Consider the following 191,347-nt stretch of genomic DNA (forward strand, 5'->3'; position numbering starts at 1 on the left):
GGCCGGCAGCGTGATGACCACCGGCGTGGCGGCATTGGCGAGGTACCCCGTGTTCGGCTCCGCCTGCACGGTCGAGGCGGTGACATTCACCCACCGCGTGTCGGCGGGGGCCGCGCTGCAGAGATACGCCGTGGAGCTCACCTCGCCCGCGTCCAGGACGCCGCTGCGATTGCTGTCCACGCCCGACTGCACCCGCTGCCCGCCATACGGGCAATTGGCGCCAGCCGGCTCCGATGCGAGCGCCACCAGCGCATCGAAACCGGAAGCGCCCGCTGGGCCGCTTGGGCCGGTCGGCCCGGCGGGTCCCGTGGCGCCGCCCGCACCGCTGCACACGTAGGCCACGCTGCTGGCTTCTCCGTCTTCGAGCGAGCCGTTGCCGTTGGCGTCCGTTCCGGCCAGTACCGCGGAGCCGCCTAGCGCGCAATTGGCGCCCGCCGCCTCGGCACGCACGCGCACCAGCACGGATTGGCCATTGGCTCCTGGCTTTCCGTCGGCGCCGTTGCAAACGTACTGCGTAGAAGAGACTTCCGAGTCGGCGAGCACGCCGTTGCCATCGGCATCGCGGCCTGATTCGACGCGGGTGCCCGCGGCGGGGCAGCGGCTGCCAGCGGCCTCCACCGCCACGCGGACCAGCGTGGGCCGGGTGTCGGAGGGGACTTCTTGCGGCTTGGCGCTCAAGTCGGAGGAACCTCCCCCGCACGCGCTCAGAAGGACGGTTGAGCAGGCGATCCCGGCGGCGAGCAGGCGGCGCAAAGGCGCGGCAACGCGCGCGTCGTGATGACGTCGGTCGAATCTGTCGAATGGCATGGCGGTCGTCGAACGCGCGCATGAGCGCCGCCCCTGCGGCGCCCTCCCTGGCGCGAAAGTGCGAAGTATCGGTGCGCGCGGTACCGGGGGACTATTCAAGAACACCCGGACGGGCGAACTCAGCGCGTCGTGAAGCGGTGGACGTTGCCGGGCTCGCCTGTTCAGCGACCGTCTACTTCACCGTATAGCTCTGCGCCGCCGTGTCATAGGCGCCATTGCGCGCCGGGTCCCAGTAGGTGAAGTTGAATCGCACGACGTCGCCCTTCTTCAGCCCGGTGGCCGTGTACGCGTTGCCGCTGCCTTCCTTGAGCATCCGCACGTTCAATTGCCTGCCGCCATTGACCGTGTAATGCACATCGGCCCAGGTCCCGGTCGGCTCGGTGAACTTGACCGTCGTCGCTGTCGGCTGGCTGATGCCGGCCGGGGGCGGCGGTTCCTGCGTCGTCGTGCCGGACTCCCACACCACGTCATCGATCGCGAACTGGAAGGCCGAGGCCGGCAGCCGGTTGTTGTCGCTCGAGATCATGAAGATGTCCGCGATCGACTGCAGCGCCACCTTCGGCCCGATCAGCGTCGACACCGGGATCGTCGCCTGCGCCCATTCGCCATTGCGCACCATGCCGAATGCCGTCGTATTGGCGGGGAAGTTCACCCACGACTGGTTGGTGTAGGTGTCGCCGATGCCGATGTTGAAGGACACGTCGGCCGGGATCTTGATCCGGACCTTCACCTGGCCATTGCGGAAGTTGGTCAGGTCGCGGACCTGGCGCGACTGGATGCCGCCGCCGAACCACTGGCCCGGCGTGTTGTAGCTCCACGCGATCACGTTGCCGCCTTCGTACGGCAGGATGTTGCCCGCGCCGGTCGAGGCGCCGTTCCACAGGAAGATGTCCGAGGTGCTGCCCGCCACCAGCTTGTTGTTGACCGCCGTGTTGTCGGTGAACACGCCGAACTTGCCCACCTCCGGCACCACCTGGTTGCCCAGCTTCACCTCGCCCTTGCCATCGAGCTCGTACACGCGGACGTAGTCGACATACATCGTGGCGGGCAGCGGCGCGGTGACCTGCGACGGCGTCGCCGCATCGGTGAAATTGCCGCCCACCGCCATGTTCAGCAGCAGATAGAACGGCGCCTGCAAGGCGGCCGAATTCACCGGCAGCGGCGCGTCGTACATGTCGTGCTCGCCGTCGTTGTCCACGACGGTGAAGCGCATCTGGCTTTCGGTCCAGTAGAAGCGGTACTTGACGAAGCGGTTCGCGAAAGACACCTGCGGCCGGTACCAGTTCTTGGTCTGCCAGGCGGTGGACGCGGCGCACGATTCGTTCCCCGGCACGCAGGCGGCCTGCGACCAGGTGATCACGTTGGAGCCGACGTAATAGTCCGGCGACGGCGCGCCCGCGGCGGCCCAGGCGGAGGCGCGATGGCCCTGCTCGACGATGTCGATCTCGCCCTTGCGCGGCCAGACCTGCGGGCTGGTGCCGAGCAGCCAGGCGGCCGGCCACAGGCCGGTGGTGACCTGCGGCGTGGCCATGCGGATCTCGATCATTCCGTACTGCACCTGCACCTTGCCGTAGGAATCGATCTTCCCGGAGGTGAACTCGTTGCTGCCCACGGTCTGCCTCAGCGCGCGGATCGCGAGCGCGCGAGTGCCGGGTTCGAAGGGCACGTCGGCGATCGAGAGGTTGTTCGGGCTGTAGGACTCGAGCTCCGCGTTGCCGTAGCCGCAGAGATTGATCTGGCAGCCGTTGCCGTCGAACGGCGTCCAGAGGGCGGTGTTCAAGGTGGCGCCGTTGAACTCCTCGGACCACAGCAGTCGGCCGATGGTGGGGTTGGTGACGCTGGCGCCGGCCTGCGTGGCGGCAGTGACCAGCAGGCCCAATGCGGCGGCGCGCACGTCAAGGCGTTTTGGAAATCCCATGCTTGTCTCCAGAAGATGTCGAAGGGGTGCGGGAGAGCACCGATCGGCACGGTCCGGCGAGCGCTCTGCGGCGCGCGTCCTGGTCCGCGACTTCTCCAGCGAGGCGCATCCTAGGGAAGTTCCAACGATTTTGAAAGCGCTTTCAAGCCATTGAGGGTTTTCGATGGCAACGGCGTCTGGCGACGAGCCCCCCTGCCCTCTCCCCCTTCGGGGGCGAGGGAGTTCTCTTCGGCGGGCAGCCGCGGATCCTGGCCGCGCGGTACGACGCTTCGAACTCCCTCGCCCGCTTGCGGGAGACGGCGGGGGTGAGGGCCGCGACCGACCGCAGGCGCTCAATACATCGGCCCTCGCCGCCGCCTCATGGTTTCGAGCATGGCCTTTGCCATCTGAGCCTCCTCGCCCCACCCCGACAGCCAGTCGAGGACCGAGTCAAAGGCCAGGACGGGCTCGCTGTCCCAGACGTTCACGCCCCAGACCGGCGAGTCATCGTCCCGACTGCATCGAATGAACTGCTGGTGGTCGCCCATCCGGTCCAGGATGACGACCGCGTCCGCCGGAAGCCGGAACTTGCGCGAGCCATCGCGCCGGCAGTCATCCGTCAGACGCATCGCCACGCCGTAATCGGCTTCCACATGATCGTGGTCGAAAACGCCTCCGCCGCCATGGCCCATCACGGACAAGAAGGCCCGATACGTTTGGGGAAGACACACGCCGTGCGTGCGCTCGAGGATCACGATCTCCTCAGCACTGCATCCGCGCAATGCCGAAGGATCAACCGCCCCTGAATGCTCGAGCGCTTGAAGGACGAGAAGAAACTGTTCCGGATGCATTGCTGGCGACATGAGCCTGGTCGCCGCACTCTACCCCCTCACCGCCCACGCCGCCTTCGTCGCGAGATACAGCACCGACGGCCCCGGCAGGCATCCCGGCCTGGCACGGAAGGTCGCCTCCGGAGCCCCATACGGCAGCAGCCTGCGGTCCGTCGCCGCCAGGCCCAACGCCGGTTGCCACGCGATGACAACGCAGTCATCAGTCGTTACCGAATCTGACCAGCCCTTGCGGACCTTGCTTCGACACTGCGCGTGTTCACCCTTCTTCCACTCCATTCACACGCCATGCGCTCACTTCCCCGTCGATTCGTCCCGCGCGCCAGCCTCGTGGCCCTCGCCTTCGGCGCGGTCGCGCCCGCATACGCCGCCCTCAGCGTCAACGTCGCCCAGGACCTCTGGTCCGGCGGCTTCTGCTCCCGCGCCACCATCCGCAATCCCGGCACCGCCCCCAGCGGTGCCTGGACCCTGCGCTTCGACATGCCCAAGGGGACGATGAACAACAGCTGGAGCGGCCAGTTCAAGCTCGAATCCGGCAGCACCTACGCCGTCACCGGCCTGAGCTGGAACTCCCCCGTCGCGCCGGGTCAGAGCTTCGAAGTCGGCTTCTGCGGCACCGGCACCGCGCCCAGCCCCACCTCCTTCCGCATCGCCGAAGCGGGTTCGGCTCCAGCTCCGGCTCCGGCTCCTGCACCAGCACCAGCACCAGCACCAGCACCAGCACCAGCACCAGCACCAGCTCCGGCACCGGCACCGGCACCGGCACCGGCACCGGCACCAGCCCCTGCGCCAGCGCCTGCTCCTGCACCGGCGCCCGCGCCCGCTCCCGGCGGCGATCTCTCCGTTCCCGCGACGGGCCAGTTCAAGCTGCCGTTCAGCGTCGCCGCCGACGGCCGCATCCTCGACAGCCAGGGCACCGCCGTCTCGATCCGCGGGGTCAACTGGTTCGGCTTCGAGACGCCGGATCTCGTCGCCCACGGCCTGTGGCAGCGCAATTACAAGGACATGATCGGCCAGATGAAGGACCTGGGCTTCAACGCCGTCCGCCTGCCCTTCTGCCCCGCCACGCTGCACTCGACCGGCCGCCCCAGCGGCGCGCTGAACACCAGCATCAACCCCGACCTCGCCGACAAGACGCCGCTGCAGGTGCTGGACCGCGTCGTGGCCGAGTTCGCGTCGCGCGGCTTCTACGTCCTGCTCGACCATCACCGCCCGGACTGCAACGCGATCTCGACGACGCCGCAGATCCCCGGCTACACGCTGGACCAGTGGGTCGCGGACCTGAAGTTCGTCGCCGACCGCTATCGCAACGTGCCCAACGTCTTCGCCATCGACCTGAAGAACGAACCGCACAGCAGCGGCGGCAGCGGCGCCTTCTGGGGCACCGCCGACGCGAGCAACGACTGGAAGCTGGCGGCCGAACGCGCCGGCAGCGCGGTGCTCGGCACCAACGCCAAGCTGCTGGTGTTCGTCGAGGGCGTGTCCGACAACCAGGGCCGCTGCGAGAACCCCGATGCCCACTGGTGGGGCGGCAACATCGAGCCCTACGCCTGCTATCCGATCGACGAGACCAGGATCCCGCGCAACCGCCTGGTCCTGTCGCCGCACATCTACGGCCCGTCGGTGAGCAGCCAGCCCTACTTCGGCGACGGCACCGGCTTCCCGAACAACATGCCCGCGATCTGGCAGAACCAGCTCGGCCGCTTCATGGGCAAGAACGCGGTGGTCCTGGGCGAGTTCGGCGGCCGCTTCACCGACAAGGACCGCCAGTGGCAGGTCAAGTTCGTCGACTGGCTGAAGTGCAAGGGCGTGCGCAACTTCTTCTACTGGTCGTGGAACCCGAACTCCGGCGACACCGGCGGCATCCTGCAGGACGACTGGCAGAGCGTGTCACAGGACAAGTACAACAACCTGAAGCGGCTGTGGGACGGCTCGGCGGTGGACGCGGCCGTCTGCAAGTAAGCCGCCGCGGCCTTCACTGACCGAAGAACACGCGCCGCACGAAGCGCGTCGCGTCCTCGCGCGAGGCCTGGAAGGCGGCCTCGTTGCGGCCGACGTGCGCGCCGCGCGTCATGCAGGCATTGATGAAGGCCGTGAGCTGGTCCGCCGGAATGACCTGGCCGGTGCGCTCGGAGGTCACCACCCAGGTCGGAATGTCGGTGCGGATGACGCCGCAGGCGTAGCCGCTGGTCGCATCGGCCCGGTAGCGCACCGGCAGCAGGCTGTCCCAGGCGTGATGCGCATCCGCGTAGCGATGCGTCTCCACCGGCGTGCCGAGCGCGGCGTACTCGGCGGCCAGGGCCTCGCAGGGCTCCGGATGCGTGTAGTCGTCGGCGGCCCCGACAAGGTTGAGCAGCGGCGCGCGCGTCAGGTTCGGCGAGGTGTAGATCTGCGAGCACCCGGCATAGGCCGCGATGTGCAGCGCGAAGGCCTGGCCGGTCTTCACGACGGCGCGCAGGAAGGGCAGCTCGGCCGTCTGCAGCGCCACGGTGCCGCCGCGCGAGAAGCCCATGATGCCGATGCGCCGGGCGTCGATGCGCGGGTCGGCCGACAGCAGGCGCAGCGCCTGGAAGGCATCCATCACGTTGGCCGCGGCCGGCACGCTGGTCTGGTCCGCGGCGGTCGACGACACGCCGCGCGGCGCGAAGCTGTCGACGATGAAGGTCGCCACGCCGATGCCGTTGAAGGCCTTGACCCATTGCTGCAGCCCCGGCCCCACGCCATCGCTGCCGTGCGCGAGCACGATCGCGGGCACCGGTCCGGCGAAGCCCGCCGGCAGGCTGAGATCGCCCCACACCGGCGCCGGGACCCATTGCGCGCGGCGCTCGCGTGCGAGGTCGAAGAGCGACTTGGGCGTGAAGCTGTCGAAGGCGATGCGGGTGCTGTCGTCAGCGCGCGCGGCGGTGACGGACAGGCCGAGCACGCACACGGAGATCAGGACTCGGAACAGTCGATGCATGAAGGCTCTCGGGCAGTGAAGGAAAGCGGTGGAGCGCCTGACCGGCGCTCCTCATGAACGGGCCGCCACTTCCGCCACAAGTGGCGCGAGCGGCCGCCGGAGGTTAACCGCGAGCCGCCACGCGGCCGGCTCGACAGTTGTCCCGCCCATCAGGCACATTCGCGCCCTCGGCCATTCCCTCGGAACGCTTTCGATACAGACATCCCCCACCGAGGGCACCGACACTCTCGCCCCATGAACAAGCTGAACCGGTTCCTCCACGATTTCCTCCCCGCCTGGGCCGCCGAGTGGCTCGACATCCTGGTCCCGCTGATCGAGGTCGTTCTGATCGGCCTGGGCGCCTGGCTCGTGATGCGCGTCGCGCGCCACCTCACCCGCAAGCTGACCAGCACCTATGCGCTGCCCGTCACGGTCGCCACGGTCTTCCTGCGCTCCGTCGCGGTGCTGATCTACGGCGGCGCCGTGCTCTGGGCGCTGGAGCGGCTGGGCGTTTCCGGGGCCGTGCTGTGGACCGCCTTCACCGGCTTCGCCACCGTGGGCGCGGTCGCGTTCTTCGCCGCATGGAGCGTGCTGTCCAACCTCTTCTGCGCGCTGCTGATCTACGTCACCCGCGCCTTCCGCATCGGCGACGTGGTCGAACTGCTGGAGTCGGGCGACAAGCCCGGTGTGAAGGGCCGCGTGATCGACATCAACCTGGTCTACACGACGCTGCTCGAAAGCGGCGACCCCGCCAGCGGCACCAGCCTGCAGTTGCCCAACAGCCTGTTCTTCCAGCGCGCGCTGCGGCGCTGGCACGGCGCGGCGGCCGACGGCGCGATCCTGCCCGCACAGCAGATCCGGACTTGAATGACTTTCGGGCGCCACGGCCGGCCTTGCATTAACGTCGGCCCCTTGCCCATTTCAAATCGGAATCCCGCATGAGCACCACGCGCTTTTATCCCATCGGGTCCCCCGGCGTACCCTGGGGAGAATCGGAACGCATCGCCTGGCGCGAGCGCCAGGTCCGCTCACGCAGTTATCAGGACGATGTGGTCCGCCGCGTCGAGGCACTCGACGGGCCCTTCGAAATCATCCGCTATGGCCAGTTGAACTACGGCGGCGACGAGTTTCCGCTGCTCGCGCTGAAAAGCCGGACCTGGCATGCGATGCGCCCCGTGGTCCTGGTGACCGGTGGCGTCCACGGGTATGAAACCAGCGGCGTACTGGGCGCTCTGCGTTTCGCCGAGGCCCATGCGGCCGATTATGCGAACGACGTCAATATCCTCGTCGTCCCCTGCGTCAGCCCCTGGGCCTACGAGCGCGTGTGCCGCTGGAATTACTTCGCGGTCGACCCCAACCGGAACTTCGGCGCCAGCCGCGACGCCGCCGAATCGTCGGCGCTGATCGAATTCCTGGCCCCCTACGCCGGGCAGTTCCTGCTGCACATCGACCTGCACGAGACCACCGATACCGACGCCACCGAATTCACACCCGCCAAGGCGGCCCGCGACGGCAAACCGCACGAACCCGAAACCGTGCCCGACGGTTTCTATCTGGTCGGCAACAGCGAAACTTCGCGGCTCGATTTCCAGGAATCGGTGATCCAGGCCGTCGAACGGGTGACCCATATCGCGCCGGCCGACGAGAACGGCCAGATCATCGGATTCCCGGTGATCGCCAAGGGTGTGATCGAGTTTCCGGTCCGCGAGGCGGGTTTGTGCGCCGGCGTCACGCGTGCAAGATTCTCGACCACCACCGAGGTCTATCCCGACAGCCCGCGCACCACGCCCGAGGCCTGCATCGAGGCCCAGGTGACCGCCGTGCGCGCGTCGCTGGATTTCGCGCTCGCGCACGCGCATTGAGCCGGGGCTCGCCCGCTCAGTTCAGCACCGACCTCCTGCGCGAATAGCCGAAGTACATCAGCAGCCCCAGCGCCACCCACACGCCGAAGGCGATCCAGGTGGTCGGCTGCAGGAAGGTCATCAGCGTGACGCAGAGCGCGATCGCCAGCAGCGGCACCACCGGCACCGCCGGGCAGCGGAACGCCCGCGGCAGGTCAGGCCGCGTGCGGCGCAGCACGATCACCGCCAGCGCGATCAGGCAGAAGGCCGCCAGCGTGCCGATGTTGATCAGTTCGGCCAGCACGTTCAGCGGCACCAGCGCCGCGATCAGGCCGAACAGCCCGCCCACCAGCCAGGTCGCGAAGAACGGCGTGCCATGGCGCGGATGCAGCGCCGACAGGCGGCGCGGCAGCAGGCCGTCGCGCGACATCGCGAAGATGATCCGCGTCTGACCGTAGGTCATCACCAGGATCACCGTCGTCATGCCGACGATGGCGCCCAGGTCGACGAAGCCGGCGAACCAGGTCTCGTTGGCGCGCTGCAGCGCCAGCGACACCGGGTGGTCGACGCCGACGAACTCGCGGAACGGGACGATGCCGGTCATGATCAGCGACACCAGCACGTACAGCGCCGCGCAGACGGCCAGCGAGCCGATGATGCCGATCGGCAGGTCGCGGTCGGGGCGCTTGACCTCCTCGGCCGCCGACGACACCGCATCGAAGCCGATGAAGGCGAAGAACACCAGCGCCGCCGCGCTCAGCACGCCGCTGGCGCCGAAGGGCGCGAAGGGCTGCCAGTTCTCCGGTCTGACGTGACGCGCGCCGACCACGATGAACAGCAGCACCACGGCGATCTTGACGACCACCATGATGTTGTTCAACCGGCTGGACTCGCGCATGCCCAGCGACAGCATCGCCGTCAGCCCCAGCACGATGAGGAAGGCCGGCAGGTTGAACCAGGTCTGCGCCTGCGGCAGCGCCCCCGGCGCCGCGGTCAACGCGACCGGCAGCGAGACGCCGAATCCCGACAGCAGCGACTGGAAGTAGCCCGACCAGCCCACCGCCACGGCCGACACCGCCAGGCCGTACTCCAACATCAGGTCCCAGCCGATGATCCAGGCGACCAGCTCGCCCAGCGTCGCATAGCTGTAGGTGTAGACAGAGCCGGCGACGGGGATGGAGCTGGCGAACTCCGCGTAGCAGAGCGCCGCGAAGGCGCAGGCCAGCGCGGCGATGACGAAGGAGATGGTCAGCGCCGGTCCGGCGGTGAGCGCGCCGGTGCCGGTCAACACGAAAATGCCGGTGCCCACGATGGCGCCGATGCCGATCAGCACCAGGTCCAGCGGACCGAGCACTTTCTTCAGGCCGTGGCCGGGGGCGCGCGATTGCGCGAGCAGGTCGTCGAGGTTCTTGGTTCGGAAGAGGCTCAAGTCGATCTCCAGGGACTGCCGGGGAGGAGGCGCGAGGCCAGGACCTTGTCCGGATGAAAACCGTGCATTGGACCAGATCCCTCCGTTCGCGCCGCGACCGTGTCACAGGCGCTGAGGTACCCTGTCCGGGACGGATCCCGGCTCCCCCGGGATCGACAAAATCAAGGGACACGCCGTGAAAACCATCGACGAAATGCTGAACCTGGACCTGATCACGATCGAGCAGCACCGGGAGATCGGCGCCTGGATCGAGCGCTCGCGCACCCCGGAACAGATCCTGGAGATGCCGAGCGATCTATGGCAGGCCGTGGAACGTGCGAGCGAGCAGATGGGCGTCGATGCCGACCTGCTGCGGCCGCCGTCACTGGACGCGGGCGGGCTGCTGCACGGCTGACGCCGCCCGGCCCCGCCTTTGGCTCACTCCGGCTCGATGCCGGCGGCCTTGATGATCTGCCCCCACTTGCGGGTTTCCGCCGCCTGGAAGGCGCGCAGCTCCTCCGGCGTGCTCGACCACACGTCCACGCCGGCGCCCTCGAAGAAGGCCTTGGCGGGCGCGCTGCGCAGCGCCGCGAGGAGCAGCTCGCGCAGCCGCTCGACCACCGGCGCGGGCGTCGCCGCCGGCACGTAGGCGGCAAACCAGTAGCTCATGTCATAGCCCTTGACGCCGGCCTCGTCGATCGTCGGCACCTCGGGCAGCAGCGGCGAGCGCCTGGTCATCGAGAAGCCCAGCGCCCTCACCTTGCCGGCCTTGATCTGCGGCAGGCCGGTGGCCGTATCGGTGATCATGAAATCGACCTGGCCGCCGATGAGATCGGTCAGCGCCGGCGGATTGCTCTTGTATGGGATGTGCAGCAGCTGCGTGTGCGAAAGCTGCTGGAACTGCTCCCCCGCCACGCGGCTCGAGGCGCTCCCGCTCCCGAAGCTGACCTTGCCCGGCTCGCGCCTGGCACGCGCGATCAGATCGGCCACGCTCTTGTACGGGCCATCCGCCTTGACCACCAGCACCTGCCCGCCCTTGCCCAGACCCGTCACCGGCGCGAAGTCCTTGACCGGGTCATACGAGAGCTTGCGGAACAAGTGCTGATTGGCCGACTGCGTCGTGTTGGTCGCGATCAGCACCGTGTACCCGTCCGGTGCCGCGCGCGCCGCCTGCTGCGCGGCGAGCATGCCGCTCGCCCCCGCCTTGTTGTCGACGACTACCACCTGCTTCGTCTGCTCCGAGATCGCCTGCCCCAGCGCCCGTGCCAACTGATCCGTCGCACTGCCCGCGGCGAATGGCACCAGGAACGTGACCGGCTTGCCCGGATAACCCGCCGCCGCCTGCGCGAACGCCGGCACGCCCATCGCCATCGCGGCAAGACCGGCCGCAGCCAGCACGGCCACGCGCCGCGTCATCATCGGCTTCAACATCATCAGGTCGCCTCCATCATGGGATCGTCAAAATTCCTCAGCCAGGGAAGCAACTCCCCCGGCACTTCCAAAGACATCGCCAGCACCACGAAGGACAAGGCCTTGCCGTGGCTGTCAAGATTCAACGCATCATTCACGCCACCATCGAGCACACCATCCAGCACGAAGTTCATCGCGTGCAGATGCGGCAGCAAATGACGCGTCACGCGCTGTGGGCGGCGAGTTGAAAACTGCCGGGCTACCGCCTCCTCGGTCAACTGTTCGACCAGCAACGGGTACAAGGCCGCGGACCAGGCAATCACGCTGATGTTGGAACGGTCACCCTTGTCACCCGTCCTGCCGTGAGCGGCGTGGCGCAGCGGCACGCTGCGGGAGCGGTGGGCGGGTGAGGCCGCTTTCGTGCGGTCGGGCAAGCGCGGGCTCTCCACGGGGCATGGGGGATCCCTCCTGGACCCCCAAGCCCCATTCCGGCCCCACCGAAGCTCGCTGACTTCACGTTCCTCGACACGCTCTCTGCGCGCGTGGGGGAACGTCACGGCGTATGGAGCAAGCTCGCGCGGGAACAGCGTCGACCGCAGGCCCAGCCGCAACCTCACGTTCGTTCTCACGCCGCCACCGCCCGCGGGACCACAGGTGTACAGCGCCGTGACCTCGCGCGTCAGACGGTCCGCACCCGCACGAGTCGGATGATTCGCAGCGACACGCAAGCGCACGTCGCACCCGTCACCCGCCGGATACGCCGCCAACGCCCGCCCCGCGTCATCTCCCAGCACACTCGTCACACCGATCAGATCGACACGCAGCGGGCCCTGCCACCCTCCCGCATCGAGCCGCTCCCGCAGCACCTCGGCCGCAAGCCGCGCGCGCGCCTCGGCGCCCGGTCCCGCATAAGAGATTTCACCCTCCGCCAGCCAGCCATTGGCGAAGAACACATTCGCCTTCAGCGCGCGCGGCCGCGGATGACCGCGCACGCCGCTCAGCCTCACCGCCTCCGCGCCGGCACACTCGACACGCGCGTCGCCGATGTCCGCGATGACGTCCGGCGTCAGATAGGCCGCGGGATCGTGCAGCTCATACAGGAGCTGCTCCTTGACGGTGTGCTCGTCGAGACAACCTCCCGTCCCATCGGCCTTGAACACCGTGCAGGCACCATCGGGCTCGATGCGCGCAATCGGAAAACCGACCCGCGCAAGACCCGGCACGTCCTTGAATCCCGGATCGGCGTAGTAGCCGCCGCAGACCTGCGCGCCGCATTCCAGCAGATGACCCGCCATCGTCGCGCCCGCGATCCGATCCCAGTCGTCCAGCGCCCAGCCGAAATGCGCCAGCGCCGGCCCGACCGTCAACGAAGGATCGGCCACGCGCCCCGTGACGACGACATCGGCGCCACGCCGCAGCGCTTCGGCGATGCCCTCGGCTCCGAGGTAGACGTTCGCGCACGCGATGTCATCGTCGGCGAGCGGATCCCCGTCGCGAGCCAGCGCCTGCGCGAGCCACGCGCGCTGCTCCGGCGAAGTCAGCGCGTCGCCGCCGACGACCGCCACGGCAGGCTCGCCCAGACCGAGCTCCGCGGCCAGCGCCCGCACGCGGCGCGCGGCGGCAGGCGGATTCGCCGCGCCGAAGTTGCCCACGATGGGAATGCGATGCCGCAGGCAGTCCGCCAGGATGGGCCGGAGCATGTCGTCGAGCAGCGGTTCATAGCCGGCCTCGGGGTCGCGCTGACGCGCCAGTTGCGCGAGCGCGAGCGTGCGCTCGGCCAGGGTCTCGAAGATCAGCACCGCCGGACCGCCGAGCCGGATCAGCGTGTCGACGACAGGCCTTGCGGCATCGGTGCGGTCGCCCGAGAAACCCGCCGCGCATCCCACCAGCAGCGGCCCCGACGCGCGGGAGAGCGCTTCGGCGGAGGTCTTGGCGCGGCTCTGCGGGTCAGCATCGGTGGAGGTGTCCATCCCGGCGACTCTAGAGGCTTCACGCGCCGGCGACGTTTCGGTTCTCCCTAGGCGTGGGTTCGCGGTTCTGCACTCGGGTTGACCGGTTCAGATCGAAAAGTTATACTTATTCATTAAATATCGATCAAATTCATCTTTTGATCGCCCTGGCGCTACTCGCGGAGCACAGCCCTCCCGTCGCGGCGCAGGTTCGCCGCCGGGTCCGTCCCGGTATCTCCGGCCGGTCTTCCGGCCCCACTGCCACGCCAGGCTCGACCGGGCGGCGCCCCTCGACCAGGCCCGCCGTCCGCGACACGAGTCCCCAGCGGGCACTGGCCTCGCCTTCGCTTTCCGCCGTGCCCGCTGGCAGCCCGAGAGGCCCGCCGGGGCCGCCGCGTGCCCATCCGGCCTCCTCTCCACTGATGGCGTGACCGCCGCCGTGCCCGCGCGTTCGCGCGACCGCGTCCCACGGACGCGTTCGGGCCGGCGCCCCGTCCCTCTCGTCCCTCTTTGCAGGAAAGGAGTCATGCCGCATGGCCAAGGCAATCCACATCGATCACGTGTTCAAGGTCTTCGGCGACCGTCCCCAGCAGGCGCTGGCGCTGGTGCGCGAAGGCCTGGACAAGCAGGAGATCCTCGCCCGCACCGGCCAGTCGATCGGCGTGTTCGACGCGAGCTTCGACATCCGCGCCGGCGAGATCTTCGTGGTGATGGGCCTGTCGGGCTCGGGCAAGTCGACGCTGGTGCGGCTGCTCAATCGCCTGATCGAACCGACCGCCGGCCGCATCGTGATCGATGGCGACGACATCAACGCCTATGCCGATGGCCAGTTGCGCGCGCTGCGGCGCAAGGACTTCGGCATGGTGTTCCAGTCGTTCGCGCTGATGCCGCACATGACCGTGCGGGACAACGTCGCGTTCGGTCTGGAACTGGCCGGGACGGGCCGCCGCGCGCGGCTCGCGCAGGCCGCGCAGGCCCTTGAGCAGGTGGGTCTGGCCGGCTGGGGCGAGAAGTATCCGGACGAGCTGTCCGGCGGGATGCAGCAGCGCGTCGGGCTGGCGCGGGCGCTGGCGTCGGATCCGTCGATCCTGCTGATGGACGAGGCGTTCTCGGCGCTCGATCCGATCATCCGGTCGGAGATGCAGGCCGAGCTGCTGCGGCTGCAGCAGGTGCGGCGCCGCACGATCGTGTTCATCTCGCACGACCTGGACGAGGCGATGCGCATCGGCGACCGCATCGCGCTCATGAAGGACGGCCACGTGGTGCAGGTGGGCACGCCTGAAGAGATCCAGCGCGCCCCCGCCGACGACTTCGTCCGCAGCTTCCTCAACGCCGGCCGGCGCACGGAAGACGCCACGCCTCCCACGTCCGCCACGTCCGCCGCGCGCGCGACGCTCACGCATTGAAGGTCTCCCCGATGAACGACACGATCCTCCAACCGGTCGAGCTCGCCTCGTCCGAGGCCGCGCGCGCCGCGATGCAACTCACGCCGCCGATGCCGGCGCCCTCCCCCGATCCCTGGGAAGCGATGGCCACCGCCCCCGATCCTTCGGCCGCGAGCGCGTGGCTCGACGCGCCCGCGCATGCGGCCGGCCAGGCGGCCGCCCATGCCGCGAATCACGCGGACGCCGCCAGCGGTTTCCACCTGCAGCAACTGTGGGACGGTTCCCTGCCCATCGCGGCGTGGATCAACCAGGGCCTGGGCTGGGCGGTCGAGCAGGCGCGTCCCTTCTTCCAGTCGGTGCGGCTGCCCATCGATGCGACGCTGCATTCGGTGCAATCGATGCTGACGGCCCTGCCGGCCCTGCCGGCGATCGGGGTGCTGGGGCTGCTGGCCTGGCAGTTCGCCGGCGCGCGCATTGCCGCCGGCACGGCGCTGTCGCTGCTGATCGTGGCGATGCTGGGCATCTGGCCCGAGGCGATGGTGACGCTGTCGCTGGTGCTGACCTCCCTGGTGTTCTGCGTGCTGATCGGCCTGCCGCTGGGCGTGCTGCTGGCCAGCAGCGACCGCGCGCAACGCTGGATGCGGCCGGTGCTGGACGCGATGCAGACGACGCCCGCCTTCGTCTACCTGGTGCCGGTGGTGATGCTGTTCGGGATCGGCGACGTGCCGGGCGTGATCGTGACGACCGTGTTCGCGATCGCGCCATTGGCGCGCCTGACCAGCCTGGGCCTGCGACAGGTGCGCCCCGACCTGATCGAGGCGGCGCGCGCCTACGGCGCCTCGCCCTGGCAGATGCTGATGAAGGTCCGCCTGCCGCTGGCGATGCCGTCGATCCTGGCGGGCATCAACCAGGCGCTGATGCTGTCGCTGTCGATGGTGGTGATCGCGTCGATGATCGCGGTCGGCGGTCTGGGCCAGATGGTGCTGCGCGGCATCGGCCGCCTGGACATGGGCCTGGCGACGATCGGCGGGGTCGGCATCGTGCTGCTGGCCATCACGCTGGATCGCCTGACGCAGGCCGTGGCGCGGCCGCGCCGCGGTCAGGCGCGCTGGTGGCGCACCGGCCCGGCCGGCCTGCTGCTGCGGCCGCTGCGCCCGCTCGCGGCGATCGGACTGCGCGGCGCGACGGCATTGCTGGTGGTGCTCGGCCTCGCCCCTCAAGCGCACGCGGCGGAGCCCGAGGCCGCCCTGCCCGGCCAGGGCGTGACGGTGCAGCCGCTCAAGAGTTCGCTCGCCGAGGAGGCCTTCCAGACCCTGCTCGTCTCGCGCGCGCTGGAGCGGCTCGGCTACACGGTGCGGCCGATGAAGGACCTGGAGCCGGCGACCGAGCATCTGGCGATCGCCAATGGCGATGCGACCTTCATGGCCAACCACTGGCGGCAGTTGCATGAGGACTTCTATCGCAACAGCGGCGGCGACGCGAAGCTGGTGCGCGCCGGCGCGTACGCCGAGGGCGCGGTGCAGGGTTATCTGATCGACCGCAAGACGGCCGAGCAGTACGGCATCACGCGCCTGGACCAGCTGAAGGACCCGGCGCTGGCGAAGCTGTTCGACGCCGATGGCGACGGCAAGGCCGACCTGACGGGCTGCAATCCGGGCTGGGGCTGCGAGCTCGCGATCGAGCGCCACCTCGAGGCCTACGGCCTGCGCGGCCAGGTGACGCACCGCCAGGGCAGCTATGCGGCGCTGATGGCGGACACGATCGCGCGCTTCAAGGCAGGCAAGCCAGTGCTGTACTACACCTGGACGCCGTACTGGGTGAGCGCGGTGCTGCGCCCGGGCCGTGACGTGGTGTGGCTGCAGGTGCCGTTCTCGGCCTCGGTCGACGGCGGCGAGACGCGGCTGGCCAACGGCCGCAACTACGGCTTCGAAGCCGACCAGGAGCAGATCGTGGCCAACCGCGCGTTCGTCGAGAGCCACCCGGCCGCGGGCCGGCTGTTCGCGGCGATGAAGCTGCCGATCGCCGACATCAACGCGCAGAACCTGCGGATGAGCGAAGGCGCCGATTCGGCGCAGGACATCGAGCGCCATGTCGATGGCTGGATCCGCGCCCATCAGGCGACCTTCGATGGCTGGATCGAGGCCGCGAAGGACACGCCGCACTGAGGCCTCCCCGCTCGACGAGGAGCAGCTTCATGCCCCCTTCCCGTCCTGGCCGTCCTCCTCATCCTCTCCAGCCTCCTCATCCTCCTCATCGCGCCGGTGCGCCAGCCGGTAGAGCACCGGCAACACCAGCAGCGTCAGCGCGGTCGACGACAGGATGCCGCCGATGACCACGGTCGCCAGCGGCCGCTGCACCTCGGCGCCCGTGCCCGTGGCCAGCGCCATCGGCACGAAGCCCAGCGACGCCACCAGCGCCGTCATCAGCACCGGCCGCAACCGCGTCAGCGCGCCCTCGTGGATCGCCGCGTCCAGGCGCCGGCCCGCTTCGCGCAGATTGCGGATGAAGGAGATCATCACCAGCCCGTTGAGCACCGCCACGCCCGACAGCGCGATGAAGCCCACCGCCGCCGAGATCGACAGGGGAATGTCCCGCAGCCACAGCGCCACGATGCCGCCGGTCAGCGCGAACGGGATGCCGGTGAAGACGATCGCGCCATCCCGGAGGTTGCCGAACATCGCGAACAGCAGCACGAAGACCAGCAGCAGCGACACCGGCACCACCAGCTTCAGCCGCTCGGTGGCGGACTGCAGGTTCTCGAACTGCCCGCCCCAGGCCATCCAGTAGCCGGTCGGGAGCTGCGCCTGCTGAGCCACCAGCCGCTGCGCTTCGGCGACGAAGCTGCCGATGTCGCGCCCGCGCACGTTGGCGCTGACAACGACGCGCCGCTTGCCATCCTCGCGGCTGACCTGGTTCGGCCCCGGCGCGGTGCCCAGATCGGCGACTTCGCTGAGCGGGATGAATCGGCGCGCGCCGTCGGCGCCCATCGGCAGCGGGATCGGCAGGCGCTTGATCGCCTCGAGGTCCGCGCGCTGCGCCTCGGGCAGGCGCACGAGGATGTCGAAGCGGCGGTCGCCCTCGAACATCGTGCCGGCCTCGCGGCCGCCGATCGCGGTGGCGAGTGTTTCCTGGACATCCTGCACGTTGAGGCCGTAACGCGCCGTGCGCTCGCGGTCCACCACGACGCTGAGCATCGGCAGGCCGGTGGTCTGCTCGACGTTGACCTCCGAGGCGCCCGCGATGCCTTGCAGCAGCGCCGCGATGCGCTTGGCCGAGGCCTCCAGCACCGCCATGTCGTCGCCGAAGACCTTGACCGCCACGTCCGATCGCACGCCCGAGATCAGCTCGTTGAAGCGCAACTGGATCGGCTGCGAGAACTCGTAGTTCTGGCCCGGCAGCGTCGCGACCTCCGCCTGCACCGCCGCCAGCAGCTCGTCGCGCGTGCGGCGCGGCTCGGGCCATTGGTCACGCGGCTTGAGCATCACGTAGCCATCGGAGATGTTGGGCGGCATCGGGTCGGCCGCGATCTCGGCCGTGCCGGTGCGCGCGAAGACGCGCTCGATCTCGGGAAACTTCTGCTTCAGCCGCGTCTCGAGCTGCTGCTGCATCGCCACCGATTGCGACAGGCTGGTGCCCGGGATGCGCAGCGCCTGGATCGCGAAATCGCCCTCGTTGAGGCTGGGGATGAACTCGCTGCCCATGCGCGTGGCCAGCAGGCCCGAGAGCACGACGGTGACCGCCGCGAAGGTCAGCACCACCGGCTTGGCGTCCATGACGCGATGGAGCATCGGCTCGTAGGCGCGGCGCGCCCAGCCCATCAGGCGGTTCTCCTTCTCGGCCACGCGATCGCCGATGAACAGCGCCACCGCGGCCGGCACGAAGGTGATCGACAGGAGCATCGCCCCGATCAGCGCGATCACCACGGTGAAGGCCATCGGGTGGAACATCTTCCCCTCGACGCCGGCCAGCGCAAAGATCGGCAGGTACACGATCATGATGATCAGCTGCCCGAACAGCAGCGGCCGCCGCGCCTCCTGCGATGCGAGGAAGACCTCGTGCAAGCGCTCCGCACGCGTCAGCGGACGGCCCTTGTGGGCCTGGGCATGGGCCAGGCGGCGCACGCAGTTCTCGACGATGACGACCGCGCCGTCGATGATGATCCCGAAGTCCAGCGCCCCCAGGCTCATCAGGTTGGCGCTGACCCTCTGCTGGACCATGCCGGTGAAGGTGAACAGCATGGACAGCGGGATGACCATCGCCGTCAGGATCGCCGCGCGGATGTTGCCCAGGAACAGGAACAGGATCGCGATCACCAGCACCGCGCCTTCGACCAGGTTCTTCCTGACCGTCGCGATGGCCTTGTCGACCAGCGCCGTGCGGTCGTAGACGGTGACCGCGTGCACGCCCTTGGGCAGATTGGCGTTGATCTGCGCCATCCGCTGGGCCACCGCCTGCGAGACGGCGCGGCTGTTCTCGCCGATCAGCATGAAGACCGTGCCCAGCACGACCTCGCGGCCGTTGTCGGTGGCCGCGCCGGTGCGCAGCTCGCGGCCGATCTCGACCGAGGCCACGTCGCGCACCCGCACCGGAACGCCGGCCTCGTTGCGCAGCACGATGTTGCCGATGTCGGCCATCGTGCTCACCTGTCCCGGCGCGCGGATCAGCACCTGCTCGCCGCGCCGCTCGATGTAGCCGGCGCCGACATTGGCGTTGTTGCGATCCAGCGCCGTGACGACATCGCCCAGCGACAGCCCGTACGAGGACAGCTTCCCCGGGTCTGGCGCGACGTGGTACTCCTTGGCGTAGCCGCCGATCGAGTTGATCTCGGTCACGCCGGCGACGGTGCGCAGCTGCGGCTTGATGACCCAGTCCTGGATCTCGCGCAGGTCGGTCGGCGTGTAGGGCTGGCCATCGGGCTTCTTCGCGCCGGGCTCGCTCTCGACGGTCCACAGGTAGATCTCGCCCAGTCCGGTCGAGATCGGCCCGATGTGCGGCGTGACGCCGCCGGGCAGCTCGCCGCGCGCGGCCTGGATGCGCTCGTTGACCAACTGGCGCGCGAAGTACAGGTCGGTCCCGTCCTTGAAGATGACGGTCACCTGCGACAGACCGTAGCGCGACAGCGAGCGCGTCTGCTGCAGCCCCGGCAGGCCCGCCATCGCCGTCTCGATCGGATAGGTGACGCGCTGCTCGGTCTCCAGCGGCGAGTAGCCCGGCGCGCCGGTGTTGATCTGCACCTGCACGTTGGTGATGTCGGGCACCGCGTCGATGGGCAGCTTCTGGTAGTTGTACAGGCCCAGCCCCGCCATCCCGAGCACGGCGAGCAGTACCAGCCATCGGTGCTCGATGGCGAAGCGGATGATGCGTTCGAACATGGCCGGCCGCCCTTCAGTGCGAGTGGGACGCGGTGGCCTTGCCGGCCTGCGCCTTCACCACGAAGCTGCCCGCCGCCACGTAGGGCGTGCCCGCGCGCAGCCCCTCGAGGATCTCGACCCGCGTGCCATCGCCGCGGCCCGTGCGCACCGGCTGCGCGACGAAGCCCTCTGCGGTCTTGACGAACACGACCGGCTTGTCCGCCATCGTCTGCACCGCGTCGGCGGCGACAGTGACCGGCGCGGCGACCGCATCGCCGCGCACCTGGACGTTGACGAAGAGGCCGGGACGCCAGGCGCTCTTCGGGTTGTCGAGCGTGACGCGCGCCTGGGCCGTGCGGGTCTGCTCGCCGATGAGCGCGCCGACGTAGGCCACCTTGCCGGTGGCGGACTGCTCGAAGGCAGTGGCGCGGATCGTGACGCCGTCGCCGACGCGGACCTGCGCCAGGTCCTTGGCCGGCACGCTGATCTGCGCCCACACGCTGCGCAGGTCGGAGACGGTGAACACGGCGGTGTCCTCGCGCACCTGCTCGCCCAACGCGATGTGCTTCTCGACGATGGTGCCGTCGAAGGGCGCGCGCAGTTCGAAGCGGTTGAGCGCGCCGCTGTCCAGCGCCGCGCCCACCGCCTGCAGCTTCTGCCGCGCGTTGGCCACGGCGATCTCCGCTTCGCGCAGCGCCTGCTCGGCCACCTGCACGTCCTGCTGGGGCGAGATCTTTTCCTCGAAGAGCCGCCGCTCGCGCTCATGGGTCGTGCGCGCGAGCTGCAGCCGCTTCTGCGCCGCCTGGAGCTCCGCGCGCTGGTCCGACACCGCAGGGCTGCTGATCACGGCCAGCACCTCGCCCTTGCGCACCGCCTGGCCCAGCGCCACCGGCACCGCCTCGACCACACCGGTCACCCGCGGCACGACGTGGGCGGTGCGGTCCTCGTTGAACCTGATCTCGCCAGGCAGCTGGAAGCTGGCTTGCAGCGCCGCGCTCGCGGCCGGCTCGACAGCAATGCCGGCGGATTTGATCTGCGCGTCGGTGAGGCGGATGACGCCTTCATCGTCCTCGTGCGCCGCCTCGGCGCCGCCGGCCTTCTTCTTGCCGTCCTCGTGATGCTCGTCGTCCGAATGGCCCTCAGCCTCTTCGTGGCCATGGCCGTGGCCCTCCTCCGCGTGCGTCTCGCCGCCGGAGCGGCCCGCGCTGAGGATGCCGATGCCGGCGGCCGTGCCGAGCAGGAGGATCGCCGCGATCGCGATGGCCTGCTTCCTGCGCGCGCCACGGCGCGTGTCGTCATTGAAGTCGTGTGGGGTCGTCATGGGAATCTGGTCGGAATGGGGTCGATCGATCGGTCGTCCGACCGATCACGGGGCGTCGGCGGCACCGAGCCGCCGGTCGATGTCGGCGCAGAGCCGGTGCGCCTGCGAGAGCGCCGCGAAGTACTGCCCGCGCGCCTGCAGCCAGGTGCGCTGCGCGTCGAGCACGTCCAGGAAGCCGAACTTGCCCAGCTCGAAGCCGCGCCGCGCCGCCTCATGGGCCGCCTGGGCGCCGGGCAGCACGTCGCGGCGCAGGACCTCGATCTCCTCGGCGCGCGCGCGGAGCTGATCGGCGGCCTGCAGCACCTCGGCGCGCAGCTGTTGCTCCTGCGCCTGGGCGAGCGCCTGCGCGGCGTCGCGCTTGCGCAGCGCCTCGAACTGCGCGCCCTGGTTGCGATCGAACAGCGGGATCGGGATCGAGACGCTGATCAAGGGCTGCGTGCGGCCGAGCTCCGCGGCCCGCTTGCCGCCCACGCCGACGGTCACGTCCGGCGTGGCGCGGGCGCGTTCCAGCTCGAACGCCGCATCGGCGCGTTGCACCGCCATGCGCGCGCGGCGCAGCAGCGGGGACTGCTCGATGCGCTCGTCCAGCGCGGGCCCCTCCAGCAGAGCGGGCAAGGCATCGGCGCTGCCGTCGACGCGGACGATGGCGCCAGGCGCCTCGCCCATCACCACGCCCAGCGCGCGCAGCGCCGAGGCGAGGTCGGCCTGCGCCTGGCGAAGCTCGATGCGCGCGGAGGACTCGGCGACGCGGGCGCGTGTCTCCTCGATCGGCGACACCTTGCCCGCCGTGACCCGGCGCGACACGGCCTGCGCGCCGCTCGCGGCGATCTCCAGCGATGCCTGCGCGACCTGGACCCGCTCCTGCGCGATCAAGCTGTCGAAGAAGGCTTGAATGGCGCTCGCGCGCACCTCGGCGCGCCGGGCTTCGAGTTCCAGCGCCGCCACGTCGCGGTCGCGCCGCGCCAGTTCGACGCGCGCGGCGCGCTTGCCGCCGAGCTCGATCGTCTGGCTCAGCATCAGCGACGTGCTGCGCGTCTCGCGCCGGGTGTCCTCGACGTCCAGGCTCAGCGAAGGATTGGGGATCAGGCCCGCCTGACGGATGGCCCCGTCGCTGGCCGCGAGTTCATGGCCGCCAGCCCGCAGCAGCGGGTTTTGCCGCAAGGCGGTCTGCACCGCTGCCTCCAGCGTGAGGCCGGGTCCGGCCCCGGCGGAGAAGGCGGAGAACGTGGGAAGGGAAGTCAGTGCCGCGCATGCCAGCGGCACAAGGAATCTGCGCATCGAATACTCCAGGGTTGTGGGAACAACACGGGGATTCGACGAAGGCAGCGCGGCCGGAGCCGCTCAATGGGAGATCAGGAAAAGGAAGAGACGTCCGCTGCGATCGCCGAATCAGGCGATGCGCCAGTTGGGGCGTTCGGGGTGGTCCGGCGCCCGCGAGGAGAACGCCTGTTCGGCCAGGCCGCTCAGCACCTGCGCGCCGGGCCGCGGCAGCGGCACGCCCTCCATGGCCAGGGACTTGGCGGCGCTGAAGTGGCAGGCGCCGCAGTCGTTGTCGACGGTCAGCTTGCCGCCGGCCGTCTTGGCCGGGTCGCTGGCGACCTGCTGAGAGGCCTCGGCGCCGCCATGCGCGTGCTCGTGGTGCCCGACATGGCGGGCATGGCCGGTGCGATCGTGCTGGCAATAGGCCGCCGCCGCGGCCCAGGAGAACTGGAGCGGCAGCAGGACCAGCAGGAGGATCGTGAGCCAGCGGCGCATAAGGCGCGCAGTGTAGCGCCGCGCCGCGCGCGAACGTTCAGAAGTGGACGACCGAGCGGATCGACTTTCCCTCGTGCATCAGGTCGAAGGCCTCGTTGATGCCGGTCAGCGGCATCGTGTGGGTCACGAAGGGGGCGAGCTGGATGTCGCCGCGCATCGCTTCCTCGACCATGCCGGGCAGCTGCGAGCGGCCCTTGACGCCGCCGAAGGCCGTGCCCTTCCACGTGCGGCCCGTGACCAGCTGGAACGGCCGCGTCGAGATCTCCTGCCCCGCGCCGGCCACGCCGATGATCACGGACTGGCCCCAGCCGCGATGCGCGCACTCCAGCGCCGCGCGCATCACGTTGACGTTGCCGATGCACTCGAACGAATGGTCGACGCCCCAGCCCGTCATCTCGACGATGACCTGCTGGATGGGCTTGTCGTGGTCCTTCGGATTGACGCAGTCGGTTGCGCCGAAGACCTTGGCCAGGTCGAACTTGGACGGGTTGGTGTCGATGGCGATGATGCGGCCGGCCTGCGCCAGCTTCGCGCCCTGGATCACCGCCAGGCCGATGCCGCCCAGGCCGAAGACCGCGACCGTGTCGCCGGGCTGCACCTTGGCGGTGTTCTTCACCGCGCCCAGGCCGGTGGTGACGCCGCAGCCCAGCAGGCAGACCTGCTCGGGATTCGCGTCCGGATTGATCTTGGCAAGCGAGACCTCGGCCACCACGGTGTACTCGCTGAAGGTCGAGCAGCCCATGTAGTGGTAGACCGGCTGGCCGTTGTAGCTGAAGCGCGTGCTGCCGTCGGGCATCACGCCCTTGCCCTGCGTCGCGCGCACGGCCACGCACAGGTTGGTCTTGCCGGACTTGCAGAACAGGCACTCGCCGCACTCGGCGGTGTAGAGCGGGATCACATGGTCGCCGGGCTTGACGCTGGTGACGCCCTCGCCCACCTCGACGACGATGCCCGCGCCCTCATGGCCCAGCACCGCGGGGAACAGGCCTTCCGGATCGTCGCCGCTGAGCGTGAACGCATCGGTGTGGCACACGCCGGTGTGGGTGATCTTCACCAGCACCTCGCCCTTGCGCGGCGGCGCGACATCGATCTCGACGACTTGCAGGGGCTGGCCCGCGGCGAAGGCAACGGCGGCTCGGGATTTCATGATGGGGCTCCGGAGGAAGGCGTCAGGGGGCGCGAGTCTATACCCGCGGCGCGCCTTCATCCACGCCGGCCCGCCGGCTCAGCCGCCGGCCCAGCGCTCCAGCCAGCCGACGATGCGCCGCACCGCGTCGATCCGGTGCGAGGGCCGCCCCTGTGCCATCAGGTGGTGGGAGCCGCCGGGATACAGCACCAGCTCCGAAGCCGTGCCGGCGCGCTGCAGCTTGATCAGCAGCTCCTCGGACTGGCCCATCGGACAGCGCTGGTCGCTCTTGCCCTGGATCAGCAGCGCGGGGGTGGTCGCGTCGTCGACATGGTCGACCGGCGAGAGCCGCTTCATTGCCCCGCGGTTGTCCTGCGGCCGGCTCTGCAGCGCGAACGGATCCGCGTAATAACCGCTGTCGGACGTGCCGTAATGCGATTCGAGGTTGGCCACCGGCGCGCTGATGACCGCCGCGCGGAAGCGCCGCGTGTGCCCGATGGCCCAGGCGGTCATGTAGCCGCCATAGGATGAGCCGGAGATCGCCAGCCGCTCGCCCGCCAATCCCTCGCGTTGCAGCGCGTCGATGGCGGCCTCGTGCTGAGGGAAATCCAGCTCGCCCCAGCGGCCGCGCAGCCGCTCGCTGAAGGCGCGGCCATAGCTGCTCGATCCCACCGCGTCCAGCGCGAGCACCGCCCAGCCGCGGCTCACCAGCACCTGCCAGTGAGGCGTGCTCGAGTACTGCATCGCGACATAGCTGGCCGGACCGCCATGCACGTCGACCAGCAGCGGCATCGCTTGCCGCTCGCCTGACGGCAGGAAGAGCCAGCCCGACACGGCTTCCTCGCCGCCTTCCCCGTCGGGCAGTTGAAAGGTCCGGCGTTCGACGCGGGGCGCGCGGCGTTCGTCCCACCAGGCGTTGAACGAGGTCAAGGTTTCCGATGCCTGGCAGCCGCGGCCCGGCGCGTCGGCATCGGTCCATGCCGCGGCATGCAACTCCAGCGGATGGTCCACGCCTTCCTCGGTGTAGACGACGCGGTCGCGGCCCGCCGCCATCAGCGCGACCTGTCCCGTCGCCGGCTCGATGGCCACGGCGACCTCGCCGCTCGCGGCGTCGATCGTGGCGATCCGCTGCAGGCCGCGCCACGCCTGCACGAAGGCCAGGCGCCGGCTGTCGTCCACCCACTGGAGCACGCCGGGCACCGCCTCGATGTCATCGTCGCCGAGCGCGCGGATCGCTCGCGTCCAGGTGTCGCACACCCAGAGCCGCATGATGGAATCGCCACCGTCGCGCGCGCCCATGAAGGCGATGCTGCGCCCATCCGGCGACCAGCACGGCATCGTGGCGGTGGATACCCCGTCGCTGTACTTCACCGGCTTGCCGGCCGCGCCGCCCGCCTCGATGTCGACCTCCACGGTCCACAGGTCGCTGCAGTGCACTTCGCGCGGGTCCTCGCGGGTGCGGCCGAACGCCAGTTGGCGGCCGTCCGGCGACCAGCAGAAATGATCCGAATCGAAATCGCCCGAGGTCAGCACGCGGCCGTCGCCGCTGCTGGCGTCGACCAGCACCAGGTGCAGCCGCGACGACAGCACATAGCCCTGGCCATCGGACTTGTAAGGCAGACGCCAGACCGGCTCCGGGGCCTGCTTGTCGCGCGGTGGCCGCGCGAGATCGAGTTCATGAGCGCCGTCCTCGTGGCGATCGGGATCGACATTGATCGCGCACAGCGCCGCGAGATGGCGCCCGCCGGGATGCCAGGCCAGATCGACGACGGCGCAGCCGAAGCGGGTCAGCGGCGAGGCCTCGCCGCCATCGGCCGGCAGCAGGTGGATCTGCGGCGCATCGCCGCCGCGATCGCTGATGAAGGCGATACGGGTGCCGTCGGGCGACCAGCGCGGCGAGCGGTCCAATCCCGGCACGCGGGTCAGCCGCGCGGCGGGGCCGCCCCGGGCCGGCACGCGCCACAGCTGCGACAGATAGCGGTCGCCATCGCGGTCGACCGACTTGAGCGCGCACACGACCTGCTCGCCATCGGGCGACAGATGCAGATCGGTGATGCGTTGCTCGAGGAAGAGGTCTTCCGGCGCGAAATCACGCAGCGTCTCCTGGGACGCCGGATCATCCTTGGCCGAATCAGTCATTGGGGGCTCCTGACGGAGGACACAAAAAGGGCCCCGGCGAACCGGGGCCCGGCGCTGGGATCAACGTTCGTCGCGCTGCGAGCCGCCGTCCTCACGTTGACGGCTGCTGTCCTGGTCCTGGCGCGAGGCTTCCTCGCGCTGACCCTGGCCTTGGCCTTGCTGGCGCTGGTTCTCCTGGCCTTGCTGCGACTGCTGGCGCTGGTTGTCCTGGCGCTGCGAGCCGCCTTGCTGTCCGCCCTGCTGCCCGCCTTGCTGGCGCTGGCTGTCCTGCCCTTGCTGGCCCTGCTGGCCTTGCTGACGCTGGTTGTCCTGGCCTTGCGTGTTCTGCGCATTGGATTGCTGAGTCATGACGGTCTCCACTGGTAGGCATCGGCAAGACGCCGACGAAAGTCATCTGGCAACGCCTATACCAGGGCACCGATCATGGACTTGGGGTCAGGCCTTGACCGCCGCAGAAGCGCTTGTCATGCGGGTTGCGGCGAATTGCCCCTGCTCGCTGCTTTGGAATGGGCCTTGCTGGATGGCGCTTGTCGCCCATCGCGATCCGGCTCCCTGGAGCCGTCCTTTCATTCCCATCACGCCCCGCCACCCGCAAGGAGATCCGTCCATGTTCGCCCACAACAAACGACTGCAGTACACCGTTCGCGTCCGCGAATGCAACCCGGCCCTGGCCAACCTGATGCTCGAACAGTTCGGCGGCCCGCAAGGCGAGCTCGCCGCGGCCTGCCGCTACTTCACGCAGGCGCTCGGCGAGGACGACGCCGGCCGCAAGGACATGCTGCTCGACATCGCCACCGAGGAGCTCAGCCACCTGGAGGTCATCGGCACCATCGTCGCCATGCTGAACAAGGGCGCGAAGGGCCAGCTCGCCGAGGCGACGGAGGCCGAGGCCGAACTGTTCCGCTCGCTGCAGGGCGCCGGCAACGACTCGCACGTGACGCAGGTGCTGTACGGCGGCGGTCCGGCGCTGACGAACTCGGGCGGCCAGCTCTGGAACGCCGGCTACATCGACAGCATCGGCGAGCCGACGGCCGACCTGCGTTCCAACATCGCCGCCGAGGCGCGCGCCAAGATCGTCTACGAGCGCCTGATCGCCGTTACCGACGATCCCGGCGTGAAGGAGGCGCTGGGCTTCCTGATGACGCGCGAGATCGCGCATCAGAAGTCCTTCGAGAAGGCGCTGTACGCGATCAGCCCGAACTTCCCGCCGGGCAAGCTGCCGGGCAAGCCCGAGTTCGCCAGCGTCTACTTCAACATGTCGCAGGGCGAAGGCGACCTGCGCGGCCCGTGGAACGACGAGAAGCTGTTCGCGTACGTGTCCGACCGCGAGCAGCAGGCCGCGGTCGACGGCGGCGACGGACAGGCGACGATGGCGCTCTCGCCGGACGAGGAGCGCGACTACGAAGCGATGCGCACGCGCACCGCGTCCGATCCGATGAGCGAGCCGGTCACCGGCGTGGAACTGGGCAGCGGCGCGACGCCGGTGGATGCGGCCAACGCGGCGATGGACAAGCCGCTGCCCTGAGCGCAGCCGCGCGCGCGGCCGGCCGGCGCTCCAGCAGCGCCGCGGCCGCGAGCCCCGCGCCGAAGGCCAGATAGACGCAGGCCAGATGCCGCGCCGGCAAGCGCCGCTCGAAGCCCGGGGTGAAGCGGCGCGGCAGCAGCGCCAGGTCGACCGCCGCCGCGAGCGCCGTCAGCGCCGCGGCTTCCGCCACGATGCGTCCCCGGCCATGCTGGCCGGCGCCGGCGCGCGTGCGCAGCGCCGCGAACACGCTGCCCCAGAAGAAGGACGAAGCTTGGTGCGTCAGCGCGCCGACGACCGTGTGGCGCAGGCTGAAGCGCTGCGCGTGGGCGGCGCGCTCGCCGAAGAACCAGTGGCTCGGCCCGTTCAGTCCGGTGACGGTGCTGTCGCCGTTGACGCGGCTGGCCCATGCCAGCGCGAACGCGGACATCAGACCGCCCCACACGCCCGAACTGGCCATGAGGGTGAAGTGCCGGGAAAGAGTCATGGGCGGGGCTCCGTCCTTTCTGAAGAAGCCGTTCGAAGGCACGGGGCTTGCCGACCGCCGGGGGCAAGTGGCCATGCATCGGTCCTGTCAGGCAATGACCGTGCCGAAACGCCCGGCCGCGATCCTTTTCCCCATTCAATCCCCAGTTGCTTCATGTCCGACTTCAATGACGACAGGCGGGCTCGCCACATCCTGGTCGCCGGCGCCTCGGGCACGCTGGGACGGCGCGTGTGCGCCGCGCTGCTGCGCCGCGGGCATCGGGTGAGCGGGCTTGCGCGGCACCTGCCCGCCTCGCTTGTCGAAGCCGGTGTCGCGCCGCTCATCGCCGATGCCGCCGGCTGGTCCCGGCCGCAATGGCACGCGGCGCTGGCGGGCGTCGATGCCGTCGTGAACGCGATCGGCATCTTCGAGCAGTCCGCGGATCAAGGCTTCGAGGCGCTGCACGGTCACCTGCCGCGCGCGCTGTTTGGCGCCTGCGAGGACCTTGGCGTCGCGCTGGCGGTGCAGGTCTCGGCGCTGGGCGCGGACGATCTGGCCGACACCCCCTACCACCGCAGCAAGCGCGACGCGGACCACTGGCTGCTCGAGCAGCGGCTGCCGGCCGTGGTGGTGCAGCCTTCGCTGATCTTCGCGCCGGACGGCCCCAGCGCACGGCTGTTCCTCGGGCTCGCGAGCCTGCCCGTGCTGCCGCTGCCCGCCGGAGGCCGCCAGCCCCTGCAGCCGATCCATGTCGACGATGCGGCCGAGGCCATCGCCGCGCTGCTCGACGATCCCCTGCGCTGGCGCGGCCGGCGCGTCGCGCTGGTGGGACCGGCGCCGCTGAGCCTGAGCGGCTACCTGCAGGCGCTGCGCGTGGCGATGGGACTGCGGCCCGCCTGGACGCTGCAGGTTCCGGCCCGGCTGGCCGCAGCGGGGGCCGTGCTCGCGGGCCGGCTGCCGGGCTCGCTGCTCGGCCCGGACAGTTGGCGGATGCTTCAGCGCGGCAACGTCGCGGATGCCTCCGACACGGCGGCCCTGCTCGGCGCGCCGCCGCGACCGCCCGAACGCTTCATCGATCCGGCGATCGCGCCGGCGCTGCGCTGGCGCGCGCAATGGCGCTGGCTCTCGTGGATCGCGCGCCTGTCGCTGGCCTTCATCTGGATCTTCACCGCCTTCGTCTCCGGCTTCGTCTATCCGCGGGCGGACAGCTTCGCGCTGCTCGCCGGCGTCGGCGTCCCGGCGGCGATGCAGCCCGTGGCGCTGCACGCAGCGGTGCTGATGGACCTCGCACTGGGCCTGGCCACCCTCTTCGCACCCGCGCGATGGCGTCTGATGGTGTGGTGGTCGCAGGCGGCGCTGATGCTCTTCTACACCGCGGTGCTCACGCTCTTCCTGCCGCAGTTCTGGTGGCACCCCTACGGACCGCTCAGCAAGAACCTGGCGATCCTGGCCCTGCTCGCGCTGCTGATCGCCGACGACGCGGCGCGGCGCCCCCTCCGGAGATCCGCATGGAATACCTGATCGGCAAATGGCTGCACATCCTGTCGTCGACGGTGGTCTTCGGCACCGGCATCGGCTCCGCGTTCCACATGCTCATGGCGAGCCTGCGCCGTGATCCCGCGGTGGCGGCGCAGGTCGTGCGGCAGGTCGTGTGGGCGGACTGGCTGTTCACCACGACCACGATGATCTTCCAGCCGCTGTCGGGCTGGTACCTGGCGCATCTGATGGGCCTGCCGGTGCTGCAAACACGGTGGCTGGCCTGGTCGCTCGCGCTGTATGTGCTCGCGGGACTGTGCTGGCTGCCGGTCGTGTGGATCCAGATCCGCATGCGCGACATCGCCGTGCAGGCCGATCGCAGCGCCTCGCCGCTGCCGCCGCGCTACTTCCACTGGCTGCGCGTCTGGATCGCGCTGGGCTTCCCGGCACTGCTCGCGTTCCTCGCGATCTTCTACCTGATGGTCGCCAAGCCGGTCTGACGATCCGGGGACCTCATGACATCGCCACGAAGCGCTTCCTCTTGCCTGCGCATGGGTATCGCGCTTGCCGGACAAGCGCACCGGCGAGCACGCCGTGAGCGCCGCGCCGGCGCCGTCCGTCCGCGCATCGTCCCCATCACCGGAGTTCTTCATGCAAGGCAAAGCCACCTTCCTCGGCCATCCGATCCATCAGATGCTGGTCGTGTTCCCGCTGGGACTGCTCGGCGCCTCCGTCGCCTTCGACTGGCTGTCGATGGCGATGTCCAGCGCGCAGTTCGCCGTCGTCGCGCATTACCTGATCGCCGCCGGATTGATCGGCGGCGTCGTCGCCGCGCCCTTCGGCCTGATCGACTGGATGTCCATTCCGAAGGGCTCGCGCGCGCAGCGACTGGGCCTGATGCACGCGGTGGGCAACGTCGTGGTGTTGTTGCTGTTCCTGGGCAGCTGGGTGCTGCGCGAGCCGGATCCCACCGCGGTGCCCTGGCAGGCCTATGCGCTGGCCTGGGGCGGCGCGCTGGTGTCGCTGATGACCGCCTGGATGGGCGGCGAGCTGGTCGACCGGCTCGGCATCGGCGTCAGCGAGGGCGCGAACGCCAATGCGCCGAGTTCCTTGTCCACGCGCCAGATGCCGGCCAGCGCCCGGACCCAGCCGATCAACCGGCCATGAAACCGGCCATGACCGACACAGCCAAGGAATGCCCATGCCGCAAGCCGATCAATTGAAGAAGCAGGACCGGCGCCTGGCCGGCGAGGCCAAGCAGCCGCACGAGAAAGTGCCGACCTATCAGGAGCTGCTGGACAACGCGATCGAGGACACCTTCCCGGCGAGCGATCCGATCGCCGTCGGTGGCGCGACCAAGATCCTGGAGCCGCACACGACCCTGCGCGACGCCAAGGACTGGACCCTGAAACCCGGCAGCGAATCGGCGCCCGCCGATCACTCGGGTGGCGCCGACACGAGCGGGCCCGAGCTGTCCGCGCCCTGCGAGGGTTTCGTCGAGCGGCCGATGACGCTGCAGGCCACGGTCGAGGACGCGGCGCAGGTGCCGCGCGGTCCTTGCACGATCGAGCAAAGCGAGCATCGCGCCGTGCTGCGCTGGACCGAGGATGGCCAGGAGCGCTGCGGCTCGATGTCGATCGAGGACTACCGCGATCGCCTCGCCGACGGCACGCTGCGCCGCTGCGGCGAAGACCCCGCCACCGAAGGAGCGCCGACATGAACGCCCCCACGTCCCGGCAAAGCACGCCGACGCCGGTCACCAGTTCCGCGGATCCTGCCGACAAGCCGAAGACGGACGAAGCGAAGCGTCTGGGCGAGCAGGAACGCGATGCGGTCGAGAATGCGCGCGACGGCTATGGCGACACGCCGAGCGTCAATCCACCCGCGAGCTCGGACACCTTCGAGTCGCCCGCCCGAGGCGGCACCGAGCCGACGCACGTCCCGGCCACTGGCGCCGACAAGCGCTGAGCCGATGGCGCGCGCCGGTGCCCGCTCAGTTGCGGGTGCCGCGCTCGCCGCCGACCACCGCGTCGGAGGCCTTCTTCGGATCGAGCGCTCGCAGGATGCCGCCCGTGCGCGCGTCAAACATGCCGCGCGCGATGACGACACCGGGGCGTTTCTTGTCGTAGACCGCGACCTCGACGCTGTTGGGGTCCTGCCCCGGCGTGATCAGGAAGCCCCCAGGTTCCACCGCCGTCGGCGGCGAGCAGTTGAACGCCGGCGGCTGCTCGTCGCTCTTCTTGTCGGGATACCAGAGACCACACTGCCCTTGCGGCGGAATGCGGCCCCGCGGGATGCGCACGCGGCTGTGCGTGTGGAAGTAGGTGTTGTCGTCGCCGAGCACCACGCGGTCACCGTCGTGCGACTTGCCCGGCGGCGCCGTGTTGCCCTGCGCCAGCGCGCCGAGCGCGGCGCACCCGGCCAAGCCCAGGCCGGCGACGATCCCCCTCAGCGTGTGCCCCTTCGTCGAATCGCGCATGGCGTGCTCCCGCAGTGATGCGCCGGACCAGCAAGACGCGCTCCCGCGCGGCCGGCCTCGGCGCGGCGGAGTGCCGCTTGCCGGAACTCGGCTCTGCTTCTCCGGAGCCCTGCCATGCCCGCCACCGTCAGTGACCAGATCCTCGACCGTCTCCACGCCTGGGGCGTGCACCGTGTGTTCGGCTATCCCGGCGATGGCATCAATGGCCTGATGGGCGCGTTCGGTCGCCAGCAGCATGGGATGGCCTTCGTGCAGGTGCGGCATGAGGAACTGGCCGCCTTCATGGCCACCGCGCATGCGAAGTTCACCGGCGAGGTCGGCGTCTGCATGGCGACCTCCGGTCCCGGTGCGATCCATCTGCTCAACGGCCTGTACGACGCCAAGGCCGATCACATGCCGGTCGTCGCGATCGTCGGCCAGAGCGCGCGCACCGCCATTGGCGGCGACTACCAGCAGGAGGTGGACCTGCACAGCCTGTTCAAGGACGTCGCGCACGAGTTCGTCCACACCGCGATGGCGCCGGCCCAGGTGCGGCATCTGATCGACCGCGCAATGCGGATCGCGCGGGACCAGCGCACCGTGACCTGCGTGATCGTGCCGCACGACCTGCAGGAACTCGACGCGGTGACCGAGCCGCCGCGCGCGCATGACACCGTGCACACCGGCATCGGCTGGACCGCGCCGCCGGGCGTGCCGGACGAGTCCCAGTTGCGCGCCGCCGCGGACATCCTCAACGCCGGCGAGCGGGTGGCCATCCTGGCCGGCGCTGGCGCGCTGCACGCCGGGGACGCGCTGATCCAGGTGGCGGAGCGGCTGGGGGCCGGCATCGCCAAGGCGCTGCTGGGCAAGATGGCTGTGCCGGATGACCTGCCCTTCGTGACCGGCGCCATTGGCCTGCTCGGCACCAAGCCCAGCTGGACGCTGATGAACGAGTGCGACACGCTGCTGATGGTCGGCTCCCACTTCCCGTATGCCGAGTTCCTGCCCAAGGAAGGCCAGGCTCGCGGCGTGCAGATCGACATCGACGGCCGGCGCGTGTCGACGCGCTATCCGATGGAGGCCAACCTGATCGGCGACAGCCGCCTCACGCTCGAGGCGCTGCTGCCCCATCTGGTCCACAAGCCGGACCGCCGCTGGCGCGAGCGGATCGAGTCCGAGGTGAGCGACTGGTGGCGGCTGATGGCATCGCGCGCGATGGTCGAGGCCCATCCGGTCAATCCGCAGCGCGTGTTCTGGGAGCTGTCACCGCGGCTGCCGGCCCAGGCGATCCTGTGCTGCGACTCGGGCACCGCCGCCGGCTGGTATGCCCGGGATCTGAAGGCGCAGGCCGGGATGATGGGCTCGGTGTCGGGCGGACTGGCGTCCATGGGTTGCGGCGTGCCGTACGCGCTGGCCGCCAAGCTCGCCCATCCGGAGCGGCCGGTGATTGCCCTGGTCGGCGATGGCGCGATGCAGATGACCGGCATCAACACGCTGGTCACGATCGCGCATCGCTGGCGGGATTGGGCCGATCCGCGCCTGGTGGTCATGGTGCTGGACAACGCCGACCTCAACATGGTGACCTGGGAGCAGCGCGTCACGGCGGGCGATCCCAAGTTCGAGGCATCACAGACCCTGCCCGCCTTCCCGTATGCCGATTACGCGCGCCTGCTCGGGCTGGAAGGCATCCGCGTCGATCGCCCCGGCGACGTGGCGGGCGCCTGGGACCAGGCGCTGGCCGCGGACCGGCCGACGCTGCTGCAGATGGTCGTCGACCCGGACGTCCCGCCCTTGCCGCCCCACGTCGAGAAGAAGCAGATGCTGCAGTACGCCAAGGCGCTGCTGCATGGGGATCCCGACGCGCGCGGCGTCATCGCCGCCACGTTGCGCGAACTGTGGGCCAACGTCGCCAAGCGCCCTTGAATCCCACACGGCCGCTCATGAAGGCACCACGATCGAGATGTTGGCCCGTTCCGTGCCCGGCGTCGGCGACATGCCGGCCCAGAAGTCGGTGCTGCGCATCCAGGGCTGCAGGCCCATCGGGAAATCCTGGCTGGGAATCTCCGGCAGCTCGTCCGCCTTGAAGTCGCTGCCGTAGAGCACCAGCGGACGGGCCTCGTCGGGATGCTGGATCTTCGGCTGCAGCTTCTTCAGCGCGACATTCCAGTTGTCGAGCAGATCCTTGCGCGTGATCGGCCCGCCTGGCTTGTCTGCCGTCGGATGCAGCGCCCGCTGATGGACCGCGGTGACGGCCTGCCCCGCCGGCGTGGCCTTGAATGCGGTCCAGGCCTCGAAGGCCGGCGTGCCGAAGGTGACCACCGCCTCGATCTTCCCCGGCGCGAACGCCGCCTCCAGCCATTGGTGGCGATAGGCCTGGATGGCCGGATCGTTCAGGTGCGGCAGCGCCATGTCCTGGTTGTAGATGCCGTACAGGAAGGCGTTGATCATCAGGTAGCTCTTCGTGAAGCCCAGCTTCTCGACGAAGCCCTGCACACGCCGCCCCGCCTGTCCCGACAGGATGCGGCGCGTGACCGCCTCGGTCTGCGCCGGGTCCTGGCCGATGACCAGCAGCCGCGCACTCCCCGTCGCGCGCCCTCGATAGAAGATCGGCCCCCACAGCGAGCGGAAGCCATTCGCGCCCGGGTACACGGTGTCGTCGGGGTACTTCCGGCACAGCGTCCTGAACGCGCCCGTCGGGCCGGTGTCGAAGGGGTCGTTGCGCATCTCGGCCTCCATGGATCCCGGGATCCTCGAACGCGCGGCCGGCCGGCGTCATCCTCAAGGGAGAGGATGGCGCGGGCCCAAGCCCCTCGACGGCCCAGGTGTTCGCCATCGAAGATGCCCCCAACGATTCACGCCAGGCATGGGAGGCCCTGTGAGTCTGGTCATCTCGGGACGCATCGTCCCGCTCACGCAGGACACCGCCGTCGCCGCCACCGAGCGGGAGGCCTTCGCCGGCAAGGTCTGGATCGGCGACGACGGCCGCATCGAACGCATCACGCGCGGCAACGCGCCCGGACCGGCCGGCTTCGACCAGGCGCCGGCCATCGACGTGGGCAGCGACCTGGTGCTGCCGGGCTTCGTCGACCTGCACAGCCATCTGGCCTACGCGACGCTGCCGCTGTGGACCGAGCCGGGCCGCACGATCCCTTTCCTGCATCACGATTCGTGGCCGTCGGCGCGCACCTATGCGGCCGACATCACCTGGCCCGCGTATGCGTTCATCGAGGCCGCGCCGCAGGAGTTGCTCGCGTACGCCGAGGTGCGGGCGCTGGTCGGCGGCACGACCAGCATCCAGGGCTCGCCGCCGAAGAACCGGCCGCTGGATGGCTGGATGGTCCGCAACGTCGAGGACGACAGCTTCGGCGGCAGCGTCAAGTCCAATCAGGTGCTGTCGTCGACGCTGACGCTCAAGCCCGATATGCTCGCGTCGCGCGCCGCGCAGATGAAGGCCGGCGCCTCCTTCATCTATCACTGTGCCGAAGGTCAGGTGAACTCGATCGTCGAGCGCGAGTATCAGAGCGCGCGCAAGTGCGGCTGCCTGCAACGCGGCTTCGTCGCCATCCACACCAACGCGGTGAACCCCGGCGACTACGGCGCCTGGACGGAGCCCGGCGCGATCGTCTGGTCGCCGTTCTCCAACCTCTGGCTGTATGGGAGCACGACGGACGTGCCCTCGGCGCTGGCCAGCGGCATCCCGGTGTGCGTCGGCTCGGACTGGGGGCCCTCGGGCACGCGCAACGTGCTGGGCGAACTCAAGGTCGCGGCGCTCGTGAGCCAGGCCGAGGGCTGGGGCCTCACGCCCTTCGACCTTCTGCGGATGATCACCTGCGTGCCGGGCGATGCGCTGCTGCGCGCCTGGGGCGTGCAGGCCGGGCGGCTGCAGCCGCAGGCGCTCGGCGATGTCGTGGTCATCGATGCCGCCAGCAAGGCCGACCCGTTCGCCACGGTGCTCGCGGCCACCGAGAAGGACGTGCGCTTCGTCGCCGTCGGCGGCCGGCCGCTGTACGGCGATCCGGTGCTGATGAAGACGGCCAGGGCGAGCGCGCCTTCGGCCCTGCGGATCGCAGGCAGGAAGCGGACGCTGTCGATGGTGCGGCTGGACGATCCTTCGCAGCCCTGGGACTTCGCCGAGGTGCTGGCCCGCATGGAGCAGGTGCGCGCCGCGCCGAAGCAGGAGATCGACGCCGCGAAGAAGGCCTTCGCGGCAAGCCGCGGCACGGGCGGCCCGCCGCGATTGCGGCTGGCGCTGGACATGCCGCTGGGCAAGGTGCCGATCGGCGGCCTGCCCAAGGACCTCGCGCAGGTCGTCGTGCCGCCGCTTCAGCCGCTCGAGCACGACGCGGCCTTCTTCGCCGCGATCCCGGGTCGCGGCTTCCATGGCGGCCTGCTGGACGGGCTGGCCGCGTTCTACGCATGAGGAGACCACGATGGCGGCAAAGCCGGCCCGCTCGGCCAAGGCCAGTCCCTCCACCGCGCTGCTGAAGGCGCAGACCGGCACGCCGCTCGGCGGCCGGGCGATGCGCGCGGCGCTCAGCCGCGCGAAGACGGCGGTGCGATCTGACGAGACGCTCGATGCGGCCGACCGCGAGCTCGTCGTCGACGCGCTGCTGACCGCGCTGGGCGGCGCCTACTGCCACCTGCCGCAGAAGCGCGCCGGCTATGCCAACGATCCGGTGCAGGCGCTGCAGCTGCTGCGCCTGCAGGCTGCCGAGATGAGCGACGCGGAGTTCCACCTCGTGCTCACCGGCCTGGTGGTCGACCTGCGCGATGCCCACACGCTCTACGCCGGCCCGGCGGGACGTGGCGAGGCCGTCGCGCGGCTGCCCTTCCTGGTCGAGCAATACGGCTCCATCGACGCGCCGGCCTTCCTGGTGAGCAAGGTCGCGCCGTCGACGCTGATCCAGGACCCGCGCTTCAAGCCCGGCGTGCTGCTCGAGACCTGGAACGGCATGCGCTTCGAGCGCGCCGTTGCGCTGCACGCCGACCGCGAGACCGGTGGACGTCCCGACGCGCGGCTGGCGCGGGCGCTGGAGTCGCTGACCTTCCGCTCGCTGCGGTACGGGCCGCCACCGGACGAGATGTGGGTGGACATCGGCTTTCGCGAGCGCGCGGGTCAGCCGGTGCGCGAGATCCGCATCCCGTGGCATGTCGTGCGTCCAGGCCGCGCGAAGTCCGGCGTGGCGCCCGGCGCGCACGCGGCCTTGCGGCTCGCCGTCAGTCCCGCCGCGGAGCATGTCCGGCGCGCCAAGAAGCTGATGTTCTCCGGCGCGCAATGGGAGGCTGAGGACCAGCGCCAGGCGGCGCGCGACGCCGGCTGGCTCGAGACACGCTTTCCCGATGCGCTCTCCGCGCGCCGCGTCGCGACGGGCACGGCGCTTGGCGAGATTGGCTACCTGCGCATCTGGACCTTCGACGTCGAGGATCATGACGCCTTCGTCAACGAGGTCGCGCAGCTCGTCGAGCAGCTGCCGGATGCGGGACTGATCATCGATGTGCGCGGCAATCCGGGCGGTCTGATCTGGGCCGCGGAGCGGCTGCTGCAGCTGTTCACGCCGGATCCGGTGTCGCCGACGCGCTTCAGCCTGGTCGCCACGCCGCTGACCCGCGCGATGGCGCGCAGCGCATTCAATCGCATGGAGCTGGAGCCGTGGATCAGTTCGCTGGAATCGGCCATCGCGACGGGCGAGGCCTATTCGCAAGCGCTGCCGATCACCGATCCAGCCTGGTGCAACGACGTCGGGCAGCGCTACGGCGGACCGGTGGTGTGCGTGGCCGATGCCAACACGTATTCCTCAGGCGATCTGTTCTGCGCCGGCTTCGTCGACAACGAGATCGGCGCGCTGGTGTGCGTCGGGCAGGCGACCGGCGCCGGCGGCGCCAATGTGTGGACCAGCCAGGACCTCACCGATGCGCTCGAAGGGACGGAGTTCGAGATCCCTCCGTTGCCCAAGGGCGTGAGCTTCACGATGGCGTTCCGCCGCGCGGTGCGCTGCGGCGATGCGGCCGGAGTGCCGATCGAGGACCTCGGCGTCGCGGGGATTCCGTATGCGATGACACGGCGCGATGTGCTGGAGGGGAATGCCGACCTGATCGCGTACTGCGCGGAGCTACTCACCGGCGCGCCGCGCACGGCGCTGCGGGTGGCGCTGAGGACGGACGAAGTGAGCATCACGACGAAGGGCCTCGACGAGCTGGAGATCTACGTCGACGGACGGCCCGCGCAAGCGGCGCGTCCGATCGCCGATGGGACCGTGACCCTGCCCCGCCCTGCGAGTGGAACGACGCTGGAGATCGCATGCCGCGAGGGAGGCAGGGTCGTTCAGAGGCGGCGGCTGCCATTGGCTTAGCGGCGACCACGCCCTCCCATCGCTCCCATCGTTTGGAACGGCGCATCTCAGCATTCGACCGATGGCCCCGCGGCGCTGCCCCCGATAGGCTGGGCAACCGTTCCATCGTCTGGAGTCGCTCGCATGAAGGTCAACCCGCCGAAGCTCCCGCGAGAGGATGACAGCCGACGGCAGGCCGTCGCAGGGGAAAGGCAGCCCCACTCATGCACCAGCGCGTGCACCGCGACCGCGCCGCCGTCAAGCTGGCAAGCGGCGATCGACCACTCGCCCCGCATGCTCGCGCAACGGCAAGTCATCGCCGCGCTCGGCGGGGGCCGCGCATCTGCCCAGACCCTTCGTCCTCCGGCGGTCGTGCAGCGGACGTCGATCGTCGTGGGATACAAGGAGAACGACGCCATGTTCTCCGCGGCATTGGATGCGCTCCCGGCTCCAAATCCCATTCACACCTTCACGGAGAAAGGCGCTCCCGTGATCGACGCGGAGCCCATGACGGAGAGCCCCGAACCCGCCAGTTCAGACACCGAAAAGAAAACGTCCAGTCAGCCCTCCACGGAGACCGGAAGACTCAAGGCGAAGTACAAGACCCGACCGGCGGACACCTCAACGCTGCATCTGATTGCCCACGGAAGCCCTGGCAGCGTCGCCGATCTCGATCTGGACACTTTCCTCGCTTCATTGCAGAGCGAGGGACATTTCACCGATGAAACCAAGGCGGTCAATCTATATTCGTGCTACGCGATGATGCGGAAGCAGGGATTGCATAACAAGAGTGCCGCCTTGAAGGTGGCCGAATGGATTCAGTCCAACATCCCCATCGAGTCGGAACAGGCGGTCACCTTCCGCACTGGCTACACGACCAATTCGACAGGCCTTTTCTCGAGCGGCGCAGCCTCGTATCAACCGCTCGACCTCCGAGGAATCGTCGACGCCCATCCGCTTCAAACCTATCTTCACTACCGAACCAGACAGATCATCAAATCGCGTTTCGCCAATTCGCAAGACAAGACCGCTTGTTGGTCAGGGGTCAAGGATGAATTGACTTTCGCCGCCGGGGATCTGGCGGAAGCGATCGTGGCGCTTCAGCCCGAGAGGGCCTGGGCGGCGCACGGCGAGCGCTCGAAGGCGGAGGAGTTCAACATTACCGGCGCTGGCATCGACAAGGGATATCTCCTGTCGGCGGGATACACGATTGCCGACGTCACGAAAGACAACTTCGAGAGTTTCCCTCAGCGCTTCATTCAATTAAACAACTTCGCTGATGTCGGACAGTCGGTCATCGCGGCGATAGAGGCAGCGGCTCAAAAGCTGGTGACCGAATTCGCACCCAAGGCGCCATTGGCACAACCTGTCGCCACCGGGTTCAACATGAACATGGTCAGCCCCGGCTCCGGCACTTTCACGTGGACCGGCAGCACCGGTCAGCCCCCGTTCGGCGGAATGCCACCCCAATAAAGCAAAACCCCCGCAGGACTTGCGTCTTGCGGGGGTTTCTTCTATTCGGTGGGGTGGCTGATGGGACTCGAACCCACGACAACCAGAATCACAATCTGGGACTCTACCAACTGAGCTACAGCCACCGACGAAGACATAGATTATGGCCGACTTTTTCCTCTGGAGGAAGCACTTTCTGCGGTTCTCTTGAAAATTCTTTCGAAAGCACCGCAGACCCGCGCGAATGCCGCCCAGAGGGCAGTCTGCGGCCTCAGTTGCCCGGCGCGGACGCGGCCGCCGCCGCCTTCAGCGCCGACGGCTTGATCGAGGCCTTGTACTCGGCCTTCAGCACGTTGTAGTAGCTCTGCATCTCGGCGGCGCTCCAGGCGCGCGCGTACTGCTCGGCGGCACGCTTGGCATCGATCAGCGCGGGATCGCGCGGCAGCAGCTTCTCGATCTTCACGACGAAGTAGTTGCCCTCGCCCGCATCCACGCCGACGTAGGCCGGCAGCTTCGACGCGTCCGCGCGCAACACGGCGTCCAGCGCCTTCTGCGGCAGCACACCGGGCTTGGCGCGCGACACGGTCACCACCTCGCCCAGGCCCTTGGCGTCGCCGCCCTTCTGCAGCTCGGCCAGGCGCGCTTCGCCCGCCTTCTTCGCAGCCTCGGCCGCGTGCTCCTGCACCCAGGCCGCCGTCACCGCCGGCTTGACCTCGGCCAGCGCCGGCACGCGCGCGGGCTTGTAGTCGACGACCCGCGCCGACACCAGCTGGTTGCCGCCGGCTTCGACGGCCGCGGTGTTGCGCTTGTTCTTCAGCGCGTCGTTGTCGAACACCGCCTCCAGCAGCTTGGCCGAGGCCAGCGGGCCGGTCGCGTCCGGCGCCGGCTTGCGGCGCACCGTCGCCTTCTGGATCGTCAGCTTGAACTTGTCGGCCGCCGGCTTCAGCGAATCGCTCTGTTCATAGACCGTGTTGCCGAAGTCCTCGGCCATCTCGCTGTAGCGCTTCTGCGCCAGCTGCTTGCGCAGCTCGGCCTCGATCTCGGCCTTCACCGTCTCGAACGGGCGCACCTGGCCGCCGCGCACGTCGGTCAGCATGATGATGTGATAGCCGAAATCGGACTGCACCACGTTGCTGATCTCGCCCTTCTTCAGCGCGTAGACGGCGTCCTCGAACGGCTTGACCATCGCGCCCTTGCCGAAGAAGTCCAGGTCGCCGCCATGCGCGGCCGAGCCCGGGTCCTGCGAGTTCTTCGTCGCGACCTCGGCGAAGCTCGCCGGGTTCTTGCGGACTTGCGCCAGCAGTTCCTCGGCCTTGGCCTTCGCCTTGGCCTTGTCGGCCGCCGACATGTCCGCGCCCGCCTTGATCAGGATGTGGCTCGCGCGGCGCTCCTCGTCCGTGGTGTAGCGGGCCTTGTTGTTGTCGTAGAACTTCTGCGCCTCGTCCGCCGGCACCGTCACGCCGGCCTGCAGCGCGGCGGCGTCCAGCACGACGTATTCGATGTCGGCGCTCTCGGGCAGCTGGAACTTCGCCGCCACCTTCGGGTCCTTGTAGTAGGCCTCGAGCTCCGCATCCTTCGGCGCCAGCGTCGCGGCGAAGTCCTTCGCGGCGAACGGTTGGAACTGCACCTGGCGCTGCTGCAGCAGCGCATCGAAGGCCAGCGTGGCGCTCGCCTGCGTCGGCAGCGCGCTCTGCGCCAGGGGGCCCAGCACCGAGTTCATCTGCAACTCCTGCCGCAGGCGCTGCAGCAGGCCGTCCACCGTCAGCCCCTGCTGCGCGGCGATCTGCTTGGCCACTTCAGGGTTGCGCAGCGTCGCGAACTGCGGATCGTTGCGGATCAGGTCCAGCAACTGGTCGTCGCTGATGCTGCGATGCTCGTCGGCCACCACCGCGGCCAGCACGCGCTCGCGCAGCAGGTTTTCCAGCACGTCCTTGCGCACTTCCGGCGAGTCGAACACCTTCGGGTCCATCGTCGGCGCCTGCTGGCGCATGCGCTCGGTCTGCTGGCGCTGCGCCTGGTCCCACTCGGACTGCGTGATCTTGCGGCCATCGACGGTCGCCACCGCGGCGTTGCTGCCGTCCATGAAGCGGCTGTAGCCCTCCACGCCGAGCAGCACGAAGGACGGCAGGATCAGGATCAGCAGCAGGAACTGAAACAGCCGCGTGTGCTTGCGAACGAAATCAAACATCAACAACCTCGGGTCATTTCACATACGACAAAGGCGAACCGGGGTTCGCCTTTGGGCCGCGGCATTCTAGTCCACGGGAACCATGGACCTGCCTCGGATTTCTGGTGGGCGCTGACGGGCTCGAACCGCCGACAATCTCCGTGTAAGGGAGGTGCTCTACCAACTGAGCTAAGCGCCCGGCATCTGGGTCAGTTCACCGCGTCCTTCAGGGCCTTGCCCGGACGGAACTTGGGAACCTTGGCCGACTTGATCTTGATCGCCTCGTTCGTGCGCGGGTTGCGGCCGGTGCGCGCGGCGCGCTTCGTGACGCTGAAGGTGCCGAAGCCCACCAGCGACACCGTCCCGTTCTTCTTGAGCGTGGTCTTCACACCGCCGATCACGGCTTCCAGCGCACGCCCCGCGGCGGCCTTGGAAATGTCCGCCTGCTTGGCGATGTGCTCGATCAATTCGGACTTGTTCACGAAGGTACCCCCTCATTGGATTGCCAGGCCGCCGAACGGCGCGGGAAGCGGATTCTAGACGCATTGCCCAGGTGGCCCGACAAGGGGGAAGTCCCGATACAAAGGGGTGGCAAAGGCGCCGCCAGGCAGGCGCGTCAGCGCGCCTTGGCCCGGATCTCGGGCAACGCCTTCTGCAGGTAATAGACCATCGACCAGATGGTCAGCACCGCGGCCAGATAGATCAGCCAGGTGCCCCACAGCCGCGTGTTGATGAGGCCGAACAATCTGCCGTCGAACAGCAGGAAGGGGATGGCCACCATCTGCACCGTCGTCTTGAGCTTGCCCAGCATGTGCACCGCCACCGAGCGCGAGGCGCCGATCTGCGCCATCCACTCGCGCAGCGCGGAAATCGCGATCTCCCGCCCCACGATCACCAGCGCGACCAGCGCGTCCACGCGCTGCTGTTCCAGCAGCACCAGCAGCGCCGCGCAGACCAGGAACTTGTCCGCCACCGGATCGAGGAAGGCGCCGAAGGACGAGGTCTGGTTGAGCTTGCGCGCCAGGTAGCCATCCGCCCAGTCGGTCAGCGCGACCGTGATGAACAGGACGGTGGCCAGCAGGTTTTGATGGGCGGGCGCCATCTGCAGGTGGAACACCCCGACGATCAGCGGGATGGCCACGATGCGGGCCCAGGTCAGCAAGGTTGGCAGCGTCCAGAACATGGGCGGCATTGTGCCCAGGTTTCGGAGTGCCTGGCCCCCGGTATTCGCTTCATCGGCGCGCCGCGCCGCGGCGCCTTCAGTCGTCGAGCGTGCGCGGCTTGAAGCGGCGGTCGTCGTCGAAGAGGAAGACCTCGACGAACTTCCAGGGCTTGGGCAGCCGGCTGACATCGCCGAACGGCGCGGCGCGGCGCACCGCGGCGATGGCGACCTCGATGGTGTCCTCGGCCTGCGTGGGCTTGCGCAGCACGCGGATGTGCCTGATCGAGCCGTCCTGATTGAGCTCGACCTCCAGCACCGGGATCGCGAGCAGCTCCGGCGGGACCTCGCCCATGTAGGTGCCTTCCGGATTGGCCGCGACCATGCGCATCGCCGCCTGGCGGCGCAAGTCCTCATGCGTGGTGACCGCATGCGGGGCCGGCAGCGGCAGGCCGCGGCGCACCGCTGGCGGCGTGGGCACCGGCGCGGCCGGCGCGATCGGCGTGGCGGCCATCTCGCGCGCCGGCTCCTGCGGCGGCGGCGGCGACGGCGCGCGCGAAGCCGGCGCGCCGCAGGCCGCCAGCGACAGGGCCAGCGCCAGCTTGCCGGTCCAGCGCGCAAGGCGCCTCAGTGAAGTTCGATCCATCGTGTCCATCGACGTTGCCGTCGCCGTTGCCATTGCCGTTGCCATTGCTTTCCCAACATCCGCGCGCCGTTCAATGCAGCGCGCGATAGATTTCCTCGGCCAGCTCGCGCGAGATGCCCTTGACCGAGCACAGCTCCTCAACGCTCGCACCGGCCACGCCGCGGACACCGCCGAAGCGCTGCAGCAGTTGCGCGCGCTTCTTCGGCCCGACGCCGGGCACGTCCTCGAGCCGCGAGCCGCCGGTGCGGATCGAGGCCCGCTTGGCCCGCATACCAGTGATGGCGAAGCGGTGCGCCTCGTCCCGGATCTGGGCGACGAGCATCAGCGCCGCCGAATCGCGGCCGAGGTACACCTTCTCGCGGCCGTCGGCGAACACCAGTTCCTCGAGCCCCACCTTGCGGCCTTCGCCCTTCTCCACGCCGACGATCAGGCTCAGGTCGACGCCGAGTTCCTCGAAGACCTCGCGCGCCATCGACACCTGCCCCTTGCCGCCGTCCACCAGCACCAGGTCGGGCATGCGGCCGGTGCCATTCTGGGCGGCCTCGGCCATCTTGCTGTAACGGCGTGTCAGCACCTGGCGCATCGCGGCATAGTCGTCGCCGCCGGTGATGCCCTCGATGTTGAAGCGGCGGTACTGGCTGCTCTGCATCTGATGGCCCTCGAAGACCACGCACGAGGCCTGCGTCGCCTCGCCGGCGGTGTGGCTGATGTCGAAGCACTCGATGCGGAACTTGTCGAGCTCCGTGACGCTGAGGTCCAGCGCATCGACCAACGCGCGCGTGCGCGCCTGCTGCGAGCCCTCTTCCGACAGCAGCCGCGCCAGCGCCAGCTCCGCGCCCTTCATGCACATCTCCTGCCAGATGCGGCGCTGGCCGCGCGGCTGCGCCTGCGTCGTGACGCGGTAGCCGGCCTGCGCGCTCAGCGCCTCGGCCAGCGCCGGGTCGACCGCGTCCGACAGCACCAGCAGCGACGGCACCGGCATCTCCAGATAGTGCTGCGCGATGAAGGCCTCCAGCACCTGGCGCTCGGGGCTGGGCGGCTGGACGCTGGGCACATCCCCCTCTCCGCTCGCGCCCTCGGCCGGCACGAGGTCTTCGTCGTCCAGCAACTGGACGGCGGTGGCGTCGTCGACATGCTTGGGGAAGTAGGCGCGGTCGCCCAGGTGGCGCCCGCCGCGCACCATCGCCAGGTTCACGCAGGCGCGCCCCCCTTGCAGCCTCACCGCGAGGATGTCGACGTCGCGATCGCGGCCGGTGGCGCTGTTCTCGTCGACCGCCTGTTGCTGCAGCACCTTCGACAAGGCGGTGATCTGATTGCGGATGCCCGCCGCCTGCTCGTACTCGAAGCGCTCGGCGTGCGACATCATCTGCGTCTGCAGCGCGTCCATCACCTCCTGCGTCTCGCCGAGCAGGAAGCGCTCGGCGTTGCTGACGTTGCGGCGGTAGGCCTCGTTCTGCCCTTCGGGCACGCAGGGGCCGGTGCAGCGGTGGATCTGGTGCAGCAGGCAGGGCCGGCTGCGGTTGTTGAAGACGGTGTCCTCGCAGGTCCGCAGCTGGAAGACCTTCTGGATCAACTGGATGGATTCCTTCACCGCCCAGGCGCTGGGGAACGGACCGAAATAGCGATGGCGCTTGTCCACCGCGCCGCGGTAGTAGCTGATGCGCGGCCAGGCGTGGCCGGACAGGCGCAGGTAGGGATAGCTCTTGTCGTCGCGGAACAGGATGTTGAACCGCGGATTGAGCGCCTTGATCAGGTTGTTCTCGAGCAGCAGCGCCTCGGCTTCGGTGCGCACGACCGTGGTCTCCAGCCGCGCGATGCGCGCGACCATCATCCCGATCCGCGTGCCGCCGTGGTCCTTCTGGAAATAGCTGGAGACGCGCCGCTTCAGGTTCTTCGCCTTGCCGACGTAGAGCACCTGGTCCTGCGCGTCGAAGTAGCGATAGACGCCGGGCAGTTGCGGCAGCGCGAGGACCTCGGCGAGCAGCCGGTCGCGGACCTCGCGCGCGGCGCGCTCCAGGTCGGCGACGCGGCGCGACTCGGCGGCCTCGATGACGGCGGACGGCGGGACCCCGGTGTCCGCGGGGGAGCCGGAGGGCTCGGAAGGATTCGGATCCGGCACTTCGCTGGCGCCGGCGGGGATCGTGCTCATGGGGCGCGATTGTGCCGCTTGATAATCGCGCGATGCCGATCTGGGACATCTTCTGCCGCGTCATCGACAACTACGGGGATCTCGGCGTCTGCCTGCGGCTGGCGCGCGATCTGGCCCGGCGCGGCGAGCAGGCGCGGCTCTGGTGCGACGACCTGTCGCCGCTCGCATGGATGCAGCCGCAGGCCGTCCAGGGCCTGAACTGCCGGCCGTGGGACGAGAGCGTGGCGGCGGCACCGGGCGATGTCGTCGTCGAGACCTTCGGCTGCGAGCTGCCCGCACCCTTCGTTGCCGCGATGGCCGCGCGGCCCGTGCGGCCGGCCTGGATCAACCTCGAATACCTCAGCGCCGAAAGCTACGTCGAGCGCAGCCATGGACTGAAGTCGCCGCAGTTCTCCGGACCGGGCGCGGGACTCGACAAATGGTTCTTCTATCCCGGCTTCAACGACCGCACCGGCGGCCTGATCCGGGAGCCCGGACTCCTCGACGCCGTCACCGCGCATCACGCCGACGCCTGGCTCACGGCGCGCGGCTGGGGACGCCGCCCCGGCGAGCGGGTGCTGAGCCTGTTCGCGTATCCGCAGGCGCCGCTGGCGCCCTTGCTCGAGGCGCTCGGCCCCGGCTGGCTGCTGCTGCTCTGCCCCGGGGCTGCCCAGAACGCCGTGCCGGCCTTGCTGCGCGACGGGCAGCGCGCGCTCGCGCTCCCTCATCTGACGCAGGACGGCTACGACCAGTTGCTCTGGTCCTGCGACCTGAACCTCGTGCGCGGCGAGGACTCCTTCGTGCGCGCGCAATGGGCCGGCCAGCCGATGCTGTGGCAGATCTACTTCCAGGACGACGGCGCGCACGGGCCGAAGCTGGAGGCTTTCCTGGACGCCGCGCTGGCGGGCGCCGAGGGCCGATGGGCCGCGAACTGGCGCGCCTTGTCGCGCGCGTGGAACGGGCTGGGACCGTGGACACCGGCCTGCGCGGAGGCCCTGCGCGAGCGGCCCGCCGCCGTCGCGCAGGCGCGCGCGTGGCGTGCCCAATTGGCGGCGCAAGTGGATTTGACCTCGCGGCTGCAGGCCTTTGCCCGGCGCGCGAGTGGCGCGTGACAGGCCTTTCGAGCTAGAATGCGCGGCTTTTCGCGTTCTGAACGCGCGGTTCCCCGAACCAGCGCCGAACGCCTCACACCGCCGGAACAGTTCGGATCTCCAAGCATCCAAGTGACTGTGCCCGGACCCAATCTCCCGGAATCATCATGAAGATCGCTCAAGAAATCCGCGCCGGCAACGTGATCATGCACGGCAAGGACCCCATGGTCGTGCTGAAGACCGAATACAGCCGCGGTGGCCGTAATGCCGCGACGGTGCGCATGAAGCTGAAGAGCCTGCTGAACAACTCCGGCACGGAAGTCGTCTTCAAGGCCGACGACAAGATGGACCAGATCATCCTCGACAAGAAGGAGTGCACCTACTCCTACTTCGCCGACCCGATGTACGTGTTCATGGACACCGAATACAACCAGTTCGAAGTCGAAGCCGAGAACATGGGCGATGCCATCAACTACCTGCAGGACGGCATGGAAGTGGAAGTGGTGTTCTACGACGGCAAGGCGATCTCGGTGGAACTGCCGACCAGCGTCGTGCGCGAAGTGACCTGGACCGAACCGGCCGTCAAGGGCGACACCTCGGGCAAGGTCCTGAAGCCCGCCAAGATCGCCACCGGTTTCGAGATCCCCGTGCCCATCTTCGTGGCGCAAGGCGACAACATCGAAATCGACACGCGGACCCACGAATACCGCAAGCGCGTCTGAGCCTCCCGCCCGGCGCCCAACGAAAAAGCAGCCCTCGGGCTGCTTTTTCTTTTGGGGCGCGGACCGGCGAGGCTGTCGCCGGGGCACGAAGGCGATCAGGCGCTGGCGCTGCGCTTGGCCTTCCTGGTCTTGCCAGCGTGAGCGACCTTCTTCGAGCCGGACTTCTCCGACGACGCATGCTGGGCCGGCTTCTTCGCGCCGGACTTCTTGGCCGTGTGCTTTCCGCCCTTCTTCGCCGTCTTGCCAGCGGCCTTGTGCTTGGTGCCGGACTTGGCGGGCTTGGCGGCGGGGGCGGCCATGTCGGCCTGGGCGGCCGGGATCGGCGCCGTCGCGGGCGGCATCGGCTGGCTCTGCGCCTGCGCGAGGGTGGCCAGCAAGGCGGTGCTCAAGGCGGCGATCAACGACTTCATGAGGATTCCTTCTTCAAGACAACGAACGCCGGCCCGTCCCAGGATGGCGGCCGGCGCGACAGGCCGAGTCTAGCGCCCGGCCGATCAAGAGCGCGTCAAACGAACTCGCCCTGACGTAACCATTTCGTGGCGACCCATTTCTCGCCCTCGATCACGGGCGCGCCGCCATGCAGCGTCAGCGTGCTGGGGTCCGGCCGGTCATAGCTGAAGAACACGGCATTGCCCTTCTGCGCCATCACGTCGAGCTTGATGTCCGGGAAGACCGTCGCGCCGCCGCGCTCGGGCGTGTTCAGGTACATCACCAGCGTCGCGACGCGCTGACCGCCCCGCTCCAGGATCGCCTTGCTGCTCGCGTGGCGCGGGTCGAAGTAGTCGTAATGCGGCTGGTATTCGGCGCCGGCGCGATAGCGCAGCACCTGCAGGCCTTCGCCGTTGCGGACCGGCCAGTTCACCAGCGAGGCGATGCGGCGCTCCACGCGCGCGACGACCTCGTTCTCGCCACGCTCGAAGAACATGCCCTCGCTGGTGCGGGCCGAGTTCACCTCGCTGCCCTCGCGCCGCGCCGCGACCGTCTCCGAGCGCGCCAGCCGCGCGCCCGCGGCGGTGACGATGGCGTCGCACTCCTCCTCGGACAGCAGATTGCCGAACACGATCACCCGCGGCCGCTGCAGCGCCATCAGGATCTGGACGCGGTGGCCGTCCGGCAGCAGCACGCTGCGTTGATCGCTGAAATCGGGTTCGGGCAGCGTGCCGGGCTCGATGGCCGGCTCGGGGAGCTCAGGCAACCGCAGCGGCGGCTCGAACGGCCGGTGCTCGGCCAGCGCCTGCTGCGCCATGTCCGGCTGCCAGCCGCTGGTCAGCATCGCCTGGTACAGCGCTTCACGGGTGATGCCGTTGGCCAATTGCGCGGCCACCCAGTCGCGCAGTTCCGGCGTGAGGTATTGCGTGGTGCTCATGTCCGCAACGGTATCAAAAGGATCCGTTTCCGCTTGTATCGAGGCCCTTCAAGCGCGTCATTCGGCGAGCCTGCGCCGGAAGACCAGCCGGTCGGGTTCGCTCGCCTCGGCGGCGTAGGCGTAGCCGTCGGCCGCGAACGCCAGCAGCCCCGCCGGCGTGCCGATGCGGTGCTGGATCGCGTAGCGCGCCATCAGGCCGCGCGCCCGCTTCGCGAAGAAGCTGATGACCTTGTAGCGGCCACCCTTCCAGTCCTCGAACTGGCATTCGATGACGCGCGGCTTCAAGGCCTTGCGGGCGGCGGCCTTGAAGTACTCCTGCGAGGCCAGGTTGACGATCACCGGCGCGGCGAGCTGCGCGCACTGCGCGTTCAGGTGCTCGGCGATGGAGTCGCCCCAGTAGGCGTAGAGGTTGCCACCCTTGTCGTTCTTCAGTGCCGTGCCCATCTCCAGCCGGTAGGGCTGCAACCGGTCCAGAGGCCGCAGCACGCCGTAGAGGCCGGACAGGATCGCCAGATGGCGCTGCGCCCACTGCAGGTCGTCGACCGACAAGGTGCCGGCCTGCAGGCCGTCATACACGTCGCCGTTGAAGGCCAGCGCGGCGGGCTTGCTGTTCTTGTCGGTGAATCGGGTCGACCACGCGTGATAGCGGGCAACGTTCAGCGTCGACAGCGCGTCGGAGATGTCCATCAGGCCGCCGATGTCGGCCGGCGACTTCGTCTTGAGGATCTCGATCAGCTCGGCCGCCTGGGGCACGAACTGCGGACGGCTCGCCAGCGCGGCCAGTTCGGGCGGCGTGGGGGTGTCGTAGTCCAGGGATTTCGCGGGGGAAATGACGTACAGCATGGGGGCGGATTGTCGCGCGAGATGGCGCAAGACCTGTCACCCGCGGCGCGCGACCGGGTCCGGATGCACGAAGGCCGCCCGCAGGCGGCCTTGGCCGGATCAGGTCCGCGGGCGGCTTACTTCGCCAGCAGCGTATTGATCGCGCTCACGTCCTCGGGACGCAGCTGTCCGGAGGCCTGGCGCAGCTTGAGGCTGTTCACCAGCACGTCGTAGCGCGCCTTGGCCAGGTCGCGCTGCGTCGTGTAGAGCTGGGTCTGCGCGTTCAGCACGTCGAGGTTGACGCGCACGCCGACCTTGTAGCCGAGCTGCGTCGCCTCGAGCGCCAGCTTGGACGAGGCCTCCGCGGCCTCATAGGCCTTGACCTGCGCCTGCAGCGACTGCACGCCGAAGAAGGCGCGCTTGGTGCCCTCCTCCACGCTGCGCCGGGCGAAGTCCAGGTCGTTGCGGGACTTCTCCTCCAGCGCCATCGTCTCCTTGATGCGGTTGGTGATCGCGCCGCCGCTGTAGACCGGCAGGTTGACCGACACGCCCAGCGTGCCGGACTTCGTGGTGCCGGTGTAGCTCAGGCCTTCGCCGGTCTGGCGCTGCACGCCCAGCGTGGCGTTCAGGTCGACGGTCGGATAGCGGGCCCCTTGCGCGCGCTCGATCTCGATCTTGGCGATGTCCAGTCCCAGCTGGGCCTTGCGGATGGACGGGTGAGCGCTTTCGGCCTGGCTCACCCAGGGCTCGACGGTGGACGGCGCCACCGGCGGCAGCGCCACCGGCACGGCCAGCGGCCGAGGCTCGACGCCGACGCGGCCGACCAGTTGATCCAGCGTCACGCGCTTGACGCGCAGGTCGTTGTCGGCGGCCAGCTCCTGCGCCGTCGCCAGGTCGTACCGGGCCTGGGCTTCGCGGGTGTCGGTGATGGTCGCGGTGCCGACCTCGAAGTTGCGCTTGGCGGAGGCCAGTTGCTCCGCGATCGCGGCCTTGTTCGCGCTCGACGTCGCCAGCGTGTCCTTCGCCGCCAGCACGTCGAAGTAGGCCTGGGCCACGCGCACGATCAGGTCCTGCTCGGCGTTCTGCAGGTCGGACTGGGCGACATCGACGCCCAGACGCGCCTGCTCGATGCTGCCGGCGTTCGGGCGATTGAAGATGGCGTACTTCGCGTTCAGGCCGGCGTTGGTGGTCGTGTTGCCCTGCCAGCCCGGGTTGGTGGTGCCACCCAGCGTGGGAATGGCGGGCAGATCGGTCTCGGTGCGCGTCGCCCCGACGCCCAGGCCCACCGACGGCCGCGCCAGCGCCAGCGTCTGGCCATAGCGGTACTGGGCCGAATCCGCCGTCGCCCGGGCCGCCAGATACGTGGCGTCGTAGGCGCGGGCCGCGTCGTACAGCTCTTGCAGGCTCTGCGCCTGGACCGCTCCCGCCATCAGCGCGAGCGCCGCGGCCAGAAGCGAGACCCGCGGCAGACGGGAGGTCGGAGACGTACGGCGTTCAGCGGCCATGAGGCATCCTCGTATCGATGTAATGTTCTTCGGATCGGTCCGACTGCGGACCGGCTGCGACAGCGCCGCGGCCGGGATTCAGTAGCTCGGCGCCGCCGGATCGATCGCCTCCGATCCGCCTGACGGTGCCGCGGGCGAGGTTATAGATCACCTCCCCCGCCTGTCTCGAAAGAAATGCGACGACTTGCAGACTTCGCACCCCCTGGTGGCAATACGGCGCGACGGGCTGCTTGCCGCTCCCCCCGCACCACCCGCGCTCAGAACGTGAAGTGCGAGCCCGTGTCGAAGCCATCCAGGCGCTGGACGACGGTCTCGAACAGGTTTTTCGTGGCGAACTCGCGCTCGCCGGTGCGGGTGATGATGCGGGCGCTCATCGCGGGCTCGTCGCCGACGATCACGCCCATGCGGCCGCCGATCTTGAGCTGGTCCAGCAGCGCCTGCGGCGCCTGCGGCACCGAGCCCGACAGCAGGATCACGTCGAACGGCGCCTCGCCGGCCAGGCCCTTGACGCCGTCGCCCGCCACCACGGTCACGTTCAGCACGCCGTTGCGGCGCAGCGCATCGCGCGCCTGCGCGGCCAGTTGCTCGTCCTTCTCGACGGTGAACACCTGCTGCGCCTTGTGACCGAGCAGCGCGGCCATGTAGCCGCTGCCGGTGCCGATCTCGAGCACCTTCTCGTGGCGCTCGATCTTCAGTTCCTGCATCCAGCGGGCCTCCACGCGCGGGGGCAGCATCTTCTGGCCATTGGCCAGCGGCAGCTCGACGTCGGTGAACGCCATGTTGCGATAGGCGGCCGGCACGAAGTCCTCGCGCTTGACCACGGCCAGCAGGGCCAGCACCGAGGGATCCAGCACATCCCATGGACGGATCTGCTGTTCGATCATGTTGAAGCGGGCTTGTTCGAAGTTCATGTTCAGTCCTCTGGGCGGCCCCATGGCGCGCCGAATGCGGGCGGTATTCTAGGCGGGCGGGCGGCCCGTGGCCGGATCGCGCGGGCGGTTGAGAAGTCCCTCGAACATGAGTTCGAGCTGCAGGCCCAGCACCTGCTCCGGCGTGGGCTTGTGGGCGTGCTCGACGCCGGCCGCGCCGATCGAATGCTGGTGCAGCACCAGGTGCAGCACCGGACCGATCAGCACCATCACGGTCGCGTCGGGATCGACGTCGCGGAATTCCCCCGAGGCGATGCCCCGCTGCACGACCTCGGCCAGCAGCGCGCAGCTGGGCTCGATGACCTCAGTGGTGTAGAACGCGGCCAGCTCGGGGAAGTTGCCGGCCTCGCTCATCATGATCTTGTGGATGCCGCCGGCCGGCGTCAGGCCCAGTCGCTCCCACCAGCTCCACAGCATCCAGGTCAGCAGCTCCGCCATCGACCCCTGATGCTTGCCGAGCTCGGCCACGCCCTCGGCGATCTTCGCGCCCAGCGACTCGCGCACCACCGCCTTGAAGAGCTCCTCCTTGGAGGGGTAGTAGAGATAGAGCGTCCCCTTGGACACCCCCGCGCGGGCGGCGACCTCCTCCGAACGGGTGGCGGCGAAACCCTTCTCGACGAACAGCGACAGCGCCGCTTCGAGCAGCTCCTGCGGCCGCGCCTCCTTGCGCCGTTGACGGGCGGAGGGCGGCGCCGGGGGGGCGGTCTTGGCGGAAGCGCGAGGCATGAGATGGGGCGGGAACTGCTAACTGACTAACCGGTCAGTAATGTAGCCGTCGGCTTTCGAGGTGGTCAAGCCGGTCACGCCCCACGGCTATGATCCGCGCCGACCGCCTCCGGACCCGAGCGAGGCGACCCGAATTGGAGTCGAAGTTTGGACACTGTGCTGCTGATCAAGGCCGCGATCATGGGGATCGTCGAGGGCCTGACCGAATTCCTGCCGATCTCCTCGACCGGCCACCTGATCCTGGCGGGCTCGCTGCTCGGCGGCTTCGAGGACGCCCGGGGCAAGGTCTTCGACATCGCCATCCAGACCGGCGCCATCCTGGCCGTGGTCATCGTCTACTGGCAGCGGCTGCGCGAGACCGCCTCGGGCCTGGGCAGCGACGCCCGCGCCCGCAAGTTCGTGCTGAACGTGGCCATCGGCTTCCTCCCTGCAGTGGTGCTGGGCCTGCTGTTCGGCAAGGTCATCAAGGAGCACCTGTTCACCCCCATCGTGGTGGCCAGCACCTTCATCCTGGGGGGCTTCATCATCCTGTGGGCGGAGCGCCGCCAGCAGACCGCGGTGCGCATCCAGGATGTCGACCAGATGTCGCCGCTGGACGCGCTGAAGGTCGGCTTCGTGCAATGCCTGGCGATGGTGCCGGGCACCAGCCGCTCCGGCGCGACCATCATCGGCGGCATGCTGCTGGGCCTCTCGCGCAAGGCGGCCACCGATTTCAGCTTCTTCCTGGCCATTCCGACGCTGATCGGCGCGGGCCTGTACAGCCTGTACAAGGAGCGCGCCGTGCTGTCCGCGGCGGACATCCCGCTGTTCGCGGTGGGCCTGTTCTTCTCCTTCGTGAGCGCCTGGATCTGCGTGCGCTGGCTGCTGCGCTACATCGCGAGCCACAGCTTCGTGCCCTTCGCCTGGTACCGCATCGCCTTCGGCATCGTGGTGCTGGTGACGGCCTACACCGGCGTGATCGTCTGGGCGGACTGAGCGCTCCGGCCTCCCGGCGCCGAAATGGTGCCGGGAGGGTGCACCGGGAGGGCGCCGGGCCATCCCCCGGCAAGGGGATGGCCAAGCGCCTAAAATGCGCGCCCTATGACCATCACGATCAAGACCGGCGCCGACATCGACGCCATGCGCATCGCCGGCCGTCTGGCGTCCGAGGTGCTGGACATGCTGACCCCGCACGTCAAGCCCGGCGTCACGACCGACCAGCTCGACAAGCTGGCCCACGACTACATCGTGAACGTCCAGCAGGGCATCCCCGCCCCGCTGCACTACCAGCCGCCGGGCTACACGCCGTATCCGAAGTCGATCTGCACCTCGATCAACCACCAGGTCTGCCACGGCATCCCCAACGACCGCCCGCTGAAGAACGGAGACATCGTCAACATCGACGTCACCGTGATCAAGGACGGCTGGCACGGTGACACGAGCCGGATGTTCGTCGTCGGCGAGGGGTCGATCGCGGCCAAGCGGCTGTGCTCGTTCACCTACGACGCAATGTGGAAGGGCATCCAGAAAGTCAGGCCGGGGGCCCGGCTGGGCGACATCGGCCACGCGATCCAGACCTTCGCCGAGAGCGCCGGCTTCAGCATCGTGCGCGAGTATTGCGGCCATGGCATCGGCCAGAAGTTCCACGAAGAGCCGCAGGTGCTGCACTACGGCCGTCCGGGCACGCTCGAGGAGCTCGTGCCCGGCATGATCTTCACGATCGAGCCGATGATCAACGCCGGCCGGCGCGACGTCCGCGAGATGGGCGACGGCTGGACCATCGTCACCAAGGACCGCTCGCTGTCGGCGCAGTGGGAGCACACGGTGCTGGTCACCGAGACCGGCTACGAGATCCTGACGCAGTCGGCCGGCACGCCGCCGCCGCCGGAATTCGTGCAGCCGCGGGCCGTCCCGGCCTGACCGCCGCGGAGCGCCCATGAACGCCAGGATGCCCGGCGACGCCGGCGCTTCGCCGGTCGCCGAACTGCGCCAGCGCTTCAAGACGGGCAAGCAGGCGCTGCTCGAGGAGTTCGCCGCCGCCAGGACCAGCGTCTCCGCCGCCACGCGGCTGATGCGCCAGTTGGCCAGGCATGTCGACGCCAGCCTGCAGGCGCTGTGGGCCGAGGCCGGCATCGCCGCCGCGGCGCCGGAGGCGGCGCTGGTCGCCGTCGGCGGCTACGGGCGCGGCGAGCTGTTCCCGCATTCGGACGTCGACGTCCTGGTGCTGCTGCCTGAAGGCCTCGCGCCCGACCAGCCCGGCCCGCTCAAGCAGGCGATCGAGGCCTTCATCACCGCGTGCTGGGACATCGGGCTGGAAATCGGCTCCTCGGTGCGCACGCTGCGCGAGTGCCTGGACGAGGCCGCCGCCGACGTCACGATCCAGACCGCGCTGCTGGAGTCGCGCTGGCTGGCCGGCTCCCGGCCGCTGGTGCGGCGCTTCGACAAGGCCTTCTGCGACGCGCTGGATCCGCGCGCCTTCATGCGCGCCAAGACGCTGGAGATGCGTCAGCGCCACACCAAGTACGAAGAGACGCCCTACGCGCTGGAGCCGAACTGCAAGGAGAGCCCCGGCGGCTTGCGCGACCTGCAGGTGCTGATCTGGATCGCGCGCGGCGCGGGCCTGGGCAAGACCTGGCCGCAACTGGCCGCCAAGGGACTGATCACGCCCTTCGAGGCCCGTCAGCTGCAGCGCAACGAGGGCGTGCTCAAGACCATCCGCTGCCAGTTGCACCTGGTGGCGCGGCGGCGCGAGGACCGGCTGGTCTTCGACCTGCAGACGGCGGTGGCCGAAGGCTTCGGCTACGAGTCCACGCGCTCGCTGCGCGCCTCGGAGAAGCTGATGCGCCGCTATTACTGGGCGGCCAAGGCGGTCACGCAGCTGAACCAGATCACGCTGCTCAACCTCGAGGACCAGATCAACGGCACCCAGGGCAACGAACCGCGTCCGGTCAACGCGCGCTTCCTGGAGCGCAGCGGCATGCTGGAGATCGCCAGCGACGACCTCTACGAGCGCGAGCCGCACGCGATCCTCGAGACCTTCCTGATCTACCAGCAGACGCCCGGCATCAAGGGGCTGTCCGCGAGGACGCTGCGCGCGCTGTACAACGCCCGCGGGCTGATGAACAGCGCGTTCCGGCGCGATCCGGCCAACCGCGCGATGTTCCTGCGCATCCTGGAGGAGCCGCAGGGCCAGACGCACGCGTTCAGGCTGATGAACCAGACGTCGGTCCTGGGCCGCTACCTGTGGGTGTTCCGGCGCATCGTCGGGCAGATGCAGCACGACCTGTTCCACGTCTACACGGTGGACCAGCACATCCTGATGGTGCTGCGCAACATCCGGCGCTTCTTCATCCCCGAGCACACGCACGAATACCCGTTCTGCTCGCAGTTGGCGGCGCAGTTCGACCGGCCCTCGCTGCTGTACATCGCGGCGCTGTTCCACGACATCGCCAAGGGACGCGGCGGCGATCACTCGGACCTCGGCGCGGTCGAGGCGCGGCGCTTCTGCCGCGCCCATGGCCTGCCCAAGGCGGATGCGGCGCTGGTGGTGTTCCTGGTCGAGCACCACCTGACGATGTCACGCGTGGCGCAGAAGGAGGACCTGTCCGACCCGGAGGTCATCCAGCAGTTCGCGCGGCTGGTGAAGGACGCGCGCACGCTGACGGCGCTGTACCTGCTCACCGTGGCCGACATCCGCGGCACCGGGCCCAAGGTCTGGAACGCGTGGAAGGGCAAGCTGCTCGAGGACCTCTACCGCCTGACGCTGCGCGCGCTGGGCGGGGCGCGGCTCAACATGGCGGCCGAGACCGAGGCGCGCAAGCAGGAGGCACGGCAGGAACTGGCGCTCAAGGCGCAGTTGCCGGGCACCGAGGACGCGCTGTGGAAGACGCTGGACCTGAGCTACTTCGCGCGGCATGACGCGCCGGACCTGGCCTGGCACGCGCGGGCGCTGTGGCGCCATGTCGAGAGCGCCGAGCCGGTGGTGCGCGCCCGGCCCTCGCCGGTGGGCGAAGGCCTGCAGGTGCTGGTCTACGCGCGCGATCAGCAGGACCTGTTCGCGCGCATCTGCGGCTACTTCGACGGTGCGGGCTTCAACATCCTGGACGCCAAGGTGCACACGACGCGCAGCGGCTATGCGCTGGACACCTTCCAGGTCATTGCCCCCGAGCTGGACCTGCATCATCGCGACCTGACGGCGCTGGTGGAATCCAAGCTCGGCCAGGCGCTGGTGGCGCCGGGGCCGCTGCCGGAGCCGCGCAAGGGGCGGCTGTCGCGGCGCGTCAAGAGCTTCCCGTTCACGCCGCGCATCTCGCTGCGGCCCGACGAGCGCGCGCAGCGCTGGCTGCTGTCGGTCAGCGCGACCGATCGCGCCGGCCTGCTCTACGCGATCGCGCGCGTGCTGGCGCGGCATGGCATCAACCTGCAGTTGGCGAAGGTCTCCACGCTGGGTGAGCGCGTCGAGGACACCTTCCTGCTCGATGGCGCGGCGCTGCAGCAGAGCCGCATGCAACTCCAGATCGAGAGCGAGCTGCTGGACGCGCTGTCCGTGCAATGAGCCAGTACCACGTCATTCCCTCGGCCGAGGCGTTCACGCGTCTGGGGGAGTTCAGCGCCGTCATCGACGTGCGCTCGCCAGGGGAATTCGCCGAGGACCATCTGCCTGGCGCGCTCAACTGGCCGGTGCTCGACAACGACGAGCGGCGCATCGTGGGCACGCTCTACAAGCAGGATCCGCTCGAGGCCCGCAAACTCGGCGCGGCGATGGTGGCGCGCAACATCGCCCGGCATCTCGACGACCACCGGGCGCTGATGCGCAAGCACTGGCGGCCGCTGGTGTACTGCTGGCGCGGGGGGCAGCGCTCGGGGGCGATGAACTGGTTCCTGAATCAGATCGGATTCAAGTCGCTGCAGCTGGTCGGCGGGTACAAGGCGTTCCGGGGCGAGGTGCTGAAGACGCTGGACGAGCAGCCGCAGCGCTTCGACTTCGTCGTGCTGTGTGGACGGACGGGGTCAGGGAAGACGCGGCTGCTGCAGGCGCTCGCGGCGGCGGGGGCGCAGACGCTCGATCTGGAGGCGCTGGCGCGCCATCGCGGATCGGTGCTGGGCGCGCTGCCCGATCAGCCCCAGCCCAGCCAGAAGGGCTTCGACACGGCGCTGTGGCAGGCCATGGTCCAGCTGGATCCGGCGCGGCCGGTGTTCGTCGAGAGCGAGAGCCGCAAGATCGGCGGCGTGCAGCTGCCGCCAGCCTTGCACCTGCGGCTGCGGCAGCACGGGCGCTGCGTGTGGATCGACATGGCCGAGGCGGGGCGCGTGCAGCTGCTGCTCGAGGACTACGCCCACTTCCAGGCGGATCCCGCGGGATTCAATGCGCTCATCGCGGGACTGGTGACGCTGCGCGGGCGCGAACGCGTCGAGCGCTGGCAGGGGATGGCGCAAGACGGGCAGTGGGCGGAGCTCTTCGGGGAGCTCATGCGGGAGCATTACGACCCGGGGTATGAACGGTCGCTGACCCATCACTTTCCGCAGCTGGCCGCGGCGCCTCGGGTCCGTCTGGAGGACGGCAGTGCCAGCAGCACGGGCAGAGCCGTGGAGACGCTGTTGGCGATCGCGAGGCGTTGATCGCTGGTCACCAGCCCCCCTCTCCCCGGCCCTCTCCCCCCTCGCGGGGGGCGAGGGAGTTCTTGCCCCTGAGGGGGATGCGAAGGCCTGAGCCGTATTTCTCGCGGGGGCGAGGATGTTCAGGCGAGCAGCGCCTGCAGGCCGGCCTCGTCGAGGATCGTCACGCCGAGCTCGCGTGCCTTCTCCAGCTTGGAGCCCGCCTCCTCGCCCGCGATCACGTAGCTGGTCTTCTTCGACACCGAGCCGCTGACCTTCCCGCCCGCCGCTTCGATCAGCTCCTTGGCCTCGTCGCGCGACAGCGTCGGCAGCGTCCCCGTCAGCACCAGCGTCTTGCCCGCCAGCGGCTGCGGCCCGGCCGGCGCGGCCGCCGCGCCTTCGCTCTGCGGGAAGCTCACCCCCGCCGCGATCAACTGCTCGACCACCTCCCGGTTGTGCGCCTCCGCGAAGAACGCGGCGATGCTCCTGGCCACCACCGGCCCGACGTCCTTGACCTCGAGCAGTTGCTCCTCGCTCGCCCCCATCAGCGCGTTGATGTTGCCGAAGTGCTTCGCCAGGTCCTTGGCCGTGGTCTCGCCCACCTGCCGGATCCCCAGCGCGAAAAGAAAGCGCGCCAGCGTCGTGTGCTTGCTCTTCTCGAGCGCATCGACCAGGTTCAGCGCGCTGCGGTCGCCCATGCGCTCCAGCGCCGTGAGTTTGGCCACGCCGAGCTTGTACAGCCCCGGCAGGCTGGTGACGATGCCGCCATCGACGAGCTGATCGACCAGCTTGTCGCCCAGGCCCTCGATGTCCATCGCGCGGCGGCCCGCGAAGTGCAGCAGCGCCTGCTTGCGCTGCGCCGGGCAGAAGATGCCGCCGCTGCAGCGGTGGTCGATGCCGCCCTTCTCCCGCACCACGTCGCTGCCGCAGACCGGGCAGTGCCGCGGCATGCGGAAGTTGGGCACGTAGCTCGCGCGCTTCGTGTCGACCTTTCCCACCACCTCCGGAATCACGTCGCCGGCGCGCCGGATGATCACCTGATCGCCGGCCCGGATGCCCTTGCGGCGCATCTCGAAGAGGTTGTGCAGCGTCGCATTGCTGACCGTCGTGCCGCCGACGAAGACCGGCTCGAGCTTGGCCACCGGCGTCAGCTTGCCGGTGCGGCCGACCTGGATCTCGATGCGGTCCAGCCGCGTGATCTGTTCCTGCGCCGGGTACTTGTGCGCGACCGCCCAGCGCGGCTCGCGTGACACGAACCCGAGCCGCCGCTGCAGCTCGCGGCTGTTGACCTTGTAGACGACGCCATCGATGTCGAACGGCAGCGCGTCGCGCTTCTCGCCGATCTCGCGATGGAAGGCCACCAGTCCCTCGGCCCCGCGCACGACGGCGCGGTCCGCGTTGACCGGCAGGCCGTAGGCCTTCAACGCATCGAGCATCCCGCTGTGCGTCGCCGGGATGTCCCAGCCGCGCGTCTCGCCGATGCCATAGGCGAAGAAGCTCAGCGGCCGCTGCCGCACCAGCTCCGGATCGAGCTGGCGGATCGCGCCCGCGGCCGTGTTGCGCGGGTTCACGAAGGTCTTCTCGTTGTTGGCGCGCTGACGCTCGTTGAGCTTCTCGAAGTCGTCGCGGCGCATGTAGGCCTCGCCGCGCACCTCCAGCACCTCGGCCTTGGCGCCGTCGCCCTGCAGCCGCAGCGGGATCTGCCGGATGGTGCGCACGTTCTGCGTCACGTCCTCGCCGGTCTCGCCGTTGCCGCGCGTGGCGGCCTGCACCAGCACACCGCGCTCGTAGCGCAGGCTGATCGCCAGGCCGTCGAACTTGAGTTCGGCCGCGTACTCGATGGGCGCGGCGCCCGGCTCCAGGTCCAGCTCGCGGCGCACGCGGGCATCGAAGTTCTCGGCGCCGCTCGCCTCCGTGTCCGTCTCGGTGCGGATGGACAACATCGGCACCACGTGCCTCACCGGCTCGAAGCCCTCCAGCACCTGCCCGCCCACGCGCTGCGTCGGCGAGTCCGGCGTCAGCAGCCGCGGGTGCGCGGCCTCGATTGCCTGCAGTTCCTGGAACAGCTGGTCATAGGCCGCATCCGGCAATGCCGGCGCGTCCAGCACGTAGTAGAGGTGGGCGTGGTGATGCAGCAGGTCGCGGAGCTCGGCGGCGCGCGCGGCGGCCTGTGGGTCGGAGAGCGAGGTCACGTCGAACGGTTTGGGAGTCATGCGCCCATTGTGGCGCACCCCCACTGAGCGCCCGCTGGTCACGGCCGGCATCCCCGATCCGCGGCGCACCTTGTCACCGGGTGCCCGTTGCCCCCTCGATGTCCTTGCAAGGAGACCCCTTCGATGAAGTCCCGCATTCCCGCCTCCCCCGTCCGCGCCCGGGCGCAACGCGTCGCAGCGCGACGCCAGCGTGGCGTCACGCTGCTGGAACTGCTGATCGGGATGGGCGTGATCATCGTGGTCATGGTCATGGTGCTGGTCGGCATGCGCAGTCTCAATGCGCAGATGGACCGCTCCGCCCTGCTGCGCCAGGTGCCGCAGACCAAGCTGATCATCGCCGGCATGGGCAATGGCGACCGCACCAACCTGGAGACCCTGACCACGGCGGCCGCGATCAAGATGGGCGCCTTCCCGAAGGACATGGTCCGGGGCGACGACAAGGTGTTCCACCAGTTCGACGGCCAGGTCTTCACGACCGGCCTGACCAAGGACATTCCGCCGCTGCAGAAAGGCCGCGCCTTCGCGATCTCCTACGCCACCATTCCGAAGGCGGAATGCGCCAGCCTCGTGCGAGGCCTGGCCATGCTGGCCGAAGGCGTCTGGGTCGACACCAAGGCCGAGGCGCCCTCGAGCGAGATGACGACCCCGGACAAGATGCTCAAGGCGCCGGGCAGTTCCGCGCCGATCGACGTCGCCAGCCTGGTCACGCAATGCAATCCGTCCAGTGGCGACACCGTCACGATCCACGCGCTGATCGGCCCATGAGCCGCGGATCCATGACGCCTCGTCTCTCCTTCGCGGCAGCCGCGCGCCGCCTGGCCCTCCTGTCCGCGGCCCTGCTGGCCGGCGCCGCGCGCGCCGAGCCGGCGGTCATGCCGCCGTCCTCCGCGCCCGCGCGCTCCGAATGGACCTTCACGCATGCCGACGGCACCGTGCATCACGCGATCTCGCGCTGGGCGCGCGAGGCGGGCTGGCAACTCGTGTGGGAGGCCGAGCGCGACTTTCCCATCGACGCCGAAGTCACGCTGCGCGGCGATTTCGCCGAGGCGCTGCGCCAGGCGATGCGCGCGCTGCTCGACACCGACTTCCCGCTGCAGGCGCGGCTTCAGCCGGCGTCGCGCGTCGTGCGCATCGGGCGCTTCCTGCCGGAGGGGACGCGGCAATGAGCGACGTCGTTCCCTGCCCTGCGTCCGCCGGCCCAGCCGCCCGGCTCACCGCGGCGGCCCTCGCGGCGTTGCTGGGCGCCTGCGCGCTCCCGGCGGCGCGCGAGACCGCGCAGGCGCACGAGCGCCTGTCCGGGCGATCCCAGGATCTCCAGGCCCGTCTGCGGGAACCGCCCGCGCCCGCGCGGCTGCTGGTCGTCGATCCCGTGCCGCGATTCACGCGCCACTCGATCCCGCTGCGCCGCGAGGAGAGCCTCCCGGCCCATCTGGGCGAGGTCCGGCTGCATGTGCCCGGCCGCCTGCCGCTGGCCGCCGCCGCGGAGCTGCTGTCGCGCACCATCGACCTGCCGGTCGTCATGACGCCCGATGCGCTGCACGATGCCGCCGATTACGCGCCCGGCGCGGCCCCGCGGCCCCCGTTCGATGCGCGCGCGGTGCTGGCGGGCGAGGCCGAAGCCCACCGCCTGGCCGCGCAGGCCGGCGCGCGCCAACTGGACGTGCCGGCCGCCGCGCATCACAACACCGTCGAGATCGACCACGCCGGCCCCTTGCGCGTGCTGCTCGACCGCATCGCCGCGCAGGCCGGCCTGCAGTGGGTCCATGCCGGCGGGCGCATCGTGTTCTCGCGCGTCGTCACGCGCGCGCTACCGGTCAAGGCGCTGCCCGGCGGACTCGACACCAGCGCCGCCTTCGACGTGCTGGGCGGCCCGGACGGCGGCGCCGGCACGGCCAAGGTCGACTTCAGCGCGCAGAGCGACTACTGGCACGGCCTGGCCGAGGTGCTGCGGCCTATGCTCTCGCCGTCCGCTTCGCTGCAAGTGGACCCGCGCGCCGGCCTGGTCACCGTCACCGACGCGCTGGTCAACGTCGAGCGCGTGCAGGCCCATCTGGAAACGCTCAACGCCAACCTGCTGCGCCAGGTCGTGCTCGAGGTCGAGGTGCTGCAGGTCAGCTTCTCCGACGAATACAGCCATGGCATCGACTGGTACGCCATGATCGGCCGCCTCGACCAGGGCAACCGGTTGCAGCTCACCGCGCCGGCCGCGCTCGGGCCGATGGGTGGCGGCACGGCGGCCACGCTGGGTTTCGTGCTCGGACCGTCGGCATCGCGCGGCTCGGCGAGCGAATGGATCGCCAAGGCGCTGCAGGAATACGGCCGCGTGTCCACCGCCTACTCCAGCGTCGTGACCACGACCAACCGGATGCCGGTGCCGCTGGGCGCGTTGCAGACGCGCTCCTACGTGCAGCGTTCCAGCGCCGCGATGCACAACCCCGTCACCGGCATCACGACGCCCGGCGCGCTCGAGTCCGGCAAGCTCTCCACCGGCCTGGGCCTGACGGTGCTGCCGGTGATCCTGGACTCCAACCTGGTGCTGCTGCAGACGGCGCTGCAGGTCAGCGAACTGCGCCAGCTGCGCGCCTTCACCAGCGGCACCGGCGGATCGGCCCAATCGGTGCAGTTGCCCGAAACCATGAGCTTCAGCGCGATGCAGCGCATCAGCGTGCCCGCCGGACGGACGCTCGTGCTGGCCGGCTTCGAGCGCGAGCAGGCCCAGCTGGACGATGCCGACGTCGTGCGCGGCCTGCTGCCGCTGGCGCGCCGCGGCAGCCGGACCAAGCAGGGCACGGTGGTGCTGATCACGCCGCGGCTGGTGGAACCGTGAGCAGCCCTCGCACGGCGTCCCCTTCGGAATGCGGCGTCGCGGCCGTCGTCGACATCGCCGGCCTGCCGCTGGCCTTCGGGCTGGAATGGCAGCCGCTGTCCAGCCCCGCGGGCCTCGCGGCCGAATGGCGCCAGGCCCGCGCCGCCGGCTTCCACTTCGCCGCCGCCCTGCCGGAGGCCGGCCTCGCGGGCTTGGCCCGGCGCATCGACGGCGCGCGGCGCGCCCACTCGGCGGCCGCGCTGCTGGTCACGCGCTTCTCCGATCACGGCGCCGAGGCCTGCCTGATCGGCGCGGGACGGCAGGTCGGCTTCGTCGGCCTGATGGACCGGCGGCCGGTGCCCGGCTTCGATCGGCTGCTGCCGGATCTCGACGCGGCGCAGGCGTTGCTGCAGGAGTTCCGCGACCTGCATCCGGGCCAGAACGTGCGCGTGGCCAGCCATCTGCCGGGCCTCGGGCGCGTGGGCGAAGCGCTGTCCGTGGACCTGCTGTTCGAGCGCCCCGACCCGGAGACCCGTCTTCGCCCCTTGCCTGGCCGGCAGCGCCGCACGGCGGGCATCGCGGCGCTTGCCGCCGGCGCGCTGCTCGCGGCGGGCCTGGGCGCGGCCTGGCTGAAGCGCGAGCACGACCAGGAGCGCCTGGCGGCCGAGCAGGCCCGCGACGCCGCGGCGTCGGCGGCGAACCGGGCGGCGCAGGCGGCCAGCCGGCGCGCCAGCGAGGCCGTCCGGCTTCTGGCGGCCGCGGGCCGGCCGGGCGCCGGGGCCCTCGATCGCTGGCGCGCCGCCATCGCCCGCATGCCCCTGAGCCGGGCCGGATGGCTGCTGCGCCAGGTCACTTGCAGCCGCGCCGAGGGCTGCATCGCCACCTGGACGCGGCATCACGGCACGCTGCTCCAGCTCGACGCCACCTGGCGGGCCTCGGCAGCCGAACCGCGGCCGGAGACCTTCGCGGCGCCCGTCCTCGCCATCGACCGCCAGTCGGTGCCGGACTGGCTCGCGGCCCCGATGCCGGCGCCGCTGCCGGGCACCGCCGAATCGCCCGCCGACGCCGAACCGCTCACGCCCGGCGCGCTGCCGCCACTGCGCGACGCGGTCAATGGCTGGGGCAGCCGCCTGCAGGAACTGATGCTGGTGGGCGGCGGCGCGGCCCTGCTCGATGCCGGCGCGCCGCTGGTGGCCGATGCCTCCGCCGCCACGCCCCGCGCGGTGCGCCTCCCCTGGCGCCTGAAGGACGGCCTCTGGTCGCTGCCGCTGCTGCAGATCCCGCCCTACGTCGTCGTCGACTCCCTGACCCTGAACCTCGGCGTCTCGCCCCTGTCCTATGAGCTCTCCGGATCCTTGTTCGCCATCGGCGACCGCTACTGACCTTCCACCGCCGGCCCGCCCGGCGCTTTCCGCCCGCGTCGCCGCCAGCCGATGGCGCGCAGCCGCGTGTCTCGGCGGCTTGTCCTTCATGGCGGCCGCGGCGGCCTGGTCGGCCCCGGACCCTCCCCCTGCGGTGACGATGCGCGAGTTGGTCGACATCGCCCAGCGCCACAAGGCGGACGAATGGGCCGCGGCGGCCGCCAGGCTCGCCGGGCGCGCGCCCGCGGAGAACGGCCGCCCCCGGCCATGGCCAGCGTCCGCTCGCGAGGACGCCGAGGCGCCGCGCCTGTGGACGCTCCAGGCGATCGGTCCGCGCTGGCGCGCCGAGGTGCTCCATCAAGGCCGCGTGCATCGCCTCGACGCGCCCGTGCCTGCATCGGTTCGCATCGGTGGCTGGCGGGTCGTCGACCTCGCGCCCGAGGGCCTGGTCCTCGAGCGCGCGTCCGTGACACCGCGAGGGCCGCGGCGGCTCGTGCTGGCGCCGCCGTGCCGGGGCACGCTGGCGCAGGCCTACGGCTTCGAGGCATCGCCGGCGCGGGAGGGCGAGCCGCTGGCCCAGGCCCTGCCGTCGGCGGGCAGTGAGCATCCGCAGCAGGACGCGGTGCGGCGGGCGGCCGGGCTCCCGCCCGCCGCGCAGACGGCGCCTGAACCCGGACTGCCGCCATGAGCCGGCATCTCGACGATCCCGCCGGTCTTCCGCCGTTCGAGCGCCTGCTGTCCGCCGCCGCCAGCGAAGCGACGGAGCCGGACCGCGACGGCCTGCTGCCCGTGCCGGCGCGCAAGCAGGACCGGCTGGCCGCGCTGGCGTTGCCGGGCGGCCGGTTCCTCGTGGTGTCCGCGCCGGACGAGGTGCACCAGCCGGATTGGTACCGCCTTGTGCAGGCGGGCAAGGCGCGAGGACTGAGCTTCGCCGGCCATCTCACCGCCGAAGCCCCGGTCTTCGCCGCGCTCAGCGCCGGCGCCGCCTTCGCGGCCGCGGAGGCCGCCGCCAGCTCGCCCGGCGCCGAGCCGACCCTCGACGAGCGCCGGGCCGCCGAGAGCGCCCGCGACATCGACGCGCTGGTGGCCGGCTCCTCGCCGATCGAGTGGTTCCGCGGGATCGTGCGGCGCACCCTCGACGCCGGCGCCAGCGACCTGCATCTGGAGCTGCGCGGCCCCATCGCGCTGGCGCGCGTGCGGCTGGACGGCCAGATGCGCGTGCTGGGCCGCCATCCGGCGCGCGCCGCCATTGACGGCGTCTCCGCCGCCTACACGATGCTGGCCGAGGAGCGCTCCCGCACCGAGGTCGCCTTCAACGGCGCCGTGCCGCAGGCCGCGATGATCCCGCTGGATCTGGCCGGGCAGCGCCTCACGCTGCGCTATCAGAGCCATCCGGCGGTGGGCGGCATGGACGTCGTGATCCGGCTTCTGCGCGCGTCCGGCAGCGGCGGCGCGTCCGGCCCCGGTGATCCGGAGCCCGCCAACCGGCCACCCGCGCGCTCGCTGGCGACGCTGGGTTTCACGCCCTGGCAGGCCGGCCAGCTGGACCAGGCGCTCGGCTCGGCCTGGGGCGGTGTGTTCGTCGCGGGCGTCACCGGCTCGGGGAAGACGACCACGCTCAACACCATGATGGCGATGCTGGCCCGCGAGGGCTCGCGCAAGCTGTTCACCATCGAGGACCCGGTCGAGTACGAAACCCCCGGCGTCAGCCACCTCTCGATCCAGCGCGGCGCGGCCGGCGGCGCCGATCCCTTCCATGCGGCGATGCTGGCCTTCCTGCGCATGGACCCCGACGTGGGCCTGTTCGGCGAGATCCGCGACGGCCTGTCGGCCTCGATGGCCCAGGGCGCGATCCAGAGCGGCCACAAGATCCTGTCGACGGTGCACGCCACGTCGGCGCTGGGGATCGTCGGCCGGCTCTCGTCGCGGCTGCTCGGCCTGGCGCGCGAGGACCTGTGCGACCCGGAATTCATCTCCGCCCTCGTCTACCAGGTGCTGATGCCGGTCAACTGCGAGCACTGCAAGCGCCCGGCCGCACAGGTCATGAGCGCCGACGCGTTGCAGGTCTTCGAGGCGGGGTTCGGCCTCGATCCTTTGACCATTCACTGTGCCAGCGCGCGCGGCTGTCCGCACTGCCGGCGCTCCGGCATCGACTATGGCGACGGCGCGCCGGACCTGGAAGACGGCGGCGCCGCCCCAGGCGCCCCCGGTGGCGCGGCGGCCGGCGAGGCCCGCAACGGCACCGCCGGCGTCAAGGTCGGCGCGGAGGTGATCGTCCCGGACCTGCGCCTGCTGGACCTGCTGCGCCAGGGCCGCGACGCCCAGGCCCGGCGCCATTGGCGGCGCCGCCGCAAGGCGCCGTTCACCGACGCCGACATGGACGGCAAGGACGCCTGGGGGCATGTGCTGTACGACGTCGCCTGCGGGCGCGTCGATCCCTTCCATTTCGAGCGGACTTTCGGCAGCGCGCTGATGCTGGCCAGGACGCTCGCGGACGACGACGAGGAATGAACGATGAGGCCGCTGGACTGGCTGCTGCTGCGCCTGGCCGCCCGACGCCTGCGGCGCCGGCGCGGCGATTTCTACTACGACCTGGCATCGGCGCTGGAAGACCGCGTGCCGCTCTTCACGCTGCTGCGCAAGCTCGAAACCCGCGCCCGCCGGCGCTCGCGCGGCGACATGCTGCTGTACCGGCGCATGCTGCGCGCGGCGATGGGCGGCTCGCTGGCCCGCGCGCTGCACGGCGTGGTCCCGCCGACGGAGGTGCTCATGATCGACGCGCTGCAGGGCGGCGGCGACGAGCGCCTGGCCCAGGGCCTGCACTTCCTGTCGGCCACGGCCGAGAAGGTCGACGGCATGTTCCGCGCGGTGCGCAAGGCCGTGGCCTATCCGCTGCTGCTGCTGGCCGCGATGGCCGCCATCCTGGTGGCCTTCTCGCTGCAGGCGGTGCCGGTGCTGGCGGACCTGCTGGATCCGCAGCGCTGGCCTCCGCTCGGACGCGCGCTGCACGCCGTCGCCTGGACGGTGCGTCACCACGGGCTGGCGCTGGGCGGGGGCGCGCTCGCCGCCGCGGCGCTCTTCCTGTGGAGCCTGCCGCGCTGGCAGGGCCGCGCGCGCCGCTGGCTCGACCGCCATCCCCCGTTCAGCCTCTACCGCGACTTCTCCGGCGCGATGCTCGTGATCTCGCTGTCCTCGCTGATGCGGGCCGGCGTGTCGCTGCGCGCCTCGCTGGAGCGCGCCGGCCGGTTCAGCGCGCCCTGGATGCGCTGGCATCTGCGCCAGATCCTGGCGCGCCTGACCGGCCCCGAGGCCGCGCAGTTCGGCCGCGCCTTCGCCACCGGCGTGCTGCCGCCGGCCATGGAGGAACGCGTGCAGGACGCCGCCGAGCGCCGTGATCCGGTCGCTGCCTTCGTGCGCATCGGCATCGGCTCCATCGACCGGCTGCAACTGGGCATCGCCGACTCCGCCGCGCGGCTCAACGCGCTGCTGATGATCGCGGCGGCGGCGCTGCTGCTGTTCCTGCTGGGCGGCTTCCTGTCGACCGTCATGGAAGCGCAGCAGAGCCTGCAGGCCGACATGGGGGGCCTGTGAGACGCGCGCTGGCGATCCTGGTGGCGGCGCTGGCGGCCCAACTGGCCGCCGTGCCGCTGGCGCGAGCGCAGGCCAGCGACCCGTCCCGTTTCGACCACTGCTTTCTCGCCGCCGGGCATCGCTATGGCGTGCCGCCCTTGCTGCTGAAGGCGATCGCACGGCAGGAGTCGGGATTGAATCCGGCGGCGCTGAACCGCAATGCGAATGGCTCGACCGACATCGGCCTGATGCAGATCAATTCGTCCTGGCTGCCGGCACTGGCCCGCCACGGCGTGCGCGAGGCCGACCTGCGCGTGCCCTGCGCCAACATCCTGGTCGGCGCCTGGATCCTGGGCAGCAACTTCCGGTCCATGGGCCGCAATGCCCAGGCGCTGGGCGCTTACAACGCGCGCGATCCGGCCAAGCGGCTGGCCTACGCGCGGCAGGTGCTGCGGCATTACGCCGCGCTGCGCGAGGAACTCAGTCCGCCGCGTCCCGGGCCGCAGCCGGCGCCGGCCCGCCCACGCGCGCGATCATGACCTGGTCGACGCGGTGGCTGTCGACGTCGACGACCTCGAAGCGCCACCCGTGCCACTCGACGACATCGGTGCGCTTGGGGATGCGCCGCAGCATCACCATCAGGAAGCCGGCCAGCGTGTCGTACTGGCCTGGATGCGGGAAGTCGTCCACGCCCAGCGCCCGCTGCACGTCGGGGATGGGCGTGATGCCATCGGCCAGGAAGCTGCCGTCGTCGCGCCGGATGATCTGCTGCTCCTCCTCGTCGGTGGAGACCATCGAGCCCATCACCGTGCTCATCACGTCGTTCAGCGTGATCACGCCCACCACCAGCGAGTACTCGTTCACGATGACCGCGAAGTCCTCATGCGCCTGGCGGAACTGCGTCAGCACCTCGGCCAGCGTCAGCCGGTCGGGCACGATCAGCACCTTCTTGATCAGCGCCGGCTCGGCGCGCAGCGAGATCACCTCGCCGCGCAGCACACGCTGGAACAGGTCGGTCGCGTCGACGTAGCCGACCACCCGGTCGATCTCGCCGTCGCAGACCAGGTAGGTCGAGTGCGGGGAGTCGGCGATGCGCGTGCGCACCAGCGCCTCGTCGTCGTCAAGCGAGAAATACACGATGCGCTCGCGCGAGGTCATCGAGGACTCGACGGTGCGGGTCTCCAGCTCGAAGACGTTCTCGATCACCTGCTGCTCCGCGGCCGCCAGGACGCCGGCCTGCTGGCCCGCGGCGGCGAGGGCGAGGATGTCGTCATGGGTGATCGTGTTGTCCGGCGTCACCGGCCGGCCCAGCAGGCGCAGCAGGCCATCGGAGACCAGGTTCAGCGCCCAGGCCACCGGCCGCAGCACCAGCGTCAGGAACAGCATCGGCCGGATCAGCGCCATCGCCACGCGCTCGGGCTCGTTCATCGAGAGCCGCTTGGGCAGCAGGTCCGCCAGCACGACGAAGAGCGTGGTGACGCAGGTGAAGGACAGTGCGAAGGCCGCGCGCTGCGCGGTGTCGACGTCGATCAGCGGGCGCAGCAGGGTCTCGAAGTGGGGGGTCAGCGCGCCCTCCCCGACCACGCCGGCCAGGATCGCCAGCGTGTTGACGCCGATCTGCACGACGGTGAAGTAGTAGCCGGGTTGTTCCTGGACCTTGAGCACCTGCGCGGCCCGCGGGTCGCCCTCGTCCGCCAGCTGGCGCAGCTTCAGACGCCGCGAGGCGGCCAGCGACAGCTCCGCCATCGAAAAGAACGCGCTGGCGGAAATCAGCAGGAAGATGAGGAACAGGCTGGAACTCAAGGCGGCTTTCGGCGTGAGGAAGCCGCCAGTGTAGCGGGCGGCCCCTGGGCGACGCCGTCCCCCATCGGGGCCAGTCCGGCGGCCGCGAACCGCCCATCGGAGGGAGGCTCATGGCAGATCGGGGGAGCGCACTATCAGCACGACGACGCCCGGGCGGTCCTTGGGATCGCGCTCGCAGCGCAACCACCAGAAGCCGCCCTTGCGCAGGCGCCACGGGGTCTTCTGCGTCAATTGATCCAGCGGCACGCCACCGACCAGATGCGCCAGCGCCAGCCCCAGCGTGGGCTGATGACCGACGACCATCATCGGCGCGGCCGCTTCCGCCCAGTTCACCGCGCCCAGCAGCGCCGCGACGCTGCGTTTGGGCGCGAGGGCGTCGCTCAGTTCCACCTTGCGCCTCAGGTCCTGCACCGTCTGGCGGGTGCGGACCGCCGGGCTGACCAGCACGCGGGTGTCCTTGGGCAGATGCTTGTCAAGCCAGTGCGCCATGTCGCGGGCCTGGCGCTCGCCCCGGCCGGTCAGCACGCGCGACAGGTCGTCCATGCCGGGCGCGGCGTCGGCGGCCTCCGCGTGACGCCACAGAATCAGGTCCATCGATGCCGGCATGGCGTGCGTGCTCCTTCGAGGGGTCGGCGGATTGAAACGCTCTTGCGGCAACTCGCGCTCCCGCGCTTGGGGGACGGCACTCCGCCCGCACGGCGGCGCGGGCGCGCCGCTTGCTGGGGGCTGCAAACCACGCTCCCGGCCTCTAGAAGGGATTTCCCGCCGATGCAACGACAGCCCGCTGGCCCCGCCGGCCTGCCGCTCGCGCCCACCGACGAGATGGCGGCGCCCGGACCGTCCTCCGGAACGCCGCGCCGCCACCACTTCCTGGACGGAGGCGGCGAAATGGGCAGACGCATGCGCGCCCTGGACTGGAGCGCCACGCCCATGGGGCCGCCCGACGGCTGGCCGCAATCGCTCAAGACGGTGATCCGGATGATGCTGGACTCCCGCTACGCGATGTGGATGGCGTGGGGGCCGGAGATGACCTTCTTCTGCAACGACGCCTACCTGCCGACGCTGGGCGTGAAGCGCGACTGGGCGCTGGGCGCGCGCTCCGAGCGCGTCTGGGCGGAAGTCTGGGACGCCGCCTACAGCCGCATCCGGCACGTCCAGGCCACCGGCGAGGCGACCTGGGACGAGGGCCTGATGCTGGTCCTGGAGCGCAGCGGCTTTCCGGAGGAGACGTATCACACCTTCTCCTACAGCCCCGTGTATGACGACGCGCTGCAGGTGGGCGGCATGCTGTGCGTCGTCACCGAGGTCACGGACCGCGTGATCGGCGAGCGCCGGCTGCACCTGCTGCGCGAACTGGCCGCGCGCAGCGTGGGCGCCGAGCATCCGCAGGACTGCGCGCGGCGAGCCTGCGAGGTGCTGGCCGCCTTTCCGCTCGAGATCCCGCTCGCGGCGCTGTATCTGGTCGAGCCCGGTGGCCAGGCGGCCCGGCGCGCCGGCTGCACGCAGGATCTCGGCGATGCCGGCCGCCTGCAGGCGCCGCCCGAGGACCACCTGCCCGAGCGCCTGTCCCTGCGCGAGCCGCCCGCCGGGTGGCCGCTGGCGGCGCTCGACGACGAGGGGCGCGCGCAAGGCCTGTCCCTCGCGGCGCTCGGCGGGCCGCGCGCGCTGCCGCCCTGGCCGGAACCGGTGGATCAGGCGCTGGTGCTGCCGCTCAGGGGTCCCGGCAAGGAGCTCGCCGGTTTCCTCGTCGCCGGTCTCAGCCCGCGGCGCCTGCTGGACGAGGCAGCGCGCCACTTCCTCGACCTGGTGGCCGGCCAGGTGGCCGCGGCGCTCGCCGACGCTTCCGCCTACGAGGCCGAGCGCCGCCGCGCCGAGGGCCTGGCGGCGCTGGACCAGGCCAAGACGCTGTTCTTCTCCAACATCAGCCACGAATTCCGCACGCCCTTGACCCTGATGCTCGGGCCGATGGAGGAGCTCGTGACCTCGCCCGGCCTGGACGGCGCGCAGCGCGACCGGCTCGCGCTGGCGCTGCGCAACGCCCGGCGGCTGCAGCGGCTGGTGAACTCGCTGCTGGACTTCTCCCGGATCGAGGCCGGCCGCGCCCAGGCCCGCTACGTGGCCACCGACCTGGCCGCCTTCACGCGCGACCTGGCGAGCACCTTCCGCTCCGCGATGGAGCGCGCCGGCCTGGCCTTCGAGGTCGACTGCGCGGCGCTGGACGAGGCGGCCTGGGTCGACCGCGAGATGTGGGAGAAGGTCGTCCTGAACCTGCTGTCCAACGCCTTCAAGTTCACGATGCGCGGCCAGGTGACGGTGCGGCTGCGGCAGGAAGGCGCCGAGCCGCGTCTGGCGGTGCTGGAGGTGGCCGACACCGGCAGCGGCATCCCCGCCAGCGAACTGCCGCGCGTCTTCGAGCGCTTCCATCGGGTCGCGGGCGCCGAGGGACGCACGCACGAGGGCTCGGGCATCGGCCTGGCCCTGGTGCAGGAGCTCGTGAAGCTGCATGGCGGACGCCTGGAGGCGTCCAGCGTCCATGGCCAGGGGTCGATCTTCCGCGTGCTGCTGCCGCTGGGACAGGCGCACCTGCCGCGCGAGCGGATCGACACCGCCTCGGCGGCGCCCGGTTCTTCGCCGGCGGTGGCCGACACCACCGGCGCTCGCGCCTTCGTCGAGGAAGCGCTGCGCTGGCTGCCCGCGCCGGAGACCGAGCCGGCCCCCTCCGCCGCTGGCGAGCTCGCGCGCGGCATCGCGACCATGGCGGGCGAGGCGGGCGAGGCGGCGAACGCGCGCCGGCCATTCGCGTCGACCTTCGGCTCACGCGTGCTGGTCGCCGACGACAACGCCGACATGCGCGCCTATCTGCGCGACCTGCTCTCGCCGTGGTACGCGGTGGAGCTTGCCGCCGATGGCCTGCAGGCGCTCGAGGCCGCGCGGCGCACGCCGCCGGACCTGGTGCTGAGCGACGTGATGATGCCCCGGCTCGACGGCCTGGCCTTGCTGACCGCGCTGCGCAACGATCCGCGGCTCAGCGGTGTGCCGGTGCTGCTGCTGTCCGCGCGCGCCGGCGAGGAGGCCCGCATCGAAGGCCTGGACACCGGCGCGGACGACTACATGATCAAGCCCTTCTCCGCGCGCGAGCTGCTGGCGCGGCTGGGCGCGCTGCTGGAGCTGCGCCGCCTGCGCCAGGCCACCGAGGCCGCGTTCCGGCTGAGGACCGAGCAGTTCGAGACCCTGCTCAACGAGGCGCCGATGGGCGTGTTCCTGGTCGCGCACGACGGCCAGGCGCTGCGCATGCGCGAAGCGAATCCGACCGCGCGGGCCACTTTCGGTCATCCGCCGGGGCTGATCGGCGAGCGCTTCGACACGCTGGTGGAACGGCTCTGGGGCCGGCCGCTGTCGGACCAGATCGTGGCGCTGTTCCAGCGCACGCTCGCCACCGGCGATCCCTACCAGACGCCCGAGTTCGTCCAGGAACGCCGTGACCTGGGCGTCACCGAGGCCTATGAATGGCAGATCAACCGCATTCCGCTGGCGGACGGAGCGCCGGGCGTGGTCTGTTACTACCGGGAGATCTCGGCGCGCCTGAACGCCCGGCGGCGGCTGGAAGCGGCCGACCGGCAGAAGGACCAGTTCCTGGCGATGCTGGCCCACGAGCTGCGCAACCCGATCGCGCCGATCCGCAGCGCCGGCGACGTGCTCTCGCGGTTGGGCCTTGCGGACGAGCGCGCGCGCAAGATGGTCGAGATCATCCGCCGGCAGGTCGAGACGCTGACGCGCCTGGTCGACGACCTGCTGGACGTGTCGCGGATCACGCAGGGCCGCATCGAGCTGCAGTGGGGCACGGTGGCGCTGTCGGAGGTCGTCGCGCAGGCGGTGGAGACCGTCCAGCCGCTGATGGACGAGCGCCGCCATGACTTCTCGGTGAGCACGCCGGAGCGCAGTCCGCGGGTGCGGGGCGACCAGGCGCGGCTGGTGCAATGCGTGGCCAACCTGCTGACCAACGCCGCGAAGTACACCGATCCGCAAGGCCGCATCGCCTTGACGCTGAGCGTGGAGGCGCCAGTGGCCGGCGACGCGGGCACGGCGCTGATCGCGGTCAGCGACAACGGCGTCGGCATCCCCCCGGCGCTGCAGGCCACGATGTTCGACCTGTTCGTGCAAGGCGACCGGACGCTGGATCGCTCGCAGGGCGGGCTGGGCATCGGCCTCTCGCTGGTCAAGCAGTTGATCGGGATGCATGGCGGCGACGTCACGGTGCACAGCGAGGGGCCCGCTCGCGGCGCCCGCTTCGAACTGCGCCTGCCGGTGATGGCCGTCGATCAGGCGGTCACTTCAGACCCAGCCGCTTGAGCCCGGCCGTCAGCGTCTGGCGGCAGGCCGCGTAGTCCTTCCAGGGATCCTCCTTCTGGAAGCTGAGACGGTCGCGGGCATTGGCGATGGTCCACTGGTCGCCGCGCTTGATTTCGGCGAGCTCGTCCCAGTCGACCGGCATCGACACGCCCATCCCCGGCCGCGCGCGGGCCGAGAACGCGGCGGCAGTGGTCTGCCCTTCCCCGTTGCGCAGGTAGTCCGGAAAGATCTTGCCGACGCGATTCCTCGGGCCGCTCTTGGCGGAGAACTGCTTCGGGAAGGTCGCGGCCAGGTGCTGCACCACCGCCTGACTGAAGGCCTTCGCAGTCGCGTGGTCGTGACGCCGCTCGAGCGGCACCACCACGTGCAGCCCTTTGCCGCCGCTGGTCTTGACCCAGCTGCGCAGGCCCAGTTCCTTCAGCAGCGCGCGGGTGATCAGCGCCGCCTCGATGACGGCCTTGAACGCGACGCCCTCGCCCGGATCGAGGTCGATGATGAAGCGGTCCGCCCGATCCAGGCGGTCCGCCTGCGCGTTCCAGGTGTGGAACTCGATCGCGTTCATCTGCGTGAGCTGCATCAGGGCCGCCGCATCGGGAATCACGATCAGCTCGTCGCCCTCGACATGCTTCTGGAAGAACAACTGCCCCTCGATGCCATCAGGCGCGCGCACGATGGCCACCGGGCGCTGGCCCAGGTGAGGCAGCAGCCATTCGATGACGCTCTCGTAGTAGCGCACCAGTTCGATCTTGGTGTGGCCGGTGGAGGGATCGATGACGCGGTCGGGGTGGGTGATGCGGAGCTCGCCGGCCGCCTTGATCGGCGGTTTCGGCTTTGCCGCGACAGCCTTCGCGCCCTTGGATTCCGATGGCGACTCCGTCGTCTTCGTGGCCTTCGCGGCCTTCGTGACCTTCGAGCGGTTCGAGGCCTTCGGCGCCTTGGTTGCCTTTGCCGCCGGCGCCGGCTTGACCTCTTGCGCCGGTTTCGCCGACTCGCGTCCGACCTCCTTGGGTGCCTTGTCCTCGCGCTCGCCCTGGAAGGAGGCGTGCCGGATGTGGCCGTCCGGCGTCCACTCGGCGAAGGCCACCTCGACCACCCGCGCCGGTTTCACCCAGCGCGCCGCGCCGCCGGACCGGCCGGTCATCTTGGCCCAGTGGCTGCGCGCGATCGTGGCCTCGTCGAAATGCGGCTTGCGGGTCTCGATCGCGCTCAGGCGCTGGTGCAGCTCGGCGGCCTGCGCGTGCGACCAGCCGGTGCCCACACGGCCGGCGTAGCGCAGTTCGCCGTCCTCGTAGTAGCCCAGCAGCAGGCTGCCGAGCGCCTGCGCGCCATCGGACCGATCGGTGAAGCCGACGATCACGAACTCCTGCCTCAGCTGGCACTTGAGCTTGACCCAGGCATCGCTGCGCGAGGAGACATAGGCGCTGTCCGGACGCTTCAGGATCAGGCCCTCCAGGCGCATCTGACAGGCCGCGGCGAGCATGTCCTGCGGCGGCACGGCGAAGTCCTCGCTGAAGCGCAGGCGCTCGCCCTCGTGGCCGGCCATCAGCGCGCGCAGCACCGCGCGCCGGTCGACCAGCGGCACCTCGCGCAGGTCGTGGCCGTTGAGGAACGGCACGTCGAAGAGGAAGTAGACGATGTCCTCGTGGCGCGTGCGTTTCGGATGGCCGATGGCGTTCTGGAGCAGGTTGAAGTCGGGCGCGCCGTCGTCGCGCAGCACGACGATCTCGCCGTCGAGCCAGGCGTTGTCCAGGCCCAGCGCCTGGATTGCCGCGGTCAGCGACGGCAGCCGCTCGGTCCAGTCGTTGCCGCCTCGGGTGATCAGCCGCGTCATGCCCTTGTCGACGCGTGCCATCAGCCGGTAGCCGTCGAACTTGGCCTCCGCGATCCAGTCGCCGGGCGGCGTCGCGCTGACCAGCGTCGCGAGTTGCGGGCTCAGCTCGGCGGGGAGCCTGGCCTTCTTCGCGCGGCTCAGGTCCGGCGTCCGCGCGCCGGCCGTGGCGGCCTCGGCCTCTGCGGGCCCGGCCTTGCCATGGCCATTGCCCTGGGCCGCGCGCTCCTCAGCGAGTCCGAGCGGATGCTGGATCACGCTGTCGGGCAGCGCGACGGTGACGTCGTAATCGGCATGCGGGCGCTCGAGCCCGTCATGCTTCTTGATGAGCAGCCACTGCTCGCGCCTGGACGCATCACGCGAGGTCCGGACCAATTGCCACAGCCCGGCCAGCTTCTGCCCATGCAGCCGGAACACCAGCTTGCCATCGCGCAGCCCCTGTTCGGCGTCGCCTTCGGGCTCCCAGGTGCCGTTGTCCCAGACGATCACCTCGCCCGCGCCGTACTGTTTCGGCGGGATCGTGCCTTCGAAGCCGCCGTAGGCCAGGGGATGGTCCTCGACATGGATCGCCATGCGGCGTTCCTTCGGGTCGTACGAGGGCCCCTTGGGCACCGCCCAGCTGAGCAGCACGCCGCCGAGCTCCAGCCGGAAGTCGTAATGCAGATGGCTGGCCCAGTGCTTCTGGATCACGAAGGACAGCGCCGCGGACTTGGCGGCGCGCCGCGGCGCCTTCGATGTCCCCGACGTCCCGGACGTCTTCCGGACGGGGCGCGGCCGCCGCCCGGTGTCATCGGGTTCAGGCGTGATGCGGAAGTCCCGCTTCTGGCGATAGCGGGACAGCGGGTCCTGGCGCGGCGAGGTCGGCATGGCGGCGGGTCCTGGTGGCTGAAGTCCGGTGCGCTCAGGCGGACTTCTTCTTGGACTTGCCGCCCAGGCTGCGGCGCAGCAGCTCGGTGAGGTCGACGACATTGCCGCCCTCGCCCGCCGACTCGGGCACGGCCTCGAGCGGCGTGACGGTCTCGGTCTCGCCTTCCTCGACCTTGCGCGCGATCAGGTCGCGGATCGCGGCGGTGAATTCGTCGTGGTAATCCTCGGGATGCCAGTCGCTGCTCATCTCGTCGATCAACTGACGGGCCATCTGCAGCTCGCTGGGCTTGAAGCCGTGCGCCGACTTGCCTTCGGCGGGCAGGTTGAGGTCGTCGCAGGGGCGGATCTCGTTGGCCCAGCGCAGCATGCCGATCATCAGCGCCGGACCGGCGGGCAGCAGCGCCGCCAGGTGCTCCTTGCTGTGGATGACCAATCGCGCGACGGCGATCAGGCCGGCATCGGACATCGCCTCGCGCAGCAGCGCGTAGACCTTGCCCGATTTGCCGATCGGCTCGAGGTAGTACGGTTTCTCGAGGTAGACGAAGGAGACCTGCGTCGCGGGGACGAAGGTCTCGATCTCGATGGTCTGGGTGGTGGTGGGATAGGCCTTGCGGATCTCGTCGTCGGAGACCAGCACGTAATCGCCGTTGTCCTGCTTCACGCCCTTGACGATCTGGGTCTTGTCGATGTCCTTGCCGGTGCGTTTGTTGATGCGCTTGTAGCCCACCGGGTCCATCGTGCGCTTGTCCAGCCAGTCGAAATCGACGCGCTGGTCGCGCGAGGCGGGATACAGCGCGACGGGCACGTGCAGCAGGCCGAAGCTGATCGCGCCCTTCCAGATCGCCCGCCGCGCGGCTGGGGCGTCGTCACTGTCGCCGCGGGCGGAGCCGGCTTCGCCACGCGCCTTGCCGCGCGAGCCGTGGTCGGCGTTGGAGGCGCGCTTGCGCGCGGCGCCTTGCGCGCCGCGGTGGCTGGCGGACGAGCCGTGCGCCGGGCGGGACGAACGGGTCGCGCGGGAGGACGTGGATGCGGAGCGGCTGGGCATGCGGACCTCGGCATGGAAGGGGTCTGACGAGCCCGGTGCGCGGCAAATGGCGCGCCCGCGAGGGCGGTCCCGGCGGGCATCCGGCTTGCTCCGGCCTGGGGATGGAAACGACGTCGTTGCGAGCCCATCATGACCTCCGAGATGCCTGTCACCCACGCGATGCTGCCCGTGCTCACCTCCCTCGACAGGGCGGATGCCGCATCGCGGCCGCAGCCGTTGGGGGCGCAGGGCCGCAGCTTCGTCGACCGGCACGATGCCGGGCGGCAACTGGCGGGACGGTTGGCGGCCTATGCCCATCGTGACGACGTGATCGTGCTGGCGCTGCCGCGCGGCGGCGTGCCGGTGGCGGCGGAGGTCGCGCGGGCGCTGGACGCGCCGCTGGACATCCTGGTGGTGCGCAAGCTCGGTCTGCCTGGCCAGCCCGAGTACGCGATGGGCGCGATCGCGTCCGGCGACGTGCGGGTGCTCAACACGCAGGTGATCCAGCAGTTGGCGATCAGCTATTCGGCGATCGACATCGTCACCCGCGCCGAACTGCGAGAGCTGCACCGGCGCGAGAAGCTCTATCGGGGCGATCGGCCAATGCCGGCGGTGGCGGGACGGCAGGTGGTGCTGGTGGATGACGGGATGGCGACGGGCGCGTCGATGCGCGCGGCGGTGCACGCGCTGAGGGAGCTGGCGCCGGCGAGGATCGTCGTGGCGGTGCCGGTCTCCGCGGTGGAGACCTGCCGCCTGCTGGCGCAGGACGCGGATGAGGTCATCTGCGGCCAGACACCGGAGCGCTTCCGCTCGGTCGGGCAGTGGTATGAGACCTTCGAGCAGACCACGGATGACGAGGTGCGGCGCTTGCTGGCGGCCTTGGCGGAGACCGCGATCCCGGCGAAGTCCTGAACCGCTCAGCGCGCTTCGACTGGCACCCTCAACAGCTCAGCGGGGCCGAATGTCGCCCTCCTCCTGTGGGCGCTTGGTGGAACACCCTCGCTCGCGTTCACGATCTCAGCTGAACAAGCGCCGCGCCACCGCGCTGCCCGCCGCGAGATCCCGCGCCGCCAGCGACTTGTAGAGCTCCGCCAGTTCCTGCCCGATCGCCTGGAACGCGTGCAGGTGCAGCACCTGGCCGCGGTCGTCGCAGACGTCGGCCTCGAAGTCGCGCGCCAGCGCGCGCGCCGCCTCCTGCCAGTTCGCGAAGGGCTCCAGCGCCTCCGGCGTCTGCAGCACGTCCAGCGCCAGCGTCAGCTCGCGCAGCGACGACGCTTGCGGATCCTCCGCCAGCGCCGCCTGCGCATCGAAGTTCAGCGTCAGCAGCGGCGGCGCGCCCTCCTCCGCCGCCGGCAGCACCAGCCGGCCCGGCATCGAGCCCGGCACGAAGCCGTGCCGCAGCGCCCCCTGCTGCACGAAGCCCAGCGTCCACGCCGCGCCACGCGCCCGCAGCACGATCGCCAGCTGCGCATCGTGGCTGGCCGCGAACTGGTCCAGCTCCCGCGCCCGCGCCACCACGTCCAGCATGTCCGGGAACTCCGGCATCGCGCCGATGCCGTCCGCGAAGCCCTGAATCTTCTGCACGAACTCCGAGTACTCGATTTCGTTGAGCGCCCCGCTGCGGTTGGCCATCTGCAGCCCCGCCTGGAATTCGCTGTAGCGCTGGCCCGGATGCGGCAGCTCCCATTCGCCGCTGTCAGCGTTCAGGCCTTCGACCTGGAAGGGCTTGGTCCCCGCCCGCCGGCTGCCCGGCAGGTGCGACAGCGCCATCTCGCCGCTCACCGGCGACTCCGGCGTCAGCGTCGCGATCGCGTCGATCAGCGCGTCGATGCGCGTCGAGGCCTTGCGCGTGCGCGCCACCGCCGGCACCGTCTCGTCCAGCGTGCGCAGGTCCGGCAGCGCGGCGCCATCGGCCGCGCCATCCAGCGTGATCACCGGCTCGCCGTTGGCGCCCTTGCCACCGGCGCCGCCCAGGTTGGGCTCCTGACGGTCCCCCACGGGAGCGAGCGGCTCGGCGCGCCGCGGGCCCGCCTTGCGCGCGCTCCACCAGCCCTGCGCCAGCAGCCCCACCAGCACCACACCGCCCAGCGCGGCCAACAGCGTCGTCAGGTTCCAGTCCGTCGTCATCGCTCGTTTGCTCCTGCGGCCCCGCGCGCCCCGTGCACCACGTGCGCCGCGCTGACCGTCGTCATCCTCATTGCTCGGCCATCGCCAGCGCGGATTCCATGTCCACCGCCACGATGCGCGACACGCCCTGCTCCTGCATCGTCACGCCGATCAGCTGCTTGGCCATCTCCATCGCGATCTTGTTGTGCGAGATGAACAGGAACTGCGTGATCTTGCTCATCTCCGACACCAGCCGCGCGTAACGCTCGGTGTTGGCGTCGTCCAGCGGCGCGTCGACCTCGTCCAGCAGGCAGAACGGCGCCGGATTGAGCTGGAAGATCGCGAACACCAGCGCGATCGCCGTCAGCGCCTTCTCGCCGCCCGACAGCAGGTGGATGGTCGAGTTCTTCTTGCCCGGCGGCTGCGCCATCACCTGCACGCCGGCATCCAGGATCTCGTCGCCGGTCATCACCAGCTTGGCCTGCCCGCCGCCGAACAGGCTCGGGAACATGCGGCCGAAATGCTCGTTGACCTGGTTGAAGGTCGTTCCCAGCAGGTCGCGCGTCTCCAGGTCGATCTTGTGGATCGCGTCCTCCAGCGTCGTGATCGCGCTGGTCAGGTCCGCGTACTGCGAATCCAGGAAGGTCTTGCGCTCGCGCGCCGCGCCCAGCTCGTCGAGCGCCGCCAGGTTGACCGCGCCCAGCGCGGCGATCTCGCGCGTGATGCGGTCGATCTCGCCCTGCAGTCCGTACAGCTTCACGCCGCCGTCCTCGATGCCCCGGGCCAGCGCGTCCAGATCCACGCCCGCGGCCACCAGTTGCTCCATGAACTGGGCCCCGCCCAGCGAGGCCGCCTGCTCGTCGAGCTGGAGCTTGGTGATGCGCTCGCGCAGCGGATCGAGCGCGCGCTCGATCGTCATGCGCTGCTCCTCGCTGCGCTTGAGGCGCTGGCTGAGGTCGTCGTAGTGGGCGCGCACGACGGCCAGCGCCTGCTCGCGCTCCATCTTCAGCGCCAGCGCGTCCTGCAGCCCGGCCTGCGCCGCGGCATCGTCGAGTTCGGCGCGCTCCTGCGCCATGTTCTGCACGGTCTGCTCGTTGACCTGCACCTGCTGGCGCGAGGTCTCGATGCTGCGCTGCAGTTCGCCGCGCTTGGCCGCCAGCGCGCGGGCGCTGAACACCGCCTCCTGCGCGCGGCGCTCCAGCACACGCTGGTGCTCGCGCGCCTCGGCCAGCTTGCGCTCGGCCTGGATCACCGCCTCGTCGAGCTCGGCATGCTTCTCCTGCGTCGTCGCGAGCTGCAGATCCAGCTCCTCGAAGCGCGCCTCGCCTTCCATGCGGCGCTCCATCAGCGCCTCGGTCTGCGCGTCGATCTCGCCCAGCTCGTCGTCGAGCTGCGTGCGCCGCGCGACGGCGGCCTCGGTCTGCTGCGCCAGGCGCAGCAGCTCGACCTGCAATTGATGGGCACGGGCCTGCGTCTCGCTCGCCTCCCGGCGCACGACCGCCAGGCGCTGCGACACGTCCGTGTACACGGCTTCCGCGCGGACGGCCTGGGCGCGCGACTCGTCGGCGATCAGCGTCTGCGCGCGCTGCTCGCGCTCCAGGTTCTCGATCTCCTGCGCGCGCGCCAGCAGACCGGCGGTCTCGCTGTCGGGCGCGTAGAAGCTGACCGCGAACTGGCTCACCGCATGGCCCTCGCGGGTCATGATGACTTCGCCGTGGCTCAGCTTGGGGCGCTGCGTCAGCGCGTCCGCGATGGACTCGGCCGTGTAGATGCCCTCGAGCCAGTCGTTCAGCAGCGCCTTCATGCCGCTGGACTCGAGCTTGAGCAGGTCGCTCAGCGGCGCCAGCGCGCGATGCGTGTTGGCGATGTCACCGCTGGGCAGCGAGTAGAACGCCAGCCGCGCCGGCGGCGGATCGGATGAGAAGGCCTGCACCGTCTCCAGCCGGCCCACCGACAGCGCGCCCATGCGCTCGCGCATCGCCGCCTCGAGCGCGTTCTCCCAGCCTGGCGTGATGTGCAGCTGCGTCCACAGGCCCTTGATGTCCTGCAGCCCGTGCTTGGCCAGCCAGGGCTTGAGCTTGCCCTCGGTCTGCACCTTCTCCTGCAGCGCCCGCAGCGCGGTCAGGCGGGCGACGATGTCGGTCAGCTTCGCGGCCTGCTGCTGGGACTCCTGCTGCGCCTGCTGGCGGGCTTCGTCGGCGGCAGGCGCCGCTTCCGCGAGTTCCGCCAGCCGCGCGTCCGCGACGGCTTGCTGCTCGTCGGCCGCCGCCGAGAGCCGCTTCACCTCGTCGAGCTTGTCGTGCTGCGGCGCTGCCAGGCCTTGGCGTTCCTGAGCGAGGCGCTCGCGGCGGCCGCGCAGCCCCTTGAGCTGCTCGTCGACGCTGCGGCTTTCCGCCGCCAGCACCTGGATCTGCTGCTGCACCTGCGTGACCTGCGTGCGCTGCTCGTTGGCGCGCGCCTGCGCGGCGCGCACCTGGTCCTCGACCTCCGGCAGCTTCATCGCCTGATCCTCGGCCTGCGCGGCGAGGATCTCGCTCTGCTCCTCGGCCTGCGCGATCTGGGTGGCGACGTCGTCCAGTTCCAGCTGCGCCTGCTCGGCGCGCTCCTGCCACTGCTGGTTCTGCGCCTGCAGCTCGACCAGCCGCTGCTCCAGCCGCTGGCGCCCTTCGACGACATAGCGGATGCGCTCCTCGAGCCGGCTGACCTCCATCTGCGCCTCGGCCATGCGGCCCTGCGCGGCATGCAGCTCGTCGCCGGCGCCGTAATGGGCCTGGCGGACGGTCTCGAGCTCGGCCTCGAGCTGGCGCAGCTCGGCCATCTTGGCTTCCAGCGCGTTGACCGCCTCCGAGTGCTCGCTCTTCACCCGCGCCGACTCGCCGGCCGCGTCGCGGTGCTTCAGGAACCACAGCTGATGCAGCTTGAGCGTGCCCTGCTCCTGCAGATGGCGGTAATTCGCGGCGACCTCGGCCTGGCGCTCCAGCTTCTCGAGGTTGCTGTTCAGCTCGCGCAGGATGTCCTCGACGCGGGTCAGGTTCTCGCGCGTGTCCTTCAGGCGGTTCTCGGTCTCGCGGCGGCGCTCCTTGTACTTGGAGACGCCGGCGGCTTCCTCGAGGAACATGCGCAGTTCCTCGGGCTTGGATTCGATGATCCGGCTGATCGTGCCCTGGCCGATGATGGCGTACGCGCGCGGGCCCAGGCCGGTGCCCAGGAAGACGTCCTGCACGTCGCGCCGGCGCACCGGCTGGTTGTTGATGAAGTAGCTGGACGTGCCATCGCGCGTGAGCACGCGCTTGACGGCGATCTCGGTGAACTGGTTCCACTGGCCGCCGGCGCGCGCGCTGGTGTTGTCGAACACCAGTTCCACGCTCGAGCGGCTGGCCGGCTTGCGGTTGCCCGAGCCGTTGAAGATCACGTCCTGCATGGACTCGCCGCGCAGTTCGCTGGCCTTGCTTTCGCCCAGCACCCAGCGCACCGCGTCCATGATGTTGGACTTGCCGCAGCCGTTGGGTCCGACGACGCCCACCAGTTGCCCGGGCAGCTGGAAGTTCGTCGGATCGGCAAAGGACTTGAAGCCCGAGAGCTTGATCGAGTTCAGTCGCATCGAGACGTTCGAACCATGACCTGCCCGGAATGTGAGCCAAGTCTTTGATTTGATTGTGGAAACGCCCCTTGAAGGGGCGTCCGGTTCGCGGCGGATGATACCATCGCGCCCTTCGTCTTTTCCCCAGCCCCATGGCCAAGAATCCCTCCGCCAAGCCGGCCGCCAAGGCGGCCCCCAAGTCGGCCCTGAAGTCGGCAAAGTCCGCCACGGCCGCGCCCAAGATGCGCGAGATGCCGCCCAACCCGCCCAGCCGGCCCAGCAAGGAGATCCACGTCTTCCCCAACCCGGCCCCGGAGCGCGACTACGTCATCCAGTTCCAGATCCCCGAGTTCACCTGCCACTGCCCGCTGACGGGCCAGCCGGACTTCGCGCACTTCACGATCGACATGATCGCGGACCAGTACTGCGTCGAGCTCAAGAGCCTGAAGATGTACTTCTGGAGCTACCGCGACGAGGGCGCGTTCCACGAGAAGGTGACCAACACCATCCTCGAGGACATCGTGAAGGTCACGAATCCGCGCTTCATCCGCATCACGGCCAAGTGGTACGTGCGCGGCGGCATCTACACCAACGTCGTGGCCGAGCACCGCAAGAAGGGCTGGAAACCGCTGCCGGCGGTGGACCTGCCGGCGCACGGCTTCGAGACCGGGCTGCTGCGCTGATCCGCGGCTTGCCGCCAGGACCGGATCCCGCCGGATGGCCCTCGCCTACGACAGCGCCACGCAGTTCGTCGCGGTGGCGCTCAAGCGCAGCCGCATCGACGGCTACGGCGTGTTCGCCGCCGAGGACATCCCCGCCGGCACGCGGCTGGGATTGCTGACCGGCGAATCAATCACCGTGGCCGAGGCCCGGCGCCGCGCGCAGCAAAGCCGCCGGCTGATGCTGGTGGAACTCTCGCCGGCGCGGGCGATCGACGCGAGCCGCTCGCAGGACGCGATGCGCTTCACCAACCACAGCTGCCGGCCCAACGCCCGCATCCAGGTCGAGGACGGCGAGGTCAGCTTCTTCGCGACCGAGGACCTGCGCCCCGGCGACGAGATCACCGTCGACTACGGCGTGACCCACCACGAGGGCCGCCTGCCTTGCCGCTGCGGCGCGCCCGGCTGCCGAGGCTCGCTCTGAGCGTCAACCCAGCGTTGTCCAGCCGAGTACGGCAGCCGCGAGGGCCCCGCCTATGATTCCGCGCATGAGCACGTCCCCCGCCTCGTCCCTGGCCGATCCCGCGGCCCCTCCCCCGGTCAACCCGCGATTGGCGCTCCTGAACCCCTATCCCTTCGAGCGCCTGCGCACCCTGACCCAGGGCATCGTCCCCAACCCCGATTACCGCCCCATCTCGCTGGGCATCGGCGAGCCCAAGCACCCAGCGCCCAAGCTGGTCGAGGATGCGCTGATGGCCAACCTGAAGGGCCTGTCCAGCTACCCCGCCACGGCCGGCGAGCCCAAGCTGCGCGAGGCCATCGCGGGCTGGCTGCAGCGCCGCTATGCGCTGAGCCTGGATCCGGCCACGCAGATCCTGCCGGTCAACGGTTCGCGGGAAGCGCTGTTCGCACTGGCGCAGGTCGTGATCGATCCGAGCCGCCCGGGCGCGACCGTCGTCTGCCCGAATCCGTTCTATCAAATCTATGAAGGCGCCGCGCTGCTGGCCGGCGCCACGCCCGCCTTCGCGAACTCCGACCCGGCCCGCAACTTCGCCGCCGACTGGTCGCAGATCGACGACGCCACCTGGGCCCGCACGCAGCTGCTCTACGTCTGCTCGCCGGGCAATCCGACCGGCGCGGTGATGCCGCTGCCCGAGTGGAAGACGCTGTTCGAACTCAGCGACCGGCATGGCTTCGTGATCGCGTCGGACGAGTGCTACTCCGAGATCTATTTCCGCGATGGCCCCGACGCCGCGCCGCTGTCGGGCCTGCAGGCCGCGGTCCAGCTCGGCCGGCCGGACTTCCGCAACCTGATCGCGTTCACCAGCCTGTCCAAGCGCTCCAACGTGCCGGGCATGCGCTCGGGCTTCGTCGCCGGCGACGCCGCCTGGATCAAGCGCTTCCTGCTCTATCGCACTTACCACGGCTCGGCGATGAGCCCGCTGATCCAGGCCGCCAGCATCGCCGCCTGGAACGACGAAGCCCACGTGATCGAGAACCGCGCGCAGTACCGCGCCAAGTTCGCAGCCGTCACGCCGCTGCTGGCGCAGGTGCTGGACGTGGCCCTGCCCGACGCGGGTTTCTACCTGTGGGCGGCGGTGCCAGACGGTAACGATATTGGCTTCGCCCAGGGCTTGCTCGCTCAATACAATGTCGGCGTTCTGCCCGGCAGCCTGCTGGCCCGAGACGCCCACGGCCTCAACCCGGGCGCCGGCCGCATCCGCCTGGCGCTGGTGGCCGGACAGGCCGAATGCCTGGAAGCCGCCCACCGCATCGTCTCCTTCGCGAAGCAACTCAAGACCTCCGCCTGATCCGTCCCGCCGCGCGGCACCGCGCGTGCCGCCGGACGTGTCCCACCGACCCGAATCGATCGAATCCTCGAGATCCCCACCATGACGCAAGACCTGCAATCCATCATCGACCTGGCCTGGGAAGGCCGCGCCAACCTGACCTCGGCCAACAGCCCGGAAGTGCGCGCCGCCGTGGACGAGGTCCTGGCCCGCCTGGACGCCGGCACGCTGCGCGTGGCCGAGCGCAAGACCGTCGGCGAATGGACGGTGCATCAATGGGTCAAGAAGGCCGTGCTGCTGTCGTTCCGCTTGAACGACAACCGCCAGATGGGCGCCGGCGACATGACTTTCTTCGACAAGGTCCCGACCAAGTTCGGCGGCATGAGCGACGAGGCGCTGCGCGCCACCGGCGTGCGCGTGGTGCCGCCGGCCGTGGCCCGCCGCGGCAGCTTCATGGCCAGGAACGTGGTACTGATGCCGTCCTACGTCAACATCGGCGCCTACGTCGACGAAGGCACGATGGTCGACACCTGGGCCACCGTCGGTTCCTGCGCCCAGATCGGCAAGAACGTCCACCTGTCCGGCGGCGTCGGCATCGGCGGCGTGCTGGAGCCGCTGCAGGCCAACCCGACCATCATCGAGGACAACTGCTTCATCGGCGCCCGCTCCGAGATCGTCGAGGGCGTGATCGTCGAGGAGAACTCGGTGATCTCGATGGGCGTGTACATCGGCCAGAGCACCCCGATCTACGACCGCGAGACCGACACCGTCTCCTATGGCCGCGTGCCGGCCGGCTCGGTGGTCATCAGCGGCAGCCTGCCCAAGAACGACAAGTACAGCCTGTACGCCGCGATCATCGTGAAGAAGGTCGACGCCGGCACGCGCGCCAAGACCAGCATCAACGAACTGCTGCGCGCCTGAATCGGGCCCCCTACCGGCTTCGCCGGCCCCCTCAAGAGGGGGCGAGCCCGTGAGCCCGGCAAAGCCGGCCTCAGGGCTCCGCTTGGTACAACGAACTATCCGCTTTGGAAGGGACGGAGATGAGCACTGGAAACATGGAGCGCATCCTGCGCCTGATGGCCGAGAAAGGCGCGTCCGACACCTATCTGTCGGCCAACATGCCGGTGCTGATCCGGATCAACGGGCAGATGCTGCAGCTGTCGGACCAGCTGCTGACGCCAGCCCAGCCGCGGGCGCTGATCTCCGAGGTCCTCGACCCGCAGCACCTGGCCGAGCTCGACGCCAACGGCGAGCTCAACATGGCGGTCTCGATTCCCAAGGTCGGCAGCTTCCGGCTCTCGGGCTTCCGCCAGCGCGGCTCGATCGCGGCGGTGTTCCGCCACATCCCGCACGTCATCCCGACGCTGGACAGCCTGTCCCTGCCGCCCATCCTGGGCAAGCTGATCACCGAGAAGCGCGGCCTGATCCTGATGGTCGGCGCCACCGGCACCGGCAAGAGCACCACGCTCGCGTCGATGCTGGAGCACCGCAACCAGACGATGACCGGTCACATCCTCACGATCGAGGATCCGATCGAATACCTGTTCACCAACAAGCGCTCGCTGGTCAACCAGCGCGAGGTCGGCCGCGACACCGCCTCGCTGAACACCGCGCTGAAGAACGCACTGCGCCAGGCGCCGGACTGCATCCTGATCGGTGAGATTCGCGATCGCGAGACGATGACCGCCGCGATCTCGTACGCGCTGTCGGGCCACCTGGTGGTCGCCACGCTGCACGGCAACAACAGCTACCACGCGCTCAACCGGATCATGTCCTTCTACACGCCGGAGTCGCGCCCGGCGATGCTGAACGACCTGGGCGCGGGCCTGAAGGCGGTGATCTCGCAGCGCCTGGTGCGCGCCGCCGCGGGCGGCCGCGTGCCGGTCACCGAGATCCTGCTCAACACCAAGCTGATCGCCGAGCTGATCGAGCAAGGCGACTTCGCCGGCGTGAAGGAGGCCATGGAGAAGTCGATCGCCGAAGGCTCGCAGAGCTTCGAGGAGCACTTCGCCAAGCTGATCACCGAGGGCGCGATCACGCGCGAGGAAGGTCTGGCCTTCGCCGACTCGCCGACCAACCTGCTCTGGCGCCTGCAGAACGACGGTCCCGGCGTGAAGCCCGGCGGCCCCGGCGCGCCGAAGAAGGAAGAGCCCGCGGACGACACCGCCAACTTCACGTCGATCACGCTCGACGTGCAGCCGGGCTGACGGCCGCGTGATGGACGAGCGCACGCTCGCGCTGCTCGAGCAGCTGATCGCCCGCCCTTCGGTGACGCCCGACGACGCCGGCTGTCTGGAACTGATCGGGCAACGCCTGGCCGCCGCCGGCTTCGCGCTGGAGCGCATGGACAGCGGCCCCGACAGCTTCCGCGTGGCCAACCTGTGGGCCGTGCGCCGCGGCCGTGAGGCCGAGGGTCCGGTGCTGGTCTTCGCCGGCCACACCGATGTCGTCCCCACCGGCGATCTGGCCAAGTGGAGCAGCGACCCCTTCGTCCCCACGGTGCGCGGCGGCCGTCTGTACGGGCGCGGCGCGGCGGACATGAAGACCTCGCTGGCGGCGATGGTCGTGGCGGCGGAGGACTTCGCCGCGGCGCATCCGGACCACCGCGGCAGCGTCGCCTTCCTGCTCACCAGCGACGAGGAAGGCCCGGCGCGCGATGGCACCGTCGTCTGCGTCGAGCGGCTGCGCGCGCGCGGCGAGCGGCTGGACTACTGCATCGTCGGCGAGCCGACCTCGGTCGAGCGCCTGGGCGACACGGTCAAGAACGGCCGCCGGGGTTCGCTGTCGGGCAAGCTGCGCGTCATCGGCATCCAGGGCCATGTCGCCTACCCGCAGCTGGCGCGCAACCCGGTCCATCAGGCCGCGCCGGCGCTGGCCGAGCTCGCGGTGACCGAGTGGGATGCCGGCAACAAATACTTCCCCCCGACGACCTTCCAGATCTCCAACATCGCCGCCGGCACCGGCGTGGGCAACGTCATCCCGGGCGAGCTGGTGGTGGACTTCAACTTCCGCTTCTCGACCGAATCGACGCCCGACACGCTGCGCCAGCGCGTGCACGCGCTGCTCGATCGCCATGGCCTGGAGTACACGCTGGACTGGACGCTCTCGGGCGAGCCCTTCCTGACGCCGGTGGGCGCGCTGTCGGCCGCGATCGGCGCGGCCATCGCCAGCGAAGCCGGCGTGACCACCGAACTCTCCACGACCGGCGGCACCTCGGATGGGCGATTCATCGCCAAGCTGTGCCCCCAGGTGGTGGAATTCGGACCGCTCAATGCGAGCATCCACAAGATCGATGAATACGTGCCGCTGGACCAGATCGCGCCGCTGACGCGCATCTACCGCCGCACGCTGGAGAATTTGCTGCTGTGACGCTGTTGGAACTGATCGAGGCCCAGGCCGCCCGCCTTTCAGAGGCGGGCGTTTCGTTTGGGCATGGCACCGCGAACGCCTTCGACGAAGCCGCCTGGCTGGCGCTGTGGGCGCTGGACCTTCCCCTGGACGCGCTGGACGAGCACGAGGCCGATGTCGTCGACGACGCCGGCCGCGCCAAGACCGAGGCGCTGGTGGCCGAGCGCATCACGACGCGCAAGCCGGCCGCCTACCTCACGCGCGAGGCCTGGCTGCAGGGCGTGCCCTTCTACGTCGACGAGCGCGCGATCGTGCCGCGCAGCTTCATCGCCGAAGTGCTCGCGGACGCGACCATCGACGCCTGGCTGTCCGACCAGACGACCCGCGTGCTGGACCTGTGCACCGGCAACGGCAGCCTCGCGGTGCTGGCGGCGATGGCCTGGCCCGAGGTGTCCGTCGACGCGATCGACCTGAGCGCGGACGCGCTCGCGGTCGCGGCGATCAACGTCGAGCGTCACGGCCTCCAGGACCGGATCCGGCTGCTGCAGGGCGACGGTCTCGCGCCGGCGCAGGGCGCGTATGACCTGATCCTGTGCAATCCGCCTTACGTCAACAGCGCCTCGATGGCCGCCCTCCCCGACGAATATCGCGCCGAACCCGAGCTCGCGCTGGCCGGCGGCGATGACGGCATGGACTTCATCCGCCGCCTGCTGGCCGACGCGCCCGCGCGGATGAGCGCGCAGGCGGTGCTGGTTCTGGAGATCGGCAACGAGCGCGCGTTCTTCGAGGCTGCCTTCCCGCAGCTCGAAGCCGCCTGGCTCGAGACCTCGGCCGGCGAGGACCAGGTGCTGCTGCTGACGCGCGAAGCGCTGACGGCGGCCGGCTTCGGCACCACGGGAGCGTCCGCATGATCACCTTGCGCAACGTGGTGCTGCGGCGCGGCACCAAGATCGTCCTGGACGACGCGAGCGTCGTGCTGCAGCCTGGCGAGAAGGTCGGCCTGGTCGGCCGCAACGGCGCGGGCAAGTCCAGCCTGTTCGCGCTGCTGACGGGCCGGCTGCACAGCGACAAGGGCGACGTCGAGATTCCGCGCCACTGGGCACTGGCCGAAGTCGCCCAGCACATGCCCGAGACCGACATGCCGGCCACCGAGTTCGTGCTCGAGGGCGACATCCGGCTGATGGCCGCGCGCCAGGCGCTGGCCGACGCCGAAGCGGCCGACGACGGCCACGCGATCGCCGATGCCTACGCGCAGCTGATGGACGCCGGCAGCCTCGATGCCTCGGCCCGCGCGCAGGCGCTGCTGATGGGCCTGGGCTTCAAGGGCACGCAGGTCGACGCGCCGGTGAACAGCTTCTCCGGCGGCTGGCGCATGCGGCTGCAACTGGCGCGCGCGCTGATGTGCCCGTCCGACCTGATGCTGCTGGACGAGCCCACCAACCACCTGGACCTGGACGCCCTGGTCTGGCTGGAAGCCTGGCTGCAGCGCTATGAAGGCACGCTGATCATCATCAGCCACGACCGCGAGTTCCTGGACGCGATCACGAAGGTGACGCTGCATCTCGACGAGACCAAGCTGCATCGCTACGGCGGCAACTACACCGCCTTCGAGGCCATGCGCGCCGAGCGCATGCTCCAGCAGCAGCAAGCCTTCGACAAGCAGCAGGAGCGCATGGCGCATCTGCAGAAGTTCATCGACCGCTTCAAGGCCAAGGCCAGCAAGGCCAAGCAGGCGCAGAGCCGCGTCAAGGCGCTGGAACGCATGGAGAAGCTGGCGCCGGTGCTGACCGCGTCGGACTTCAGCTTCGAGTTCCGCGAGCCGCTGAACCTTCCGAATCCGATGCTGATGTTCGACACCGTCTCGGTGGGCTACGACACGGACGAGGGCGAGAAGGTCATCGTGCGCGGCATCGACCGCTCCGTGCTGGCCGGCCAGCGCTTCGGCATCCTGGGGGCGAACGGCCAGGGCAAGTCGACCTTCGTGAAGACGGTGGCGCGCATGCAGCGCCCGATGAGCGGCACCATCACCGAGGGCAAGGGCCTGTCGATCGGCTATTTCGCGCAGCAGGAAATGGACGTGCTGCGGCCCGACGAGGGCCCGCTGATGCACATGATCCGGCTGGCCAAGGAGGTCAGCCCGAATGCGCGCGAGCAGGAGCTGCGCGACTTCCTGGGCCAGTTCCGCTTCGTCGGCGACATGGTGAACCAGGAGGTCGGCAGCCTGTCCGGCGGCGAGAAGGCGCGGCTGGTGCTGGCGATGCTGGTCTGGCAGCGCCCCAATCTGCTGCTGCTCGACGAGCCCACGAACCACCTGGACCTGCAGACCCGCGAGGCGCTGTCGATGGCGCTCAACGAGTTCGAGGGCACGGTGATGCTGGTCAGCCACGACCGCGCGCTGCTGCGCGAGGTCTGCGACGAGTTCTGGCTGGTGGCCGACGGCAAGCTCGCCCCCTTCGACGGCGACCTGGACGACTATCAGCGCTGGTTGCTGGAGCAGTCCAAGGAGGCCGCGAAGCTGGCGAAGGAAGAGGCCAAGCAGGCGCTGCGCGAGGCGCGAGGCGGCAGCGCGCCGGCGCCCGCGGCCGTGACTCCGGAGCCCGCGCAAGCGCCCGCGGCGCCCGTCAAGCGCGAGGATCGCAAGCTCAGCGGCCAGGCGCGTCAGAAGCTCAATGAGCAGACGCGGCCGCTGCGCAAGGAGATGGAGCAGATCGACGCGAAGATGAAAGCCTGGGCGGAGGAACGCGCGGCGCTGGAAGCGCAGCTCTCCAGCCCCGGCCAGACGCCCGCTCAGATCGCGGACGCCGGCAAGCGGCTGAAAGCTATCGGCGATGAGATCGACGAAGCCGAGATGCGCTGGCTGGAGCTGAGCGAGCAGGTCGACGCGATCCAATCCGCCAGCTGAGCCCTTGCGCCCTGGCGCCCCCGGGGCCGATAGTTCGCGTCAACCGCGGACAAAGACCATTTCAATTGTACGCAATTGAATTGCTCGCTACAGTTCATCCCATGCCGACGACGAACTCCTCCAGCCCCGAAGACGCTGCCTCTGTCAGCGCCACCGGCGGCCAGCCCTCGATGCCCGCCGGCACCGACTGGCTGAAGCTGGACGTTCAGCTTTGCTTCGCGCTGTATTCGACCTCGCTGGCGATGACCAAGCTCTACAAGCCGCTGCTGGCGCCGCTTGGCCTGACCTACCCTCAATATCTCGTGATGCTGGTGCTGTGGGAAATGGAGGGCCTGGGCGTCTCGGAACTCGGACAGCGGCTGAGCCTGGATTCCGGCACGCTGACGCCACTGCTGAAGCGGCTCGAGGCCAGCGCGCTGATCGAGCGCCAGCGCGCCCGCAGCGACGAGCGCCGCGTCGAGATCCACCTGACCGCCGCGGGCCGCGCGCTGCGCGATCAGGCGGTCGGCATCCCGGAGCACCTGGCCTGCGCCAGCGCCTGCGGTCCGGCCGAACTCGAATCACTGACACGCCGTCTGCAGGAGTTGCGGACCAATGTACTGACCCATCTCGCCGCCGACCCCGCCCCCGATGCCGCCGCCCTCGCGGCGGACTACGGCGGGGACGGCAATCCCTGACCCCACGGTTTTCCCCACCCTCTCACCACCAAGGAGCCCCACATGGCCATCGAGAAAGCCCTCTACACCGCCACCGCCACCGCCACCGGCGGCCGCCAAGGCACTGCCCAGTCGTCCGACGGCGCGCTGAAGGTCGAGCTGTCGACGCCCAAGGAACTCGGCGGCGCCGGCGGCAGCGGCACCAACCCGGAACAGCTGTTCGCCGCGGGCTACTCGGCCTGCTTCATCGGCGCGATGAAGGCCGTCTCGGCGCGCAACAAGGTCGCGCTGCCGGCTGAAGTCTCGATCACCAGCGAAGTCGGCATCGGCCCGCACGCCAACAAGCCGGGCGCCTTCGGCATCGCCGTGTCGATGAAGATCTCGGTGCCGGGCATGGACCGCGCCCAGCTGGAGAAGCTGGTCGCCGAGGCCCACGAGGTCTGCCCGTACTCCAACGCGACCCGCGGCAACGTCGACGTCTCGCTGACGATCGTCTAAGCCTCGCGACCGCCCGGTTCACGCCGGGCTCGCCATGAAAAAAGCGCCGGCATCCGCCGGCGCCTTGTCGTTGATGCGATGCCTCAGCGTTGCTGGAGCAGCGCGAGCATCAGTTCGACGCGCGCCGCCCAGGGCGACAGCGCCGCCGCGGGCTCGCCCTCCGCGCCGACGATGCGGCCTTGCGCGCACCGCGTCGTCCGCCACACCGGCACGCCGGCATGCTTGAGCGCCCGCACCGGCGCCTCGAGCGCCTGATTCACCGTGCCGTTGCCCGTGCACGCCAGCACCAGCCCCTGCAGACCGGCCGCCCGCCATGCCTCGAGCGAACGCGCGTCGGCACCCGCATGGCTGGCGAGCACCTCCACCCAGGGCCACTGAGCCCCATCTTCCGGCAGCAGCGCCGCGCCAAGCGCCTCGCCCACCGGCCAATCGCGGAAGCGCCGCACGATGCCCTCCTCCACCACGGCCAGCGGCCCGGCATCGGGGCCCGCCTCGAAGGCGTCGAGCCGGTAACTGTGCGTCTTGCGCAGCTCAAGCCCGGACCAGACCTGACCCGCCACGACAGCGATGACGCCTCGCACGCCGTCGCTCTCGGCGACGGCGACGGCGTCCAGCAGGTTCTGCGGCCCATCCGCCTGGATGGCGGTCGCCGGCCGCATCGCCGCGGTCAGGACGACGGGCTTCTCCGGCGCCAGCACGCGCTGCAGCAGATAGGCGGTCTCCTCCAGCGTGTCGGTGCCGTGCGTGATCACCACGCCGCGCACCTCCGGCCGGTCCAGATGCTCCCGCACCCGCTTCGCCAGCCGCGCCCACGTGGCGTGATCCATGTCCTTGCTGTCGAGCTGGGCCAGCTGTTCAGCCTCCAGCGACTTGGCCGCCAGCGCCGGGACCGCCTTCACCAGCGACGCCACCGACAGCGAACCCGCCTTGTAGCCGACGTTGTCCGTCGCGCTGCCCGAAGCCCCGGCGATCGTCCCGCCGGTGCCGATGATCACGAGGGTCTGCGCCGCACTTTGCAATTTGTCGTCTCCTGTATAAAAATCCAGATGCTGGATGAATTCTCAGCCAGTTTTCGAACCTCGATCGAGAACTCGACTCCTGGCCGCGAAATCCCGTCCCGTCCTCAATGGAATAAAGGCCAGTGCCCGTGGATACACCACCCAAACTCACCGCCCGCCAGCAACAGATCTTCGATCTGGTCCGCGACAGCATCGAGAGCACCGGCTCCCCGCCCACCCGCGCCGAAATCGCGCAACAACTGGGGTTCAAGTCCGCCAATGCCGCCGAGGAACACCTGCAGGCGCTCGCCCGCAAGGGCGTCATCGAACTGGTGGGCGGCACGGCGCGCGGAATCCGCCTGCCCTCGACGGCGCTTCGCCAGGTCAATCGCGCCCGCGAGCACAGCCAGTTCGCACTGCCACTGGCGAGCCTGGCGCAACTCACGCTGCCACTCGTGGGCCGGGTCGCCGCCGGCGCCCCCATCCTCGCCGAGGAACATGTGGAGCAGCACTATAGCGTCGACCCCTCGATGTTCTCGAAAGCGCCCGACTTCCTGCTACGCGTGAAAGGCATGAGCATGAAGGACATCGGCATCATGGACGGTGACCTGCTCGCCGTGCAGAAAATCAGCGAGGCGCGCAATGGCCAGGTGGTCGTCGCGCGCATTGGCGACGAGGTCACCGTCAAACGATTCCAGCGCCATGCGGGTGGTATTCGGCTGCTACCGGAGAACACCGATTTCGAGCCCATCGACGTCACGCCGGATGAGCACTTCGCCATTGAAGGCTTGGCTGTTGGACTGATCCGGTCCGGCGGGTTTCACTGACCGTATCGGGGCGGCGCATGTCCGCGCGAAAGACGCACACGAAAGCTGCTTCGGCCGCAGAATGCCGGACGCTGCGGCAGATTCCCAACATCGGCCCCGCAATGGCCCGGGATTTTGAATTGATGGGGATCCGGCAACCCGCGGATCTCATCGGCGCCGATGCATTCGCGCTTTATCAGCGGATTTGCAAACTGACTGGCCAGCGCCATGATCCTTGCGTACTGGATACCTATATGGCGGCCGTCGATTTCATGAACGGCGCTCCGGCCAAGGATTGGTGGAGTTATACCGATCAGCGCAAGCGCGAGTATCCAGACCTCTGAATACCGCATCGAACAGCGATCCACATCATTCGAACAGGCAAAGAAAAAACCCTGTCGACTTGCATCGACAGGGTTTCAATGTTGGCGGAGTGGACGGGGCTCGAACCCGCGACCCCCGGCGTGACAGGCCGGTATTCTAACCAACTGAACTACCACTCCAGATACGACGTTGTTAAGCACATCGATATCGTTAGCGAACAAGTTTCGCTGCAAGCCATCGATTCCATTCAGAATCGCGATGCAGCCAAGCGTTGTCAAACTTGGCGTCCCCTAGGGGATTCGAACCCCTGTAATCACCGTGAAAGGGTGGTGTCCTAGGCCTCTAGACGAAGGGGACTAAACCTTCTTGCCGCGACTCGGTCCGCGCCCAGTTTCCCGAAGGATTCTGGTGGAGGTAAGCGGGATCGAACCGCTGACCTCTTGCATGCCATGCAAGCGCTCTCCCAGCTGAGCTATACCCCCGAATGCTTTCGCATCGAATCGGTACGCAGCCCGAGTCTCAACTCATTGTTGGCGGAGTGGACGGGGCTCGAACCCGCGACCCCCGGCGTGACAGGCCGGTATTCTAACCAACTGAACTACCACTCCAGATACTCAAGATCTTTCGATCCGTCGCATCAAACTTTTCTCGCTTTGCCTTCATCCATTGCTTGATGTCGGCGCTGCGTCGATTTCGTTACTATACCTGATTTTGACAACGATCAAATCGACTTCCGAAGAATTTTTCGATTTTCTCGATCAATCTCTGATCAGTAACCAAGCTCGAAAACTTGGCGTCCCCTAGGGGATTCGAACCCCTGTAATCACCGTGAAAGGGTGGTGTCCTAGGCCTCTAGACGAAGGGGACTAAACCTTCTTCCTTGAACCGCGCGCCACGCAAACCGAAGTTTGGTGGAGGTAAGCGGGATCGAACCGCTGACCTCTTGCATGCCATGCAAGCGCTCTCCCAGCTGAGCTATACCCCCTTCGGGGATTCGATCCGGCTTCTCTTCGGTTTCCTGGAATCTCATCGGGGAGCTTGCGCTCCCCGTTTTGATTCGCTGTCTGCCGCTTCGAAGTTCGTTTCGAACAACGCGCTGTTCAAGCGAGAACGAGAGTATAGACCGAGTTTTAAACGGAACGCAAGCGGTTCAACAAAATTTCTTTGTCGAAGAGTTCCAGCACCGCATCGACCGACGGCGTCTGCGTCCGGCCGCAGGCCAGCACGCGCACCGGAATTGCCAGTTGCGGCATCTTCAGACCATGCGCGGCGATCGTTTCCTTGATGGCGGCGCTGATCGCGGCCTTGTCCCAGGTGCCCAGCGCCTCGAGCTTGTCGGCGAGCGTCAGCACCGCCGGTTTGACGGCCTCGGTCAAATGCTGCGCGCGGTCCGCGTCGCCGATGGTGACCGGCGACACATACATCGCCAGCCAGTCGGCCAGCGCCACCGTGGTGCTGCAGCGGTCCTTGAACAGGCCGCACATCGCCTCGAGCCGCGCCGGCGCCGCCAGGCCTCGCTTGGCCAGTTGCGCCGCCACCAGCGTCGCCAGCCGCGCGTCGCCGGCCAGCTTGATGTAATGGGCGTTGACCCATTCGAGCTTGGCCGGATCCCATTGCGCCGGGCTCTTCGAGATGTGCCCCCCGTCGAACCACGACACCATCTGCTCGATCGAGAACAGCTCGTCATCGCCGTGGCTCCAGCCCAGGCGCGCGAGGTAATTCAGCATCGCCTCGGGCAGATAGCCGTTGTCCTCGTAGGCCGTCACGCTGACGGCGCCGCGGCGCTTGGACAGCTTCTGACCGTCGTCGCCCAGGATCACCGGAATGTGCCCGAACGCCGGGAGCGGCGCCCCCAGCGCGTTGAAGATGTTGATCTGCCAGGGCGTGTTGTTGATGTGCTCGTCGCCGCGGAAGACATGGGTGATGGCCATGTCCCAGTCGTCGATCACCACGGCGAAGTTGTAGGTCGGCACGCCATCGGGCCGCAGGATGATCAGGTCGTCGATCTCGCGGTTGTTGATCGTGATCGGGCCCTTGACCAGGTCATTCCAGGTCACGTCGCCGTCGAGCGGATTCTTGAAGCGCACCACCGGTGTCACGCCTTCGGGGATCGCCGGCAGCGTCTTGCCGGGTTCCGGACGCCAGGTGCCGTCATAGCGGCGCTTCTCGCCGCGCGCCTCCTGGCCGGCCTTCATCGCGTCCAGTTCTTCCGGCGTGCAGTAGCAGCGGTAGGCCGTGCCCGCCGCGATCATCTGTTCGACGACCGCGTGATAGCGCTCCAGGCGCTGCATCTGGTAGATCGGGCCCTCGTCGTACACCAGGCCCAGCCATTTCATCGAAGCCAGGATCTGTTCGACCGAATCCTGCGTCGAGCGGGCGACGTCGGTGTCCTCGATGCGCAGCACGAACTGGCCGCCGAAGTGGCGCGCGTAGGCCCAGGAGAACAGCGCCGTGCGCGCGGTGCCCAGGTGCAGGAAGCCCGTCGGCGAGGGAGCGATGCGGGTACGGATGGTGGTCATAGGGAGTTCAAACCGCGGGCCAGGTCGGCCTTGATGTCTTCGATGTCTTCCAGGCCGACCGCGACGCGGATCAGGCCTTGCGTGATGCCGGCCGCCTGGCGCTGCGGCTCGGTGAGGCGGCCATGCGAGGTGCTGGCCGGATGCGTGATGGTGGTCTTGGTGTCGCCCAGGTTGGCGGTGATGGAGCAGATCGTCGTCTGGTCGATCACGTGGAAGGCGGCAGCCCGCCCGTTGTCCTCGGCGCCGCCCCTGACGATGAAGGACACCACCGCCCCGCCCTGCCCGCCTTGCTGGCGCATCGCGAGCTCGTGCTGCGGGTGCGATGTCAGGCCCGGGTAGTAGACCCGCTCGACGGCGGGATGCGACTCCAGCCACTGGGCCAGCACGGCGGCGCTGGCGGTCTGCGCCTTCATGCGCACCGACAGCGTCTCCATGCCCTTGAGCACGACCCAGGCGTTGAACGGCGACAGCGACATGCCCACCGAGCGCATCACCGGCGTGAACACCTCGTCGACATGTCTGGCCGACGCGCAGATCGCGCCCGCGATCACGCGGCCCTGGCCGTCCAGATACTTGGTGCCGGAATGGATGATGAAGTCCGCGCCCATCTTCGCCGGCTGCTGCAGCGCGGGTGACGCGAAGCAGTTGTCGACCGCCAGCAACGCGCCATGGCCGTGCGCGATCTCCGCCAGTGCGGCGACGTCGCAGACCTCGGTCAGCGGGTTGGTCGGGGTTTCGGCGAACAGCAGCCGAGTGTTGGGCTGCAGCGCGTTCTTCCATTCCGCCAGGTCGGTCTGCGAGACGAAGGTCGTCTGGACGCCGAACTTGCCGAACTCGCCCTGCAGCAGCTTGATCGTCGAGCCGAACACCGAGCGCGAGCACACCACGTGATCGCCGGCCTTCAGCAGGCCCATCACCAGCAGCATGATCGCGGACATGCCCGAGGACGTCGCGATGCAGGCCTCGGTGCCCTCGAGCGCGGCGAGCCGGCGCTCCATCATCATGACCGTCGGATTCGAGAAGCGGCTGTAGACGAAGGCCTCTTCCTCGTTGGCGAAGCGGCGCGCGGCGGTCGCCGCGTCCGGGTGCACGAAGCTGCTGGTCAGGAACAGCGCCTCGGAGTTCTCGCCCCACGGCGTCGCGGGCAGGCCTTCGCGGACCGCGAGCGTGTCCAGCCGTGCGTCGGCGGGCAGCGCCACGCGCGGGATGCCGCCCTTCTTGTCGCTCGTCATCACTGGTCTCCGCCGCTCTGCAGGGCCAGGCGGCTGCGCGCCGGCAGGTCCTCTTCCTCGGGCTGCGACTTGCGCTGCGCCTGCAGCGTCGCGAAGTCCTCGGCCGACACGTCGCCGGTGATGTAGGTGCCGTCGAAGCACGAGGCCTCGAAGCCATTCAAGCCCGGACGCAACTGGGCGACCACGCGCTTCATCGCATCGACGTCCTGGTAGATCAGCGCGTCGGCGCCGATGAACTGGCGGATCTCCTCGATCGAGCGGCCATGGGCGATCAGCTCTTCCTTGGTCGGCATGTCGATGCCGTAGACGTTGGGGAAGCGCACCGGCGGCGCGGCCGAGGCCAGGTAGACCTTGTTGGCGCCGGCCTCGCGGGCCATCTGCACGATCTCCTTGGAGGTCGTGCCGCGCACGATCGAGTCGTCGACCAGCAGCACGTTGCGGCCCTTGAACTCCAGACCGATCGCGTTGAGCTTCTGGCGCACCGACTTCTTGCGCGTGGACTGGCCCGGCATGATGAAGGTCCGCCCGACATAGCGGTTCTTGACGAAGCCCTCGCGGTACGGCTTGCCAATCCGGTGCGCGAGCTGCATCGCCGAGGGGCGGCTCGATTCCGGGATCGGGATGACGACGTCGATCTCGCTGGGCGGGATCGTCGAGATCAGGCGCTGGGCCAGCGTCTCGCCCATGTTCAGGCGCGCCTGGTAGACCGAGATGCCGTCCATCACCGAGTCCGGCCGCGCCAGATACACGAACTCGAACATGCAGGGGTTCAGCGTCGGGTGCTCGGCGCACTGCTGCGTGTGGATCGCGCCGCTGGTGTCGATGAACAGGGCCTCGCCAGGCGCGAGGTCGCGCGTCAGCGTGTGGCCGGTGCCTTCGAGCGCCACGCTCTCGCTGGCCACCATCACCTCGCCGTCGCCCGATTGGCCGAAGCACAGCGGCCGGATGCCATAGGGATCGCGGAATGCGAGCAGGCCGTGGCCGGCGATCAGCGCGATCACGCCATACGAGCCCTTGATGCGCTTGTGCACCGTGCTTACCGCCTTGAAGATCTGCGCCGGCGTCAGCGGCAGGTCGCGGCCGGCCATCTCCAGCTCGTGCGCCAGCACGTTGATCAGCACCTCGGTGTCGCTTTCGGTGTTGATGTGGCGGCGGTCGACCTCGAACAGCTCCGCCTTCAGCGCGTGGGCGTTGGTCAGGTTGCCGTTGTGGACCAGCACGATGCCGTAGGGCGCGTTGACGTAGAAGGGCTGCGCCTCTTCCTCGCTGTAGGCGTTGCCGGCGGTGGGATAGCGGACCTGCCCCAGCCCGACATTGCCCGGCAGCGCGCGCATGTTGCGGGTGCGGAACACGTCGCGCACCATCCCGCGCGCCTTGTGCATGAAGCACTTCTGGCCCTGCATGGTGACGATGCCGGCCGCATCCTGGCCGCGGTGCTGCAGCAGCAGCAGCGCGTCATAAATCAGCTGGTTGACCGGCGCCTTGGAAATCACACCGACGATGCCGCACATGGGAGGTCCTTCAATGCTCTGGGAACGGGAGGAAAGCGAAGGCCGGGGCGCTCGTGACGCTCAGGCCGGAATGTAGTCGTGCAGGGCCTCGGGCAGCAGCGGCCGGACCTGCGCCAGCGCCGCCTGCAGCCACGGGGCGGCTTGGGATCCGGTCCAGGCCTGCGACTTCGCGGCCGGGGTCATGCCGATGATGACGGTGGCCAGCAGCGCCAGCAGCGCCGCGCGCAGCACGCCGAAGCCCGCGCCGCCGAGCCGGTCCAGCACGCCCAGCGGCGTCGCGTGGATCAATGCCCGGATCAGCTTGGCGCCGATGCCCCAGATCAGCAGCACCAGCACGAAGGCCAGCACCAGCCCGATGGCGTGGGCCATCGCCGGGCCGGGCCGGTCCAGCGGGATGAAGCGCTCGACCATCGGCGCGACATAGGGCGCGGCCACGTAGGCCACGGCCCAGCCGGCGAGCGTCATCACCTCGAAGACCAGGCCGCGCCATGCGCCCAGCAGCACGGACACGGCCACCAGGGCCAGCAGCGCAAGGTCGACCCAGTTCATCGTGGCGATCGGTTCGGATTGAAGGGGTCATGGCGGTCCATCGGGCGATCTCCGTGCCGGCCGGTCAGAGCGTCAGCACGGCGGGCGCGAGGCCGCCGCCGCGGACCTTCGCCGCGGCCTTGTCGGCCTCGTCCCGCGAGTTGAAGGGGCCCACGCGGACGCGCACGCGCTTGCCATCCGCGGTGTCAACGGCCTGGGTGTAGGTCTTCAGGCCCATGCGCTCGACCTTGGCGCGCACGTCCTGCGCGGCCTTGCCGTCGGCATAGGCGCCCACCTGGACGATGAAGCGCGCCCCAGAGGGGGCGGCATCGGGTTTTCTGTCCGGCGTGGCGCGGCCTTCCAGCAGGGCCTGCGCACGGGCCGCGTCGGCGGCGCGGTGATCGGGCCGGGCATCCGCCGGCTTCGCGTCCGCCTTTGAGTCCGGCCTGGACTCGGGCTTGCGCTCGGGTCTGGCCTCGGCGACCTTCTGCTCGGGCTTGCGCTCGGGTTTCGGTTCCGGCTTCGTCTCCGGCTTCGTTTCCGGCTTGGGCTCGACGCGCGCGGGGCGGGACGCCTCGGCGATCGCGGCGCGCTCCTCGGGCTTGGGCTCGGTGCGCGCGGGCGGCACCGGATCCGGCACCGGCACGGCCTGCGCGGGCGGCGGCACGGCGCGGTCCGCGGCGGCCTGCTCGGGGGTCTCGGTGATGATGCCGCGGCCGGCGTCGCCATCGGCCGCAGCGCGCGGCGCTTGCGCCGCAGGTGTGGGAATGGCCAGCGGCACGGCGCCGTCCTTGCGCGGGATGTCGATCGGCAGGTCCACCGGAATCGGTCGGGGCTGGGTCTCGAACAGCAGCGGGAAGACGATCACCGCGACGCCCACCAGCACCGCCGCGCCGATCAGCCGGCGGCGGGCCCTGAGGCGCAGTTGCTGGACGTCGTCGACCGCGTCCGCGCCGGCGCGTCCGCGGCCACGTCCGCCGTCACCGGAACGGCCCCGTTCGCGCTCGGCGCCTCGGTCACCGGAGTCGTTCGCTTCGCCGCGCTTCAGGAAGGACAGAAAACCCATGGAATCGGAAGGCCTGGTTGTTGCCGAGAGATCGCCAGATGGAAGCCGCCTCCGGAGCGGAAAGCGGCCCTTTCCGCATCTACGGTCAGGGCCGCCGGCTTCAACTGCGACAGGTTCGAATGCAGCGTTGCGATGCGTTCAACGGGCGCAGGATCAAGGCTGGGATTCCGGCTGGACGCCGCTGCCCAGTCTCGGGATGCCGTGCCTGAGCACGCCGCCCACGGTGAAGAACGAACCGAAGACCAAAATTCTATCAGCGGGGTCCGCCTCGGCCGCCGCCTCGGACAGCGCCGCCATCGGGTCCGGATGCAACGAATGCCCCACCGCCTTGGGCGTCTGCAGCGTGCCCGCCGCGCGGGCCTCGTCGAAGCGCTGCTGGAGCGCCTGGGCGGTCGCCGCACGGGCGATCGGCAGGTCGCAGAAATGCCAGCGGTCGATCAGCGGCGAGATCCGCGCCAGGATGTTGGCCAGGTCCTTGTCGGCCATCGCGCCGAACACCGCGCGGGTGCGCGGGTAGAAGCCCATCTGGTCCAGGTTCTGCGCCAGCGCCGCCACCGCGTGCGGGTTGTGCGCCACATCCAGCACCAGCATCGGCGAACCGGGGATCACCTGGAAGCGCCCGGGCAGCTCCACCAGCGCCAACCCGGCCCGCACGGCCTGCGCGGAGACCGGCAGGCGCTCGTACAGCGCCTCGAACGCCGCCAGCACGCCCGAGGCGTTCAGCAACTGGTTGACGCCGCGCAGCGCCGGGTAGGACATGCCGCTGTAGCGCCGCGCGCGCCCCGCCCACTGCCACTGCTGGCGGTCGCCCGAATAGCTGAAGTCGCGCCCGAGCTGGCGCAGGTCCGCGCCGATGACCTGGGCATGCGCCGCGATCGACGCCGGCGGCATCGGGTCGGACACGATCGCCGGCTTGCCCGGCCGCATGATGTGCGCCTTCTCGCGTCCGACCGACTCGCGATCCGGACCGAGATACTCGGTGTGGTCCAGGTCGATGCTGGTGATGACGCTGCAGTCGGCATCGATCACGTTGACCGCGTCCAGCCGCCCGCCCAGGCCGACCTCCAGGATCACCAGGTCCAGCGGCTCCGAGGCCAGCCGGTGCAGGATCGCCAGCGTGGTGAACTCGAAGTAGGTCAGCGTCAGTTCGCCACGGGCCTGCTCGACCGCCTCGAAGTGCGGCAGCAGCGAGGCCGCGTCCACCGGCGCGCCGCCGACGCGGCAGCGCTCCTGGAAGTGCACCAGGTGCGGCTTGATGTAGAGACCGACGCGGTAGCCGGCCTGCAGCGCGATGCTTTCCAGCATCGCGCAGGTCGAGCCCTTGCCATTGGTGCCGGCCACCATCACCACTGGCGTGTCGGCGCCAAAGCGCAGGCCCAGCCGGTCGCGCACCTCGGCGACGCGGGCCAGGGTCATGTCGATCTCCTTGGGGTGGAGCCGCTCGCAGCGCGACAGCCAGGCCTCCAGCACCTGCTGGGCGTCGCCGCCCGGGGCCAGTTGCGGGATCGACAGGTCGTTCGGGGAAGAAGTCATCGGAATGTCCAAGGCTCAAATGAAGACGGCCAGACCGGGTCCGGTCTGGCCGTGCTGAGTACCGGGACTGCCTGCGAGACGGTTCGGCGGCTGCCGTCAGGCGACCGCGTCGGCGCTCTGGCGCTGCAGGATGGCCAGGTTGCGGGCCACGACCTCGCGCAGCTTGCGGCGGTCCACGATCATGTCGATCGCGCCCTTCTCCATCAGGAACTCGGCGCGCTGGAAGCCGGCGGGCAGCTTCTCGCGCACGGTGTTCTCGATCACGCGCGGGCCCGCGAAGCCGATCAGCGCCTTGGGCTCGGCGATGACGATGTCGCCGACGAACGCGAAGCTCGCCGAGACGCCGCCCATCGTCGGGTCGGTCAGCACGCTGATGTAGGGGAGCTTGGCCTTGGCCAGGCGCGTCAGCGCGGCATTGGTCTTGGCCATCTGCATCAGCGAGAGCAGGCCTTCCTGCATCCGCGCGCCGCCGGTGGCGGTGAAGCAGATGAAGGGGGTCTTCTGCTCCAGCGCGGTCTCGACGCCGCGCGCGAAGCGCTCGCCGACCACGGAGCCCATGGAGCCGCCCATGAAGTCGAACTCGAAGCAGGCGGTGACGACCGGGATGCTCATCACCGCGCCGCCCATCACGACCAGCGCGTCGGTCTCGCCGGTGTTCTCCAGCGCTTCCTTGAGGCGGTCGGGATACTTCTTGCTGTCCTTGAACTTCAGCGCGTCGACCGGCAGCACCTCCTGGCCGACCTCGTAGCGCCCTTCCCCGTCCAGGAACGCGTCCAGCCGGGCGCGGGCGCCGATGCGGTGGTGGTGGCCGCACTTCGGGCAGACGTTGACGTTCTGCTCGAGGTCGGTCTTGTAGAGCACCGTCTCGCAGGACGGGCACTTGATCCACAAGCCTTCCGGCACCGTGCGGCGCTGGTCGGGGTCGGTCTGCTGGATCTTGGGCGGAAGAAGTTTCTCAAGCCAACTCATGGCGGGCTCCTATGTCTGTCGCGAAACGCGAAAGCGGGGCAGATTGCCCCGCTCAGGCGTCCAGCGCGGCGCGGATGTCTCGGATGAAGGCCGCTGCCTGGATCGCGACATTATCCCTGGATTGCAGCTCGATCAGCTGAACCAGGGCCGAACCGATCACCACCGCGTCCGCATGCCGGGCCACGGCGGCGGCCGTCGCCCCGTCACGGATGCCGAAACCCACGCCCAGCGGCACCTTCACGTGCCGGCGCAGGCGCGGCATGGCATCGGCGACGGCGCCGGTGTCCAGGTGGCCGGCGCCGGTCACGCCCTTGAGCGAGACGTAATAGACATAGCCGCTGGCCAGCCGGCCCAGACGCTCGACGCGCTCGTCGGTGGAAGTCGGCGCCAGCAGGAAGATCGGATCCAGTCCCTTGGCCTTGAGCGCGGTGGCGAAGGCCTCGCACTCCTCGGGCGGATAGTCGACGACCAGCACGCCGTCGACGCCGGCGGCCTGGGCCTCGGTGACGAAGCGCTCCAGGCCGAAGCGCTCGACCGGATTCGCGTAGCCCATCAGCACGACCGGCGTGTCCGCATCCTGCTGGCGGAAGGCGCGCACCATCTCCAGCACATGGGTCAGCGTGATGCCCTTCTGCAGCGCGCGCTCGCTGGCGCGCTGGATGACGGGGCCGTCGGCCATCGGATCGGAGAACGGCACCCCCAGCTCGATGACGTCGGCGCCGGCCCGGGCCATCGCCAGCATCAACTCGACCGTCACGTCGGCATAGGGATCGCCCGCGGTGACATAAGGGATCAGCGCCTTGCGGCCCGCGGCGGCCAGCCGCGCGAACGTGGCCTGGATGCGGCTCATTGGGCACCTCCCTTCACGGCGTGGCCGGCCATCGAGGGCCGGTCGAAGTACTCGGCGCCCGACAGGTCGGCGACGGTGCCGATGTCCTTGTCGCCGCGGCCGGACAGGTTCACCAGCAGGTGCTGGTCGGGACGCATCGCCGGCGCGAGCTTGATCGCGTGCGCGAGCGCGTGGCTCGATTCCAGCGCCGGGATGATGCCCTCGGTGCGGCACAGCCGGTGGAAGGCAGCGAGCGCCTCGGCATCGGTGGCGCCGACGTACTCGGCGCGGCCGATGTCCTTCAGATAGGCGTGCTCGGGGCCGACGCCCGGATAGTCCAGGCCGGCGGAGATCGAGTGGGTCTCGATGATCTGGCCGGCCTCGTCCTGCAGCAGGTAGGTGCGATTGCCATGCAGCACGCCCGGTGAACCCGCGCTCAGCGTGGCCGCGTGCTTGGGCGTGTCGACGCCCTGCCCGGCCGCCTCGACGCCGATCAGGCGCACGTCCTGGTGCGGGATGTAGGGATAGAAGATGCCGATCGCGTTGCTGCCGCCACCGACGCAGGCGATGACCGCATCGGGTTGCTTGCCGATCATCTGCGGCATCTGGACCAGGCATTCGTCGCCGATGATGCGCTGGAAGTCTCGGACCATCATCGGATACGGATGCGGGCCGGCCACGGTGCCGATGATGTAGAAGGTCGACTCGATGTGGGTGACCCAGTCGCGCATCGCCTCGTTGAGCGCGTCCTTGAGCGTCTTGGAGCCGGACTCCACCGGGACGACCTTCGCTCCAAGCAGGTTCATCCGGTAGACGTTGGGCGACTGGCGCTTCACGTCCTCCGAGCCCATGTAGACGACGCACTCCATGCCATAGCGGGCACAGATCGTGGCGGTGGCCACGCCGTGCTGGCCGGCGCCGGTCTCGGCGATGACGCGCTTCTTGCCCATGCGGCGCGCCAGCAGCGCCTGGCCGATGGTGTTGTTGACCTTGTGCGCGCCGGTGTGGTTCAGGTCCTCCCGCTTGAGGAAGATCTGCGCGCCGCCCAGCTCGCTGCTCAGGCGCCGGGCGTGATAGATCGGGCTCGGACGGCCGACGAAATGGGCCAGCTCGTACTGGAACTCGCGGATGAACTCCGGATCCTGGCTGTAGCGGGCGTAGGCCTCATTCAGCTCGTCGAGCGCATGGATCAGCGTCTCGGCGACGAAGCGGCCACCGTAGTAGCCATGGGCGTTGGCGGTCGGCACGGGGCCGAAACGGCCTTGCGCGTCGGGCTGCGCATAGCCGGCCAGCGGTCCCGTGACGAACGGGATCGAATCGGAGATGGTCTTGGACATGAGGGGTCCTCTATGAGGATGCCCGCGCGCGTTTCGAAGCGGAATCAGGCCGACTTCAGGCGGTCGGCCTCGCGCACGGCATCGCAGAACTGGCGGATCTTCACGGCGTCCTTGAGGCCCTTGGAGGCCTCCACGCCGGAGCTGACGTCAACGGCCCAGGGCCGGACCTGCCGCACGCCATCGATCACGTTGGCTGCACTCAACCCACCAGACAAAACGACCGGAGAGGGAACGCTTGGAGGCAGCAGTGACCAATCGAAGACCTTTCCGCCTCCACCGTAGCCGTCGACGAAGGCGTCGACCAGCACGGCCTGGGCGCGGGAGAAACGAGTCGCGAAGTCTAGCAAATCGAAGCCCGGCGCCATGCGCGCCGCGCGCAGATAGGGGCGCGACCAGCGGTCGCAGTCCTCGGGTGCCTCGTCGCCGTGGAACTGCAGCGTCAGCGCCGGGATCGCGGCCAGCGCCGCGTCGATCGCGGCCGCCGGCGCGTTGACGAACAAGCCCACCGGCGTCACGAACGGGGGCAGTCGCCGCGCCAGCTCGGCGGCGCGCGCAACGCTCACCGCGCGCGGGCTCTTGTCGTAGAAGACCAGGCCGATCGCGTCGGCGCCAGCCTCGACGGCGGCGTCGACATCGGCTTCCCGGGTCAGGCCACAGATCTTGATTCGGGTTCGGCTCATGGACGGAGTCTCTTCAGTCGCTCGGACCGGCGCTCAAGGGAGCCAGTCCATCGCGGCGGTGTGCCGCGGCAGGTTCAGGTGATCGTCGTAGGTCGGGCCGACGAAGTACAGCCCGTCCGGCGGAAAAGTGGGCGCCGCCGCGTCGCGCGAACGCGCCGCGAGCACCTCGTCCATCCACGCGGGCGGCTTTTGTCCGGCGCCGACCGCGACCAGGCAGCCCATGATGTTGCGGATCATGTGATGCAGGAAGGCGATGCCGTCGAACTCGAAACGCCAGTAGGCGCCGCGCTTCTCGACCGAGATGCGGTGCAGCGTCTTCACCGGCGAGGCCGCCTGGCATTCCGCCGAGCGGAAGGAGCTGAAGTCGTGCTCGCCCTCCAGGCGCCGGGCCGCGTCGCGCATCGCGTCCCCGTCCAGCGGACGGAAGGTCCAGCCCACGCCCCGCGCCTCGATGGACGGCCGCACGTTGGACTCCAGCAGCAGATACCAGTAGCGCCGCCCGCGCGCCAGGTTGCGCGCATGGAAGTCCTCGCCGGGGAAGGCGGCCCACTGGATCGCGATGTCGCGCGGCAGGTAGCGATTGACGCCGCGCACCCACGAAAACGCTTCGCGGTCGACCGGCGAATCGAAGTGGACGACCTGGTTGAGTCCGTGCACGCCGGTGTCGGTCCGGCCGGCGCAGATGGTGCGGATCGGCTGCGCCGCGAACTGCGCCAGCGCCGCTTCCAGCGCGTCCTGCACGGTGCCGCCGCCAGGCTGGCTCTGCCAGCCCTTGTAGGCCTCGCCGCGGTAACTCACGCCCAGCGCCACGCGCATGCCGGTCTCCGGATCTCAGAAAGGGTGGCGCGCAGCGCGCCCAAAAAGAAAAGGCGCCCGGCCAGGGCCGAGCGCCTTGTCGCGAAGGACCCGCAGTTTAGCGAAGCTGATCCAGCATCTGCTGGGCACGCTCGCGCAGCGGACCGCCGGCCTTGCCGACCAGTTCCTGCAGCACGTCGCGCGCGCCTTCGGTGTCGCCGATCTGGCGGAATTCCTCGGCCAGCTCCAACTGGCGCTGCAGCGCTTCGTCGTCGTTCGGATCGATGCTGTCCAGGTCGACGCCCAGGTCGTCCAGGCTCATCGTGTCCGAGCTCGCCGGCTTGACGTCGGGCAGCGCATCCAGGTCGGGCAGGTCCACCGAGGGGATGTCCTCGACGTCGCCGGCCTTGCTGATCGTGCGCTCGTCGCGGCCGGCCGGCGCGGTGGCGGGCAGGTCCAGGTCGATGCTCGACAGGTCGAAATCCAGCGAATCGGACTGCGCCGCCGGCGCCGCCGCGGGCGTGCCGCCGAGGTCGTCCAGGTCGCCGAGGTCGAACTCGAGTTCACGGGCATTGGACGCGGCCGGAGCGGCCGGCGGCGTGCTCAGGTCCAGGTCCATGTTCATCGGCGCCTGGCTGCCCGACGACGGCAGCGCCTGCGTGGCGGCCATCGCCTGCGCCGGGGCCGGGGGCGAACCCAGGTCCAGATCGAGGTCCAGGTCCATCAGGCTGGACGGGCCGGCATCGCGGGAGGCGGCCGCGCCAGCCGCGGCACCGGCCGCGGCGGTCGCCGCCGCGCGGGCGAGCGCATCGCCGCCCGGATGGGCCAGGCCAGTGGCCGGCAGCGTGCTCGCGTTCATCGGCTCGGGACGCTCGTCGTCGCTCTCGAACATCGTCGGCGCGCCGCCCGGCTGATACAGCGGATTGTCCGGATCGACCTGGCGGCCGAGCTCCTGGACCTTCAGCCAGTCCTCGCCCTGCCCCTTGGTCTCGGCGTACAGCTGCACCGACAGTTGCTCGAAGCCTTTGATGTCGCGGCGCTTGCCGTAGACCTCAAGCAGCTTCAGGCGGATCGCCAGGCGCTCGGGGTTGGCGCGCAGCGCCTCCTTCAGGATTTCCTCGGCCTGCAGGTCGCGGCCGTAGGCCAGATAGACATCGGCCTCGGCGACCGGATCGACGTCGCCGATCGCGTCGAGCTGGCTCAGCGAGTAGCTCATCGACGACTGACCGGTGGTCGACGCATCGCGCGTGTCCACGCGCTGGCCGCCGCTGTGGCCGAAGAACGAGTCCGGGGCCAGGCGGCTTTCGGCGAAAGCGGTCTCGGAGCGCGAGGCCGCGTCGCGGCGGGCGCGCCAGCGGTTGTAGCCGATGCCGCCGACGACCACGAGCAGCACCGCGCCGATGGCGGGCAGGTAGTCGGTCAGCGAGTCCAGGAAGCCCGGCTCTTCCGGTTCCGGCTTGGGCGCCGGCACGGCACGCGGCGCCGAGGCGGCGGCCGGCGCCGACGCCGGGGTCACCGCCGCGATGGCGGACGCCGGCGCGGAAGAGGCACTGGCAGCGCTGGCGGCGCTGGCCGCGGTCTGGGCCGCGGGCACGTTGGCCGCGACATTCACGGCCGGCGCGGAAGCGGCCGCCGGCGCGGGGGCCGGAGCCGGAGCCGGAGCCGGAGCGGGCGCGGGAGCCGGGGCCGGCGCGGCAGCCGTGGTCGCCGCTGGCGCGGACGGTTTCGTGGCGGCGGAGAGCTTCTTCAGCTCCTCGACGTTGCGAGTCAACTCGGCGACGCGTGCGGCGGAATCCTTCTTCTCGGTTTCCTTCGAGACCTTGGCCTCGGCGCCGGCGGTCTTGGGCTTGCTCAGCGTCAGCTTGTCCGGCGTCGCCGAAGTGGCCGGCTTGCGGTCCTCGACGGCGGCCTGCACCGAGCCCTTGGCCTGGCGGGCGTTCTCATCGGGCTTGAGGGTCGGCGCGGCTTCGGCCAGGCGCTGGCGATAGCCGCCGAAATCGCTGCTCTGCGCCTGGATGACGCGGCGCGCCTCCTGCGGCGTGATGGACTGGACCGCGTCGCTGCCCGGCACCGACAGCACCGCGCCCGACTTCAGCCGGTTCATGTTGCTGTTGATGAACGCGTCCGGGTTGCTGCGGTACAGGCCCACCAGCATCTGGTCCAGCGAGACGCCGGACGGCTGGGTGCGGCCCGCGATACGCGACAGCGTGTCGCCGGGCTTGACGGTGTATTCGGATGCGCCGGCGTTCGGTCCCGGCGCCGCAGCGGGCGACGGCGCCGGCGCGCGGGCGGTGACGGCCGGCGCGGGCGGCTGGCTCACCGGCGCGGCCGGAGCGGATGCCACCGGCGGCTGGGTGCGGGCCGCCGGCGCGGCCGGCGAAGGCGCGGGCGCCGAGATCACCGGCGAGGTGGTCGCTTCGGGCGCGCGGGCGAGGTTGCCATTGCTCGGCGGATCGAACAGCAGCGTGAATTCACGGGTCAGGCGGCCGCTGGACCAGTTCAGCTCGAGGATGACGTCGACGAACGGCTCCTGGATGGCGCGGTCGCTGGTCAGTCTCAGGTAGGGCCGGCCGTCGGCGCGGCGCGCGAGCTGGACCTGCGTGCTGGCCAGCACGCCGTTGTAGTCCAGGCCCGAGGCGCGGTAGGACTCCGGCGGCGCCACGCGCAGCTTGAGCGAACTGGCCTCCTCCGGGCTGAGGCTGCTGACGTCGATCTCGGCGCGCAGCGTTTCGCCGAGCGCCGATTGCACCGTCAGTTTCCCCAGTCCCAGACCCCAGGCCGAGCCCGCCGCCAGTCCCAACGCGGTGACCGCAGCCACCTGGCTCAGCGCAAATCGCGCATATGCGCTCGCATGTTTTTTCAAGGCGTCCCCCAAAGCAACAAAGCGGCCCACCCTGCGGACCGCTTGTCATGACGTATTGTTGTTGTGCGGCTGATGCGCCCGCGCAGGCTCCCAGCCCTTCCCGCGGTAGAAAATCACAACGGTGGCAAGCATATACGCATCGTTGCTGAGGTAGCTCATGAATAACATCGATGAGCTAGCCTTGATTCACAGGTCGTTACGGCCTTGTCGCTAGAAGGCAACGCGGCGCACCCCCTGGCAATCCCTAATCAGAACGAAAAAAAGCGGTGGCAGTGCCACCGCTTCCGCTGGATGCGTTGCGATCTCGCGAAGGGCTCAGCGATCCAGCAGGATGCGCAGCATGCGGCGCAGCGGCTCCGCGGCGCCCCACAGCAGTTGGTCACCGATCGTGAACGCGCCGACGTACTCCGGGCCCATCGCCAGCTTGCGGATGCGGCCGACCGGGATGGTCATCGTGCCGGTGACGGCCACCGGGGTCAGGTCTTTGATCGTGGCCTCGCGGGTGTTGGGCACGACCTTCACCCACGCGTTGTCGGCGGCGATCATGGCCTCGATCTCGTCCAGCGGCACATCCTTCTTGAGCTTGAAGGTCAGCGCCTGCGAGTGGCAACGCATCGCGCCGACGCGCACGCAGAAGCCATCCACCGGGATCGCGGCGGAGCCGAAGCCCTCGCCCAGGCCGAGGATCTTGTTGGTCTCGGCCATGCCCTTCCACTCTTCCTTGGATTGGCCGTTGCCCAGGTCCTTGTCGATCCACGGGATCAGCGAGCCGCCCAGCGGCACGCCGAAGTTGGCGACTTCGTCGCCCGACAGCGCGCGCTGCGTGGCGATGACCTGGCGGTCGATCTCGAGGATGGCGCTCTTGGGATCGTCGAGCAGCGGACGCACGGCGGCGTTGAGCGTGCCGTACTGGGTCAGCAGCTCGCGCATGTGCTGCGCGCCACCGCCCGAGGCGGCCTGATAGGTCTGCGTCGACATCCACTCGACCAGGCCCGCCTTGTACAGCGCGCCCACGCCCATCAGCATGCAGCTGACGGTGCAGTTGCCGCCGATCCAGTGCTTGCCGCCCTTGGACAGCGCGTTCTTGATCACCGGCATGTTGACCGGGTCCAGCACGATCACGGCGTTGTCGGCCATGCGCAGCGAGGATGCGGCGTCGATCCAGTGGCCATTCCAGCCCGCGGCGCGCAGCTTGGGATAGACCTCGGTGGTGTAGTCGCCGCCTTGGCAGGTGATGATGATCTCGCAGCGCTTGAGCTGCTCGATGTCGAACGCGTTCTGGAGCGCGGTCTCGTTCTTCGCGAAGGACGGGGCGGTGCCGCCCGCGTTCGAGGTGCTGAAGAACAGCGGCTCGATCAGATCGAAGTCCCGTTCCTGCGCCATGCGGTCCATCAGCACCGAGCCGACCATGCCGCGCCATCCCACCAAACCAACCAATGTCGTCATTTGCTTACCTTCGTTGAAAGGCCCGGCCTTGCCGGGCATCGCCCAAACACCGTCACAAACCCTGGGAGCCTGCCCGGCTCGCTTCGCCGGGTTTGTGAGTTGGGGCGAGACGAACCGGAGCGGACTAGCTCTTGATGGTTTTGGTCGTGGTGATCGAGGTCGTGCCCTTGCTGGACGCAATGGCGGCGACGACGGCATCACCCATCTCGCGCGTGCTCACCTTCTGGGTGCCCTCGCTCCAGATGTCCGCGGTACGCAGACCCTGGGCCAGCACGGACTGAACCGCCGACTCGATGCGAGCGGCGGCTTCGGGCTGGTTGAGGGAGAACTTGAGCATCATGGCAGCGGAGAGGATTGTAGCCAGCGGATTGGCAATCCCCTTTCCTGCGATATCGGGGGCGCTGCCATGACTCGGTTCGTACAGACCTTTGTTGTTCTTGTCCAACGAGGCACTGGGCAGCATGCCGATCGAGCCGGTCAGCATGGCCGCCTCGTCCGACAGGATGTCGCCGAACATGTTGCCGGTGACGACGACGTCGAATTTCTTGGGCGCCTTGACCAGCTGCATCGCGGCGTTGTCGACGTACATGTGCTCGAGCTCGACGTCCGGATACTGCTGATGGACCTCGGTCACGACGTCCTTCCAGAACTGGAAGGTCTCCAGCACGTTGGCCTTGTCCACCGAGGTCACCTTGCGGTTGCGCTTGCGCGCGGCCTGGAAGGCCACATGGGCGATGCGCTCGATCTCGGGACGCGAGTAGCGCATCGTGTCGAAGGCCTCCTCGGCGCCGGGGAAGTGGCCGTCAACGGCGGTGCGGCGGCCGCGCGGCTGACCGAAATAGATGTCGCCGGTGAGCTCGCGGATGATCAGGATGTCCAGGCCCGCGACGAGTTCCGGCTTGAGGCTGGACGCATGGGTCAGCTGCTCATAGCAGATCGCGGGACGGAAGTTGGCGAACAGGCCCAGCGCCTTGCGCAGGCCCAGGATCGCCTGCTCGGGGCGCAGCGCGCGCTCGAGCTTGTCGTACTTCCAGTCGCCGACGGCGCCGAACAGCACCGCGTCCGCCGCCTGCGCCAGCTTGAGCGTGGCCTCGGGCAGCGGATGGCCGGCGGCCTCGTAGGCGGCGCCGCCGACAGGCGCGCTTTCCATCTCCAGCGGCAGGTCCAGGACCTTCAGGACCTTGACGGCCTCCGCGACGATTTCGGTGCCGATGCCATCACCGGGCAGGACTGCGATCTTCATGGGGTCCTCAGCGAGTAATTCGGTTGTTGAGCCACGGCTTGGTGGCGATGCGTTCGGCCTCGAAGGCCTTGATCTTGTCGGCGTGGCGCAGCGTCAGGCCGATGTCGTCGAAGCCGTTGAGCAGGCAGTACTTGCGGAACGGCTGCACGTCGAAGGGCAGCTCTTCGCCATCGGGCTTGACGACGACCTGGCGCTCCAGGTCCACGGTCAGCTGATAGCCCGGGAAGGCGAAGACCTCGTCGAACAGGCGCGCGACCTGGCTCTCGGGGAGCACGATCGGCAGCACGCCGTTCTTGAAGGTGTTGTTGAAGAAGATGTCGGCGAAGCTGGGCGCGATCAGCGCGCGGAAGCCGTACTGCTGCAGCGCCCAGGGCGCGTGCTCGCGGCTGGAACCGCAGCCGAAGTTGCCGCGCGCGATCAGGATCGAGGCGCCCTGGTAGCGCGGCTGATTCAGCACGAAGTCCGGGTTGGGCTTGCGCGAGGCCGGATCCTGACCCGGCTCGCCGTGGTCGAGGTAGCGCCACTCGTCGAAGAGATTGGGGCCGAAGCCGCTGCGCTTGATCGACTTGAGGAATTGCTTGGGGATGATCGCGTCGGTGTCGACGTTCTCGCGATCCATCGGGGCCACGAGGCCCTTGTGCACGGTGAACTTGTCCATGTGTTGCTCCTGCGTCCGGGCGCTCAGGCCAGGCGGCGCACGTCGACGAAGTGACCTTCCATCGCGGCGGCCGCAGCCATCGCGGGACTGACCAGATGGGTGCGGCCGCCGGCGCCCTGCCGGCCTTCGAAGTTGCGGTTGCTCGTAGAAGCGCAGCGCTCGCCCGGCTCCAGGCGGTCCGCGTTCATCGCCAGGCACATCGAGCAGCCCGGCTCGCGCCATTCGAAGCCCGCAGCCTTGAAGATCTGGTCCAGCCCTTCGGCCTCCGCCTGCGCCTTCACCAGGCCGGAGCCGGGCACCACCAGCGCCAGCTTGACGTTGCTGGCCACGCGGCCGCCCAGGCGCTTGACCACGGCCGCGGCCTCGCGCATGTCCTCGATGCGGCTGTTGGTGCAGCTGCCGATGAAGACCTTGTCGATGCGGATGTCGTTGATCGCCTTGTTGGGCTCCAGAGCCATGTATTGCAACGCGCGCTCGATGGCGCCGCGCTTGACGGCGTCCTTCTCCTTCTCGGGATCGGGCACGCGATCCTCGATGGACAGGACCATCTCGGGCGAGGTGCCCCAGGTGACCTGCGGACGGATCTGCGTGGCGTCGAGCTCGACCACCGCGTCGAACGCCGCGCCCGGATCGGAATGCAGCGTGCGCCAGTACTGCACGGCCTGGTCCCATTCGACGCCGGTGGGCGTGAAGGGGCGGCCCTTGACGTACTGGATCGTGGTGTCGTCGACGGCGATCAGGCCGGCGCGGGCGCCCGCCTCGATCGCCATGTTGCAGACGGTCATGCGGCCTTCCATCGACAACGCGCGGATGGCGCTGCCGGCGAACTCGATGGTGTAGCCGGTGCCGCCAGCGGTGCCGATGCGGCCGATGATGGCCAGCACGATGTCCTTGGCGCCGACGCCGGGCATGACCTGGCCCTCGACCTTGATCAGCAGGTTCTTCGCCTTCTTGGCCAGCAGCGTCTGGGTGGCCAGCACGTGCTCGACCTCGGAGGTGCCGATGCCATGCGCCAGCGCGCCGAAGGCGCCATGGGTGGAGGTGTGGCTGTCGCCGCAGACGACGGTCATGCCGGGCAGCGTGGCGCCCTGCTCCGGGCCGATCACATGGACGATGCCCTGGCGCTTGTCGCTCATCTTGAACTGCGTGATGCCGAAGCGGTCGCAGTTCTTGTCCAGCGTGTCGACCTGCAGGCGCGAGACCGGATCGGCGATGCCCTGGCTGCGGTCCGTGGTGGGGACGTTGTGGTCGCTGACGGCCAGGTTGGCCGACAGGCGCCAGACCTTGCGGCCGGCCAGATCGAGGCCCTCGAAGGCCTGCGGGCTGGTGACCTCATGGACCAGGTGGCGGTCGATGTACAGGACGGCGGTGCCGTCCTCCTCGGTGTGCACCACGTGCTCGTCCCAGAGCTTGTCGTAGAGGGTGCGTGGCGCACCGGCGTTGGCGATGTTGGCGGTCATGGGATGGCTCTCCATCACTTCAGTTCAGGCGGCTCACCGGGAGCCGCCGTTGGGGTCGTTCTTGGCGGCGGGACACAGCGCCTCGACGAAGCGCTGCACCACCGTGGGCAGGCGCTCCTGGCGCGCCACGCCGAGCACGTAATCGCGCTGGGCCCAGGATTCATCGAGGTCGAGGCGGCGCACGTCGAACACCTGCGCGAAGCGGCGCGCCGGCGCGTCCGGCAGCACGGCCACGCCCATGCCGGCCTCGACCAGCTGCGCGATCGCGTCGAAGCCACGCACCTGCAGCCGCGCCTTGAGCGTGCGGCCGCGGGTCATGGCCTCCTGCAGCATCAGTTCCTGCGCGGCCGCGCCGCTGTGCAGACCGACCAGGTCGTGCTCCAGCAGGTCGTCGAAGTTGACGGAGGCGCGGCCGGCCAGTTCGTGGGCGGCGGGCACCAGCACCGACAGGCGGCCGGTGCGGTAGGCCCAGGTCTGGAGCCGGTTGTCGAGCAGCGGCGCGGTGAAGACGCCGACATCGGCGCGGCCTTCGGCGACGGCGGCCTGGACCTCGGCGGAGGTCTGGTCCTCCAGGCTGATGCGGATCTGCGGATGCGCCTGCGAGAACGCGGCCAGGTCGGGTGGCAGCGCCTCGGCGATCGCGCCGGCATTGGCGGCGATGCGCAGGTGGCCCTTGATGCCGCGAGCGAACTCGACGACCTCGCTCTCCAGCGCATGCAGCGACGCGTGCAGCGAACGGATGTGGCGCACCAGCGCGCGGCAGGCCTCGGTGGGTTCGACGCCACGGGCGCGGCGCTCGAACAGCTGCACGCCCAGACGCGTTTCGAGATCGGAGATGCGCTTGCTGGCCGCGGCCAGCGCCAGATGCTCGCGCTCGGCCCCACGAGTGATGGATCGGGTCTGTTCGATCGCCAACACGAGATTCAGGGTGGTGAGGTCGAGGCGCATGGATCGGCGGGGGCTGGGTTGAACTGTAGCCTTCGCTCAAAGAGCAAGACTATGGTGATTCATGATAATTCCTTCGCCTGAAACGAAAGCTAAAAAATCTTCGGCGACCGCCGTTACTGTTGTTCGGCTTGTATTGGTCTTATTGAGGTCCTATGGTGGTCGTGCTTTGGTGTGGTGTCGGGCCACTCACCGGGCGCCTTATCCACCATTCTCAGGAGACTTGCATGTCCTTCCGTGCCCGAACCGCCGGCGCCTTCACGCTGGCCACCCTGTCGACAGGGATGAGCGCCCTCCTGGCGCCAGGCGCCGCCCTCGCCCACGGCGCGCCCGAGTTCCCGATCTCGCGCCAGTACAACTGCTTCAAGAATCCCTCGCTGCCGGCCTGCCAGGCGGCGATCGCCTATGGCGGCGAGCAGGCGATCTACGACTGGAACGGCGTCAACCAGGCCAACGCCAACGGCAATCACAAGGCGGTGGTGCCGGACCTGAAGATCTGCGCTGGCGGCCAGGAGAAGTTCAAGGGCTTCGACCTGGCGCGGGCGGATTGGCCCGCCACGGCCTATTCGCCGGGCGCGGATGGCAAGTACGAATACCGCTACAACGCGACCGCGCCGCATCGCTCGCTCAACTGGACCTTCTTCCTCACGCGCGACGGCTGGAATCCCACCACTTCGCCGCTGCGCTGGTCGGACCTGGAGCAGGTGCAACAGCTGGGCCCCGACCAGATCGTCACCAGCGGCAAGACGATCTACACGATGAAGCTCACGCTGCCCAAGCGCACCGGCAAGCATGTGCTGTTCTCAGCCTGGCAGCGCTCGGACAGCACCGAGGCCTTCTATGCCTGCTCCGACGTGGACTTCGGCGGCGGCACGACGCCTCCAGGCACGCCCTCGGACATGAAGCAGATCGGCCAGGTCTCGGCGGCGCAGGACCTGCCGCCGGGCAGCACGGTGAAGCTGCGCGTGTTCAATGGGGCGGGCAACGATCTGGAGACGATCTCCATCACGCTGGGCACGGCGGCGGCGAAGGCCGTGTGGCTCGGCCAGATCGCGGCCAAGGTCAACCAGACCTCGGGCTATCTGAAGGTCGGCACGCTGCAAGGCGGCAGCGTCATCGTGCCCAGCGGCGCCACCGTGATGGACGTCTACCTGCAGCACGCCAACTCGGGCGCGAGCTACGCGATGGACGTCGTGCTGCCGACGACGCCGCCCAACCCGCCCGGCGGCACGGCCTGGACGGAGGGCGCGAGCTACACGGTAGGACAGATCGTGAACTACCAGGGCAGGCAGTACCGCTGCCTGCAGGCGCACACGGCCTACGTGGGCGCGGGCTGGACGCCGGCGAGCTCGCCCACGCTGTGGCAGGCGATCTGAGCTGACGCGCACCGGCCGGGCGACCCGATCGCGGGGCGCCCGGGGTCAGTCCTTGAGGCCGGCGACGACCCCGGCCTCAAGGCCCAGCATCGCCTTGCCGAGCGCCTCGGCGACCTCGATGCCGTCGACGCCGGCGGACATGATGCCGCCGGCGTAACCGGCGCCCTCGCCCGCCGGATAGAGGCCGCGGACGTTCAGGCTCTGATAGTCCTTGCCGCGCGTGATGCGCAGCGGCGACGAGGTCCGCGTCTCCACGCCGGTGAGCACCGCATCGTTCATCGAGAAGCCGCGGATCTGGCGCTCGAAGGCGGGCAGCGCCTCGCGGATCGCGTCGAGCGCGTACTCCGGCAGGCTGCCCAGGCCCTTCTGCTGCAGGTCGGTCATCGTCACGCCAGGCTTGTAGCTCGGCTCGACGCTGCCCAGCGCGGTGCTGCGCTGGCGCTTGATGAAGTCGCCGACCAGGGCGGCCGGCGCCAGGTAGTTGCCCTCGCCCAGCTCATAGGCGCGCGATTCCCAGAAGCGCTGGAACGCGAAGCCATCCAGCGGGTTCACCGGGCTGCCGTCCTTCTTGCCATCCTGGCGATAGTCCTCGGGCGAGATCCCAACGACGATGCCCGCGTTGGCGTTGCGCTCGGCGCGCGAGTACTGGCTCATGCCGTTGGTGACGACGCGGTTCGGCTCCGAAGTAGCCGCCACGACGGTGCCGCCCGGGCACATGCAGAAGCTGTAGACCGAGCGGCCATTGCCCGCGTGGTGGACCAGCTTGTAGTCCGCCGCGCCCAGGAGCGGATGGCCGGCGTTGGGGCCGAAGCGCGCCTTGTCGATGATCGACTGCGGATGCTCGATGCGATAGCCGATGGAGAACGGCTTGGCCTCCATGTAGACGCCGCGGCCGTACAGCATCGTGAAAGTGTCGCGGGCGCTGTGGCCCAGCGCGACGACGACGTGATCGGCGCGGATCTGCTCGCCGGATTCGAGCGTCACGCCGCGCACATGGCGCTGGCCGCCGGCATCGGGCTCGATGAGCAGGTCGCTGACCTTCTGCTGGAAGCGGATCTCGCCGCCCAGGCGCTCGATTTCGGCGCGGATCTTGATGACCATGCTCACCAGCCGGAAGGTGCCGATGTGCGGCTTGCTGACGAACAGGATCTCCTCGGGCGCGCCGGCCTTGACGAACTCGGTCAGCACCTTGCGCGTGAGGAAGCGCGGATCGGAGATCTGGCTGTAGAGCTTGCCGTCGGAGAAGGTGCCGGCGCCGCCCTCGCCGAACTGCACATTGGATTCGGGGTCGAGCACGCTTTCGCGCCACAGGCCCCAGGTGTCCTTGGTGCGCTCGCGGACCTGCTTGCCGCGCTCGAGCACGATGGGCCGCAGGCCCATCTGCGCCAGGATCAGCGCGGCGAAGATGCCGCAGGGGCCGAAGCCGATGACCACGGGACGCGGGCGGCCGGTGGCGAAGAAGTCGGCTGGCGCGTGGCCGGCGAAGCGGTACGCGGTGTCGGGCGAGGGCTTGATGTGCGAGTCGCCAGCGTGCTGCTTGAGCAGCGCGGCTTCGGCGGCCGCGCCACCGACCTCGCAGTCGACGGAGTAGATCAGCACCATCGCCGACTTCTTGCGCGCGTCGTAGCTGCGCTTGAAGACGGTGAAGGCCTGGAGCTGGGCGTCCGGGATGCCCAGCCGCTGGACGACGGCGGGGCGCAGGGCGTCCTCGGGATGATTGAGGGGCAGGCGGAGTTCGTTGATGCGGATCATGGCGATTGATCGGGCAGCGAGGGGCGGATCAGGCGGCGGCCAAAGCGGCGCGGCTGAAAGCAAAACAGGCCCCGCCGAAGGGGCGTGGGCCTGTTGCCGGATCGATGGGGTCTTGCTCCCCGCGATCTCAACCCGAGTGCGGACGCTTGCCCGGGTTCTTCTTCGAGCGGGTGTGGGAACCGCGCTCGAGGCTGCTCTTCTGGCCGCGGTGCGAGGTGACGGTCACGCCCTTGGGCGCGACGGGACGCGGGGAAGCCTTGCGATCGGCTTCGGTGATGATCTTGTTGCCCATGTTGGCTCCGGTAATGAACTGAGAAACACCTGCCCGAAGTCACAGACTCGCCGGCCTCGGGCCCGAGCGGGCGACCGGCAGCCTAGAGCAGCGTCGGAAATACGGTGAAGGGCGGGAGTTTACACGGGCTGATGCCAAGGAGGCGGACGCTGTCGCGCGGACGGCCGCCCTTCCTACAGACGGAGGCGGATGACCGGCCTAAGGTGGTCGCATGGATCCCTCCGACGCTGATTCCAGAACCGGCACCGGCGAGCAGTCCGGGACTGCGTCCAAGCCTGGCGCCAAGCCGGACGCAGGCCGGGTGGCGGCCTCTCCCGGCGAAGACGCCGTGCCCGCGCTGCTGCGCGGCTTCTCCATCGTGCATGCGGCGCTGGCGCTGCTCTTCACGGCGATGGCGCTGCTGCTGCTCGTGATCGCCGCGAGGGAAACCTGGATGGCGATGCATCTGGAGCTGAACGACGAGGCCGCGCAGCTCGTGATCGAGGCGATGGGCGTGCTCGCCGCGGCGGTGGTGGCGCTGCAGATCGCGCAGACGATCACCGAGGAGGAGGTCATCCGCAGCGCCCACATCAGCGCGCCGACGCGGGTGCGGCGTTTCCTGTCGCGCTTCATGGTGGTGATCGTGGTGGCGCTCGCGGTGGAGGCGCTGGTGGCGACGTTCCGCGCGGCGCACGCGGATTCGACCTTGCTGCTGCACGCGGCGGCGATGGTGCTCGCGGTGGGCGTGCTGCTCACGGGCTGGGGGCTGTTCATCCGCCTCAACCGCGCCGCCGAGGAGCTCGAGCCCGAAGCCATGCAGGAGGCGAAGCGGGAGGATCACAAGCTGAAGTGAGTCGGCGCGCCTACTGGTCCAAGGCACCGCATCGCCGATGCGTACTGGATCCGGTCATGGTGTGAATCGTCGGTGATCGCGACGATGGGCCCCAGGTGTTTCGAACATCTCGCCCACCCGATCGCGCGGATCCGCCGTCCCTCTCGTGGGCTCCCACCCTGACCCATGAGGACGACACCATGACCTGCCTGACCGATGCTGATCTCCCCCACGCCCTCCCACCAGCGTCCGCGCGGACGGGACGGCAAGCCCTGTCCCCGTCATTCGGAGGCGCCTCGTGCTGACCCGGAAGGTCTCCACGCGCGATGCGTTCAACGCGTTGTGCAACCGCGTGGATGAAGCCCGCGAACTGGCCAAACTGATGCTGCCGACCGACTCCGACGCCCGTCAGGCCAACGATCGCGAGCGCGTGATCCATATGCTCGACGAGATGGCCGCCCTGCTGCGTATCGTGTCCGTCTTGCTGTTCGAGGATCAGCGCTATCGGCTGACGCCGCCGATGTCGGACCTCGAATCGTGAATCAGGGCGGCAAGCCCGTGCTCAATCGTTCAGGAACGGCATCGTGTCCTGGAAGTTCTGCGCCTCCACCTTGCGAGCCACCAGCCTGGCGCAGCCCTTCAAGCGCGAGAGATCCAGCATCTGCAGGCCAGGGTTCGGCTGGCCGCTGAAGCAGCACACCGTGCCAAAGATCCGGCCATCGGAGAGCACCACTGGCGTGCTCAGGTGGGCGCCGATCGGCACTGGCGTGGGGGGCAACTGGTGCGCCTCTGCCACCGCCGACGCGTTCGTCATCAGCTCCGGCGCCCGCCCTTCCACGATGCGCTGACAGTAGCTCTGCTCCAGCGGCGCGGAATCGCCCACATGCACGCCGATCTCCGACTCTCCGTCCACGAAGCGGAACACCCGCTCTCCGTCCAGGAATTCAGACACGAACACGACGTCCATATCCAGTTGCTCACGCAGCCCCCGCAACACGTCGCTGATGCGCGCATCGAGATCCGGATCGAAACTGTCCGATGTGGCGGCCAGCAACTCAGAGATGGCGACATCAAGGGAATGAGCGGTGAACGGACGGTCGTACATCGAAACGCAATGACTGGGATTGACGGGCCATGCTACCCATTTGCCGAGCCGCTTCAGCACCGGATGCATGGCCCTCGGGTTACAGCTTGTAGCGACTCGTGCGGCAAACGCCCCGGCCGGTTGTGACGTTGAATCGCCGGTCATCGTGGCCCGATCGCGGCCTCATGCTGGCCTCATCCTGGCCTCATCCTGGCGTCATCTCGCGCTCCTCGCGGCCTCATCTCGGGGCATCCGCATGCCGCAGGCGGTACAGCCCCACGTCGACGCGGCCGGCGAGGAAGCCGGCTTCGCAGTAGCAAAGGTAGTACTCCCACAGCCGCTTGAACGGCAGGTCGAAGCCCAGCGACTCGATCGCCGGCCACTCGGCCAGGAATCGGCGCCGCCACTCTGCCAGGGTGGCGGCATAGCCGCCTCCGAAGCGCAGTTCGGTCTGGAATGCCAACCCGGCGCGGCTCGCCTGATCCGACATCCTTTCAGGCGTGGGCAACATCCCTCCGGGGAAGATGCAACGCTGAATGAAGTCCGGACTGGCGCGATAGCGCTCGAAATGCGATTCGTCGATCGTGATGGCCTGCAGCACGGCGGTGCCGTCCGGCAGCAGCCTGTCCCGCAGCGCGGAGAAGTAGACCGGCCAGTAGGCCTCGCCCACCGCCTCGATCATCTCGATCGAGACGATGCGGTCGAAGCGGCCCTCGATGTCGCGATAGTCCTGCAGTCTCAGATCCACCCGGTCGGCCACGCCCCACTGCGCCGCGCGCTCACGCGCGAAGGCGAGCTGCTCGGTCGACAAGGTGACGCCGACCACCTCGACGTCGCAACGCCGCGCCAGCGTGGCGGCGAGCGTGCCCCACCCGCAGCCGATCTCGAGCACGCGCTGGCCGGGACGCAGGTCCAGCATCTCGACGATGCGATCGATCCGCCGTGCCTGAGCCTCCTCGAGCGACAGGGCCGGACCGTTCGCGACGCGAGTCGCGCCGTCGCCGTGGCCGTGGCCGTGGCCGCCATCGTCGTAGATCGCGCTGGAGTACAGCATGCTGTCGTCCAGCCAGCGCTCGTAGAAGCGGTTGCCCAGGTCGTAATGCGCCGAGATGTTGTGCCGGCTGCCTCGCCGCGTGTTGGCATTCGCGCGGTGCAAGAACCTGGCCAGCCAACGCGCTGGTCCGCGGGCGGCGGTGACTTGGCCGAGGGAGGCCTCGTTGGCCAGGCCGAAAGCCAGCAGCGCGGTCAGGTTGGAGGAGCTCCAGTCGCCGTCGCGGTAGGAGAACGCCAGCCCGAGGTCGCCCTGCAGCAGGGTCCGCCACACCGGGCGCCAGCGGTGCAAGCTGAGGTCGGCGCAAGGCCCGGGTTCAGCGCCCGCCGCTTCCACCTGGCTGCCATCGGGCAGCGTCAGGGTCAGGCAGCCATATCTGGTCCGGGACAGCAAGCGCCGCAAGGTGTCATGCCGCGATGGCGCGCTGCGCAGAGAACTGGAATGGTCAAGCATGAACGGTGGCCTCGTGGAAGGCGGTCGAAGGGAGGAGTCAGTTCGGACTGGCTTGGATTGATTCGGTCGCTGTCGCTGCCACGGCCGCTTTCACTGTCGCTGTCGCTGTCGCTGTCGGGGTCGGCTTCGCTGCTGCCGTTGCCGTTGCCGTTGCCGTTGCGGTTGCGGTTGCGGTTGCCGGTGCCGTCGCGGACGATGACCGGACGACCGTAAGCGGGTCCTCGGGCGCTGGCGGACGCTGATGCAGGCGCGCGCCCTTCAACCACAGGCGCAGAGCCTCCCAATGGATGCCGGCAATGACCTTCAAGGTCAGCAGCGGATGCGTCACGAGGAGCCCCAGCAATCTCGCATCGCTCAGCGCCACGCGCGTCGCATCCAACCGGGCGTTGAGCACGGCGTCGCCAGAGCCCTCGTGCACGCTGACACCGATCGAGAGCCCTTCGCGCGGCGGCGCAATCCGGAACCGGTAGTGGAGATCCATGCCGAGGAATGGCGAGACATACAGTCGTTTGTCGCAGCGCTGCTCGATGAGATCGGCATCCCGTTGCATGGGATCGACCTCGACCAGATAGCTGTGGCGCTCACCGAAGGTGTTGTTGACCTCGTAGAGCAGCGCTTGAAGGCGGCCATCGGGGGCGTCGCAGAACCAGACGCTCAGCGGGTTGAATGCGTAGCCAAGCAGACGCGGCATGGTCAGCAGCCGGATCGCGCCTCCGGTCGGGAGTCCCGCCTGTGCCAGACGCGCGTCGATCTGCGCGCGCAGCCCCGAGCCATCGCGCGCGGCGCCGTCACCGTGGTCCGACGGACGGAAGCTGAAGAGGTTGAAGCGCCCCACCGAGAACCAGCGCAGGCGTTCGTGCAGCGCGGGCAATTCGTCGATGTCGATCAGCAGCGTGAACATCCCGTAGTCCAGGCGGTGCCTGAGCGGGCGCAGGCGTTGGTGCATCACGCGGCCCCGATAAGCCACCGAGCGGAGCGGCGCCGAGGAGGCGGCGCTCATGCGGCCACCGCGCGCGGCAGGTGGATGCGATCGGACTCGCCTGGGACGGTCCACGGCCGGCGCGTGCCGCCAAGCGCCTCGGCCACCGCCAGCCCGGCCTGCAGTCCGTCCTCATGGAAGCCTGATCCGAAGTACGCGCCGCAGAACCACACGCGCTCCCGACCCTGCAGCGACCACAACTCGCGCTGCGCGGCGATGGCTGCGGCATCGAAGCGCGGGTGCTCATAGACCTCGGTGCGGATCAGGTGCTCCGGCCTGGGCGGCGTCGATGGGTTCAAGGTCACGAACAGCGGCACCGCGCCCTGCCCTTGCGGCAGATGCGGCTGCAGACGGTTCATCCAGTAGGTCACCATCGGAGGCTGGCCCGTGAGGCGTTCGTTCCCCCGTTCGGCGAGGTAATTCCAGCTCGACCAGACCGAGCGGCGCAGCGGCATCAACGCGGGATCGCGATGCAGCACCGCCAGGTTGCGGGTGTAGGAGAACGCGCCGAGCAGACGGCGCTCCGCCGCCGTCGGCGCCAGCAGCATGCGCAGCGACTGGTCCGCATGCGCGGCCAGCACGACGTGATCGAAGGGCGCCGTCCATGCCCCGCGCCGTGTGCGCAGCCTCACGCCGCCGGGCTCGCGGGCCACCGCCATCACGGGCTCATCGCGATGCAGCCGGTCCTCGAAGGACTGCGTCAGCCGCCGCACATACTCGCGGCTGCCCCCGTCGACGGTGCGCCAGACCGGCCGGCCCGACAGCCGCAACAACCCGTGGTTCTGGCAGAAGCGGACGAAGGCCGCCACCGGGTAGCGCCCCATCTCCGCAGACGACGAGGACCAGATCGCCGCGCCCATCGGATACAGGTGGTCGTCACGGAAGGCACGCCCGTAACCGCGCGCGTCGAGGTAGTCATCGAGCGCCAGGTCACCGCACGAGGCGGCGTCCCGCGGCGCCTCCCGGTAGAAGCGCAGCAGTTCCACGAGCATGCGCCAGAAGCGCGGGCTGATCAGGTTGCGGCGCTGGGCGAAAAGCGCGTTGAGGTCGGTGCCGGCGTACTCCAGGCCGCCACCGTCCAGGCTCACGGCAAATGACATGTCGGACGGCCGTGTCGGCACGTCCAGATGGCGGAACAGCGCGGTCAGGTTGGGATAGGCCGGCTCGTTGTAGACGATGAAGCCCGTATCGACCGGGACCTGGCGGAGCCCGCACAGCGCGTCCACCGTGTGGCTGTGCCCACCCACGCGGCCCTCCGCTTCAAAGACCGTCACGTCATGCCGCCCGGCCAGCAGCCAGGCGCAGGACAGGCCGGAGATACCGCCTCCGACCACGGCGATGCGCAGCGGCCGGCCGTCGGGGGGAGCGGGCGGTGGCGGGTTGTCGCGGGCGTCGTGGCGGGCGTCGTGGCGGTCCATGGGGGCGCGTCCAGGAGTTTGGATTTCAGTCGTCTGGCACTTCTACGGACGCCGCGCCGGTTTGGATCGCTGCCGGCGCACGGATTCGCGCGGCCAGCCCCAGGATCGCCCGCATGACGTCCGAGCCGCCGCCGGGCGATGATCCAAAGTCCGGCTCACCGCGTAAGAGCAGTCATGGGCAGCCCGAGACGCGATGAACCTGCAAGGCCCCCGGTCACTGGACCGGGCGTTGAACCGTCGCCGTCACTTCCGTCGCTGCGCCTCCGTGCGGGAGCCCGCCACTTGAAGATCGTTCCGCTTGATCCGGATCGCGCCCCTCTTGCGCCAACCCCGTCCGAAGAGGACTGGCCGGCGCTGATGCGTCTCGTGGCGGAACGGCGAGACCGGGACGCGTTCGGGCGGCTGTTCTTGCACTTCGCGCCGAGGCTGAAGAGCTATCTGATCCGCACCGGCAGCTCCGACGATGCGGCCGAGGACCTGGCACAGGAGGCGTTGGTGATGGTCTGGCGCAAGGCGGCGCTGTTCGATCCCGGACAGGCGGCCGTGTCGACCTGGATCTTCACGATCGCCCGCCGGCTGCGCATCGATGCGGCCCGCCGCCAACGCCTGGACGTCGCCGAAGACGAGGCCGTCGATCTGGACCGGCTGGAGGCCGACGAGGCTGGCGTCGAGGAACGGGCGGAAGTCTCTCGGATGTCGCGCCGGGTCCGGGACGCGCTCGGTCAGTTGCCGGCGGAACAGGCGCAGGTGCTGCGTTTGTCGTTTTACGAGGATGAGCCGCATGCGCGCATCGCGGCCGAACTGGGCCTGCCGCTGGGGACCGTCAAGTCCCGCATCCGGCTGGCCGTGGCGCATCTGCGCCGATTGATCGATCTTTCATGACGGCCACGGCCCTCCCCCACCGCCGAACCCTCCGATCGCCTTCGCCATGACTCCCTCGGACATCCACCATCACCCCGCCGACGAGCTGCTGTTGTCGCTGGCGGCCGACGGTCTGCCGATTGGCCTTCGGCTGGTGGTGGAAACGCACCTGGAACTCTGCCCGGCTTGCCGCGAGCGCGTCGCGATGTTGCGCGCCGTCGGTGGCGCGGTGCTCGAGGAGCAGCCGGCCGCCGCGATGCGCGAGGACGCGCTCGGGCGCGCCTTTGCCCGCATCGACATGCTTGAACAGCGGGACGCCGCTGAGGCTGCGGCAGGAAGACCGGCGACGCGGCCGCGCAAGGCGTTGGCGCCGCCGCCACTGCCGGCCGGCGCCATGTGGCCACGCGCCCTGGCCGACTGTCCGGCCACGCGGTGGCGATGGATCGGTCCGGGCATGCGCTGGAGCCGCGTCACCGTGCCCGGCGCTCCGGAGGCCAACGTCTTCCTGCTGCGTATCGATGCCGGCAAGTACCTGCCGCAGCACACGCACCGCGGCACCGAACTGACGCAAGTGATCCACGGCCGCTTCCACGATGGTCGCGCCCTGTTCGGACCAGGAGACTTCGACCTGGCCGACGGCGAAGTCCACCATCAGCCAGTGGTTCAGGACGGCAGCGAATGCATCTGCGTCGCGGCCGTCGAGGGCCGGTTGCATTTCGATGGTCTCATCGCGCGCTGGTTCGGCTCGCTCGTCGGCATGTAGCCAGGGTCAGACCTGCGGCGAGGCCCGATGACAGACCGCTGACGACAGCGCCCCAGGCGATGTCGATGAGGGTGAGCAGCCAAGGCCAATCGCGCAGCGTCGCCTGGTTGGTGAGGTCGTAGGTCGCGTAAGCCAGGACGCCGACGAAGGCGCCTGTGAAGAAGGCCTTGCGCCACTGGCCGCTGGACACCGCCGGCAACACGGCGAAGCCGACGAGGCCCGCGGCATACAGCGGATAGAAGACCGCCACGGCGCGCCAATCCACGGACGTCGCCATCAGGTGGCCGAGCGCCGGCTGATAGAGCGGCGCGGACAGGCTGCTCAGCCAGATCGCATCGATCCCCAGGAAGATCACGAGCGTGATCAACCAGGCCAAAGGCCATCGCCAGCCCGGCGAGCGAGCGGAAAGCAAGTCGGTGTTCATGCCCGAGTTCGTGCTCGTGCTCGTGCTCCTGCTCGTGTTCGTGCTCATGGCGAGTGCTCCCTCAGGGCAAGCGGTAACTGAGGACACGGCCGCCCTTGACCTCCGCGTCCAGGCCGATCCATCGGCCATCGCGGCGGTCGCGCCAGACGGTGATCTCCTGTTTCGCGCCTGCGGACTTTGCCGAGAGCCGCCATCTCGTCGCCTCGACGTCGCGGCCAGCCACGGGGATCACGGCATCGGGCAAGCGCTCGACACGGAGTTCGTCGATCTCCCCCGTCTGCGGATTGAGCAGGCGCTGCTGCGCGAGCAGTCCGGGGTTCCAGTACGCGTAACTCATCAGGCAGGCCGAGTTGCCGTCCTCCTCCGCGCGCCGATCAATCTCCAGCGCCTTGCCATCGTCATCGGTGCGGCTGTGGAGATCCTGCAGACAATCGCCGCGCCACCGCTCGCGCGCCTCGTGGCGGTAGCGATAGACGGAGATGCCGAGCAACTTCACATCGAAGCGCGCGGTGCTGAGGACCTCCCGAGATTCCGGCGGCCCCTCGACCGTGAATCGATGTGATCCGATCAGCTTGCCATCCAGGCGGACGTCGAAATTCCAGCTCTGCGCGAGTACGCCCGGCGCCGCGAGAGCGAGCGAGAGACCAAGCGCCCTCATCTCGCCACACCCCGCTTCGGCGGCCAAGGGATGAAGGCGCTGGTGCGAGCGATGTACGCGCGATAGGCCGGGCGGCGCTCGCCGATGTCCCGCTCCAGCAGCGTGACGCCGGACACGCGCAGCAACAGCGCGGTCATCAGCACCGGCGAGACCAGGCACCAAAGACCGCTCCATCCCGCGGCGGACAGGGCCATGACGCCAAGTCCCCACCACACACAGCATTCGCCGAAGTAGTTGGGATGGCGCGAATATCGCCAGAGGCCGCGGTCCATCACTTGGCCGCGATTCGCGGGATTCCGGCGGAATTGCGCCAGTTGAGCATCGGCGGCGCTTTCAATGACCAGGCCCGTGAGCGCCAGTGACGCACCCACAAGATCCCAGCCGCCCCAGCCCGGCCGGCCCTGACCAGTGGCGGCGAGCACGGGCCAGCTCACCACCCATCCGAGCGCTGCCTGCAGCAGGAAGACCAACCACAGACTCTTGAGCGCGAAGCCTGGCTGGTTCCGGTCACGGATGGCTCGGTAGCGGCGATCTTCGCCATGACCCCAATTGCGCACGGTGATGAACAGCCCCAGCCGCACGGCCCAGGCCAGCAGGATCGCGAGCATCACGATCGAGCGCGTGTCGCCGCCGAGCCGCCAGACGTAGAACGCTGACGGCGCGGCGATGAAGGCGGACCAGAGGCGATCCGCCAGGCTCGCGTCGCGCAGTGGCAGGCTGGCGAGCCAGGTGGGAATCGCAATTCCGGCGGCGATCAGCAGTCCAATGCCCGCGGCCTCGAGCATGGCTGACGCTGCGAGATCCATGTCGGCGGCCTCAGCGCCGGGGCGCGAACAGGTAATGGCTGACCCACCACTGCTGGCCCTGGTCGTAGCCGAACAGCTCTTCGACCGACAGCAGGAACAGCCGCCAGCGCTGCCACCACATCGGCGTGTCGGCCACGCCGTACACCGACTCGAGCACCGGCCATAACGCTTGGCGATGCGCATCGAATCGCTCCAGCCAGGCGGCGGCGGTGCGCGCGTAATGGCGGCCATCCCAGCGCCAGCGCCGCAGCAGCGCGAGATCGTCCTGGCACAGCAGCGCCAAGTCGTCGCTGGGCATCATGCCGCCGGAGAAGAAGTACTGCCCCATCCAGTCGGTCGCGTCGCGCACCTCGAAGGCATAGGGTGCCTCCCGGTGGGCGAAGACGTGGAGGAAGAATCGGCCGTCGTCGGCCAGCCAGTTCGCCACCTTGCGGAAGGCCTGCGGCCAATTGCGCAGGTGCTCGAACATCTCGACCGACACGATGCGGTCGAAGCGCCGGTCGACGCTGCCGTCATCGCCGAAGCGGTTGAAGTCGCAGGTCAGCACCTGCAGGTTGCGCAGCCCGCGGGCCGCGGCCTGGCCCTCGATGAACGCGCGCTGCGAGGCCGAATTCGACACCGCGACGATGGTGGCGCAGGGGAAGCGCTCGGCCATCCACAGACTCAACGAGCCCCATCCGCAGCCCAGCTCCAGGATGGTCTGACCGTCGGCCAAGCCGGCTCGCGCGGCGGTCTCGGCCAGCGCGGCCTCCTCGGCCGCTTCGAGCGTGGTCACGCCCTCGGGCCACCAGCAGCAGCTGTATTTGCGCCGCGGGCCCAGCATCGCTTCGAACAGCGCCGCCGGCAGCTCGTAATGCTGTTCGTTGGCCTTGTCCGGCTGGAGCGCCAGTGGCGCCGCCCGCAAGGTGTCGAGAAAGGCCTGTGTCAGCGCTGCGGCCGATTCGTGATCGCGATGGCGCGACTCGGCCAGCCGGGCGCGGAGCAAGCGGCGGATGCCCATCCGCAAGGCCGGTTCGGGCAGCAGGCCGCGCTCTGCCAAACGAACGGCAAACGAAGAGAGATCGAGCGTCATGTCGCAAATCCGGCGGTGGTGACCTGCGGCTTCTACGCAGGCTGGCGCGGAATGGATCTCTCTCGCCCGGCGATCTTCCTCAGAGACCTTCCATCGCGCGTTCCTGCGCCTGCTCCTTCAGCGTGCCGCCCTTGGGCGCGAGCAGTTCGCGGGCATTGGGAATGCCGGAGCCCGCCGACGCCGGCGCCACCGGCGCCTTGTAGCCGGGCACCACCGTCACCGCCCCGCCCTTGACCTTCTGCTCGGTGCTGCCGGCCGGGCAGGCATCGTTGGTGTACAGCACGCTGCCGTTCACCAGGCAGCGGCGCGGCGCGCCGGACGAGGCCGCGGGCCGGTCCTGCGCGCCCGCGGTCGACGGCTGGTCGTTGCCGAGGCGGATCTTGGGCACCTCGACGCGTTCGACCTGGCGCGCGGCGTCGCGCAGGAAGGGGATCTCGTCCCGATGCTTCCATCCGATCACGCCGGCCACCGCCAGGACGACGAGGAGCAACACCACACGCATGACTTCTTTTCCCTGATTCAAGCCGGCCAGTTGTTTCGAATTGATGCGGGCGCGGCGGGTGCGCATGATAGCGATGACGGATGTCTTCGACGCACAGGCCCGCGCCGGTGCTGGGGATGCTGGCGCCATGCAAAGGATGGCATCCTCTGTCCATGACCCGTCCGGCTGATTCCACCGTCGCGCCCGATCCCGCCGTCGCGACCGACTCCCTCCCCACCCTTGCGTCGTCGCTGGAGCGCCCCGCCCCGGTCTCTTTCTGGGCCGCCTTCCGCTTCTGGCTGAAGCTGGGCTTCATCAGTTTCGGCGGTCCCGCCGGGCAGATCGCGATCATGCATGCCGAGCTGGTCGAGCGCCGCCGCTGGATCAGCGAGCGGCGCTTCCTGCACGCGCTCAACTACTGCATGCTGCTGCCCGGCCCCGAGGCCCAGCAGCTCGCCACCTACATCGGCTGGTTGATGCACCGCACCCGCGGCGGCCTGGCCGCGGGCGGCCTGTTCGTGCTGCCATCGCTTTTCATCCTGATCACGCTCTCCTGGATCTACGTCGCCTTCGGCACCCTGCCCGCGGTCGCCGGCATCTTCCACGGCATCAAGCCGGCCGTCACCGCGCTCGTGCTCCACGCCGCGCACCGCATCGGCCGCCGCGTGCTGCGCAATGGCTGGCTCTGGGGCATCGCCGCCGCGGCGCTCGTGGCGATCCTGCTGGACCTGCCCTTCCCGTTGATCGTGCTGGGCGCGGGCGTCGCCGGCGCGATCGGCGCACGATTCGCGCCGCGGGTGTTTTCCGGCAGCGCCGCGCACGCCGCCGCCCAGGGCGGCTACGGTCCCGCGCTGATCGACGACGACACCCCCACGCCCGCCCACGCCCTCTTCACCCGGGCCAGACTGGCCCGCGTGCTGATCGTGGGCATCGGGCTCTGGTTCGCCGCGATGGGCGCGCTCATCGCCGTGTACGGTCTCGACGGGGCCTTCACGCAGATGGGCCTGTTCTTCACCAAGGCCGCGCTGCTGACCTTCGGCGGCGCCTATGCGGTCCTGCCCTACGTCGTGCAGGGCGCTGTCGAGCATCACCACTGGGCCACCGGTCCGCAGATGATCGACGGCCTGGCGCTGGGCGAGACCACGCCGGGGCCGCTGATCATGGTGGTCGCTTTCGTGGGCTTCCTCGGCGGATGGAAGGCGCAGGTGTTCGGCCCGGACGCGCTGTTCGCCGCTGGCGCCACGGCCGCCGCCGTGGTCACCTTCTTCACCTTCCTGCCGTCCTTCATCTTCGTGCTGGCCGGCGGGCCGGTCATCGAGGCCACCCACGGCGACCTGCGCCTGACCGCGCCGCTGACCGCCATCACCGCCGCGGTCGTGGGCGTCATCGTGAACCTGGCGCTGTTCTTCGCCGGACATGTGTTCTGGCCGCAGGGGCTCAGCGGCCCCTTCGACACCGTGTCCGCGCTGATCGCCGCCGGGGCCGCCATCGCGCTGTTCCGCTTCCAGTGGGGCGTGCTGCCGCTGCTCGGCGCATGCGGCGCGCTCGGGCTCGCGCTGGCGATCGTGCTGCCGCTGCGCTGATCACGGCACCGACCGCGGCACGCGAGGGGGACACAATGGCGCCTCCATGCGCTCGACGCGCCCTTGACGCGCCCTTGACGCGCCATCGACACGCCTTCGACGCCCGTTGCCGCCATGTCGTCCACTCCGCCGCCCCTGCCTTCGCCATCCCCTGACCCGCGCCTGGGATGCGAGCCGCTCCCGCACGCGATCGCGCAGCGGTTAAGACTCGCCGTGCGCCGCTTCCGTGCGCCGCCTCTGCCGGACTCGCTCGAGGAGGCACGCGGCCGAGGCACCGCCACCGCGCTCGCCACCGCGATCGAGCGAGCGCGGCTGGCCTTGGCGGCCGGCTCGGCGCCCGGCAGGGACATCCGCGCGCTCTTCCTCGACGCGCTCGCACGCCATATCGCCGAGGCAATGCGGCCGGAGCACGGCGATGCCGCCTTCCAGGCCATGGTGCTGCGCCATCGCTCGCCGCTCGTGCGCGAGTTCGCCTCGCTCAACGCGCACGCGGAGCGGGATCGGCGGCGGATCCGCTCGGGGGTCAACGCGCTCGCTCATCCGGAGAAGCTGCAGCGCCAGCCGCCCGGCCAGATCCGGGACACCCTGCAGCGCGCGCAAGCGGCGAGCACCGCGGGCGACTGGTCCAGCGTCGCAGACGCGCTCCTGGACCTCATGGGCTTGCCCGGGAACCGGGACGATCCCGTGCTGTTTCGAAGTCTGGAGCGGCTCGTCTTCGATGACGCATTCACGCGGCTGCGCCGGATCGACGCGCTGTTCAAGCTGGGCGAGGTCGAGCGTTATCGCTCGCTATGGGCGCGGCAGGGCCCCGCGGCCGGCAGCGAACTGGCCACGTCGACCGGCACCGGGGCGCAGCAGCGCGGCGACGCCGTGGAAGCACTGGCCGCCGCGGCGCTGCAGGCCCTCGCCGACCGTCTGAATGCCCAGGCCGAGGCGGCCCCGGACGCGCCGCGCTACCGCATCGCGACCTCGCTGCGGGTGCCGTCCTTGCTGGGCGGCGATGCGCAAGGCGCCAAGAGCGAGTGGGACGTGGCGCTGCTGCGCCGCCATGAGGCGGACCAGGCCTGGGACCTGTGCCTGATCGCGGAGGCGAAGGCCTCGCCCGATGCCGCGACCACCGACCTGCCCCGTCTGTTGCGCGGGCTTCGCGTGCTCGCGCGCGCGGACCTCGACACGGACTATCCGTTCGCGGCGCACGGCGGCGAGGTCCGGCTGCGTGGCGCCTCGCTGGCCGCGCTGCCGACCGAGGAAGCCGATCTCGCCCGCGCGGTCATCTATTGCAGCGACGGCGAGGCCGAGCGCGCGCCGCGCCCGCTCAACGCGGCGAGCCGGATGCAGTTGCTGTCCGCGCCGGCGAGCCTGGCGGTGGCCGCACGGATCGAGGACGGCGCGGCGCCGGATCCGTCGCGCCTCGAGCCGGTCTGGCACCAGTTGCTCGAATCACCGGCCTTCGGCCCGGTGCTGCACCAGTACCCGACGCTGCGCACGGTGCGCGAGCTGATGCTGCATCCGGATGATCTGATGGCCGCGATTCAATACCCCGCCGCCAGCCCTGTGTTGCGCCGCGGATCGTTGGCGCCGTAGAAGCGGTTATTCCCCGCCGGCTTCCCGCTGAGCGAAGGCGCGCCGACGATGATCGCCGCCAGGTGGTTGGCCGGCTGCGGCGCGCCCAGCTTGTGACCCATCTGCTCGAGGATCCGCTTCGTGTCCGGCGACAGCGCGTAGGGCTCCACGTTGGTCACGTCGGGGAGCCATTGCTGATGGAAGCGCGGCGCGTCCACCGCCTCCTGCACCGTCATGTCGTGATCGATCGCGTTGATCATCGTCTGCAGCACCGCCGTGATGATGCGGCTGCCTCCCGGCGTGCCCACCACCATCACCGGCTTGCCATCCTTGGTCACGATGGTCGGGCTCATCGAGGACAGCGGCCGCTTCCCCGGGGCGATCGCGTTGGCCTCGCCCTGCACCAGGCCGTACATGTTGGGCACGCCCACCTTCGAGGTGAAGTCGTCCATCTCGTTGTTCAGCAGCACGCCCGTCTTCGCCGCCGTCACCTTCGCGCCGAACCAGTCGTTCAGCGTGTAGGTCACCGACACCGCATTGCCCCACTTGTCGGCGATCGAGTAGTGCGTCGTGTTGCTGCCCTCATGCGGCGGCACGCCCGGCTTGATCTCCATCGACACGCCCGCCTTCGCCGGGTCGATCGCGGCGCGGATCTTGGCCGCGTAGTCCTTGTCCAGCAACCGCTGCAGCGGGTTCTTCACGAAGTCCGGATCGCCCAGCGTGCTGTTGCGGTCCACGTAGGCATGGCGCATCGCCTCGATCATGTAGTGCGTGCCCTGCGCCGAGCCCCAGCCCAGTTGACGCAGCGGGTAGCCCTCCAGGATGTTGAGCATCTCGCAGATGATCACGCCGCCCGAACTCGGCGGCGGCGCCGACACCACGTGGTAGCCGCGGTAGTCGCATTCCACCGGCGCGAGCTCGCGCGTGCGGTACTGGTCCAGGTCGGCCTGCGTCAGGATGCCCTTGCCCGCTTGGCTGGACTCGACCAGCGCCTTCGCCACCCAGCCCTTGTAGAAGCCGTCGGTGCCCTTGGCCGAGACCTCGCGCAGCGTCTTCGCCAGGTCCTTCTGAACCAGCTTGTCGCCAGCCTGGAAGGCCTGTCCCTTGTTCAGGAAGATGGCCGCGGAGGGCGGGTCGGCCTGGAAATCCTTGGTCGCCGTCTGGAACATGTCGACGTCGCCCTGGTCCAGCGCGAAGCCCCGCTCCGCCAGCGCGATCGCCGGCGCGATCAGCGCCGTGCGCTTCATCGTGCCGTACTTCTCCCGCGCGTACTCCATGCCCGAGACCGTGCCCGGCACGCCCACCGCGAGGTGCCCGTGGGTGCTCAGGCCCTTGACGACATTGCCCTCCTTGTCGAGGTACATGTTGGCCGTCGCGGCCAGCGGCGCCTTCTCGCGGAAGTCGAGGAAGGTCTTGCGGCCATCGGCCAGCTGGATGGTCATGAAGCCGCCGCCGCCCAGATTGCCGGCCGCGGGATACACGACCGCGAGCGCGTAGCCCACCGCCACCGCCGCGTCGACCGCGTTGCCGCCGTCCTTCAGCACGTCCACGCCGACGCGCGTGGCCAGATGCTGCGCCGTCACCACCATGCCGTTCTGAGCGGCCACCGGCGCGGCGGACGCCGCCAGCGACGCCTCCATCGGCGCGAACGCGACGCTCGCGGTCACCGCCGCCGCACAGACAAGCAATCGGAAAGTCTTCATGAGCCGGAATCCTCGTTGCTGAAACGAGGCCGATTCGACACCCATCGGCAGCGCGGACGCAACTCGAACGCGCGTCAGAGGGTTACTGCAGCGGGTCTTTCAGCGCGTCCGGCACCGGCAATGCGACGATGTCGATGCCTTCGTCCGCCAGCTCGCGCGCCTCCTGCGGCGTGGCGCGGCCACGGATGCCGCGCTGCTCGGTCTCGCCGTAATGGATGCGGCGCGCCTCGTCGGCGAAACGGTCGCCGACGTCCTCGGTGTTGGCGATCATCGTGCGCACCGCCTTCATCACCTGCTTCTGCAGCTCCACCGCCATCGCCGGCACCCCCTCGGGCATCCGCGATGGCGCCGGCGGCGCGGGTTCGGCCGACGGGGCCGATGTGGGCTCGGGCGCGGAGGACAGGTTCAGGCGCGGCGCGCTCGGCATCTTGCGCACGTCGACGCTGTTGCACAGCGGGCAGCTCAGCAGATGACGCTGCTGCTGCGATTCAAAGTCGGTGGAGGAGGCGAACCAGCCTTCGAACGCATGGCCGGCATCGCACGCCAGATTCAGGACCAGCATGATGCGTCGATGCTAGCGCCGCGCCGCCTCGTCCGCCGGCAGCCAGTCCAGAGACCAGGCGCCAGCGCGCCAGCGCTGCAGCCACAGCAGGCAGGTGAGCGTCTTGGCGTCGGTGATGCGGCCATCGAAGGCCATGCGATCCAGCTCGTCCTCGGCCACCGGCAGCAGGTCGAGGAACTCCTCGTCATCCAGTTGCCGCTCGCCGCCGGTCAGGCCGCGCGCGAAGAAGATCTCGATGCGCTCGTCCGAATAGGCGATCGCGTTGTGCATCACGCCCGCATAGGCCCATTCGCGCGCGGTGTAGCCGGTCTCCTCGAGCAGCTCGCGCATGCCGCAGCGCAGCGGCGACTCGTCCGGGTCCAGCTTGCCCGCGGGAAACTCCATCACCACGCGGCCCATCGGATAACGGTACTGCCGCTCGAGCAGCACATGGCCGTCGTCCAGCAGCGGCACCACGACCACGGCGCCCGGGTGGCGGATGTACTCGCGCGTGGCCTCCCGGCCATCGGGCAGCGCGATGCGATCGCGCTTCACGTGCAGGAAGTTGCCGCGCAGGATCCAGTCGGAGGACAGCGGCATCTCGCGCAGATGCGCGTCGGCATCGGCCGCCGGCGCGATGCCGATCACGCCTTCCACGTCGGGCCGGTTGGCCTCAGGCAGCTTCTTCGTCATCGAACTCCCGCACCTTCGAGCGCGACCGGCGCAGATAGCGCCACACGAATCCCGGGAAGCCCAGCGTGACGAACAGCGCCAGCGCCGCCGCGTAGAACTCCCAGCCCTGCGGCGCGCGCTGCCCCAGCCGCGACTCCAGTCCGAAGCCGACGGCCAGCGTGATCAGCGCCAGCAGGAACAGTTCCAACAGCCGCCAGCCGGCGGCCTTGGGCTCACGCCGCGGGCCCACGAGCAGGATGCGGGAACTGAGATAGGGCAGGTTGGCCGCGACCAGCGCGACCACCAGCACCACCCAGACTGAAGCGCCCTGCTCCATCAGCGATCGCGGCGTTGCGAGCCCGGGGCGCTCAGTGCGTCAGCGCGCGGGTCACGGCCTGGCTGCACAGCGCCAGCAAGCCACCCGGCAGCAGACCGAAGACCAGCACCGCGATGCCGTTCAGCGACATCACGACGCGGGCGTCGGCCGGCGCGCTCAGCGGGCTGCGATCGGCCGGCTCGTCGAAGAACATGACCTTCACGACGCGCAGGTAGTAGAACGCGCCGATCAGCGACAGGACCACCGCGATCACCGCCAGCCACAGATAGAGCGACTGGCCGGTCGTGACCATCGCCTGCAGCACGGCCAGCTTGCCGTAGAAGCCCACCGTCGGCGGAATGCCGGTCAGCGAGAACATGTAGATCGCCATCACCAGCGCATACCAGGGGCTGCGCTTGAACAGGCCGGCCAGATCGCTGATCTGCTCGGACTCGAAGCCCTGGCGCGCCAGCAGCATGATCAGGCCGAAGCTGCCCAGCGTCGTCAGCACGTAGGTGATCGCGTAGAACATCGCCGAGCTGTAGGCGTTCAGCGCATGCGCGTCCGGCTGGTTGTTCACCACGCCCGAGGCCAGGCCCAGCACCACGAAGCCCATCTGCGAGATCGTCGAGTAGGCCAGCATCCGCTTCAGGTTGGTCTGCGCGATCGCGGCCAGGTTGCCCACGACCAGCGAGGCCACCGCCATCACCAGCATCATCTGCTGCCAATCGGCGGCCAGCGGCAGCATGCCTTCCACCAGCAGACGCAGCGTGATGCCGAAGGCGGCCAGTTTCGGCGCGGCGCCGATCAGCAGCGTGGCGGCCGTCGGCGCGCCCTGGTAGACGTCCGGCACCCACATGTGGAACGGGGCGGCGCCCAGCTTGAAGCCCAGGCCGGCCACGACGAAGACCACGCCCAGCACCAGCACACCCTTGTTCAGCGTGCCGGTCGAGATGACCTCGAAAACGCGCGGGATCGACAGCGAGCCGGTCGCCCCATACATCATCGACAGGCCGTACAGCAGGAAGCCCGAGGCCAGCGCACCCAGCACGAAGTACTTCATCGCGGCCTCGGTCGAGACCGTGTGATCGCGGCGCAGCGCGGTCAGCGCGTACAGCGACAGGCTCATCAACTCCAGGCCGAGGTAGATCGACAGGAAGTTGTTGGAGGCCACCATCACGTTCACGCCCAGCAGCGACAGCAGGCTCAGCGTGAACAACTCGCCCTTGAGGATGTCGCGGGACTCGGCGTAGGGACGCGCGTAGACCAGCGTGACGATCAGCGCGATCGCGCTGACGCCGCTCAGCAGGTGGCTCAGCGGATCGACCACCAGCATGCCCTGCATCGCGTCCGACGAGGGCTGGCCCATGGCCGCGAAATGCATCGCGCCCACCACCGCCAGCGACAGCTGCGTGAGCCAGAAGGTCGGCGTGCGGCGCGGGTCGGTGACGAACAGATCCACCAGCGCGACCACGCAGGCCAACGCCAGCAACAGGATTTCGGGATAGACCGCGACCCAGTTCATGTCGTTCATTGTGTTGGGTCCTTATTGGAGCTTGGAGACCGCGACGTGCTTGAGCAGCGCGTCGACGGACTGGTGCATCACGTCGGTGAACGGCTTCGGATAGACGCCCATGTACAGGGTCGCCGCCGCCAGCACGCCCAGCATCAGGAACTCGCGGCCGTTGATGTCGGTCAGGTTGCGGACGTTGTCGTTCGTCACCGCGCCGAAGTAGACGCGCTTGATCATCCACAGCGTGTAGGCCGCGCCGAAGATCAGCGCCGTGGCCGCCAGCAGGCCGATCCAGAAGTTGTGCGCCACCGAGCCGATGATCACCATCCACTCGCCCACGAAACCGGCCGTCGCCGGCAGACCGCAGTTGGCCATGCCGAAGAACACCGCCAGCGCCGCGAACTTGGGCATCGTGTTGACGACGCCGCCGTAGTCGGCGATCTCACGCGAATGCACGCGGTCGTACAGCACGCCGATGCACAGGAACATCGCGCCCGACACGAAGCCGTGCGAGATCATCTGCACCAGGCCGCCGGAGACGCCCAGCTCGTTGAAGATGAAGAAGCCCAGCGTCACGAAGCCCATGTGCGCGACCGACGAGTAGGCCACCAGCTTCTTCATGTCGCGCTGGACCATGGCCACCAGGCCGATGTAGATCACCGCGATCAGCGACAGGCCGATGATGAACCAGTCGTAGTGACGCGCCGCGTCAGGCGCGATCGGCAGCGAGAAGCGCAGGAAGCCGTAGGCGCCCAGCTTCAGCATGATGGCCGCCAGCACGACCGAGCCGCCGGTCGGCGCCTCCACGTGCGCGTCCGGCAACCACGTGTGCACCGGCCACATCGGCACCTTCACCGCGAAGGCCGCGAAGAAGGCGAAGAACAGCAGCGTCTGCGCCGGCATCGCCAGCGGCAGCTTGTGCCAGTCCAGGATCTCGAAGCTGCCCGACTGGCTGTACAGGTACAGCAGCGCGATCAGCATCAGCAGCGAGCCCGCCAGCGTGTACAGGAAGAACTTGAAGGCCGCGTACACCCGGCGCGGTCCGCCCCAGACGCCGATGATGATGTACATCGGAATCAGCGTGGCCTCGAAGAACACGTAGAACAGCATGCCGTCGAGCGCGCAGAACACGCCGATCATCAGGCCCGACAGGATCAGGAAGGCGCCCATGTACTGGTGCACCCGCGTCTCGATCACTTCCCAGGCCGCGATCACCACGATGATCGAGATGAAGGCCGTCAGCGGCACGAACCACATCGAGATGCCATCCACGCCCAGGTGGTAGTGGATGTTGAAGCGCTCGATCCAGGACGCGTTCTCGACGAACTGCATCGCGGCGGTCGAGGTGTCGAAGCCCGAGATCAGCGGCAGCGTCACCAGGAACGACGCGATCGAGGCGACCAACGCCATCCAGCGCACCGCGCCGGCGTTGTTGTCGCGTCCGAGCGCGAGCAGCAGGCTGCCGCAGACGATGGGCAGCCAGATGGAGAGACTCAGCAACATTCTTATTCTCCGCCCGCGTCACAGACCCAGCAGGGCCTTGAATTGGGGCCACATGGAAGGCCACAGCTGCCAGGTCATCAGACCCACGACACCCAGGATCATGACCAGCGCGTACCAGTACAGGTGGCCGGTCTGGATCAGGCGCACCAGGCCGGCGATGCCGCCCACCGTGCGCGCCGAGCCGTTGATCAGGACGCCGTCGATGACGCCCTGGTCGCCGGCCTTCCACAGGCCGGTGCCGATCGCGCGGGCCGCGCGGGCCAGCACGTTCTCGTTGAACCAGTCCATGTAGTACTTGTTCTCGAGGATCGTCACGATCGGCCGGAAGGTCCGCGCGAACCAAGCCGGGATGGCCGGGTTGACCAGGTAGAACACGTAGGCCGCGACCACGCCGGCCACCGCCAGCCACAGCACCGGCGACTGCAGGCTGTGCAGCGCCATCGCGAAGGCGCCGTGGAACTCCTCGCCCAGCTCGTGCATCGCGTGATGCAGCTCGTGGTTCACGACGATCGCGTCCTTGAAGAACTCGCCGTGCAGCATCGGCTGGATCGTGAAGTAGCCGATGACCACCGACGGGATCGCCAGCAGGATCAGCGGCACCGTCACCACCCACGGCGACTCGTGCGGCGTGTGGTCGTGGCCATGGCCGTGGTCGTCGTGATGGTCGTGCTCGCCCGGGAAGGGCTTGTGGTGGAAGTGCTCCTTGCCGTGGAAGACCAGGAAGTACATCCGGAAGCTGTAGAACGCCGTCACGAACACGCCGGCCATCACCGCGAAGTACGCGAAGCCCGCGCCGGGCAGGTGCGAGGCGTGCACCGCCTCGATGATCGAGTCCTTCGAGTAGAAGCCCGAGAAGAACGGGGTGCCGATCAGCGCCAGCGAGCCCAGCAGCGAGGTGATCCAGGTGATGGGCATGTACTTGCGCAGGCCGCCCATGTTGCGGATGTCCTGGTCATGGTGCATGCCGATGATCACCGAGCCCGCGCCCAGGAACAGCAGCGCCTTGAAGAACGCGTGCGTCATCAGGTGGAACACCGCGACCGAGTAGGCCGAAGCGCCCAGCGCCACCGTCATGTAGCCCAGCTGCGAAAGCGTCGAGTACGCGACCACGCGCTTGATGTCGTTCTGGATGATGCCCAGGAAGCCCATGAACAGCGCCGTGATCGCGCCGATCACCATGACGAAGTTCAGCGCCGTGTCGGACAGCTCGAACAGCGGGCTGAAGCGCGACACCATGAAGATGCCGGCCGTCACCATCGTCGCCGCGTGGATCAGCGCCGAGATCGGGGTCGGGCCTTCCATCGAGTCCGGCAGCCACACGTGCAGCGGGAACTGCGCCGACTTGCCCATCGCGCCGATGAACAGGCAGATGCAGGCCACCGTCAGCATCATCCAGTCGGTGCCGGGGAAGCCGATCTTCGCGAGCTCGCCCGCCTTGCCGAAGGTCTCGGTGTAGTTCAGCGAGCCGCCGTAGGCCACCAGCAGGCCGATGCCCAGGATGAAGCCGAAGTCGCCGACCCGGTTCACCAGGAAGGCCTTCATGTTGGCGAAGATCGCCGTCGGCTTCGTGTACCAGAAGCCGATCAGCAGGTAGGACACCAGGCCCACCGCTTCCCAGCCGAAGAACAGCTGCAGCATGTTGTTGGCCATCACCAGCATCAGCATGCTGAAGGTGAACAACGAGATGTAGCTGAAGAAGCGCTGGTAGCCGGGGTCTTCCTCCATGTAGCCGATGGTGTAGATGTGCACCATCAGCGAGACGAAGGTCACCACGCACATCATCATCGCGGACAGGCCGTCGATCATGAAGCCGACTTCCATCTTCAGGCCGCCCAGCGTCATCCACTCGTAGACGGTCTGGTTGAAGCGCGCGCCGTCGAGCACCGCGCTCAGGGTCATCGCCGACAGGATGAACGCGACCAGCACGCCGAGGATGGTCACGGTGTGGGCGCCGCGGCGCCCCACCTGCTTGCCGAACAGGCCCGCCACGATGGCGCCCGCCAGCGGGGCCAGCGGCACCGCCAGCAGCATGTTCTGGGAGAGTGTTGCAGACATTGTTTTTCTCTCTTCCTGACGCTCGTCAGCCCTTCAGGGCGTCCAGCTCTTCCACGTCGATGCTGCTGCGGTTGCGGAACAGCACCACCAGGATCGCCAGGCCGATCGCCGACTCGGCGGCCGCCACCGTGAGGATGAAGAACACGAACACCTGGCCGGCCATGTCGCCCAGGTAGTGCGAGAACGCCACGAAGTTCATGTTGACCGCCAGCAGCATCAGCTCGATGGCCATCAGCAGCACGATCAGGTTCTTGCGGTTCAGGAAGATGCCGATCACCGACAGCGCGAACAGGAACGCGCCCAGGATCAGGAAGTGGTTCAGGCTCAGCGCGGTCATCACGCGGCTCCTTCGTTCTTGTCAGCCGGGACGGGCGGCGCGCTGGGCGCCTCGACGGTCGCCGCGACCTTCACGATGCGCAGGCGGTCGGCCTTGCGGACCTTGACCTGCTGCGACGGATCCTGGTGGCGCGAGTCCTTGCGGCCGCGCAGCGTCAGCGCGATCGCCGCGATGATGCCCACCAGCAGCAGCACCGCCGCGATCTGCACCGGGAACAGGTAGTTCGTGTAGATCTCGATGCCCAGCAGCTTGGTGTTGCCCAGCTGCGCCATGTTCGCGATCTCCGGGGCGTTCTCGACGCCGCGGAAGCCGCCCATCAGCACGGCCGCGATCTCCAGCGCGATCACCGCGCCCACCAGGCTCGCGATCGGCAGGTGCTTCCAGACGCTTTCGCGCACGGCGGTGGACTCGAAGTCCAGCATCATCACGACGAACAGGAACAGCACCATGACGGCGCCGATGTAGACCAGCACCAGCGTGATGGCCAGGAACTCGGCCTTCAGCAGCATCCACAGACAGGACGCGTTGAAGAACGCGAGGATCAGGAACAGGGCCGAGTGCACGGTGCTCTTCGCCGTGATGACACGGAACGCGGAGCCCAGCAGCACGGCCGAGAAAACGTAGAACAGCGCGGTAGTGATATCCATGCGGGTTCCTGCAAGCAGGCCGCCGGCCGCGATCCCCTCCCCCGGCGCGAGCGCGGGGAGCTGGAACCGCCAGGCCGGTCAGCGGTACTTGGCGTCGGCCTCCTTGCTAGCGGCAATCTGCTTCTCGTAGCGGTCGCCGACCGCCAGGAGCATGTCCTTGGTGAAGTACAGGTCGCCCCGCTTTTCGCCGTGGTACTCGAAGATCTCGGTCTCGACGATCGAGTCGACCGGGCAGCTCTCCTCGCAGAAGCCGCAGAAGATGCACTTGGTCAGGTCGATGTCGTAGCGCGTGGTGCGGCGCGAGCCGTCGGCGCGCACGTCGGACTCGATCGTGATCGCCATGGCGGGGCACACGGCCTCGCACAGCTTGCAGGCGATGCAGCGCTCCTCGCCGTTCTCATACCGGCGCAGCGCGTGCAGGCCGCGGAAGCGAGGAGACAGCGGCGTCTTCTCTTCCGGGAACTGCACCGTGATGTTCTTCGAGAGGAAATGCCGGCCCGTCAGGGCCATGCCCTTCAGCAGCTCGGTGAGCATGAAGCTCTTGACTAGGTCCTTGATCACAGCAGATACCTCGGATTACTTCCAGATGTTGAACGGCGACTGGATCCACAGACCCACCACGACGAGCCACACCAGGGTGACCGGAATGAAGATCTTCCAGCCCAGACGCATGATCTGGTCATAGCGATAGCGCGGGAAGGTCGCGCGCACCCACAGGAAGCAGGTCACGACGAAGAAGGTCTTGGCGAACAGCCAGAACCAGTTCCAGAAGGCCATCGTCTGCTGGAAGAAGTGCGGCGTCTCCATGCCCAGCAGCGACCACGACACCGGGGCCGACCAGCCGCCCAGGAACATCAGCACCGCCAGCGCCGACACCAGGATCATGTTGGCGTACTCGGCCAGGAAGAACATCGCGAAGGACATGCCCGAGTACTCGATCATGTGGCCAGCGACGATTTCCGATTCGCCTTCGACGACGTCGAACGGATGGCGGTTGGTCTCGGCCAGGCCGGAGATGAAATACACCAGGAAGATCGGGAGCAGCGGCAGCCAGTTCCACGACAGCAGGTTCACGCCGTGCGACGCGAACAGGCCTTTCTCCTGGCTCGTCACGATGGCGCTGACGTTCATCGAGCCGGTGACCATCAGCACCACGACCAGGCAGAAGCCCATCGCGATCTCGTAGGACACCATCTGGGCGGAGGCGCGCAGCGCGCCCAGGAAGGCGTACTTCGAGTTCGACGCCCAGCCCGCGATGATCACGCCGTAGACCTCCAGCGAGGTGATGGCCATCAGGAACAGCAGGCCGGCGTTGACGTCGGCGATCGCGGCGCCCGGACCGAAGGGCACGACCGCCCAGGCGGCCAGCGCCGGCATGATCGTCATGATCGGGCCGAGGAAGAACAGGCTCTTGTTCGCGGCGCTCGGGACGATGATCTCCTTGAAGATCAGCTTCACGGCGTCGGCGATCGGGGTCAGCAGGCCCATCGGACCGACACGGTTCGGACCCGGACGGATCTGCGACCAGCCGATGGCCTTGCGTTCCCACAGCGTCAGGTAGGCGACGCAACCCAGCAGCGGCAGCAGCACGGCGATGATCTTGAGCAGGCTCCAGATCACCGGCCACAGCATGCCCAGCGCCGAGGCGCCGGCGTTGTAGAAGTTTTCCATCGTCGTCTCGTCCTCAGGCCTTCGTCACGGCGATCGCGCCGGTCAGGGCGCCCAGCGCGGCGGTCTCGAGGACGCCGGCGGGGATGCGCACCACGTTCGCGGGCAGCGATGCGTCCAGTTGCGCGGCCAGCACGGCCTCGCCGCCGTCCTGGGTCACGCGCACCTGCGCGCCGCGTCCGTTGCCGCTCTCGGCCAGACCGAGGCTGGTCCACAGCGCTTGCGGCAGCGAGGCGATGGCCGCGTCACGGCCGTCGCGGGTCAGTTGCAGCGAGGTGGCGCGGCGCACCAGCGCGTCGGTCGCGTAGATCGGCACCGTCGTCAGGCGCTCCAGGCCTTGCACCGGAGCAAGCGCCGCGGACTGCGCCGACATGCCGTTGGACAGCCGGTTCGTCAGGTCCAGCTCGGAGCCCAGCGCCGCGGCGCGGACCTGCTCGGAGCTGTCGAACTCGAAGCCCTGCAGGCCCAGCAGGTTGCCCAGCACGCGCAGGATCTTCCAGCCCGGACGGGTTTCGCCACGGGCCTTGGCCACGCCGACGAAGCTCTGCAGGCGGCCTTCCGCGTTGACGAAGCTGCCCGAGGTCTCGGTGAACGGGGCCGTGGGCAGCAGCACGTCGGCGAACTCGACCACCGGACCGGTCTTGAACGGGCTCAGCACGACGACCATTTCGGCCGCGTTGACGGCCTTGGCGGCGGCGGCGGCGTTGGGGCCATCCAGCACCGGGTCGGTGTTCAGCAGCAGCAGCGCCTTGGCCGGCTGGTCGTTCAGCAGTTGCGCCGCCGAACGGCCGCCCTGCCCCGGCTGGGCCTTCACCAGTTGGGCGCCGACGGTGTTCGCCGCGGCCGACAGCACGCCGACGCTGGCGCCGGTCTGCTCGCCGATCCAGTTCGCCAGCGACAGCAGCGTCGCGGCCTGCGGATGCTGGATCGCGGCATTGCCCAGCAGCACGGCCTTGCGCTCGCCCGACAGCAGCGCGCCGGCGATCGCCTTGGCGGCGTCGGTGGCCTGACCTTGGCCCGCCTGGGCCGGGGCGCTCACGCCCTTGGCCGAGGCGATCGCGGCGGCGACGTTGGCCAGCTCGTTCGCCCAGGCCGACGGCGCGGCGACGAGCGTCGAAGCGACCGTCATCTTCCAGTCCTCGACCGAGCCGCCCAGCGCGACGATCTGCGCGCCGCGGCGGGCCGCCTGGCGCAGGCGCTGCGCGAACAGCGGGTGGTCCTTGCGCAGCGACGAGCCGACGACGAAGGCGCGATCCAGCGCCGACAGCGACGCGATCGAGGTGCCCAGCCAGAAGGCCTTGCCTTCACCCGCGCGCAGCGCCGGATCGACCACGCGCAGGCGCGTGTCGATGTTCTCGCTGCCCAGGCCGCGCACCAGCTGCGCCAGCAGGTGCAGCTCTTCCACGGTGCTGTGCTCCGAGCCCAGCGCCGCGATGGACCCGCCGCCCTTCTCGGTCTTGATCTGCTTCAGGCCGTTGGCGACGTACTCGAGCGCCGTGGTCCAGTCCACCGGCTTCCACTCGCCGCCCTGCTTGAGCATCGGCGTGGTCAGGCGTTCGTCGCTGTTCAGCGCCTCATACGAGAAGCGGTCGCGGTCGGCGATCCAGCACTCGTTGACGGCCTCGTTCTCCAGCGGGACGACGCGCAGCACTTCGTTGTTCTTGACCTGGACGATCAGGTTGGCGCCGGTCGAATCGTGCGGGCTGACGCTCTTGCGGCGCGACAGCTCCCAGGTGCGGGCGCTGTAGCGGAAGGGCTTGCTCGTCAGCGCGCCGACCGGGCAGATGTCGATCATGTTGCCCGACAGCTCCGAGTCCACGGTGCGGCCGACGAAGGTCTGGATCTCGCTGTGCTCGCCGCGGTGCGCCATGCCCAGCTCCATCACGCCGGAGATCTCCTGGCCGAAGCGCACGCAGCGCGTGCAGTGGATGCAGCGGCTCATCTCCTCCATCGAGATCAGCGGGCCGACGTTCTTGTGGAACACCACGCGCTTCTCTTCGGTGTAGCGCGAGGAGCCTGCGCCGTAGCCGACGGCCAGATCCTGCAGCTGGCATTCGCCGCCCTGGTCGCAGATCGGGCAGTCCAGCGGGTGATTGATCAGCAGGAACTCCATCACGCCCTGCTGGGCCTTGATGGCTTTCTCGCTCTTGGTGCGCACGATCATGCCCTGCGTGACCGGGGTCGCGCAGGCGGGCAGCGGCTTGGGCGCCTTCTCCACGTCGACCAGGCACATGCGGCAGTTGGCCGCGATGCTCAGCTTCTTGTGGTAGCAGAAGTGCGGGATGTACGTCCCGGCCTTCTCGGCGGCATGCATCACCATGCTGCCTTCGGGCACTTCGACCTTCTGGCCGTCGAGTTCGATTTCAACCATAGTTCTTCTCAGCGGCTCCGATCAGGCGTGCGCCGGCGACTTCGCCGTGGCGGACGGGGACGACGCGGCGGGCGCCTTGTTCTGCTGGGCCTGTTCGATCATCGCGATGAACTCGCCCTTGAAGTGCTTGAGCATCGCGCGCACCGGCATCGCGGCGGCATCGCCCAGCGCGCAGATGGTGCGGCCCTGGATGTTGTCGGCCACGGAGTTCAGCAGGTCGATGTCCTCGACGCGGCCCTTGCCGTGGGCGATGCGCTCGATCACGCGGTGCATCCAGCCCGTGCCCTCGCGGCAGGGGGTGCACTGGCCGCAGGACTCGTGCGCGTAGAAGTAGGACAGGCGCAGCAGGCTGTTGACCATGCAGCGGGTCTCGTCCATCACGATGACGGCGCCCGAGCCCAGCATCGAGCCGGCCTTGGCGATGGAGTCATAGTCCATCGTGCACTGCATCATGATGTCGGCCGGCAGCACCGGGGCCGACGAGCCGCCCGGGATCACCGCCTTGAGCTTGCGGCCGCCGCGCACGCCGCCGGCGAGCTCGAGCAGCTTCTCGAACGAGGTGCCCAGCGGGATCTCGTAGTTGCCCGGACGCTCGACGTCGCCCGAGATCGAGAAGATCTTGGTGCCGCCGTTGTTGGGCTTGCCCACTTCGAGATAGGCCTGGCCGCCGTTGCGGATGATCCAGGGGACCGCGGCGAAGGTCTCGGTGTTGTTGATCGTCGTGGGCTTGCCATACAGGCCGAACGAGGCCGGGAACGGCGGCTTGAAGCGCGGCTGGCCCTTCTTGCCTTCCAGCGATTCGAGCAGCGCGGTTTCCTCGCCGCAGATGTAGGCGCCGAAGCCGTGGTGCGCATGCAGCTGGAAGCTGAAGCCGCTGCCCAGGATGTTGTCGCCCAGCAGGCCGGCCGCGCGGGCCTCTTCCAGGGCCGCCTCGAAGCGCTCGTAGACCTCGAAGATCTCGCCGTGGATGTAGTTGTAGCCGACCTTGATCCCCATCGCGTACGCCGCGATCGCCATCCCTTCGATGACGATGTGCGGGTTGTACATGAGGATGTCGCGGTCCTTGCAGGTGCCCGGCTCGCCTTCGTCGCTGTTGCAGACGAGATATTTCGCACCCGGAAATTGGCGCGGCATGAAGCTCCACTTCAGGCCGGTCGGGAAGCCGGCGCCGCCGCGGCCGCGCAGGCCCGAGGCCTTCACTTCGGCGATGACCTGATCCGAGGTCATGCCCTGCCCTTCGCCCTGGGCCAGGATCTTGCGCAGCGCCTGGTAGCCGCCGCGCGCTTCATAGTCCTTCAGCGACCAGTTCTTGCCATCGAGGCCCGCGTAGATCTGCGGGGTGATGTTGCGGTCGTGGAAGCAGGTTTCCTTGCCGGTGGCCTGCCACTTCGAGAGGTCGATGTTCGCGATGTTGGTCATCGTCCAGGTCCCTCAGTTCTTGTTGGCCGCATGGTGGGCTCTGAGCGCGTCCACCAGCTCGTCCAGCCGTTCGGCGCTCATGAAGCTCAGCATCTGGCGGTCGTTGACCAGCATCACCGGCGAGTCGGCGCAGGCGCCCAGGCACTCGCTCTGCTGCACGGTGAAGACGCCGTCGGCGGTCGTGCCGCCGGCCTCGACGCCCAGCTTCGCGCACAGGTGGTCCAGCGCCTTCTGGCCGTCGCGCAGCTGGCACGGAAGATTCGTGCAGACGTTGAGCTTGAACGCCCCCAGCTTGCGCTGGTTGTACATGTTGTAGAAGGTCGTGACCTCGTAGACGGCGATCGCCGGCATGCCCAGGTAGTCCGCGATCGCATCCTCGGCCTCGCGGGACACGTAGCCCTGCTCCTGCTGGACGATCGACAGGCAGGCCATCACGGCCGATTGCGCCTGCTCCGCCGGGTACTTGGCGACTTCGCGCGCGAAGCGCGACTTGGTCGCGTCGCTCAAGACAAATTCAGTGCTGCTCATCGCTTCACCACTCAACGGTCAATTTCACCGAACACGATGTCCATCGTGCCGATCACGGCCACGGCGTCGGCAATCATGTGGCCCCGCGCCATCTCGTCCAGCGCGGCCAGGTGCGAATAGCCCGGCGCGCGGATCTTCAGCCGGTACGGCTTGTTGGCGCCGTCGCTGACGATGTAGATGCCGAACTCGCCCTTCGGATGCTCGACCGAGGCGTAGGCCTCGCCCTCGGGGACGCGGAAGCCTTCGGTGAACAGCTTGAAGTGGTGGATCAGCTCTTCCATGCTGGTCTTCATCGCCACGCGGCTGGGAGGCGCCACCTTGTGGTTGTCGGTGATGACCGGACCCGGATTGGCCTTGAGCCACTTCACGCACTGCTGCACGATGCGGTTGGACTGGCGCATCTCCTCGACCCGCACGCAGTAGCGGTCGTAGGTGTCGCCGTTGGTGCCGACCGGGATGTCGAAGTCCATGCGGCCGTACACGTCGTAGGGCTGGGTCTTGCGGGTGTCCCAGGCGATGCCCGAGCCGCGCAGCATCGGGCCGGTCAGGCCCAGGTTCAGCGCGCGCTCCGGCGACACGACGCCGATGCCCACCGTGCGCTGCTTCCAGATGCGGTTGTCGGTCAGCAGCGTCTCGTAGTCGTCGACGTTGGCCGGGAAGCGGTTGCAGAAGTCCTCGATGAAATCGAGCAGCGAGCCCTGACGGTTCTCGTTGAGCTTGTCGATCGCCTTCTGGTTCTTGATCTTGCTGACCTTGTACTGCGGCATCGAATCCGGCAGGTCGCGGTACACGCCACCCGGACGGAAGTAGGCCGCATGCATGCGCGCACCCGACACCGCCTCGTACATGTCGAAGATGTCCTCACGCTCGCGGAAGCAGTAGATGAGGATGTTCATCGCGCCGCAGTCGATGCCGTGCGCGCCCAGCCAGAGCAGGTGGTTCAGGATGCGGGTGAGCTCCGCGAACATCACGCGGATGTACTGCGCGCGCTCGGGGACCTCCAGGCCCAGCATCTTCTCGATGGCCAGGCAGTAGGCATGCTCGTTGGCCATCATCGACACGTAGTCGAGACGGTCCATGTAGGGCAGCGACTGGATGAAGGTCTTGGACTCGGCCAGCTTCTCGGTGGCGCGGTGCAGCAGGCCGATGTGCGGGTCGGCGCGCTGGATCACCTCACCGTCCAGCTCGAGCACCAGGCGCAGCACCCCGTGCGCGGCCGGGTGCTGGGGACCGAAGTTCAGGGTGTAGTTCTTGATTTCGGCTGGCATGCTCACAGGCCCCCGTAGTTGTCTTCGCGAATCACGCGCGGGGTGATCTCGCGCGGCTCGATCGTGACCGGCTGGTAGATCACGCGCTTCTGCTCGGGGTCGTAGCGCATCTCGACATGGCCCGTCACCGGGAAGTCCTTGCGCATCGGGTGGCCGATGAAACCGTAGTCGGTCAGGATGCGACGAAGGTCCTCATGACCCTCGAAGATGATCCCGTACAGGTCGAAGGCCTCGCGCTCGAACCAGTTGGCGGCGTTCCAGATCGGCGTCACCGCGGCCACCGACGGGAAATCGTCGTCAGGCGCGAAGACCTTGACGCGCAGGCGCCAGTTCTTGTTGATCGACAGCAGGTGCGAGACCACCGCGAAGCGCGCGCCGTCGTAGGCGCCGTCCTTGTAGGTCGAGTAGTCCACGCCGCACAGGTCGATCAACTGCTCGAAGCGCAGCTCCGAGTGATCGCGCAGCAGCTTGGCGACGTTGAAGTAGTCCTTGGCCGCGACGGTGATCGTGATTTCGCCCAGCTCGCGCTTGAGCGCGACGATCTGCTCGCCGAGCACGGAGTGCAGCGCCGCCTGCAGGGTGTCGAGTTTCATGGTCATGGGAGTCAGCCTGCTTCTGCTCAGCGAGCGATGGTGTTCTCGCGACGGATCTTGGCCTGCAGCTGCAGGATGCCGTAGAGCAGCGCCTCGGCGGTCGGCGGACAGCCCGGGACATAGACGTCGACCGGGACGATGCGGTCACAGCCCCGCACCACCGAATAGCTGTAGTGATAGTAGCCGCCGCCGTTGGCGCAGCTGCCCATCGACAGCACCCAACGCGGCTCGGCCATCTGGTCGTAGACCTTGCGCAGGGCGGGCGCCATCTTGTTGCACAGCGTGCCGGCCACGATCATCAGGTCGGACTGGCGCGGGCTCGGACGGAACAGCATGCCGAAGCGGTCGATGTCGTAGCGCGCGGCGCCCGCGTGCATCATCTCCACCGCGCAGCAGGCGAGACCGAAGGTCATCGGCCACAACGAGCCGGTCTTGGACCAGTTCACCAGCTTGTCCAGCTGGGTGGTCATGAAGCCTTCCTTCAAAACGCCTTCGTTACCCATATCGAATTTCCAATCTTTCGAGATCAGCGGAGAAGGGTTTCGATCCTGCGGACATCGCTTGACGTCCTCTTGACGACTCGCCCTTCCCTAACGGACACGCGCCCGAAACGGGCGCCGTGTCCTGATGCATTCACGGCTCCGGCCTCGCGGCCGGGAGTCCGTCACCGGGCGCTCACTCCCAGTCGAGCGCACCCTTCTTCCACTCGTAGGCGAAGCCCACGACCAGGATGCCCAGGAAGATCATCATCGCCCAGAAGCCGGGGGCGCCGATCTCGCGCAGCGAGACCGCCCACGGGAACAGGAAGGCGATTTCCAGATCGAAGAGGATGAAGAGGATGGCGACGAGGTAGTAGCGCACGTCGAACTTCATGCGCGCGTCCTCGAAGGCCTCGAAGCCGCATTCGTAGGGGCTGTTCTTCGCCGCGTCAGGGCGACGCGGGCCCGCCAGGAAGCCCAGCACTTGCGGGGCGATACCCACTCCGCAACCGACCAGGATGAAAAGGATGACGGGCAGGTATTGTTCCAGGCTCACGGCTTGCTCTCGTTTTGATGCCGGGATTCGAGATATGCCGACTGGGCGCGGCAAAACCAATTCCCGACGTGTCACCGATGATTGGCGGACCTGAGGCCGACCAACGATTCGGCAAAAGCAACGGGCGCGCCGCCAGCGATTATCCAATCGCTCACGGACCGCGCCCGCCTTGTCCTCCGGAGAATCGCACACGTGTATCGCGTGGAGATTTCCTGAGTCCCTCGACCTGCTTGATCACTCTTGATCCGGCTTTCCGGCTAGATCGCGAAGACCATGGCAGGCCGATTTATTTTGGTGCCGACGGCGAGACTCGAACTCGCACAGCTTTCGCCACTACCCCCTCAAGATAGCGTGTCTACCAATTTCACCACGTCGGCTTGTTGTCACCCTTCAGTGACCTTGTCTTGACGGCTCGCGTTTCAGACAGCCTCGAATTCTATACAGCTTTCTGGGGTCCGAAAGGAAACCAAGGCAATTTTATTCAACTGCTGGCGCTTGCCGCCCACGTCTGTCAGTTGGACGCCGCGGAAGCAGCCGCCGACGGCGCCGCTTGGGGTGCGATCGAGGCGCCCGGCAGCACGGCGGCGGAGGCCGTCGAGGCCGGCTGCGCCGCGCGCTCCAGCAGTTGCTCGCCCGCCGACGGGCCAGCATTGAAGCCGCCGTCGCGATGGCTGCCCATGTAGGCCAGCGCCAGCGTCGACACGAAGAAGATCGTCGCCGCGACCGCGGTCGAGCGCGACAGGAAGTTGGCGCTGCCGGTCGCACCGAACAGCGAGCCCGAGGCCCCGCTGCCGAACGAGGCGCCCATGTCCGCGCCCTTGCCATGCTGCACCAGCACCAGGCCGATCATCGCCAGGGCCGCGAGCAGCTGCAGCACCAGCACCAGATTCATCATCACTTGCATTGCTTTTTTCTCCAGGAACCTTGAACGCCGGACTTCAACCGGCAGCGCGGCAGATCGCCGCGAAATCGGCCGCCTTCAGCGCGGCGCCTCCGATGAGGCCGCCATCGATGTCGGGCTGCGCAAACAGTTGTGGGGCGTTGTCGGGCTTGACGCTGCCGCCATACAGGATCTGCATCTGATCGGCCTTCTGCGTGGCCGCGCGCAATTGCTGGCGGAGCAAGGCATGCACTTGCTGCGCCTGCTCCGGCGTGGCCGTCAGGCCGGTGCCGATCGCCCACACCGGCTCATACGCGACGACGATCTCGCCGATGCAATGCGTCAGCGTGTGGATCACCGCTGCCAACTGACGCTTGACGACCTCTTCGGTACGGCCGGACTCGCGCTCGGCCAGCGTCTCGCCGACGCAGACGATCGGCGTGACGCCATGCGCCAGCGCCGCCTTGGCCTTGTCGGCGACGAGCTGGTCGCTCTCAGCGTGGTAGGCGCGGCGCTCCGAGTGGCCGACGATCGCATAACGGCAGCCGATGTCGGCCAGCATCGCCGAGGACACCTCGCCGGTGAACGCGCCCTGCTCGTGCGCCGAGCAGTCCTGCGCGCCGTACGCGACCTGCGTGCCGGTCAGCGCGAGCGCCGTCTCCGTGATGTACGGGAACGGGACGCACACGGCGACCTGGGCGTTCCACGGGCCAGCTTCCTTCAGGCCCGCCAGCAGCACGGCGTTGGCTGCACGGCTGCCATGCATCTTCCAGTTGCCGACCACCAGTTTCTTGCGCATCAGATCAACTCCCTTGAAACCGAAAATCCTTGTGGGGACGCTCGGGGCTCACCACGTGAGCACGATCTTGCCGACATGCTCGCCCGACTCCATCAGCACATGCGCCGCGGCGGCGTCCGACGCGGGCAATTGGCGATGGATCACCGGCACGATGGCACGGGCCTCGAGCAGCGGCCACACGCGCTCGCGCAGCGCGCGGGCGATCCCCGCCTTGAACTCGACCGGACGCGGACGCAGGGTGGAGCCCGTGATCGTCAGCCGGCGGCGCAAGACCTGCCCCGCGTCGAACTCGGCCTTCACGCCGCCCTGCACCGCGATGATCACGGCACGGCCGTCGTCGGCCAGGCACTGCACGTTGCGGGCGACGTAGCCACCCGCCACCATGTCCAGGATCACGTCGACGCCGCGACCGCCCGTCGCGGCCTTCGCCTCTTCGACGAAGTCCTGCTCGCGATAGTTGATCGCGACGTCGGCGCCGAGCGCCAGACAGGCCTTGGCCTTGTCCGCATTGCCCACCGTGACCAGCACCGTCGAGCCCAGCGCCTTGGCGATCTGGATCGCCGTCACGCCAATGCCGCTGCTGCCGCCATGCACCAGCAGACTTTCACCGGGCTGCAGGCGGGCGCGCTCGAAGACATTGCTCCAGACGGTGAAGAAGGTCTCCGGCAGGCTGGCGGCCTCGGCCATGCTCCAGCCCTTCGGAACCGGCAGGCATTGGACCACCGGCGCCACGCACAGTTCGGCGTAGCCACCGCCCGCGACCAGCGCGCAGACCGCATCGCCGACCTTCAGGCCGGCGGCCGCCAGCGCCTGGGCGTCGCCGGACGCGATGGTCCCGGCGACTTCCAGACCCGGCAGATCGCTGGCACCCGCCGGTGGCGGGTACGCGCCCTTGCGCTGCAGCACGTCCGGCCGGTTGATGCCGTAGGCCTGCACGCGGATCAGGCACTCGCCAGCCCCGGCGACGGGGTCAGCGCGCTCGACCAGATGCAGGACCTCGGGTCCGCCGGGCTGGGTGATGGCGATCGCCTTCATGACGTGACGCGCGGTGCGGCGGGGCCGATTACTCGGCCGAGCCTTCGCCGTGGTGAGGAGCGGCCGGGGCCGCGTCGCGGTCCAGCAGCGCCTTCAGCGACAGCTTGATGCGGCCCTTCTCGTCGGTCTCGAGCACCTTGACCTTGACGATCTGACCTTCGCTCAGGAAGTCGGTGACCTTCTCGACGCGCTGGTGCGCGATCTGGCTGATGTGCAGCAGCCCGTCCTTGCCGGGCAGGATGTTGACCAGCGCGCCGAAGTCCAGGATCTTGGTGACCGGGCCTTCGTAGACCTTGCCGATCTCCGCTTCGGCGGTGATCTGCTCGATGCGCTTCTTGGCCAGCTCGGCCTTGTCGCCATCGGTCGAGGCGATGGTGATGGTGCCGTCCTCGGCGATGTCGATCTGCGTGCCGGTCTCTTCGGTCAGCGCGCGGATGGTCGCGCCGCCCTTGCCGATCACGTCACGGATCTTCTCCGGATTGATCTTCATCGTGTACAGGCGGGGCGCGAACTGCGAGATCTCGGCGTTGGCCGATCCCATCGCGTCGACCATCTTCTCCAGGATGTGCAGACGCGCTTCCTTGGCCTGCGCCAGGGCGACCTGCATGATCTCCTTGGTGATGCCCTGGATCTTGATGTCCATCTGCAGCGCGGTGATGCCCGAGGTCGTGCCGGCCACCTTGAAGTCCATGTCGCCCAGGTGATCCTCATCGCCCAGGATGTCGGTCAGCACGGCGAAGCGGTTGCCGTCCTTGATCAGGCCCATGGCGATACCCGCGACGTGCGCCTTCAGCGGCACGCCGGCGTCCAGCAGCGACAGGCAGCCGCCGCAGACCGAGGCCATCGACGACGAGCCGTTGGACTCGGTGATCTCCGACACCACGCGGATCGAGTACGGGAAGTCTTCCTTGTTCGGCAGCACCGCGACCAGCGCGCGCTTGGCCAGGCGGCCGTGGCCGATCTCGCGGCGCTTGGGGCTGCCCACGCGGCCGGTCTCGCCGGTGGCGAACGGGGGCATGTTGTAGTGCAGCATGAAGCGCTCGGAGTACTCGCCGGCCAGCGCGTCGATGACTTGCGCATCGCGGTCGGTGCCCAGCGTCGCGGCGACCAGCGCCTGCGTCTCGCCGCGGGTGAACAGCGCCGAGCCGTGAGCGCGCGGCAGCACGCTGTTGCGGATCTCGATGGCGCGGACGGTGCGGGTGTCGCGGCCGTCGATGCGCGGCTCGCCAGCCAGGATCTGGCCACGCACGATGCGGGCTTCGATCTCGAACAGCAGGCCGTCGACTTCCACGCCGTCGAAGGCGACGCCTTCCGCGGTCAGGGCGTCCTTGACCTTGGCGTAGGCAGTGCGGCAAGCCTCGGTGCGGGCCTGCTTGGAGCGGATCTGGTAGGCGGCGCGCAGCTCTTCCTCGGCCAGCGCGGTGACCTTGGCGATGAAGCTCTCATCCTTGGCCGGGGCGGTCCAGTTCCAGGACGGCTTGCCGGCTTCACGGACCAGCTCGTTGATCGCGGCGATCGCGATCTTGCCCTGGTCGTGGCCGTAGGTGACGGCGCCCAGCATGATGTCTTCGCTCAGCTGGTCGGCTTCCGACTCGACCATCAGCACGGCGGCTTCGGTGCCGGCGACCACCAGGTCCAGCTTCGAGTCGATCAGTTGGGTCTTGCCCGGGTTCAGCACGTACTCGCCGTTGACATAGCCCACGCGCGCGGCGCCGATCGGGCCGTTGAACGGGATGCCCGAGATCGCCAGCGCGGCGCTCGTGGCGATCATCGCGGCGATGTCGGCCTGGACTTCCGGGTTCAGCGAGACGGTGTGGATGACGACCTGGACTTCGTTGAAGAAGCCTTCCGGGAACAGCGGGCGGATCGGGCGGTCGATCAGGCGCGAGGTCAGGGTCTCGAGCTCGCTCGGACGGCCTTCACGCTTGAAGAAACTGCCGGGGATCTTGCCGGCGGCGTAGGTCTTCTCGATGTAGTCGACGGTCAGCGGGAAGAAGTCCTGGCCGGCCTTGGGGGCCGACTTGGCGACGACGGTCGCCAGCACCACGGTGTCCTCGATGTTCACCAGCACGGCGCCGGTGGATTGACGGGCGATCTCGCCCGTCTCCATCACGACCTGATGCTGACCCCATTGGAAGGTCTTGGTGACCTTGTTGAACATGCTCATTCGAGTTCTCCTCAGTTCATGGATGCGCCGCTCGCGGTGCGGCGCGGAACCGGGAGTGAAGCTGGGTTTGGCGGGATGCCATTCCAGAGCGCCTGCTTGCCCGGCCCCTGCCGGCAAGCGCATTGGAATGACACAGCAGCGCCACGTCAGCCCGACTCCGATTGTTCAGTTCACCGGCGAGTCGACCGGTGGATCCGCCGCCTGAGGGACACCCCGCGGGCGGCGTTCAGAAACGACAAAGAGCCTGTTGGAATCAGACCAATCAGGCTCTTTGTCTTCATGCGCCGATTACTTGCGCAGACCCAGCTTCTGGATCAGGGCGGTGTAGCGGTCGGCGTCCTTGTTCTTCAGGTAGGCCAGCAGGCTCTTGCGCTGGTTGACCATCTTCAGCAGGCCGCGGCGGCCGTGGTGGTCCTTGGCGTGCAGCTTGAAGTGGGGGGTCAGCTCGTTGATGCGCGCCGTCAGCAGGGCGACTTGGACTTCGGGGGAGCCGGTGTCGTTGGCGCTGCGGGCGTTGGCCTTGACGATCTCGGCCTTGTTCTGGTCGAAGCTGGACATGTTGCGATCCTTGTTCCGGATGAATTCGGAAGGTCCGCCGGCATGGCCCAGGAAGGCATCGAGTGCGCAGACGGTTTCCGAGGTTGGACTTGCGGTCACAGGTGAAACCGACCCGTGCCGTGCTAATCGCCCCGGCAGGTGACCCGCCAGGACAGCCGCGCAGTATAGCGCAGCGCTGAACTTTTCAGGAAGGGCGCGTCATCCGGCAGCTGGCGGGCTGCTCCGCCTGGGGGGCATCGAGGAAGCGCAAGGTCCGGAAACCGTAGCCGGAGCCCTCGTTGTCGTGCGGCACGCCGGCCTCGCCCGCGCGGCGCATGACGCTGACGTACAGCGGCTGCTGCAATTGATGGTCCGACGGCCGCATCCAGCCCTGATGCGCGACCCCCAGCGGCCGCCCGTCGAGCCTCAAGCCCTCCAGCGCCAGCGCGACCGCCCCCGGCTCCACGCGGCCCGCCTTCTCGATGGCCGCCACCAGCATCTCCACCATCAGTTGCATCCGCGCATGCAGGTAGTCGTGCTCCGGCCTGGGGAAGCGCTGGCGGAAGGCGGCGTAGAAGCGCTCGGAATCGGCATTGCCGACATTCGGATGCCATTCGGCCACCGCCAGCACGCGGTCGACGCCCGCCTCGCCGAGCACGCCCGGCACGCCCAGCGCATTGCCATAGAAGGTGTAGAAGCGCGCCTCCAGACCGATGTCGCGGGCCGCCTTGATCAGCAGCGTGAGGTCGTTGCCCCAGTTGCCGGTGAGCACGGCCTGCGCGCCGCTGGCGCGGATCTTGGTGGCATACGGCAGGAAGTCCTTCACGCGGCCCAGCGGATGCAGCTCGTCCCCGACGATGTCCAGATCCGGCCGGCGCCGGGCGAGCATCGCCCTCGCCTGCTCGCGCAGGTGCTGGCCGAAGCTGTAGTCCTGGCCGATCAGGTAGACCCGCTTGAGCGCGCGATCCTGCGCCATCACCTCGATCAGCGCGGCGAGCCGCATGTCGGTGTGGGCGTCGAAGCGGAAATGCCAGAAGCTGCACCGCGCGCCGGTGAGCGCGGGATCGACGGCGGCGTAGTTGAGGAACAGCGCGCGGCGCGCCGGCTCGCGGGCGTTGTGCTTGTCGAGCGCCGCGATCAGCGCACTGGCCACCGCCGAGCTGTTGCCCTGCAGCACGAAGGGGATGGACTGGTCGGTCGCGGCGCGAAGCAGCGACAGCGACTCCTCCACCGAGCCCTTGCTGTCCAAGCGCACCAGCTCGAGCGGCCGCGCGCCGCCAGGGAGCTTGACGCCGCCGCGCGCATTGACGCGTTCGGTCGCCCAGACCAGGTTGCGGAACACCGCCTCGCCGCCATTGCCGAGCGGGCCGGACAGACCTTCGATCAGCGCGAGGCGGATCGGCGCCCGGGTCTGGGCCATGGCCGCCGATGACAGCCCCGGCGCGGCCGCCAGGGCTGAAATCGCCATGGACATCGCCACGGCCATCGCGGCGCCCCCGAAGGCCACCGCCCTCCTCGTCCGGCGGATCACAGCTGCGCAGGACCGGCGAGTTGCGACAGATCCCAGCGCGGCTTGACCTCGAAGCCGCCGCCACGCGTGAGCGTCGCCATGTCGCGCTGCAGCCGCAGCGCGGCGGCGAGCGCGATCATCGCGCCGTTGTCGGTGCACAGATGCAGCTCGGGATAGTGGACGCGGACGCGGCGCTTCTCGCAGACCGCGTTCAGCTGCTCGCGCAGGCGCTTGTTGGCGCCGACGCCGCCCGCGACGACCAGCCGCTTCAGTCCCGTCTCCTTCAGCGCGAGCAGGGCCTTCTTGAGCAGCACCTCGACGATCGCCGCCTGCGTGGAAGCGGCGAGATCCGCGCGCTGCTGCTGCGTCACTCCCCCGGCCTGCGCCTCGAGCTTGCGGACCTGCGTCAGCACCGCCGTCTTCAGGCCCGCGAAGCTGAAGTCGGGCTTGCCGCTGTGCAGCAGCGGACGCGGCAGCGCAAACGCCTCGGGATCGCCCTGCTCCGCCAGCCTCGACAGATGCGGGCCGCCGGGGTACGGCAGGCCGAGCAGCTTGGCCGATTTGTCGAATGCCTCGCCGGCTGCGTCGTCGATGGTCTCGCCGAGCAGCTCGTAGCTGCCGACGTCGTCCACGCGCATCAACTGCGTGTGCCCGCCCGAGACGAGCAGCGCGACAAAAGGGAACTCCGGCGGATCCTCGGAGAGGAACGGCGACAGCAGATGCCCTTCGAGGTGATGGATGCCCATCACCGGCCGGTCCAGCGCCGCACCCAGCGACGCCGCCACGCCCGCGCCGACCAGCAGCGCGCCAGCCAGCCCGGGTCCCTGCGTGTAGGCGACGACATCGACGTCGGCCAGCGACAGCCCCGCGCCGGCGAGCACCTCGCGGGTCAGCGGCAGCACGCGGCGGATGTGGTCGCGCGAGGCCAGTTCGGGCACCACGCCGCCATAGGCCTGGTGCATCGAGATCTGGCTGTGCAGCGCATGCGCGAGCAGCCGCGGCACGCCGTCGCCGGACGCGTCGACCAGCGCCACGCCGGTTTCATCGCAGGAGGATTCGATGCCGAGGACCCGCATCGCGACCTCAGTGATTTTCCTTGGCGTGGTTGATCGAGTACTTGGGAATCTCGACCGTCACGTCGGTGTTGGACAGGATGGCCTGGCAGGACAGGCGCGAGTTGGGCTCCAGGCCCCAGGCGCGGTCCAGCATGTCCTCCTCGTTCTCCTCCATCTCGGACAGCGAGGCGAAACCCTCGCGCACGATCACGTGGCAGGTGGTGCAGGCGCAGACCTGGTCGCAGGCGTGCTCGATCTCGACGCCGTTGTCCAGCAGCGCCTCGCAGATCGTGGTGCCGGACGGGGCCGACAGCGTCTTGCCCTCGGGGGCGTACTCGGGATGGGGAAGGATCTTGATGACGGGCATGGGATGTCCTTGAAGCTGGCGGCGGGGCTCGCGTTCAGACTTGATCGATGCTGCGGCCGGTCAGGGCCTGCTGGATGCCGCGGTTCATGCGCGCGGCGGCGAAGGCTTCGGTGCCCTTGGCCAGCGCCTGCACGGCGGCATCGATGGCATCGGCGTTCGCGGCCGCGTCGCCGGCCTGCGCCTTCGCGAGCAGATCCGCCTGCAGCGCGGCGATCGCGGCGCGCTCGGCATCGCTGAGCAGATCGCCGTCGGCGCGCAGCGCGGACTGGGTGGCCAGGATCATGCGTTCGGCCTCGACGCGCGCCTCGCGCAGCTTGCGGGCGGCCATGTCGGACTCGGCGCTGGCGAAGCCCTCGCGCAGCATCGTGGCGATCTGGTCATCGGACAGGCCGTAGCTCGGCTTGACCTGCACCGCCGCCTCGACGCCCGAGCCCAGCTCGCGCGCGGACACGCTCAGCAGGCCGTCGGCATCGACCTGGAAGGTCACGCGGATGCGGGCGGCGCCAGCGGCCATCGGCGGGATGCCGCGCAGCTCGAAGCGCGCCAGCGAGCGGCACTCGCTCACCAGCTCGCGCTCGCCCTGCAGCACATGGACGGCCAGCGCGGTCTGGCCATCCTTGAAGGTGGTGAAGTCCTGCGCCTTCGCCACGGGGATGGTGGCGTTGCGCTCGATGATGCGCTCGACCAGTCCGCCCATGGTCTCCAGGCCCAGCGACAGCGGGATCACATCCAGCAGCAGGATCTCGCCGTCGGCGCTGTTGCCGGCGAGCTGATTGGCCTGCACGGCGGCGCCGAGCGCGACGACCTCATCGGGATTCAGGTTGGTCAGCACCTCGCGGCCGAACAGCTCGCCCACGGTGCGGCGCACGATCGGCATGCGCGTCGAGCCGCCGACCATCACCGTGCCGTGGACCTCGTCCGCCGTGACCTTCGCGTCACGCAGCACGCGGCGCACCGCCAGCAGCGTCTTGTTGACCAGCGGCAGCGCCAGCTCGTCGAACTGCGCGCGCGAGACCTCGACGCTCAGCGCGCCGGCGTCGAGCGCCGCGCTCAGCGTCACGCGCTCGCTGTCGGTCAACGCCTCCTTGGCCTGGCGGGCCGCCACCAGCACGCGGCGCTTGTCCTGCGCGCTGGTCGCGGCCAGACCCGCCTGCTGCAGCGCCCAGTCGGCGAGCAGGCGGTCGAAGTCGTCGCCGCCAAGCTGCGCGTCGCCGCCGGTGGCCACGACCTCGAACACGCCTTTCGTCAGGCGCAGCAGCGAGATGTCGAAGGTGCCGCCCCCCAGGTCGTAGACGGCGTAGAGCCCTTCGCTGCCGTTGTCCAGCCCGTAGGCGATCGCGGCGGCGGTGGGCTCGTTGATCAGACGCAGCACGTTCAGGCCCGCGAGCTGCGCCGCGTCCTTCGTGGCCTGGCGCTGCGCGTCGTCGAAGTACGCGGGCACCGTGATGACGGCACCGAACAGGTCGTCGTTGAAGGTGTCCTCGGCGCGCTGGCGCAGCGTGGCCAGGATCTCGGCGCTGATCTCGACCGGCGACTTCAGGCCCTCGCGCGTGGCCAGGCTCAGCATGCCGGCCGTGTCCTCGAAGCGGTAAGGCAGCTTGTCGCGATTGGCGATGTCATCGACACGGCGGCCCATGAAGCGCTTGACCGAGACGATGGTGTTCTCCGGATCCTCGGCCTGCGCGGCCAGCGCGTCGTAGCCGAACTGGCGCCGCCCTTCAGGCATCACGCGCACCGCCGACGGCAGGATCACGCGGCCCTGGCCGTCGGGCAGGCACTCGGCGACGCCGTGGCGCATCGCCGCCACCAGCGAGTGCGTCGTGCCCAGGTCGATGCCCACGGCGATGCGCCGCTGATGGGGATCGGGCGACGCGCCGGGTTCGGAGATTTGCAGCAGGGCCATGGTGTCTGGTCTTGTTCTTCGAAGGGGAAATCAGGAATGCTCGAGCGCGTCCAGGCGCTGGTCGATGTCCGAGCGGAAGCGCGTCAGGAACATCAGCGCGCGCACCGATTCGGCCGCGGCCGCGGCGTCGTTTTCGTCGTCGAGCTGGCGGCCGGCCTGGGCCAGCAGCGCGCGTTCGCGGCCGGCGACCTGCTGGTCGATGGCCAGGATCGCCTCGGGCGTCCTGGCCTCGTCCAGCGACTCGCGCCATTCCATCTGTTCCATCAGGAAGGCGGCCGGCATGCGGGTGTTCTCGTTGGCCTGGATCGGCGCGCCGCGCAGCTCACAGAGATAGGACGCGCGCTTGAGCGGGTCGCGCAGGCGCTGATGCGCCTCGTTGACGCGCAGCGACCACTGCATCGCCAGACGCTGCGAGGCCGCGCCATCGGCGGCGAAGCGGTCCGGATGCACCTTGGCCGCCAGCGCCTTCCAGCGCTGCGCGATCTCGGCGCCATCCTGCGCAAAGCGCTGCGGCAGGCCGAACAGGGTGAAGTCGTCGTCGTCGAGTTTCACGATGTCAATGAAAAAAGCGCGGCCGAGCTGCCGCGCCGATGAAGCGGTGACCGTCAGCGCGCGCAAGACATCGCCGGGCCGCCCCAAGATGTCTTGCTGCCCCCTCGGGGGGGGGCGGGACGGGCGTACACGCCCGTCCGGGGGCCGACAGTCAGACGCGGAAGGATTCGCCGCAGCCGCAGCGGTCCTTTTCACGCGGGTTGCGGAACTTGAAGCCCTCGTTCAGGCCCTCGCGGACGAAGTCCAGCTCGGTGCCATCCAGATACGGCAGGCTCTTCGGGTCGATCAGCACCTTCACGCCATGGCCTTCGAAGACGATGTCCTCGGGAGCGACCTCATCGGCGTACTCCAGCTTGTAGGCCAGGCCCGAGCAACCGGTGGTCTTGACGCCCAGGCGCACGCCCACGCCGCGGCCGCGCTTGCTGATGTAGCGCGTGACGTGGCGGGCCGCGGCTTCGGTCAGGGTGACGGACATCGCGGACCTCAGGCGGTGACGGCGGCGCCGTGCTTGGCGCGGTAGTCGTCGACGGCGGCCTTGATCGCGTCCTCGGCCAGGATCGAGCAGTGGATCTTGACCGGCGGCAGCGCCAGCTCCTCGGCGATCTGGTTGTTCTTGATGGACAGCGCCTCGTCCAGCGTCTTGCCCTTGACCCACTCGGTGACCAGCGAGCTCGACGCGATGGCGGAGCCGCAGCCGTAGGTCTTGAACTTGGCGTCCTCGATCAGGCCGGTGGTCGGATTCACCTTGATCTGCAGCTTCATCACGTCGCCGCAGGCCGGGGCGCCGACCATGCCGGTGCCGACCGACTCGTCGCCCTTGTCGAAGCCGCCCACGTTGCGGGGATTCTCGTAGTGGTCGATGACCTTGTCGCTGTATGCCATGTCAGTTCTCCAACGTCTCTTGTTCGGTGATGCGGGCGCGCGTCAGTGGGCGGCCCACTGGATGGTGCTGAGGTCGATGCCTTCCTTGTACATGTCCCACAGCGGGGACAGCTCGCGCAGCTTGGCCACGCGGTCCTTGAGCAAGGAGACGGCGTAATCGATCTCTTCCTCGGTCGTGAAGCGGCCGATCGTCATGCGCAGCGAGGAATGCGCCAGTTCGTCGCTGCGGCCCAGCGCGCGCAGCACGTAGCTGGGCTCCAGGCTGGCGGACGTGCAGGCCGAGCCCGAGGACACGGCGATGCCCTTGATGCCCATGATCAGCGACTCGCCCTCGACGTAGTTGAACGAGGCGTTGACGTTGTGGGGCACGCGGCGCTCGAGGTCGCCGTTGATGAAGACCTGCTCGATGTCCTTCAGGCCGTCCAGCAGGCGCTGCTGCAGCGCCTTGATGCGGGGCAGCTCGGTGGCCATCTCCTCGCGGGCGATGCGGAAGGCCTCGCCCATGCCGACGATCTGATGCGTCGGCAGCGTGCCCGAGCGCAGGCCGCGCTCGTGACCGCCGCCGTGCATCTGGGCTTCCAGGCGCACGCGCGGCTTGCGGCGCACGTACAGCGCGCCGATGCCCTTCGGGCCATAGCTCTTGTGCGAGGCCAGGCTCATCAGGTCGACGGGCAGCGTCGCCAGGTCGATCTCGACCTTGCCGGTGGCCTGCGCGGCGTCGACGTGGAAGATGATGCCCTTCTCGCGGCACAGCGCGCCGATGGCGGGGATGTCCTGGATCACGCCGATCTCGTTGTTCACGAACATCACCGAGATCAGGATCGTGTCGGGGCGGATCGCCGCCTTCAGCACGTCCAGGTCGATCAGGCCGTCCTCCTTGACGTCGAGGTAGGTCACCTCGAAGCCCTGGCGCTCCAGTTCGCGCGTCGTGTCGAGCACGGCCTTGTGCTCGGTCTTGACGGTGATCAGGTGCTTGCCGCGGGACTGGTAGAAGTTGGCCGCGCCCTTGATGGCGAGGTTGTTGGACTCGGTCGCGCCGGAGGTCCAGACGATCTCGCGCGGATCGGCGTTGATCAGCTTGGCGACCTCGCCGCGGGCCTTCTCCACGGCCTCTTCCGCCTCCCACCCCCAGGCATGGCTGCGCGACGCCGGATTGCCGAAATGCTCGCGCAGCCACGGGATCATCGCGTCGACGACGCGCGGGTCCACCGGCGTGGTGGCGCCGTAGTCCATGTAGATGGGGAAGTGCGGGGTCATGTCCATGGGAACGTTCTTCTTGTCGACTACTGAATCGGGTTGACGCAGATCGGAGCGGAGCGGAGGGCCGGGATCACTTGCTCATCGCATTGCCGAGCGCGAAGACGGAGTTCGGTGCGGTGATGCGGATGGGCTTGACGACGGGGGTGCTGGAGATGGCGCGCTTGACGGGGGCTTCCTCGACGGTGACGCCCTTGGCGAGCTGGTCGTCGACGAGCTTGCGCAGCGTGACGGAGTCCAGGAACTCGATCATCTTGTTGTTGAGCGCGGTCCAGAGGTCGTGCGTGATGCAGCGGCCGTTGTCGTCGCCCATGCAGTTTTCCTTGCCGCCGCAGCCGGTGGCGTCGATGGGTTCGTCGACGGCGACGATGATGTCGGCGACGGTGATCTCATCGGAACGGCGGCCGAGCGAATAACCGCCGCCGGGGCCGCGGGTGGACTCGACGAGCTGATGGCGGCGGAGCTTGCCGAACAGCTGCTCCAGGTAGGACAGCGAGATCTGCTGGCGTTGGCTGATTGCCGCCAGCGCGACAGGGCCGCTGTTTTCGCGCAGGGCCAGATCGATCATCGCGGTGACGGCAAAACGACCTTTGGTGGTGAGACGCATCGAACTTCTCCTTGGCGCCCGTGTCGGGCTTCAGGACATGGAGGCGGCGGCTCGGCTGACGCCGGGTCGACTCACGAAGCAGGGTTTCCCCCTGCAATGTCCGAGCATTTTACTCAATTAAGAAGCCGCTTGCTCGGGTTACCCCCGACTGGCGTCGAGGGGGCCTGTTCAGGCCAGGCGGCTGACGGCGATTTGCGCTAGGCGTTCGCAACCTGACTCAAGGAGGTCGGGGACGCGGTCGAAGCCGTCAGGGCCGCCGTAATAGGGATCGGGGATCTCGATGTCCCCCGGGAGGAGGGAGATCTTGTGCTGCAGCGCGGCAGGGCAACGGCGGCGGAGCTCGCGCAGATGGCCGGCGTCCATGGCGACGAGCAGGTCGAAGCGCTCGAAATCGTCGGGGCGCACTGCGCGCGCCCGTTGGTCGCAGAGTTCATAGCCCCTGCGCCGGGCGTGGTCTTGGGAGCGCTCATCGGGGGCTTCGCCGGCATGCCAGCCTTGAATCCCGGCGGAGTCGATCAGCACACGGTCGGCCAGACCCAGACGCTCCAGTTGATGGCGGAGGACGCCCTCCGCCGTGGGGGAGCGGCAGATATTTCCGGTGCAGATGAACAGGATCGACAGGTCGGCGGACATGGGCGGCGATTGTCACGCCATTCGGGCGGAGCAAGGGGCTCATTGCGGCCAACCGAGCGGCGCGCAGTGACTGGCTTCGAGCTGTCGAATCAAATCTTCGGCTTCGACCTTTTGAAGAACGGATCCGGAGAATATCGAGACCCGCTGCCCAGCCGAGAATCCCGCCAGCGATTTTGCATTTGCGTAATCATCCGGGAATCTCCTTCGTGCCACGCAAAGCAAATAGAGGCGCCCTTCGGCATTCGCCTGGGAAATCGAGGCCATGAGCTTCTGACTCGGCCAATCTCGGGCAATGACGCGCGCCGCCTGCTCCTCTTCCGAAGTCCGGCCAGGCGTGCCGACCACACCCCAGGCATAGAAACGCGCATTCGCAATCGCCATTGGCAGTTCTGCGGGCGTTGCGCCGACGGCCGCCGCGATCAATATCAACGCACCAAGCCCAGCAAGCAAGGGGCCGAAGATCTTTCGTGAGGAGTCGAGCGTCATCGCCAGTAACTCTAGAGCGGTCGCCACCGAAATTCTTCCGGGATATTCACTTAGCAGATTGGAGGCATGCGCGACAGCAATTGGAAACAGGACCGCCTATCGATCCTCGCATTGCTTCGTTTGCCGTACCCGGCCCTGCTTCTAGGCTGCGGATTCGCCGACCGCTCCAAGGAAGCCGCCATGTCCGTCCTCGACCCTCTCGCCTCGACCGCGGCCTCGTCCCTGCCGCGCCCGCCCGTCCCGGCGCATCCCACGCCGCTGCCGACGCGCACCGCCGCCGACGTCCGCGCCGCGCTGCTCGCCCGCGTGGAAATCGCGCTGCTCGACGTCCGCGAGGAAGCCGCCTTCGCCGAGGGCCATCCGCTGTGGGCCGCCAACCTCGCCGCTTCCCGGTTGGAACTCGACGCCTGGGGCCGCCTGCCCCGCCGCGACGTGCCCATCGTCGTCTACGACGATGGCGAAGGCGTCGCGACGGCCTCGGCGCGCAAGCTGCAGTCACTGGGCTACACCGATGTCGCACTGCTTGCCGGCGGGCTCTCCGCCTGGCGCGAGGATGGCTTCGAGCTCTTCCGCGACCTCAACGTCCCGAGCAAGGCCTTCGGTGAACTGCTCGACGCGCGCCGCCGCACGCCGTCGCTGTCCGCCGAAGAGGTCCACGCCCGCCTGGCGCGGCGCGAGAACCTCGTCGTGCTCGACGCGCGCCGATTCGACGAGTACCGCACCGCGAGCCTGCCCGGCGCCATCAGCGTGCCCGGCGGCGAACTGGTGCGGCGCGCGCGCGACCTCGCGCCCGATCCGTCGACCACCCTCGTCGTGCACTGCGCCGGCCGTACCCGCAGCCTCATCGGCGCCCAATCGCTGATCGACGCCGGCCTCCCGAATCCCGTCTTCGCGCTGCGCAACGGGACCATCGGCTGGACACTGGCGGGCCTGCCGCTGGCCAGCGGCCAGGGGCGCTCCCATGAGGACCTGCCCCTGGGCGACCTGAGCGCCGCCCGCGAGGGCGCCACCGCCTTCGCCCGCCGCGCGCGGGTGCAGCGCATCGACACGGCCGTGGTCGCCGAATGGCTGGCCGATCCGCGCCGCACGACCTATCGCTTCGACGTGCGCGGCAGCTCCGAATACGCGCGAGGCCATCGGCCCGGCTTCCGCCACGCGCCGGGCGGCCAACTGGTCCAGGAGACGGACCACTTCGTCCCGGTGCGAGGCGCCCGCATCGTGCTCGCCGACGACGACGGCATCCGCGCGCCGGTCGCCGCCGCCTGGCTGGCGCAGATGGGATGGGAAACCGCCGTGCTCCCGCCCGACCACGCCGCCCACACCGAGACCGGCCCCGACCTGCCCCCGCAGCCGCTCTCCCCCGCCGTGGCGACCGTGACGCCCGCCCAGCTCGCCCGGTGGCGCGCCGAGGAAGCCGATCGCGAGCATCCCGACACCGTGGTCGTCGACGTGGCGCCCAGCATCACCTACATCGTGCGGCACATCCCGGGCGCCTGGTGGAGCCCGCGCGCGCGCCTGGCGGAGGCGCTCCGCTCGGTGATCCCGCATGCGCGCCGCGTCGTGCTGACGGGCAATCTCGGCGTGCTGCCGCGCTTCGTGGCCGCGGACCTCGCGGCCGAGCTCGCCGCCGAAGGGCGCGAGCTGCTGGTGCTCGAAGGCGGCACCAGCGCCTGGTACGACGCCGGCCTGCCCATCGAATCAGCCAATCCGCGCCTGGCCTTCCCTCGCGACGATCGCTATCGCCGCCCCTACGAAGGGGCCCACCACGCGCGCGACGAAATCCAGGCCTACCTCGACTGGGAGACCGGGCTGCTCGCGCAGCTCGATCGCGACGGGACCCACTTCTTCCGCGTCCTGGAGCGCTGAGCGCCAGCCTTACTTGCCCTTGCCCGCCGTGATCGGCACGACGTTGTCGTGCACGGCGGCGCCGAACGCCTGCTCCTTGAGCTGCGCGAGCTGGTCTCTCAGCCGCGCCGCCTTCTCGAATTCGAGATTGCGCGCGTGCTCCAGCATCTGCTTCTCCAGCTGCTGGATGCGCTTGCTCAGATCCTTCTCGCTCATCGCCTCGACCTCGGCGGCCTCGGCGATGACCTTGGCGTCGTCGCGGCCCGGCTTGTCGCTGTAGACCCCGTCGATCAGGTCACGGATGCGCTTGACCACGCCGCGCGGCGTGATGCCATTGGCCTCGTTGAACGCGATCTGCCTGGCGCGCCGCCGCTCGGTCTCGCCGATGGCCTTCTTCATCGAGTCGGTGATGCGGTCCGCGTACAGGATCGCCTTGCCGTTCACGTTGCGCGCCGCCCGGCCGATGGTCTGGATCAGGCTGCGCTCGGCGCGCAGGAAGCCTTCCTTGTCCGCGTCCAGGATCGCCACCAGCGACACCTCCGGGATGTCCAGCCCTTCGCGCAGCAGGTTGATGCCGACCAGCACGTCGAAGGTGCCCAGCCGCAGGTCGCGCAGGATCTCGACCCGCTCGACCGTGTCCACGTCCGAGTGCAGGTAGCGCACCTTCACGCCGTTGTCGCTGAGGTACTCCGTCAGTTGCTCGGCCATGCGCTTGGTCAGCGTCGTGATGAGCACGCGCTCGTTGACCTCGATCCGATCTCGGATCTCCTGCAGCACGTCGTCGACCTGGTGCGTCGCCGGTCTGACCTCGACCACCGGATCCACCAACCCCGTCGGCCGCACCAGTTGCTCGACGACCGCGCCCGCCTGGCGCTTCTCGTAGTCGCCCGGCGTCGCGCTGACGAAGATGGCCTGGCGCATCTTGCGCTCGTACTCCTCGAACTTCAGCGGCCGGTTGTCCATCGCCGACGGCAATCTGAAGCCGTACTCGACCAGCGTGCTCTTGCGCGCCCGGTCGCCGTTGTACATGGCGCTGAACTGGCCGATCAGCACGTGGCTCTCGTCCAGGAACATCAGCGCGTCCGGCGGCAGGTAGTCGACCAGCGTCGGCGGCGGATCGCCCGGCGCGGCCTGCGAGAGGTGGCGCGTGTAGTTCTCGATGCCCTTGCAGTGGCCCACCTCCTGCAGCATCTCCAGGTCGAAGCGCGTGCGCTGCTCCAGCCGCTGCGCCTCGACCAGCTTGCCCTCCTTGATGAAGAAGGCCACGCGCTCGCGCAGTTCCTCCTTGATCGTCTCGATCGCCGCGACCACGCGGTCGCGCGGCGTCACGTAATGGCTGGACGGATAGACGGTGAAGCGCGGGATCTTCTGCCGGATCTGGCCGGTCAGCGGGTCGAAGAGCGTCAGCCCCTCGACCTCGTCGTCGAAGAGCTCGATGCGCAGGGCCAGCTCCGAGTGCTCCGCCGGGAAGACGTCGATGGTGTCGCCGCGCACGCGGAAGTGGCCGCGGGTGAATTCCATCTCGTTGCGCGTGTACTGCATGCGGGCCAGCTGCTGGATGATGTCGCGCTGGCCGAGCTTGTCGCCCACCCGCAGCGTCATCACCATCTGGTGGTAGTCGCTCGGGTTGCCGATGCCGTAGATCGCCGACACCGACGCCACGATCACCACGTCGCGCCGCTCCAGCAGGCTCTTGGTGCAGGACAGCCGCAGTTGCTCGATCTGCTCGTTGATCGCGCTGTCCTTCTCGATGAACAGGTCGCGCTGCGGGACGTAGGCCTCGGGCTGGTAGTAGTCGTAATAGCTGACGAAGTACTCGACCGCGTTCTTCGGGAAGAACTCGCGGAACTCGCTGTACAGCTGCGCCGCCAGCGTCTTGTTAGGCGCGAAGACGATCGCCGGACGGCCCAGCCGCGCGATGGTGTTGGCCATCGTGAAGGTCTTGCCCGAGCCCGTCACCCCCAGCAGCGTCTGGAAGCTCTCGCCGTCGTTGACGCCTTCCACCAGTTGCTGAATGGCGGCGGGCTGGTCGCCCGCGGGCGGATAAGGCTGGAACAGCTGGAACGGAGAGCCTTCGAAAGAAACGAATTCGCCCTTCGGCGGCTCGCTCGCGGAAGCGGTCGGCGCCTCGGTCGACTCGGACTTCTTCCCCTTGGCGACGGGGTTGGCGGGCTTGGCGGCGGTGGATCGGCTCATCAGGGTTTCCCAGGGGCAACGCGTGTTCCCTGCCTACAATCGGCGGGCTTCGCTGGGCGCGCGGGAGGCGCCTCGGGCGTCAGGACGCGACAGCGTAGCGCAGCCGGACAGGTTTCACCGGATCCGGTCCTCTCCGCTCTTGCCAACGCACTGTCAGGAAAGCCTCCATGTCCCTGTTCGCCGCCGTCGCCATGGCCCCCCGCGACCCCATCCTGGGTCTGAACGAGCAATTCAACGCCGATCCGAATCCCGCCAAGGTCAATCTGGGCGTGGGCGTCTATTACGACGACAACGGCAAGCTGCCGCTGCTGGCCTGCGTGGCCGCCGCCGAGGCGCAGATGCAGGCGGCCCCCAAGCCGCGCGGCTACCTGCCCATCGACGGCATCGCCGCCTATGACAGCGCCGTGCAGGGCCTGGTCTTCGGCGCCGGCAGCGAGGTCCTCAAAGCCAAGCGCGTGGCGACCGTCCAGGCGCTGGGCGGCACCGGCGGCCTGAAGATCGGCGCCGACTTCCTCAAGCGCCTGAATCCCGGCGCCAAGGTGCTGATCTCCGACCCGTCCTGGGAAAACCACCGCGCGCTGTTCACCAATGCCGGCTTCCCGGTCGAGACCTATCCCTACTACGACGCCGCCAACCGCGGCATCGACTTCAGCGGCATGCTGGGCGCGCTGAACGCCGCCCCGGCCGGCACGGTCGTCGTGCTGCACGCCTGCTGCCACAACCCGACCGGCTACGACCTGACGCCCGCCCAGTGGGCACAGGTCGTCGAGGCGGTCAAGGCGCGCGGCCTGGTCGCCTTCCTCGACATGGCCTACCAGGGCTTCGGCGAAGGCATCGCCGAGGACGGCGCCGTGATCCAGCAGTTCCTGGCCGCCGGCCTGGACTTCTTCGTCTCGACCAGCTTCTCCAAGAGCTTCTCCCTCTACGGCGAGCGCGTCGGCGCGCTGAGCGTGGTCTGCGCCTCGGCCGAGGAAGCGGCCAAGGTGCTGAGCCAGCTTAAGATCGTGATCCGCACCAATTACTCCAACCCGCCGACCCATGGCGCCCAGGTCGTGGCCACCGTGCTGTCCACGCCCGCGCTGCGCGCCCAGTGGGAGGAGGAACTGGCCGGCATGCGGGTGCGCATCAAGCAGATGCGCGAGGCGCTCGTCACCGAGCTCCAGGCCGCCGGCATCACCGACGACCTCAGCTACGTCACCCGCCAGAAGGGCATGTTCAGCTACAGCGGCCTGTCCGCCGAGCAGATGCAGCGCCTGCGCGCCGAGTTCGGCGTCTACGGCGTCGACTCCGGCCGGATCTGCGTGGCCGCGTTGAACAGCAAGAACCTCAAGCCGGTCGCCGCCGCGATCGCCGCCGTCAAGAAGGCGTGATCCCCTTTTGACACCACACTTCGATGCGCTGATCGCACGATCGCTCATCGAACCAGGGCCGGTTCCGCCGCAAGCGGGCCGGCCCTGCGCATTTATGGCGAAATCGCAGGCTTCGAAGCCCTTGCCCCGGGCCTGCTCCGCAGCTCGGCGACACACACTCCCAACAGCCGGGACCTAGAATTGCTGCAATGCACAACGGGTGCCAGCCTTCGCCTCCCCTCCCCCTCCCGAGGTCCGCCAGATGCTCTACCAGCTTTATGAAACCCAACGCGCGCTGCTGAGCCCGTTTTCCGAGTTCGCCAGCGCCACGGCCAAGCTCTACAGCCACCCGCTGTCGCCGTTCGCGCACACGCCGCTGTCGCATCGGATGTCGGCCGGCCTGGACTTGATGCACCGCCTGGCCAAGGAATACGAGAAGCCGGAATTCGAGATCCGCAGCGTCGAGGTCGACGGCATCGACGTCGCGGTGCAGGAACTGGTGGCGCTGGAGAAGCCCTTCTGCCGCCTGCTGCGCTTCAAGCGCTACACCGACGATCCGGCCGTGCTCGCCAAGATGAAGGCGCAGCCCACGGTGCTGATCGTCGCCCCGCTGTCGGGCCACCACGCGACGCTGCTGCGCGACACCGTCAAGCAACTGCTCAAGGACCACAAGGTCTACATCACCGACTGGACCGACGCCCGCATGGTCCCGCTCGAGGCCGGTCCCTTCCACCTCGACGACTACATCTACTACGTGCAGGACTTCATCCGCCATGTCGGCGAGGACTGCCACGTGATCTCGGTCTGCCAGCCGACCGTGCCGGTGCTGGCGGCGATCTCGCTGATGGCCTCCAAGGGCGAGACCACGCCGCGCTCGATGACGATGATGGGCGGCCCCATCGACGCCCGCAAGAGCCCGACCGCGGTCAACAACCTGGCGATGAACAAGAGCTACAGCTGGTTCGAGAACAACGTCATCTACCGCGTGCCGACCACCTACCCGGGCGCCGGCCGCGAGGTCTACCCCGGCTTCCTGCAGCACACCGGCTTCGTGGCGATGAACCCGGACCGCCACCTGACCTCGCACTACGACTACTTCCTCGACCTGGTGCGCGGCGACGACGACAGCGCCGAATCCCATCGCCGCTTCTACGACGAGTACAACGCCGTGCTGGACATGCCGGCCGAGTACTACCTGGACACGATCAGGACGGTGTTCCAGGACTTCGCGCTGGTGAACGGCACCTGGACGGTCGGCGGCGACCTGGTGCGTCCGCAGGACATCACCGAGACCGCGCTGCTGACGGTCGAGGGCGAGCTGGACGACATCTCCGGCGCCGGCCAGACCAAGGCGGCGCACGAGCTGTGCAGCGGCATCGACGCGAAGAACCAGGTCCACTACGACGCGATCGGCGCCGGTCACTACGGCATCTTCTCGGGCCGCCGCTGGCGCGAGAAGGTGTACCCGGTGATCCGCGACTTCATTGCCAAGTACGATGCGGCCCCGTTGCACCAGCCCGCCGCGGCCAAGCGCGCCACCAGCACCCGGCCGGCGGCGCGCCGCACGCGCAAGCCGACCGAGTGAATCCCGAAGCGCCTTTCACGCCCGCCCCTTCCGCCCCCTCGACCGAGGCGCCCGCACAGGGCGCCGCGTTCGACGAGCTCGTCGAGCGCCTGAACCTGGCCCTGCCGCAGACGCAATGCACGCGCTGCGGCTATCCGGACTGCCATTCCTACGCCCACGCGATCGCGCGCGGCGAGGCGGCGATCAACCAGTGCCCGCCCGGCGGGGCCGAGGGCATCGCCCGGCTCGCCGCCCTGACCGGCCGCCCGGCGCAGCCGCTCAACCCGGAGCACGGCGTGGAAGGGCCGCGCCAGCTCGCCGTCATCGACGAAGCCTGGTGCATCGGCTGCACGCTCTGCATCAAGGCCTGCCCAGTCGATGCGATCGTCGGCAGCAACAAGCAGATGCATGTCGTCATCAACGCCGATTGCACCGGCTGCGAACTGTGCATCCCGGTCTGCCCGGTGGATTGCATCTCGCTGACCGAGGTCACACCGGGCCGCGGCGGCTGGGCCGCCTGGAGCGACGCGCAGGCCGCGCGCGCCCGCGAGCGCTACCGCTGGCATGAGATCCGCGTCGAGCGCGCCCAGCGCGAGCACGACGCCCGGCTCGAAGCCAAGGCCGAGCACAAGCTGGCCCACCTCGAGGAGGCATCGCGGCTGACCGATCCCGAGCAGCTCGACCGCAAGCGCGCGGTCATTGCCGCCGCCCTCGCCCGCGCCCGCGCCAAGCGCGGCGCATGATCCTTCGCCAGCCCCTCGCTCGCCATGAACAAGACCCAGATCCGCGAGTTCTTCGAGATCCTGCGCCAGGCCAATCCGTCGCCGCAGACCGAACTCGAGTACGCCAGCGTCTTCGAACTGCTCGCCGCCGTGCTGCTGTCGGCGCAGGCCACCGACGTCGGCGTCAACAAGGCGACGCGGCGGCTGTTCGTCGTCGCCAACACGCCGCGCAAGATCCTCGACCTCGGCGAGGAGAAGCTGGCGGAGTACATCAAGACCATCGGTCTGTACAAGACCAAGGCCAAGAACCTGTACGCCACCTGCCGCATCCTGGTCGAGCAGTACGACAGCCAGGTGCCGCGCAGCCGTGAGGCGCTCGAGTCGCTGCCCGGTGTCGGCCGCAAGACGGCGAACGTGGTGCTCAACGTCGCGTTCGGCGAGGCGACGATGGCGGTCGACACCCACATCTTCCGCGTCGGCAACCGCACCGGACTCGCGCCCGGCAAGAATGTGCTGGAGGTGGAACAGCAACTGCTCAAGCGCGTGCCGCAGGAGTTCCTGGTCGACGCGCATCACTGGCTGATCCTGCATGGCCGCTATGTCTGCCAGGCACGCCGGCCGCTGTGCGAGCGCTGCGCCGTCGTCGCGCAATGTGACAGCGCGCCCATGGCCGCGGCCCGCTGAGCGAACCCCGGCGCCTACAATCCGCGCGTTCATTCCGTCAGAGAAGCCATGTCCAGCATCAACGATCTTGTCGACCGCGTGGAGCGCCTGCTGGTGCGCCACGAGGAGCTCAAGCGCACGAACACATTGCTGGAGCAGCAGGTCCAGGCGCTCACGCTGGAGCGCGACAGCCTGCGCTCGAGATTGGCCGCGGCCCGCGCCCGCGTCGACGCGCTGCTGGACCGGCTGCCGCTCGAGGCGGCCGATCTCATCGAAGGCACCGAGGGTGCCGATCCCACCGACTCAGGAAAGCCTGGCGCATGAAGCAGATGGAAGTCACGATCATGGGGCAGAGCTACCTGCTCGGCTGCCCCGAAGGCGGCGAGGCCGCGCTGCAGAAGGCGGTCGCCCGGGTCGACAAGGAGATGTGCGCGATCCGTGACGCCGGCCGCATCAAGGCCCGCGAACGCATCGCCGTCCTGGCCGCGCTCAACCTCGCTTATTCGCTCACCGAATCGCCGGCGAGCCCGATGGCCACGGGCCTTGCAACCCATGCAACGGCCAGTGACGGCGAGTCTCTACCCGATCTTGACGCGCTGATGAAGAAGCTCGATGAAGCCCTTGTCCAAGACGGGCAACTGCTGTGATCGGCGAAACGCCGCGCGTAGAATCCACCCCGTCCACTGCGTTCGCGTGAGTTTTATATTTCCTTGAACCGATGCTCTCGCGAGCAAGGGCTTGGAACATTACCTGGCTGGTGTGAGCGTCTCGCGTCAGATGAACCCGAAGCCATGTTGACCTCGCCCACCTGTACCCCTTGGGTTCAGGAATGCGGCTCACGGCTCGCCGTGGACACCTCTTCCCGAAACCGCGCCTGATGTTCCCGTCGAGCGCGGTTTTTTCATGGCCGGCCGCAAGGCCGGCCGCTCACCCGAGGGCCAGGTCTTGAGCACTTCCCCACCGCACGCCGGCCGGCAGTACTGGCTGATGAAGTCCGAACCGGACGAGGCCTCGATCGATCACCTGCAGGCCGCCGGCGAACTGCCCTGGACCGGCGTGCGCAACTACCAGGCCCGCAACTTCATGCGCGACGCGATGCGCGTCGGCGATGGCGTGCTGTTCTATCACTCGTCCTGTCCCGAGCCCGGCATCGCGGGCTTCGCGGAGGTCAGCAGCAGCGCCTATCCGGACGAGACCCAGTTCGATCCGCAAAGCCCGTACCACGACCCGAAAGCCAGGCGCGAGGAGCCGCGCTGGCTGCACGTCGACGTGCGCTTCGTGCGCAAGACGCGCTTGCTGAGCCTGGCGGAGATGAAGCGCGATCCCGTGCTCGCGTCCATGAAGACGCTGCAGCCGGGCAATCGGCTGTCGATCACGCCGGTGACGCCGGCGGAGTGGGCGCACCTGCAGCGGCTGCTCGCCTGACCGGCGGCCTCAGCCTGCGGCCTCAGCCGCTCATCCCGAACGGGATCGACGCCAGCACGACCTGATTGCCGCCGCGCCGCAGCGCCTCCTTGACCGCCATTTCAGCGGCGCCGAGCAGCTCTTCCTGGCGCGAGGCGGTGTGCGGGAAGCTCGCCACGCCCATCGAGAGCGACAGCCCCAGATCCTGCCCCTGCAGCACGACGATCTGCGCGTGGCATTGGCGGCGCAGTTGCTCCATGCGCGCGTGCGCGGTGGCCAGTCCGACGCCCGACAACAGCACCGCGAACAGGTCGTCGCCGATGCGGCAGGCCGCGTCCATCGCCCGCGTGTTCGCGCGCAGCATGCGGCCCAGCCCCTCGAGCAGGCGCTGCCGCGCCTCCTCGCCCAGCCCCTGGACGGCGTCGGCCGGCACGGGATCCAGCGCGATCAGCACCAGCGTGAACTCGCGATGCTCGCGGGTCGAGAGATCGATCTCGCGCAGCAACTGGTCGTCGAACTGCGCCCGCATGTAGAGGCCCGACACCTCGTCGCGGCCGCTGCCCTGTTGCAGCTCCCGGCGCATCTGCTCCAGCGACTTCTGCTGCTGCTCGAGCTGCTGCAGCGCGCGCTGCAGATGCGTCTCGCGATGACGCTCCTCGGTCTTGTCGCTCCACAGCGCCATCACGTGCTCGGAGCCGAGCGGAATGCGCGTGACCATGAACTCGCGGCGCCGGCCGCCGATCTCCAGGCGGTGCTCGGAACTCACGACCCCGCGCTGCGCCAGCGTGGCCTGCTCGGAGCGGCGCATCGCCTGGACCTCGTCGCCGCGCATCAGCTCGGCGTCGGCCGCGCCGACGATGCCGGACTCCTGCCGGCCGAACAGTTCGTTCATGCCCGGACTGGCGAACACGTATCGGCCGGTGGCCATCGACTTGACGGTCAGGCAGGCGCCCGTCGGTTCGAGCAGGCTGAGCAGGCCGGCCGCGACGGGCCCCTGCGGCGATCCCGACGACGCCAGCCAAGCATCGAAACTGGCAGGCGCGGGCGTCGCGGCGGCTTGTAATTCCATGGGTGCGGCCAGGCCGGGGCGTGCCCCTGGCAGTCGAATGGTGGTGGATCGAATGTAGATGGGCGTCCGTTGCCCGGGCAAGTGCCCACGGCGGGGACGGGACGCCACTCCCCCTAAGCTTGGGGTGCGGCATCCTAGCGCGCCGCGGCGGCGGTTCGGCGCTGTTGTCACGCGATTTGGCGGGCGGTCAAAAATAAGGCTAGAATGCGCGTTTTGCTGGCAAACCCTGCGCGTCGATTCGGAAGTGGAATCCGGATACTCCGCTTCGAAGGCAATCCCTTCCTCGCGAACACCGAGCGCTATTTGAAGGAATTTCATGACCACCATTCGCGTCAAAGAAAACGAGCCGTTCGACGTGGCCCTGCGCCGCTTCAAGCGCACCATCGAAAAGCTGGGCCTGCTCACCGAGCTGCGCGCCCGCGAGTTCTACGAGAAGCCGACGGCCGAGCGCAAGCGCAAGAAGGCTGCCGCCGTGAAGCGCCACTACAAGCGCGTGCGCAGCATGCAGCTGCCCAAGAAGCTGTACTGATCGAAGGATCGGACCGCTTCGGCACCGGGGATTCTCGACTGACGATCCCCACCGCCCGAACAGCACAGAAAGCCCGCGCAGGACGCTGCCGCGGGCTTTTCTGTTTTGCGCGAGACTCAGCGGTATCTCGCCCGCTCGAGCACCCCATTCAGAAAATCAGCAAGGAGCCTCTATGACCTTGAAGGAACAGATCACCGAAGACATGAAGGCGGCGATGCGCGCCAAGGACAGCGACCGCCTGGGCACGATCCGCATGCTGCTGGCGGCGGTGAAGCAGAAGGAAGTCGACGAGCGCGTCGAGGTCGACGATGTGATGCTGGTGGCCATCGTCGACAAGCTGATCAAGCAGCGCAAGGACTCGATCAGCCAGTTCGCCGCGGCGGGCCGCCAGGATCTGGCCGACAAGGAAAGCGCCGAACTCAAGGTCCTGGAGGCCTACCTGCCCCAGCGCCTGAGCGAGGCCGAGATCAAGGCCGAGGTCGCCACGATCGTCGCCGAGCTGGGCGCCAAGGGCCCGGCCGACATGGGCAAGGTGATGGGCGCCGTCAAGGGCAAGCTCGCCGGCAAGGCCGACATGGGGCTGGTCTCGGCGGCGGTGAAGGCGGCGCTGGCGGGCTGAGCGCCTGGCGCCTCTCAAGCACACAGGAGCATGTCGATGGAACTGACCGTCCAACAACTGACGCCCGATTTCTGCGTCGCCCCGCAGCTCACCCCCGAGGCCATGGCCTCGCTGGCCGCGGCCGGCTTCAAGTCGGTGATCAACAACCGGCCGGACTTCGAGGGCGGCCCCGACCAGCCCACCAGCGAGCAGGTCCGCGCCGCGGCCGAGGCTGCGGGCCTGGTCTACCGCCACCTGCCGGTGCAAGGCGGCTACCAGTCGCCCGAGGAGATCGCCGCGATGCGCGACCTGCTCGACGAAGTGCCCAAGCCGGTCCTGGCCTTCTGCCGCTCCGGCGCGCGCTCCACGCGTCTGTACGCCGCCGCGACGCAGCTCTGACCGGGTCAGGGCTTTCCCGCAGGCCCTGCTGAAATCAGCTTTCCGTCAGCGCGGGCTGGCTACAGTCCGTCTCCACACACAAGAACCGAGCCCTCCCGTCGGGGCTCCTGGAGACGGACTCGTCGATGAACGCCCTGCTTGCATTCGCCAAGGGCATCGACTGGCTGACGGACCGGTTCGGCACGCTTGCCGCCGGGGCCGTCCTGCTGTCGTGCTTGATCAGCGCCGCCAATGCGGTGATCCGCTACGGCCTGGACATCAGTTCCAACGCCTTCCTCGAAATCCAGTGGTACCTGTTCGCCGTCTGCGTGATGCTGGGCGCGGCGCAGGTGCTGCGGCTCAACGAACACGTGCGCGTGGACATCGTCTACACGCGGCTGCGCGGCCACGGCAAGGTCTACGTCGACCTGTTCGGATTGATCGTCTTCCTGCTGCCGGTGATGAGCTACGCGGGCTGGCTGTCGTGGGACTTCTTCCTGGTGAAGCTGACCACCGGCATGCGCGCGGACGATACCGTCGCCGCCCTCGGCCTGGGCGGCTACGTGTGGAAGCTGCTCAGCAGCGGTGAGCTGTCGGGCAACGCCGGCGGCCTGATCCGCTGGCCGGCGGCGCTGACGCTGCCGCTGGGCTTCCTGCTGGTGTTCCTGCAAGGCATTTCCGAGGTGATCAAGCGCATCGGCTATCTGGCCCATCTCGTCGAGATGGACACCCATTACGAGAGGCCGCTGCAATGATCACGATGGAGCAATTCCCCCCGCTGATGTTCGCGGGGCTGATCATCATCATGTTGATCGGCTTCCCGGTGGCGTTCTCGCTGGCGGCGCTGGGGCTGGCCTGCGGCTTCTTCGCGGTGAGCCAGGGCTGGTTCCCGCCGGAGTTCATGTCGGCGCTGCCTCAGAACGTCTTCGGTATCCTGTCCAACGACCTGCTGCTGGCGATCCCCTTCTTCACGTTGATGGGCGCGCTGCTGGAGAAATGCGGCCTGGCCGAGGACATGCTCGATTCCATGGGCCAGCTGTTCGGGCCGGTGCGCGGCGGGCTGGGCTATTCGGTGATCATCGTGGGCTTCATCCTGGGAGCGATCACCGGCACGGTGGCCGGCCAGGTGATCGCGATGGCGATGATCTCACTGCCGGTCATGATGCGCTACGGCTACAACATGCGCTACGCGACCGGGGTGCTGGCGGCATCGGGAACGATCACGCAGCTGGTGCCGCCGTCGCTGGTGCTGGTGGTGCTGGCGGACCAGCTCGGCAAGCCGGTGGGCGACATGTACAAGGGCGCGTGGGGACCGTCGATCCTGCAGGTGCTGATCTTCGCGCTCTACACCTTCGCGCTCTCGCGCATCAAGCCCGAGCACGTGCCCGGCGTCCCGAAGGAGGCGCGCACGCTCAACGGCTGGGCGCTGTGGCGCAAGTGCCTGCGCGGCATCATCCCGTCGGCGATCCTGATCTTCGCGGTGCTGGGCTCGATGGGCGGGCTGCCTGGCATCGACACGGCGATCTGCACGCCGACCGAAGCCGGCGCGATGGGCGCGGTGGGCGCCTTCATCCTGGCGGCGATGCACCGGCGCCTGACCTGGCCGGTGATCAAGGAGGCCACCGTCGGGACGATGCGCATCACGGCGATGGTGGTGTTCATCCTGATCGGCTCGCGCACCTTCTCGCTGGTGTTCCAGGGCGTCGAAGGCGGCAAGTGGATCGAGCACCTGCTGACGAACCTGCCGGGCGGCCAGATCGGGTTCCTGATCGTGGTGAACCTGTTCATCTTCTTCCTGGCGTTCTTCCTGGACTTCTTCGAGATCGCCTTCATCATCCTGCCGCTATTGGGGCCGGTGGCCGACAAGATGGGCATCGACCTGGTGTGGTTCGGCGTGATGCTGTGCGTGAACATGCAGACCAGCTTCATGCATCCGCCGTTCGGCTTCGCGCTGTTCTACTTGCGCGGCATCGCGGACTCGCTGTTCAAGAACGGCTCGCTGCCGCAGCGGGTGAAGTCGAGCGACATCTACATGGGCTCGATCCCCTGGGTACTGATGCAGCTGATCCTCGTGGCCATCGTCATCTTCTTCCCGGTGACGGTGACGGCCTTCCTGGACAAGGCGGAGGCGGTGGACCTGGACAAGGCCACCGAGATGCTGCAAGGGATGGACGCCGGCCAATCCGGACGCGCCGATCCGAACGCCGACACGAACGCGCTGTTCGGGCTGCCGGACGCCGCGTCGGCGCCGGCCTCGGCCGCGTCGCCGCCCGCTTCCGAGGCGGAGGATCCGATGGAAGCGGTGACGCGGGCGCTGCAGGAGAAAAAGTGATCCGCGTGCTCAGCGCGTGGAAGGTGGCATGTTCGACGCCTCCTTGATGCGCTGCCAGGCGTCCTTCACCGCCGGCTTCGCGCGCGCCCACTCGAGCGACGAGCCCTGGCGCTGACTGCCCCAGTCGCGGTGCAGTTCGGCCTCGAAGTCGTCGAACTCCCGGTCCGGATAGCGGGAGAACGCGTCCACCCCGTAGGCATACGCCGGGCCGAAATCGTCATGGGTGTCGCCGGGCTGGATGTAGGGCCGCTTGGCGTAGTTGTCGCGCCAGTAGGCGGCCTCGTGCTCGCGGTCGTAGGCCTTGTCACGGCGTTCATCGAAGTCGGGCATGGGAGTCTCCGGAAGTCTGGATGACCTTCGTCGGCAAGTGCCATGCCCTGAGCGCGGCTACAGTCGCCGCCATGCGATCCCGCCCTGCCCCCCTCCGCCGCGTCCACGCGTTCGCTCCCATCCTCTGCGCCGTGCTCGGCGCCCCGGCCGTCCAAGCCGCGCCGGCGGCCTGCGATCACGGCACCTGGCGCGGGACCGTGGGCGCGACGCCGGTCTCGATCGAACTCTCGCCCGCCGAAGGCGAACGCCCCGCGATGGGCCGCTACTACTACCGCGCCTCGCTCGCCGACCTGACGCTGGTTCCCGACGCGAAGACCGGCCAATGGCAGGAGCTCGATCCCAAGGAGAAACTCACGGGCCGCCTCAGCCTGAGCTGCGACGCCAGCACGCTCAGCGGCGAATGGCAGTCCGTCGATGGCGCGAAGAGACTGCCCATCACCGCCAGCGCGATCAAGGACACGGACTACAACGCCACCCGCAAGGCCGGCCTCAAGCCGAAGGTCGTGAAGACGGGTCAGGTCGGCGGACAGCGCTTCGAGGAGCTCTCCTTCCCCCTTCCTGGCGCCAGCGGCAAGAAGGATGCGGACACCGACGCCATCCACGGCGGCATCCGCCTCGCCGGCTCGACACCCGGCATCGCCGCGGTCAACGCGACGCTACTGGCCCGCTCCATCGACGCGGTGATGGACCATCTGGATTGCGCCGCGATGGGCCGCCGCGATCGCGGGCCGGACGCGGGATTTTCGTCTTCCCAGACGCAATCGGTGCTGGCCTGGAATGCGGCCTTCGTCGTGATCAACACGTGGAACGAGGGCTACTGCGGTGGCGCGCATCCTTGGCACGACAACGGCGTCACGACCTACCGCCTGGACACCGGCGCCGAAGCCGAGGTCCAGTCCTGGCTGCGGGCCGAGTGGAACGACGAGATCTCGAAGGATTCGAAGCTCGGGCGCCTCCTGATGAAGGCCTACGCGGAAGGCGGCGGCAACGGCAACGAGGCCGAGTGCCGCGACGAGGTGCGCTGGATGGGCCGCTTCATTCATCCCGCGCCGAAGGAACTGGTGTTCCACACCCAGGCCTCGTATGCGATGACGCCCTGCGCCGAGGATGTCGCGCTGCCGCTCGATGCGGTCTGGCCCTTCCTGACGCCAGCGGGTCAGCAGGCGCTGAAGACCTTCCGCTGAGCGCCCGCGAGGCCGCTCACTGCGGCGTGACCATCTTCAATCCGACGATCCCCGCGGCGATCAGCCCGATGCACGCGAGCCGCGCCAGCGACGCCGACTCGCCCAGCAGCACCATGCCCGCGATCGCGGTGCCGACCGCGCCGATGCCGGTCCACACCGCATAGGCCGTTCCCACCGGCAGGTGCTTCAACGCCCAGCCCAGCAGCACGACGCTGGCCACCATCGCCGCCACCGTGCCCACCGTCGGCCACAGCCGCGTGAACCCATCCGTGTACTTCAGGCCGACGGCCCAGCCGATCTCGAACAGCCCGGCCAGGAACAGCACACCCCACACCATGTCGATCTCCTTGTCGTTCATCCGCTGACCAGCGACCGGACGCCAGCCGGCGCGCCGCTCAGCGATAACGCTCCGGGTCCGGTGAATCCGTCGGCTGCGCGATCACGCGCCGGAAAGCGGCCGACATCGGCAGCTTCAGGTTGATGCCGCTGGGCGGCAGCGGCGATTCGAACCAGCGCTTGTAGATGGCGTGGATCTCGCCGCTGCGATACAGCCCTGTCAGCACGTCATCGACCATGGTCTTGAACATCGGATCGTCCCGGTTCAGCCCGATGGCGTAGGGCTCGATCGTGAGCGCGTGGTCGGAGATCACGTAGTCGTCCGCCGAGACCGCCGCCCCCTGCTGCGCCAGCAGCGTGCGCAGGATGACGTCGTCCATCAGGAACGCGTCCGCGCGGCCGCTGCGCAGCAGCTGGAATGCGTCGGGATCGTCCAGTCCGGCGACGATGCGGATGCCCAGTCCCTGCTGCTCGTTGACCTTGGCCAGGTGCTGGATGCTGGTCGTGCCGATGGTGCTCACCACCGGCCGCCCGCGCAGGTCGGGCAGGCTCTGCACCTTCTCGCCGTGGCGGCTCATCAGCTTGGTCTCGGCCACGAAGATGGTCACCGAGAAAGCCTGGCTGCGCGCCCGCTCCGCGGTGTTGGTCGTGATGCCGCACTCCATGTCCAGCGAGCCGTTGCTGACCATCGGCATCCGCGTCGCCGAACCGACCGCCACGCGCCGCACCTCCAGGTCGGGCAGGTTGAGCCGGACCCGCAGCGAGGCGATGACGCGCTCGCACAGGTCGACCGAGTAACCGGTCGGCCGCAGTTGGGCATCGAGGAAGGAGAACGGCGCCGACGAGGGCCGGTAGCCGATGACGATCACACCGGTTTCGCGGATGCGCGTGAGCGTCGGCCCCTCGGCCGGTTGAGCCGCGCGCGAGGCCGCATGCGGCGCCTGCGTCACCGGCTTGGTCGAGACCAGCTTGCCGGCTCTTGGCGGCGACACCGCCGCGCACACGGTGCCGGCGAGCGCCAGCAGGGCCGCGGCCATGACGATGACGATCCTCGCGTTCATCGCTCAGGCCTCGCTGGAAGGGTCGGCATCGGACGGCTCCGTCCCCGGTTGGCCGAGCGCCTCGGCATCGAGGCGGCGCAACTCGTCCAGACGCGCGCCGATCTTGATCTCCAGACCGCGCGGCACCGGCTCATAGAAGCGCTGGTCCTCGAGACCGTCCGGGAGGTATTGCTCGCCGGCCACGTAGGCGCCAGGGAAGTCATGCGCGTAGCGATAGGCCTTGCCGTAGCCGAGCTCCTTCATCAGGCGCGTGGGGGCATTGCGCAAGTGCACCGGCACCGGCCGCGAGCTGTCCTGCTTGATCAGCGCGCGCACCTGGTTGTAGGCGTTGTAGACGGCGTTCGACTTCGGCGCGATCGCCAGGTAGACCACCGCCTGCGCCAGCGTCAGCTCGCCTTCGGGCGAACCCAGCCGCTCGTAGGTCTCGGCCGCGTCCAGGCAGATCCGCAGCGCGCGCGGATCGGCGTTGCCGATGTCCTCGCTCGCCATCCGGATCAGCCGCCGCGTGATGTAGCGCGCATCGACGCCGCCATCGAGCATCCGCACCAGCCAGTACAGCGCCGCGTCCGGATGGGAGCCGCGCACCGACTTGTGCAGCGCCGAGATCACGTCGTAGAACTGGTCGCCGCCCTTGTCGTAGCGCCGCAGTTGCTCGCCCAGCGTGCGCTCGAGCAGCGCCTCGTCGATCTCCGAAGTGTCCGGCGGCGTCAGCTGCGACACCGTCTCCAGCGTGTTCAGCAGGCGCCGCGCGTCGCCGTCGGCATAGCCGATCAGCCGCAGCGTCGCGGCCTCGCTGACCGGCGGCGCGCCCAGTGCCTCACGCCCGCGCGTCAGCAGCTCGCGCATGTCCTGCTCGTCGAGCGCCTTGAGCACATGCACCGTCGCCCGCGACAGCAGCGCCGAGTTCACTTCGAAGGACGGGTTCTCCGTCGTCGCGCCGATGAAGCTGAACAGCCCGGACTCGACGTGCGGCAGGAAAGCGTCCTGCTGCGCCTTGTTGAAGCGGTGCACCTCGTCCACGAACACGATCGTGCGGCGCCCCTGCCCCGCGGCGGCCTGCGCGCGCTCCACCGCCTCGCGGATGTCCTTGACGCCGCCCAGCACCGCCGAGATCGCGATGAACTGCGCATCGAAGAACTGCGCCATCAGCCGCGCCAGCGTCGTCTTGCCGACGCCCGGCGGGCCCCACAGGATCATCGAATGCGGCCGGCCGCTCTCCAGCGCGACGCGCAGCGGCATGCCCTCGCCCAGCAGATGGCGCTGGCCGACCACCTCGTCGAGCTGGCGCGGGCGCAGCCGCTCGGGCAGCGGCGCATGCGGGCTCGGCGCCGCAGCCAGGCGCTGAGCGCCCGGCACGGGGTCGAACTCGTCGGGGAACAGCGACGCGTTGCTCATCGGCGGATCACTGGCGCGCGATGTCGGTGCCCGGCGGCGGCGTGAAGCGGAAGCGCTCGGCCGGCACCTTGGCGTTGGGCTCGACCGCCGAGAACTGCATCACCGACTGCTGACCGAAGCCATCGAGGATCTCCAACGCCGACAGCTCGCGGCCCTTGAAGCCGAGCTTCAGACTCTGCAGGTTCGCGTCGTTGCGCTTGGGCGTGGCCTGCACCCAGTCCAGCCCATTGGCCGCCGGCAGCGCCTTCAGCACGAAATCCTTCGACAGGTCACCGCCCGCGAGCAGCGCCACCGGCGTCGCGCCCAGCGCCTGGTCCATGCGGCGGACCGTGGCCTGCTGCAGGTCCGGGTCATAGACCCAGACCTCCTTGCCGTCCGCGACGATCAGTTGCTCCGCGGGCTTCGCATAGGCGAAGCGGAACTGGTTGGGCCGCTGGAACTCGAACACGCCGGCGCTCGTCTTCTTGCGCTTGCCGTCCGGCGCGGTGACGGTCTGGGTGAAGCTCGCGCGGCCGCTCTTCACCTCGGTGACGAACTGCTGCAACGCGCTCACGCCGTCGGCATGGGCCAGCGCGGCCGAGGCGCTCAGCGCGATCGCGGCCGCGCCGCGGGTCAGGGAACGGAGAAACATGTCAGCCTTGCTCATTCGTCTCGCTTGGGCACGATGATGTCGCGGTTGCCATTCGTGGCCATCGCCGACACCACCCCGGACTTCTCCATCTGTTCCAGCAATCTGGCCGCCCGGTTGTAGCCGATGCGCAGATGACGCTGCACCAGCGAGATCGACGCCCGCTTGTGCTGCAGCACCACCGCGACGGCCTGGTCGTACATCGGATCGGATTCGCCGTCGCCGCCGGCCGTCAGGCCCGGCAACCCGTCGCCGCCACCATCGCCATCGAGCACGCCGCCCTCGAGGATGCCCTCGATGTAGTTGGGTTCGCCGCCCTGCTCTTTCAGATATTCGACGACGCGATGCACCTCGTCGTCGCTGACGAAGGCGCCGTGCACCCGCACCGGCAGCCCGGTGCCCGAGGCCATGTAGAGCATGTCGCCCATGCCCAGCAGCGCCTCGGCGCCCATCTGGTCGAGGATGGTCCGCGAGTCGATCTTGCTCGACACCTGGAAGGACAGCCGCGTGGGGATGTTGGCCTTGATCAGGCCGGTGATCACGTCCACCGACGGACGCTGCGTCGCCAGGATCAGGTGGATGCCGGCCGCGCGCGCCTTCTGCGCCAGGCGCGCGATCAGTTCCTCGATCTTCTTGCCGACCACCATCATCAGGTCGGCCAGCTCGTCGATGACGACGACGATGTGAGGCAGGCGTTCGAGCGGTTCCGGCTCCTCCGGCGTCAGGCTGAACGGATTGGGGATCTTCTCCTCGCGCTCGGCCGCGTCGCTGATCTTCTTGTTGTAGCCCGCCAGGTTGCGCACGCCCAGCTTGGACATCAGCTTGTAGCGCCGCTCCATCTCGTTGACGCACCAGTTCAGCGCGTTGCCGGCCTGCTTCATGTCGGTCACGACCGGCGCGAGCAGGTGGGGGATGCCCTCGTAGACGCTCATTTCCAGCATTTTCGGGTCGATCAGGATCAGACGGACGTCACGGGCCTCGGCCTTGTACAGCAGCGACAGGATCATCGCGTTGATGCCCACCGACTTGCCCGAACCGGTCGTGCCGGCCACCAGGCAGTGCGGCATCTTGGCCAGATCGGCCACCACCGGCAGGCCCACGATGTCCTTGCCCAGGCCCATCGTCAGCGCCGACGACGCGTCCGCGTAGACCTGCGAGCCCAGGATCTCCGACAGGCGGATGGTCTGGCGCCGCGCGTTCGGCAGTTCCAGCGCCATGAAGTTCTTGCCGGGAATGGTCTCGACCACGCGGATCGAGGTCAGGCTCAGCGAGCGCGCCAGGTCCTTGGCCAGGTTGACGATCTGCGAGCCCTTCACGCCGGTGGCCGGCTCGATCTCATAGCGCGTGATCACCGGTCCCGGCGAGGCCGCCACCACCCGCACCTCGACGCCGAAGTCCTTCAACTTCTTCTCGATCATGCGGCTGGTCATCTCCAGCGATTCAGGCGTGACTGTCTCGATGCGCGGCGGCGGCGCGTCCAGCAGGTCGACCTGCGGCAGCTTGGTGTCGGCCGGGTCGCTGAACAGCGTCTGCTGGCGCTCCTTGATGACGCGCGTGGACTTGGGCACTTCCGGCACCGGCGGCTCGATCACGATCGGGATGTGGTGCTCCTCCTCGACCTGGCGCTCGACCTCGACGATCGCCTCACGCTCGCGCTTGGCTTCCTTGCCGACGCGCTTGTCCTCGGCGATCTCGCGGCGGGTCTCGCGCTTCTCGATCAGGCGCTCGATCCAGGTGCCGATCTGCTCAGCCGCGCGCAGCCACGAGAACTTCAGCGCCAGCGCGACGCCGGTCACCAGCGCCGCGATCCAGACCACGCCCGAGCCCGCGAAACCCAGCAGCTTCATGCTGGCCGGGCCCAGCAGGTAGCCCAGCACGCCGCCGGCATGACCCGGCAGCCGCGCCTCCCAGCCGTAGAGCCGGGTCCATTCGAGCGCGCAACTCGCGGCCATCAGCAGCGCGAGGCCGGCCAGGGTCGGCAGGCGCTGCTTGAGCGTGGGCGTGGGGCTGCCGTCAGCGCGCAGCAGCCGCGCCAGACCGCTCAGCCAGGCGCGCAGCGACACCAGCATCAGCCACCAGCAGGAGTAGCCGAAGCCGAACAGCAGCAGGTCGGAGATCCAGGCGCCGAGCGAGCCGACGCGGTTGTGCGTCAGCGCAGACGTCCCGGCGGTGCTGAAGGCGGCGTCAGCGCGGTCATGGCTGACCATCGCGAGCAAGACCAGGCACCACACCAGCGCGCCGGCCAGCAGCCACAGCGGCGTGCGCAGCGGACTGGGCGTGGCCACGGGAGCCGCCGCGGCGGCTGCGGCCTTCTTGGACTTGCGCGCCGGCGCGGGGCGCTCGGGTGGGGCGGCGTCGTCACCGCCGCCCAGCAGGGAACCGGGAAAACTCATCCCGCGATTGTGACGCAGCCGGCCCGCATCCCGGACCGGGGCGCCGGCCGCATGGTGAAGAAACGTTGAGGCGCGGACGACCGCGCCTGGACTCGCCGCATCAATCGTGCTGCAGGCGCTCCTTGATGACCACCGAGCCGTTCTCGAGCGTCTCGATCACGCCCTTGTCCTCGAGGTCCTTCATGACGCGGCTGACCATCTCGCGCGACGCGCCGACGACCTTGGCCATGTCCTGGCGCGAAACCTTGCCGCGGATGATCTTCACGCCCTTCTCCTCTTCGGCCATGTCGAGCAGCGTGCGCGCGACGCGGCCATAGACATCGAGCAAGGCCAGCGACTCGATCTGGCGGTCCGCATTGCGCAGCCGCGCGACCAGGCCGCGCAGGATGCCGTAGGCCAGGCTGGACGGCTCCGGCAGGCCACGCGCGAAATCGGCGCGGCCCAGCACCAGCATGTCGGTCTGCACCTCGGCTCTGACCGTGGCCGAATGCGGTTCGTTGTCGATCAGGCTCATCTCGCCGACGTAGTCGCCAGGTTGCAGCACCGCGAGGATGACCTCGCGGCCGCGGCTGTCGGCGGTCAGCACGCGCGCCCGGCCATTCAGCAGGATGAAGAGCGCGTTGGACTTGGTGCCCTGCTCGACGATCAGTTCGCCGCGCTTGAATCGCCGCTTCACCACGCTGTCCGCGATGGACTGGGCCTGGTCGGCGGTCAGCAGGGAGAACAAGGGAACCCTGCGGATCAGATCCAAATTGGACAACATGGCCATGAAGGGGTGCCTCCTGTCGGGGGTTAGGGTCAATCGTGGTGTCCAGGATGACAGAGGGACCCGCCACCTAGAATGGATGCATTGTGCCAATTTGTTCACGGCTGTTCATAGGGTCTACGCCGACAGGCCTTTAGGCTGTCGACCCTTGCGTCCACCGTGCGCATCCCCATCTCCTTCGTCATGAGCCAAAACACCCGCCACGCCCAGCTGTTGATCCTCGGTTCCGGCCCCGCCGGCTACACCGCCGCCATCTACGCGGCCCGCGCCAACCTGAAGCCGCTGCTGGTCACCGGCATGGCGCAAGGGGGTCAGTTGATGACCACCACCGAAGTCGACAACTGGCCCGCCGACGTGATGGGCGTGCAGGGACCGGAGCTGATGCAGCGTTTCCAACAGCATGCCGAGCGCTTCCAGACCGAGATCGTCTTCGACCACATCAACAGCGTCGACTTCTCCAAGCGCCCGTTCACGCTGACCGGCGACAGCGCCGTGTACACCGCCGACGCGGTGATCCTGGCGA

The 191,347-nt window shown here is 68.9% G+C and carries 171 protein-coding genes, 9 tRNA genes and 4 pseudogenes (1 of these 184 running past the window's edge); 67 read left to right on the forward strand and 117 right to left on the reverse strand.

Features of this window, described 5'->3' with window-relative positions; translation table 11 throughout:
• From ABDW61_RS06150 to ABDW61_RS06165, 4 genes and pseudogenes are all read right to left on the reverse strand, one after another.
• Positions 1-678 carry the 5' portion of a hypothetical protein gene (locus tag ABDW61_RS06150; RefSeq protein WP_343637277.1) on the reverse strand. The gene continues 1,086 nt to the left of window position 1, outside the view, so the window shows 678 of its 1,764 coding nt (coding positions 1-678); the start codon lies at positions 676-678; the stop codon falls past the left edge of the window.
• A gap of 301 nt (positions 679-979) precedes the next feature.
• A complete protein-coding gene (locus tag ABDW61_RS06155) occupies positions 980-2,725 on the reverse strand; it encodes a glycoside hydrolase family 16 protein (protein ID WP_343637279.1) in 1,746 nt (581 codons plus the stop codon).
• A gap of 332 nt (positions 2,726-3,057) precedes the next feature.
• On the reverse strand, positions 3,058-3,555 hold the full coding sequence (locus ABDW61_RS06160) for an SMI1/KNR4 family protein (protein ID WP_343637281.1): 498 nt from the start codon (positions 3,553-3,555) through the stop codon (positions 3,058-3,060).
• A 30-nt stretch (positions 3,556-3,585) separates the two neighbouring features.
• Positions 3,586-3,726: pseudogene (locus ABDW61_RS06165) on the reverse strand (hypothetical protein); the annotation flags it as partial.
• 114 nt (positions 3,727-3,840) lie between these two features.
• On the opposite strand from ABDW61_RS06165, the gene ABDW61_RS06170 reads away from it, so the two are divergent.
• On the forward strand, positions 3,841-5,514 hold the full coding sequence (locus ABDW61_RS06170) for a cellulase family glycosylhydrolase (RefSeq protein ID WP_343637283.1): 1,674 nt from the start codon (positions 3,841-3,843) through the stop codon (positions 5,512-5,514).
• A 13-nt stretch (positions 5,515-5,527) separates the two neighbouring features.
• Here the strand turns inward: ABDW61_RS06170 and ABDW61_RS06175 are convergent, their stop codons facing one another.
• The gene (locus ABDW61_RS06175) at positions 5,528-6,511 is read right to left on the reverse strand and encodes a dienelactone hydrolase family protein (RefSeq protein WP_343637285.1); all 984 of its coding nucleotides are present in this window, start codon (positions 6,509-6,511) and stop codon (positions 5,528-5,530) included.
• Between the two features lie 234 nt (positions 6,512-6,745).
• Here ABDW61_RS06175 and ABDW61_RS06180 point away from each other — a divergent pair, with 234 nt between their 5' ends.
• Positions 6,746-7,357, forward strand: a complete 612-nt coding sequence (locus ABDW61_RS06180; protein ID WP_343637287.1) for a mechanosensitive ion channel family protein — start codon at positions 6,746-6,748, stop codon at positions 7,355-7,357.
• A gap of 71 nt (positions 7,358-7,428) precedes the next feature.
• On the forward strand, positions 7,429-8,352 hold the full coding sequence (locus ABDW61_RS06185; protein WP_343637289.1) for a M14 family metallocarboxypeptidase: 924 nt from the start codon (positions 7,429-7,431) through the stop codon (positions 8,350-8,352).
• A gap of 16 nt (positions 8,353-8,368) precedes the next feature.
• On the opposite strand, the gene ABDW61_RS06190 is transcribed toward ABDW61_RS06185, so the two are convergent.
• Entirely contained in the window at positions 8,369-9,760 is a 1,392-nt protein-coding gene (locus ABDW61_RS06190; protein ID WP_343637290.1) for an amino acid permease, read from the reverse strand.
• 175 nt (positions 9,761-9,935) lie between these two features.
• Here ABDW61_RS06190 and ABDW61_RS06195 point away from each other — a divergent pair, with 175 nt between their 5' ends.
• On the forward strand, positions 9,936-10,154 hold the full coding sequence (locus ABDW61_RS06195; protein ID WP_343637292.1) for a hypothetical protein: 219 nt from the start codon (positions 9,936-9,938) through the stop codon (positions 10,152-10,154).
• Between the two features lie 23 nt (positions 10,155-10,177).
• Here the strand turns inward: ABDW61_RS06195 and ABDW61_RS06200 are convergent, their stop codons facing one another.
• On the reverse strand, positions 10,178-11,110 hold the full coding sequence (locus ABDW61_RS06200) for a tripartite tricarboxylate transporter substrate binding protein (RefSeq protein WP_343637585.1): 933 nt from the start codon (positions 11,108-11,110) through the stop codon (positions 10,178-10,180).
• A gap of 611 nt (positions 11,111-11,721) precedes the next feature.
• Positions 11,722-13,041, reverse strand: a pseudogene (locus ABDW61_RS06205) (acyclic terpene utilization AtuA family protein); the annotation flags it as partial.
• Between the two features lie 590 nt (positions 13,042-13,631).
• On the opposite strand from ABDW61_RS06205, the pseudogene ABDW61_RS06210 reads away from it, so the two are divergent.
• From ABDW61_RS06210 to proX, 3 genes and pseudogenes are all read left to right on the forward strand, one after another.
• Positions 13,632-14,426, forward strand: a pseudogene (locus tag ABDW61_RS06210) (glycine betaine/L-proline ABC transporter ATP-binding protein); the annotation flags it as partial.
• Positions 14,427-14,575: 149 nt separating this feature from the next.
• Positions 14,576-15,637, forward strand: a pseudogene (gene proW / locus ABDW61_RS06215) (glycine betaine/L-proline ABC transporter permease ProW); the annotation flags it as partial.
• A 45-nt stretch (positions 15,638-15,682) separates the two neighbouring features.
• A complete protein-coding gene (gene proX / locus ABDW61_RS06220) occupies positions 15,683-16,648 on the forward strand; it encodes a glycine betaine/L-proline ABC transporter substrate-binding protein ProX (RefSeq protein WP_343637587.1) in 966 nt (321 codons plus the stop codon).
• Positions 16,649-16,675: 27 nt separating this feature from the next.
• Here proX and ABDW61_RS06225 read toward each other — a convergent pair whose 3' ends face one another.
• The 7 genes from ABDW61_RS06225 to ABDW61_RS06255 form a co-directional block, all read right to left on the reverse strand.
• Positions 16,676-19,855, reverse strand: coding sequence for a CusA/CzcA family heavy metal efflux RND transporter (locus ABDW61_RS06225; protein WP_343637294.1), 3,180 nt, complete (start codon positions 19,853-19,855; stop codon positions 16,676-16,678).
• A 13-nt stretch (positions 19,856-19,868) separates the two neighbouring features.
• Entirely contained in the window at positions 19,869-21,155 is a 1,287-nt protein-coding gene (locus tag ABDW61_RS06230; protein WP_343637296.1) for an efflux RND transporter periplasmic adaptor subunit, read from the reverse strand.
• 45 nt (positions 21,156-21,200) lie between these two features.
• A complete protein-coding gene (locus ABDW61_RS06235; RefSeq protein WP_343637298.1) occupies positions 21,201-22,433 on the reverse strand; it encodes a TolC family protein in 1,233 nt (410 codons plus the stop codon).
• Between the two features lie 111 nt (positions 22,434-22,544).
• Entirely contained in the window at positions 22,545-22,910 is a 366-nt protein-coding gene (czcI, locus tag ABDW61_RS06240) for a cation efflux protein, CzcI family (RefSeq protein WP_343637300.1), read from the reverse strand.
• A gap of 37 nt (positions 22,911-22,947) precedes the next feature.
• Positions 22,948-24,057, reverse strand: a complete 1,110-nt coding sequence (locus ABDW61_RS06245) for an S-(hydroxymethyl)glutathione dehydrogenase/class III alcohol dehydrogenase (protein ID WP_343637302.1) — start codon at positions 24,055-24,057, stop codon at positions 22,948-22,950.
• Positions 24,058-24,135: 78 nt separating this feature from the next.
• A complete protein-coding gene (locus ABDW61_RS06250; protein WP_343637304.1) occupies positions 24,136-26,175 on the reverse strand; it encodes a S9 family peptidase in 2,040 nt (679 codons plus the stop codon).
• A 60-nt stretch (positions 26,176-26,235) separates the two neighbouring features.
• The gene (locus ABDW61_RS06255; RefSeq protein WP_343637306.1) at positions 26,236-26,523 is read right to left on the reverse strand and encodes a hypothetical protein; all 288 of its coding nucleotides are present in this window, start codon (positions 26,521-26,523) and stop codon (positions 26,236-26,238) included.
• A 259-nt stretch (positions 26,524-26,782) separates the two neighbouring features.
• Between ABDW61_RS06255 and ABDW61_RS06260 the strand changes: the two genes are divergently transcribed.
• Positions 26,783-27,700: a manganese catalase family protein gene (locus ABDW61_RS06260; RefSeq protein WP_343637308.1), complete on the forward strand. Its 918-nt coding sequence runs from the start codon at positions 26,783-26,785 to the stop codon at positions 27,698-27,700.
• Here ABDW61_RS06260 and ABDW61_RS06265 read toward each other — a convergent pair.
• On the reverse strand, positions 27,624-28,184 hold the full coding sequence (locus ABDW61_RS06265; protein WP_343637310.1) for a hypothetical protein: 561 nt from the start codon (positions 28,182-28,184) through the stop codon (positions 27,624-27,626). The genes ABDW61_RS06260 and ABDW61_RS06265 overlap by 77 nt on opposite strands.
• 153 nt (positions 28,185-28,337) lie before the next feature.
• Here ABDW61_RS06265 and ABDW61_RS06270 point away from each other — a divergent pair, with 153 nt between their 5' ends.
• From ABDW61_RS06270 to ABDW61_RS06290, 5 genes are all read left to right on the forward strand, one after another.
• The gene (locus ABDW61_RS06270; RefSeq protein ID WP_343637312.1) at positions 28,338-29,684 is read left to right on the forward strand and encodes an SDR family oxidoreductase; all 1,347 of its coding nucleotides are present in this window, start codon (positions 28,338-28,340) and stop codon (positions 29,682-29,684) included.
• The gene (locus ABDW61_RS06275; protein ID WP_343637314.1) at positions 29,672-30,139 is read left to right on the forward strand and encodes a DUF2269 domain-containing protein; all 468 of its coding nucleotides are present in this window, start codon (positions 29,672-29,674) and stop codon (positions 30,137-30,139) included. The genes ABDW61_RS06270 and ABDW61_RS06275 overlap by 13 nt, the downstream gene beginning before the upstream one ends.
• A gap of 151 nt (positions 30,140-30,290) precedes the next feature.
• Positions 30,291-30,806: a DUF2231 domain-containing protein gene (locus ABDW61_RS06280; RefSeq protein WP_343637316.1), complete on the forward strand. Its 516-nt coding sequence runs from the start codon at positions 30,291-30,293 to the stop codon at positions 30,804-30,806.
• Between the two features lie 34 nt (positions 30,807-30,840).
• Complete coding sequence (locus ABDW61_RS06285) at positions 30,841-31,359, forward strand: hypothetical protein (RefSeq protein WP_343637318.1); 519 nt, start codon at positions 30,841-30,843, stop codon at positions 31,357-31,359.
• The gene (locus ABDW61_RS06290) at positions 31,356-31,607 is read left to right on the forward strand and encodes a hypothetical protein (protein WP_343637320.1); all 252 of its coding nucleotides are present in this window, start codon (positions 31,356-31,358) and stop codon (positions 31,605-31,607) included. Before ABDW61_RS06285 ends, ABDW61_RS06290 begins: the two co-directional genes overlap by 4 nt.
• A gap of 25 nt (positions 31,608-31,632) precedes the next feature.
• Here the strand turns inward: ABDW61_RS06290 and ABDW61_RS06295 are convergent, their stop codons facing one another.
• Positions 31,633-32,118 carry a hypothetical protein gene (locus ABDW61_RS06295; protein WP_343637322.1) on the reverse strand — a complete coding sequence of 162 codons (486 nt, stop codon included), beginning with the start codon at positions 32,116-32,118 and terminating at the stop codon, positions 31,633-31,635.
• A 114-nt stretch (positions 32,119-32,232) separates the two neighbouring features.
• On the opposite strand from ABDW61_RS06295, the gene ABDW61_RS06300 reads away from it, so the two are divergent.
• Complete coding sequence (locus ABDW61_RS06300) at positions 32,233-34,020, forward strand: thiamine pyrophosphate-requiring protein (protein ID WP_343637324.1); 1,788 nt, start codon at positions 32,233-32,235, stop codon at positions 34,018-34,020.
• A gap of 15 nt (positions 34,021-34,035) precedes the next feature.
• On the opposite strand, the gene ABDW61_RS06305 is transcribed toward ABDW61_RS06300, so the two are convergent.
• Positions 34,036-34,833, reverse strand: coding sequence for a uracil-DNA glycosylase family protein (locus ABDW61_RS06305; protein WP_343637326.1), 798 nt, complete (start codon positions 34,831-34,833; stop codon positions 34,036-34,038).
• Between the two features lie 139 nt (positions 34,834-34,972).
• Here ABDW61_RS06305 and ABDW61_RS06310 point away from each other — a divergent pair, with 139 nt between their 5' ends.
• From ABDW61_RS06310 to ABDW61_RS06320, 3 genes are all read left to right on the forward strand, one after another.
• Positions 34,973-36,517 (forward strand): hypothetical protein, encoded by a 1,545-nt coding sequence (locus ABDW61_RS06310; RefSeq protein WP_343637328.1) that lies wholly within the window; start codon positions 34,973-34,975, stop codon positions 36,515-36,517.
• A gap of 10 nt (positions 36,518-36,527) precedes the next feature.
• On the forward strand, positions 36,528-38,447 hold the full coding sequence (locus ABDW61_RS06315) for a S41 family peptidase (RefSeq protein WP_343637330.1): 1,920 nt from the start codon (positions 36,528-36,530) through the stop codon (positions 38,445-38,447).
• 123 nt (positions 38,448-38,570) lie between these two features.
• On the forward strand, positions 38,571-39,899 hold the full coding sequence (locus tag ABDW61_RS06320; RefSeq protein ID WP_343637332.1) for a hypothetical protein: 1,329 nt from the start codon (positions 38,571-38,573) through the stop codon (positions 39,897-39,899).
• Positions 39,900-39,948: 49 nt separating this feature from the next.
• Here the strand turns inward: ABDW61_RS06320 and ABDW61_RS06325 are convergent.
• From ABDW61_RS06325 to uvrC, 7 genes are all read right to left on the reverse strand, one after another.
• Positions 39,949-40,024, reverse strand: a tRNA-His gene (locus tag ABDW61_RS06325).
• 125 nt (positions 40,025-40,149) lie between these two features.
• Entirely contained in the window at positions 40,150-42,066 is a 1,917-nt protein-coding gene (locus ABDW61_RS06330; RefSeq protein ID WP_343637334.1) for a peptidylprolyl isomerase, read from the reverse strand.
• 102 nt (positions 42,067-42,168) lie between these two features.
• Positions 42,169-42,244 (reverse strand) — tRNA-Val (locus ABDW61_RS06335).
• Positions 42,245-42,254: 10 nt separating this feature from the next.
• Positions 42,255-42,527 carry an HU family DNA-binding protein gene (locus ABDW61_RS06340; protein ID WP_067270581.1) on the reverse strand — a complete coding sequence of 91 codons (273 nt, stop codon included), beginning with the start codon at positions 42,525-42,527 and terminating at the stop codon, positions 42,255-42,257.
• A gap of 134 nt (positions 42,528-42,661) precedes the next feature.
• The gene (gene pgsA, locus ABDW61_RS06345) at positions 42,662-43,228 is read right to left on the reverse strand and encodes a CDP-diacylglycerol--glycerol-3-phosphate 3-phosphatidyltransferase (RefSeq protein WP_343637336.1); all 567 of its coding nucleotides are present in this window, start codon (positions 43,226-43,228) and stop codon (positions 42,662-42,664) included.
• Between the two features lie 76 nt (positions 43,229-43,304).
• The gene (locus ABDW61_RS06350; RefSeq protein WP_343637338.1) at positions 43,305-43,850 is read right to left on the reverse strand and encodes a hypothetical protein; all 546 of its coding nucleotides are present in this window, start codon (positions 43,848-43,850) and stop codon (positions 43,305-43,307) included.
• Positions 43,851-43,920: 70 nt separating this feature from the next.
• Positions 43,921-45,999 (reverse strand): excinuclease ABC subunit UvrC, encoded by a 2,079-nt coding sequence (gene uvrC, locus ABDW61_RS06355; RefSeq protein WP_343637340.1) that lies wholly within the window; start codon positions 45,997-45,999, stop codon positions 43,921-43,923.
• Between the two features lie 32 nt (positions 46,000-46,031).
• On the opposite strand from uvrC, the gene earP reads away from it, so the two are divergent.
• Both earP and efp read left to right on the forward strand, forming a co-directional pair.
• Entirely contained in the window at positions 46,032-47,090 is a 1,059-nt protein-coding gene (earP, locus tag ABDW61_RS06360; RefSeq protein WP_343637342.1) for an elongation factor P maturation arginine rhamnosyltransferase EarP, read from the forward strand.
• 146 nt (positions 47,091-47,236) lie between these two features.
• On the forward strand, positions 47,237-47,791 hold the full coding sequence (efp, locus tag ABDW61_RS06365) for an elongation factor P (RefSeq protein WP_091733741.1): 555 nt from the start codon (positions 47,237-47,239) through the stop codon (positions 47,789-47,791).
• Between the two features lie 95 nt (positions 47,792-47,886).
• On the opposite strand, the gene ABDW61_RS06370 is transcribed toward efp, so the two are convergent.
• The 6 genes from ABDW61_RS06370 to ABDW61_RS06395 all read right to left on the reverse strand — a co-directional run bounded on the left by ABDW61_RS06370 (position 47,887) and on the right by ABDW61_RS06395 (position 53,139).
• Positions 47,887-48,201 (reverse strand): hypothetical protein, encoded by a 315-nt coding sequence (locus tag ABDW61_RS06370; protein WP_343637344.1) that lies wholly within the window; start codon positions 48,199-48,201, stop codon positions 47,887-47,889.
• A 95-nt stretch (positions 48,202-48,296) separates the two neighbouring features.
• Positions 48,297-49,157: a 2OG-Fe(II) oxygenase gene (locus ABDW61_RS06375; protein WP_343637346.1), complete on the reverse strand. Its 861-nt coding sequence runs from the start codon at positions 49,155-49,157 to the stop codon at positions 48,297-48,299.
• A gap of 57 nt (positions 49,158-49,214) precedes the next feature.
• Entirely contained in the window at positions 49,215-50,000 is a 786-nt protein-coding gene (gene yaaA / locus ABDW61_RS06380) for a peroxide stress protein YaaA (RefSeq protein ID WP_343637348.1), read from the reverse strand.
• A gap of 116 nt (positions 50,001-50,116) precedes the next feature.
• Positions 50,117-51,484, reverse strand: coding sequence for a TolC family outer membrane protein (locus ABDW61_RS06385; RefSeq protein ID WP_343637350.1), 1,368 nt, complete (start codon positions 51,482-51,484; stop codon positions 50,117-50,119).
• A gap of 257 nt (positions 51,485-51,741) precedes the next feature.
• Positions 51,742-52,395 (reverse strand): protein-L-isoaspartate O-methyltransferase, encoded by a 654-nt coding sequence (locus tag ABDW61_RS06390; protein WP_343637352.1) that lies wholly within the window; start codon positions 52,393-52,395, stop codon positions 51,742-51,744.
• Positions 52,396-52,443: 48 nt separating this feature from the next.
• A complete protein-coding gene (locus tag ABDW61_RS06395) occupies positions 52,444-53,139 on the reverse strand; it encodes a TetR/AcrR family transcriptional regulator (protein WP_343637354.1) in 696 nt (231 codons plus the stop codon).
• Positions 53,140-53,286: 147 nt separating this feature from the next.
• Here ABDW61_RS06395 and ABDW61_RS06400 point away from each other — a divergent pair, with 147 nt between their 5' ends.
• The 4 genes from ABDW61_RS06400 to mnmH all read left to right on the forward strand — a co-directional run bounded on the left by ABDW61_RS06400 (position 53,287) and on the right by mnmH (position 58,737).
• On the forward strand, positions 53,287-54,114 hold the full coding sequence (locus tag ABDW61_RS06400; protein ID WP_343637356.1) for an undecaprenyl-diphosphate phosphatase: 828 nt from the start codon (positions 53,287-53,289) through the stop codon (positions 54,112-54,114).
• A gap of 105 nt (positions 54,115-54,219) precedes the next feature.
• Entirely contained in the window at positions 54,220-55,038 is an 819-nt protein-coding gene (map, locus tag ABDW61_RS06405) for a type I methionyl aminopeptidase (RefSeq protein ID WP_343637358.1), read from the forward strand.
• A gap of 16 nt (positions 55,039-55,054) precedes the next feature.
• A complete protein-coding gene (locus tag ABDW61_RS06410; protein WP_343637360.1) occupies positions 55,055-57,673 on the forward strand; it encodes a [protein-PII] uridylyltransferase in 2,619 nt (872 codons plus the stop codon).
• Entirely contained in the window at positions 57,670-58,737 is a 1,068-nt protein-coding gene (gene mnmH / locus ABDW61_RS06415; protein ID WP_343637362.1) for a tRNA 2-selenouridine(34) synthase MnmH, read from the forward strand. Before ABDW61_RS06410 ends, mnmH begins: the two co-directional genes overlap by 4 nt.
• Positions 58,738-58,856: 119 nt before the next feature.
• Here mnmH and ligA read toward each other — a convergent pair whose 3' ends face one another.
• Positions 58,857-60,926 carry an NAD-dependent DNA ligase LigA gene (gene ligA, locus ABDW61_RS06420; protein ID WP_343637364.1) on the reverse strand — a complete coding sequence of 690 codons (2,070 nt, stop codon included), beginning with the start codon at positions 60,924-60,926 and terminating at the stop codon, positions 58,857-58,859.
• 123 nt (positions 60,927-61,049) lie between these two features.
• Between ligA and ABDW61_RS06425 the strand changes: the two genes are divergently transcribed.
• The 8 genes from ABDW61_RS06425 to ABDW61_RS06460 all read left to right on the forward strand — a co-directional run bounded on the left by ABDW61_RS06425 (position 61,050) and on the right by ABDW61_RS06460 (position 69,202).
• On the forward strand, positions 61,050-61,691 hold the full coding sequence (locus ABDW61_RS06425; RefSeq protein ID WP_343637366.1) for a type 4 pilus major pilin: 642 nt from the start codon (positions 61,050-61,052) through the stop codon (positions 61,689-61,691).
• Between the two features lie 11 nt (positions 61,692-61,702).
• Positions 61,703-62,092 (forward strand): toxin co-regulated pilus biosynthesis Q family protein, encoded by a 390-nt coding sequence (locus ABDW61_RS06430; protein WP_343637368.1) that lies wholly within the window; start codon positions 61,703-61,705, stop codon positions 62,090-62,092.
• Positions 62,089-63,753 (forward strand): hypothetical protein, encoded by a 1,665-nt coding sequence (locus ABDW61_RS06435; protein WP_343637370.1) that lies wholly within the window; start codon positions 62,089-62,091, stop codon positions 63,751-63,753. The genes ABDW61_RS06430 and ABDW61_RS06435 overlap by 4 nt, the downstream gene beginning before the upstream one ends.
• Complete coding sequence (gene pilO2, locus ABDW61_RS06440; RefSeq protein ID WP_343637372.1) at positions 63,750-65,114, forward strand: type 4b pilus protein PilO2; 1,365 nt, start codon at positions 63,750-63,752, stop codon at positions 65,112-65,114. Before ABDW61_RS06435 ends, pilO2 begins: the two co-directional genes overlap by 4 nt.
• Before the next feature lie 88 nt (positions 65,115-65,202).
• Positions 65,203-65,781, forward strand: a complete 579-nt coding sequence (locus ABDW61_RS06445; RefSeq protein WP_343637374.1) for a hypothetical protein — start codon at positions 65,203-65,205, stop codon at positions 65,779-65,781.
• On the forward strand, positions 65,778-67,604 hold the full coding sequence (locus ABDW61_RS06450; protein ID WP_343637376.1) for an ATPase, T2SS/T4P/T4SS family: 1,827 nt from the start codon (positions 65,778-65,780) through the stop codon (positions 67,602-67,604). The genes ABDW61_RS06445 and ABDW61_RS06450 overlap by 4 nt, the downstream gene beginning before the upstream one ends.
• Before the next feature lie 3 nt (positions 67,605-67,607).
• Positions 67,608-68,684 (forward strand): hypothetical protein, encoded by a 1,077-nt coding sequence (locus tag ABDW61_RS06455; protein ID WP_343637378.1) that lies wholly within the window; start codon positions 67,608-67,610, stop codon positions 68,682-68,684.
• Positions 68,681-69,202, forward strand: coding sequence for a lytic transglycosylase domain-containing protein (locus tag ABDW61_RS06460; RefSeq protein ID WP_343637380.1), 522 nt, complete (start codon positions 68,681-68,683; stop codon positions 69,200-69,202). Before ABDW61_RS06455 ends, ABDW61_RS06460 begins: the two co-directional genes overlap by 4 nt.
• Here ABDW61_RS06460 and ABDW61_RS06465 read toward each other — a convergent pair.
• Both ABDW61_RS06465 and ABDW61_RS06470 read right to left on the reverse strand, forming a co-directional pair.
• Entirely contained in the window at positions 69,144-70,466 is a 1,323-nt protein-coding gene (locus ABDW61_RS06465; RefSeq protein ID WP_343637382.1) for a hemolysin family protein, read from the reverse strand. The two genes, ABDW61_RS06460 and ABDW61_RS06465, sit on opposite strands and share 59 nt — an antisense overlap.
• Before the next feature lie 108 nt (positions 70,467-70,574).
• Complete coding sequence (locus ABDW61_RS06470) at positions 70,575-71,072, reverse strand: histidine phosphatase family protein (RefSeq protein WP_343637384.1); 498 nt, start codon at positions 71,070-71,072, stop codon at positions 70,575-70,577.
• A gap of 162 nt (positions 71,073-71,234) precedes the next feature.
• Here ABDW61_RS06470 and ABDW61_RS06475 point away from each other — a divergent pair, with 162 nt between their 5' ends.
• Positions 71,235-74,816 (forward strand): ATP-binding protein, encoded by a 3,582-nt coding sequence (locus ABDW61_RS06475; protein WP_343637387.1) that lies wholly within the window; start codon positions 71,235-71,237, stop codon positions 74,814-74,816.
• Here ABDW61_RS06475 and ligD read toward each other — a convergent pair.
• Positions 74,794-77,511: a DNA ligase D gene (ligD, locus tag ABDW61_RS06480; protein ID WP_343637389.1), complete on the reverse strand. Its 2,718-nt coding sequence runs from the start codon at positions 77,509-77,511 to the stop codon at positions 74,794-74,796. The two genes, ABDW61_RS06475 and ligD, sit on opposite strands and share 23 nt — an antisense overlap.
• Before the next feature lie 34 nt (positions 77,512-77,545).
• Positions 77,546-78,556 (reverse strand): Ku protein, encoded by a 1,011-nt coding sequence (locus tag ABDW61_RS06485; RefSeq protein ID WP_343637391.1) that lies wholly within the window; start codon positions 78,554-78,556, stop codon positions 77,546-77,548.
• Positions 78,557-78,685: 129 nt separating this feature from the next.
• Between ABDW61_RS06485 and ABDW61_RS06490 the strand changes: the two genes are divergently transcribed.
• The gene (locus tag ABDW61_RS06490) at positions 78,686-79,447 is read left to right on the forward strand and encodes a phosphoribosyltransferase (RefSeq protein WP_343637393.1); all 762 of its coding nucleotides are present in this window, start codon (positions 78,686-78,688) and stop codon (positions 79,445-79,447) included.
• Between the two features lie 105 nt (positions 79,448-79,552).
• Here ABDW61_RS06490 and ABDW61_RS06495 read toward each other — a convergent pair whose 3' ends face one another.
• Positions 79,553-80,662, reverse strand: coding sequence for a cell division protein FtsZ (locus tag ABDW61_RS06495; RefSeq protein WP_343637394.1), 1,110 nt, complete (start codon positions 80,660-80,662; stop codon positions 79,553-79,555).
• A gap of 67 nt (positions 80,663-80,729) precedes the next feature.
• Entirely contained in the window at positions 80,730-84,242 is a 3,513-nt protein-coding gene (gene smc, locus ABDW61_RS06500; protein WP_343637395.1) for a chromosome segregation protein SMC, read from the reverse strand.
• A 230-nt stretch (positions 84,243-84,472) separates the two neighbouring features.
• On the opposite strand from smc, the gene queF reads away from it, so the two are divergent.
• The 10 genes from queF (at position 84,473) to ABDW61_RS06550 (ending at position 94,074) form a co-directional block, all read left to right on the forward strand.
• Positions 84,473-84,904: a preQ(1) synthase gene (gene queF / locus ABDW61_RS06505; RefSeq protein WP_091725219.1), complete on the forward strand. Its 432-nt coding sequence runs from the start codon at positions 84,473-84,475 to the stop codon at positions 84,902-84,904.
• A 34-nt stretch (positions 84,905-84,938) separates the two neighbouring features.
• Positions 84,939-85,364 (forward strand): SET domain-containing protein-lysine N-methyltransferase, encoded by a 426-nt coding sequence (locus ABDW61_RS06510; RefSeq protein ID WP_343637396.1) that lies wholly within the window; start codon positions 84,939-84,941, stop codon positions 85,362-85,364.
• A 64-nt stretch (positions 85,365-85,428) separates the two neighbouring features.
• A complete protein-coding gene (gene dapC, locus ABDW61_RS06515) occupies positions 85,429-86,691 on the forward strand; it encodes a succinyldiaminopimelate transaminase (protein WP_343637397.1) in 1,263 nt (420 codons plus the stop codon).
• A gap of 81 nt (positions 86,692-86,772) precedes the next feature.
• Positions 86,773-87,591, forward strand: coding sequence for a 2,3,4,5-tetrahydropyridine-2,6-dicarboxylate N-succinyltransferase (dapD, locus tag ABDW61_RS06520; protein ID WP_343637398.1), 819 nt, complete (start codon positions 86,773-86,775; stop codon positions 87,589-87,591).
• 119 nt (positions 87,592-87,710) lie between these two features.
• Positions 87,711-88,877, forward strand: coding sequence for a PilT/PilU family type 4a pilus ATPase (locus tag ABDW61_RS06525; RefSeq protein WP_343637400.1), 1,167 nt, complete (start codon positions 87,711-87,713; stop codon positions 88,875-88,877).
• A gap of 10 nt (positions 88,878-88,887) precedes the next feature.
• Entirely contained in the window at positions 88,888-90,039 is a 1,152-nt protein-coding gene (gene dapE / locus ABDW61_RS06530) for a succinyl-diaminopimelate desuccinylase (RefSeq protein WP_343637402.1), read from the forward strand.
• The gene (gene prmB / locus ABDW61_RS06535; protein ID WP_343637404.1) at positions 90,036-90,929 is read left to right on the forward strand and encodes a 50S ribosomal protein L3 N(5)-glutamine methyltransferase; all 894 of its coding nucleotides are present in this window, start codon (positions 90,036-90,038) and stop codon (positions 90,927-90,929) included. Before dapE ends, prmB begins: the two co-directional genes overlap by 4 nt.
• Complete coding sequence (locus tag ABDW61_RS06540) at positions 90,926-92,920, forward strand: ATP-binding cassette domain-containing protein (protein WP_343637406.1); 1,995 nt, start codon at positions 90,926-90,928, stop codon at positions 92,918-92,920. Before prmB ends, ABDW61_RS06540 begins: the two co-directional genes overlap by 4 nt.
• A 170-nt stretch (positions 92,921-93,090) precedes the next feature.
• Positions 93,091-93,597: a MarR family transcriptional regulator gene (locus ABDW61_RS06545; protein WP_343637589.1), complete on the forward strand. Its 507-nt coding sequence runs from the start codon at positions 93,091-93,093 to the stop codon at positions 93,595-93,597.
• Between the two features lie 42 nt (positions 93,598-93,639).
• Complete coding sequence (locus ABDW61_RS06550; protein WP_343637408.1) at positions 93,640-94,074, forward strand: organic hydroperoxide resistance protein; 435 nt, start codon at positions 93,640-93,642, stop codon at positions 94,072-94,074.
• 83 nt (positions 94,075-94,157) lie between these two features.
• Here the strand turns inward: ABDW61_RS06550 and ABDW61_RS06555 are convergent, their stop codons facing one another.
• The gene (locus ABDW61_RS06555) at positions 94,158-95,093 is read right to left on the reverse strand and encodes an asparaginase (protein ID WP_343637410.1); all 936 of its coding nucleotides are present in this window, start codon (positions 95,091-95,093) and stop codon (positions 94,158-94,160) included.
• 128 nt (positions 95,094-95,221) lie between these two features.
• Here ABDW61_RS06555 and lexA point away from each other — a divergent pair, with 128 nt between their 5' ends.
• Positions 95,222-95,899 (forward strand): transcriptional repressor LexA, encoded by a 678-nt coding sequence (lexA, locus tag ABDW61_RS06560; protein ID WP_343637412.1) that lies wholly within the window; start codon positions 95,222-95,224, stop codon positions 95,897-95,899.
• 17 nt (positions 95,900-95,916) lie between these two features.
• Positions 95,917-96,222: a helix-hairpin-helix domain-containing protein gene (locus tag ABDW61_RS06565; RefSeq protein WP_343637414.1), complete on the forward strand. Its 306-nt coding sequence runs from the start codon at positions 95,917-95,919 to the stop codon at positions 96,220-96,222.
• Positions 96,223-96,304: 82 nt separating this feature from the next.
• On the opposite strand, the gene ABDW61_RS06570 is transcribed toward ABDW61_RS06565, so the two are convergent.
• The 23 genes from ABDW61_RS06570 to ABDW61_RS06680 all read right to left on the reverse strand — a co-directional run bounded on the left by ABDW61_RS06570 (position 96,305) and on the right by ABDW61_RS06680 (position 117,819).
• A tRNA-Asp gene (locus ABDW61_RS06570) sits at positions 96,305-96,381 on the reverse strand.
• A gap of 102 nt (positions 96,382-96,483) precedes the next feature.
• A tRNA-Glu gene (locus tag ABDW61_RS06575) sits at positions 96,484-96,559 on the reverse strand.
• A 49-nt stretch (positions 96,560-96,608) separates the two neighbouring features.
• Positions 96,609-96,684: transfer RNA gene (locus ABDW61_RS06580), tRNA-Ala, on the reverse strand.
• Between the two features lie 49 nt (positions 96,685-96,733).
• Positions 96,734-96,810 (reverse strand) — tRNA-Asp (locus tag ABDW61_RS06585).
• A 183-nt stretch (positions 96,811-96,993) separates the two neighbouring features.
• Positions 96,994-97,069 (reverse strand) — tRNA-Glu (locus ABDW61_RS06590).
• 42 nt (positions 97,070-97,111) lie between these two features.
• Positions 97,112-97,187, reverse strand: a tRNA-Ala gene (locus ABDW61_RS06595).
• 145 nt (positions 97,188-97,332) lie between these two features.
• Positions 97,333-98,721 carry a glutamate--tRNA ligase gene (gene gltX, locus ABDW61_RS06600; protein WP_343637416.1) on the reverse strand — a complete coding sequence of 463 codons (1,389 nt, stop codon included), beginning with the start codon at positions 98,719-98,721 and terminating at the stop codon, positions 97,333-97,335.
• Positions 98,718-99,953 (reverse strand): O-succinylhomoserine sulfhydrylase, encoded by a 1,236-nt coding sequence (locus ABDW61_RS06605; protein WP_343637418.1) that lies wholly within the window; start codon positions 99,951-99,953, stop codon positions 98,718-98,720. Before ABDW61_RS06605 ends, gltX begins: the two co-directional genes overlap by 4 nt.
• Positions 99,953-101,464, reverse strand: a complete 1,512-nt coding sequence (purF, locus tag ABDW61_RS06610; protein WP_343637420.1) for an amidophosphoribosyltransferase — start codon at positions 101,462-101,464, stop codon at positions 99,953-99,955. The genes ABDW61_RS06605 and purF overlap by 1 nt, the downstream gene beginning before the upstream one ends.
• A gap of 60 nt (positions 101,465-101,524) precedes the next feature.
• Positions 101,525-102,013 (reverse strand): CvpA family protein, encoded by a 489-nt coding sequence (locus ABDW61_RS06615; protein WP_343637422.1) that lies wholly within the window; start codon positions 102,011-102,013, stop codon positions 101,525-101,527.
• Positions 102,014-102,077: 64 nt separating this feature from the next.
• Positions 102,078-103,058, reverse strand: a complete 981-nt coding sequence (locus ABDW61_RS06620) for an SPOR domain-containing protein (RefSeq protein ID WP_343637424.1) — start codon at positions 103,056-103,058, stop codon at positions 102,078-102,080.
• 153 nt (positions 103,059-103,211) lie between these two features.
• Positions 103,212-104,591: a bifunctional tetrahydrofolate synthase/dihydrofolate synthase gene (folC, locus tag ABDW61_RS06625; protein ID WP_343637426.1), complete on the reverse strand. Its 1,380-nt coding sequence runs from the start codon at positions 104,589-104,591 to the stop codon at positions 103,212-103,214.
• A gap of 96 nt (positions 104,592-104,687) precedes the next feature.
• The gene (gene accD, locus ABDW61_RS06630) at positions 104,688-105,560 is read right to left on the reverse strand and encodes an acetyl-CoA carboxylase, carboxyltransferase subunit beta (protein ID WP_147240242.1); all 873 of its coding nucleotides are present in this window, start codon (positions 105,558-105,560) and stop codon (positions 104,688-104,690) included.
• A 52-nt stretch (positions 105,561-105,612) separates the two neighbouring features.
• Positions 105,613-106,410 (reverse strand): tryptophan synthase subunit alpha, encoded by a 798-nt coding sequence (gene trpA, locus ABDW61_RS06635; RefSeq protein WP_343637430.1) that lies wholly within the window; start codon positions 106,408-106,410, stop codon positions 105,613-105,615.
• Positions 106,407-107,726 (reverse strand): tryptophan synthase subunit beta, encoded by a 1,320-nt coding sequence (gene trpB / locus ABDW61_RS06640; RefSeq protein ID WP_343637432.1) that lies wholly within the window; start codon positions 107,724-107,726, stop codon positions 106,407-106,409. Before trpB ends, trpA begins: the two co-directional genes overlap by 4 nt.
• A gap of 44 nt (positions 107,727-107,770) precedes the next feature.
• Positions 107,771-108,406, reverse strand: coding sequence for a phosphoribosylanthranilate isomerase (locus tag ABDW61_RS06645; protein WP_343637433.1), 636 nt, complete (start codon positions 108,404-108,406; stop codon positions 107,771-107,773).
• 33 nt (positions 108,407-108,439) lie between these two features.
• The gene (gene truA / locus ABDW61_RS06650; RefSeq protein ID WP_343637434.1) at positions 108,440-109,222 is read right to left on the reverse strand and encodes a tRNA pseudouridine(38-40) synthase TruA; all 783 of its coding nucleotides are present in this window, start codon (positions 109,220-109,222) and stop codon (positions 108,440-108,442) included.
• 97 nt (positions 109,223-109,319) lie between these two features.
• Positions 109,320-112,019, reverse strand: a complete 2,700-nt coding sequence (locus ABDW61_RS06655; RefSeq protein ID WP_343637436.1) for a FimV/HubP family polar landmark protein — start codon at positions 112,017-112,019, stop codon at positions 109,320-109,322.
• Between the two features lie 360 nt (positions 112,020-112,379).
• On the reverse strand, positions 112,380-113,510 hold the full coding sequence (gene asd, locus ABDW61_RS06660; RefSeq protein WP_343637438.1) for an aspartate-semialdehyde dehydrogenase: 1,131 nt from the start codon (positions 113,508-113,510) through the stop codon (positions 112,380-112,382).
• 124 nt (positions 113,511-113,634) lie between these two features.
• Entirely contained in the window at positions 113,635-114,753 is a 1,119-nt protein-coding gene (leuB, locus tag ABDW61_RS06665) for a 3-isopropylmalate dehydrogenase (RefSeq protein ID WP_343637439.1), read from the reverse strand.
• Positions 114,754-114,760: 7 nt separating this feature from the next.
• Positions 114,761-115,411, reverse strand: a complete 651-nt coding sequence (gene leuD / locus ABDW61_RS06670) for a 3-isopropylmalate dehydratase small subunit (RefSeq protein ID WP_183479104.1) — start codon at positions 115,409-115,411, stop codon at positions 114,761-114,763.
• A gap of 23 nt (positions 115,412-115,434) precedes the next feature.
• Entirely contained in the window at positions 115,435-116,871 is a 1,437-nt protein-coding gene (gene leuC, locus ABDW61_RS06675) for a 3-isopropylmalate dehydratase large subunit (RefSeq protein ID WP_343637441.1), read from the reverse strand.
• 33 nt (positions 116,872-116,904) lie between these two features.
• Positions 116,905-117,819 (reverse strand): LysR family transcriptional regulator, encoded by a 915-nt coding sequence (locus ABDW61_RS06680; RefSeq protein WP_343637443.1) that lies wholly within the window; start codon positions 117,817-117,819, stop codon positions 116,905-116,907.
• A gap of 224 nt (positions 117,820-118,043) precedes the next feature.
• Here ABDW61_RS06680 and ABDW61_RS06685 point away from each other — a divergent pair, with 224 nt between their 5' ends.
• Positions 118,044-119,192 (forward strand): lytic polysaccharide monooxygenase, encoded by a 1,149-nt coding sequence (locus ABDW61_RS06685; protein WP_343637445.1) that lies wholly within the window; start codon positions 118,044-118,046, stop codon positions 119,190-119,192.
• A gap of 45 nt (positions 119,193-119,237) precedes the next feature.
• Here the strand turns inward: ABDW61_RS06685 and ABDW61_RS06690 are convergent, their stop codons facing one another.
• Both ABDW61_RS06690 and ABDW61_RS06695 read right to left on the reverse strand, forming a co-directional pair.
• Complete coding sequence (locus ABDW61_RS06690) at positions 119,238-120,944, reverse strand: FAD-dependent protein (protein ID WP_343637447.1); 1,707 nt, start codon at positions 120,942-120,944, stop codon at positions 119,238-119,240.
• Positions 120,945-121,071: 127 nt separating this feature from the next.
• The gene (locus ABDW61_RS06695) at positions 121,072-121,236 is read right to left on the reverse strand and encodes a hypothetical protein (RefSeq protein WP_279756418.1); all 165 of its coding nucleotides are present in this window, start codon (positions 121,234-121,236) and stop codon (positions 121,072-121,074) included.
• Between the two features lie 328 nt (positions 121,237-121,564).
• On the opposite strand from ABDW61_RS06695, the gene ABDW61_RS06700 reads away from it, so the two are divergent.
• On the forward strand, positions 121,565-122,068 hold the full coding sequence (locus ABDW61_RS06700) for a hypothetical protein (RefSeq protein ID WP_343637591.1): 504 nt from the start codon (positions 121,565-121,567) through the stop codon (positions 122,066-122,068).
• Between the two features lie 277 nt (positions 122,069-122,345).
• Positions 122,346-122,588, forward strand: coding sequence for a hypothetical protein (locus tag ABDW61_RS06705; protein ID WP_343637451.1), 243 nt, complete (start codon positions 122,346-122,348; stop codon positions 122,586-122,588).
• Positions 122,589-122,609: 21 nt separating this feature from the next.
• Here the strand turns inward: ABDW61_RS06705 and ABDW61_RS06710 are convergent, their stop codons facing one another.
• From ABDW61_RS06710 to ABDW61_RS06725, 4 genes are all read right to left on the reverse strand, one after another.
• Positions 122,610-123,221: a GAF domain-containing protein gene (locus ABDW61_RS06710; protein ID WP_343637453.1), complete on the reverse strand. Its 612-nt coding sequence runs from the start codon at positions 123,219-123,221 to the stop codon at positions 122,610-122,612.
• A gap of 148 nt (positions 123,222-123,369) precedes the next feature.
• The gene (locus ABDW61_RS06715) at positions 123,370-124,635 is read right to left on the reverse strand and encodes a cyclopropane-fatty-acyl-phospholipid synthase family protein (protein ID WP_343637455.1); all 1,266 of its coding nucleotides are present in this window, start codon (positions 124,633-124,635) and stop codon (positions 123,370-123,372) included.
• 37 nt (positions 124,636-124,672) lie between these two features.
• A complete protein-coding gene (locus ABDW61_RS06720) occupies positions 124,673-125,635 on the reverse strand; it encodes a DUF1365 domain-containing protein (protein WP_343637457.1) in 963 nt (320 codons plus the stop codon).
• The gene (locus ABDW61_RS06725) at positions 125,632-127,032 is read right to left on the reverse strand and encodes an FAD-dependent oxidoreductase (protein ID WP_343637459.1); all 1,401 of its coding nucleotides are present in this window, start codon (positions 127,030-127,032) and stop codon (positions 125,632-125,634) included. The genes ABDW61_RS06720 and ABDW61_RS06725 overlap by 4 nt, the downstream gene beginning before the upstream one ends.
• Before the next feature lie 282 nt (positions 127,033-127,314).
• Here ABDW61_RS06725 and ABDW61_RS06730 point away from each other — a divergent pair, with 282 nt between their 5' ends.
• The gene (locus ABDW61_RS06730) at positions 127,315-127,914 is read left to right on the forward strand and encodes a sigma-70 family RNA polymerase sigma factor (protein ID WP_343637461.1); all 600 of its coding nucleotides are present in this window, start codon (positions 127,315-127,317) and stop codon (positions 127,912-127,914) included.
• 91 nt (positions 127,915-128,005) lie between these two features.
• Complete coding sequence (locus tag ABDW61_RS06735) at positions 128,006-128,656, forward strand: ChrR family anti-sigma-E factor (protein ID WP_343637463.1); 651 nt, start codon at positions 128,006-128,008, stop codon at positions 128,654-128,656.
• Here the strand turns inward: ABDW61_RS06735 and ABDW61_RS06740 are convergent.
• The 5 genes from ABDW61_RS06740 to ABDW61_RS06760 form a co-directional block, all read right to left on the reverse strand.
• Positions 128,619-129,080 (reverse strand): DUF2177 family protein, encoded by a 462-nt coding sequence (locus tag ABDW61_RS06740; protein ID WP_343637465.1) that lies wholly within the window; start codon positions 129,078-129,080, stop codon positions 128,619-128,621. The two genes, ABDW61_RS06735 and ABDW61_RS06740, sit on opposite strands and share 38 nt — an antisense overlap.
• A 61-nt stretch (positions 129,081-129,141) precedes the next feature.
• Complete coding sequence (locus ABDW61_RS06745; protein ID WP_343637467.1) at positions 129,142-129,765, reverse strand: DUF6134 family protein; 624 nt, start codon at positions 129,763-129,765, stop codon at positions 129,142-129,144.
• Positions 129,735-130,523: a DUF1295 domain-containing protein gene (locus ABDW61_RS06750; RefSeq protein ID WP_343637469.1), complete on the reverse strand. Its 789-nt coding sequence runs from the start codon at positions 130,521-130,523 to the stop codon at positions 129,735-129,737. Before ABDW61_RS06750 ends, ABDW61_RS06745 begins: the two co-directional genes overlap by 31 nt.
• Positions 130,524-130,554: 31 nt before the next feature.
• Complete coding sequence (locus ABDW61_RS06755) at positions 130,555-131,616, reverse strand: cyclopropane-fatty-acyl-phospholipid synthase family protein (RefSeq protein ID WP_343637471.1); 1,062 nt, start codon at positions 131,614-131,616, stop codon at positions 130,555-130,557.
• Positions 131,617-131,695: 79 nt separating this feature from the next.
• Positions 131,696-132,118, reverse strand: a complete 423-nt coding sequence (locus tag ABDW61_RS06760; RefSeq protein ID WP_343637473.1) for a hypothetical protein — start codon at positions 132,116-132,118, stop codon at positions 131,696-131,698.
• Between the two features lie 152 nt (positions 132,119-132,270).
• Between ABDW61_RS06760 and chrA the strand changes: the two genes are divergently transcribed.
• Together chrA and ABDW61_RS06770 are read left to right on the forward strand one after the other, a co-directional pair.
• Positions 132,271-133,680 (forward strand): chromate efflux transporter, encoded by a 1,410-nt coding sequence (gene chrA / locus ABDW61_RS06765; RefSeq protein WP_343637475.1) that lies wholly within the window; start codon positions 132,271-132,273, stop codon positions 133,678-133,680.
• Between the two features lie 213 nt (positions 133,681-133,893).
• The gene (locus tag ABDW61_RS06770; RefSeq protein WP_343637477.1) at positions 133,894-135,264 is read left to right on the forward strand and encodes a 3-deoxy-D-arabino-heptulosonate 7-phosphate synthase; all 1,371 of its coding nucleotides are present in this window, start codon (positions 133,894-133,896) and stop codon (positions 135,262-135,264) included.
• Here ABDW61_RS06770 and ggt read toward each other — a convergent pair.
• The 35 genes from ggt to ABDW61_RS06945 all read right to left on the reverse strand — a co-directional run bounded on the left by ggt (position 135,213) and on the right by ABDW61_RS06945 (position 168,082).
• Positions 135,213-136,883, reverse strand: a complete 1,671-nt coding sequence (gene ggt / locus ABDW61_RS06775) for a gamma-glutamyltransferase (protein ID WP_343637593.1) — start codon at positions 136,881-136,883, stop codon at positions 135,213-135,215. The two genes, ABDW61_RS06770 and ggt, sit on opposite strands and share 52 nt — an antisense overlap.
• A gap of 145 nt (positions 136,884-137,028) precedes the next feature.
• Positions 137,029-137,508 carry a DUF1178 family protein gene (locus tag ABDW61_RS06780; protein ID WP_343637479.1) on the reverse strand — a complete coding sequence of 160 codons (480 nt, stop codon included), beginning with the start codon at positions 137,506-137,508 and terminating at the stop codon, positions 137,029-137,031.
• 12 nt (positions 137,509-137,520) lie between these two features.
• Positions 137,521-138,087, reverse strand: a complete 567-nt coding sequence (locus tag ABDW61_RS06785) for an NUDIX hydrolase (protein ID WP_343637595.1) — start codon at positions 138,085-138,087, stop codon at positions 137,521-137,523.
• Positions 138,088-138,160: 73 nt separating this feature from the next.
• Positions 138,161-138,496, reverse strand: a complete 336-nt coding sequence (locus ABDW61_RS06790) for a DUF2818 family protein (protein ID WP_343637481.1) — start codon at positions 138,494-138,496, stop codon at positions 138,161-138,163.
• A gap of 31 nt (positions 138,497-138,527) precedes the next feature.
• Complete coding sequence (gene nuoN, locus ABDW61_RS06795) at positions 138,528-140,009, reverse strand: NADH-quinone oxidoreductase subunit NuoN (protein WP_343637483.1); 1,482 nt, start codon at positions 140,007-140,009, stop codon at positions 138,528-138,530.
• 12 nt (positions 140,010-140,021) lie between these two features.
• On the reverse strand, positions 140,022-141,491 hold the full coding sequence (locus ABDW61_RS06800; protein WP_343637485.1) for an NADH-quinone oxidoreductase subunit M: 1,470 nt from the start codon (positions 141,489-141,491) through the stop codon (positions 140,022-140,024).
• Between the two features lie 18 nt (positions 141,492-141,509).
• Positions 141,510-143,546, reverse strand: a complete 2,037-nt coding sequence (gene nuoL / locus ABDW61_RS06805) for an NADH-quinone oxidoreductase subunit L (RefSeq protein ID WP_343637491.1) — start codon at positions 143,544-143,546, stop codon at positions 141,510-141,512.
• A gap of 25 nt (positions 143,547-143,571) precedes the next feature.
• Positions 143,572-143,883: an NADH-quinone oxidoreductase subunit NuoK gene (gene nuoK / locus ABDW61_RS06810; protein ID WP_343637493.1), complete on the reverse strand. Its 312-nt coding sequence runs from the start codon at positions 143,881-143,883 to the stop codon at positions 143,572-143,574.
• Positions 143,883-144,530, reverse strand: a complete 648-nt coding sequence (locus ABDW61_RS06815; RefSeq protein WP_343637495.1) for an NADH-quinone oxidoreductase subunit J — start codon at positions 144,528-144,530, stop codon at positions 143,883-143,885. Before ABDW61_RS06815 ends, nuoK begins: the two co-directional genes overlap by 1 nt.
• 78 nt (positions 144,531-144,608) lie before the next feature.
• Positions 144,609-145,091 carry an NADH-quinone oxidoreductase subunit NuoI gene (nuoI, locus tag ABDW61_RS06820; protein WP_343637497.1) on the reverse strand — a complete coding sequence of 161 codons (483 nt, stop codon included), beginning with the start codon at positions 145,089-145,091 and terminating at the stop codon, positions 144,609-144,611.
• A 15-nt stretch (positions 145,092-145,106) separates the two neighbouring features.
• A complete protein-coding gene (nuoH, locus tag ABDW61_RS06825; RefSeq protein ID WP_343637498.1) occupies positions 145,107-146,201 on the reverse strand; it encodes an NADH-quinone oxidoreductase subunit NuoH in 1,095 nt (364 codons plus the stop codon).
• A gap of 13 nt (positions 146,202-146,214) precedes the next feature.
• Positions 146,215-148,569, reverse strand: coding sequence for an NADH-quinone oxidoreductase subunit NuoG (gene nuoG, locus ABDW61_RS06830; RefSeq protein ID WP_343637500.1), 2,355 nt, complete (start codon positions 148,567-148,569; stop codon positions 146,215-146,217).
• A 21-nt stretch (positions 148,570-148,590) separates the two neighbouring features.
• Positions 148,591-149,988 carry an NADH-quinone oxidoreductase subunit NuoF gene (gene nuoF / locus ABDW61_RS06835; protein ID WP_343637502.1) on the reverse strand — a complete coding sequence of 466 codons (1,398 nt, stop codon included), beginning with the start codon at positions 149,986-149,988 and terminating at the stop codon, positions 148,591-148,593.
• Positions 149,989-150,000: 12 nt separating this feature from the next.
• Complete coding sequence (locus ABDW61_RS06840) at positions 150,001-150,516, reverse strand: NAD(P)H-dependent oxidoreductase subunit E (protein WP_183491153.1); 516 nt, start codon at positions 150,514-150,516, stop codon at positions 150,001-150,003.
• Positions 150,517-150,527: 11 nt separating this feature from the next.
• Positions 150,528-151,784 (reverse strand): NADH-quinone oxidoreductase subunit D, encoded by a 1,257-nt coding sequence (locus ABDW61_RS06845; protein ID WP_147241145.1) that lies wholly within the window; start codon positions 151,782-151,784, stop codon positions 150,528-150,530.
• A gap of 2 nt (positions 151,785-151,786) precedes the next feature.
• Positions 151,787-152,383: an NADH-quinone oxidoreductase subunit C gene (locus ABDW61_RS06850; protein ID WP_343637505.1), complete on the reverse strand. Its 597-nt coding sequence runs from the start codon at positions 152,381-152,383 to the stop codon at positions 151,787-151,789.
• Positions 152,384-152,403: 20 nt separating this feature from the next.
• On the reverse strand, positions 152,404-152,880 hold the full coding sequence (locus tag ABDW61_RS06855) for an NADH-quinone oxidoreductase subunit B (RefSeq protein ID WP_067067101.1): 477 nt from the start codon (positions 152,878-152,880) through the stop codon (positions 152,404-152,406).
• A gap of 172 nt (positions 152,881-153,052) precedes the next feature.
• Entirely contained in the window at positions 153,053-153,412 is a 360-nt protein-coding gene (locus ABDW61_RS06860) for an NADH-quinone oxidoreductase subunit A (protein WP_343637507.1), read from the reverse strand.
• 292 nt (positions 153,413-153,704) lie between these two features.
• Positions 153,705-153,789, reverse strand: a tRNA-Leu gene (locus tag ABDW61_RS06865).
• A 134-nt stretch (positions 153,790-153,923) separates the two neighbouring features.
• Complete coding sequence (secG, locus tag ABDW61_RS06870) at positions 153,924-154,316, reverse strand: preprotein translocase subunit SecG (protein WP_343637509.1); 393 nt, start codon at positions 154,314-154,316, stop codon at positions 153,924-153,926.
• Positions 154,317-154,350: 34 nt separating this feature from the next.
• A complete protein-coding gene (gene tpiA / locus ABDW61_RS06875) occupies positions 154,351-155,091 on the reverse strand; it encodes a triose-phosphate isomerase (RefSeq protein ID WP_343637511.1) in 741 nt (246 codons plus the stop codon).
• 48 nt (positions 155,092-155,139) lie between these two features.
• A complete protein-coding gene (locus ABDW61_RS06880; protein ID WP_343637513.1) occupies positions 155,140-156,126 on the reverse strand; it encodes an NAD(P)H-quinone oxidoreductase in 987 nt (328 codons plus the stop codon).
• A gap of 28 nt (positions 156,127-156,154) precedes the next feature.
• Positions 156,155-158,293, reverse strand: a complete 2,139-nt coding sequence (gene pnp / locus ABDW61_RS06885; protein WP_343637515.1) for a polyribonucleotide nucleotidyltransferase — start codon at positions 158,291-158,293, stop codon at positions 156,155-156,157.
• A gap of 288 nt (positions 158,294-158,581) precedes the next feature.
• Positions 158,582-158,851 carry a 30S ribosomal protein S15 gene (rpsO, locus tag ABDW61_RS06890; protein WP_343637517.1) on the reverse strand — a complete coding sequence of 90 codons (270 nt, stop codon included), beginning with the start codon at positions 158,849-158,851 and terminating at the stop codon, positions 158,582-158,584.
• A gap of 184 nt (positions 158,852-159,035) precedes the next feature.
• Complete coding sequence (locus tag ABDW61_RS06895) at positions 159,036-160,304, reverse strand: branched-chain amino acid ABC transporter substrate-binding protein (RefSeq protein ID WP_343637597.1); 1,269 nt, start codon at positions 160,302-160,304, stop codon at positions 159,036-159,038.
• 53 nt (positions 160,305-160,357) lie between these two features.
• Positions 160,358-161,416: a tRNA (adenosine(37)-N6)-threonylcarbamoyltransferase complex transferase subunit TsaD gene (gene tsaD, locus ABDW61_RS06900; RefSeq protein WP_343637519.1), complete on the reverse strand. Its 1,059-nt coding sequence runs from the start codon at positions 161,414-161,416 to the stop codon at positions 160,358-160,360.
• A 7-nt stretch (positions 161,417-161,423) separates the two neighbouring features.
• Positions 161,424-161,762: an ISC system 2Fe-2S type ferredoxin gene (gene fdx, locus ABDW61_RS06905; protein WP_279759358.1), complete on the reverse strand. Its 339-nt coding sequence runs from the start codon at positions 161,760-161,762 to the stop codon at positions 161,424-161,426.
• 34 nt (positions 161,763-161,796) lie between these two features.
• A complete protein-coding gene (hscA, locus tag ABDW61_RS06910) occupies positions 161,797-163,665 on the reverse strand; it encodes a Fe-S protein assembly chaperone HscA (protein WP_343637525.1) in 1,869 nt (622 codons plus the stop codon).
• Positions 163,666-163,695: 30 nt separating this feature from the next.
• Positions 163,696-164,217, reverse strand: coding sequence for a Fe-S protein assembly co-chaperone HscB (hscB, locus tag ABDW61_RS06915; protein ID WP_343637527.1), 522 nt, complete (start codon positions 164,215-164,217; stop codon positions 163,696-163,698).
• Between the two features lie 151 nt (positions 164,218-164,368).
• The gene (gene iscA / locus ABDW61_RS06920) at positions 164,369-164,692 is read right to left on the reverse strand and encodes an iron-sulfur cluster assembly protein IscA (RefSeq protein WP_343637529.1); all 324 of its coding nucleotides are present in this window, start codon (positions 164,690-164,692) and stop codon (positions 164,369-164,371) included.
• 8 nt (positions 164,693-164,700) lie between these two features.
• Entirely contained in the window at positions 164,701-165,099 is a 399-nt protein-coding gene (gene iscU / locus ABDW61_RS06925) for a Fe-S cluster assembly scaffold IscU (protein WP_343637531.1), read from the reverse strand.
• 42 nt (positions 165,100-165,141) lie between these two features.
• On the reverse strand, positions 165,142-166,362 hold the full coding sequence (locus tag ABDW61_RS06930; RefSeq protein WP_343637533.1) for an IscS subfamily cysteine desulfurase: 1,221 nt from the start codon (positions 166,360-166,362) through the stop codon (positions 165,142-165,144).
• A gap of 67 nt (positions 166,363-166,429) precedes the next feature.
• Positions 166,430-166,963: a Fe-S cluster assembly transcription factor gene (locus ABDW61_RS06935; RefSeq protein ID WP_091724267.1), complete on the reverse strand. Its 534-nt coding sequence runs from the start codon at positions 166,961-166,963 to the stop codon at positions 166,430-166,432.
• Between the two features lie 168 nt (positions 166,964-167,131).
• Complete coding sequence (locus ABDW61_RS06940; protein ID WP_343637535.1) at positions 167,132-167,596, reverse strand: low molecular weight protein-tyrosine-phosphatase; 465 nt, start codon at positions 167,594-167,596, stop codon at positions 167,132-167,134.
• Between the two features lie 39 nt (positions 167,597-167,635).
• On the reverse strand, positions 167,636-168,082 hold the full coding sequence (locus tag ABDW61_RS06945) for a hypothetical protein (RefSeq protein WP_343637537.1): 447 nt from the start codon (positions 168,080-168,082) through the stop codon (positions 167,636-167,638).
• Between the two features lie 180 nt (positions 168,083-168,262).
• On the opposite strand from ABDW61_RS06945, the gene ABDW61_RS06950 reads away from it, so the two are divergent.
• Positions 168,263-169,948, forward strand: coding sequence for a rhodanese-like domain-containing protein (locus ABDW61_RS06950; RefSeq protein WP_343637539.1), 1,686 nt, complete (start codon positions 168,263-168,265; stop codon positions 169,946-169,948).
• Between the two features lie 9 nt (positions 169,949-169,957).
• Here the strand turns inward: ABDW61_RS06950 and uvrB are convergent, their stop codons facing one another.
• Complete coding sequence (gene uvrB / locus ABDW61_RS06955) at positions 169,958-172,123, reverse strand: excinuclease ABC subunit UvrB (RefSeq protein WP_343637541.1); 2,166 nt, start codon at positions 172,121-172,123, stop codon at positions 169,958-169,960.
• A gap of 167 nt (positions 172,124-172,290) precedes the next feature.
• Here uvrB and ABDW61_RS06960 point away from each other — a divergent pair, with 167 nt between their 5' ends.
• From ABDW61_RS06960 to ABDW61_RS06990, 7 genes are all read left to right on the forward strand, one after another.
• Positions 172,291-173,493 (forward strand): amino acid aminotransferase, encoded by a 1,203-nt coding sequence (locus ABDW61_RS06960; protein WP_343637544.1) that lies wholly within the window; start codon positions 172,291-172,293, stop codon positions 173,491-173,493.
• 241 nt (positions 173,494-173,734) lie between these two features.
• Positions 173,735-175,057: a polyhydroxyalkanoate depolymerase gene (gene phaZ, locus ABDW61_RS06965; RefSeq protein ID WP_343637546.1), complete on the forward strand. Its 1,323-nt coding sequence runs from the start codon at positions 173,735-173,737 to the stop codon at positions 175,055-175,057.
• Positions 175,058-175,146: 89 nt separating this feature from the next.
• Positions 175,147-175,779, forward strand: coding sequence for an electron transport complex subunit RsxB (gene rsxB, locus ABDW61_RS06970; RefSeq protein ID WP_343637599.1), 633 nt, complete (start codon positions 175,147-175,149; stop codon positions 175,777-175,779).
• 24 nt (positions 175,780-175,803) lie between these two features.
• Entirely contained in the window at positions 175,804-176,442 is a 639-nt protein-coding gene (nth, locus tag ABDW61_RS06975; RefSeq protein ID WP_343637548.1) for an endonuclease III, read from the forward strand.
• Between the two features lie 48 nt (positions 176,443-176,490).
• Positions 176,491-176,745 (forward strand): cell division protein ZapB, encoded by a 255-nt coding sequence (gene zapB / locus ABDW61_RS06980; RefSeq protein ID WP_343637550.1) that lies wholly within the window; start codon positions 176,491-176,493, stop codon positions 176,743-176,745.
• Positions 176,742-177,068 (forward strand): cell division protein ZapA, encoded by a 327-nt coding sequence (locus ABDW61_RS06985; protein ID WP_343637552.1) that lies wholly within the window; start codon positions 176,742-176,744, stop codon positions 177,066-177,068. Before zapB ends, ABDW61_RS06985 begins: the two co-directional genes overlap by 4 nt.
• Before the next feature lie 340 nt (positions 177,069-177,408).
• Complete coding sequence (locus ABDW61_RS06990; RefSeq protein WP_343637600.1) at positions 177,409-177,846, forward strand: EVE domain-containing protein; 438 nt, start codon at positions 177,409-177,411, stop codon at positions 177,844-177,846.
• A gap of 22 nt (positions 177,847-177,868) precedes the next feature.
• On the opposite strand, the gene ABDW61_RS06995 is transcribed toward ABDW61_RS06990, so the two are convergent.
• Positions 177,869-178,894: a GGDEF domain-containing protein gene (locus ABDW61_RS06995; protein WP_343637554.1), complete on the reverse strand. Its 1,026-nt coding sequence runs from the start codon at positions 178,892-178,894 to the stop codon at positions 177,869-177,871.
• Between the two features lie 316 nt (positions 178,895-179,210).
• Here ABDW61_RS06995 and rpsU point away from each other — a divergent pair, with 316 nt between their 5' ends.
• The 5 genes from rpsU (at position 179,211) to ABDW61_RS07020 (ending at position 182,731) form a co-directional block, all read left to right on the forward strand.
• Positions 179,211-179,423, forward strand: coding sequence for a 30S ribosomal protein S21 (gene rpsU / locus ABDW61_RS07000; RefSeq protein ID WP_012346814.1), 213 nt, complete (start codon positions 179,211-179,213; stop codon positions 179,421-179,423).
• Between the two features lie 172 nt (positions 179,424-179,595).
• On the forward strand, positions 179,596-180,042 hold the full coding sequence (locus ABDW61_RS07005) for a GatB/YqeY domain-containing protein (RefSeq protein ID WP_343637556.1): 447 nt from the start codon (positions 179,596-179,598) through the stop codon (positions 180,040-180,042).
• Positions 180,043-180,078: 36 nt separating this feature from the next.
• A complete protein-coding gene (locus tag ABDW61_RS07010; RefSeq protein ID WP_343637558.1) occupies positions 180,079-180,420 on the forward strand; it encodes a TIGR01244 family sulfur transferase in 342 nt (113 codons plus the stop codon).
• Positions 180,421-180,545: 125 nt separating this feature from the next.
• Complete coding sequence (locus tag ABDW61_RS07015) at positions 180,546-181,154, forward strand: TRAP transporter small permease subunit (RefSeq protein ID WP_343637560.1); 609 nt, start codon at positions 180,546-180,548, stop codon at positions 181,152-181,154.
• Positions 181,154-182,731 carry a TRAP transporter large permease subunit gene (locus ABDW61_RS07020; protein ID WP_343637601.1) on the forward strand — a complete coding sequence of 526 codons (1,578 nt, stop codon included), beginning with the start codon at positions 181,154-181,156 and terminating at the stop codon, positions 182,729-182,731. Before ABDW61_RS07015 ends, ABDW61_RS07020 begins: the two co-directional genes overlap by 1 nt.
• Before the next feature lie 9 nt (positions 182,732-182,740).
• On the opposite strand, the gene ABDW61_RS07025 is transcribed toward ABDW61_RS07020, so the two are convergent.
• Complete coding sequence (locus ABDW61_RS07025; RefSeq protein ID WP_343637562.1) at positions 182,741-183,061, reverse strand: hypothetical protein; 321 nt, start codon at positions 183,059-183,061, stop codon at positions 182,741-182,743.
• Between the two features lie 71 nt (positions 183,062-183,132).
• On the opposite strand from ABDW61_RS07025, the gene ABDW61_RS07030 reads away from it, so the two are divergent.
• Positions 183,133-184,245 (forward strand): hypothetical protein, encoded by a 1,113-nt coding sequence (locus ABDW61_RS07030; protein ID WP_343637564.1) that lies wholly within the window; start codon positions 183,133-183,135, stop codon positions 184,243-184,245.
• A 16-nt stretch (positions 184,246-184,261) separates the two neighbouring features.
• On the opposite strand, the gene sugE is transcribed toward ABDW61_RS07030, so the two are convergent.
• From sugE to ABDW61_RS07060, 6 genes are all read right to left on the reverse strand, one after another.
• A complete protein-coding gene (gene sugE / locus ABDW61_RS07035; RefSeq protein ID WP_343637603.1) occupies positions 184,262-184,582 on the reverse strand; it encodes a quaternary ammonium compound efflux SMR transporter SugE in 321 nt (106 codons plus the stop codon).
• Between the two features lie 58 nt (positions 184,583-184,640).
• Positions 184,641-185,642 carry an amino acid ABC transporter substrate-binding protein gene (locus tag ABDW61_RS07040; protein WP_343637566.1) on the reverse strand — a complete coding sequence of 334 codons (1,002 nt, stop codon included), beginning with the start codon at positions 185,640-185,642 and terminating at the stop codon, positions 184,641-184,643.
• Between the two features lie 3 nt (positions 185,643-185,645).
• Positions 185,646-187,037, reverse strand: coding sequence for a replication-associated recombination protein A (locus ABDW61_RS07045; RefSeq protein ID WP_343637568.1), 1,392 nt, complete (start codon positions 187,035-187,037; stop codon positions 185,646-185,648).
• 7 nt (positions 187,038-187,044) lie between these two features.
• Entirely contained in the window at positions 187,045-187,668 is a 624-nt protein-coding gene (gene lolA / locus ABDW61_RS07050) for an outer membrane lipoprotein chaperone LolA (RefSeq protein ID WP_343637571.1), read from the reverse strand.
• A gap of 11 nt (positions 187,669-187,679) precedes the next feature.
• Positions 187,680-190,058 (reverse strand): DNA translocase FtsK 4TM domain-containing protein, encoded by a 2,379-nt coding sequence (locus tag ABDW61_RS07055; protein WP_343637573.1) that lies wholly within the window; start codon positions 190,056-190,058, stop codon positions 187,680-187,682.
• Positions 190,059-190,158: 100 nt separating this feature from the next.
• Complete coding sequence (locus tag ABDW61_RS07060; protein WP_067067043.1) at positions 190,159-190,827, reverse strand: Crp/Fnr family transcriptional regulator; 669 nt, start codon at positions 190,825-190,827, stop codon at positions 190,159-190,161.
• A 180-nt stretch (positions 190,828-191,007) separates the two neighbouring features.
• Here ABDW61_RS07060 and ABDW61_RS07065 point away from each other — a divergent pair.
• Positions 191,008-191,347 (forward strand): FAD-dependent oxidoreductase (locus tag ABDW61_RS07065; RefSeq protein WP_343637575.1); only part of this gene is annotated, 340 nt, incomplete at its 3' end.

This window comes from Roseateles sp., assembly GCF_039595595.1.
Classification (GTDB): Bacteria; Pseudomonadota; Gammaproteobacteria; order Burkholderiales; family Burkholderiaceae_C; genus Roseateles.

Coding starts and splice junctions, on each gene's coding strand:
- ABDW61_RS06155 (WP_343637279.1), bottom strand. CDS start 2,725: ATGGGATTTCCAAAACGCCTTGACGTGCGCGCCGCCGCATTGGGCCTG.
- ABDW61_RS06160 (WP_343637281.1), bottom strand. CDS start 3,555: ATGCATCCGGAACAGTTTCTTCTCGTCCTTCAAGCGCTCGAGCATTCA.
- ABDW61_RS06170 (WP_343637283.1), top strand. CDS start 3,841: ATGCGCTCACTTCCCCGTCGATTCGTCCCGCGCGCCAGCCTCGTGGCC.
- ABDW61_RS06175 (WP_343637285.1), bottom strand. CDS start 6,511: ATGCATCGACTGTTCCGAGTCCTGATCTCCGTGTGCGTGCTCGGCCTG.
- ABDW61_RS06180 (WP_343637287.1), top strand. CDS start 6,746: ATGAACAAGCTGAACCGGTTCCTCCACGATTTCCTCCCCGCCTGGGCC.
- ABDW61_RS06185 (WP_343637289.1), top strand. CDS start 7,429: ATGAGCACCACGCGCTTTTATCCCATCGGGTCCCCCGGCGTACCCTGG.
- ABDW61_RS06200 (WP_343637585.1), bottom strand. CDS start 11,110: ATGGCGATGGGCGTGCCGGCGTTCGCGCAGGCGGCGGCGGGTTATCCG.
- ABDW61_RS06225 (WP_343637294.1), bottom strand. CDS start 19,855: ATGTTCGAACGCATCATCCGCTTCGCCATCGAGCACCGATGGCTGGTA.
- ABDW61_RS06230 (WP_343637296.1), bottom strand. CDS start 21,155: ATGACGACCCCACACGACTTCAATGACGACACGCGCCGTGGCGCGCGC.
- ABDW61_RS06235 (WP_343637298.1), bottom strand. CDS start 22,433: ATGCGCAGATTCCTTGTGCCGCTGGCATGCGCGGCACTGACTTCCCTT.
- czcI (WP_343637300.1), bottom strand. CDS start 22,910: ATGCGCCGCTGGCTCACGATCCTCCTGCTGGTCCTGCTGCCGCTCCAG.
- ABDW61_RS06245 (WP_343637302.1), bottom strand. CDS start 24,057: ATGAAATCCCGAGCCGCCGTTGCCTTCGCCGCGGGCCAGCCCCTGCAA.
- ABDW61_RS06250 (WP_343637304.1), bottom strand. CDS start 26,175: ATGACTGATTCGGCCAAGGATGATCCGGCGTCCCAGGAGACGCTGCGT.
- ABDW61_RS06255 (WP_343637306.1), bottom strand. CDS start 26,523: ATGACTCAGCAATCCAATGCGCAGAACACGCAAGGCCAGGACAACCAG.
- ABDW61_RS06260 (WP_343637308.1), top strand. CDS start 26,783: ATGTTCGCCCACAACAAACGACTGCAGTACACCGTTCGCGTCCGCGAA.
- ABDW61_RS06265 (WP_343637310.1), bottom strand. CDS start 28,184: ATGACTCTTTCCCGGCACTTCACCCTCATGGCCAGTTCGGGCGTGTGG.
- ABDW61_RS06270 (WP_343637312.1), top strand. CDS start 28,338: ATGTCCGACTTCAATGACGACAGGCGGGCTCGCCACATCCTGGTCGCC.
- ABDW61_RS06275 (WP_343637314.1), top strand. CDS start 29,672: ATGGAATACCTGATCGGCAAATGGCTGCACATCCTGTCGTCGACGGTG.
- ABDW61_RS06280 (WP_343637316.1), top strand. CDS start 30,291: ATGCAAGGCAAAGCCACCTTCCTCGGCCATCCGATCCATCAGATGCTG.
- ABDW61_RS06285 (WP_343637318.1), top strand. CDS start 30,841: ATGCCGCAAGCCGATCAATTGAAGAAGCAGGACCGGCGCCTGGCCGGC.
- ABDW61_RS06290 (WP_343637320.1), top strand. CDS start 31,356: ATGAACGCCCCCACGTCCCGGCAAAGCACGCCGACGCCGGTCACCAGT.
- ABDW61_RS06295 (WP_343637322.1), bottom strand. CDS start 32,118: ATGCGCGATTCGACGAAGGGGCACACGCTGAGGGGGATCGTCGCCGGC.
- ABDW61_RS06300 (WP_343637324.1), top strand. CDS start 32,233: ATGCCCGCCACCGTCAGTGACCAGATCCTCGACCGTCTCCACGCCTGG.
- ABDW61_RS06305 (WP_343637326.1), bottom strand. CDS start 34,833: ATGGAGGCCGAGATGCGCAACGACCCCTTCGACACCGGCCCGACGGGC.
- ABDW61_RS06315 (WP_343637330.1), top strand. CDS start 36,528: ATGGCGGCAAAGCCGGCCCGCTCGGCCAAGGCCAGTCCCTCCACCGCG.
- ABDW61_RS06320 (WP_343637332.1), top strand. CDS start 38,571: ATGAAGGTCAACCCGCCGAAGCTCCCGCGAGAGGATGACAGCCGACGG.
- ABDW61_RS06330 (WP_343637334.1), bottom strand. CDS start 42,066: ATGTTTGATTTCGTTCGCAAGCACACGCGGCTGTTTCAGTTCCTGCTG.
- pgsA (WP_343637336.1), bottom strand. CDS start 43,228: ATGTTCTGGACGCTGCCAACCTTGCTGACCTGGGCCCGCATCGTGGCC.
- ABDW61_RS06350 (WP_343637338.1), bottom strand. CDS start 43,850: ATGGATCGAACTTCACTGAGGCGCCTTGCGCGCTGGACCGGCAAGCTG.
- uvrC (WP_343637340.1), bottom strand. CDS start 45,999: ATGAGCACGATCCCCGCCGGCGCCAGCGAAGTGCCGGATCCGAATCCT.
- earP (WP_343637342.1), top strand. CDS start 46,032: ATGCCGATCTGGGACATCTTCTGCCGCGTCATCGACAACTACGGGGAT.
- efp (WP_091733741.1), top strand. CDS start 47,237: ATGAAGATCGCTCAAGAAATCCGCGCCGGCAACGTGATCATGCACGGC.
- ABDW61_RS06370 (WP_343637344.1), bottom strand. CDS start 48,201: ATGAAGTCGTTGATCGCCGCCTTGAGCACCGCCTTGCTGGCCACCCTC.
- ABDW61_RS06375 (WP_343637346.1), bottom strand. CDS start 49,157: ATGAGCACCACGCAATACCTCACGCCGGAACTGCGCGACTGGGTGGCC.
- yaaA (WP_343637348.1), bottom strand. CDS start 50,000: ATGCTGTACGTCATTTCCCCCGCGAAATCCCTGGACTACGACACCCCC.
- ABDW61_RS06385 (WP_343637350.1), bottom strand. CDS start 51,484: ATGGCCGCTGAACGCCGTACGTCTCCGACCTCCCGTCTGCCGCGGGTC.
- ABDW61_RS06390 (WP_343637352.1), bottom strand. CDS start 52,395: ATGAACTTCGAACAAGCCCGCTTCAACATGATCGAACAGCAGATCCGT.
- ABDW61_RS06395 (WP_343637354.1), bottom strand. CDS start 53,139: ATGCCTCGCGCTTCCGCCAAGACCGCCCCCCCGGCGCCGCCCTCCGCC.
- map (WP_343637358.1), top strand. CDS start 54,220: ATGACCATCACGATCAAGACCGGCGCCGACATCGACGCCATGCGCATC.
- ABDW61_RS06410 (WP_343637360.1), top strand. CDS start 55,055: ATGAACGCCAGGATGCCCGGCGACGCCGGCGCTTCGCCGGTCGCCGAA.
- mnmH (WP_343637362.1), top strand. CDS start 57,670: ATGAGCCAGTACCACGTCATTCCCTCGGCCGAGGCGTTCACGCGTCTG.
- ligA (WP_343637364.1), bottom strand. CDS start 60,926: ATGACTCCCAAACCGTTCGACGTGACCTCGCTCTCCGACCCACAGGCC.
- ABDW61_RS06425 (WP_343637366.1), top strand. CDS start 61,050: ATGAAGTCCCGCATTCCCGCCTCCCCCGTCCGCGCCCGGGCGCAACGC.
- ABDW61_RS06430 (WP_343637368.1), top strand. CDS start 61,703: ATGACGCCTCGTCTCTCCTTCGCGGCAGCCGCGCGCCGCCTGGCCCTC.
- ABDW61_RS06435 (WP_343637370.1), top strand. CDS start 62,089: ATGAGCGACGTCGTTCCCTGCCCTGCGTCCGCCGGCCCAGCCGCCCGG.
- ABDW61_RS06445 (WP_343637374.1), top strand. CDS start 65,203: ATGGCGGCCGCGGCGGCCTGGTCGGCCCCGGACCCTCCCCCTGCGGTG.
- ABDW61_RS06450 (WP_343637376.1), top strand. CDS start 65,778: ATGAGCCGGCATCTCGACGATCCCGCCGGTCTTCCGCCGTTCGAGCGC.
- ABDW61_RS06455 (WP_343637378.1), top strand. CDS start 67,608: ATGAGGCCGCTGGACTGGCTGCTGCTGCGCCTGGCCGCCCGACGCCTG.
- ABDW61_RS06470 (WP_343637384.1), bottom strand. CDS start 71,072: ATGCCGGCATCGATGGACCTGATTCTGTGGCGTCACGCGGAGGCCGCC.
- ABDW61_RS06475 (WP_343637387.1), top strand. CDS start 71,235: ATGCAACGACAGCCCGCTGGCCCCGCCGGCCTGCCGCTCGCGCCCACC.
- ligD (WP_343637389.1), bottom strand. CDS start 77,511: ATGCCGACCTCGCCGCGCCAGGACCCGCTGTCCCGCTATCGCCAGAAG.
- ABDW61_RS06485 (WP_343637391.1), bottom strand. CDS start 78,556: ATGCCCAGCCGCTCCGCATCCACGTCCTCCCGCGCGACCCGTTCGTCC.
- ABDW61_RS06490 (WP_343637393.1), top strand. CDS start 78,686: ATGACCTCCGAGATGCCTGTCACCCACGCGATGCTGCCCGTGCTCACC.
- ABDW61_RS06495 (WP_343637394.1), bottom strand. CDS start 80,662: ATGACGACGGACTGGAACCTGACGACGCTGTTGGCCGCGCTGGGCGGT.
- smc (WP_343637395.1), bottom strand. CDS start 84,242: ATGCGACTGAACTCGATCAAGCTCTCGGGCTTCAAGTCCTTTGCCGAT.
- queF (WP_091725219.1), top strand. CDS start 84,473: ATGCCGCCCAACCCGCCCAGCCGGCCCAGCAAGGAGATCCACGTCTTC.
- ABDW61_RS06510 (WP_343637396.1), top strand. CDS start 84,939: ATGGCCCTCGCCTACGACAGCGCCACGCAGTTCGTCGCGGTGGCGCTC.
- dapC (WP_343637397.1), top strand. CDS start 85,429: ATGAGCACGTCCCCCGCCTCGTCCCTGGCCGATCCCGCGGCCCCTCCC.
- dapD (WP_343637398.1), top strand. CDS start 86,773: ATGACGCAAGACCTGCAATCCATCATCGACCTGGCCTGGGAAGGCCGC.
- ABDW61_RS06525 (WP_343637400.1), top strand. CDS start 87,711: ATGAGCACTGGAAACATGGAGCGCATCCTGCGCCTGATGGCCGAGAAA.
- dapE (WP_343637402.1), top strand. CDS start 88,888: ATGGACGAGCGCACGCTCGCGCTGCTCGAGCAGCTGATCGCCCGCCCT.
- ABDW61_RS06540 (WP_343637406.1), top strand. CDS start 90,926: ATGATCACCTTGCGCAACGTGGTGCTGCGGCGCGGCACCAAGATCGTC.
- ABDW61_RS06545 (WP_343637589.1), top strand. CDS start 93,091: ATGCCCGCCGGCACCGACTGGCTGAAGCTGGACGTTCAGCTTTGCTTC.
- ABDW61_RS06550 (WP_343637408.1), top strand. CDS start 93,640: ATGGCCATCGAGAAAGCCCTCTACACCGCCACCGCCACCGCCACCGGC.
- ABDW61_RS06565 (WP_343637414.1), top strand. CDS start 95,917: ATGTCCGCGCGAAAGACGCACACGAAAGCTGCTTCGGCCGCAGAATGC.
- gltX (WP_343637416.1), bottom strand. CDS start 98,721: ATGACCACCATCCGTACCCGCATCGCTCCCTCGCCGACGGGCTTCCTG.
- ABDW61_RS06605 (WP_343637418.1), bottom strand. CDS start 99,953: ATGACGAGCGACAAGAAGGGCGGCATCCCGCGCGTGGCGCTGCCCGCC.
- purF (WP_343637420.1), bottom strand. CDS start 101,464: ATGTGCGGCATCGTCGGTGTGATTTCCAAGGCGCCGGTCAACCAGCTG.
- ABDW61_RS06615 (WP_343637422.1), bottom strand. CDS start 102,013: ATGAACTGGGTCGACCTTGCGCTGCTGGCCCTGGTGGCCGTGTCCGTG.
- ABDW61_RS06620 (WP_343637424.1), bottom strand. CDS start 103,058: ATGGGTTTTCTGTCCTTCCTGAAGCGCGGCGAAGCGAACGACTCCGGT.
- folC (WP_343637426.1), bottom strand. CDS start 104,591: ATGACTTCTTCCCCGAACGACCTGTCGATCCCGCAACTGGCCCCGGGC.
- accD (WP_147240242.1), bottom strand. CDS start 105,560: ATGAGTTGGCTTGAGAAACTTCTTCCGCCCAAGATCCAGCAGACCGAC.
- trpA (WP_343637430.1), bottom strand. CDS start 106,410: ATGAGCCGCATCCAGGCCACGTTCGCGCGGCTGGCCGCCGCGGGCCGC.
- trpB (WP_343637432.1), bottom strand. CDS start 107,726: ATGTCCAAGACCATCTCCGATTCGATCCCGTTCGTCACGGGACCGCTG.
- ABDW61_RS06645 (WP_343637433.1), bottom strand. CDS start 108,406: ATGAGCCGAACCCGAATCAAGATCTGTGGCCTGACCCGGGAAGCCGAT.
- truA (WP_343637434.1), bottom strand. CDS start 109,222: ATGCGCGTGGCGCTGGGCGTGAGTTACCGCGGCGAGGCCTACAAGGGC.
- asd (WP_343637438.1), bottom strand. CDS start 113,510: ATGACGACATTGGTTGGTTTGGTGGGATGGCGCGGCATGGTCGGCTCG.
- leuB (WP_343637439.1), bottom strand. CDS start 114,753: ATGAAGATCGCAGTCCTGCCCGGTGATGGCATCGGCACCGAAATCGTC.
- leuD (WP_183479104.1), bottom strand. CDS start 115,411: ATGGACAAGTTCACCGTGCACAAGGGCCTCGTGGCCCCGATGGATCGC.
- leuC (WP_343637441.1), bottom strand. CDS start 116,871: ATGACCGCCAACATCGCCAACGCCGGTGCGCCACGCACCCTCTACGAC.
- ABDW61_RS06680 (WP_343637443.1), bottom strand. CDS start 117,819: ATGCGCCTCGACCTCACCACCCTGAATCTCGTGTTGGCGATCGAACAG.
- ABDW61_RS06685 (WP_343637445.1), top strand. CDS start 118,044: ATGTCCTTCCGTGCCCGAACCGCCGGCGCCTTCACGCTGGCCACCCTG.
- ABDW61_RS06690 (WP_343637447.1), bottom strand. CDS start 120,944: ATGATCCGCATCAACGAACTCCGCCTGCCCCTCAATCATCCCGAGGAC.
- ABDW61_RS06695 (WP_279756418.1), bottom strand. CDS start 121,236: ATGGGCAACAAGATCATCACCGAAGCCGATCGCAAGGCTTCCCCGCGT.
- ABDW61_RS06710 (WP_343637453.1), bottom strand. CDS start 123,221: ATGCATCCGGTGCTGAAGCGGCTCGGCAAATGGGTAGCATGGCCCGTC.
- ABDW61_RS06715 (WP_343637455.1), bottom strand. CDS start 124,635: ATGCTTGACCATTCCAGTTCTCTGCGCAGCGCGCCATCGCGGCATGAC.
- ABDW61_RS06720 (WP_343637457.1), bottom strand. CDS start 125,635: ATGAGCGCCGCCTCCTCGGCGCCGCTCCGCTCGGTGGCTTATCGGGGC.
- ABDW61_RS06725 (WP_343637459.1), bottom strand. CDS start 127,032: ATGGACCGCCACGACGCCCGCCACGACGCCCGCGACAACCCGCCACCG.
- ABDW61_RS06740 (WP_343637465.1), bottom strand. CDS start 129,080: ATGAACACCGACTTGCTTTCCGCTCGCTCGCCGGGCTGGCGATGGCCT.
- ABDW61_RS06750 (WP_343637469.1), bottom strand. CDS start 130,523: ATGCTCGAGGCCGCGGGCATTGGACTGCTGATCGCCGCCGGAATTGCG.
- ABDW61_RS06755 (WP_343637471.1), bottom strand. CDS start 131,616: ATGACGCTCGATCTCTCTTCGTTTGCCGTTCGTTTGGCAGAGCGCGGC.
- ABDW61_RS06760 (WP_343637473.1), bottom strand. CDS start 132,118: ATGCGTGTGGTGTTGCTCCTCGTCGTCCTGGCGGTGGCCGGCGTGATC.
- chrA (WP_343637475.1), top strand. CDS start 132,271: ATGACCCGTCCGGCTGATTCCACCGTCGCGCCCGATCCCGCCGTCGCG.
- ggt (WP_343637593.1), bottom strand. CDS start 136,883: ATGGAGGCGTCGCTGGCGGCGTCCGCCGCGCCGGTGGCCGCTCAGAAC.
- ABDW61_RS06780 (WP_343637479.1), bottom strand. CDS start 137,508: ATGCTGGTCCTGAATCTGGCGTGCGATGCCGGCCATGCGTTCGAAGGC.
- ABDW61_RS06785 (WP_343637595.1), bottom strand. CDS start 138,087: ATGCCGCTGTCCTCCGACTGGATCCTGCGCGGCAACTTCCTGCACGTG.
- ABDW61_RS06790 (WP_343637481.1), bottom strand. CDS start 138,496: ATGGAGCAGGGCGCTTCAGTCTGGGTGGTGCTGGTGGTCGCGCTGGTC.
- nuoN (WP_343637483.1), bottom strand. CDS start 140,009: ATGAACGACATGAACTGGGTCGCGGTCTATCCCGAAATCCTGTTGCTG.
- ABDW61_RS06800 (WP_343637485.1), bottom strand. CDS start 141,491: ATGTTGCTGAGTCTCTCCATCTGGCTGCCCATCGTCTGCGGCAGCCTG.
- nuoL (WP_343637491.1), bottom strand. CDS start 143,546: ATGTCTGCAACACTCTCCCAGAACATGCTGCTGGCGGTGCCGCTGGCC.
- nuoK (WP_343637493.1), bottom strand. CDS start 143,883: ATGACCGCGCTGAGCCTGAACCACTTCCTGATCCTGGGCGCGTTCCTG.
- ABDW61_RS06815 (WP_343637495.1), bottom strand. CDS start 144,530: ATGGATATCACTACCGCGCTGTTCTACGTTTTCTCGGCCGTGCTGCTG.
- nuoH (WP_343637498.1), bottom strand. CDS start 146,201: ATGGAAAACTTCTACAACGCCGGCGCCTCGGCGCTGGGCATGCTGTGG.
- nuoG (WP_343637500.1), bottom strand. CDS start 148,569: ATGGTTGAAATCGAACTCGACGGCCAGAAGGTCGAAGTGCCCGAAGGC.
- nuoF (WP_343637502.1), bottom strand. CDS start 149,988: ATGACCAACATCGCGAACATCGACCTCTCGAAGTGGCAGGCCACCGGC.
- ABDW61_RS06840 (WP_183491153.1), bottom strand. CDS start 150,516: ATGAGCAGCACTGAATTTGTCTTGAGCGACGCGACCAAGTCGCGCTTC.
- ABDW61_RS06845 (WP_147241145.1), bottom strand. CDS start 151,784: ATGCCAGCCGAAATCAAGAACTACACCCTGAACTTCGGTCCCCAGCAC.
- ABDW61_RS06850 (WP_343637505.1), bottom strand. CDS start 152,383: ATGACCATGAAACTCGACACCCTGCAGGCGGCGCTGCACTCCGTGCTC.
- ABDW61_RS06855 (WP_067067101.1), bottom strand. CDS start 152,880: ATGGGTAACGAAGGCGTTTTGAAGGAAGGCTTCATGACCACCCAGCTG.
- secG (WP_343637509.1), bottom strand. CDS start 154,316: ATGCAAGTGATGATGAATCTGGTGCTGGTGCTGCAGCTGCTCGCGGCC.
- tpiA (WP_343637511.1), bottom strand. CDS start 155,091: ATGCGCAAGAAACTGGTGGTCGGCAACTGGAAGATGCATGGCAGCCGT.
- ABDW61_RS06880 (WP_343637513.1), bottom strand. CDS start 156,126: ATGAAGGCGATCGCCATCACCCAGCCCGGCGGACCCGAGGTCCTGCAT.
- pnp (WP_343637515.1), bottom strand. CDS start 158,293: ATGAGCATGTTCAACAAGGTCACCAAGACCTTCCAATGGGGTCAGCAT.
- rpsO (WP_343637517.1), bottom strand. CDS start 158,851: ATGTCCAGCTTCGACCAGAACAAGGCCGAGATCGTCAAGGCCAACGCC.
- ABDW61_RS06895 (WP_343637597.1), bottom strand. CDS start 160,304: ATGTCCATGGCGATTTCAGCCCTGGCGGCCGCGCCGGGGCTGTCATCG.
- tsaD (WP_343637519.1), bottom strand. CDS start 161,416: ATGCGGGTCCTCGGCATCGAATCCTCCTGCGATGAAACCGGCGTGGCG.
- fdx (WP_279759358.1), bottom strand. CDS start 161,762: ATGCCCGTCATCAAGATCCTTCCCCATCCCGAGTACGCCCCCGAGGGC.
- hscA (WP_343637525.1), bottom strand. CDS start 163,665: ATGGCCCTGCTGCAAATCTCCGAACCCGGCGCGTCGCCCGATCCCCAT.
- iscA (WP_343637529.1), bottom strand. CDS start 164,692: ATGTCCGTCACCCTGACCGAAGCCGCGGCCCGCCACGTCACGCGCTAC.
- iscU (WP_343637531.1), bottom strand. CDS start 165,099: ATGGCATACAGCGACAAGGTCATCGACCACTACGAGAATCCCCGCAAC.
- ABDW61_RS06930 (WP_343637533.1), bottom strand. CDS start 166,362: ATGGACATGACCCCGCACTTCCCCATCTACATGGACTACGGCGCCACC.
- ABDW61_RS06935 (WP_091724267.1), bottom strand. CDS start 166,963: ATGCGTCTCACCACCAAAGGTCGTTTTGCCGTCACCGCGATGATCGAT.
- ABDW61_RS06940 (WP_343637535.1), bottom strand. CDS start 167,596: ATGTCCGCCGACCTGTCGATCCTGTTCATCTGCACCGGAAATATCTGC.
- ABDW61_RS06945 (WP_343637537.1), bottom strand. CDS start 168,082: ATGACGCTCGACTCCTCACGAAAGATCTTCGGCCCCTTGCTTGCTGGG.
- ABDW61_RS06950 (WP_343637539.1), top strand. CDS start 168,263: ATGTCCGTCCTCGACCCTCTCGCCTCGACCGCGGCCTCGTCCCTGCCG.
- uvrB (WP_343637541.1), bottom strand. CDS start 172,123: ATGAGCCGATCCACCGCCGCCAAGCCCGCCAACCCCGTCGCCAAGGGG.
- ABDW61_RS06960 (WP_343637544.1), top strand. CDS start 172,291: ATGTCCCTGTTCGCCGCCGTCGCCATGGCCCCCCGCGACCCCATCCTG.
- phaZ (WP_343637546.1), top strand. CDS start 173,735: ATGCTCTACCAGCTTTATGAAACCCAACGCGCGCTGCTGAGCCCGTTT.
- nth (WP_343637548.1), top strand. CDS start 175,804: ATGAACAAGACCCAGATCCGCGAGTTCTTCGAGATCCTGCGCCAGGCC.
- zapB (WP_343637550.1), top strand. CDS start 176,491: ATGTCCAGCATCAACGATCTTGTCGACCGCGTGGAGCGCCTGCTGGTG.
- ABDW61_RS06985 (WP_343637552.1), top strand. CDS start 176,742: ATGAAGCAGATGGAAGTCACGATCATGGGGCAGAGCTACCTGCTCGGC.
- ABDW61_RS06990 (WP_343637600.1), top strand. CDS start 177,409: ATGAAGTCCGAACCGGACGAGGCCTCGATCGATCACCTGCAGGCCGCC.
- ABDW61_RS06995 (WP_343637554.1), bottom strand. CDS start 178,894: ATGGAATTACAAGCCGCCGCGACGCCCGCGCCTGCCAGTTTCGATGCT.
- rpsU (WP_012346814.1), top strand. CDS start 179,211: ATGACCACCATTCGCGTCAAAGAAAACGAGCCGTTCGACGTGGCCCTG.
- ABDW61_RS07005 (WP_343637556.1), top strand. CDS start 179,596: ATGACCTTGAAGGAACAGATCACCGAAGACATGAAGGCGGCGATGCGC.
- ABDW61_RS07010 (WP_343637558.1), top strand. CDS start 180,079: ATGGAACTGACCGTCCAACAACTGACGCCCGATTTCTGCGTCGCCCCG.
- ABDW61_RS07015 (WP_343637560.1), top strand. CDS start 180,546: ATGAACGCCCTGCTTGCATTCGCCAAGGGCATCGACTGGCTGACGGAC.
- ABDW61_RS07025 (WP_343637562.1), bottom strand. CDS start 183,061: ATGCCCGACTTCGATGAACGCCGTGACAAGGCCTACGACCGCGAGCAC.
- ABDW61_RS07030 (WP_343637564.1), top strand. CDS start 183,133: ATGCGATCCCGCCCTGCCCCCCTCCGCCGCGTCCACGCGTTCGCTCCC.
- sugE (WP_343637603.1), bottom strand. CDS start 184,582: ATGGTGTGGGGTGTGCTGTTCCTGGCCGGGCTGTTCGAGATCGGCTGG.
- ABDW61_RS07040 (WP_343637566.1), bottom strand. CDS start 185,642: ATGAACGCGAGGATCGTCATCGTCATGGCCGCGGCCCTGCTGGCGCTC.
- ABDW61_RS07045 (WP_343637568.1), bottom strand. CDS start 187,037: ATGAGCAACGCGTCGCTGTTCCCCGACGAGTTCGACCCCGTGCCGGGC.
- lolA (WP_343637571.1), bottom strand. CDS start 187,668: ATGTTTCTCCGTTCCCTGACCCGCGGCGCGGCCGCGATCGCGCTGAGC.
- ABDW61_RS07055 (WP_343637573.1), bottom strand. CDS start 190,058: ATGAGTTTTCCCGGTTCCCTGCTGGGCGGCGGTGACGACGCCGCCCCA.
- ABDW61_RS07060 (WP_067067043.1), bottom strand. CDS start 190,827: ATGGCCATGTTGTCCAATTTGGATCTGATCCGCAGGGTTCCCTTGTTC.